The organism is Pseudomonas sp. ok266 (assembly GCF_900110195.1).
Taxonomy (GTDB): domain Bacteria; phylum Pseudomonadota; class Gammaproteobacteria; order Pseudomonadales; family Pseudomonadaceae; genus Aquipseudomonas; species Aquipseudomonas neuropathica.
The window spans coordinates 115,343-346,028 of record NZ_FOCU01000004.1 but is presented as its reverse complement, the minus strand read 5'-3'; the positions used below and the strand labels follow the sequence as shown (position 1 = coordinate 346,028).

The window sequence follows — 230,686 nt, the reverse complement described above, 5'->3', positions numbered from 1 at the left end:
AGCCCTGGCTGTTCTACGATACGGCTATTCATCACGGCTGCCCGATCTGACCTCTTGAAACGGAACTTCGCATGAGCGGAAAACCTGCTGCACGCCTCACGGACCCCACTAGCTGCCCTCTTCCGGGACATGGCACGAATCCCATTGCCAGTGGCTCGCCCAATGTGAACTTTGACGGGCTTGCTGCCGCCCGGATGACCGACAAATCCGCTTGTGGCAGTCCGATCACGGGAGGCGTCAGCTCGACCGTTTTCATCAATGGTTTGAATGCTGCGACGATCGACAGCACGGGCGGACACGGCAACATCGTTGTGGGCGGTTCCGGAACAGTCATCATCGGCGACACCTTCGTCTCGGCACCTTTCAGCGGTCTGCTGCCGATGCCGGTGCACTTCAGCGACAAGATCAAATTGATCGACGAAAGCACCGGTGAGCCCATGCCTAATCATGCCTACGCGATTCAGCGCGCGGACGGCAGTTTCGAGTACGGCACCAGTGATTCGCTGGGGTTCACTCACGTCGTGAGTTCACACGTGGCAGAAACCTTCAAACTATTTCTGGAAGATTGAAAACATGCCGGCAGAGCAAATCCAGCTTCCCAATGGAAATACCGCGAGTCTGGCCGTCACGCCGACGTTAACACTCGTGAAGGATCAGTCGGTAAAGACGGCTCCCGTTCCCGTAAAGAAGGCGATCGTTTTTTTCATTGGTGGGGCTGCCGACCAAGAGAAATACTATTTTCAAGGCGCGTTCCACAATATCGACGACGCAAAAAAACAGCTCGACGGCAAAATTGCGGGCAGCGCCAAGCTGCCGGCGAAATACACGGGGTTCCCTAAAAGTTATAAGGATGCAAGGGGTTCCGGCGATATCCAGACTCACTTCATCGACAACATTCCCAGCAAATCCTGTCCGGTTTACATCGTCGGCCACAGCCTCGGCGGATGGAACGGCGCACATCTGTCACAGATCCTTTCCGAAGCCGGTTACACCATCAAATATCTGGTGACACTCGATCCAGTGGGTGAAGGATTCCTGGTATGGCTGGGTTCCGACATCTATTTTTCGGAGCCAACGCCTGTCGCTGAAACATGGATCAACATCCGGGCCAACGCCAGTACACCTGACCAATCTGACGGTGTCGCAGAATTCGGGGAGCGTTGGATGATCGAGTCTGGTCCGACCATCAACAAGACCATTGATAGGCACCATGCATCTGCTGACTGGATGTTTATAGAACCTGTGCAAGGGACGAAGTCCGCCTGCGATCTGATTTTTGACTCAATCAACGGTATTTTCGGCCAATGAACAGCTTCCGCGCGGTCATTTACCTGGGCGTTCTACTCTGCACCGGCTGCGTAAAAACGGCCAGCATTCCGCCCGCCGACCTCACGCTATCGTCGTTTGAACTCGGCCCCGCCAATCTGTTCACGGCCCACTTCAACTCCACTGTGGATTTGCAGAACGCTTTCAATGATTACGAAAACTCCAACCAGCTCAACCCTACCCTGATCTGCTCTCTCAATCGCGACATGGAGTTCTCATCCGAGCATTCAATCGCGGTAAAAGCCGAAGGGCGAGTGAACGCAAGCGGTCAAGCCAGGCCCAATTACAAGTTTTCCTCCGACCTGATCTTCTACTACACCAATCCGGATGGTACGCAACGCGACTTGAATGACTACGACGCCATCAAACCGTTGCTGACGTCGCAAACTTCGATCCCGTGCAAAGTTCGCATAACCGCCTATGGGTATGAGGCCTATTACACGAACACGTTATTCATCCCCTCCAGGATCATGATTGAACAGATCTTCAGATAGCCGCGCTTTGCTGAACCTGGCGCAAGGATTTGGAGAAGCGCTGGTCGTCAGGTGAGCCCCCATAAAAAAGCCCGGAAACCTTCCCCGGGCTTTTTCATTTGTGCGCCTCTTTTGCATTTTTGTGCGACACATCCCCTTTCAGGACTCCCGCAAGGCTCTGACACGGTGTTAGGTTGTAAGCGTATGTGTCTCAACCTTGAGACACGCCTAACTCACTGCCCTGCAAAGGAATGCCCTTCGTAATGAATGTCCCTTTCAAAAAACTGGCTGCCACCACGTTGATGCTGGCCGGTCTTGCCGTGTTCACGGCGCCCGCGCAAGCCAATATCACCCCGCAGCAGAGCGCTGAAATTCTCAAGACTTACAGTGCAGACAAAGCCACAGACTTCCGTCAGTTCCTCGGCAGCCTGAGCAAGAGCGATCTGGCGAAAACCGCAAACATTGGTCCGGCGATTGGCGCCTATCTCGATAACAAGACTTTAAACGCCGATCAGCAGAACGAAATCTATCGTCTGCTGGGTCTCTACACGCGAGCGAAATACAGCGCTGCCGCCACTGAAACCCTGCGCGAACTGGTGGAAATCCCGACCTTTCGCAAGGACGGCGTCGAGCAGCACGACAACCCGGAATTCATCAAGATCGCCGCGAAGATCAAAAGTCTCGCCGAGTCGTTCAATCTGAAATTCCGCAACATCGACAACCGCGTCTACGAGATTTCCCTCGATGGCAGCGGTGATGAAGTGGTTGGTATTCACGCGCACGCCGACGTGGTGCCGGTGACGCCGGAAAACTGGGTGCTCAAGGATGGCACTCGCCTCGACCCGTTCAAGATCACCCTGATCGGCGATCGCATGTACGGTCGCGGCACCGAGGATGACAAGAACGGTATCGTCGTCACGCTGTATGCCATGAAAGTCATCAAGGAAGAAAAACTGCCGCTGGTGCGCAACTTCAAGTTGCTGGTCGACACCACCGAAGAAACCACGGGCGACGCGATCCCTTACTACTTCGAACGCAACCCGACGCCAAACTACAACCTGGCGCTGGACGGCGGCTACCCGGTGGTGATTGCCGAGAAAGGCTACGGCACCGTCATGGCCAACTTTGCCAAGCGCAAAGGTGAAGGCAAAGGCGCGGAAATCATCTCGATGACCGGTGGCCTGGCAACCAACCAGATTCCGTCGGCGTCGGTCGCCACCCTGGTAACCGACAAGCCTGCGGAACTGGCCGCCAGTCTGCAAAAGGCCGGTGACGAGTTTGCCAAGCGCAATGGCGGCGATTTCCAGGTGAGCGCCAAGGTCGACGGCAAAGACGTCAAACTCACCGTGACTGGCGTATCTGCGCACTCCTCCGAGCCCGAATCCGGGGTAAACCCGGTCGCGCGGATGCTGGTCTTTATCAATAGCCTTGATGGCAAAGTCGCGTTCAAGCACAACCACATCACCGATGCCGCACGTTACGCTGCCGACAATTGGGGTCTGGATTACCTGGGCAACAAGTTGAATGTCGGTTTCTCCGATGCCTTCATGGGGCCGCTGACTACCTCGCTGACCTACGTCGGCATGGACGAAAAAGCGTTCAAACTCGCGGTCAACCTGCGCGTTCCGAAAGGTAAGTCGCCGGAGAAGCTCAAAGCTGAAATCGCTGAGAAACTGGCGGCGTGGAGCAAAAAGAGCCATGTAGCCGTTGCCTTCGACTATTCGATCGCCGAGCCGATGTACCGCAACCCTGAAGGTGAGTGGGTCAAGGCGCTGCTGGCGGTATCGACTGAAAATCTGGGCATGAAACACGAGTTCGGCACCTCCGCTGGCGCCACCTCGGTGCATGAATTGCCGAACGGTGTGCAGTTTGGTCTGGCCATGCCGAACGTGAAATACACCGGTCACACCGATGGCGAGTTCAAGACTGTGGAGCAATTCCAGCTGGATCTGCAGATCGTGACTGAAATGATCGGACGCATCGGCCAGTTGCCGAAACTCTGACCGCATTGTCGAACCCGCCGCCGTGGCGGGTTCGGCATTTTTAATCCCCGCGTAATCCCCGCAGTGCAGCTTCTCTCCTGACTTTTGCACACCGGGCAACACAGAATTGCCCTCAGAGAGATTGATAGCCACCTAACGAAAGGTGCATGCTAGAGGGCTCGTTCGGGTCTTATATCATTCCGAATGATAGTTACCTTTGCTTCATTCGATTCGTGCCATCACACCCCGCCGAGCATCATCCGCCCATCTTCAATACATTGGCGGATGCATCCATGGAACAGTCACTCAAACATTTGCGCTTCCCGTTGGCCATGTTGGCCGTACTGGTGATGAGCGCCTGCGGCAAGACTCCGGAGACTGCCGCCACTATGCCCGCTGCGAAAGTCAGCGTGGCCAAGGTGCTCGAGCAACCGGTCAACGAGTGGGACGAATTCACCGGGCGCCTCGAAGCGCCGGAAACCGTTGAAATCCGTCCACGGGTCTCCGGCCAGATTGATGACGTCGCTTTCACTGAAGGCGCACTGGTCAAGAAAGGCGACCTGCTGTTCCAGATCGATCCGCGTCCATTCCAGGCTGAGGTACGCCGCCTCGAAGCCCTGGTCGCTCAATCCCGCGCCAACGCCACCCGCAGTGAAAACGAAGCCGGTCGTGGTGAACGCCTGCGTGCCAGCAACGCCATTTCCGCCGAACTGGCTGACTCGCGCACCAGCGCCGCTCAAGAAGCCCGCGCCGCCGTCGGTGCCCTGCAAGCGCAACTGGATCTGGCCAAACTGAACCTCAGCTTCACCCGCGTCACCGCGCCGATCAGTGGCCGCGTCAGCCGTGCCGAGATCACCGCCGGTAACCTGGTGACCGCCGACACCACGCCGCTGACCAGTGTGGTTTCCACCGACCGTGTTTATGCCTACTTCGACGCCGACGAGCGTGTGTTCCTCAAATACACCCAACTCGCCCGTAACGGTCAGCGCGGCGCGACCACCCCGGTGTACATGGGCCTGTCCAACGAAGACGGCAACCCGCACCTCGGTCAGATGAACTTCGTCGATAACCAGGTCAACCCGAAAACCGGCACCATCCGTGGTCGCGCGGTGTTCGACAACAGCGATGGCACCTACACCCCGGGCCTGTACGCACGCCTGAAACTGGTCGGCAGCGGCACCTACAACGCCATGCTGATCAACGATGAAGCGGTCGGCACTGACCTGGGCAAGAAGTTCGTACTGGTGATGGATGCGGACAACAAAACCGCGTACCGCGCCGTTGAACTGGGTCCGAAGATCGAAGGCCTGCGCATCGTCCGTACCGGCCTGAACAAGGACGACACGATCATCGTCAAGGGTCTGCAACGGGTTCGTCCTGGCTCCCCGGTTACCCCTGAAGTGGTGCCGATGGCCAGCGAACAGACCATCGCGGCACTCGCTCAACAACGTCAAGCGCTGGAAGCCAGCAACCTGCCCAAAGTCGCTCCTGCCAAAGGCGCGTCTGGTTCGGTTGTGAAGCTGGCCGCTACGACCCCACGCGGTTAAGGGACGACAACTCCGATGAATTTTTCCCAATTCTTCATTTCACGGCCGATCTTCGCAGCGGTGCTGTCGCTGTTGATCCTGATCGCCGGTGCAATCTCGCTGTTCCAGCTACCGATCAGCGAATACCCGGAAGTCGTGCCACCCACCGTGGTGGTACGTGCCAACTTCCCGGGCGCCAACCCTAAAGTCATCGGTGAAACCGTGGCCGCTCCGCTGGAGCAGGCCATCACCGGCGTCGAGAACATGCTGTACATGTCCTCGCAGTCGACCGCCGACGGCAAGATCACCCTGACCATTACCTTCGCCCTGGGCACTGACCTGGACAATGCGCAGGTGCAGGTGCAAAACCGGGTGACCCGTACCGAGCCGAAACTTCCCGAAGAAGTGACGCGCATCGGTATCACCGTCGACAAAGCGTCGCCCGACCTGACCATGGTTGTGCACTTGACCTCCCCGGACAAGCGCTACGACATGCTCTACCTGTCCAACTACGCAATCCTCAACATCAAGGATGAGCTGGCTCGTCTGAACGGTGTTGGTGATGTGCAGTTGTTTGGTATGGGCGACTACTCGCTGCGTGTCTGGCTTGACCCGAACAAGACCGCTTCGCGCAATCTGACGGCGACTGATGTGGTCACCGCAATTCGTGAACAGAACCGTCAAGTCGCGGCCGGTCAACTCGGTGCGCCTCCTGCCCCGAATGCCCAGAGCTTCCAGCTGTCGGTCAACACGCAGGGCCGTCTGGTCTCCGAGGAAGAGTTCGAGAACATCATTATTCGCGCAGGCGACAACGGTGAAATCACTCGCCTCAAAGACATCGCTCGCGTCGAGCTGGGCTCCAGCCAATACGCGCTGCGTTCGTTGCTGGACAACCAGCCGGCAGTGGCCATTCCGATCTTCCAGCGCCCAGGCTCCAATGCCATCGACATCTCGAACGAAGTTCGCGGCAAGATGGACGAGCTGAAGAAAAACTTCCCGCAAGGCATGGATTACAGCATCGTCTATGACCCGACGATCTTCGTGCGAGGCTCGATCGAGGCGGTGGTTCACACCCTCTTTGAAGCGCTGATTCTCGTAGTGCTGGTGGTGATCCTGTTCCTGCAAACCTGGCGTGCCTCGATCATTCCGCTGGTGGCAGTGCCGGTGTCGTTGATCGGTACGTTTGCGGTGATGCACCTGTTCGGCTTCTCGCTCAACGCTTTGTCGCTGTTCGGTCTGGTACTGGCGATCGGTATCGTGGTGGACGACGCCATCGTGGTGGTGGAGAACGTCGAGCGCAATATCGAGCTCGGATTGAATCCGGTCGAAGCCACCAAGCGCGCCATGCGTGAAGTGACCGGCCCGATCGTTGCCACGGCTCTGGTGCTGTGTGCGGTGTTCATTCCGGCCGCGTTTATCTCCGGCCTCACCGGGCAGTTCTACAAGCAGTTCGCACTGACTATTGCAATCTCGACCGTGATCTCGGCGTTCAACTCGCTGACCCTGTCGCCAGCACTGGCCGCTGTGTTGCTGAAAAGCCATGACGCACCGAAAGACCGCTTCTCCAAAGTGCTCGACAAGATCTTCGGTGGCTGGTTGTTCCGTCCGTTCAACCGTTTCTTCGACCGTGCCAGCCATGGTTATGTCGGCACCGTGCGCCGGGTTATCCGTGGCAGCGGCATCGCCCTGCTGCTGTACGTAGGCCTGATGGTGCTGACCTTCTTCGGTTTCTCCAGCACCCCGACCGGTTTCGTACCCGGCCAGGACAAGCAATACCTGGTGGCTTTCGCGCAATTGCCGGACGCTTCTAGCCTGGATCGCACTGAAGACGTGATCAAGCGCATGTCCGACCTGGCGCTGAAACAGCCAGGCGTGGAAAGCGCCGTAGCGTTCCCGGGCCTGTCGATCAACGGCTTCACCAACAGCCCGAACGCCGGCATCGTCTTCGTGACCCTGAAACCGTTCGACGAACGTAAAGATCCGAGCATGTCCGCCGGTGCAATTGCCGGAGCCTTGAACGGCCAGTACGCGAACATTCAAGAGGCGTACATGGCGATCTTCCCGCCACCGCCGGTACAAGGTCTGGGCACCATTGGTGGTTTCCGCCTGCAAATCGAAGACCGGGGCAACCTGGGCTACGACGAGCTGTACAAAGAGACCATGAACATCATCAACAAAAGCCACAGCGTGCCGGAACTGGCCGGGCTGTTCACCAGCTACACAGTGAACGTGCCTCAGGTCGATGCCGCCATCGACCGTGAAAAAGCCAAGACTCACGGCGTGGCCGTCAGCGACATCTTCGACACCCTGCAGATCTATCTGGGTTCGCTGTATGCCAACGACTTCAACCGCTTCGGGCGCACCTATCAGGTCAACGTTCAGGCCGAGCAACAGTTCCGCCTCGAATCCGATCAGATCGGTCAGCTGAAAGTACGCAACAACAAAGGCGAAATGATCCCGCTGGCGACCTTCATCAAGGTCAGCGACACCTCGGGTCCGGATCGCGTGATGCACTACAACGGCTTCATCACTGCAGAAATCAACGGCGCGGCTGCCCCGGGCTACAGCTCCGGCCAGGCCGAGAAAGCCATCGAGAAACTGCTGAAGGATGAACTGCCAAACGGCATGACCTACGAGTGGACCGACCTGACTTACCAGCAGATCCTGTCCGGCAACACCGCGCTGTTCGTGTTCCCGCTCTGCGTACTGCTGGCGTTCCTGGTGCTCGCCGCTCAATACGAAAGCTGGAGCCTGCCACTGGCGGTGATCCTGATCGTACCGATGACCCTGCTGTCGGCCATCACCGGCGTGATCATCTCGGGCGGTGACAACAACATCTTCACCCAGATCGGCTTGATCGTACTGGTGGGACTTGCCTGTAAGAACGCGATTCTGATCGTCGAGTTCGCCAAGGACAAACAGGAAGAAGGCCTCGATCCGCTCGCGGCGGTACTCGAAGCCTGCCGCCTGCGTCTGCGGCCGATCCTGATGACCTCCTTCGCGTTCATCATGGGTGTGGTGCCACTGGTGTTCTCCAGCGGTGCAGGTGCCGAGATGCGTCACGCCATGGGTGTGGCGGTGTTCTCCGGCATGCTCGGGGTGACCTTCTTCGGTCTGTTGCTGACACCAGTGTTTTACGTACTGATCCGTAACTTTGTCGAACGCGGCGAAGCCCGCAAAGCGGCCAAAGCTCTGAAACTGGAGGCGCAACAATGAGTCTGAAAGTCTTCCTGCCGAGTCTGCTGGTGCTGGCCCTCAGTGCCTGCGCCGTCGGCCCCGACTACAAGACCCCAGCCACGGAGGCAGCCAATATCAAGGCCGCCACCGACGGCGCCGCCGGGCAAAAGAACTTCGACCGTTCTAAATTCGAAGGCATCTGGTGGCAGCAATTCGACGATCCGACCCTCAACCAGTTGGTGACCCAATCACTGCAAGGCAACCGTGAACTGCGCGTGGCGTTCGCCCGCTGGAAAGCCGCCCGGGCGATCCGCGACGACGCCAGCAACGATGCGATGCCGACCATCACCAGCCGCGCCAGCAGTGATCTGGCCAAGGGGCAAATCCCTGGCCAGACCACCGACCGGGTCAATAGCGAACGCTATGACCTCGGTCTGGACATGGCCTGGGAGCTGGACCTGTTTGGCCGCATTCAGCGCAATCTGGAAGCCAGCGACGCCGACCAGCAAGCGGCCGAAGCCGATCTGTACCAACTGCAAGTCACCATGATTGCCGAACTGGTAGACGCTTACGGTCAACTGCGTGGTGCCCAGTTGCGCGAAAAAATCGCCGTGGCCAACCTGAAAAACCAGGAAGAGTCGCGCAAGATCACCATCAGCCTGCGAGACGCCGGTGTCGGTGATCAGCTCGATGTCGAGCGCGCGGATGCGCGTCTGGCCAACGTTGAAGCCACTGTGCCGCAATTGCAGGCTGAACAGGTTCGGCAGAAAAACCGAATCGCCACCCTGCTCGGTGAGCGTCCGGACAAGCTGACCGTTGATCTGAGTCCAAAAGACTTGCCGGCGATTGCCAAGGCCTTGCCGATTGGTGATCCGGGCGAACTGCTGCAGCGTCGTCCGGACATTCTCAGCGCCGAACGCAAACTGGCTTCGGCCACGGCGCGTATCGGCGTGGCGAAAGCCGATCTGTTCCCACGGGTCAGCCTCAGCGGCTTCCTCGGCTGGACGGCCGGGCGTGGTTCGCAGATCGGTTCCTCGGCGGCCAACGCCTGGGCACTCGGCCCGAGCATTACGTGGGCAGCGTTCGACCTTGGCAGCGTGCGCGCGCGTTTGCGTGGCGCCGATGCTGATGCCGAAGGCGCATTGGCGACTTACGAGCAACAAGTGCTGCTGGCACTGGAAGAATCGGAAAACGCCTTCAGCGATTACGGCAAGCGTCAGCAACGCCTGATCTCGTTGATCCGTCAGAGTGAATCAAGCCGCAAGGCTGCTGACCTGGCTGAAATCCGCTATCGCGAAGGCACCACGGACTTCCTCGTACTGCTCGACGCTCAGCGTGAACGTCTGAACGCCGAAGACAGTCAGGCCCAGGCCGAAGTCGACCTGTATCGCGGCATCGTCGCGATCTACAAGGCCCTTGGCGGCGGCTGGCAACCGGAGACTGTCGCCAGCAAGTAATCGATTGTTAAAGAGCTCCTTTGGTTGGCCGCAACCAACCAATTTTTTTGCCCCGCGTATCATTCGGTCGCGGGGCTTTTTTTATTTTTGATCAATGAAATCTTGTGGCAGCGAGCCTGCTCGCGAATGCGGTGTGTCAGGCGACACCATCGGGGCTGTTCCATTGCTTTCGCGAGCACGCTCGCTCCCACAGGGTTAACGGTGTTCTTCAGATTGGGTGTTTTCCAGCACGGTGACGGTCGCTGTGGTGCCCGCACGCAAGCGGTTTTTGCCGGCGTAGTCGCCATCGATTTCGATCCGTACCGGCACCCGCTGCGCGAGTTTTACCCAGGTGTAACTTGGATTGATGTTGGCCAGCAGCCGGCTGCCCGGTGCGTTTTCGCGGTCGGCAATGGCGAAGGCAATGCTTTGCACCGTGCCGCCGAACGTCTCCCCGCTCATCAATTGCACGCGTACCCGATCGCCCTCGCCGATTCGTGGCAGCTTGGTTTCTTCGAAATAACCACTGACGTAGAACGAGTCACTGTCGACCAGCGCCAACAAAGCACCGCCGCTCACCGCATAGTCACCCTCACGGGTCAGGAGGTTGGTCACGTAACCGCTGACTGGGGACTCGACGCGGGTGCGCTGCAAATCCAGTTCGGCCTGGGTCATTGCGGCAATCGCCAACTGCACGTTCGCCTCTGCGAGGCCGAGATTGGCTTGATTGCGCAGCAGATCCGCCTGGGCCACCGCCACATCGGTACTGGACTTCTCCCACTCCTCCCCGGAAATCGCAAAACCCTGCTTGAGCGTACGCCGCCGACGCTCTTCGCTTTGCCGCTGCTTGAGCAAGGCTTCACTGGCAACAATGGCCGCTTGCGACTGCCCCAGCGTTGCCTTCGCCACTTCCACCGAACGCCGCGAGTGCTCTACCGCCAGGCGGTAGCGCGCCGGGTCGATCTCCATCAACAGCTGCCCCTTCTGCACATGCTGGTTGTCCTGCACCGCCAGACTGACAATACGCCCCGACACATCCGCCGACAGCGTCACCACGTCTGCCCTGACCCGGGCATCGCGAGTCCATGGCGCGCGCGTGTAATGTTCCCAGGCAAACCAGCCGAGGACGATCGCCAGCAACACCACTGCCAATGTAATCAATCGCGTGAATAGCACTTTCAAGGCATCAGGCTCCCATCAGCAAAATCAGCGTGGCACACACACAGGCATACAAGGCGCCCTCGAACAGCGCCTCATGCCAGACCAGACGCAACACGCCCAAACGCCGCAATCCCCAGTCCAGCAGCATGAATATCGGGATGGCCAACAATAGCGCCTGAGCAATGGGCGGCAGATAGACACCGCCAATCTCGAAATCAATGGGCAAGGGCTGCTTCTCCTTCCGGAACAGAATGCTGGATGGCGTCACCGTGGCGCTGCAGGAATGACACCACGATCAGCAGGGCCACGCGCATACGAAACAGCGACCACACATGCTCATGGCTGGCGACGTGCAGTTCATCCAGCTCGTCGCCCAATGTGTGTAGCGTGGCCAACAATGGCGCCAGTTGAACGTCCTGCCGCCCGGCGACAAAGCGCCCGGTCTTGCGCACGGCCGAAGCCAGACGCTGATTGAAAGCGTCCGTCAGCAATGCATTGTTGTGTGCCTGCTGCCTCAATTGATGCATCGCTACACCCAGAGCTACGCAAGCCAGACTGATTTCATACAGTTGCTGCATGGGCCGGCTGTTCACCGCCGGCAGCAGGCCGAGCATGCTGGTCAGGCGATCGACCATGCGGCTTTCAAAGGCAAACTGTTGCTCATCGGTCGCGGGGGCTTTGGTCAGCGCATACACCTGCTCGCGCGCTTCGTTATACAAACGGCGAAGGCGCCACGCCGGGCGAAACGGGAAAATCCACGCATAAACGATCAGGGCAAGCATGGCCGCACTGACATAGGCGCCGGCAAATTCGAACCATTGAATCGCGGTGTTCTGCCCGGTACCAACATTCTGCGGACCGAGCATCAGGAAACTCGACAACCCCAGCCCCATGCCGATGCCTGCCGTCGCCGGGCTGGCCAGACCGATCGCGATCACATACAGCAGCGGCGCCAGCAGCATTGCCAGCAGCTCGAAATCACTGATCGCCGGCACCAGCATGAATTGATAGAACGCCGAGACCACCAGCGCCAGCCCCAGGCCACGGGCGTAACTCTGCGCGGCCATCAGCGGGCGCGGGAACGTTGCCATCAGCGAGCAGAGGATTCCCACCAGAATCATCCCGCCCCGCGCGCCGTCCCACGCGGTTTCGATCCAGATCAATCCGGCGACCAGCAGCGCGGTGAACGCACGGATCGCATTCATCGACGCCAGGGTGAAATCCAGATGCAGAGGGCTGACCTGACCGCGATAAAGACAACTGGCCTCACGCCCTTCCTGAATGGCATCGCTCAGTTCAAGGATTTGCTCCAGTTGCTGCAACAGCCGCGCCTGCTCCCAGCGCAGCGCCCAGGCCAGCGAGCGCAAGGTGGCGCTCATGTTTTCAGTCAACTGCTCGGCCTGATACGCCAACGCCTCGAACTGTTGTTGCAGCTTGACGAAGTGCTGGCGTGCGGGTTCGGGCAGCGCTCGCCCCTGCTCCGCCAACTGATCGAGCAGCGCCAGCTCTTCGGCGCGCAAGCGCTGGATGTCCACCGGCAGATCGCCTTCCCAGCGTTCGGTAAGCAGTTCGCGCTGATGACGTAATGCGGTCAACCGAGAGGTCAGCAGCATCAGTTGGTTGCCCAACAGCAGCACCAGATGGCTGGCGCTGCGCAAGCGCGGCGCATCGAAATACAAGTGCCGCCGCAGGCCTTCAAGGGCGCTGATCTCGCCGAGCAGTTGCATTTGCCGGCTCTGAAACTCGGCCTCGCTTTCCTCCGTGCGAAGCACTGCCGCAGCATGGCTGGCGGCCAGTTTGATCACCTGATCGACTTTGGCGAAATACCCCTTGGCCACCGCTTGCGGCCGCGCCGTCAGCAGACTGACCACACATACACACGCCACGGCCAGCAAGGTTTCCGTGACGCGGGTTACCGCCAACAGAAACGTGCCGTCCTGGTCGGGAATTGCCAATAGCGCCACGACCACAGCGGTGTAACCACTGAGCACAAACGCTTGCGAGCTGGTGTAGCGCAGCAACGTGCCGCCGGCCGTGCACAGCGCCAGCCACAGGGCCAGGGTGGTAATGAATGGCAGCGGGGCCTGGGGAAAGATTGCCATGATCACTACTGCCACCGCTGCCCCAAGCGTCGTGCCGATCACCTGGCCGAAACTGCGTGCCAGCGCCATCCCGGCCAGCGGCTGGCTGACAATGACCACCGCCATGATCGACCACTTGGGCTGATCGAGATCGAACAGAAACGCCAGATACAGCGTCAGCAACCCCGCCGCAATGGTTCGCAGGGCAAACAACAGGACGGCCTGACCAGGGTGAATAACGGCCTTGAAGTAATTGAACAGGGCTTGCATGGGCACACTCATCGAAGCGACTTCTGCAAGCGTAGACACTGCAACGAAAGACTGACGGGTAACTGAGTCGACGCAGTTTGTAGGGCGATTCGCATGCAAGAGTTTGACTCATGGCCGAAGCTGACCGAAGCTTGCCGCTCTGCTCAAGAACGCCTGTTTCGGAAACCTGCATGCCTCAGTCTCGCCGCTACTTGCTTATCAGCCTGGGCCTTGTGCTTGTCGTCATTGTCGCTTGGTTGTCCGTGCGCAGCACCGTGCCGGTCATACCCGATGCGATCAAACACGGCTATAGCGAGGCGTTGGATGCCGCGCGCAAGGGTCAACCGGGCGCGGCGCGTCAGCTGTATCAGCAACTGGGCCGTCCGGACATTTCGGTCAAGCGCCGCGTGTGGCTGCATGGCGAGCTGCCCAATTACCCTAGTCCCCAAGCGTTGAAGCTCGCTGATACGGACCTGCAAAACGAATCCCCCGCCGTGCGGCTGGCGGCGATCAAAAGCGTGGTCGGACTGGTGCCGGGCGGGCAACGGAGCCTGTTGCTCGGGCCAATGCTCGAGGATGAGGATCAAACTGTTCGCTTCGCCGCGATCAACGCCCTGCTCGGCTTGACCCCGGATGAGCTGGGGCTGTATTTCGCGCCGCTGCAACAAGCGATCGACGGTTGGGAGCAAACGCTCAAGGCACTGCCGGAAAGCGCTGCCAACTACGCGCAACTGGCCCGACTGCATCTACACAACGCCGAACTCAAAGAGGCACAGGTCGCGCTTGAGAATACCCTGCGCATGGAACCCGGCAATCTGCAGGCGCTGGTGATGCAGATCGATGTCCTCGATCGCCAGGGCCAAACCGATGCCGCCCGCCAATTGCTGGGCCAACAACTCAAGGCACAACCTGACTCGGCTTATCTGCAACATGCCTTGGGCCTTTGGCTGTTGCACCACGATCAGCGCGAATACGCCCTGCTCGGTTTGTCCAAAGCCGTGGAGCTTGAGCCGGACAACAAGGATTATCGCTACGACCTCGCCACCACCCTGCACAGCGCCGAAGAACTGGAAGCGGCGCAGAAGCAGTTGCAGGAAATCGTCCAGCGCCACCCCGCCGACCGCAAGGCGCGGGTCTTGCTGATCAATTACTGGAAGGAAAGCGGACAACTGCAGAATGTGCAGATCCTGCTGGCGCAACTGGAGCAGCTGAACCCGGATGATCCTGAGTTACAGCAAGGCCTCTGAAGTACTTTTGACCGCTCGTTGGATACATCCGGCAAGGAATTTCGGAACTGCCATCACGCCATAGGGTCAAGTTAATCAGGCCGCTCAATTAGTTGGCGGCCTCGCTTCCCTTAGTCATGAGAGGGCATTTTTTGTCTACTTCTAACGAGTTGATCAGTGCGAAAGCCGCTACCGGCATTGTGGGTCTGGATGACATCCTGGCCGGTGGTTTGTCTCGCGGTCATGTTTTTTTGCTGGAGGGTGAACCCGGTACCGGCAAAACCACAGTCGCTTTGCATTTTCTCCTGGCCGGCGCGAAAGCCGGCGAACGCTCGTTGTACATCACGCTCTCGGAAACCGAGCGCGAACTGAGGCAAGGGGCGTCGTCCCACGGCTGGACGCTGGATGACAACATCAAGATCTTCGAGCTGACGCCCCCGGAAAGCCTGCTCAATGCTGAGCACCAACAGAGCCTGCTGTATTCCTCCGACCTGGAACTGGGCGAAGCCACCAAGCAGATTTTCGAAGCGGTCGAACGCTTCAAGCCCACGCGTGTGGTGCTCGACAGCCTGTCGGAGATCCGCTTGCTGGCACAAAGCTCTTTGCGTTATCGCCGGCAGATTCTGGCCATCAAGCATTACTTCGTGCGCTACAACGCCACGGTACTGCTGCTTGACGACTTGACCACCGAATCCCTCGACAAAACCGTGCACAGTGTGGCCCACGGGGTGATCCGCCTCGAAGAGCTGACGCCTAACTACGGCGCCGAGCGGCGACGCGTGCGAGTGGTCAAGTACCGGGGCCAGAAATATCGCGGCGGTTTCCACGACTTCACCATCATGGGCGACGGCGTGCACGTGTTCCCGCGCCTGGTGGCGGCTGAACATCGTGGCGACTATGCGCGTTTGCAACTGTCCAGTGGCATCCCGGAAATGGACGCCCTGCTCGGCGGCGGCATCGAGACCGGCTCCAGCACGCTGATTCTCGGCCCTGCCGGTACCGGTAAATCGCTGATCTCGATGATCTTCGCCGCCGCTGCCGTGCTCCGTGGCGAGAAAGCCGCACTGTTTATCTTCGATGAAGAACTGGGCCTGCTGTTCGAGCGCATGAAAAACATCGGCATCGACCTCAAGGCCCTGCAGGCGACCGGCAATCTGTTGATCGAACAGGTCGACGCCGCCGAACTGTCACCGGGCGAGTTCTCGCACCGCGTGCGCCGCTGTGTCGATGAAGGTCAAATCAAAACCGTGGTTATCGACAGCATCAACGGCTATCAGGCAGCAATGCCGGAAGAAAACGCGCTGGTACTGCACATGCACGAACTGTTGCTCTACCTGAACCGCAAAGGCGCGGCGACTTTCATGACGGTTGCCCAGCATGGTCTGGTCGGCGACATGCAAGCGCCGGTCGACATTACTTATCTGGCTGACACGGTGATTCTGTTGCGCTACTTCGAAGCACTGGGCAAAGTCCGCCGCGCGATCTCGATCATCAAGAAACGCACCGGCAGCCACGAATCGACCATTCGCGAATACCGCATTTCCACGCAAGGCATGACCATCGGCGAACCGCTGGAAGCCTTTCAGGGCGTACTGCGCGGTGTCCCGACCTACCTCGGCGCGAGTAATCCGTTACTGCAGGAAGAGCGCTTGTGACGGTTCAAGTGCCGCTGGCCGAACGGGCGCTGATTCTGGCGCCCGTGGGTCGCGACAGCCAGATTGCGCAGATGATCCTCAACGAGGCGGGTTACAGTGGAGTCGTCACTCCGAGTCTGAGTTCGTTGTGTACGGAACTGGAAATCGGTGCCGGTCTGTTGCTGGTCGCCGCTGAAGCGTTGCGCGGGCCGGAACTGGAAGCGCTGTTCCTGTATCTGCAAGAGCAACCTGCCTGGTCGGATCTGCCGATTGTGCTGTTGACTCATCACGGTGGCCAGGAACAAGGCCCCTCCTCACGCCTCAGCGATCTGCTGGGCAACGTGACGTTCCTTGAGCGACCGTTTCATCCGGCGACGCTGGTCAGTATGGTTTCCGCCGCATTGCGCGGCCGTCGACGACAATACGAAGCCCGCGACCGGCTGATCGATCTGAGTGAAAGCGAACGGCGCCTGCAGTCGACTCTGGAAACCCTTGAGCAACAGGTCGAAGAGCGCACCGCACAACTGCGCCACAACGAAGAAGCGCTGCGCCAGTCGCAGAAAATGGAAGCGGTCGGCCAGCTCACCGGTGGTATCGCCCACGACTTCAACAACATGCTCACTGGCATCATCGGCAGTCTTGAGTTGTTGCGTCGACGTCTGGCCCGTGGTCGCACCGATGACCTCGACAGCCTGATCGATCTGGGCGTGACTTCGGCCAACCGTGCCGCCGGTCTGACCCACCGCTTGCTGGCGTTTTCGCGTCGGCAGTCGCTCGACTCCAAAGCAGTGCAGATGAACGCCCTGGTGCAGTCCATGGGCGAGTTGCTGCAACGCAGCCTCAACGAAAGCATTCAGCTGGACATGCGCCTCAACGACAATCTGTGGGTTGCGGAGGCGGATCCCAATCAGCTGGAAAGCGCCCTGCTCAACCTGGTGATCAATGCCCGCGACGCGATGCCCGACGGCGGCAAACTGGTGGTCGAGACCAGCAACCAGGTGCTCAAGCGCGAATTCACCGAGGCCTACAACAACCTCGAACCCGGTGATTACGTGATGCTCAGCGTCACCGACAACGGCAGTGGCATGCCACAAAGTGTCATCAACCGTGCGTTCGACCCTTTTTTCACCACCAAACCGATCGGCCAGGGCACGGGACTGGGCCTGTCGATGATCTACGGTTTCAGCAAGCAGTCACGCGGCCATGTCTCGATCGACAGCGAGATCGATGAAGGCACCACGGTCAGGCTGTACTTGCCGCGCTTTCGCGGCGAAGAACTGGCCAGCCCCGTCGCCGATATTCCGCAATTGCCGGATGCGCTTGACGGCGAAACCGTGCTGATCGTCGAAGACGACCCGGCCGTGCGCGTGCTGGTCTGCGCGGTACTCGGTGAGTTGGGTTATGCCTTCGTCGAGGCCTGGGATGCGGACAGCGCGGTGCCGATTCTGAACTCGACGCAGCGCATCGATCTGCTGATCAGTGATGTCGGTCTGCCGGGCATGAACGGCCGGCAACTGGCGGAGGTTGGTCGACAATATCGGCCAGGTCTGAAGGTCCTGTTTATCACCGGATACGCCGAGCACGCGGGAGTGCGTGGCGGGTTCCTCGATTCGGGGATGCAGATGATCACCAAACCGTTCACTTTCGACCTGTTGACCGCCAAAGTGCGGGAGATGATCAAAAGCTGATAATACTGAAACTGTAGCTGCCGCAGGCTGCGATCTTTTGATGTTGATCGTTAAAAAAGATCAAAAGATCGTCCGATCGCGGCCCGAGCCTGCGGCAGCTCCTACACAGATATCAGGCGAGCAATTCCTGAATCTTTTCCTGCAACACATCCAGGTCGAACGGCTTTTCCAGGATCGGCGCCTTGCGCGTGATCGGGCTGCCGGTTTCGCGGATTTCCTGCGGATAACCGCTGATGAAAATCACTTTAAGGTCCGGGCGCAGCTTGACGGCCGGCTCGGCGATCTGCACACCGGAGATCCCGCCGGGCAAGCGGAAATCGGTGATCAACATGTCCAGATGTGGCTTGCTCGCAAGAATCTCGAACGCCTGCTCGCCGTTTTCGGCCTGCAACACGCGATACCCCTGCCCTGACAGGTAATCCGTCAGGACCATCAAGATAACCGGTTCGTCCTCGACGACGAGTACTACATCTTGTGCATCTACGCTCATGGGAAGCCTTTGTTCGGTCAATAGCTGCTGATACGACCGTGTGGTCACTCAGAGGTTGCGTCGGATTTGCCGTTTTCCTGGATTGGCAGACAAACGCGAAACAGGGCGCCTTCGTTGATTTCACTCTCGACGACGATGGAGCCGCCATGGGCGGCGACGATCTGCTCGGAAATGAACAGACCCAGCCCGAGCCCGGCCACTACCGTCTTGGCGGAAACCCGTTCGAACTGTTGAAAAATACGCTTCTGGTTGTCCTGGCTGATGCCGATGCCACGGTCCTGCACCTCGATCCGCGCTTCATCACCTTCACAGTAAACCCGCACCTGGATCGGGCTGCGACCGCCGTAACGCAGAGCGTTAGTCAGTAGATTGGTGACTACCTGCTCGATGCGGAACTCGTCCCAATGACCTTCCACCGGTACTGGCGCGGTAAACGACACTTCGGTTTCAGCGGCTTCGATCTGTTGCGCAAAGTTTTGCAGCAGGTTGCTGACCAGTTGCACCAGATCGAAACGACTCGGTCGGATCGACAATTTGCCGGTGCGAATGCGCGACACGTCGAGCATGTCTTCGATCAGGCGGATCAGGCTTTTGATCTGCCGTTCATCGCGGTCGACCATGGCGTGCATCTTGTCGAGGGTGAACGCCGCAGCGTTGTCCCGAGCCAAGTGCATCTTGCGCAACTGGGTTTCGAGGATCAGGCCGTTGAGCGGCGTCCGCACTTCGTGGGCAACGATCGACATGAAGTCATCACGCATGCGCACGGCCTGCTCCAGCTCCAGCTGGGTGTTCTGCAGTTTTTGCAGCAGCGCTTCCTGCTCGCGACGGGCCTGCTCCAGGGCTTCAAGCTGTTGCTTGAGCGCTTTGCTCTGGCGGTACAGATCGACGAAGACATTGACCTTGCTTTTGACCGCATGGATATCCAGCGGTTTGTGCAGAAAGTCCACCGCCCCGCTCTCGTAACCCTTGAACGCATAATTCAGTTCACGGCCGGCGGCGCTGACGAAAATGATCGGGATATTCTTGGTTTTCTCGGTACCACGCATCAACTCGGCGAGTTCGAAGCCATTCATGCCCGGCATCTGCACGTCGAGGATGGCCATGGCGAACTCATGTTGCAGCAACAACGACAGCGCTTCATCCGCCGATAGAGCTTTATAGACGGTACGGTCTTCGCGCTTGATCAGCGCTTCGAGCGCCAGCAGGTTCTCCGGCAGATCGTCGACGATCAGCAGTTTGGCTTGGATATTACTCAGCATGCGATTCGTTCCAGCTCGACAAGCAGACGGCCGATGCCGTGAATGGGTAGGACATGATCCGGCTGCTGAATCTTCAGTGCAGCCAAGGGCATGGTGGCGACTTGCGCGTCTTCGGGGTCCTGGACGATGGTCAAACCGCCGCAACGCTTGACCTCGGCCAACCCGCGCGCGCCATCGTGATTGGCGCCGGTCAGCAGTACAGCGGCCAGGGAAGAACCGTAGGCGTCGGCGGCCGATTCAAACAGATAGTCGATCGATGGCCGTGAATAATGCACGCGCTCCTCCAGGCTCAACGAGAGGCTGCGATCCTGCTCCACCGACAGGTGATAACCCGGCGTGGCGAAATACACGTTGCCGGCAACGATATCCTGTTTGTCGGCAGCCTCGTGCACTGGCATCTCTACACGCCGGGAGAAGACCTCGGCCAATTGGCTGCGGCGCTCTTCGGGCAGGTGCAGGACCACAATGATCGGCAACCTGTAGCCTCGGCGCAGCGGTCCGAGCAGGCTCAGCAGCGCCTCGACGCCACCGGCGGAAGCTCCGACCACTATTACCTCGACGCGAGGTAAATCCACAGCCTCATTCATGTTTTACGGTAGATCCGTTCTTGTTTGACCAGCGCTTCGAACTGATTCGCGTAACCGGAGAAATCCAGCGTTTCCTTGCTGCCCAGCACTAGAAAGCCGCGGTGGCACAGCGATTCATGAAACAGACCAAAGGCGCGGTCCTGAAGTTTCTTGTTGAAGTAAATCAGTACGTTGCGACAGGAAATCAATTGAGTTTCGGAGAACACGCTGTCCGTCGCCAGACTGTGGTCGGCGAAGGTCACGTTCTCACACAGGCTCTTGTCGAAAATCGCGTAACCGTAAGCTGCAGTGTAGTAGTCGGCAAACGAGCGCTGGCCACCAGCCTGCTGATAGTTGGCCGTGTACGCACGAACATTCTCCATTGAGAAAATCCCCTGCTTGGCCTTGTCCAGCGAGCGCGGGTTGATATCGGTGGCATAGATGATCGTGCGATCGAGCAGGCCTTCTTCGCGCAACAGAATCGCCATCGAATAGACCTCCTCGCCCGTGCTGCACCCGGCGATCCAGATCTTGATCGACGGATAAGTGCGCAACAGCGGCACCACTTCCCGGCGAATCGCGAGGAAGTGCGAAGGGTCACGAAACATCTCGCTGACCGGAATCGTCAGCAATTGCAGCAACTGCATGAACGCTGTCGGGTCATGCAGAACCTTTTCCTGCAATGCCGAAATGGTCGCGCACTCGAACTGGCTCAGCGCGTGCTGCACCCGGCGCTTGATCGAAGCGCCGGAGTAATCGCGAAAATCGTAGCTGTACTTGAGGTAGATCGCCTCAATCAACAAGCGCAGTTCGATTTCACTGTTTCGTTCGGCTGGCGTACTGCGTTCCACTAAATGCGTTCCATTTTTGGTAACCACACGCGAATCAGCGAGAACAGGCGATCCAGGTCGATAGGCTTGGCCAGGTAATCATTGGCGCCCGCCTGCAGGCAGCGCTCCTGATCGTCTTTCATGGCCTTGGCCGTCACCGCGATGATCGGCAGTTTGCGCCAGCGCGGATCCTTGCGGATTTCAATGGTGGCTTCAAAACCGTCCATTTCCGGCATCATCACGTCCATCAACACCAGATCGATGTCCTCGACTTCATTGAGTCTTTCAATCGCCTCACGCCCGTTACGGCCAATGACCACGACTGCGCCTTTGGTCTCCAGAGCACTGGTGAGGGCGAAAATGTTGCGCACATCGTCGTCCACCAACAGCACTTTGCGACCCTCGAAGACCTTGTCGCGGCTGCGCGCGGTCTTGAGCATCTTCTGCCGTTCATGGGACAACTGCGATTCGACTTTGTGCAGAAAGAGTGTGACCTCGTCCAGCAAGCGCTCTGGCGAACGTGCGCCCTTGATGATGATCGAGCGCGAATACTTGCGCAGTTCGGCCTCTTCATCGCGGGTCAGGTTGCGCCCGGTGTAGACGATAACCGGCGGGAACGAGCAGATGTCCTCGGTGGACATGCGCTTGAGCAGATCATTGCCGAGCATGTCCGGTAACTTCAGGTCGATGACCATGCAGTCGTAGATCGTGGTGCGCAGCAGCTCCAGCGCGTCCTGCGCGAGGCCGACGGCGGTGATTTCGATGTCTTCGTCGCCGATCAGACGGGCAATGCTTTCGCGCTGCAAATCGTCGTCCTCGACCAACAGCACGCGTTTGACCTTTTGGGTCAGCTTGGCTTCGAGACGGGCGAACACGTCCTTGAGCTCTTCGCGGGTGGTCGGTTTGACCGCATAGCCGATCGCGCCCATGTGCATTGCCGCTTCGACACGGTCCTCGACGGAAATCACATGCACCGGGATGTGCCGGGTTCCAGCGTGTTCCTTCAGGCGTTGCAGCACGGTGAGGCCGGAGTGATCCGGCAGCCGCATGTCGAGCAGGATCGCGTCCGGCACGAACTCTTTGGCGAGGTCGTAACCTTCGTCCGCGCCATGGGCCACCAGGCACTGATAGCCCAGTTCATGCGCCAGATCGTAGAGGATGTGCGCAAAGTTCGGCTCGTCTTCCACTACCAGAATGCAGCGCGTGGCGAATGGCGCCTTGTTGCGGTCATCGGCGAAGCGCGGAATATGCACCGGCGCCAACGGCGAAACAACCGGCGCCAGTGGCGCGCTGGCCACCGCCGCTGGCGGGGTAAAGGTCAACGGTGCGAACGCAACTTCATTGGCCTCGTTGAACTGCTGCGGCAGCAGCAATGTGAACACACTGCCCTGCCCCGGTGTGCTGCTGACGCTGATCGAACCGCCAAGCAAGGTCGCCAGATCCCGCGAAATCGACAGGCCCAGACCGGTGCCACCGTACTTGCGGTTGGTGGTGCCGTCGGCCTGGCGGAAGGCTTCGAAAATGCTCTCCTGCTGGTCGGCAGCGATGCCGATACCCGAATCGCGCACGATGAACGCGACCCGATCATCCGGCTGGCCGGCGATGGTCAGGCTGACCGCGCCCTTCTCGGTGAACTTCACGGCGTTGGACAGCAGGTTCTTGATCACCTGCTCCAGCCGCTGACGGTCAGTGTAGAGCATGCCCGGTGCGCCAGGTTGCACATCGACGCTGAAGGTCAGCTGTTTGTCCGCCGCCAAAGGTTCGAACACGCTGCGCAGGCCATCGGCCAGACGCGCCACGCTGGTGTTCTCCGGAATCACTTCGAGCTTGCCCGCCTCGACCTTGGAGATGTCCAGAATGTCGTTGATCAGGTTGAGCAGATCGTTGCCGGCGGAGTAGATCGACTCGGCAAACTTGACCTGTTCGGCGCTGAGGTTGTCCTGTGGGTTCTCCGCGAGCAACTTGGCCAGAATCAACGAACTGTTCAGCGGCGTGCGCAGTTCGTGGGACATGTTGGCAAGGAATTCGGACTTGTACTTGCTCGAGCGTTGAAGCTCTTCGGCGCGCTCTTCGAGTTGTACCTGAGCCTGATTGAGTTCGGTGTTTTTCAGATCCATGGCGTCGCGTTGTTCGGCCAGCGTCTGCGCCTGTTCGGCAAGTTGCTCGTTGGTCTGTTCCAGTTCGACTTGCTGGGTTTCCAGATGCGCCTGGGATTCCTTGAGAATCCGCGACTGCTCTTCCAGTTCTTCGTTGGCGGTTTTCAACTCTTCCTGCTGCACCTGCAACTCTTCGTTGAGTTGCTGGGTTTCCGCCAGCACTTCCTGCAAACGCTGACGGTAGCGCGCGGCTTCGATGGAGGTGCCGATATTGCCGGCAATCAGTTCCAGCAGTTCGATATCGCGATCCGAGAGCGGACGCAGGAAACCCAGTTCGATCACGCCATTGACGCGGTCGTCATCACTGGTCGGCACCACCAGCACACTATGCGGCAAGCCCTCGCCCAGCCCGGAGCTAACTTTGAAGTAGTCCGACGGTACCGAATCCAGACGGATCAACCGCGCCTGCTGCGCCACTTGGCCAACAATGCCTTCGCCGCTGTAGATCGACTGATCTTGTTCTTCCTGCTCGCGGGAGAAACCGTAAGTGGCCACACGCTTGAGGCCGCCGTGTTCTTCACGCACATACAGTGCGGCCACGGCGGTGCCGAGGTATTGCGCGCAGAATTGCAGAATATTGCGCCCCAGCAAATTCAGTGTCAGTTGCCCCAGCACCTGCTCGGCCAGTTCGGTCTGACCATTGCGCAACCACGCCTGCTGCTCCAGACGTTCGGCACTGGCTTGTTGGGCGGCAAGGTTGGCGCTGTAGTTGGTCGACAGGTTGACCAGATCACGCCGGCCGATATAGGCCAGCAAGCCACTGATACCGGCAATGAACACCAGATAGAGGCTGATGCTCCAGATCGTGGTGCGGCGCACGTCTTCATTACGCGTGGTGCGCAGGACCTGTTCGGTCTCGATAACGTCTTCGAATTGCTTGCGGATCTCGTCCGTCAGGCGTTTGCCGCGTCCGGCCTTGACCGCGCCCCGGTAATCGCCACTGGAGCGCTGCAGATCGATCATCGACTGGGCGTAATTGGACCACTCAACCTGCAAAGCTTGCAGACGGCGCAGACGATCGGTTTGCACCGGGTTGTCGGCAGTCAATTCGAGCAAGGTATTGAGCGCCACCGCGATGCGCGGCTTGGCCGTTTCGTACGGATCGAGGAAATGCTCGTCGCCGCTGAGCAGGAAACCACGCATGCCGGTTTCAAGGTCCACGGTCAGCTTCACCGCTTCGTTGGCGTTATTGATCACCCGGTCGGTGTGCTCCACCCACTGGATTACCGACAGCAGATAAGTGATCAGCGACACGAAGAACACGGCACTGAGCACACCGACGCCCAAAGGCAGACTGATGTTGCGACTCAGGAGTTTGCGAAACCGTTGCTCATCAACCGTAGACGGAGAGGACATGGGGCAGCCTTGTCGAACTGTTGAAAAACCGGCAGTTTGCCCCAAAACGACGGCGTGGATCCATTTTTCTCACACGTTTCGCCGCAAATTCCTACATGCACCAGCACCTTTACAGCCTTGAACAGTTATCCTTGCGCCCCCGTCTGCGGCTATGCTTTTTTTGTCTCGGGCAGGGAACTTGTGGCACTGCGCCACTTACTGATGAAAGAGCCCGGCACTTTTGATCGACCGGCGACCCTGAACTGACTTTCGAGAGCCTTAATATGTCTAACCCCGCCCCCACCATCCTTGTCGTAGAAGACGACAACATCGTGCGCATGCTGATCGTCGATGTGCTGGAGGAGTTGGAGTTCAAGGTGCTCGAAGCAGATGGGAGCGAACAGGCTCTGGAGGTTCTCCAGGACGCCACCAAAGAGGTTGACCTGATGATGACCGATGTCGGTTTGCCTGGCATGGATGGCCGCGAACTGGCAGACGAAGCACGGAAACTGCGCCCCGCCCTGCCGATTCTGTTTGCCAGTGGTTATGCCGAAAACATTGACGCCCCTGCTGACATGCATGTTATCGGCAAGCCATTTTCCATCGATCAATTACGCGACAAAGTCAAAAGCATTCTTCAATAGGTACATCAAGCGTATCGCTCACGGAATAGCTTTGTGCGACTTCTGCATATTGATATTTGCTTACCTCAGCCGTTGCCAGTGCCCCCGCAACACTCGTTTTTGTCGAGCCCATGGATGCCAGTCCGGCGCACGATTGCCATTTTTTCATCGGCAAAATGCTTTACCGCGAACTGGCAGAGGTTTCCTGAGGTGTCAGTTTCTCGCGTTCAAGCGATCTCGTTTAGCGTTCTGCCGCTCCCGGAAGGCACTGATATCACTGCTATCAACCTTCCCTGTCGCAGGTCGCATGCCCTCCGACGCAGACTGAGCCGCCATCACAAGCGCTTCCTGCGCGTTCAGCGCTTCGTTGCCGAAATCGACGGGTGACAACAACTCTCCGTCAGCAAATGGCTGACGTAATTTGTTGCCCACATCCCGGCCCGCTCCCGCCAGCGGGTTGATTTCACTCGCCGCAATGGCCCGATTGATCGCTTTGGGATTGGCGATGAAGTTGCCGGCCGGGTCATAGGCGCCCAGAATCAGACCCGGTGGTAGGTCAACGCCATAATTGATCTCCAGCGGTGGCAGGGTTTTCAAGCCTGAGTTGGGGCGAAAAGCCAGTTCGGTGTTGGCGTATAAATGAAAGCCTTCCACTTGCCGTGCGTCGATGAAATAGGTAAATCCACCTTTCTGTCCCCCATAGACAAAGGCTCCCGCCCCGTCCTTTTTATAGAATGCCGAGGTGGAAATACCCGCGCCATCAGGACTGAGTGCGTCATGAGCGCCGCCATATCCCCCCTTCAAACCGTTGATCTGATCGAGGTGCTTGATCGGTGCGCGCTGGGTAAACCCCTTCTGAAAGATGAGTGAAGGGTCTCGCATGTCTCCCCGAAAGACGAACCCCTGATAAACAAAGCCCTTTTCGGGACCGGACAAGCGGATGACCCGCGTCTCCGTTGCCAGCTTTTGCGCTACGTTCGGGCCGCCTGACAACTCGGCGAGATAACCGGCAACTAGCAAGCCTTTGGCTGCGTCTGGAATCTCTTTTCCTGTCGTGCTCGCCAACTGTTGACGCAGCCGTGTCGCCGAGCGGCGAAAGACCGAAGGCCGATTGCTGTTTTTGAGCGCCTGGAGCACCCGGCGCCCCACGTCTCTCTTGAGCGCAAGCGACAATGTCTTGCCGATCAGCCTTTCGGCTATCGGGCCTGCAAGTTCGGCCAGCAAACCGATCGCGGCGTTGATCCGCAACCGCTCGGTCTCGGAAGGATCATCCGATATCTCTGCACGAATCAAATCGGTCGCGGAAGCCCCGAGTCCCAGGAGAAAAGGAATCAGCATGCGAATCGGAGCAGACGCGAATGCCGCCGTTCCGCCGTAAGGCAACGAGGCGGCAAACGCAACACATTGCAGGAGATAACCGGCCGCCTCCAATGCAAAATCGGTCCAGCGTTCGGCTTCCGTTGAAACGAGCGTATCGATGTCGGCAAGTGCCCGCGCGATTTGACGATCGAACAAATCCTGACCGATATCCGAACTGGATCGAAATACCAATTCCCGATAGTTGGCACGGGTGACGAACACGGGAAATTCTGCGCCGCGATATTTGAAATCACGAACATACGGTTTCTGTTGATCGCGTAACGGCACGCGCTTGAGCAGGCGCTTCTGGAAGTCTTGGTTATTTTCAACAAAACGCCCACGGGCATCATGTCCGGCGGGAAACTCGAAGGCCGCACTGTCTTCCCCCAGGAAAAACACCAGGCCACGGTCCAGATTGCTTCGTCCGATAAAAACAGCGTTATCTACATTCAAATCAGGATCGCTGTGCAAGTTAAGCAAGCGTGGTGGAATCATGCCTTTGAGATACTCGAAAGCGATGACTTGATCATCCAGGGAGCGATCACCACTCTTGATGAATTCCACGACCAACTTGTTCAGCTCTGTTTTTTTCAATAAGCGGCCAAATGCGCTAACCGCAGGCGATCGCAAGTTATCTTTTACATACTGTTTAAAGTCCTCTTGATAATCCGCATCATTGAACACCTCCCTGAGTTTCTGCGGATAATAGGAAGGCCACTGTATGGTCACTCCATAGAGTCCTTTGAGAACACGCACGTGATAGTCAGTGCAGATTTCTGCGAGAGTGAATGCTTTTTCTTTCCAGACAACCGCTTTTTTCTCTCCTTGGAGCGAGTCGCTGCGCTTAGGCGCTTCCAACTCGTAATACTTAACGCTGACAGCGGAATCATGCTGAATACGCTTGCGAACATCGTCTTCAATGACAATTTCCAATACAGTTTCATCAATACGCTCGCGAATGAAATGAGCAGGATCAAAACTCACCTCATCCATAACTGCGGCACACCCTTGCAGTATCTCCTGAGCCAGCTCTTTTACATTGACGCCTTCCACGACATCCCCTGACGACAAGACCGAACTGGCGTTTCTCGCCCTCGACAATACTGGCGTCTCATCGGCATCTGCCAAAGGGTCCAGCAACCACAGTAACGATTCTTCGGAGCCGGCATAAAGCCCGGATAGTTGATTGTTCATATAGTCTCCTGCGCACAGTACTAAAACGCGGACCGCATCTTTCAACGACTGTGGCGCAAGCGAAACTATCAATACTGCCGCACACTTATAAAGCTAATAACCATTAGCAAATCTTGCACAACAATTACATTAATCAATAGCAGAACAACCCTCTCACCTGCATTTTTACCGTAAAGCCCAAGCATATTGATAACAGTGTTAAATACCGCCCCTGCCATGGTTTAATTGCGCCTTCATCGCATCCCTCGTTTGCTGCACAGGAAAAACTCGCATGATTCAGCCTCCCGCCACCAAAGTCCTGGTCATCGGATACGTCTGGCCAGAACCGCGCTCCTCAGCGGCGAGCGGGCACGTCATGCAGATCCTCGAAACCTTCCTGCAACAAGGCTGGGACATTACCTTCAGCAGCCCGGCCGGACCCGGTGAGCACAAAGCAGATCTTGGTGCACTCGGCATCCGCGAAGTGGCCATCGAACTCAACAACAGCAGCTTTGACCACTTCATCAGTGAACTGGCGCCGGACATTGTGTTGTTTGACCAGTTCATGATGGAAGAACAGTTCGGCTGGCGGGTTGAAAAACAATGCCCTCAGGCACTGCGCGTGCTGGAAACTTCCGATCTGCAAAGTCTGCGGCATGCGCGCCACCAACGGCTCAAGACTCGCCTCAAGGTCAATCCGGACCAGAATGATTTCAGTGATGTATTTGCCCCGGCCCTGCGCGACGAGTTCGAGCTGATGGCCGAGACCGATCTGGCCAGACGCGAAATTGCCGCGTTGTATCGTTGCGATCTGAACCTGATGATCTCCGAAGTGGAAATCGAACTGCTGATCGAGCAGTTCGGCTTGCCTCGGCAATTGCTGCACTGGTGCCCGCTGATGATCGACCCGCCGACGGCCGAGCCGGCAGCATTTGCAGATCGGGCGAACTTCTTGAGCATCGGCAACTTCCGCCATGCGCCCAACTGGGATGCTGTGCTGTGGATGAAGAGCACCATCTGGCCGCTGATTCGCCAACAGTTGCCCCAGGCCCAATTGCACATCTACGGCGCCTACACGCCGCCCAAAGCCACGGCGCTGCATAACGCCAGTGAAGGCTTCCACATCATGAACTGGGCCGAAGATGCGTTGCAGGTGATGTCTGCTGCGCGGGTGTGCCTGGCGCCTTTACGCTTTGGTGCCGGGATCAAGGGCAAACTGGTCGACGCCATGCTGTGCGGTACACCCAGCGTCACGACGCCGGTTGGTGCTGAGGCAATGCAGGGTGATCACACTTGGCCCGGTTCCATTTCAAACAGCGCAATCGAGCTGGCCAACACTGCCGTGGCGCTTTACAAGGACGAGGCGCGTTGGCAAGAAGCTTGTCTGGCGGGAACCCAGCTACTCACCGAGCGCTACCAACAAGCAATACACGGACCGGCACTTATTGAGAAACTTCGTCACTGCCAACAGCACTTGCAAACACTCAGAAACAACAACTTCACCGGCAGCATGCTGCGCCATCACGCGCACAAAAGCACTCAATATATGGCGCAATGGATTGAAGCAAAAAACCGCAACACCACAGCAAACCAAGACTTAAACCGGGCCTCTACATAACTTGCATTCAAACAGCGATTGGCCAAATACAAACTTGACTCTATAACGATCCTGCGCGCACTCATATAACTTTAAATCACTATCCACGCAGGATATACACCATGAACTTTCATGATTTCCAACCCCATCAATGGATGGTCAACACACCACAGATTGATAACTTGTCTCTCAATGAGTTGACCTTACCGGGCACACACAATGCAGGCTGCGACCTGGAAGCCTCCTACGCTCTGCTCCCCGGGAGCCTCTGGCTGGCATGCCAGGACATCCCCTTTTATGCGCAACTCAATCGCGGCTCCCGGGCACTTGATGTGCGCCTGCTGTACGACGCTCAGGCACAGGGGCTTGAGAGATTTCGCTTCCAGCACAACGGCTTTACATCTTCGCGCCATCTCGGCGATCTGATCCGCGACGTCAAGGCATTTCTTGAGCGCAGCTTCGATGAGTTCATCATTCTTGACTTCCACGAATTGGCTAATGGCAACGCGCAATTCAACCACGCTGAATTCAAACAGTTGATGCTCGAGCATTTTGGCCAACACATGATTCCTGCCGAAAACCGCCACCTGACACTAGGCCAACTTAAACAAGTCAGCCGACTACAGCGGGTCCTGGTTGCCGCGCCGATGACATGGGAAACCCGAGACAGCCGGTTCCAGGCACAAATCAATCATAAATGGATCAACCAGACCCTGGTGACCACCCACCAGTTGCACGGCTATATAAAAGAAGTCATGGGCACTTCCATCAGCCACTTGCGTCCTTGGTCTCTGAGCGCAACTTGTTATATCGCCAGCGGCCCTTTGCGCATTCTCAATAATCTGGACAACTGGTTTGATCCCGCAAAGTCAGACTGGGCAAAAAAGTGCAATATCATTAACTTCGACTTCATTAAAAACTCGAAAGTGGTGTTTTTTTGCCAACAGGCCAATGTGGAGAAAGCCATCGAGAAGTCCAGAATGCCCCTCCACCAACAGCCGGCTTGAACGAGGCTGGCGCACCACACGGCAAACGAGGCATGATCGCCTGGCGATCATGAAAAAGTACTTAGGCCATGACCCGAACCGCCCGCGTGACCGACCCCTCGTACGAGTTGATGGATGACCATAACGGGTTGTCCATCATCTACCGCCAGCACGGTTTTCCGTGCCCACTGGTGCGCTGGCATTTCCACAAGGAATACGAACTGCACTTGATCGTGGCCAGCTCAGGCAAGGTGTTCATCGGCGACTACATCGGCAACTTTTACCCCGAAACCCTGTTTCTCACCGGCCCCAACCTGCCGCATAACTGGATCAGTCAGGTGGCCGAAGACGAGGTCGTGGAGAAGCGTGACATGCTGGTGAACTTCACCGACGAGTTATTCGAGAGTGGCCACCAGGTGTTTGCCGAACTGAAAACCCTGGCGCCCCTGCTGGAGCGCGCGCAGTACGGCATCGAATTTCGCTGCAAGCGCACCATTCGCCAGGCCATGACGCTGATGCAGCGTATCGCCGACAGCAAGGGCATCACCCGCCTCGGGCACTTCTTCATCCTGATGGAGTTGCTCGCGGCGAGCGATGATTTCCAATTGCTGTCCGGTGCGACCACGCCGCAACTGGCCGATGAACACAATATCGACCGCACTAACCGCGCGGTCGATTACATCTTCAGCCACTACGCCCGCGACATTTCGCTGGAAGAAGTCGCCGAGCATCTGGGCATGACGCCGACCTATTTCAGTCGCGTATTCAAACAGGCCACCGGGCGCAATTTCATCGAGTTCGTCAATCGGCTGCGTATCAGCAAGTCTTGCGAATTGCTGGCTGATGGCGACAAACCGGTGACCGAAGTGTGTTTCGAGTCCGGATTCAACAACATTTCCAACTTCAATCGGCGCTTTCAGCAGCTCAAGGGTATGACGCCCTCGCATTACCGACGGCTCGCCGTGCAGCGTCTGACTGAACAAAACCATCACTGACAAAACAACTTTCCCCTGTAGGAGTGAGCCTGCTCGCGATAGCGGTGTATCAGCTAACAAAATTGCAAGCTGACACGACGCCATCGCGAGCAGGCTCACTCCTACAGATGCTATGTGGCGTCCTGAAACCTGTACGCATTCGATAGCGCCCCCTCGCTGAAAAGCCCTGCCCTGCGTTCGCCCCACAAATGCCCAGTGCAAAAAAGTATCGATAAAAGTGCTAGGGATGATTTGTCAGCCCCGCGATTGAAGGCTGTAATCAGCGCACATTCTTCCTGCACAGGAAGACACAAAAACAATAACTGTCCTTCTGTAACCCTCCGGGTGCAGAAAAGGAGTGCACGATGCAACCGACTGCAAAAGCTCTGCTTGCCCTCACCTGCATGACCCTCAGCAGCGTCAGCCTTGGCGCCCAGACCCTGACCATCGCCACCGTCAACAACAGCGACATGATCCGCATGCAAAAGCTCTCGAAAACCTTCGAGACCGAGCATCCGGACATCAAGCTCAACTGGGTGGTGCTCGAAGAAAACGTCCTGCGCCAACGCCTGACCACCGACATCGCCACTCAGGGTGGCCAGTTCGACGTGTTGACCATCGGCATGTACGAAGCGGCACTGTGGGGCGCCAAAGGCTGGCTCGAGCCGATGAAGGATCTGCCGGCCAGTTACGCCCTCGACGATGTGTTCCCGTCGGTGCGTGAAGGCCTGTCGGTCAAGGGTTCGCTGTACGCCCTGCCGTTCTACGCGGAAAGCTCGATCACCTATTACCGCACCGACCTGTTCAAGGATGCCGGCCTGACCATGCCCGAGCGTCCGACCTGGGAAGAGATTGCCGGTTTCGCCGAAAAGCTCACGAAAAAGGACAAGGAACAGTACGGCATCTGCCTTCGCGGCAAGGCCGGCTGGGGCGAGAACATGGCGCTGATCACCACCGTCGCCAACGCCTATGGCGCGCGCTGGTTCGATGAGAAATGGCAGCCTGAATTTACCGGGCCGGAATGGAAAAACGCGCTGAATTTCTACGTCGACACCATGAAGAAATCCGGCCCGCCGGGCGCTTCCAGCAACGGTTTCAACGAAAACCTCGCACTGTTCAACAGCGGCAAATGCGCGATCTGGGTCGATGCCAGCGTCGCCGGCTCGTTCGTCACCGACAAGACCCAGAGCAAGGTTGCCGATCATGTCGGCTTCACCTTCGCCCCGCATCAAGTGACTGACAAAGGCTCGGCCTGGCTGTACTCGTGGGCGCTGGCGATTCCGACCAGTTCCAAAGCCAAAGACGCCGCGAAAGAGTTCAGCGCCTGGGCGACCTCCAAAGAGTACGGCGAGTTGGTGGCCAAAACTGACGGCATCGCCAACGTACCGCCAGGCACCCGCGCCTCGACCTACAGCGATGCCTACATGAGCGCAGCGCCGTTTGCCAAGGTCACGCTGGAATCGCTGAAAGCGGCTGATCCGAGCAAGCCAACGCTGAAACCGGTGCCGTACATCGGCATTCAACTGGTGACCATTCCAGAGTTCCAGGCGGTGGGCACCCAGGTCGGCAAGCTGTTCTCGGCGGCGTTGATAGGTCAGACCACAGTGGATCAAGCCTTGGCTGCTGCGCAGCAAACCACTGAACGCGAGATGAAGCGCGCCGGTTATCCCAAGTAACCCGCAAAGCTCGCTCCTGCCTTTTGTAGGAGTGAGCCTGCTCGCGATGGCGGTTTTCAATCTGAAACAGACGGTGACTGACACACCGCCATCGCGAGCAGGCTCACTCCTACATTAGATCTCCATAGGTCTGTATGACTCGGTTGTGATCACCATGAATACTTCAACTGCCAAAGCCCACATCGACCTGTCGCAGCCTGCGCGCAAAGTCCGCGTACGCAATCCCGGCTGGTTTCTGGTCAGCCCTTCGGTGGCCCTGTTGCTGCTGTGGATGATCGTGCCGCTGGGCATGACCATTTACTTCTCGATGATCCGCTACAACCTGCTCTACCCCGGTGAAAACCAGTTCGTCGGGCTGGAGAATTTCAGCTACTTTCTGACCGACTCGGGCTTCATGCCCGGCGCTACCAACACGCTGTTGCTGGTCGGTAGCGTGTTGCTGATCAGCGTGGTCTTCGGCGTGCTGATCAGTGCATTGCTGGAAGCCAGTGAATTTCTCGGGCGCGGCATCGTCCGGGTCATGCTGATTTCGCCGTTCTTCATCATGCCCACGGTTGGGGCGCTGATCTGGAAGAACCTGATTTTCCATCCAGTCTCGGGGATCCTCGCCTACATCTGGAAGCTGTTCGGCGCGCAACCGGTGGACTGGCTCGCGCACTACCCGCTGCTGTCGATCATCATCATTGTTTCGTGGCAATGGCTGCCGTTCGCGATCCTGATTCTGATGACGGCCATGCAGTCCCTCGACCAGGAACAGAAAGAAGCCGCGCGCCTCGACGGTGCGGGCCCGATCGCAATCTTCTGGCACCTGACCCTGCCGCATCTGGCGCGGCCGATTGCCGTGGTGGTGATGATCGAAACGATCTTCCTGCTGTCGGTGTTCGCCGAGATTTTCACCACCACCAACGGCGGCCCCGGCTACGCCTCGACCAACCTCGCCTACCTGATCTACAACCAGGCGCTGGTGCAGTTCGACGTCGGCATGGCCTCGGCGGGTGGTTTGATTGCCGTGGTCATCGCCAACATCGCCGCGATCATTCTGGTGCGGATGATCGGCAAAAACCTGACTGACAAAGCCTGAGGCCTGCCATGACTCTTCAACAATCCCGCCGGCTGCAAAGCCTGCTGCTCGGCACCCTCGCCTGGGCCATCGCGATCGTGATTTTCTTCCCGATCTTCTGGATGGTGATGACCAGTTTCAAAACCGAAATCGACGCGTTCGCCACGCCGCCGCAGTTCATCTTCACGCCGACGCTGGAGAACTACCTGCACATCAATGAGCGCAGCGACTACTTCAGCTTCGCCTGGAATTCAGTGGTGATTTCCTTCAGTGCCACGGCCCTTTGTCTGCTGATCGCGGTGCCGGCCGCATACTCGATGGCGTTCTACGAAACCCAGCGCACCAAAGGCACGCTGCTGTGGATGCTCTCGACCAAGATGCTGCCGCCGGTGGGCGTGCTGATGCCGATCTACTTGCTGGCGAAGAGTTTCGGCCTGCTCGACACGCGCATCGCGCTGATCGTGATCTATACGCTGATCAACCTGCCGATTGTGGTCTGGATGGTTTACACCTACTTCAAGGACATCCCCAAAGACATCCTCGAAGCCGCCCGTCTCGACGGCGCCACGCTGTGGCAGGAAATGGTTCGCGTGCTGCTACCGATCGCCAAGGGTGGCCTCGCTTCGACCGTGCTGCTGTCGCTGATTCTGTGCTGGAACGAGGCGTTCTGGTCGCTGAACCTGACCTCGTCGAAAGCCGCGCCGTTGACTGCTTTGATCGCTTCTTACTCGAGTCCTGAAGGCTTGTTCTGGGCCAAGTTGTCGGCGGTGTCGACCCTGGCGTGTGCGCCGATCCTGATCTTCGGCTGGATCAGCCAGAAGCAACTGGTGCGCGGCCTCTCGTTCGGCGCCGTGAAATGAACATCCCGAACCCAACCCTATCCCCTGTGGGAGCGAGCTTGCTCGCGAAAGCGGAGTGTCATCAAACACTGATGGTGACTGACACGCCCCCTTCGCGAGCAAGCTCGCTCCCACAGAAAAGCCGATCCGGTTCATCTGAATAATAAATTGCGGAGGCCCATCATCATGGCCAACCTGAAAATCAAGAATCTGCAAAAAGGCTTCGAAGGCTTCTCCATCATCAAAGGCATCGACCTGGAAGTTAACGACAAGGAATTCGTGGTCTTCGTCGGCCCGTCGGGCTGCGGCAAATCCACCTTGCTGCGGCTGATCGCCGGCCTCGAAGAAGTCAGCGACGGCACCATCGAACTCGATGGCCGTGACATCACCGAAGTCAGCCCGGCCAAGCGCGATCTGGCGATGGTGTTCCAGACCTACGCGCTGTACCCGCACATGACCGTGAAAAAGAACATGTCGTTCGCCCTCGATCTGGCCGGCGTGCCGAAAGCCGAAGTCGAGAAGAAAGTCGGCGAAGCGGCGCGGATTCTCGAGCTCGGGCCGATGCTTGAGCGCAAGCCGAAACAGCTCTCCGGTGGCCAGCGTCAGCGCGTTGCGATCGGTCGCGCCATCGTGCGTAATCCAAAAATCTTCCTCTTTGACGAACCGCTGTCCAACCTCGACGCCGCGCTGCGCGTGCAGATGCGTCTGGAACTGCTGCGCCTGCACAAAGACCTGCAAGCGACGATGATCTACGTGACCCACGATCAGGTCGAAGCGATGACCATGGCCGACAAGGTTGTGGTACTCAATGGCGGCAAGATCGAACAGGTCGGCTCGCCACTGGACCTGTATCACAACCCGGCGAACCTCTTTGTCGCCGGGTTCCTCGGCACGCCGAAAATGGGTTTCCTCAAAGGTAAAATCGCCCGCGTCGATGGCCAGAGCTGCGAAGTCTCGCTGGACGCCGGTACGCGCATCACCCTGCCGTTGAATGCTGCCAACCTCAGTGTCGGCAGCGCGGTGACGTTGGGCATTCGCCCGGAACATCTGGAACTGGCGCAACCGGGCGACTGCTCGCTGCAAGTCACCGCCGACGTCAGCGAACGCCTGGGCAGCGACACCTTCTGCCACGTCACCACCAACGCCGGCGAAGCCCTGACCATGCGCGTGCGCGGGGATCTGGCCAGCCGTTACGGCGAACAACTGAGCCTGCACCTAGATGCTGCGCACTGCCATTTATTCGATGCCCAAGGTGTCGCGTTGACCCGTCCGCTGCGCGCTGCGGCCTGACTTCGAGAATTCCCGATGAAACTCAACCAACAGAATCTCCATCGTCTGGCCAGCGAAGTGCAACTGCCGGCCTACAGCCTCAGCGACACCCGCCAGGGCATCGCTCACATTGGCGTCGGCGGCTTCCACCGCGCGCATCAGGCGTATTACACCGATGCCTTGATGAACACCGGCGAAGCCCTCGACTGGGCGATCTGTGGCGTCGGCCTGCGCGCCGAAGATCGCCGCGCCCGCGACGATCTCAAGGAGCAGGATTACCTCTTCACCCTGTTCGAACTCGGCGACAGCGACGACACCGAAGTCCGCGTGATCGGCGCGATTCGCGACATGCTGCTGGCCGAGGACGGCGCTCAGGCGTTGATCGACAAACTCGCCGATCCGCAAATCCGCATCGTCTCGCTGACCATCACCGAGGGCGGTTATTGCATCGATGACAGCAACGGCGAGTTCATGGCGCACTTGCCGCAAATTCAGCATGACCTTACCCATCCGAACTCACCGAAAACCGTATTCGGTTTCCTGTGTGCGGCCCTGGAAAAGCGCCGGGCGGCGGGCATTCCGGCATTTACCGTAATGTCTTGCGATAACCTTCCGCACAATGGCGCCGTGACGCGCAAGGCGCTGCTGGCGTTTGCCACGCTGCGCAACAGCAATCTGTGCAGCTGGATCGACGCCAACGTCAGTTTCCCCAACGCCATGGTCGACCGCATCACGCCAATGACCAGCACCGCGCATCGCCTGCAACTGGCCGACAAACACGGCGTCGATGATGCCTGGCCCGTGGTCTGCGAGCCGTTCGTGCAATGGGTGCTGGAGGATAAATTCGTCAATGGCCGCCCGGCGTGGGAAAAGGTCGGTGTGCAGTTCACCGACGATGTTTCGCCGTATGAAGAGATGAAAATCAAACTGCTCAACGGCAGCCACCTGGCGCTGACCTATCTGGGCTTTTTGAAGGGTTACCGGTTTGTTCACGAGACCATGAACGATCCGCTGTTCGTGCGCTATATGCGTGCTTATATGGACCTGGACGTGACCCCGCAATTGGCGCCGGTGCCGGGCATTGATCTGACGGATTACAAAAACACGCTGGTGGCGCGGTTTTCCAATCAGGCGATTGCCGATCAGTTGGAGCGGGTGTGTTCGGACGGCTCGTCGAAGTTTCCCAAGTTCACCATTCCGACGATCAACCGCTTGATTGCCGATGGGCAGGAAACCAAGCGAGCGGCGTTGGTGGTGGCGGCGTGGGCGTTGTATTTGAAGGGGGTGGATGAGAATGGCGATAGCTATTCGATTCCTGATCCGCGCGCGGCGTTTTTTCAGGCGTTGGTGGCGGACGATGCTTTAATCACGCAGCGGTTGTTGGCGGTTGAGGAGATTTTTGGCACGGTGATTCCGCGTTCGGCGGAGTTTGTCGCGGCGTTTGAGTGGTGCTGTAACAGCTTGCGCGAGGATGGTGTGACGCGGACTCTCCAGCGGATTCTGGATTGAAAAGCCCCTCACCCTAGCCCTCTCCCGGAGGGAGAGGGAACTGACCGAGTGGTTTGTGCAAGTTACATCGACCTGAACGTCCGGAGTCGAACTCAGCTTTTGAACAGCCCCCCAATCGGCTCCCTTCCCCCCTCGCCCCCTTGGGGGAGAGGGTTGGGGTGAGGGGGTAAGCTCTTGATCTCCACCACACCCGAGTGGTTCACACATGACAACACAACAACTGTTCCTAGGCATCGACTGCGGCACCCAAGGCAGCAAAGCCATCATCCTCGACGCCGCCACCGGCCAGGTCCTCGGCCAAGGCGCCGCCGCGCACACAATGATCAGCGGCGCCAACGGCCGCCGCGAACAAGACACCCAGCAATGGCTGGACGCCTTCGCCATCGCTACCCGCCAGGCATTACTGGCGGCAAATGTCGATGGCCAGTCGATCCTCGGCATCGGCGTCTCCGGCCAGCAACACGGTCTGGTCCTGCTCGATGATCAAGGTGAAGTCCTGCGCCCGGCCAAGCTCTGGTGCGACACCGAAACCAGCGCCGAGAACGACCGTCTGCTGACTCATCTGGGCGGTGAAAAAGGCTCGCTGGAACGCCTCGGCGTGGTCATCGCGCCGGGCTACACCGTGTCGAAACTGCTCTGGACCAAAGAGCAGCACCCCGTGGTGTTTTCGCGCATCGCCCGCATCCTGCTGCCCCACGACTACCTGAACTTCTGGCTCACCGGCCGCGCCTGCAGTGAATACGGCGACGCTTCCGGCACCGGCTATTTCAACGTGCGCACCCGCCAATGGGACTTGCAACTGCTGCGCGACATCGACGCCAGCGGACGCCTGCAAGCGGCGCTGCCAGAGCTGATCGATGCACATCAATCTGTCGGCACCATTTTGCCGGCGATTGCCGAACACCTCGGCATCAACCCCGACGCGGTGGTCTCCAGCGGCGGCGGCGACAACATGATGGGCGCCATCGGCACCGGCAATATTCAGCCCGGCGCGATCACCATGAGCCTCGGTTCTTCCGGCACGGTGTACGCCTATTCCGAAGTGCCGAAAGTCAGCCCGGACGCCTCGGTCGCGACGTTCTGCTCGTCCAGCGGCGGATGGTTGCCGCTGATCTGCACCATGAACCTGACCAACGCCACCGGCGCGATCCGCGAGCTGTTCGACCTCGATCTGCAGCAGTTCAACGACCTCGTCGCTCAAGCCCCCATCGGCGCTGACGGCGTGAGCATGCTGCCGTTCCTCAACGGCGAACGGGTGCCCGCCCTGCCCCATGCCACCGGCAGCCTGCACGGCTTGACGCTGGATAACCTGACGCAGGCCAATCTGTGCCGCGCCGCCGTCGAAGGCACCACCTTCGGTTTGCGCTACGGGCTGGATTTGCTCCGCCAGAATGGTTTACAAAGCCGCAGCATTTGCCTGATCGGCGGCGGTTCGAAAAGCGCGGTGTGGCGGCAGATCGTCGCCGACATCATGAACACCCCGGTGATCTGTACCGAACAAAGTGAAGCCGCAGCCTTGGGCGCAGCGATTCAAGCGGCGTGGTGCAAATCCTGGTCGAACGGCCACGAAGACAGCCTCGCCGACCTGTGCCAGCGCTGCGTGAAACTCGATTCAAGCAGTGAAACCCTGCCGATTGCCGCCAACGTCGCGGCGTTCCAGCAGGCCTATGAACGCTATCAACAGCATGTCGCAACCCTATAAAGAGCAAACAATTATGTATTTGGTGTGTGGCGAAGCCCTGTTTGATTTTTTCAGTGAAGACGACGCCAGCGGTCTGGCCTCGAAAGTGAATTTCAAGGCGATTGCTGGCGGCTCGCCGTTCAACGTCGCCGTCGGTTTGCGTCGTTTGGGCGTGGACTCGGCCCTGTTCGGCGGGCTGTCCACTGACTACCTCGGCCGGCGCTTGCAGCGAGTGCTGCAGGACGAAGGCGTAAGCCCGGACTATCTGGTGGACTTCGCCGCACCGACCACGCTGGCCATGGTCGCCGTCGGTGCCAATGGCTCGCCGCACTACAGCTTTCGCGGTGAAGGCTGCGCGGACCGGCAGTTGAGTCTGGCGCATCTGCCAGAGCTGGGCGCTGAGGTGCGCGGCTTGCACATTGGCTCGTTCTCGCTAGTGGTGCAGCCGATCGGCGACACCTTGCTGACCTTGGTACAGCGTGAAAGCGGCAAACGCCTGATCACCCTCGACCCGAACGTACGCCTCAATCCCCAGCCGAACATCGACCTGTGGCGCGAGCGCATCGCGACGCTGGTGCCACTGGCCGATCTGATCAAGGTCAGCGACGAAGACCTGAGCCTGCTCTACCCCGAACAGGACCCACAACGGGTGATCGAAGGCTGGCTCGAACATCGCTGCCAGATCGTTTTCCTGACCCGGGGTGGCGACGGCGCCAGTGTGTTCAGCCGCCAGCATGGCAACTGGTCGGTGCCGGCAGCCTCGGTAAAGATCGCCGATACCGTTGGCGCGGGCGATACCTTCCAGGCCGCGCTGATCACCTGGCTGACCGAGCACGGTCTGGATTCGGTTGAAGGCGTGCAGCAACTCGCTCGCGAACAGATCGACGCCATGCTCAGGTTCGCTGTGCAAGCCGCCGCGCTGACTTGCAGCAAGACCGGTCCGGATTTGCCCTATCGTCACCAATTGAGCTGAGCGCGTAGACTGTCGGCCTTTTTGCGCACGACGGGATAACGGCTTTTGAATTACAGGCAGACGCTTGGACTACTGACACTGGCAACGCTTCTGAGCGGGTGCGGCACCTCGCCGCCCCGCTCGCCGGAAGACATCTGCGAAATCTTCCGCGAAAAAAGCGACTGGTACGACGCTGCGCAAGTCACGCAAAAGCGCTGGGGCGTACCGATTCAGGTGCCCTTCGCGATCATGTATCAGGAATCCGGCTACCGTTACGACGCCAAGACCCCACGCAAATACTTGCTGTGGGTGATCCCGTGGGGCCGCGTCTCGACCGCCTCGGGTTATGCGCAAGCCAAAGATGAAGTCTGGGCCGACTACCAGAAAAGCACCGGCCGCCGCGGGGCCGATCGCGAAGACTTCGACGACGCCATCGACTTCGTCGGCTGGTACATGGACAAGACCTATTCGATCAATGGCGTCTACAAGTACGACGCCTACAACCAATACCTCAACTACCACGAAGGCTGGGGCGGCTTCCGCAACAAGACTTACGCGAGCAAAGCCTGGCTAATGCCGACGGCGCGCAAAGTGCAGAATCGTTCGGATGTGTATGCGCGGCAATATGCCGGGTGCAAAGAGGATTTGAATCGGGGGTTCTGGAGCCGGTTCTGGCATTGGTTGTAGCAGCAATTTCAAGGGCCTCATCGCGAGCAGGCTCACTCCTACAGGGGATCTTCAGCGGACGCGGATATTGCGATCAACATTAATCCATTGTAGGAGTGAGCCTGCTCGCGATAGCGCCCGATCAAGCACTACACATCCAAGACCTACAACACCGAAAAGCTATAACTCACAATCAACCGTGTCTCATCCACATCCCGAGCAAACTTCTCATAGTTGGTACGGTAAGTCGCATTACGCAAACGCAAACTCACATCCTTGAACGTGCCCGTCTGAATCACATACTTCAACTCGCTGTCGCGTTCCCACTCCTTGCCTTCCTGATCACTGCCCAACACCTTGATATGATCACCGCTCACATAGCGCGTCAGGAAGCTCAAACCATTAATGCCAATGGCTTTGAAGTCATAGTCATAACGCAGTTGCCACGAACGTTCCTGCGCGGCAGCGAAGTCGTTGACTTGCACGTAGTTGACCAGATACGGGTTGCTGCCATCGAGGTAAGGCATCGAGTTGTCGCCGTTCATGCGCTGCCAACCGGCGCTGAACGTATGACCGCTATGCGCATACGACAGCATGCCGCTCAACGCGCGGTTATCGATTGAACCGGCCTTGGCATCACCGCTATCGGCACTTTTCAGCACGCGCAGATCCGCTTTAAGTACACCGCCAGCTAACGGTTGATTACCCAACAGCCCGACAAAGTGCTGACGATAAATATCTTCCAGTTCGGCGTAGTGATACTGCGCGGTCAGGCGATCGTTGATCTTGTAGTCGAAGCCGTACATGTCGAAATGATCGGCAGTGGTGTTGCAGGCGTAGCGCTTGTTCTTGCAGTGCACGCGGATGTCTTGCGAATCGGTGGAATCACGCGCGGTGTACTTGTCCAGGCGCGCGGCCATGAAGGTCAGGTCTTTCACCTCTTTAGAAGTCAGCATGGCGCCGTTGAACATGGTCGGCAGCAAACGGCCGTCGTTATATTTCAGCAACGGCAGATCCGGCAACAGCGCGCCGTACTTCAGCATCGTGTCCGAAACCTTGACCTTGGCGGTCAGGCCCATTTTCGCGTACTGACCTTTCGAGCCCCGCGGGTCGTTGCCGCTGGAGGGCAGCAAGCCGCTGTTGCTGCGGTCCGGGCTGGAATCGAGTTGAAAGCCGAGCATGCCCAGCGCATCAATACCAAAACCCACGGTACCGTCGGTGTAGCCCGATTGCAGATTGAGAATAAAGCCCTGTGCCGACTCTTCACGCTTGGACGCGCCCTGATCGTTCGTGGTGTGCCCATCACGGAAATCGCGGTTGAAGTACACCGTGCGCGACTCGATTTTCGCCGTGGTGTCTTCAAGGAATCCGCTGGCCTGAACCTGTGCGGTAAAACCTGCGCACAGCACAAAGGCTCCGAAGCCAAACGACTGGCGCGGGGTGATGAGGGGAAATGGGGGACGCATGAAAAACTCCAACAATGCAGCGTTTGCGCAAGCGCGCAACAAGCCAGAAAAATAGCTCCCGTCCCGGGTCAGATTGAACCAGGAGAAAGTGAACACGCAGGGGTGAGCGGCAATGATGGCAGATGGCTTTGACGTGCTACAGGCGACTTTAGTCTGAATCTGACTGAGGATTCTTCAACCCAGGGTCGTGGGAAAAGTTGCCGGCAATCAACGCCAATTCGCACCAAACGCCCGGTTTCACTGGGCGAAACACCTCATCTAAGGGTTTTCCCTATACCGCAAACCTGCCAGACCTACGGCTTTTGTGCCTTGAACGAGGCGGCTGAATCCTCCATCATCCGTCACCTGCTTATTCAACGGACGGAATTCAAGGCATGCTGGACGCCAACGCAACCCACATTACCCTCACGCTTGAAGGCGCCAACGCCGACCTGCAAGTCCTCAGCTTCACCGGTCGCGAAGCCCTCAACCAACCGTTCCGTTTCGATCTCGAACTCGTCAGCGCGCGCCCCGACCTCAAACTCGAAGAGCTGTTGCACAAGCCCGGCGTCCTGACTTTCGGCCCGACCGGCGAAGGCAAGATCCACGGTCTGGTCTATCGCATCGAGCAAGGCGACTCCGGCAAGACCCTGACCCGTTACAGCCTTAGCCTGGTGCCACAACTGGCCTACCTGCGGCACAACCACGATCAGCAGATTTTCCAGCAACTGACCGTGCCGAAGATCATCGCCCAGGTGCTGGAAGATCGCGGCATTCTTGCCGACGCCTACAGCTTCCAGCTCAACGCCGAATACCCGGAACGCGATTACTGCGTGCAGTACGACGAATCCGACCTGCATTTCATCCAGCGTCTGTGCGAAGAAGAAGGCATTCACTTCCACTTCCAGCACAGCAGCAGCGGCCACAAACTGGTATTCGGCGACGACCAGACCGTGTTCCGCAAGCTGAAAGCGGTGAGCTACCAGCAAGACTCCGGCATGGCCGCCGACAAACCGGTGATCAAGCGTTTCAACCTGCGTCTGGAAACCCGTACCACTCGCGTCAGCCGCCGCGACTACGACTTCGAAAAACCGCAGATCCTCCCCGAAGGCACGGCGAAAAGCACCTTTGCCCCGGATCTCGAAGACTACGACTACCCCGGCCGCTTCACCACCCGCGAGCGCGGCAAGTTCCTTTCCACCCGCGCGCTGGAACGCCATCGCAGCGACTACAAACTCGCCGAAGGCAAAGGTGACGAACCAACGCTCACCAGCGGCCATTTCCTCACGCTCGCCGAACACCCGCGCGCCGAATGGAACGACCTGTGGCTGCTGCTGGAAGTCTTCCACGAAGGCAAACAACCGCAAGTCCTCGGCGAAAACGTCACCAGCGACGTCACCGACAACAAAAGCGATTTCCACCAGGGCTACCGCAACAGCTTCCTCGCCACCCCGTGGGACGCGCACTACCGCCCTGCCCTTGAACACCCGAAACCAAAAGTCCTCGGCAGCCAGACCGCGGTCGTCACCGGCCCGGCGGGCGAAGAAATCCACTGCGACCAGTACGGCCGCATCAAAGTGCAATTCCACTGGGACCGCGACGGCCAGTCCAACGACAAAACCACCTGCTGGATGCGCGTCGCCAGCGGCTGGGCCGGCGCCGCGTACGGCGGCATTGCCATCCCGCGCATCGGCATGGAAGTCCTCGTCACCTTCCTTGAAGGCGATCCCGATCAGCCATTGGTAACCGGTTGCCTGTACCACAAGGAAAACGTCGTCCCCTACGACCTGCCGGCAAACAAGACCCGCAGCACGTTCAAAACCCTGAGTTCACCGGGCGGCAAGGGCTACAACGAATTCCGTATCGAAGACAAAAAAGGCGTCGAGCAGATCTACATCCACGCCCAACGCGATTGGGACGAAAACATCGAGCACGACCAGAAAATCCGCGTCGGCAACGAACGGCACGACACCGTCGAAGCCAACACGCTGAGCGAATTCAAGGTTGAAGAACACCGCATCACCCATCTGGATCGCATCAGCGAAATGCGCGCCGACGAGCACCTGACCGTCGGTGTGACCCAGCACGTAAAAGTCGGCACCGCTCAATTCGTCGAAGCCGGCAGCGAAATCCACTACCACGCCGGCGATAAAGTCGTGGTAGACGCCGGCATGGAACTCACCGCCAAGGCTGGCGGCAGTTTCGTCAAGGTCGACGCCGGCGGCGTGACCATCAGCGGCGCAGAAGTGAAGGTCAATACCGGCGGCGCGCCTGGCGTGGGCACAGGGATCGGGATTTTGGTGCCGTTGATTCCCACCCTTGCTGCCGTAGGTAGTGTCGGACACTTGCTTGAACGCAAAATAGTGCTTGAGAAAACCCCACATGATTTGGATTTCCTTATAACCAGTCAAGATACTGGATTACCGCTAAAAAACTTCCCTTATATGATTAAGACCTCATCTGGTAAACAAATTGTAGGTCGAACCAATGCAGATGGAAGAACTGCAAAAATTTCGAGTACGGAAGCAGAAACGGCCGTTATTGAAGTTTATGACGATATTCCGCCTATCAACCCGGGTTGGGACGACTCAGATGTCTAAAAACAAACCACTGGCAACAGCCAAGAAACCACTCACGCCTAAAGCCGATACCGCTCCAGCAAAAGTTGCCGTGAACGATAGTCAACGCTTGAAAGAAATCAGAAAACTCGTGGAAGCCAATAACAAATCCACCATCGATACCAATACGGTGATTTGCCAGATTTATATGGAGTCACGCTTTGACGCGAATGCGGGTTTAGGTAAACATTCAGCCCGAGGCCTTATGCAGATGCAAGAGCCTGCGGTAAAACAAGTCTATAAATACCGAAAGAAAAAACAATTGGGACGTTCTCCGAGCGATGATCAGACTGAAGAAGCCTTTGCGGCTGGGGCAGCCTTTTACGCATCCCAATCCATATGGGACGAAGCTCAGAATATTCAGCTGGGGACAGAGTACATGCAGTACTGGCTGGATATTTCCAGTTCAACGGAAGAGGCGTATAAAAAATACCGGGGCAAAACCAATGGAATCTATTACAAAAAAATCAGTGAGTGCGCCAAAAAACTAGCGGCGAATCCTGACTCGATGGACGTTTTGCGGACGGCATTACAATGAAAAACTTGTGGATCGTTTTAGTTTTTGCCATTTTTTGTCGTCCGCTTTTAGCTGATCCCAAGAAAGTCGTCCTGGACTGCCCATTTCCCGACGGAACCAGTGCGGCCTTGCTCGCCAGCTCAAGTAAGGATGGGCAACAGCTATTCGTGATGATTGGCGATAATGTCGATACCGCTTTTCCGGACATGCCAGATACAAACTTCGTTGGCGACATCGTATTAGCAAGATGCTCAGGAGCCAGTCTGATTTACGCTCTGAACTATGGCTCCCCCTACTTGAAAGGAGCCGTTGTACGCAAAAATCCAAAGACTAAAAACCTGGAGCGAATCGATTTCGCCGAAAAAGCGCTTCCGAGCCTGTTGTACTTAAATGCACAACAAATGCGCTTAGTGATACCGAATGAGGGTTATGAAGATCCCTCAAAATTCCTTGTCTATGACTACGTCGCAATCAAAGGGCAGCCAGAGGAACCGAAAGGTGTCAACACTCTGCCCGGTCGAAAAGGTTTTGAGGTTTTCGATCTGAAGTAACAACCATTTATTCGGGTTTGTCCTTTGAGCGCTGAGCGAGGTTATTGGTTTACGCCAACCCAAGAAAACTCTCCCAGACAATTTCAACAGGGTGAGATCTTGCCTAACATCACCGACTCTCGCCGGGGCGACACACTCTGGCATTGGTCAGGGGAGTCGAGTATGCAAGAAGCCAACGGCCCACCAACAACGTTCAACCTTCGTAGCGGATATCTCAAAAAGACTTTTCAGTTCTCGATCTTGAGCAGGTTTATGGAAAAGGAAGATCCCCTAGTGCGTAAACGCCAAGCGTTTCTCACTGACTCGTACTATCGAAAATCCATCCGACTCTATGATGAAACCGAGTCCCGCTGGGTGGGCGAGACCATGCAGGCGGATAGCGCTGCTGAAGAGCAGGCGTTGCGCACTACTTATTTCAAAGATGCCGCGTTCAACGCTTGGTTGGTCAGTTACACGGCAGGCGAACCGATAGCCTCTTTGGTTCCGCGACTGGAGAAGCTCGTAGATCGCTATGAAATCAATCAGCAAGCGCTTGCTCTGAACGATGTACCCAACGTTTCGCCTTTGGCAATCGATGATTGGCCGGAGCAGTACGAAGAATGCGTCCAAGTCATGAGTTTGTGCATCCTGCTGCATCGCATCGATTTACTGGCCAGGTTCTCCGCCCTGATTGATCGAGCCGGCTACGCAGGCGAGGACACGTTATATGAGGATCTGCTGCGCAAGTGCTTGCCCGGGCGAGCTGACCTTGATGAGTGGTATCACGATTTGTACACGCCGCTGATTCGGGCGATTTACGCGGAGAGCGCTGAAGAGTCCAGCGAGCTACTTGAGCAATACTGTGACGGTTGGTACCAAGGCTTCGAAGATTTACAAACTAACTGGCATGACAGTCATCTCGACATTGAAGACCATGACGGCAATTACGTTGGTTATTGGGCTTTCGAGGCTGCTGCCATCGCGTTTTTATACGGTATAGACGACAGCAAAATCGATCACATGATCTACCCCAAGGATCTGGTCGAATACGCTCGCAGCCAGCAATCGCAATGAGCTTGTGCATCCCCCACCCACCCTCTCAGCCTGCCCTCTTTCGACGGCAGGCTTTTTTGAGGGGTGAACTCAGGCAGGCGCTTTCCAGTTCAACATCTGCTGCTGCGCCACCTGCAGCAAATCATTGCCATCCTGCGTCAGCAGGTAAAGCGCATGGGTGATGTGTGGAATGTCTTGCACGTCGGCGTGCTTGAAGCACAGGCAATGCAGGGTTTCGAGCAGGTCGGCGGCGGCGCGGATGCGCTGGACGGCGGCTTCGAGGATGTCTTTCGGGTTGGCTTGGGTGTCGATGAGCAGTGTCGGGGTTTCGGTGACGTTGCTTGTGAGGGGGAGGTAGCGGTTTTGTAGCAGTTTGATTATCGGCATAGGTGATTACTCAATTGGGTCGAAAGTAACCGCCAGCACTGTGACCAAACAGTGGGAGGCGGACTGTGTGCAGGCTTGGTCAACCGAGAACAACCCCAACTCAGCTCGCCCGAAGGCGTCCTGCACACAGCCGCCACAGCTATGCACCGCACGGACACAGATGTCCGCAGCGCAAATGATGGCACATCTGCAATAAGGGAAGTTATCAGGTGACCAAACCCGAACCACTGATTTTGCAGCGGCAACCGACAATAACCGCCCCGCTCCAGCCGCCGAAAGCAGACAAGGCACCAGCCTTTGTAGGAATTCGCCAAACCTTCCTGAGAAAACCGCCGCACTCCCTGACAGCCGGCGTTCAGCTCGGTTAACCATCCCTTAACGCCGTGGTCAAAAACTCTACTGAACCGCACGCCCTCAGCCATTCTGGCTGTTGCCCAGTGCGGCAGGTTCGGGTGCATCACGCCGAACTCTAGTACCGCCACTCGGGAGTCCTTTCATGAACATTCGTCCTTTATTGCTCACCGCCGCCCTCGCCTGCACCGCGTTTGCCGGGCTGGCCCGGGCCAATGACACCTCTGCCACTTCCAAAGCCGTGCCGTATGAGTACGGCATGCCGCTGCAGGTGGCCAAAGTGGTGTCGTTGACCGAGCCGCCAACGCAACTGTGCAAAGTGGTCACGGCCGATATGAAGTACATCGACAATGCCGGTAAGCCTGAGGAAATCAGCTACCGGAAATTGTCTGACGCGTGCAACTTCCAGAACTGACAGAAACGTCTGATTTGCGGGTTTGCGGTAGGCGTGGGGAGTTTCGGCGGTTATGCTCGGAGCCCTCCTCACTGCCGCAAGGATTCGCCATGCAGTTGTCGTTTCGCACGTTGTCGGGCTTCACGTGTTCGTTGTGTTTTTTGCTGGCGCTGGCCTGGGGCGTTTTCCCGGAGAGGCTGCTGGCGATCTGGAGCATCGAATACTCCGACGCAGCAGGATTTGTCGCGCGGCGCAGTGCGGTGCTGTTTGCGGCGTTGGGGGTGATGTTTTATCTGGTGCGCAATGCGCCGCCGTCGCTGGGGCGCAATGCGCTGAGCAACGGGTTTATCGTCGGTTGTTTTGGTTTGGCGGTGCTGGGTTTTGCGGAATGGCTCAACGGCCATGCCGGCCCCGGGATTTTGCTCGCGGTGCTGGTCGAGTTCGCGCTGGGCCTTGGTTTTGTGCAGGCCCGGCGCGTGACGGTCGAACTGGGTGAAACGGTGCGTTAGACGGCTCTGGAGCGTGGGCTGTAGTGATGTGGCGTAGTTTGTTCTTTCAAGTCCGAGCGCAGCCCCGCGATCAGTTCGTTGATTTCACGACAGCCATTGAGGTGGCTGGCGTCGATACCGCTGACCAGCAGATCGACCTGATCGGTCTGGTGATCGCCGAAGACCTTGACGGTCATCGACAAGTCCGGCGACAGCGTGCACTGGCAGCGTTTCGGCAGAAAACTGCTTTCAATGATATTGCGTAGTTCCAAGGCAGACAGAAACATGGCGAAACCCTCTCCTTACTGTGAGATGCCAATCAAGTATTCACGCTGACCGTTGCGGCCCCTGCACGGGTGTGTCCCCGCTGTTTCCCTGGGTGCGACAAGCGGTGGTACTGCGAAATGCCCATTGGAGTGTAGGCGCCCAAGGCCGGTGCGCCGCACTGAAAAGACGCATAAAGCGTGCCTTTCATCGGTTCATTTTCACCCTTATCAAATCAAGCACTTGGCGGCGGTGCCAGTATTTGGCTACTTGCAATTTGCAAGAATGACCCCTGCTGGCACTGCAATTTGCAACTCGACGCTGGTTTGCAATCACGGCCCATGACGGTAAGAATGCCCGTAATCCACCCTACACCCGCACGGAGGCTTCCATGGGTTCTTTCCGCGTTTACGCGACCACCGGGCTGATCATCGCCAGCCTGTCCACCCTCGCCCACGCCGCCAAGCTTGAAGACGTCGCGCCGTACCCAAAAGCTGAAGCAGGGTTTACCCGCCAGGTCATTCACTTGCCCAAGCAGGAGCAGGAAGAAAACTTCCAGGTGGAAATCCTCGCCGGCAAAACCCTTGAAGTGGATTGCAACCGTCAGCGGTTGGGCGGTGTTCTCGATGAGAAGAATCTTGAAGGCTGGGGTTATCCGTTCTATCGGCTGGAAAAAGTCATTGGGCCGATGAGCACGATGATGGCCTGCCCACCCGGCAGCCAGAAGAAACGCGCCTTCGTGCCGGTCGTTGGTGACGGCTTCATGCTGCGGTACAACAGCAAGTTGCCGGTCGTGGTGTATGCGCCGTCCGATGTCGAAGTGCGTTATCGCATCTGGTCGGCGTCGGACAAAGTCGGTACAGCCCTGCAGGAATAACCCGAACAAGGAGTGCGTCGTTTGATTACCTGCCACGTCCGATATGTCATTGATCCGTACCAATTGCCCGAGTTCGAGGCCTACGCCAAGGCCTGGCTCGGCATCGTCGAGCGCTTGGGCGGCACCCATCACGGCTACTTTCTGCCGTCCGAAGGCGCGAGCAACATCGCTTATTGCCTGTTCAGTTTTCCGTCACTGGCGGATTACGAAAGCTATCGGCACATCGCGATGACCGACCCGGAGAGCACCGCACTGGTGGCCAGCCTGGTCGAGAAGAAGTTTATCGTCAGCTACGAGCGCAGCTTTCTGCGCCCCTTGCTGCCGTAAGCCCCATCATGCCGAGACGCCGCACATCGCGGCGCGCTCGGCAACGTGGCGCAGGCTGTCGAAGTTGATATTGGCGCCCGAGTCGATCGCTACAAATGTCTGCTCGCGCACCCCGGTTCGCGCTACGTATTGCTTGATCCCCGCAACGGCCAATGCGCCGGAAGGTTCGGTGATCGAGCGGGTATCGTCGTAGATGTTCTTGATCGCCGCGCAGAGGTCGTCATTGCTGACGGTGATCACTTCGTCGACGCAAAAGCGGCAAACCTCAAATCCGAACGCGCCGACCTGCGCTACCGCCACGCCATCGGCGAACGTCCCCACAGTGGGCAGCACGACGCGTTGATCAGCTTCGAGCGCAGCCTTCAGGCACGCTGAGTGTTCGGATTCGACGCCGATGATCCGCACTTCCGGGCGCAGGTATTTGACGTAGGCCGCGATGCCGGCGATCAGACCGCCACCACCTACCGGGATAAAAATCGCATCCAGCGAACCTTGATGCTGACGAAGAATTTCCATCGCCACAGTGCCCTGCCCGGCGATCACCTCCGGGTCATCGAACGGCGACACGAAGGTGCGTCCGCTCTGTTCTGCCAGTTGCAGCGCGTGGGCCAGGGCGAACGGGAAACTCTCGCCGTGCAGCAACGCTTCAGCACCACGACTGCGCACACCCAGCACTTTCAGTTCCGGCGTTGTTGCCGGCATGACGATGGTTGCTACGATGCCCAGCTCGCGCGCTGCCAACGCCACGCCTTGCGCGTGATTGCCGGCCGATGCGGTGATCACTCCGCGCGCCTTTTGCTCGTCACTGAGTTGCACCAGTTTGTTGTAGGCGCCACGGATCTTGAAGGAGAACGTCGGTTGCAGGTCTTCACGCTTGAGCAGAATCCGGTTGCCCAGCGCCTCCGACAGCGCCGGCGCCGCTTGCAAAGGCGTGCGCACCGCGAGGTCGTACACCGGCGCGGCGAGGATCTTTTTCACGTAGTGCTCAAGCAGGGTTTGCTGATCGGGGCTGTGCGGCATGGTCGTCTCCTGACATTTTTCAAAACCCCGGAGACAGAAAGTAAAAACCCGCCTCTAGGGCGGGTTGGGTGCTGCAGTCGTGAGCTAGCCCGCCAAATGAGGAATGGCGGTAATAATCATTGGCTGGCAACGCGATACAGTCGAAGTCATGGGCTGGAAATTAGCCTGTGCGCTATTGGCGAGTCAATGGCCAATTTTGCGCGGCGGCGTTAGTCTGGCGACTCTCTCATCACACCACGGAAGGAATGCATGATGTCGATCGCCCTGCCCCTCACGGCTTTGCTCGCGTTTAGCGGTTACACCGTTTCGGTGATGCTCCAGGCTGAACAGTCGTTGATTGACTTCGGCATCAGCCTGATGTCGCGGCCCGATACCGCGCAGGTGGTGATTGATCTGTATCTGCTGGCCACGCTGGCGGGTATCTGGATGGTTAAGGATGCGCGGTCGCGTGGGCAGTCGCTCTGGTCGGTGGTGCCATATTTGTTGTTGACGGCGGTTTTCGTATCGATCGGGCCGTTGTTGTATCTGGTGGTGCGTGGGGTTCGCGAGCGGCGCAAGGCGGTGGAAAAGTGCAGCCAGATACTATGAACACCTGAAAACCCTGTAGGAGTGAGCCTGCTCGCGATAGCGGAGTGTCAGCCAAAGATGAGGTGACTGACAGTCCGGTATCGCGAGCAGGCTCACTCCTACACTGAAATGTCTTGGGATTCAGGCCTTTTTTACGGCGACGAACGCCGCCGTTTCATACGGCACTGTCACCACATCCCTGCCACGCAGTTCCGGCTCTGTGGCGATTAACGCACGAATCTGTTCATCGATTTTCGCCCGTTGCGCCTCCGGCAGCGCGGCGATGAAACTGGTGGAGCGCACCCGATTGAGAATCACGTCTTCTGGCGAGCCGGTATGGCCATGGTGGAACCGCTCGACCTGCAAAGGCGCGAATGCCGGGTGCGGAAACGCTTTGCGCCAGGCACCTGTGTAATAGCGCGGCGTGTCCCCTTCCAGTGCGTTGACGATGGCGTCCAGTTTCGGCACCCAACTGACGTCGGTGTCACGCAGGTTCCAGATCAGCCCCAACTTGCCTCCGGACTTGAGTACTCGAGCGATTTCGGTTAGCGCCTCGGCACTGGCGAACCAGTGAAACGCTTGCGCGCAAATCACTGCATCGACTGAAGCGTCCGGCAACGGCAGATCGGTCGCCGTGCCGCTCACGGCCAGCACATCAGGCCAGGCGTCAGACAGCTTTTCCAGCATCTGCGGCACCGGTTCAACCGCGATCACTTGCGCGCCGGTCGCCACCAAGCGTCCGGTGAACTTGCCGGTGCCGGCACCCAGATCAATCACCGTTTTATGCCCATCCAGGCCCAGCGTCGCGGCCAACCACTCACTGACCTGCGGCGGATAGTCCGGCCGACCTTTCACATAGGTGTCGGCAGCGCTTTTGTAGCCGGCAGCGGCTGAATGATGGACGTGATCGGTCATGGCAACTCTCCTTACGGCAAAACATCGGATCGACGGCAGACGCTCCCGAGCATAGCGCTTGAATTTACGCTTACCTTGAACAGTCACTGATAAAGCAATGAATAAAAATTCACCCTGTGGTGTTCAAAGTGAACCATAACTTTCTGTGGAGCCTTGCCCATGACTATCCGTTCCGTTATGTTCGCCGCCCCGTTGTTACTGGTCGCGGCGATGTCCAGCCATTTGGCCCTGGCCAATGGTGATGAAGAGGCGCCGGTGCAGAAGCCGGAATGCCCGAAAGGCCAGGTCTGGGACAGCAAAACGCAGAAGTGTGTGATGCAAGTCAGCAAAGCACTTTCGGATGCCGACCGTACTGATTACGCCTATCGCCTTGCCAAGGCCGGTCGCTACGAAGAGGCCCTGGCGTTGCTCGACACGCTGAAGCAACCGCACACCGCCAAGGCTCTCAACTATCGCGGCTACGCCACGCGCAAGCTGGGGCGCACTGACGAGGGCATCGGTTATTACCTGCAATCGGTAAAACTCGACCCGCAGTACGCGCAAGTGCGCGAATACCTCGGCGAGGCCTATGTGATCAAAGGCCGCGTTGACCTGGCGCAGGAGCAGTTGCAGCAGATCCAATCGATTTGCGGCACGTCGTGCGAGGAATATCAGGACCTGGCCGAAGCCATCAACGACTCATCGAAAACCTGAGCACTTATAAGGGCCGCCATCATCTTCAACGATCAGGCATTCAGAGCAGAACTCGGGCAGCACCTGGCGCGACTGTGGCGCTACGGTCTACTGCTGTCGCGCAATCGGCACGTGGCCGAGGATCTGGTGCAAGCCACCTGCGTGCGAGCGCTGGAGCGCGCCAATCAGTACATCGCCGGCACGCGCATGGATCGCTGGTTGCTGAGCATTCTGCATTCGATCTGGCTCAATGAAGTGCGCGCTCGGCGCGTGCGTCAGGGTGCGGGCCAGGTCGATGCCGATGGACAACTGGCGTTTGATGGTGAGTACGCCGCGCAGACGCATGTGATGGCCGCGCAAGTGATCCGCCGCGTCGACGCGCTGCCCGAGACCCAGCGCGAAACGGTCTACCTCGCCTATGTCGAAGGCTTGTCCTACCGCGAAGTCGCTGAAATCCTGCAAGTGCCGATCGGCACGGTCATGAGCCGCCTGGCCACCGCCCGCCTCAAACTCGCCGAATACCCACCGCTGCAGACCGTGCCGAAATCCACCGAAGGAGACCGATCATGAACCCACCTTCGGATGAGCAACTGGTCGCCTACCTCGACGGCGAACTCGACGGCGACTATCGCCATCAACTCGACAACGCCATTGCCGAAGACTCACTGCTGAGTCTGCGCGTGCAATGGCTCAGTCGCAGCAACCTGCCGTACAAGAACGCCTATAACGAGCTGGCGCAACAGGCCCCGCTGGAGCGTCTGCAAGCGCGGCTGGACGCCATTCCAGCGCCGCAGCCTCCGGGCTTCAATCGCCGCTGGTTTATCGGTGGCGCCGCCGCTGCGCTGTTGGCCGGAGGCGTGTTGGCCGACCGGTTATTCCTCGGCTGGCACGCCGCGCAATCGAACAACTGGCGGGCATTGGTGGGCGATTACATGGCGCTGTATGTGCCGCAAACGCTCGATCACCTGCCCACCGACGAAGCCTCCCAACGCGCGCAACTGCGCACCGTCGATGCGCGCCTGGGCCTGAACCTTGCGCCAGCCACTTTGAAGCTGCCTGATGCCGAATTCAAACGGGCGCAGATGCTGGAGTACGACGGCGTACCGATTGCGCAGATCGTTTATCTGGATGCGAAACATGGACCATTGGCGCTGTGTGTGACCCGCTCGAACAGCGGCAGTCAGCCGTTGGCCCATGAGCGTCGGCGTGAGATGAACGTGGTGTATTGGACTGAACGTGAACACGCCTGGATGCTGATCGGACACGACGCCCCGATAGCGCTGGAAGACAAGGCAAAACTGTTAAAAAGCCGCTTAATCACCAGCTAGTTCCTGCACTATGCTCAGCGCGTATTTTTTCCGAGGATGCCTCCACGATGCCAGATTCATCCCGCTCTGCCTTACTGGTGATCGACGTTCAAAACGACTTCACCCCCGGCGGTCAATTAGCGGTCCCCGAAGGAGACCTGATTGTGCCGCTGATCAACCGGCTCGCCCGCCAGTTCACCCAGGTTGTCGTCGCACAGGACTGGCACCCGACCGGTCACGCCTCATTTGCGTCCAGTCATTCCGGGCACCAGCCCTACGATGTCATCCAATTGCCTTATGGCGAGCAGACGCTCTGGCCCGACCATTGTGTGCAATCGACACCGGGGGCAGAGTTTCACCGGGAACTTGACCTGCCTCACGCCCAACTGATCATTCGCAAGGGCTGCAATCCGGATATCGACAGCTATTCAGCCTTTCTGGAAGCCGATCGCCGCACCACCACGGGGCTGTCCGGTTACCTGAAAGAGCGCGAGATCGATACGGTCTACATGGTGGGGCTGGCACTGGATTTCTGCGTGATGTTTTCGGCGCTGGATGCACGGGCGGCGGGGTTCAATACTTATGTGGTGCTGGATGCGTGCCGGGCGATCGATCTGAATGGATCACTGGCGGCAGCGATTGAGCGGATGCAAAGTGCCGGGGTCGGGTTGATTCAATCCACAGAGCTGGTCTGAACAACGCAATTCCCAAGGAGCGAGCCTGCTCGCGAAGGTGGTATGTCAGCCAGGTATGCGTTGACTGACCCGACGCCTTCGCGAGCAGGCTCGCTCCCACAGGTAGATTTTCAGCGTCACGCAGCTCAGGCGTTATTGGGCAACCACAGCCGGAAGCGAGCCCCGCCCAACGGTGAAGACTCAACGGTCAACGTGCCGCCCTGTGCTTCCAGCGCGCGACGGCTGATCGCCAGACCAAGACCAAACCCACCCGTAGCCCGATCCCGACTGCGATCAAGTCGATAGAACGGCTCGAAAATCCGCTCTCGCTCATCATCGGGAATACCGATGCCGTCATCATCGACCCAGATCTCACAGCCCTCGGCATTGACCTGCACGCCAATCTGAATGCGTTTCTCGCAATAGCGCATGGCGTTGCGCAGCAGGTTCTGGATCGCCCGCGCGGTCAGGCGTGGATCGAGCGAGAAGCGTTCGAGCTGACCGTGCAGCAACACATCGATGACGATCTCCGGCGACTCCAGCTCTTCATCGACACTGCCCAGAATACTGTCGATGAACTCATCCAGCGACACCTCGACCTGCTCCGGCAGTTGCGCCGGGTTCTGCAAACGGCTGTAAGAAAGCAACTCCAGCACCAACTCATCCAGCTCGCGAATGTGCGCGACCAGTCCCAGCAAGCGCTCGCGGCTGGCGCTCGGCAAGTCATCGGACAGGGCTAAAGCCAGGCCGAAATCCAGGCGCGTCAGTGGCGTACGCAGTTCATGGGACACGGCGTTGAGCAGGTCACGTTGCTGATTGAGCAGGTTTTCGATATCGCCCGCCATGGTGTCGAAAACATTGGCGAGGCTGCCGATGTTGGAGCTCGGGGCGATTTTTGTGCGCTCGCTCAAGTGACCTTTACCGAAGCGTTCGGCAGTGCCTTTGAGGCGTTCCAGATCACGCCAGTGCGGGCGCAGCCACATCAACAGGCAGGCGAGCAGACTCGCGCCGATCAGCACGTTGATGCTCCAGTACAACAGATTGACGTCCAGCGGATCCGGCGGCACGACCATTTGCACGGCGGTGGTGTCGTCCAGCGGCGTCACCGCCAGCGTGCGCCAGCCCCAGTCGCCAATGCGTACGACGTTTTCACCACGGCGCAGGCGTTGCTGCTCGATAGCGGTGAACCCGGCATCGTCGATCCGCGCGAGGACGATGTGCAGCGGCTGAAAATCCTTGTCCATCGACGCCGCCAGCGCCGGCCACTGCTCCTGCGGCACGGCGTGAAACTGACGGGTAATCAGCGATTGCAGACCGCGCGAATAATCGAGGTTGTAAGTGACGAAGCGATCCCGGAACGCCATGACCACCAGATCCGGCACCAGATAGATCGCCGCGCTGTAGGAGACGATCGTCACCAGATACAGACGAAACAGGATGCGAAACATCAGCTCAGCATTCCCACTCTGAGCGGCTGAACAGATAGCCCTTGCCCCACACGGTCTTGATCTTGCGCGCCTCGCCCGCATGGTCGTCGAACTTGCGGCGCAACTTGGAGATCGCCACGTCCACCGAGCGATCGGTGCCGTTGAATTCGATCCCGCGCAGACGCTGCAGGATCTGGTCGCGGCTCAACACTTCGCCGGCATGGCGAGCCAGCACCACGAGCAAGTTGTATTCGCCGCTGGACAGCTCGACCGGCTGATCGCGCCACGTCACGGTGCGCTCAGACAGGTCGATGCACAGATTGCCCATGAGAATGCGGTCATTGGCGGTCAGCGGTTCGCCGAGGCTGCTGCGGCGCAACAAGGTGCGCACCCGTGCCAACAACACGCGCGGCTCGCAGGGTTTGGTGACGTAATCGTCGGCGCCCATTTCCAGGCCCAGCACTTGATCGTGACTGTCATCGCGAGCCGTCAGCATCAGGATCGGCAACGTCGCCGAATCGGCGCGCAATAAACGGCAGACTTGCAGGCCATCAAGGCCGGGCAGCATCAGGTCGAGGATCACCAGATCCGGCGGATTGACTCGCGCCCGCTCGCGCACATGGTCGCCACGGCCGATCACGCTGACGGAATATCCGTTGCGCTCCAGGTAGCTGGAAATCAGTTCGGCGAGGGCGGTGTCGTCTTCGACCAGGAGGATGTTGGGCATGGGGTGATCCAGAAAGTGCTGTGGCGACTGATAAGGCCCATTCGCGAGCAGGCTCGCTCCCACACTTGGAATGCGATCCCCTGTGGGAGCGAGCCTGCTCGCGAAAGCTATCTATCTGTCGCAATAAATTTCAAGACCTGAAGGATATACGCCCTCGCCCATCCCTGAGCAAAACCCTTACACAATTTCACACAGCGCCTACAAAGCTTCACCGCTAATCTCGGCGTCTGCCCGTAGGATGCGGACATCAATATTGGGGGTTGTACATGTCGAAGAAACTGCTGGCCGGACTCGGCCTGATCGCGATGGCGCTGACACTGAGCGCCTGTGATTCATCCTCGAAAGCCGAGGATCAGGCATCACCGGTCACGGTGCGCATCGAGACGCTCGAAGCGCATCCCCTGACAATCAGCAGCGAACTCAGCGGCCGCATCGCCGCGCCCCGCATCGCCGAAGTACGGGCACGGGTGGCCGGTGTGGTCTTGCAACGCACCTTCCGCGAAGGTAGTGACGTGAAAAAGGGCGACGTGCTGTTCCGCATCGACCCGGCGCCGTTCAAGGCTGACCTCGACAGCGCTGAAGCTGCGCTGCGCAAGGCAGAAGCCAATGCCTTTCAAGCGAAACTGCAAGAGCAACGCTACGCCCAGTTGATCGATGACAAAGCCATCAGCGCTCAGGACTACGACAACGCCCGCGCCAATGCCCGGCAAACCGCCGCTGACGTTGCGGCCAACAAGGCTGCCGTCGAACGGGCGAAACTGAATCTGGGTTATGCCACCGTCACCGCGCCGATTTCCGGTCGCGTCGGCCGTGCGCTGGTCACCGAAGGCGCACTGGTCGGGCAGAACGAAACCACACCGTTGGCACTGATTCAGCAGCTCAACCCGATTCACGCCGACCTCACCCAGTCGACCCGTGAACTCAACGAGTTGCGCCGCGCGTTCCGTTCCGGGCAACTGCAGGAAGTCGGCCAGGATCAGGTCAAAGCCACGCTGATTCAGGATGACGGCAGCCTGTATCCGCTGCCAGGCAAATTGCTCTTCAGCGACATCACCGTTGACCCGGGCACCGGCCAGATCATCCTGCGCAGCGAATTCCCCAACCCGGATCTCGACTTGCTACCGGGCAGTTTCATCCGCGTGCGTCTGGAACAGGCCACCATCCAGAACGGCATTACCGTGCCGCAGCGTGCCGTGCAGCGTGACAGCGCCGGCATTGCTCAGGTGCTGACCGTCGATGAGCAGATGCGCGTCGCTGAGCAACCGGTGCAACTGGGCGCGGTGCAGAACAATCGCTGGATCGTCACCGGCGGCCTCAAGCCCGGCGACCGCATCGTCATCGAAGGCCTGCAACACGCCCGCCCCGGCGAAACCGTGCAGATCGACGACACCCCTCTTCCACTTGCCCAGACCTCTGGTCAGTAAGCAGGACGCTTTTCTATGCCGCAGTTCTTTATCGACCGCCCGGTGTTTGCCTGGGTCGTCGCGCTGTTCATCCTGCTGGCCGGTGCGCTGGCCATCCCGCAGTTGCCGGTGGCGCAATACCCCGACGTCGCCCCGCCGCAAATCGAAATCTACGCCGTGTATCCCGGCGCCTCGGCACAGACCGTCGATGAAAGTGTGGTCAGCCTGATCGAGGAAGAGCTTAACGGCGCCGATCACTTGCTGTATTTCGAATCGCAAAGCAGCCTCGGCAGTGCGACGATCAAAGCCACGTTCCAGCCGGGCACCAACCCGGAGCTGGCGCAAGTCGACGTGCAAAACCGCCTCAAAGTGGTCGAGTCGCGCCTGCCGCAAGCGGTGACTCAGCAGGGTTTGCAGGTTGAAAAAGTCTCGTCCGGTTTTCTCTTGCTGATCACCCTGACCTCCAGCGATGGCAAGCTCGATGACGTAGCGCTCAGCGATTATCTGGCGCGTAACGTGATGAACGAGATCAAGCGTCTGGACGGTGTCGGCAAGGCGCAGTTGTACGGCGCCGAACGGGCCATGCGCATCTGGATCGATCCGCAGAAGCTCATTGCTTTCAATCTGACACCGGCTGACGTCAATGAAGCTATCGTGGCGCAGAACGCCCAGGTGTCCGCCGGCAGCATCGGCGATTTGCCCAATCCGTCCAGCCAGGAAATTACTGCGACGATTCTGGTGAAAGGTCAGTTGTCGACACCGCAAGAGTTCGCCGACATTGTGCTCAAGGCCAATCGCGACGGCTCCACCGTGCGCATCGGTGACGTCGCGCGGGTCGAGATCGGCAGTCAGGAATACCAGTTCGGTACGCGTCTCAACGGCAAACCGTCGACCGCTGTCGGCGTGCAACTGTCGCCGGGCGCCAACGCGCTGAACACCGCGACCCTGGTGCGGGCGAAGATGGATGAGCTGTCGCGCTACTTCCCGGCGGGCGTGGAATACAAGATTCCGTACGACACTTCGCCGTTCGTCAAAGTCTCGATCACCAAAGTGATTTACACCTTGGGCGAAGCGATGCTGTTGGTGTTTGCGGTGATGTTCCTGTTCCTGCAGAACGTGCGCTACACGTTGATCCCGACGCTGGTGGTGCCCGTGGCGCTGATGGGCACGTTCGCGACCATGCTCGCGCTGGGCTTCTCGATCAACGTGCTGACCATGTTCGGCATGGTCTTGGCCATCGGTATTCTGGTGGACGACGCCATCGTCGTGGTGGAGAACGTCGAGCGGATCATGGCCACCGAGGGCCTGTCGCCCAAGGAAGCCACACGCAAGGCGATGACACAGATTACCGGCGCGATCATCGGCATCACGCTGGTGCTGGTCGCGGTGTTTATTCCGATGGCGTTCATGCAAGGCTCGGTCGGGGTGATTTACCAGCAGTTCTCGCTGTCGATGGCGACGTCAATTCTGTTCTCGGCGTTCCTCGCCCTGACCCTGACGCCGGCATTGTGCGCGACGCTGCTCAAGCCGATTGCCAAGGGCGAACACCACGAAAAATCCGGGTTCTTCGGCTGGTTCAACCGCCGCTTCGAGCACCTGACTGATCGCTATCAGGGCTGGGTCGGCTATGCGCTGAAACGCAGCGGCCGTTACCTGCTGATCTACGCTGTGCTGCTGGTTGGACTGGGCCTGTGCTTTGCGCGTCTGCCCTCCTCGTTCCTGCCGGTGGAAGATCAGGGCTACACCATCACGGATATTCAACTGCCGCCCGGTGCGACCAAGAACCGCACGGTGGCCGTGGCTGAACAGCTTGAGGCGCATAACGCCAACGAGCCGGGGATCAGTGACACGGTGGTGATTCTCGGTTTCAGCTTCTCCGGTAGCGGCCAGAACGCAGCGTTGGCGTTCTCGACGCTGAAGGACTGGTCGCAGCGCAGCAGTGATGATGCCGCCAGCTCGATTGCCGATCGCGCCAATATCGCACTGACTGAAATCAAGGACGCCATGGCATTCTCGGTGCTGCCACCGCCCGTGGATGGCCTCGGCACATCGAGCGGTTTCGAGTTCCGCTTGCAGGATCGCGGCGGCCTCGGCCATGCGACCTTGATGCAAGCGCGCACCGAACTGCTCGCAGCCGCCGAGAAAAGCCCGGTACTGATGAACGTGCGAGAAAGCGCGCTGGCCGAAGCGCCGCAAGTGCAATTGGTGGTCGACCGCAAGCAGGCCAATGCCCTTGGCGTCTCGTTCGCCGATATCGGCAATGTGCTGTCGACTGCCGTCGGCTCCAGCTACATCAACGATTTCCCCAATCAGGGGCGCATGCAGCGTGTTGTCGTGCAAGCCGAAGGCGATCAACGCAGCCAGGTGGCCGATCTGCTGAAAATGCACGTACGCAACAACACCGGGCACATGGTGCCGCTGTCAGCGTTCGTGCAGGCCAACTGGATTCAAGGCCCGGCGCAGTTGACCCGTTACAACGGCTATCCGGCGATTGCGATTTCCGGCGAACCGTCGCCGGGGCACAGCACCGGTGAGGCCATGGCGGAGATTGAACGCCTGGTGGCGCAGGGGCCGAAAGGACTGGGCCAGGAATGGACCGGGTTGTCGTTGCAGGAACGCTTGTCCGGCAATCAGGCGCCGATTCTGCTTGGGCTGTCGTTGCTGGTGGTGTTCCTGTGTCTGGCGGCGCTGTACGAGAGCTGGTCGATTCCGACCTCGGTGTTGCTGGTAGTGCCGCTGGGCGTGCTCGGCGCGGTGCTGGCGGTGACATTGCGCGGCATGCCCAACGATGTGTTCTTCAAGGTTGGTCTGATCACCATCATCGGTCTGTCGGCGAAGAACGCGATCCTGATCATCGAGTTTGCCAAGAGCTTGTACGACGAAGGTCACGATCTGATTGATGCGACTTTGCAGGCTGCTCGCTTGCGCTTGCGGCCGATCGTGATGACGTCGCTCGCGTTCATTCTCGGCGTGGTGCCATTGGCCATTGCCACGGGTGCCAGTTCGGCGAGTCAGCAAGCGATCGGTACAGGAGTGATCGGCGGGATGATTACCGCGACGCTGGCGGTGATCTTCGTGCCGGTCTTCTTCGTCGTCGTCATGAAGCTCGTACAACGCTTCACCAAACCCCACTGATACCAATTGTGGGAGCGAGCTTGCTCGCGAAAGCGTCGGTACATTCAACGTCGATGTTGACTGACCGGACGCCTTCGCGCGCAGGCTCGCTCCCACAGAGATTCTGCAAACATCCAGCACTGTGGTCACACCGGCCATCGCTGGGCTAAGGTGTCTGAACTACCCTGGCCCATCGAGTCCCCATGCGCTTCCTCGCCCGCACCCACCCTCGCCTGTCTGCCGCCGCCCTCTTCGGCCTCGCCACTGGTCTGTTGGCCCCCACCGATTCCATCGTCAGCAAAATCCTCATCGGCTGGAACGCCGGTGTCTGGACTTACCTGATCCTGATGTTCTGGCTGACCGTGCGCGCCAAGGCGCCGGACGTCAAACGTATCGCTGAGGTCGAAGACGAAAACGCCGGGCTGGTGCTGTTCGTGGTGTGCATCGCCGCTTTGGCTAGCCTGGCGACCATTACCTTCGAACTGGCAGGCAGCAAGGATCTGGAAACCACGCGCAAGCTCATGCATTACGGGTTCACCGCACTCACGGTGATCGGTTCGTGGCTGCTGATCGGAGTGATTTTCTGCGTGCACTACGCGAGGTTGTATTACACCTGGGATGGCAAGGAGCCGGCGTTGCGTTTTGCTGAAGGGCTTACCACCCCCAACTATTGGGACTTCCTGTACTTCTCGTTCACCATCGGCGTGGCGGTGCAGACGGCGGATGTCGGGGTGGCAACGCGGGATATCCGTAAAATCGTACTGGCGCAGTCGTTGATCGGATTTGTGTTCAATACGGCGATCCTGGGGTTTTCGATCAATATTGCAGCAGGGTTGTTTGGATGAATGGCTAATACGGAAGGCTATCTTCGAAACGCACATTGGACTGACAGGCGTTCTGATAAAGCTTCACACTAAACCTGGTTTGTAAACTGTCAGGTCTTACAGGTTACAAAGTTGTTGACTTGGCATTAGATAAGCTGATCCCGCCAGTTTATTCCTGAAGGCGAGATATCACTTGTCATGACAGCGGAGACTGAATAATGAACGCACTTGCAAAGGTCGCATCATCTACGTTTCAAGGAAAATGCCACGGTTTAGTAAACGGAATAGAACCCTTCGATGCTGGGTTGGTTGAGATGTTCGATGCCATCTATCCACCGCCGCACGGTGAAGCTCATGTCATGCTCGCAACGCAAAGGACGCCTGCACCTGATTACACGACCAAAGAACTGAAAATCTCATTTTCAAAAGGGAAGCCGGACGCTACATATGGTCTCTTTCCGGATGCCTACACGGTGCGGGTACTTTTTGTCGATAACAGCGATCCCGAGAAACCCGTCGTTTACTCGCAGTATCAGGGACAGGCACGAGTGGCGTTCGACGCCCAGAGCCATACTTTTTCCGGACAAATCAGCGTAACTCTCGAAAACATGGATGAAGATACGCGCAGGACTATTGATGTAAAAGTTGATTTCGAAGCCTATCAACGCGTACCTGCCAAAAAAATCCATCGTCGCCCATCTGCCAAGGTTGTGGGTTGCTGATTTAGTTGCTTGCAGTCAATAAAAAAAGGAAGCCAAGGCTTCCTTTTTTATTGACTACCAACCTTACGTTAGAACGAATAACGAAGCCCCAGGGTTAGCCCCGCCGGTTGGCGGAAATTTTTGCCATCACTGTATTCATAATCTGCATGCATTTGCAGCTTGTCTGTCATTGACACGGACATCCCTGCGCCGAGCAACGACCGCGCACCGGAAAGATCGTTCTTGAACACGTTATTGTTGACCTGAACTTCATTGTTTTTGGCGAACTCGTAAGCTCCCCCCACACGCAGGTAGGGCTGCACCCCAATATCGTTGTTCAATGAGTAGTTCCGGCCTACTGTAATTCCTGCCTCACCCAGTAGCGAGCGCGCGCGATCACCTTCGGCATGCAAATCGTTATCAAGAGAAAAATCCTTGCCCTGAATAACCACGGCAGACCATTTTGTGAACGGCTCTATGAAATAACCGTCATCGAATTTGATATGCCGGCCGAACTCGATCGAACCACCTACTCCCGTATTGTCGTAGCCACCCTTGGCGCGCTCCCCGTCGCTCAGACCGACCTTCGCATCATTGCGAAAACGGTTCGCTTTGATAACCCCGTCGAGATAGTAACCACTCGCGGCATCCAGCCAGGTGACATAGGTGCCGAGATAATAGCTGTCGACTTTACCTGAGGTGCCCGCATCGAGATTGAGATCGGATTGACTATGGCCACCCATGATTCCCAATAACCATTGTCCATCACCGATCGGCAACTGTGTGTCCGCCCCAAGCGTGAAACCGTATTGGGTCTGTTCGTAACCGACACCGGATCCATCGGCAATTTGATACTTGTTGCCATAGGTGCGTCCCCACGTGCCCGCCTTGCCACCGTTCAATCGCAATTCGCCCATTCGAGTACGCAAAGAGGTCAGCTCTCCGTACCAGGCTGGCAACGGCGTATTGAACAATGCGAGCACCGAACGAGCTCCAGGGCTGATAACCCGTGTTTCCGGATCCAGAATCCAGTCATTACCACTTTTGGCCAAACCGTAGGAATAAGCGCCCTGATCGACATTACGGGGAAGCGTAAAAACCGCATCGCCCCCAGCGGTTTTGACGACCGTAACCGGTTGACCTGCCGGCAGTTCCGTACCACTACTTTCGATCAGCAACTGGTGCGAACCACTGGCGGTTCCAGTGACATTCAACAGGTCCGTGCGCCCCGTCGCCAGATCAGTGGCCATGATGAACTTGCCACTCCCGGACAATTCGGCCACGTTCAGTTGGTAGAACGCATTGTTGTCACCAAACTTGATCGAGCCACCATTAAGCACCAGTTTTTCAACCTGACTATTGTCAACCAACACCCATTGGGACGTATCACTTATGGTCGCACTGCTGACGTTCTCCAGACGCCCGGTGAGAACGGAGTTGTTCTGCAGGGTCAACTCGGAATGGCTTCCGTTTTCAACAATGATGTTGCCATTCAACGTGCTCGCGTTGACCGTCATCAATGCAGTCGCGCCGCCTTTGACCTCTAACAACGTGTTATTGCCCGCTAACAAACGGGAGTTATTCAGCGTCAAAGTGGCCGTCTCCACAGCCACATTGCCGAAATCGACGACAATCGCCGACCCGGTTACGCCATGGACAGTGGTGTTATCAAGATCAAGCGTCGCAGGTGCAGTACCCGTGATATCCAGTTCGATCAATACGCCGTTCTGGTTGCCAGTGATCGTGCTGCTTCTGACGATCGCATCGGCACTCTGCAACCACATGCCATAACTGGTAGAGCCCGTTCCAACCAACGTGGAGTCCGCAATATTGATCAAGCTATGCGAGGTTGCGAATGCTCCAGCGTCAACACCAGTGATGGTGCTGTTACCCGTTATGTTCAGGATGGAACCGGCCTGAGCATTAGAAAACCGCACGGCTGAGGCGCCAAACTCTTCACCACTGACGGTGCTGTTATTGACGTTACCCTGACTTGAAATTAGGAGCAGACCTGATTGTCCGTTTGTTCCCGTGACCGTCGCCCCATCGATGGAAAGAGTGGAACTATCGCTGACACTGATTTCCCTGGTACTACTGCCCGCGCTTATGTTGACCCTCGAGCTATCCGCGTTGATACCAAGAGTCTGTGCATTGTTGATATTCAGCGTTGCGTTTTGCGTCAGGAACCAGCTTTCGATGGCATCGCCGTTGTTGACAGTGGCAGTTCCCCCTACCAACGAACCCGCGGATACAAAGGAAGATGGCAACACAAGCGAGACACACAGCGCTGTCATCCTGGAAGGGGGGGAAATAAAGGACCTGAAAGGTATTTGCATACTGACAACCTGCCTCGAGAAAAGGATCGACTTCATTGACGAGATTTCAATGAAACCTCGCGCATCTGAAAGGTTCGCTAGGCTAAAGAGTAATTACGCGTTGTTATGTAGGACTTATCCCTAATGCGTAAGGAAAAATCGACGAAACCTCCATCCTATTGGGAAACGACTACGGCGGACACAAAAGCGCTGCTCGGTGCCCACCGTATTCATAGGTCAAGGAACCGGATTGGCTATCTCACAGTAATCGCCGTCGTTATCCAGCAAGAACACAAAATGGACAGCCGCATCAGACTCTGGGACAACACCGGTGATGGTATAGGTAAGTTTTCCGTAGCCATCGGAAACAGGTTTGAAATGGGTCATGTACGCACCAATATCCGTTTCAATACCTTCAGGAGGTACAGTTCCGCTAATAGTTATGTCTCTGGTAACTAAAGTTCCAGTAATAGGTATCGTTGCACTTTCATCTTCATAGCCTTGCCACTTCAGTGTCACTGTCCGCCCATCGATCAGCGAAGCGCTAAACGGAATAATGACTTTGAGATTGCGACGATTAGTGCCATCACCCGGAAAGCTTGGGTCATCGACTGGCAGAAAATTAAGCGCCGGGCAGGAAATCTCATCAAAAATGAGACCTTGCACCAGTACTTTGGGCAAATCGATTTTGGTGATATTAACGGCAACCGTTTCTTCATCTGAAAATACCGGATTAGCCCCCCCCACCGCCGTCAACCGCCACTTGATCTTCACATCCGCGATCTGTTTCTTTTCGATAACGGACCAGGGAACAGTAAACGGGCCGATTTCTTTACCCTCTTCACCCGGCTGCAATAACCAAGGTGGCGTCAACTCCTGATCGTCATAAAAGACCGTGACGCTCTGCGCTGACTCGGTAGGAGGCGCAGCATAGAGTTGAATGAAAATCTCGGCGTCTTCGCCGTGGTCATTATCATCAAGCTTATTATCTACATCTTGTGACGACACCAACCGAGGCAACTCAAGCAACGGATTGACTTCACTTGGTTCATCCGGATTCACAGGACCGGGGTAAGAAATATCCACGGAGATATCTGCTTTCTCTGTGGCGATGGGAGCACCCGAGCCGCGAAACATTTCATAACTGACGGTCGTAGGCACCGGCCCATCAGTTGAACCATAGGCAACCTTGATCACAGTGGTGTAATCCACAGGAAAAATCAGAGTTGTACTGGTGCCGACTCGTTGCTCCGGTAGTGAGATACCCTGCCACTTGGCTATGATGGTGTCAGACGGCGAGTTTGGCAGTGGAACCGGTACTTCAATGGTTACACCCAGTTTGCAGTCAGCCACATCAATCAACGTATCCCCGTCAGTGCCATCTGCCAACGGTACAACAGGCGGCAACGGTACGGGTGGCGCCAAGCGTCGGACATTGCGCTGATTGGGTTTGGATTGCCTGCTAATGTTGCCTGCAAGATCTCTGACAATAAAAGTCAGCGTATTCAAACCTTCTGTCGATTTCTGAAAAATATCAACCGGGATCAGTATTTCACCCGAGGCAGGCAATGGAATGTCTTTCATGACGGGGGTTGCGTAAGCAGGGTCCGAAGGCACCCCCCAATAGACGTCACACACGTCTGAGGGATTGGCATTGGCCGCAAGCGTCACGGTTACCTTAATGCCTGTAGGATTTGCGCCCAGATAGGCATCATCGATATCCTTGGTCGGTGGCAAGTCGGCGGGAAATGAAATGGCTGGCGGGGAAAAATCGGTCGCTGGTGTTTTGGTTTGATAAGGTTTGGTTCTATCGATGTGGTACTCAGTAATAACCGGAGCGCCCGGGTTATTTCCGTTTGCAAATAATTGATAGATCAACTCCCACTCGGTGGGTGCTTCAGGCGTTGCAAGTTCCCTCAGCTCAGAGAGGGGAATAAATAATGGCAATGGCCATACACGGTCAGCGACAGGCCCCAAATCCAGTCTGGGAACGATTGGAATCAGGGTTGCAGTGCCTTTTACCCGCAAATTGACGGTCAGCCTATCCCGGGCGTATTGATCTGTAGGTTGGGGGATCTGGTATTCCAACGGAGCCGTAAGCGATGCAATCGGGATGCGCAAATCACCGCCAGGCAAATTCTGAGCCGGAATCTTTGCCGGATCTACAAGAATATTGCCAGCACTCGTTAGCGATACTTTCTGAGCCAATGTCGAACCTTCAACTTTCGCATTCATGTAATTGCTCCTTTTAAACATACGATTGCGCCACGCCAGGCTTTCAGCGTACATCGGCACTCATTTTCACAGCACTATGTACCACCCGTTTCAAGGACCGCAGGGCAAGTCTTCTCCTGAAACGACCCGATCTATCTTTACCAGTCCTTTTTTTGATGTACCAATCAACTTTAAACCCTGGTAGATGGAGTACGTCGTAATCGCCGATGCCTTATTGATCATGGGTTCAATATGCGGAACAAAGGGTTCAACAACGACAGAAAAACCTTTATCAATTTCTGCCTGAGTCAATGAACTCTTGATGATTTTCTTATAGGTCCGATCGATAGCCACGCCACTGCCGTTTAGACTCAGATAACCAATCCACTCGATTTCGCATCTATCACCACTTTGCACAAACGTGGGAAGAGGTGGTACTACCATCTCTATACCTGTCCAGATCGGAGGATCTGTTTCACAGTTAAGATATCCATGTACATTCACCTTCGGATAAGTTACCTCCTTTAAATCCCTCACGACCGGCAGGTGATCGATAGTGAGCTTGCGAGGCAGAGAATTTGACGGATTTTGAACGTAGTTACGGGTTTGATAGAAGACTTCAACTACACCATCCGTCGTTAAATACTCAGGACCAATCGGAATGACAAACTCACGCTCGGCGATCGGCGTGGTGTAAGTTTGGCTCCAATCAAATTCAATGATTGTTCCCCGTCTCATCTGCACAATAAGCGTGTCTTGCCTTCCATCTGGTGATTGCACCGGCCAAATCGGAACAACCACTTCTATTCCTGTCAGCAACAACTCCAGCGGGATATGCCCGTCAGGATCATCATCTGCAACTCCGACTACTTTTGGCGGGTTGTATACCAGGATTTCACTAGGCGGCATGACCTTCTCCACAGGCGAACTTTCAAAGCGTTCCTGCAACAAATTAGGCGCTTGCTTTAACTTCTTGCCTACTGTCAGATCTGACAGGTAATTCGACCGTTCATCGGAATTTCCCCCTACGCGCGGAGGTTTACTACTTGACGCTTTCCGGCAAATACTGTTTTCTGAAACCGGTTTCAGCACCACCCAATAACAAAAAGGTCCGCAATGAACGACTTCTCCGCCGCCCAGCGCAGCCGCGTCACCATGCTTGATGTCGCCGAACGCGCTGGCGTATCCAAAGCCAGCGTCTCGCGCTTCATCGGCGATGATCGCGTCCTGCTCTCGGATGCAATCGCCCTGCGCATCGAACAGGCCATCAGCGAGCTCGGCTACCGCCCCAATCAGATGGCGCGCGGCCTGAAACGTGGACGCACGCGCCTGATCGGTATGCTCGTCGCCGATATCCGTAACCCTTATTCGATTGCCGTGATGCACGGGGTGGAAACCGCTTGCCGTGCCCACGGCTACAGCCTGGTGGTGTGCAACACCGACCGCGATGACGAGCAGGAACGCCAGCACCTGGCCCTGTTGCGCTCGTACAACATCGAAGGGTTGATCGTGAACACCCTTGGCCATCACCGTGACGAACTGCATGAACTGCGCCGCGAGATGCCGCTGGTGCTGGTGGATCGCAAGGTCGATGGGCTCGACAGCGACATGGTCGGGCTGAACAACCCGCAAGCCGTGGAGATGGCGCTCACGCACCTTGAACAACGTGGCTATCGGGATCTGGTGCTGGTGACTGAACCGTATGACGGCACCAGTTCGCGGATCGAGCGGGTCAGCAGTTTTCAGGCGCAGATTGCCCAGCGCTCGGGGTTGACCGGGGCGGTGCTGGAAACCGGCGATGATCTGAACGCGCAACTTCAAACCTTTTTAAACACACCCGGTAACGGCCCGAAAGCGCTGTTTTGCGCCAATGGTGTGGCGGCGCTTGCTGCGACGACTGCGTTACGCCAAATGGGTTGCCGATTGTTCAAGGACGTCGGGCTGATGGCCCTGGATGATCTGGATTGGTATCCGTTGGTGGGCAGCGGGATTACCGCGCTGGCTCAGCCGACGCAGGAGATCGGCGCGCGGGCGTTTGAGTGTTTGCTCAAGCGGTTGCGTGGGGATGATGAGGTGGCGCGGGTGGTGGATTTTGCGCCGGTGCTGGTTGAGCGTGGGTCAACCTTGGGGATTAGCGTTGTTTGAGCTGACGCTATCGCGAGCAGGCTCACTCCTACATTTGGAATGCGTTCCCCTGTAGGAGTGAGCCCGCTCGCGATAGCGCCCGAGAGAACAACACAGAAACACCTGATATTTTTTTGAACAAAAATGAAACCGGTTTCAGAGGTCAATAACAATGAATAAACCCGACGTTTCCATCAGCCTGTCCAGCTACGGCGCCGAGCTTGTGCGTCAGCGCGGGCAGGATGCTTTCATTGATGTTCTGGCTGCCGCCGGGGCCAATCGCATCGAATGGCGCGAAGAGCTGCTGACGCGTGAAGACCCTGCGCAACTGGCGCAGGCCACGCAGGCGCAGGGCTTGCTAAGCATCTATTCCTCACCGACCGAACTGTGGCTGGCCGGGCAGGCGCAGCCCAATCCCGAGTTGATCACCGCACTGCAACAAGCCGAAGCGTTCGGCTCGAAATGGCTGAAAGTCTCCCTCGGCTACTTCACCGACACCAACGATCTGCAAGCCCTGGCCGAACGCTTGAAGCTCAGCCCGGTGCAGTTGCTGGTGGAAAACGACCAGACTCTGCACGGCGGTCGGATCGAGCCATTTCAGCGCTTCTTCGCCGCCGTCGAGCAGCACAACCTGCCAATCAAGATGACCTTCGACATCGGCAACTGGCAGTGGCAGGACCAGTCCGCCACCAGCGCCGCCCGCCTGCTCGGCCGGCATGTCGGTTATGTGCACTGCAAAGCCGTGGCCCGCCGCGTCGACGGCAAACTGGTGGCAGTGCCGCCGACCGTCAGTGACCTGCATCTGTGGGAACAACTGTTGCGGCACATGGCCCAAGGCGTTATGCGCGCCGCCGAATATCCGTTGCAGGGCGATGATCTGGTGCAACTGACCACCGAGCACGTCGCCGCCCTCGCCCGCCTCGGCCAATCCCGTCTGGAGCCTGCTCATGTCTGAGATCGATATTCTTTCGTTCGGCGAAACCATGGCGATGCTGGTCGCCGAGCAGACCGGTGATCTGGCGGCGGTCGAGCACTTTCACAAGCGTATCGCCGGGGCCGACAGCAATGTCGCGATCGGGCTGTCGCGCCTGGGTTTCAACGTCGCGTGGCTGAGCCGGGTCGGCGACGATTCGCTCGGACGCTTTGTGGTCGAGACCTTGATCAAGGAGGGTCTGGATTGCAGTCACGTCGACGTCGACAAACAGCACCCGACCGGGTTCCAGTTCAAATCGCGCAATGACGATGGCAGCGACCCGCAGGTCGAGTATTTCCGGCGCGGTTCGGCGGCCAGTCATTTGTCGCCGCAGTCGATCACGGCCAGTTTGCTGAGTGCTCGCCATCTTCATGCGACTGGCATTCCTCCAGCGCTCTCGGCCTCGGCGCGGGAGATGTCCTTTGAATTGATGACACGCATGCGCAACGCCGGACGCAGCGTGTCGTTCGATCCCAATCTGCGCCCGAGCCTGTGGGCCAGCGAGCGCGAGATGATCGGCGAGATCAACCGCCTCGCCGCCCTCGCCCATTGGGTGCTGCCGGGGTTGAGTGAAGGTCGTTTGCTCACCGGTTTCGAAGACCCTGCGGACATTGCCGCGTTTTATCTTGATCAAGGTGCCGAAGCGGTGGCGATCAAGCTTGGCCCGCAAGGCGCTTATTACCGAACGCATCTGGCATCGGGATTTGTCGCCGGTGTGCCGGTGGCGCATGTCGTCGACACGGTCGGTGCCGGTGATGGTTTTGCGGTGGGGATGATCAGTGCCCTGCTTGAGCACCAGAGTTTTGCCGAGGCGGTGCAGCGTGCGAACTGGATTGGCAGTCGGGCGGTGCAGAGTCGCGGGGATATGGAGGGGTTGCCGACCCGCCAGGAGTTATCGGTTGAGTTTCAGGCCGACTTCGCGAGCAAGCTCGCTCCCACAGGTTTTGTGTACGCCACGGACACTGTGGGAGCGAGCTTGCTCGCGAAGAGGCCAGCCTAGTCAGCGCAAATAATTGAACCTGCTGCGACAAAAACAACAAGCTCAGGAGCAAGACCCATGAAAACCGCAACCCTCGCCACCCGCCGCTGGTGGTACATCATGCCTATCGTGTTCATCACCTACAGCCTGGCGTATCTGGATCGCGCCAACTACGGCTTCGCCGCCGCATCGGGCATGGCCGAAGACCTGATGATCACCCCGGGCCTGTCATCGCTGCTCGGTGCGCTGTTCTTCCTCGGTTACTTTTTCTTCCAGGTGCCGGGTGCGATCTACGCGCAAAAACACAGCGTGAAGAAGCTGATTTTCGTCAGCCTGATTCTCTGGGGTGCTCTCGCCACGTTGACCGGCGTGGTCTCCAACGCCTATTGGCTGATCGTCATCCGCTTCATGCTCGGCGTGGTTGAAGCAGCGGTGATGCCAGCGATGCTGGTGTATCTGTGCCATTGGTTTACCCGGGCCGAACGCTCACGGGCCAACACCTTCCTGATCCTCGGCAACCCGGTGACGATGCTGTGGATGTCGGTGGTTTCGGGGTATCTGGTGCAGCATTTCAGCTGGCGCTGGATGTTCATCATCGAGGGCCTGCCGGCGGTGCTTTGGGCGTTTATCTGGTGGCGTCTGGCCGATGATCGTCCAGCGCAGGCCAAGTGGCTCAACGAGCAGGAAAAGCAGGATCTGGAAAGCGCACTGGCGGCCGAACAGGTCGGGATCAAAGCGGTGAAAAACTATGCCGAGGCATTCCGTTCGCCGAAGGTGATCATTCTCGCGCTGCAGTTTTTCTGCTGGAGCATCGGCGTTTACGGCTTTGTACTGTGGCTGCCATCGATTCTTAAGGCCGGCGCGCAAATGGACATGATCGAGGCCGGCTGGCTGTCGGCGCTGCCGTATCTGGCGGCGGTGATTGGCATGCTTTTGGTGTCGTGGGGTTCGGACAAGTTGCAGAAGCGCAAACGCTTTGTCTGGCCACCGCTGCTGATCGCCTCCATCGCGTTTTACGGCTCCTACGCGCTGGGCGCAGAACACTTCTGGTGGTCGTACACGCTGCTGGTGATTGCCGGCGCCTGCATGTACGCACCTTACGGTCCGTTCTTTGCCATCGTCCCGGAGATTCTGCCCGCCAACGTTGCCGGCGGCGCGATGGCGTTGATCAACAGCATGGGCGCGCTCGGTTCGTTCGGCGGCTCGTATCTGGTCGGTTATTTGAACAGCTCCACCGGTTCGCCCGGCGCTTCTTACCTGCTGATGAGCGGCGCGTTGCTGCTGTCGGTGGTCCTGACGATTTTTCTCAAGCCCGGCGCCAGTGATCGCGTCGTCGCCAAAGCCGTCGCCACGCGTGCCGTGCCGGCGCATTCCTGAAGAGACTTTTGCCATGAAAAAACAGGTCGTGTTGTACAAGAAACTTTCGCCCGCGCTGATGGCGCGTCTGCAAGAACAATGCGAAGTGACGCTGATCGAAAGCCTCGACGCCGACGGCCTCATGCAACTGCGCGATGCCCTGCCCCGTGCCCACGGTTTGCTCGGCGCCAGCCTGAAACTTGATGCGGCGTTGCTCGATCTCGCGCAGCAACTCAAAGCAATCGCCAGCGTCTCAGTCGGCGTCGATAACTACGACATCGATTACCTGAGTCAGCGCAAGATCCTCCTGAGCAACACCCCGGACGTGCTCACCGAAACCACCGCCGACACCGGTTTCGCCCTGATCCTCGCCGCAGCCCGACGTGTGGTGGAACTGGCGAACATGGTGCGCAGCGGCCAATGGAGCCGCAATATCGGCCCGGCGCATTTCGGCACCGATGTGCATGGCAAGACGTTGGGGATTATCGGCATGGGCCGCATCGGCGAAGCGCTGGCGCAGCGTGGGCATTTCGGGTTCGGCATGCCGGTGATCTATCACAGCCAGTCGCGCAAACCGGCGGTCGAAGCGCGATTCGATGCGCACTATCGCAGCCTGGAAGATCTGCTCAAGCAGGCCGATTTCATTTGCCTGACATTGCCGCTGACGGCGCAGACCGAAGGTTTGATCGGCGCCGAGCAGTTCGCGCTGATGCGCCCGGAAAGCATCTTCATCAATATCTCACGGGGCAAAGTGGTCGATGAGGCGGCGATGATAGAGGCGCTGCGTCATCAACGGATTCGTGCCGCAGGACTGGATGTGTTTGAGCGTGAGCCGCTGAATCACGATTCGCCGCTGTTGCAGCTGAATAATGTAGTGGCGACACCGCACATGGGTTCGGCGACGCATGAGACGCGCGAGGCGATGGCGCGGTGTGCGGTGGAGAATCTGTTGGCTGCGTTGAGTGGGGAGAAGCCGGCGAATCTGGTGAATCCATTGGCATGGCAGGGCTGAATTCTCGGGTGGCAGTCATGCCGCCTTCGCGAGCAAGCTCGCTCCCACAGGGGAATGCATATCCAATGTGGGAGCGAGCTTGCTCGCGAAGAGGCCGGGACAGGCAACCCAAAACTATCAGGCACTACGCGCCTGTAACAGCTGCGCCGCACACAAGGCAATCCGCGCACAGGCATCCGCGAGTTTCACCCGATCGACCACCAAACCAATGCGGATATGCCCCGCCGCGCTCGGCCCGAATGCCTCCCCGGCCAGCACCGACACGCCATAGCCCTCCAGCAACCGTTCGGCAAACGCCTGTGCGCCGAGACCGGTCTGGCGCACATCGACCATCACGAACATGCCACCATCCGGACGGATCGGATACAGCCCCGGGCAACCGCTCAAACGTTCGCACACCAGATCCCGGCGCAGGCGATATTCCTCGCGCATCTGCGTCACTTCCGGCAGGTCTGACTGCAACGCAATCTCTGCGGCTTTCTGCACAAAATCCGGCAGGCCAAACAACATGCTCAGCGACAAATTGACCAAATGCTCGGCCAACGACTTCGGCCCGATCATCCAGCCGATGCGCCACCCGGTCATGGCGTGGGATTTCGACAGGCTGTTGATTGTTGCCGTGCGTTCGGCCATGCCCGGCAGACTCGCCGGGCTGACGTGCTGACCTTCGTAAAGCAAATCGCTGTAGACCTCGTCGCTGATCAGCCACAAGTCATGGCGGATGCACAGCGCCGCCAGTTCTTGCCAGATCAGCAGTGACAGGCTCGCGCCGCTGGGGTTGTTCGGACTGTTGAGCAGCATGGCGCGGGTTTTCGGGGTGATACGCGCGGCGACGTCGACCGGATCGACACGAAAACCGTTTTCCGGGCGCACCGGCACCGGCACCACCGTCGCGCCACACGCGCCAAACACGCCTTCGTAGGTGACGTACATGGGTTCGGCGACGATCACTTCATCGCCGGTATCGAGCAGACATTGCGCCACCGAATACACCGCGCATTGCGCGCCGGGCATGACGATCACGTGGTCGGCATCCACCGCTTGCCCGCTGCGCCGACGATGGCGGTCGGCAATCAGCTTGCGCAGCGCCAAACGGCCACGCACTTCGGAATAATGGGTATCGCCCGCCAGCAAGCTGTCGATCGCGCCGTGGACAATCGGCAGCGGTGTATCGAAATCCGGGTCGCCCACGCTCAGCAGCAGGATATCGACACCCTCGGCGCGCAGCTCCAGCGCTCGGTCGTGAATCTGCCAGGCAGCGGCTCCCTCCCCGGCGATTCGTTGGGTCAAGGCTGAATAGCGCATGTACGTCTCCTGATTGCGCGGTCTCCAGCCTTCACCGTATCTCAAATCACGAAACGCGCCACCATGGCGTTCAAATCCACCGCCAGACGCGACAGTTCGTGGGTCGCGGCGCTGGTCTGGTTGGCCCCGGCGGCCGATTGCGTGGCCAGATCGCGGATGTTGACCAGGTTGCGGTCGACTTCGCGCGAGACTTGCGCCTGCTCTTCCGAGGCGCTGGCGATCACCAGGTTGCGTTCGTTGATCTGATGGATCGACTGGGTGATCTGCTCCAGCGCAACCCCAGCGGCGCGGGCCATTTCCAGGGTGGTCTGGGTGCGCTGGTTGCTTTGCTGCATCGACGACACCGCTTCGCCGGTGCCGTTCTGGATGCCGGCGACCATTTTTTCGATTTCCTGGGTCGACTGCGCGGTGCGATGAGCCAATGCCCGAACCTCGTCCGCGACCACGGCAAAACCGCGCCCGGCCTCACCGGCGCGGGCGGCTTCGATCGCTGCGTTGAGGGCCAGCAGGTTGGTCTGTTCGGCGATGGCGCGGATCACATCGAGCACTTTGCCGATATCACGGCCCTGCGCGGCCAAGCCTTCGATCATCTGCGCGGTGTTCTGCACGTCGTGGGTCATGGTCTGGATCGCGTCGACGGTTTTCACCACTTGATCGCGACCTTCGCGGGCGGCGTGGGTCGACTGGTTCGAGGCTTCGGAGGTCGACACGGCGTTGCGCGCCACTTCTTCGACAGCGGCGGTCATCTCGTTGACGGCGGTGGCGGCTTGCTCGATTTCGTTGTTCTGCTGCTGCAGGCCACGGGAGGCTTCTTCGGTCACCGCGCTGAGTTCTTCGGCAGCGGCGCCCAGTTGTGTGGCGGAACCGGCGATCTGTTCAATGGTTTTGCGCAGGTTGCTCTGCATGGTGGCGAGCGCCTGCAGCAACTGCGTCGCTTCGTCCTTGCCGTCGACTTCGATGGTTTTGCTCAGGTTACCGTCGGCAATGGTTTGCGCGGCCAGTACGGCGCGGTTCAGCGGGGTGACGATGCTGCGGGTCAACAGCAGTGCCAACAACACCGTCGCCAACGCCGCAATCACGGCAACAATGACGATGCCGGTAATGGCGCTGTCGTAATGCTCACCGGCCTGAGTCGAGGCAACTTTCGCACCTGCGGCGTTGATTGCGATCAGCTTGTTGAGCTGTTCGCCCATCTGGTCGGTGCCGTCCTTGATCCGCGTGTTGATGAGCGTGCGCATCTCATCGACCTTGTCCTGACGCGACAGCTCCATCATCTGGTTTTGCGCTTGCAGGTAGTTGTCGAGCGTCGTCGCGAAAGCCTGATACAAGGCACGTTCATCGGCCTCGGCAGGTAGCGCAGCGTAACTCGCCTGAGCACTGCGTACCTTGTCTACCAGCACGCCAATGCGTGTTTGCGCCTCTTGCAGACCGGCAGGGTCACGGTTGACCAGAATCCGGAACGACAGAATCCGCAGACGCAGAACGTTTTCCGTCACTACGCCAAGGTACGTCACGCTGGGCAGTTGGTTGGTCTCCATGTCGATCGAGGCTTGACGGATAGTGCTCATGCGATTGACGGCAAACACGCCGAGCACGATCACCAACAAGGCGATAAAGGCAAAACCGAGGAAGGCACGGGGCGCGATATTCAGGTTACGCAGGGACATAGTTGAGCTCTCGAAAGATAGAAACTACGAGCGTCCATGCGTCGTCACTGGCCCGAGGGGGGCGGGCTCAGTCTGGCGTCGCTGTTTTCAGGAAGTTTGGTGCGCGCCTGTTAGCTGTATCGGCCAGGCTTTAGGAAGATTGCGGGTCAAGAGAAATTATTTTTCAGAGTGTTACAACAATGAAACACAGTTGGTCGCTTGGTGTAGGAGCTGCCGATCTGGCTCAGCGTTTGGCGGCCATCTGCCAGACGCGGGCGATGTCCGTCGCCCGTTCACGCAACAGGCGCGGAGCTTCGGCGCAGGCCTGCTCCAGCGTCATTGGGCCGCTGGTCACGGCGAATGCCGCATCGATACCGTGATCGTAGAGGTCTTGGTAACCCTCGCCCAATGTCCCGGCGATGACAATCACCGGCACGTCGTGTTGCTTGGCAATCCGTGCGACGCCGAACGGGGTCTTGCCGCGCAACGTCTGCGCATCGAATCGCCCTTCTCCGGTGATCACCAGATCAGCGCCTTTGACCGCTTCGGCGAGGCCCACCAGTTCGGCAACCACTTCAACCCCGGCTTGAAATTGCGCGCCGAGAAAAGCCTTGGCCGCAAAGCCCAAACCGCCCGCCGCACCGCTACCCGGTTCATCGCGGACGTCTTTGCCCAACGCTTGTGCACACAGTTCGGCGAAGTGCCCCAGCGCCTGATCGAGTTGCTGCACTTGCGCCGACGATGCACCTTTCTGCGGGCCGAAAATCGCCGAGGCACCGTGTGGGCCACACAGCGGATTGTTCACATCAGCGGCGATATCGAAACGCACCTGCGCCAGACGCGGGTCGAGTTCGCTCAGGTCCAGTTGCGCCAGTTGCGCCAGTGCCAAGCCGCCGGGCACCAGCGACTGATGTTGCGCATCGAGCAATTTCACACCCAACGCCTGCATCGCCCCGGCACCACCATCGTTGGTGGCACTGCCGCCAATCGCCAGAATCACCCGGTGCGCACCAGCATCCAGCGCCGCACGAATCAGTTCGCCGGTACCGAAAGTGCTGCTGATGCAGGCATCGCGTTGTCCCAGCGGCACCAATTGCAAGCCGCTGGCCTCGGCCATTTCGATGATTGCCGTGTGGTTGTGCGGCAACCAGCCCCACGCGGCGTCGACGGCTGTGCCCAGCGGGCCACGCACGCGGGTGCGGCGCAGTTCGCCTTCGCAAGCAGCCAGAATCGATTCGACCGTGCCTTCGCCGCCATCAGCCATCGGGCATTTGATCATCGTTGCCTGCGGCCAGACCTGGGCCAGGCCGAGGGCAATGGCTTCGGCGACGCCTTGGGCACTGAGGCTGTCCTTGAACGAGTCGGGGGCGATGACGATCTTCATGGGAATTCTCCGTTTGCAATGCCCCTCATGCTGCCAGTCGGCATGCGCCTTGACGCCTGTCCGCTGCACAAGTGGCGGGGGCGTTTATTGTTCATTTTCACAAAAGGCTGTGCGGTGAATGTACCGCCGCCATCGCGAGCAGGCTCACTCCTACAGGGGAATGCATTCCAAATGTAGGAGTGAGCCTGCTCGCGATGGCGTCTTTGAAGACGCCCAATTAACCCGGATCAGTCTGTGGCAGCAACTGCACCCCGAGATACAGCGCCAGCATCCCATCGAGCCGCAGCGGATCAACCCCGCTCAGTTCAGCAATCCGCTCCATCCGATAACGCAAACTGTTGCGATGAATGCCCAAGGCATCGGCACAGGCCTGACTCTGGCCATCGTGCTCGCACCAACTGCGCAACGTCGCCAGCAACTGGCCGTTGCCGTCCTTGGCAATCACCTTGCGCAGCGGCTTAAGCAATTCGTCCAGTGCATCATCGTTACGATGCCGCCACAACATCACTGGCAATCGATAACGGTTCAGCGTCAGCAATCGCGAATGCGGCAACACTTCGCGACCATAGGCGAGCAAGTCGCCCACGCGGCGATAACAACGGCGCAGCCCGGCGAGTCCATCGGCCTGCCCGCCCACGGCAATGCGCAGAATCTTCCAGCCGAGGCTGTCGAGTTTTTCCAGCAAGCGATCATGCTCGACGTTTTGACTTGCCGGGCGGCACCACAACAGCGATGACTTCGCCGAACTCACGCACCAGCTATCGGGATAACGCGACGTCAGCCAGGCACTCAACGCCTCGACGGTTTGCCCCGGCCCATGTTCAAGGCCCAGCTCGAACAGATACGGTACTCGCGTCAATTGCGGCTTGAGCCCAAGTTGCTGCGCCTCATCGACCAGACGCGGCGAGTCCCCCGCCTCGCTCAACAGCAGCGCCAGCAAATCATCACAACGCTGGCGCCGCCATTGCTGCTCGGCCTGTTGATTGCGCTGGCCGACGAGCATTTCGGCGGTCATGCGCACCAGTTCGGCGTAAGTGCGCAATTGCTCCGGTTCACCGGTGATGCCGAGCACACCGATCAAGCGTTGATCGAGCAACAGCGGCAGGTTGATGCCCGGTTGCACACCTTTTAAATGCACGGCGGTCTGCGCATCGATCTCCACCACACGACCGTTGGCCAGCACCAGTTGCGCGCCTTCGTGACGAGTATTGATGCGCTCCGGTTCGCCACTGCCGAGGATCAACCCCTGGCTGTCCATGACGTTGACGTTGTAGGGCAAAATGGCCATGGCCCGGTCGACGATATCCTGGGCGAGGTCGTGATCGAGTTCAAACATAGCGGCGGCAATCCTTGATTTATGGCACTGGCGGTTGTTCACCCGCACAGGGTCTGACGGCAAACCCTGTGCGCAGGCACAAAGACAATCCAGCCAAAGGTGGCCGAGACTCTCGGGGCGATCAACGTTACCCTTTGCATCGCAAAAAATCATAATAAAGAGAGAGCCGCTATGTCGCAGAGCGCCGCAGCTACCCAGACCATCGATGACGGTAAAAACGCCGTTTATAAACGCATCACCCTGCGTTTGATTCCCTTCATTTTCATCTGCTACTTGTTCAACTACCTCGACCGGGTCAACGTTGGATTTGCCAAATTGCAGATGCTTGATGCCCTGAAATTCAGCGAAACCGTGTACGGCCTCGGTGCCGGTATCTTCTTCATCGGCTACGTGCTGTGCGGCGTGCCGAGCAATCTGGCGTTGACCAAATTCGGCCCACGGCGCTGGATCGCGCTGATGATGATCACCTGGGGCACGCTGTCGACCTGCCTGTTGTTCGTCACCACCCCGACCGAGTTCTACACCCTGCGCCTGTTCACCGGTGCGGCTGAAGCCGGGTTCTTCCCGGGCGTCGTGTTGTACCTCTCGCAGTGGTTCCCGACCTTCCGCCGTGGGCGGATCATGGCGCTGTTCATGTCGGCGATCCCGGTGTCCGGCTTGCTCGGTAGCCCTTTCTCGGGCTGGATCCTCAATCACTTTGCTGCAGGCCAGGGCGGTCTGGCCGGTTGGCAGTGGATGTTCCTGCTGCAAGGCATTCCAACGGTAATCCTCGGCGCCCTCGCCTGGTTCCTGCTGAGCGACAGCTTCGCCAATGCCAAATGGCTGAGCCCGCATGAGCGTGCGGTGCTTGAGGCGGACCAGGCCGAAGACCTGGCGAACAAGCCGAAAACCAACTCCGACTCACTGCTGGCGGTGTTCAAGAAGCCGACGATCTGGGCGTTCGGCCTGATCTACTTCTGCATCCAGAGCGGCGTGTACGCGATCAACTTCTGGCTGCCGTCGATTATCAAGAACCTTGGTTTCAGCGATAACCTGGTGATTGGCTGGCTGAGTGCGATTCCTTATCTGCTGGCGGCGGTGTTCATGCTGGTGGTCGGGCGCTCGGCGGACCTGCGCAAAGAACGCCGCTGGCATTTGGTGGTGCCGATGCTGATGGGCGCGATCGGTCTGGTGATTGCGGTGAATTTTGCGGCGAATCCGGCGATTGCGATTCTCGGTCTGACCATTGCCACCATGGGCGCGTTGACGGGTCTGCCGATGTTCTGGCCAGTGCCGACGGCCATGTTGAGCGCCGGAGCTGCGGCCGGTGGTCTGGCGTTGATCAACTCGATGGGGCAGATGGCTGGGTTTCTCAGTCCGTATCTAGTGGGTTGGGTCAAGGACAGCACGGGTTCGACCGATGCGGCGTTGTATTTGCTGGCGGGTGTGATTGTGGGCGGGAGTCTGCTGGCGTTGCGCATGACGCGGACGTTGCGGGCTTGAGTTTTTGATGCACGGAAGAACGGCCCTTTTCAGGGTCGTTTTTTATTGGGGGTTCGGCTTGGAGTTTGTGGTGTTCTGTAGATCCTTTTCCCCCTCACCCCAGCCCTCTCCCCCAGGGGGGCGAGGGGGAAAGGGAGCCGATTGCCGGGCTATTCAGGATCCGAGTTCGACTCGGTATTGCACGTCGGTGTACCTCGCTCAAACACCTCGGTCAGTCCCTTCTCCCCTTGGGAGAGGGTTAGGGTGAGGGCTGTATTGAGCTAATAATTCACTTTGCCGCGTCACGCGCTTCTGGTATTTGATTAGGGCTTTCCCACCGACAAAAGGATTTCGGCATGAGCTTTCGCACTCTCGGGCACTCAGGGTTACAGGTGTCCACCCTCACCCTCGGCACGATGATGTTTGGCGAGCAGACCAGCGCAGAGGATTCGCTGCGCATCATCGACAAAGCCTGGGATCAGGGGATCAATTTCATCGACACCGCCGATGTCTACACCAACGGCCGCTCCGAAGAGATCGTCGGTGAAGCAATTGCCCGGCATCGGCATGAGTGGGTGCTGGCGACCAAGGTCGGTTTCGGCCCGGTGGACGGCGTGCCAAACCGCAGCGGCTTGAGCCGCAAACATATCTTCAATGGCATCGATGCCAGCCTGACCCGGCTCGGCACCGACTATCTCGACATTTATTACCTGCACCGTGAAGACCACAACACACCGCTTGAAGTCAGCGTGTCGGCGATTGGCGATCTGATCCGTCAGGGCAAGATTCGCTACTGGGGTTTGTCCAACTATCGCGGCTGGCGGATCGCCGAGGTGATTCGTATCGCCGATAAACTCGGTGTTGACCGCCCGGTGATCAGCCAGCCGCTGTACAACATCGTCAACCGTCAGGCCGAGACCGAGCAGATCACAGCAGCGCAAAGCTATGGCCTTGGCGTGGTGCCTTACAGCCCGCTGGCCCGGGGCGTACTGAGCGGCAAATACGCACCGGACGCCAAACCGGACGCCAACAGCCGTGCCGGACGTCAGGACAAGCGCATTCTGGAAACCGAATGGCGCGTCGAGTCGCTGCGTATTGCCCAACAGATTCAGCAGTACACCGAGCAGCGCGGCGTCGGAACTGTGGAGTTTGCGATCGCTTGGGTGTTGAACAACAGTGCCGTGACGTCGGCGATCGTCGGCCCACGGACGGAGCAGCAATGGGATGCGTACACCAAGGCGCAGGCCGTGAAGATCAGCGCTGAAGATGAGGAATTTATCGATTCGCTGGTCACGCCAGGGCACTCATCGACACCTGGATTCAACGATGTGAGTCATTTTGTGTCGGGGCGTAAACCGCACCAGGCTTGAGTTTGCCCGCCTCCCTTCGACAGCCGACACCCTCGGCTGTTTTTTCAGCGGTCAAAGCACGATCAAACGGAATGAGTTGATTGATCGTTCAGAAATAACCAAGGACTGATAAATGCCCAATCGCCCCATTGCGGTTTCCAGCAAGCTTTTGCGCAGTCTGCTGTTCAAACTGCCAGGCGATAAGCTGCGCTCTTCGTCGCAAGCGAATGCGGCTACCGGTAAACGCAAACCGTCGATTGAATACCGTGCGGATATTGACGGACTGCGCGCAATCGCGGTGTTGTTGGTATTGATTTTTCACGGTGGTCTGACGTTTTTTCCGTCCGGTTTTATTGGCGTCGATATCTTCTTCGTGATCTCGGGTTATCTGACGACCGCGATCATCATGAAATCGCTGAACAACGGCACGTTCACTTTCTCGGGGTTCTACACGCGTCGAATCTGGCGCTTGCAACCGGCCGTGATTGCGTTGCTGGTCGTAACGCTGATAGTCAGCACGCTGCTGTATTTGCCCGATGACTATGTCGATTTTCTCAAAAGCGAAAAGTACACGTCGTTAATCATCTCCAACCAATACTTTTCCAAAGTGACAACGGGTTACGCCACGCCGGATACGGCGAGCCTGCCACTGCTGCACACCTGGTCACTGGCCATCGAATGGCAGTGGTATCTGGCCCTGCCGCTGGGCCTCTGGTTGCTTAACCGCTATCTGGCAAAAAGCGTTTTCAAAGCGGCGGTGCTCGGTTTGACCCTGGCGGCAATGGCGCTCGCGCTGTACCTGTCTTACGCCAATCCAGAAAAAAATTACTACTTCTTCACCGCGCGAATTTTCGAATTGATGATTGGCTCCTGCGCAGTCATCTTCGGCACAGGCAAGTTCAGGCTCAATCGCCTGAGCGCCTCTCTGGTCTGTGCACTTGCGCTTGTCACCATCATCTATTGCGCCACCCTCGACGATATCCTGCCGGGCTTCCCGCAGTACCACGCCATTGCCGTGTGCCTGGCCACTGCAGCGTTGTTGTTTCAGGGTATTGGTGATGCGAGCATCACCTCGAAACTGCTGGCCTTCAAACCGCTGGTGTTTATCGGCACGCTCTCGTACTCCTTGTATTTGTGGCACTGGCCGATACTGGCGGTGATGAGTTACATGGGCATCGCCCTCACCCTGCCGATGACCATCTTTTACTTTGTTTCGACGTTCGTTATGGCCTGGCTCTGCTATGTGCTGGTCGAAAACCGGTTTCGAAAGGCCAGGCTCGGCTTTGCCAAAACGCTGGTCGTGCTGATGATCGTACCGGCTATCGGTCTGTCGCTGCTCCACGCTGCCAGTGTCAGGCATGAAGGCTGGCCCGACCGTTTCAACCAAGGCTATAACGAGGTGTTCAATGGCTTGAAAGCCTCTGTTCCAGCCAATCGGGAAGGATGCCTGGGCGTCAGCGATGGCGCCGATCCTGGCTGCATATCAGGCGCCGTGCAGGCCGCGCCGCAAATATTGCTGATGGGCGATTCGTTTTCGAATCATTACTGGGGTTTCGTTGAAACACTGGCCAGGGATGCCAACCTTGCCGTCCTCACACAGGGCTACCCGGCGTGCCTGGCCTTGCCCGGGATCTACCTCTATGACGAGAGTAAATACACGAACGGGCTGTATCAAAAATGCCATAACGCCACTCAACGCTATTACGAGATGATTGCGAAGCAGCATTTCAAGTATGTGATCGTGGGTCAGTTCTGGGAGGCCTATCTCGACGACGACATCGTCACCAGCCGGGACGACCCGCGCAGCCCGGAACTGTCGCAACAACGCCTCGGCACCGCGATCCGCAAGGCGCTGGACAAGATTGTCGAGTCAGGCGCTACGCCGGTCCTTCTGGAAAACACGCTGCCCATGCCTGCCGGGATCAACACCTGCCTGCTGCAACAGGTCAAGTTGCGCGGCTTGATGGGCAGTGCCGAGCAAAGCAGTCTCTGCGCCACAGCGCCATGGTCAGGTGCCAAAGAGCCGGTGCTGCAAAAACTCTTCAATGACCTGAAGGCTGAATATCCCGGCTTGATCGTCATTGACCCGAAAATCGTGCAATGCGAAGACGACGCGTGTATGACCACCGTCGATGGCTTGCCGGTCTATCGTGATATTGGTCACGTCACCGATTACGCCTCTTACAAGTTCGGCGAGATGTACCTCAAGCGCTTCGGTAATCCGTTGAAGGTTGCTCAGTGATGTTTTCCTGGCACTGACTACGCTTGTGGAGGAATGGCCGCAGGCTGCGATCTTCGACTTTTAAAGGCAAGACCAAAAGATCGCAGTGTGCGGCAACGCCTAGACGGTATAGGCGTGAAGAATATTGAGCATCTGCCCAATATTCAGCACAAAAACCACGTATCCTTCGCGCCCCGTTTGACCATCAACCCGCGAGGACAGTTTGTCTAAAGGTATCGCTCTATCGGTTTCAGCCTCGGTGCTGTTTGCCGTCATGTATTACTACACCTCGTTGCTCACACCGTTGAGCGGCGTGGAGATCTTTGGCTGGCGGATGCTCCTGACGGTACCGTGCATGACCGTGTTCATGCTGGTGTCCGGAGAATGGCGGAGGGTGCTGGAGCTGGTGCGGTTGATGGCGGCAAAACCGAAATTGATCGCCGGCCTGCTCGTCTCCTCTGCCCTGCTCGGCGTGCAACTGTGGCTGTTCATGTGGGCGCCGCTCAATGGCTACAGCCTCGACGTGTCGCTGGGCTACTTTCTGTTGCCTCTGGCGATGGTGCTGACCGGACGGATTGCCTACGGCGAGAGCCTGTCTTATTTGCAGAAAATTGCAGTGTTCTTCGCCAGTTTGGGCGTGCTCAATGAGCTGTATCAGGTCGGTGGGTTTTCCTGGGCGACGCTGGTGGTGGTGGTCGGCTATCCGCTGTACTTCGTGCTGCGCAAATACCTCAAGACTGACAACCTGGGTGGCTTGTGGGTCGATATGACCTTGATGCTGCCGGTGGCGTACTGGTTTGTGCAGGGTGGCGAGCAAGGCTTCGGCGTGTTCGATCAGTACCCGGGGCTGATGTGGCTGATTCCGTTGCTGGGTTTGATCAGTGCGTCGGCACTGGTGGTGTACATCATTGCCAGTCGTTTGCTGCCATTCAGTCTGTTTGGTTTGTTGAGTTATGTTGAGCCGGTGCTGTTGCTCGGTGTGGCGTTGTTGCTCGGTGAGAGCATCAAGTCCGGGGAGTGGCTGACGTACATTCCGATCTGGCTGGCCGTTGTGGTGCTGGTCTTCGAAGGCTTCAAACACCTGATGCGCCAACGCCGTCCTTAAAAGCGAAGGCTACGATCTTTTGATCTACAAAAAAAATCCCGGCTCTGCATTTCAGCAGGCCGGGATTTTTTCATTTCAGTGGCCGATTACTCGGTAGCAAGCACACCACGACGCACCTGATCGCGCTCGATCGACTCGAACAGGGCCTTGAAGTTGCCTTCGCCGAAACCATCATCGCCTTTGCGCTGGATGAATTCGAAGAACACCGGGCCCATCAGGGTTTCCGAGAAGATCTGCAGGAGCAGGCGCTTGTCGCCCTGCTCCGATGCGCCGTCGAGCAGGATGCCGCGCGATTGCAGCTGATCAACCGGCTCGCCGTGGTTCGGCAGGCGACCTTCGAGCATTTCGTAGTAAGTATCTGGCGGCGCGGTCATGAAGCGCATGCCGATCTTCTTTAACTGATCCCAGGTCTTGATCAGGTCATCGGTGAGGAACGCAACGTGCTGGATGCCCTCACCGTTGAACTGCATCAGGAACTCTTCGATCTGGCCAGCGCCCTTGGACGACTCTTCGTTCAACGGGATGCGGATCATGCCGTCCGGTGCGGTCATCGCTTTCGAGGTCAGGCCGGTGTACTCGCCCTTGATATCGAAGTAACGGATCTCGCGGAAGTTGAACAGCTTCTCGTAGAAGTTCGCCCAGTAGGCCATGCGACCGCGATACACGTTGTGGGTCAGGTGGTCGATGATCTTCAGGCCGGCACCGACCGGGTTGCGATCGACGCCTTCGAGGAACACGAAGTCAATGTCATAGATCGAGCTGCCTTCGCCGAAACGGTCGATCAGGTACAGCGGCGCGCCGCCAATGCCTTTGATCGCCGGCAGGTTCAGCTCCATCGGACCGGTTTCGATATGGATCGGCTGAGCGCCGAGTTCCAGTGCGCGGTTGTAGGCTTTTTGCGAATCCTTGACGCGGAACGCCATGCCGCACACGGACGGGCCGTGTTCGGCGGCGAAGTACGACGCCACGCTGTTCGGTTCGTTGTTGAGGATCAGGTTGATCGCGCCCTGACGGTACAGGTGCACGTTCTTGGAGCGGTGGGTCGCGACTTTGGTGAAGCCCATGATCTCGAAGATCGGCTCCAGGGTGCCCGGCACCGGCGATGCGAGCTCAATGAATTCAAAGCCCATCAGGCCCATTGGGTTTTCGTATAAATCTGCCATGGTGGCGCCTCATCATTTCTTATCAATTAACCAGGGTTATTTGTCAGTCATGCGAGGTCGGTGGGTGGCGCACAGGAGATGCCACGCACACTGCGGGCGAGGAAGTCACCGTAGATCAGTTGAAACCCGAATATCTTCATTGTCGACCCAAGGCTCTTGCGGGCGAGGCTTCTGCTGCCAGAAGACGATTATTATTGTATGCGTAACCCGATTCTACACAGCGTAAATAGGCTTGTCTGCCCTCCCTATAAAATCCGCTTTTTCGCGCCCGGTGCAAGGGGTTTGTTGCACAGGTAGATGCCACTCAGGATCAGCGCGCCACCGAGGTACATGGCCGGTGTCAACTGTTCGCCCAGCAGCAGCGCGCCAAGGATGACCGCCGTCAAAGGATTAAGCGCGATAAACACCCCGCTGCGCGTCGCGCCGATTTTACGGATGCCATCGTAATAGCCGATGTAGGCCAGCGCCGAGCCCAGGACACCGAGGTACAGCAGGCTCAGCCATTGCGCCACGCCCAGATTATTCAGCGCCTGCCAGCTCAGCTCGCCGCGTACCGCCGCCAGAGCCCACAACATGAGTGTGCCGATCAGGATCGAGTACGTCACGGTCTGCACCGGCCCTAACGTCCGATTCAGATCACGGGAAAACAACGAATAAACGCCCCACCCCAGCACACAGCCGAGAATCAACAGATCGCCGATCCATGCCTGCGGCGTTGCGGCCAGCCATTGCGGATTGCGGCTGACGATCACCAGGCCAGCACCGCCAATACAGATCGCGATACCAGCAGTTTCAAGTCTTCCCAGACGCTCTTTAAACAACCACCACGAGGCGAGACCGATTACCGCCGGGTTCAACGCCACAATCAACGAAGCGCGCGACGCGTTGATGTATTGCAGGCCGTAAAAAAAGCACAGGTTATAGAAGAAGATCCCGAAGAACCCCAGCAGCGCCAAGTGCAGCCATTGTCGTGGAGTCGGCCGTGCCAAAGGGATCCGCGCCAGCCACAGAAAGCCGAGCAGCACCGCACTGGCGAGCAGGAAACGCAGGCTGGCGGCGAACACCGGACTCAGGCTGCCGGCGAGAAAACGTCCAGCGACAAAGGTGCCCCCCCAAACCATAGTCACCATCGCGAGTGTCAGATAAACCGGGATGTCGGATGATGTTGTGTGCAGTTGCTCGACGTTGCGCATGAGGCTCCAGACCAAAGCTTTTGAGGAATGCCGTATCATTCACCTCATTTCACATCATCGTAAAATGAGCAAAAACTCATGACCCTCACACAACTGGAAATCTTCTCGCTGGTCGCCGAACTGCGCGGTTTCACCCTCGCGGCCCATCGCCTGGGGATTTCGCAGTCGGCGGTGTCCCACGCAATGAAGTCGCTGGAGCAGGAACTGGGTGTCGAACTGCTGCGCCGGCATCAGTCGTCCGTGGAGCTCAGTGACATCGGTGAGCAATTGCTGCTGCGCGCCCGCGCCATGCTCGGGCTGGCCAACACCTTGCGCCAGGAAGCCGCCGATGCGCGCGGCATGAAAAGCGGCACCTTGCGCATCGGCTCGTTCGGCCCGACTTCGTCGATCAAGTTGCTACCCAACATTCTGCGGCAATATCGCGAGGCGCATCCGGGCATCGAAGTGCACATCGATGAAGGGCCGGATCGACAAGTGACGCAATGGCTGGAGGAGCGGCGGATCGACATCGGCTTCGTGGTGCTGCCAGAGGAGCGCTTCGACACCTTCACCTTGATCGAAGACCAGATGGTTGCGCTTCTCCCGGTGGGCCATGTGCTGGCAGCCCGAACCGCGTTGAGCCTCAAGGATTTGTGCGATGCACCGTTTGTCCTGACCGAAGCGGGTTCTGCGGAGTTGGTGTCGCGACTGTTCATGGCCGCGCGTTTGCAACCGAACATTCGCTATCGCTGCTCGCAGTTGCTCAGCACACTCGATACGGTTGGCCGTGGCGACGCCATCACGATTGTCGCCGAAGGTTCTTTGCCGCAAGAGGCAGCGCCTCGCTACGTAAAGAGGCCATTGCTGCCCGCCGTACAACGTCAGGTCGGACTCGCCGTGCTTGATCGGCGCCAGGCATCTCCCGCCGCTCTGGCCTTTATCGCGCTGGCGACGCGAATGAAGCACTGATGAGCGGCGCAAGCGCCTTCTGCCATCTATCCTCCCCTCTGGCTGAAGTTATTTCAGCGGCGCGCCGTTATCCGGCCTGAATTCAATAGTTCCATTCCACCGCGACAGGATGCGCCCATGCCGTTGACCGTCAGACTCCGCCGCAAACGCAGCACACGCATTCTCGTCACACTACTCAGCGGTTTGCTTCCGGTGCTGCTGGGCAGCGCCATTCTTTACATCCAGGCCGGACGCACGCTGGAGCAAGGTTCACAACAGACCGCCGAAGAGGCGCTGCAGCAGTTCGAGTTGATGCTCGACAACACCGCGCAAGCAGCGCGCGAATTGCTGCCATTGGCCGGTCAGAATTGCGAAAACGTCAAACTCGCCTTGCGCGAGCAAGTAACCCGCCGCCCGTTCGTGCGCTCGACCAATCTGGTGTGGGACGACAACCTTTATTGCAGCTCTTTGTTTGGCGACTTCAAGGAAGCCGTCAACGCGGGCGACTACAACCAGGGCAAGTTGTGGCTGATGAACGGCAATCCGGTCACCCCCAACACCGCGCTGCTGGTTTATCGGCTCAGCGAAGGTCGCGGCGGCGCATTGACGACACTGGACGGTTACCATCTAAGCAACATGTTGCGTTTGATCGGCCGGCACATGTTGCTGGTGCTGCAAGTGGGCGTTAACTGGCTGTCGGCCGACGGCAAAGTCCACACCGGTACCCTCCCCACGCTGCCGATAGCGCAAAACACCCTGGCCTCCTCCCGTTATGCGTTCAGTGTTTCTGCCGGGTTTCCCGAGGGCGAAACCTGGCGCTACATGGTCGATGAATATCCGCCGCTGTTCAGTCTGCTGATCTTTTTTGGCGTGGTGTCGGGGGCCATCGGGCATGTCCTGCAGAAGCGCTCCACTTCGCCGAGCCACGAAATGCTCCGCGCGCTCGAGGCTGGCGAGTTCATTCCCTACTTCCAGCCCGTGGTGCATGGCGACAGCAAGGCATGGTCGGGAGCTGAAGTGTTGATGCGCTGGACTCACCCGAAAGAAGGCCTGGTACGTCCGGATCTGTTTATTCCATTCGCCGAGCATTCGGGGTTGATCGTGCCGATGACCCGCGCCCTGATGCAACAAACTGCCGCGCTGCTGGGGCCGCTATCAGCAACGTTCACCGCGCCATTTCATATCGGCATCAATATCACTGCGAGCCATTGCAAAGACCTGGAACTGGTGGAGGATTGTCGAACGTTTCTCGCCGCGTTCGCCGCCGACAGCATCAACCTGGTGCTGGAGTTGACCGAGCGCGAATTGATCGAGCCGACCGACATCACTCGCCAGCTGTTCGAGCAACTGCATGCGCTGGGCGTGAAGATCGCGATTGACGACTTCGGCACCGGCCACTCAAGCCTGGGCTACTTGCGCAAATTCAATGTGGATTTCCTCAAGATCGATCAGAGTTTCGTTGCCATGATCGGTGTCGATGCGTTGTCCCGACACATTCTCGATACCATTATCGACCTGTCGGCCAAGCTTGATCTGGGTATTGTTGCCGAAGGTGTCGAAACTCAGGCGCAAGCCGATTATCTGACCGCACATCACGTCAACTTCCTGCAAGGGTATCTGTTCGGCAAACCGATGCCGGCTGCGGAATTCATCAGCGCGTTAACTCACCATTAACTAAGCCAGATTAAGACGAGCGTACCGGCCAGGCGCACCAAATTGATACAAAAGACCGCTGTTGTTACATGAGGACAACATCAGGATTTACTCTTGGCGCATTAACTACTACAATTTTTTCAACCTGAGCAAGATTGGCAGGTGAGCCATTTATCACCGAGTCGCTTCAAGGCTCTTGGCTTATTAGCTTTGTTTGCGGTTGGTATCAGCCAAACACACTATTGGAGTAAAGATATTGTCCAGACTCGCTGAATTTCGTGCAGCTGAAAAGGCCCTTCAGGAACAGCTCAAACAGCTGGAATCGCTGAAGAACGATGCCGGGCTCAAGAAAGAAATCGAATTCGAAGAAAAGCTTCAGGGGCTGATGAAAACCTACGGCAAAGGCCTGAAGGACATCGTCGCCATCCTCGATCCGAACCCGGCAAAATCCGCTTTGCAGACTTCTGCAGCCCCTAAAACCCGCCGCGCTCGCGTGGTCAAGGTTTATCAGAATCCGCATACCGGTGAACTGATCGAAACCAAGGGCGGCAATCACCGTGGCCTGAAAGCCTGGAAGGAACAATACGGTGCAGCCACCGTTGATTCCTGGTTGCGCGGTTAATCCAACGCCAATAAAAAAGCCCTGCATGACGCAGGGCTTTTTTGTTGACAATATCTAACAAATGAAATGAATTTCATCGAACAAGTTGCGGGTTTTCTGTAACGTTGCTGAGTCAGAAAGCTAAACATTTTGCGGCGCGATGTTGCGATCAAGGCCGCCATTAAACTTTGTGCTTAATCCGTTCGGGTATCTAACCTCCTCCGTGAAGAGTACAGCGCCTTAAAGTTTCAAGCTGTTTCTCAGCGCCACTATCTCGTCTGCGCTGGCCTTATAAATCTCAGCTTGCCCGGCGTAGGAAAGAACATAAGCCTTGTCCGCCTCGACTGCCGCCACGAGGGTTTGCGACAACACATGCCGACCGTTTTCGGTGATGGTGCAAGTGGTTTCCAGCGCCGACAAAGTACCCAGCGTCGCCGGATGCACTTTGTTGCAGACACTTTGGTAACCGCCCTGGAAGAAGTCCTTCTGTATCGACTTGCGCATCTCCAGCAGCACGCCCTGCAAATTGACCTGATGCCCTGCTTCGACATGAGTCATGGTCAATTCCATGACCATCACCTGATTGCCATCGGCGTCATTCTTGACCGCGCGCTGACGGGAAACCTGTGCAGCCGCCTCGGGCAGCGCCTCGACTTGCCAACCGGCTGGCCAGGTAATGCTTGGTTCGTCCGCTGACGCGCAGACCGCCACAAGCGACAACACAAAAAAAACAAACACGGATTTGAACAGTCGGATCATTGCCGGACGCACTCGCAGATTGAGCCGTAAAGTCTGAGGCTCGCCCGCACGCAGGGCAAGCCTGCCCTTTCATTTGGCGATGCCGACAGGCATGCGTATCATTGCGTCCATTCACTCGCCCATAGTTATTGGAGGGCTCATGAGCCTGCACGAACTCAATACGTTCCCCGGCGTCACCGCCACCCCAGACAGCGCAACCCGCAACTTCGTTTTCAACCACACCATGTTGCGCGTCAAAGACATCACTAAATCCCTGGACTTCTACACCCGCGTCCTGGGCTTCTCGCTGGTGGAGAAACGCGATTTCCCGGAAGCCGAGTTCAGCCTGTACTTCCTCGCACTGGTCGACAAAGCGCAGATCCCGGCCGACGCGGCTGCCCGCACTGAGTGGATGAAGTCGATCCCGGGCATTCTCGAATTGACCCATAACCACGGCACCGAAAACGATGCGGATTTTGTCTATCACAACGGCAATACCGACCCGCGTGGTTTTGGTCATATCTGCATTTCGGTGCCGGATATCGTCGCGGCCTGTGCGCGCTTTGAAGAGTTGGGCTGTGACTTCCAGAAGCGCCTGACCGATGGCCGCATGAAGAGCCTGGCTTTCATCAAGGATCCGGATGGTTACTGGGTCGAGATCATTCAGCCTGCACCGCTTTAAAAGCTGAAAAGCCCCTCACCCTAACCCTCTCCCATAGGGAGAGGGAACTGATTGGGGGATATGCAAGAATTCCGCCGACGTGAAAGATCTTTACCGAATCCATAATCGACTCGGTCATTCAGGTCGATGGAAAACGCCAGACACCTCGGTCGGCTCCCTCTCCCTCGGGAGAGGGCTGGGGTGAGGGGCAGCTTTTCACGCGCAATAAAAAACCCGTGATCGCTCACGGGTTTTTTCATTTCTGGCTGGACGCTTACGCCGGAGCCGAAGTGCGGATCAGGTGATCGAAAGCACTCAGCGAAGCCTTGGCGCCCTCGCCCACCGCGATCACGATCTGCTTGTACGGCACGGTGGTCACGTCGCCGGCAGCGAAGATGCCCGGGATCGACGTTTCACCCCGGTTATCGACAATAATCTCGCCCCGTGGCGACAGCTCGATAGTGCCCTTGAGCCAGTCAGTATTCGGCAGCAAACCGATCTGCACGAAGATCCCTTCCAGCTCGACGGTACGCAACTCATCGGTGTTGCGATCCTTGTAGCGCAGGCCGTTGACCTTCTCGCCATTGCCGGTGACTTCAGTGGTTTGCGCACTGGTGATCACCGTGACGTTCGGCAGGCTGTGCAGTTTGCGCTGCAATACCGCGTCGGCACGCAGTTGTACGTCGAACTCCAGCAGCGTCACGTGCGAGACAATGCCGGCCAGGTCGATGGCCGCTTCAACGCCGGAGTTACCGCCGCCGATCACTGCCACGCGCTTGCCTTTGAACAGCGGACCGTCACAGTGCGGGCAGTACGCCACGCCTTTGTTGCGGTATTCCTGCTCCCCCGGCACGTTCATTTCACGCCAGCGCGCACCGGTCGCGAGAATCACGCTCTTGGCTTTGAGGGTCGCGCCGCTGGCGAAACGGACTTCGTGCAGCTCGCCGTTTTTGCCCGGAATCAGCTTGTCGGCACGTTGCAGGTTCATGATGTCGACGTCGTATTGCTTGACGTGTTCTTCCAGCGCCGTGGCCAGTTTCGGTCCTTCGGTTTCCTGTACGGAAATGAAGTTCTCGATGGCCATGGTGTCGAGCACCTGGCCGCCGAAACGCTCAGCAACGACGCCAGTGCGGATACCTTTACGTGCAGCGTAAATCGCTGCCGACGCACCGGCCGGACCACCACCGACGACCAACACATCAAAGGCCTCTTTGGCGCTGATTTTCTCAGCCTGACGCTCGATGGCACCGGTGTCGAGTTTGGCCAGAATCTCTTCCAGGCCCATGCGGCCTTGACCGAAGTTCTCACCGTTGAGGTAGATGCTCGGCACGGCCATGATCTTGCGATCGTTGACTTCGTCCTGGAACAACGCACCGTCGATGGCGACGTGGCGGATGTTCGGGTTGAGCACAGCCATCAGGTTCAGCGCCTGGACCACGTCCGGGCAGTTCTGGCAGGACAGCGAGAAGTAGGTCTCGAAGCTGAACTGGCCTTTGAGCGAGCGGATCTGCTCGATCACTTCAACACTGGCTTTCGATGGGTGGCCGCCGACTTGCAGCAGGGCCAGCACCAGCGAGGTGAACTCGTGGCCCATCGGGATACCGGCGAAACGCAGACTGATGTCGGCGCCCGGGCGGTTGATCGAGAACGATGGCTTGCGTGCATCGTCACCGCTGTCGATCAGGGTAATTTGGCTCGAAAGACTGGCAACGTCTTTCAGCAGTTCCAGCATTTCACGGGATTTCGCACCGTCGTCGAGGGAGGCAACGATCTCGATCGGCTGGGTGACCCGTTCCAGGTACGATTTCAACTGGGCTTTAAGATTGGCGTCCAACATACGGGCGATTTCCTTTATTTGAGGCGAAAAAAAGCCCGAGCGAATCTCGCCCGGGCATTTTTATGGGGCGGTGCAGCTAACTTAAGTAGGTGCGGAGATCCGCCCCGAGTTGCGTGTCACAGACTTAGATCTTGCCGACCAGGTCCAGGGACGGTGCCAGAGTGGCCTCGCCTTCTTTCCACTTGGCTGGGCAAACTTCGCCTGGGTGAGCAGCAACGTACTGAGCAGCCTTGATCTTGCGCAGCAGCTCGGAAGCGTCACGGCCAACGCCGCCATCGTTCAGTTCAACGATTTTGATCTGGCCTTCTGGGTTGATCACGAAGGTGCCACGGTCAGCCAGACCAGCTTCTTCGATCAGCACGTCGAAGTTGCGGGAGATGACGTGGGTCGGGTCGCCGATCATGGTGTATTCGATTTTGCCAATGGCTGGCGAAGTGTTGTGCCAGGCAGCGTGGGCAAAGTGGGTGTCGGTGGAAACGCTGTAGATCTCTACGCCCAATTTCTGGAAAGCAGCATAGTTGTCAGCCAGGTCTTCCAGCTCGGTTGGGCAAACGAAGGTGAAGTCGGCTGGGTAGAAGAATACAACCGACCACTTGCCTTTCAGGTCAGCGTCCGAGACTTGAACGAAGTCGCCGTTTTTGAACGCGGTAGCTTTGAACGGTTTAACTTGGCTGTTGATGATAGGCATTGATGACTCTCCGTCAGGGTTGTGAATTCGATGGGTGAATCCTACCCACTCACTCGACGGATGGCTCATTGGCAAACCTGATGCTGCTGATTTGTTTTCGCTATTAGCCGACTGTATTAATAGAAGAAAACGATATCTACGACGAAGCCGGGTTATCCGTAATCCGAGCCATCCCTTGGAATGGGCTGACTTCAACATAGCGCATCGCCGACTTCATATCCTTCCAGCCGACGTAACTCATCAACGATTTCAGATCCCAGCCACTTTGGTGTGCCCAAGTGGCAAAGCCGCGACGCAGGGAATGGCTGGTGTAGTTTTCGGCGGCAATCCCGGCACGCTGCAACGCCTGGCGCAGCAAAGGAATGATGCTGTTGGCGTGCAGGCCCTCCTCGTTCAGATTGCCCCAGCGGTCGATGCTGCGGAAAACCGGGCCGCGTACCAGCGCCGCTTCGGTGATCCAGTCGATGTAGGCCTGCACCGGGCAGAGCTTGAGCAGCGCCGGCGCTTGATAGGTCTGCCCGAGGTTTTCCCGATCGCCTTTGCTGCGCGGCAAATACAAGGTGATGCCTTTGCCGGCATGCGCTTGCACATGTTCGATTTGCAGGCGGCACAGCTCATCGCTGCGGAAGCCGCGCCAGAAACCCAGCAGAATCAAGGCGCGATCACGATAAGCCTTGAGCAGTAGCGGACGATCCTGCTGCTCTTTTGCGGTTTGCGCCTCATGCTCCAGCCAGTCGATGACGCGCTGCAAATCCTGCAACTGCAACGGCTCAGCCTGTTTCTCCTGCGCTGGATGCAAAGCCCGAATCCCTTTGAATACCTTGCGCACCACCGGCGCCTTGGTCGGATCGGCAAATCCTTGGCTGTTGTGCCACTGCGCCAGCGCCGACAGACGCAGCTTCAGCGTGTTTATCGACAACTCTTCGGCGTGCGCTACCAGATACCGCGCGACGCTGTCGGCCGTCGCCGGCAAGAACCCGCCCCACTTCACTTCGAAATGCTCGATGGCCGCGCGATAGCTACGGCGCGTGTTGTCACGGGTGGCGGCTTGCAGATAGCGATCCAGGTCGCTCATGGGCTGTTTTCTCGCTGGCGTACTGATGCAGGAATGCAAAGGCGCATTTTGCCGCCTGACACTGGGTAATACCAGTATATCCCGCGTCTTCAATATCAAAGGTTTATCTTTATTTTCGAGATGGTACACTGCGTACTTTAGTGGCATGTACCACAGTACGTAAACGTAGGAGTTCACATGGCCCGTGGCGGCATAACCAAAGCACTGGTGCAGATCGCGCGTACAGCGATCCTCGCCCGTGGCGAACACCCGAGCATCGATGCAGTACGCATTGAAATGGGCAACACCGGCTCGAAAACCACGATCCATCGCTATTTGAAAGAACTGGATGACGGCGCCCAGCCCGTTGAAGCCTCGGCTGAGCCTATCGATGACGAGTTGACCGCCCTCGTCTCCAGGCTCGCCCAACGCCTCAAAGAACAAGCGCAAGAGCCCATCGAGCAAGCCCGCGAGCAGTTCGAGGAGCAGCGCGAAGCACTGGAGTCGGAGCTGCAACAGACGCGTCAGGCACTGGAAAAGCTCGAACACGAGCACGACATTCAAGGCGCTGCACTGGCGCGTGAATCCGAAGCGTTGAACAACACACGCTCGATGCTGCAGACCGAGCAGACCCGCAATGCCGGGCTGAATCAGGCATTGGCCGACTTTGAGTTGCGCTTGCAGGACAAGGACGAGCAGATCCGCTCACTGGAAGAAAAACACCTGCATGCCCGTGACGCGCTGGAGCACTACCGCAACGCCAGCAAAGAGCAGCGCGAGCAGGAACAGAGCCGCCACGAAGCGCAGGTGCAGCAGATTCAGGCCGAATTGCGTCAGGCGCAGCAAAGTGCATTGGTCCGCCAGGACGAGATCACGCAACTGCACCGCGACAACGAACGCCTGCTCACGGAAAACCGTGGCACGCAGCGCGAACTGAGTCTGCTGCAGGATCAGCTCAAGCAGAGCAATCAGCGTCAGGATCAACTGCTCGAGCAAGCGACCCGCGTCGACAGCGAACGCACCCTTCTCCAGGAACGCCTGCGCGTGGCCACCCTGGAAAGCCAGACACTCAAGCAGAGCGTCGAGGAGCAGACGCTGCTCAACCAGTCACTGAAAAAGGAATTGAACAAGGCTCAGGCAAGCCTGGAAGAAAGCCAGCGTCTGGCGGCTGCCGTTACGGCAGCGCCAGACTCGGCCAAGCCGAAAGACGCTTAAGCGCCGACCGGCGTACGCATGGTGACGAATTCTTCGGCGGCCGTCGGGTGTACCCCGATCGTGTCGTCGAAGTCACGCTTGGTTGCGCCAGCTTTCAACGCAATCGCCAGGCCCTGGACGATCTCACCAGCGTCCGGGCCGACCATGTGGCAGCCGAGGACTTTGTCAGTCTTGCCGTCGACCACCAGTTTCATCAGGGTTTTTTCCTGGCACTCGGTCAGGGTCAGTTTCATCGGCCGGAACCGGCTTTCGAAAATCACCACGTCGTGGCCAGCCTCGCGTGCATCTTCTTCGGTCAAACCAACTGTACCGATGTTCGGCAGGCTGAACACTGCAGTCGGGATCATCTTGTAATCCACTGGGCGGTATTGCTCAGGCTTGAACAGACGCCGCGCTACGGCCATGCCTTCTGCCAGAGCCACAGGCGTCAGCTGCACGCGACCGATGACATCACCCAGGGCGAGAATGGACGGCTCGCTGGTCTGATATTGCTCGTCAACCTTGATGAAGCCTTTGTCGGTGAGCTGCACATCGGTGTTTTCCAGCCCCAGATTGTCGAGCATCGGACGCCGACCCGTGGCGTAGAACACGCAATCCGCTTCCAGCTCACGACCATCTTTAAGGGTGGCTTTCAAGCTGCCATCGGCCTGCTTGTCGATACGCGCGATGTCGGCATTGAACTGCAGGTCCAGGCCACGCTTGGTCAGCTCTTCCTGCAAATGCTTGCGCACCGAACCATCGAAGCCGCGCAGGAACAGATCGCCGCGATACAGCAGCGTGGTGTTCGCGCCAAGGCCGTGGAAGATCCCGGCAAATTCGACCGCGATGTAACCGCCGCCAACCACCAGCACACGCTTTGGCAGCTCCTTGAGGAAGAACGCCTCATTGGAACCGATCGCGTGCTCGCGCCCCGGAATCTCCGGAATCTGCGGCCAGCCACCGGTAGCAATCAGAATATTCTTCGCGGTAAAGCGCTCGCCATTCACCTCAACCTCATGCGGGCCGACAATCTTCGCGTGCGCCTCATGCAAGGTCACGCCGCTGTTGACCAGCAGATTGCGATAAATGCCGTTGAGGCGATTGATCTCGCGATCCTTGTTGGCAATCAGCGTCGCCCAATCGAAATTTGCCTCACCCAGGCTCCAGCCAAAACCGGACGCCTGCTCAAAGTCTTCGGCGAAATGCGCGCCGTACACCAGCAACTTTTTCGGCACACAGCCGACGTTAACGCAGGTCCCGCCCAGATAACGGCTCTCCGCCACCGCCACTTTCGCACCGAAACCGGCCGCAAAACGCGCAGCACGCACACCGCCGGAACCGGCACCAATCACATAAAGGTCAAAATCGTAGGCCATTTCTATCTCCTCGGCAGGGGATCAGCATACCTGCAGCCACCCATTGGGCAAGCGCTGCCAATCATATGGGGGCGCAAAATAAAAAAACCCGCCGAAGCGGGTTTTTCTTACAGACAATTCAAGCGCTCTTAATAAGCCTTGCCAGTCTTGTAGAAGTTCTCGAAGCAGAAGTTGGTTGCTTCGATGTAGCCTTCAGCACCACCGCAGTCGAAACGCTTGCCTTTGAACTTGTAAGCCATGACGCAGCCGTTCTGGGCTTGTTTCATCAGGGCGTCGGTGATCTGGATTTCGCCGCCCTTGCCTGGCTCGGTTTGTTCGATCAGGTCGAAGATGTCCGGAGTCAGGATGTAACGACCGATGATTGCCAGATTCGACGGCGCATCTTCCGGCTTTGGCTTCTCGACCATGCTGTGAACGCGGTAGATGTCGTCGCGGATCATCTCGCCGGCGATAACGCCGTACTTGCTGGTTTCCTGCGGATCGACTTCCTGGATGGCGATGATCGAGCAACGGAACTGCTTGTACAGCTTGACCATCTGGGTCAGTACGCCGTCGCCTTCGAGGTTGACGCACAGGTCGTCCGCCAGCACCACGGCGAACGGTTCGTCACCGATCAGCGGGCGACCGGTGAGGATCGCGTGGCCCAGACCTTTCATTTCGGTTTGACGGGTGTAGGAGAACGAGCACGAGTCGAGCAGTTTGCGGATACCTACCAGGTATTTCTCTTTGTCGGTGCCTTTGATCTGGTTTTCCAGCTCGTAGCTGATGTCGAAGTGGTCTTCCAGAGCACGCTTGCCACGACCGGTCACGATGGAAATTTCCGTCAGGCCAGCGTCCAGAGCTTCTTCAACGCCGTACTGGATCAGTGGCTTGTTTACCACCGGCAGCATTTCTTTAGGCATGGCTTTAGTCGCTGGCAGGAAGCGAGTACCGTAACCGGCTGCTGGGAACAAGCATTTCTTGATCATATAAGTCCTTGAAAGGGCTGTGTGTACGAGTTTCGGCGCAGTCTAATCAGGCGGCGTGCACCTTACAATGCCCCGCACTGGCTAACCGATGCCAACATAGAGAAATATTCTCGCCGATAGTTCCATCGACATCCTGGCGCAGCCAGATCAGCGTAGCTCAAAGCAGCCGAGAAACTGAATCACCATACGCTCATCGCCCCCCAATGCGAGCATTTGCCGGTATCATGGCGCCTTTGAACCAGCGAACGAGACAGATAGATGGCTGCGGTAAAAATCGTCAACGGGTATGTGATCGACAAGAAAGACGGCAAGTGGACGCTGACCACGACCAATGGCGAACACATCGCCGGGCCTTTCGACAGCGAACAAATGGCGACCGATGTAGCGGCAGTGTTCACCGACACTCCGGCATCGGCCAAGCGCCGCGGCAAAGATCAGGACTGATCGACTGCGACGCCCCAAGCCCTGCCCTTGAGCAGGGCTTTTTTGTGCCCACTTACAAACAAGTGGCCAAACGCTATAACCTTTTCACACCGGCGCTGTCAGAGCGTCTAGTCCCCCTCGCTGAAGACCACAAACATGAATCTGAAAAAATGGCTGCCCCTGATCGCGGTATTGGCACTGGCCGGTTGCGCCACCTCCCAACCCACATACCTGAACAATGGTGAACAGGGGCTATCGATCGATTGTTCCGGCGAAGCGAATTCCTGGGCGACCTGCTATGAAAAAGCCGATGCCTCCTGCGCGGGCACTGGCTACCGAATCGTTGGCACCGACGGCACACCCCAGCCCAAGGAAAGCGACAAAACCCTGGGCGTTGATGTCGGCAACTACAAGAACCGCAGCGTTGTCGTGGTCTGCAAATAGACCTTACATATGAATTTCGGCGAACTTGATCCCGAGTCCACGAATGACTTCGATCAGATCGTCGAGACGGTTGAAGGATTCGACTTCGTCGTTATCGTCGACCAGAAAGTAGCTGCGCCCGGCGCTCTTCTTGAAAAACACGATCCACTCACCCGGATTCGCCGGGTTCTGGATAACATGGGTGGCAGAGATCAGGCCCTCTACGTGGCGCTCCCGTACTTGCTCTCGCTTCATCGCGACTCCAGAAATGAAAATGCCGTCACAGCATGACTGCGACGGCATCGGTGCTGATGACTGTCAGTCTATCAGCCGGAAATACACGCATTGGCGGCCTTTTGCACGTCACGCGGGCGAACCGGCACATTCGACATGCGCTCATGCAACTTGATGCTGCTGCCACCGGAGCGATCTTCGATATCAAACACTGCGGCTGCACCCGTAGAAAGCTTCCCCGGTACGATGACCCGAACCCCGTCCTTGTGCGGCTGCACTTGCAGCGCGCCGCGGCTGTCTGCCAGTTTATCGGCCAGACACTGGGCATATTCATGGGGTTTCTTGCCGGAGATCACGCTCATGGTCGGCAGCGTTTCATTGATTTCGGAAACACTCGCACAACCACCCACAGCCAGAATCAACGGCAGACACACCACACCCCACTTCATACAAAACCTCCGTTAAAGACCGTCCGACAGCACAAATGCCGTTTTTCTCCGGGGCCTTCTGCATTTAACCCGCATCCGATTGCGAATATCTGTTCAAAATTGTCAAACCAACGCCCGACGGCCAGATAATAACCCGTGCGGGCTGATAAACTGCGCGCAATTACAAGCTATCGTTTTGATTTTGTAGAAAAAGCCCTTCTGGAGGCGCCCATGAAATTCATTCACCAGCGCGAACACCTCAACGAAGACGACATCGTCGTCATCCAATGCTCGCAAATGTGCAACATCCGTCTGATGAACGACGCCAATTTCCGCAGCTTCAAGAACGGCGGCCGTCACACCTATCACGGCGGCGCCTTCGACACCTTCCCGGCCCGTATCACCGCGCCGAGCACCGGTTTCTGGAACATCACCATAGACACGGTCAACCGCCGTGCGATCAGCGTAACCCGCAAGCCGACGCTGACCCACTCGATCAAGATCATCCGTCGCTCCAGCACCAAACTCAGCTGAGACATACCGCTCAACCAGAAAGGAAAGCATGACCGTGGCCCAAACAACCAAATACGTCATCAAGTACAAACTCAACGGTGAACGCCGCTTCGAGTTCGCGCAGCTGGAAAACGGCACTGCCGAAGAAGCCAAGGCCGCTCTGGAGGCCCTTCACGGCCAGAGTGACGACGTGATCAGCGAAATCTCGGTAAGCAAAGCACTGTAAGGCGCGGCAGCGAATTCGACCGCAAGCGGCGGAGTGTTCTGCCGCCAGGCCTTGCCTAGACTGACTTTCTTCGACCAAGCGTCAAGGAGTCAGCATGTCGATGTCACCCTCGCGTCTGGATTCGCTCGACTGGGCAAGCCTTGCGCAGCAACTGGATCAGGACGGCTACGCGATCATCCGTTCGCTGCTGCTGACCAACACCTGCGATCACCTGAGTGCGCTGTATCCACAGACCGAACCGTTTCGATCGCAGGTCATCATGGCCCGCCACGGTTTCGGTCGCGGCGAGTACAAATACTTTCGATATCCCCTGCCGACACCGGTAGAACGCCTTCGCTGCGCGTTGTATCCGCGCTTGGTCCCCTTGGCCAATCGCTGGTACGAACGCATGCACCTGCCCGAACGTTTCCCTCCGAACCACGCCGAGTTTCTTCAGCGTTGCCATGCCGCCGGTCAACGACGCCCTACCCCTCTTCTGTTGCAGTACGGCCCGCAGGACTACAACTGCCTGCATCAGGACCTGTACGGCGAATCGGTTTTTCCGCTGCAAGTGGCGATTCTTCTGTCAGAACCCGGGCAAGACTTCAGCGGCGGAGAGTTCGTTCTCACCGAGCAGCGCCCGCGCATGCAATCTCGCCCGCACGTACTCGATCTGACGAAAGGTGATGCGCTGATCTTTGCCGTGAATCAGCGCCCCGTCAAAGGCGTGCGCGGCGACTACCGGGTGACCATGCGCCACGGCGTCAGTCGCCTGCACAGTGGAAAAAGGCATACCCTAGGCATCATCTTTCACGACGCAACCTGATGGCCATGTCCTCAACAACTCTCGACCTGTTCGCTGACCACGAACCCGAACAACAAGCCCGAGCCGAACAAATTGGCGAGCAATCCTGGCTATTGCGCGGCTTCGCCCTGCCGATTGTCGATCAATTGCTGCCGGCACTGGACGCCGTTCTCGCAGCGGCCCCCTTGCGCCACATGGTTACACCGGGCGGTTTCAGCATGTCGGTCGGCACCAGCAGTTGCGGTGAGTGGGGCTGGATCACTGATCGCAGCGGCTATCGTTATTCGAGTGTCGACCCGCTCAACGGGCTGCCTTGGCCGCAGATGCCGAAATCCTTCGCTGCTCTGGCGCATTCGGCAGCCGAGCGAGCTGGTTTCTCTGGCTTCAATGCAGATTCCTGCCTGATCAATCGCTATGTCCCCGGCGCAAAAATGTCATTGCATCAGGATAAAGACGAAAAGGACTACGCCGCGCCGATCGTTTCCCTGTCACTCGGATTGCCTGCCATATTTCTGTTCGGCGGTTTTGCGCGCAGCGACAAGACCCGGCGAATTCCGCTGCTGCACGGTGACATGGTGGTCTGGGGCGGCGTCGACCGATTACGCTACCACGGCGTGTTGCCAATCAAGCACGGTCAGCATCCGCGCTTGGGTCAACAGCGGATCAATCTGACGTTTCGGGTCGCTCGCTGAACCCGAAAAATTTGACCGCAAGGCCCGGAGTGTTGTGCCTGGCGAGGCTGGTTAACCTGAATCAAACAGGTCAACGGATTACTCATCATGAAAACGCTTTCGACCCCGCTTGATACCGAAAATGATCCACGCTGGGCCGCCGTGCTTGCACGGGATCCGCAGGCGGACGGGCAGTTTGTCTATGCGGTAAAAACTACGGGCATCTACTGCCGCCCGAGCAGCCTGGCACGCTTGCCGAAACCGCAGAATGTCGAGTTTTTCGACACCGCCCAACAGGCCGAAGCCGCGGGTTATCGGCCGAGCAAACGTGCGAGCAAGGATCAAAGTGATGTCGCCGCGCAGCATGCCGCGACCGTCGCCACGGCATGCCGGCAAATCGAGATGGCCGAAAGTCCGCCCGCCCTGAACGAGCTCGCAGAGACAGCCGGTTTGAGCCCGTTTCACTTTCATCGCGTGTTCAAAGCCGCCACTGGCCTGACGCCAAGAGCCTACGCCGCCGCCCATCGTTCGCGCAGAGTGCGTGAACGTCTCGCGGACGGCAATTCGGTGACGGACGCTCTATACGACGCAGGCTTCAATTCCAACAGCCGTTTCTACGAATCAGCCAACCAACTGTTGGGGATGAAACCTGGCGACTACCGCGCTGCCGGTCAAAACAACGACATCCATTTTGCCGTAGGCCAATGCTCGCTGGGCGCGATTCTGGTGGCGCAAAGCGAGCGTGGGGTGTGCGCGATTTTGCTGGGTGACGACCCGCATCAACTGGTGTGCGACCTGCAGGATCAGTTTCGCAAAGCCAACCTGATTGGCGCAGACAGCGGGTTTGAACAGTTGATTGCCAAAGTCGTGGGTTTTATCGAAGCGCCGGCCATTGGCCTGGATCTGCCACTGGACGTACGGGGGACGGCGTTTCAAGAACGTGTCTGGCAAGCGTTGCGGGAGATTCCGCTCGGCAGCACCGCCAGCTATGCCGAGATTGCCCAACGCATCGGCGCGCCGACGTCCATGCGCGCAGTGGCTCAGGCGTGCGGGGCCAACCGCCTGGCGGTGGCAATCCCTTGCCACCGCGTGGTGCGCAGCGATGGCAACCTTTCCGGTTATCGCTGGGGGGTCGAGCGCAAGCGTCAGTTGCTTGAGCGCGAGACGCCGGCGTGAACGGTCAATGGATGCTACGCAGCCTGAAAACCTGTCAGCGATTGACGTCCACCACAACCCGTCCGCGAAGTTGCCCGGCGAGCAGTTTTGGCGCCGCCTCGATGGCTTCACTCAGGCCGATTTCATGGCTGATCAATGCCAGCAGCGAGAAATCCAGATCCTTGGCCAGACGCTCCCACGCTAGCAGCCGGCGGGCCTTGGGCTGGGTCACGCTGTTGATGCCGGCGAGGGTCACACCGCGCAAAATAAACGGCGCCACTGACGCCGGGAAGTCCATGCCTTGGGCCAGACCACAGGCGGCGACAGTGCCTTCGGCGCGGGTGCTCGCGCAGGCATTGGCCAGGGTGTGACTGCCAACCGAATCGATCACCGCCGCCCAACGCTCTTTGGCCAGTGGCTTGCCGGGCGCTGACAACGTCGCACGGTCAATGATTTCGCCGGCGCCCAACTGCTGCAGATATTCATGCTCGGAGACCCGTCCGGTGGACGCGACGACGCGGTAGCCGAGTTTGCTCAGCAGGGCGATGGCAAAACTGCCGACACCGCCGTTGGCCCCCGTGACCAGCACCTCACCCTGCTCTGGCGTCACGCCATTACGCTCGAGCGCCAGAATGCACAGCATCGCCGTATAACCGGCCGTACCGACAGCCATCGCTTGCGCCGCCGTAAAGGCCTTGGGCAATGGAATCAGCCAATCGCCATTGAGTCGCGCCTTCTGCGCCAGACCGCCCCAGTGATTCTCGCCAACACCCCAGCCATTGAGCAGCACCTGATCACCCACCTTATAGTCGGGGTGTGAACTGGCTTCCACGGTGCCCGCAAGATCGATGCCCGGCACCATCGGAAACTTGCGCACCACCGGACTGCTGCCGGTAATCGCCAAGCCATCCTTGAAGTTCAGCGTGCTGTACGCAACAGCCACGGCGACATCGCCTTCAGGCAATTGCTCCTCGTTGACCTGTTGCAGGTTGGCGCGGTAACCGCTGTCGTCTTTGTCGATCACAATGGCGTTAAACATGACTGCCTCGCTGGACTGTTTTCAGAATGTCGTGCCTTGAAATAGCACATCGCAACACCTTGCCACATTCGACTTTGCGCCAATCGGCGAATTCGCCGGGCATTTCCATGGCCCGCATCTATGCTTTTTCGACGGTCGTGGTTTCGCCGAAATTCTTAAAGTGTTCGCCATTGCCGCGACCACCGGCGTACCAGCAATTTTCATCACGCTTCTGGAGGCCGAAGAACGGCGGATGTCATCGACGCTGAAAAACTGCACGGGTTGTTCTGAATTTCCAACTGGCCCCGAATCCGGTTTTGCTGCTAAAAACCGGTTTTGCCCCCTGCCCGCTACACCGTTTGGAGAACCGCCCTCATGAGCCAATGGCCAGACACCCGTCTTCTTGATCTGCTCGGCATTGAATTGCCGATCATCCAGGGCCCGATGGCCGGTGCGACGAATTCGTCCATGGTCATCGCCGTGTGCAACGCCGGCGGCCTGGGTTCGATGCCGGCCGCGATGCTGAGCATCGAGCAATTGCGCGAAGAGCTGAAAACCATCCGCCAGCACACCGACAAGCCCTTCAACGTGAACTTCTTCTGCCATCAGCCACCGGCAGCCGATGAGCAACGTGCACGTGACTGGAAGCATTTACTGGAACCGTATTACCGTGAACTGGGCGCCGATTTCGCTGCACCGACGCCGGTGTCCAACCGCGCGCCGTTCGATGCCGCAGCCTGTGAAGTGCTGGAAGAGTTTCGACCTGAAGCGGTGAGCTTCCATTTCGGTCTGCCAGAGAAATCCTTGCTCGAGCGGGTCAAGGCAACCGGGGCGAAAATTCTCTCTTCGGCCACGACGGTCGATGAAGCGATCTGGCTGGAACAGAACGGCTGCGACGCGATTATCGCCATGGGCTACGAGGCCGGCGGGCATCGCGGCATGTTTCTCAGTGATGATCTGAGCAGTCAGGTCGGCACGTTTGCCCTGGTGCCTCAGGTGGTCGATGCGGTGAGCGTACCGGTGATTGCCGCCGGGGCAATTGCTGATGCGCGCGGCATGGCGGCGGCATTTATGTTGGGGGCCTCAGCAGTACAGGTCGGCACCGCCTATCTGTTCACGCCGGAAGCAAAAGTCAGCGCCGCTCACCACAAGGCGCTGCGCACCGCCAAGGAAAGCGAAACGGCAATCACCAATATTTTTACCGGGCGGCCGGCACGGGGCATTCTCAATCGCATCATGCGTGAACTGGGCCCGATTTCGCCCCAGGCACCTGCATTTCCCTTGGCCGGGGGTGCGCTGATGCCGCTGCGAGCGATCAACGAAGCAGAGTTTGCCAACCTCTGGGCCGGTCAGGCATTCACCTTGGGCAAAGACCTCGGTAGCGCTGAACTGACTCGACAATTGGCCGAAGGCGCACTGGCAAAACTCGCTCGCCGCTGAAGCTGCACAGCGTGAAGATTCAAACATCCTCACGCTGGTTTTAACCAACACTTCCTGTTTGGCGGCATTTCGCTATATATTTCGCTATATAGCGAATTCACCCCTCGCATCGGCGCAGCCCACTTCAAACAATAGCTGCCCGCTGCACTCGTCAATAACGGAGCTGTTACATGACCATTCGTGCCTCACGTCTTGCCCCTGGTTGCCTGGCCTCTTTGCTCGCCGTCTTCGCCGTCGGCACAGTTCAGGCTGATGAAGTGCAGGTGGCCGTGGCAGCCAACTTCACCGCGCCGATCCAGGCCATCGCTGCCGATTTCGAAAAAGACACCGGGCACAAACTGGTCGCAGCCTATGGCGCCACTGGCCAGTTCTACACTCAGATCAAGAACGGCGCGCCGTTCGAAGTGTTCCTCTCCGCTGACGACACCACCCCGGAAAAACTCGAAAAAGAAGGCGAAACCGTCAAAGGTTCGCGTTTCACCTACGCGATCGGCACGCTGGCGTTGTGGTCGGCGAAAGAAGGTTATGTCGATGCGAAAGGCGAAGTGCTGAAAAAGAACGAATACCAGCACCTGTCCATCGCCAATCCGAAAGCTGCGCCATACGGCCTGGCCGCCACGCAAGTGCTGGAAAAACTGAAATTGACCGACGCCACCAAAGCCAAGATCGTTGAAGGCCAGAACATCACTCAGGCTTATCAGTTTGTCTCGACCGGCAACGCTGAGTTGGGCTTTGTCGCCCTGTCGCAGATCTACAAGGACGGCAAAGTCAGCAGCGGTTCGGCATGGATCGTCCCTGCGAGCATGCACGACCCGATCAAACAGGATGCGGTCATTCTGAACAAAGGCAAAGACAACGCCGCCACCAAAGCCTTGGTTGAATACCTCAAAGGCCCGAAAGCCGCTGCGGTGATCAAGTCCTACGGTTACCAGCTCTAAAATGTCACTGACGAGCGCCGATTTCGCGGCGATCTGGCTGACCCTGAAACTGGCGTCCCTGACCACCGCGATCCTGCTGGTGGTCGGCACGCCGATCGCCCTGTGGCTGTCGCGCACCGATTCATGGCTACGCGGCCCGATCGGAGCGATCGTCGCCCTGCCCCTCGTACTGCCTCCGACCGTAATCGGTTTCTATCTGTTGCTGATGATGGGTCCGCACGGCTTTCTCGGCCAATTCACCCAATGGCTGGGCCTGGGCACTTTGACGTTCAGCTTCACCGGGCTGGTGATCGGTTCGGTGATCTATTCCATGCCGTTCGTGGTGCAACCGTTGCAGAACGCGTTCTCGGCGATCGGCACCCGTCCCCTGGAAGTGGCCGCGACCTTGCGTGCCAATCCGTGGGACACGTTTTTCAGCGTGATTGTGCCGTTGGCGCGCCCCGGTTTTATCACCGCAGCGATACTCGGTTTCGCGCATACCGTCGGTGAGTTCGGCGTGGTGCTGATGATCGGCGGCAACATTCCCGACAAGACCCGCGTGGTTTCCGTACAAATTTATGACCACGTCGAAGCGATGGAATACGCGCAGGCTCACTGGCTGGCCGGGGCGATGCTGGTGTTTTCGTTTCTGGTGTTGCTGGCGCTGTACTCCAGCCGCAAGACCCGCGCAGGCTGGAGCTGATCGATGATCGATGTGCGTTTGAAACGGGTCTATACGGGCTTCAGCCTCGATGTCGACCTGCACTTGCCGGGCCGTGGCGTGACTGCGCTTTATGGGCATTCCGGCTCGGGTAAAACCACCTGTCTGCGTTGCATTGCCGGGCTTGAGCGCGCTGAACATGGCTTCATTCAGATCAACGATGAAGTCTGGCAGGACAGCGATAACGGCATTTTCGTCCCGCCACACAAACGCGCGCTCGGCTATGTATTTCAGGAAGCCAGCCTGTTTCCGCATCTGTCGGTGCTGGCCAATTTGCAGTTCGGCCTCAAGCGCATCGCCAAGTCCCAGCGTCGGGTCGACATGGCGCAGGCCACCGAACTCTTGGGCATCGAGCATTTGCTCGAGCGTCATCCGCAGCATTTGTCGGGAGGCGAACGCCAGCGTGTCGGCATCGCCCGCGCCCTGCTGACCAGCCCGAAACTGCTGCTGATGGACGAGCCGCTGGCCGCTCTCGATAGCCAGCGCAAAAGTGAAATCCTGCCGTACCTGCAACGTCTGCACGACGAACTGGACATTGCGCTGTTGTACGTCAGTCATGCCCAGGATGAAGTGGCGCGACTGGCCGATCATCTGGTCTTGCTCAGCGAAGGCAAAGCGCTGGCCAGCGGCCCGATTGGCGAAACCCTCGCACGTCTTGACCTGCCGATGGCGATGGGCGATGACGCCGGGGTGATCATTGAAGGGCAAGTCAGCGCCTACGATGCGCAATATCAACTGCTGAGCCTGCAATTGCCGGCCACCGAGATGAGCATCCGTGTGACGCACGCGCCGATGGAACCGGGTCAGGCCCTGCGCTGCAAAGTACACGCGCGGGATATCAGCCTGAGCCTGCAGAACAGCGAATTCAGCAGCATCCTCAATCGACTGCCGGTGACGGTGGTCAGCGAACAATCGGCGGACAACGCCGCCCACGTGTTGATTCGCCTTGATGCTGGCGGCACTCCGCTGCTCGCGCGTATTACACGTTATTCCCGGGACCAGTTGGGCGTGCATCCGGGCCAGCATTTATGGGCGCAGATCAAAGCGGTCGCAGTCCTCGCTTAAATCATTCGGCACCACGGCAACGGCGTGCGGTCAATCGTTTTACAGACCGCCGCGCCATCAAAGGAAACTGCCATGCCCGACACCGTGCTGACTGCCGACCTGCCATCCGACCTGCATTACGTCGACGACACCCAGCCCGGTATCACCCGCAAAAAGCTGCGTGGCAAGTTCAGCTATTTCGAGCCGTCCGGCCAGCGCATCAGTGATCCGGATGAAATCAAACGCATCAATGCCCTTGCCGTACCACCCGCCTATACCGATGTGTGGATCTGTCCGGATCCGCGCGGTCATCTGCAAGCCACCGGCCGTGATGCCCGTGGCCGCAAGCAATATCGCTATCACGCGCGCTGGCGCGAAGTGCGCGATGCCGACAAGTATTCGCGCCTGCGTGAGTTCGGTCTCGCGTTGCCGAAACTGCGCAAGCAACTGGAGGCGCTATTGGCCGCGCCCGGCTTCAGTCGTGACAAGGTCATGGCGACGGTGATCACCTTGCTCGACGCCACATTGATCCGGGTCGGCAATACGCAATACGCCCGCGACAACCGTTCCTACGGCCTGACCACCCTGCGCAGCCGACATGTCGAAGTCAACGGCAGCGCGATCCTGTTCCAGTTTCGCGGCAAAAGCGGCATCGAACACCAGATCACCGTCAAGGATCGGCGTCTGGCGCGCATCATCAAGCGTTGCCTGGAGATTCCCGGGCAGAACCTGTTTCAGTATCTGGATGAAAACGGTGAGCGACACACCGTCAGTTCTTCCGACGTCAACGCCTACCTGCAAACCCTGACCGGCGCCGATTTCACCGCCAAGGATTACCGCACCTGGGCCGGCAGTGCCTTGGCGCTGGCGGTGTTGCGCGAGTTGCAATGGGAGTCCGAGACCGAGGCCAAGCGGCATGTGGTGGAGATGGTCAAAGGCGTCGCCAAGCAGTTGGGCAACACCCCGGCGGTGTGCCGAAAATGCTACATTCACCCCGCCGTGGTGGAGAAATTCATGCTCGGCGCCCTCGCTGAACTGCCTCGCCCGCGCGTGCGCAAAGGCCTGCGTGCGGAGGAAGTGGCACTGGCGATGTTTCTCGAGCGAATGAGCGAGATGACCGATGCATCTTGATCCGCAAGGGAGCGTCATCTAGGCTAGCGACCTCTCCTCCTTCGGACGACCGCAGCAGTGAACAATCCAGCCTTCTAAAAATGTAATCGCGACACGCCGTTCTCGGCGCTTGTCAGTTTTCACGACATTTTTTGGAGGTGCCGATGACTCACGTCTCGCGTACACCCGCACTCGTTTCCCTGAATCAACTGGGCTTTCAGTTCGCCAATGGCGCAACACTGTTCGAAGACCTGAACCTGACTTTCGATCATCAACCGACTGCGATCGTCGGGCGCAATGGTGTTGGCAAAAGCGTGCTTGCACGTTTGATTGCCGGGCAATTACAACCCGGCACCGGCACCGGCAGCGTGGCACGCTCGGTTTGCGTGCATTACGTCGCACAAACGTTCATCGCCACACCCGGGCAAACCGTCGCCGATGCAACGGGGACGGCCCCGGCGCTCAGCGCACTGGAGCGACTAAGATGCGGTGGTGCCACTGCGCACGACTTCGACCTCATCGATGAACGCTGGGATCTGGCCGAACGCTTGCGCCAGATGCTCGATGGGGCCGGGCTGACCGACCTCACCGGGTCGGATCTGACGGAGCACCTCAGTGGTGGCCAGCAAGCCAGAATCGCTTTGATCGGCGCACTGCTGAGTCAGGCGCCATTGCTGGTGCTCGACGAGCCCACCAATCACCTCGACAGCGCCGGTCGGCAATGGCTGATGAGCCTGCTTGAGCGCTGGCGTGGCGGCCTGATTATCGTCAGTCACGACCGCCAGCTTCTGGAGCAGATGCAGCGAATTGTCGAACTCACGGCGTTGGGAGTAACAGTTTTCAGCGGAAGGTTTTCGGATTTCACCGAGCAACGCAGGATCCATCAACAGGCGGCGCAGGCACAGCTCGATCAGGCCCGTATCGAACGTCAGCGCGAACGTACGCGGCTGCAACGCGAGCACGACACGATCCAGCGCCACGCGGCCGGCAGCCGTCGCCACGCACAAAGTGCCAACGTTTCGGGCTTCGAGCGGGCAGCGTTGAAAGCCGCTGCGCGGGACATCATGGGGCAGGTAAAAGTCGGCCACCAGGCACGCAAGGCCGATCTGGATCAGCGTGTTCGCGAGGCGTACGAAAACGTCCTGCCCGCCGACGGCGTGCTGATCAATCTGCCGGGCAGCGTGGTGCCGAGCAATCGGCGGGTGTGCACGCTGATCGACGCGTGCTTGCCATGGTTACCGGCAGATGCGCCCACCACCCGCCTTGACCTCGCCATTCAAGGGCCGATGCGCATCGCTGTCAGCGGTCACAACGGTTGTGGCAAATCGACGCTGTTGAAATTGCTGGCAGGTGAATGGGCGCCGGTAAGTGGCGAGTGCATCACGCACGTACCTTTTGCCTTTCTCGACCAACAACTGAAGCTGCTGGATGAACACACATCGATTGTCGATCAGTTGCAGGAACAGCAAACACTTTTGAGCGAAGGTGAGTTGCGCAGCTTTCTCGCTCATCTGCAACTCGACGCACAACGCGTTAACCGCCCGTGCGCCTCACTCAGTGGCGGCGAACGCTTGAAAGCAGCCCTTGCGCTGGCGTTGTGGCGCCAGACGCCCGCACAATTACTGCTGCTGGATGAGCCGACCAATCATCTGGACCTGGCGTCGGTGCACGCTTTCGAACACGCCTTGCAGGCATTTCCCGGAGCGATTGTCGCGGTTTCCCACGATCAAGCGTTTCTACAGGCGTTAAACCCAAGCCATTGTTTGACCTGGCACCCCGGAGGCTGGCGCTGGCAACCGACGAGCTGACCTGCCTATTTTTTGCACGATTGCCGAGGGCTTCTATAGTTGATCTGACACGAATCAGCTGCGGTGACGCCATGGAAGACATTTTCGTCGTGAAGCGTTGCAACAAGATCATTATTTACGGTCGACGTGCCGAAGACAGCCAGCATGATCCCGCCAAAGCCACTAGCTGGTTTCGCATCTGCGACACACGTACTGGCGGTTTCATCGGCGATGGCTATGACGCGGAAGAGGACGCACGAGGTGAATGCAGACGCCTCAACGCAGCGAGTTCCCCATCAGCGGCCCGCCAGTCTTCAGGCTGATGCCGATCAGAAGCGGGTCTATACTGAAACCAGCTGAAGGAGCAGCGCCCCACGGCAGAAGGCTCGCAACACGCGGGCTTTTTGCTGCAGCCCAGGTTTCATAGAACGGAGGTGTTCAATGTCCGAAAAAGAGTCCATCACCACCCTCCTCACCCTGCTCGACGCTCGACAAGCGCGCCTCGCCGCCGCTTGCAAAGAGATCGCCGACTGGGTCGATCACCAAGGTGGACACCCCACCGCCCTGCGCATCCGAGACCGGCTGAACGACATCGAGAAGGATGCTCCGCTGATTCGCAACACGCTGTCGGCGCTAAAGCCTGTTGATCGGCCACTGCCTCGGTTCAGATGACATCAACCCGGCCAGGGTGTCAGGAATTTGCTCATTAGCGGTGACACAGGAGTCACCGCGCTTGTGTCTGCCCGTAATGTCTATTTTTCCAGTTTTTCACGTGACGACTGCATCTGCGCGACGACAGTGAAATCACTCCTTTGCAAAGTAACGCCCTCTCCCGCCCGCATGTGGGTGTTTTTTTGGCCAGCGCCCAAATGGCGAACGGTTGCCGTGCGTGAGTTGTCATAACTTATACATGTCGCAAAGGAGACAGTTATGGTTATCCATTTCAACGTCGACGGGCATCTGGCCTGCGGCCATAAAGGCAAACAACTGTCGGCAAGCCGCGAACTCAATCGCGTGAAGTGCCGCAGTTGCCGCAATACCGATGCCTACAAACAGGCGCGAAAGGATCAGCGCAACGCCACCCGCCGGATGGCGCGTCAGGCCAAAACCTCCCACGGCGCAACCAACTGGCGCGCAGAGTGGATCGAGCGCCTGACTGCAATGGCCGGCCTTCAGCGCTTGCCTCGCGGCTTTAGCGGGCAAGCATTCGTCTAGCAGTGCGTTTAAGCAAGGCACAAAAAAGGCCTGCATGAGGAAACTCATGCAGGCCTTTGCTATTCAGGGTGGCCGAACCGGCACACCTTTATGAGCGGCCACCAGTACCAGGACAAAAGCCTGACACGGACAGCACTCACAAAATCATTTCAACAACCGATGCATCCATTTTGATCGCTGGCTCGTAGATCCAATACCCTCACTCGGAGGGCACAAGAGCCAAGGAGATACATCATGCATGCCTTTTACAAAAAAATTGCTGCAGCAGCCTGCTTCGCCATTCTCTGCGTAACTGCAACGCTCAGCTTTGCCGCCGACTCGGTGATGGTCGGAGGCGCAGCGATGTACCCCACTAAAACCATCGTTGAGAACGCAGTCAACTCGAAGGATCACACGACACTTGTAGCGGCGGTCAAGGCTGCCGGGCTGGTTGATACGCTCAACAGCAAAGGTCCATTCACCGTCTTCGCTCCGACAAACGAAGCGTTTGCGAAGCTTCCGGCAGGCACCGTCGACACGCTGGTAAAGCCTGAACACAAAGCCGATCTGACCAAAATCCTGACCTACCATGTTGTGCCCGGCACTCACACATCTGCACAAATAATGGCCGAGGCCAAAAAGAACGGCGGCACCGTTATGCTGAAAACCGTTCAAGGTGAGTCGCTGAGTATCAAGCTTTACGAAGGCAAGCTATGGGTGGTGGACGCCAAAGGCGGTAAGGCAAGTATCAGCATCGCAGACGTGATGCAGTCAAACGGCGTGATCCACGTTGTCGATTCTGTCTTGATGCCTTAAACGCGCCGGGTTCCCGGCGGACGCACAGTTTGCCGGGTGCTAATACCCGAACAGGCACTTCACAAGCGGATTTAGCATTGAGCAAATGGTTTTGTCTGGCGGTTGCGCGGCGATACAGCGAATGTTTTATGAGCGAAATTTCAAATAACCCAGCCAACTCGGGAGGGTCTTTTGGTTGCTCGCTGATTTCCAGATACCGCCTGACTGGTGAGCCTCGCTGTAGCACAACCGAGGCGCTGAAGGATGAATATACGTTCATCGAAAACATGGCTCGATGCGTCTAGGCTGCGGGTTCCGACATAGTGACTACAGGAGTAACCCACCATGTTCTCGCACGAAAGCATCCCGCTTGTGGCCATCTTCATCATCATGCTCATCGGCGTGCTTGTGGCCTTCCTGCATCCGGTGCACGCGTTCTTTAGCTGGCTTCGGAGACGAAGTGAAAAAACTTCGTCTCGTTCTCCGAAAGAAGCGGATTCGCGCTGAACTCTTCCCTAAAAGCCCGGCTACGTCCGGGCATCTTTTCGTAACGCCATGCAGCTTGCAGATATTAGCCGCTGGGCAATCGAGAGATTTGGATGAAACTGCGAGCTATGACAACCGCCTCGTATCAAACCGCTGGCACACCACCTGAATGCATTCCCCTCCGCGCCCAACGGCGACCAGCGGAACGGATGGCTTAAGGCTGAGTTTCAGAGGCAAGATTTGCGCGCCAAGGCAGGTACAGACAAGGCAGAGTCCAGCGTGAGATTTTGCAGGCGGGGAATCAACTTGAGTGTACGACCGTGATAATGACCGAGCCATACATCAGGAATCGCAAGGGCAAACAGCAATGCCAACCAAATGATTGTGGACCAGAAACAAACAAGGGCTTGCATCAGCTTTCGCCCGCAAACCCTTGATTTAAGATGGTGCCCGAAGCCGGAATCGAACCGGCACGCCCTTACGAGCGGGGGATTTTAAGTCCCATGCGTCTACCAGTTTCGCCATTCGGGCGGTAGCGCGGTGCTGCTGTCTTCTGCTGCCCAGTCGCGATCCTGACAGGATCCAGCCTTGAACAACAGTGCGGGAAATATATACATCACTTCCCGGTGAAGCAAGTTTGCAATGACCGTTTTTCAAGACTAAATCTTGCGGTACTTTGCAAATAAAAAAGCTCCGTAAATCATGGATCTACGGAGCTTATTTATAGTGGAGGCCGAGGTCGGAATCGAACCGGCGTAGGTGGATTTGCAATCCACGCTACAAAGCTAAGTAGATCAACAGGTTAGCACGCAAAGCGTTCCGCAAGCTACTGATTTTTAAGACCATGAAGTAACGGCTCCACGGGCCCTAGCCTTCTGGTTGCGGAACTGCCTCAAGCTCTAGCGCATCCTCCATGCCTGCCGAATCTCGCTAGGCAGTACAAACCTGCTCTCAAATCAGGACGACGATCGCCTTGCTCCCCTTACCCCCCGATCGGATTACGCCAGAGGCGACTGATAGCAAGCCACCCTTTTCCCTTTTCCCTTTTCCTTTTCAGAAACTTATAGCCGACATTGCTCTGGGCGTGGCCAATTGCTACCTTGGAGACCTAGGAATACTATCGTTCGTTCAAATTCTGTCTAGAATAATGGGTAAAGTTCATGCACGGTCAGTTTATTTATTATCTCGCTAAACAATGGGTAGATTTATACCTCAAAAATCCAGTCCTAACTCCACTCGCGACTTTCATAGGAGCCTTGGCAGTAGCTACACTTATGGTTTTTCTTGAGGATTTTGACCAGAAAAGACTAGAGTCAAAACGACTAGAAAATAATAACTATCAAACCCAGCTAAACCAATTAAACGGTACTGAAAAAAACATTAAGCAACTCCTAGATTTTGTTAAAGCTCAGCAAACATCACTACGGGACACAGAAGACACCCTATCGAGATTAAAATCAGAAAAGGAGAAACTGCAACCTCTAATAGAGATGGATAAGGCTGCGATCGAGGCAATTTTTAAAGCACAAGAAGAGCGTACAAGCGCATCTGTTTGGAGAGAGAGAATCATCGGATTTGCTATCGGCATTATAGCTTCGCTGATCGCCTCTTTTATTTGGTATGCTGCAACAATTTTCATAACCAAAAAAGCAAGATTAGGAAAATGATTATACCCACCCTTACAAATGTCAAATTAGCTCACAAAATCTTCAATCTCCAGCTGTAACATTATTCAGACTGCAAATGGAGACTTTCTTTATATGAAAGAGCTACGGAAAGACAATCACTATGTACCAAAGCTATACCTGAAGCAATGGGCCAAATTGGGAGAAATACCAACTTATCGCTTGCTAGTGCCTAACGAAAATGTCCCTCATTGGAAGACACAGTCCTTAAAGGGCATAGCTTATCACCAACATTTGTATACATACCTTGCAGGACGAGAAGAAACGGATGAGTTTGAGCGCTGGCTCGATACCGAATTTGAAAGCCCTGCTGAAGAAGCGATCCGACGGGTCTGCAACGAAGAACGCTTGTCTCCCAGACATTGGAAAAGCCTAGTGAGATTCGCAGTTGCTCAAGATGTCCGAACTCCGGCGAGCTTGAGAAAATTCATCCAGGTTCAGAATGCGACCTTGGAGAATCTAATGAATGAGACGATGCAAAAGTCTATCAACAAGATGGAGGAAGCGGTTCGAAATAATGAGACGCTCCCACAGTGCACAATAGACAATGACATCTTATCTCTTTTCAACATATCGATAACTAAGCAGCCGGATGGGAGCGGCCACGCCAGAGCAGAAACCATCATTGGAAGGAGACTTTGGATTTGGCAAATGAGGCACATACTGACTCAAACCTTGGGCCGCTTTCCTACTCACAAATGGACTATCCTACATGCCCCACCGGGAACATCCTGGCCAACCTCAGACAATCCACTTATTCGACTAAACTTCCAAGACGCAAGCAACTATGACTTTGGAGGTGGGTGGGGAGTGAAAAATGGAGATATAATCCTACCTTTAAGCCCAAAACACCTTCTATACACATGTATTGGAAAACGACCTTGGCTGCGGGGAACAACACTTGACACCAAAACCTCCCTTCTTATTCGTAAAATAATAATTGAGCACGCCGATCGTTATATATTTTCTCAAGAAGCCGGAGACATTCATTTGCTTCGCCCGAGGCATGTTTGCCCTATAGCATGCAAGAATGAAGATAAAATATGGAGGAATTGGCATACTCTTCAACGAGAGGCCGAACTGGAATTACAGCTTTTACAGTATAATTGAGTAGCCAAAGCTATATGCACTTCACGCACCATAACTGGTCAATCTTGCTCGTATAGCTCCGACTCATCATTTCTCGCCGCATTGCCCAAGCGGGGTGGATCGGTACACCCGCCGACCTAAGTGTCCCTCTTCCCCATTTATCGTTGATCTCATCCAGCACTGCCATCAGTTTCGTCGCCTCAATCGACTGAGTGGCGGCGAACAAATCCTGGGTGTACTCACCGGACTGACAAAGATTGACGAGCATTACCTCTGCCTTGCTGTATTTGAACCCCGGCCGGAATACACGCTCGACAGCGTTGACTGCGGCCTTGGTTAACAGACGTAGATCATCAGTTGGATAGGGCAGCTCAATCAGAACGCCGTTTGAGTACTTGGCCTCTTCAGGATTGAACATGCCAGTGCGGATGCTGACGCGGATCCTCTTGCATAGCGAATTCTCGGCACGCAGCTTTTCCGACGCGCGCATCATGTAAGTCGCAACGGCCTCCTTGATCGGTGTCAGCTCCGTGAGTCGCTTGCCGAACATCCGACTGCAGCAGATCTCTTGTTTGGGCGGATCTGGCTCGTCGAGTTCGAGGCATGCAGTGCCGGCCAACTCCCGGGCTGTTTTCTCGATCACTACGCTGAAGTTCTTCCGCAAAGTCCACGGGTCAGCTTTGGCCAGATCCATCGCGGTTTTTATGCCCATACCGTCCAGGTGCAGTTTCATGCGTCGCCCTACTCCCCAGACTTCGCCGACGTCCGTGTTACGCAGCACCCAGTCGCACTTGACCGGGTCACAGATGTTCACGACACCGCCCGTTTGCGCCTGCAGGCGTTTGGCGGTGTGATTGGCAAGCTTTGCCAGGGTTTTAGTATGTGCGATGCCGACGCCGACGGGGATGCCGGTGCAGCGCAACACTTGGCTGCGGATCTTGCGGCCGAGACCGTCGACGTCGTTGATGCCGGTGAGATCAGCGAAGGCTTCGTCGATGCTGTAGACCTAGACGGCCGGCACCATAGACTCAATCAATGTCATGGCGCGTTCGCTCATGTCGCCGTACAGCGCGTAGTTCGAGGAGAACGGGACGATACCGTATTGCTTCAGCTTGTGTTTGATCTGGAAGTACGGCTCGCCCATCTTCACGAACGGCTTGGCGTCGTAGCTGCGGGCGATGACGCAGCCGTCGTTGTTCGACAGCACCACAATAGGCACCTTGGCCAAGTCTGGGCGGAACACGCGTTCGCAGCTGGCGTAGAAGCTGTTGCAGTCGATCAGTCCGAATATTTGTGGGGCTTTAGACATGGCTGCGCACGCTGCTGGTGACTACGCCCCAGATCGATAGGTCGTCGCCCTCGAGCACGTATCGCGGTGGATATTTGGGATTCTCGGACAGCAGAATGACTTCTTTGCCTCGAAGGCAGAGGCGTTTGCAGACCGGGTCATTGTTGAGCAGGGCAATGACGATGTGACCGTGAGCTGGCTCAATTGAGCGATCGACAATGGCGAGGTCGCCCTCGTAGATCCCTGCGCCCTGCATGCTCTCACCGGTAAGCGATACCAGGTAAACGTGTGGAGCGCGGATGTTCAACACTTCATCCAGCGAGATCGGCGCCTCCATGTGATCCGCTGCTGGCGATGGAAACCCGGCCGGGACGCGGAACAGGCACAGCGGCAGTTTTGTTCCGCCTTGGGCGATGGGACCTAAAATTGAGTAGCTCATGACGCACGACTTCCGATACTGTACGAATATACAGTTAACTTTTTGAAAGTTTCTTGGTCAATTTTTGTAGGAAATATCGGATGAGTGGCTGACAACGAAGCGCGTGTCGTCCGCTTCTCTCCAACCACATTTAGACTGACCCTACAGCCCAGCCGCACAGCTCTGCGTAACGTCCAGCCTCTTCAAAAAAAATCAGTCAGCACCCTGCCGGCTCTATCTGATCTATCACCCGGAACCAGGTGCGGACAGGTCTCGGACCGGCGTGAAAAAAAATCGTGAAGGAATGGCCCGCAACTCAGTCTTGCCAGACTTCAAAAATTAAGGCGGACTCACAAGCAGAGTGGTCGCCAGTAGCTGCCACCTCTCCCTGCGTTCACGGCGCTATGAATCATCGAACACGAAGCAGCCCCCCCAAATGAGGATCTGCATGAAAAACACTTTTCGTGTACGAAACAGCTTAAATGTGTAAAGCCGAATAAATCAGCCAACTCAATCAGAACAAGGCTCTCCACTCCATCGCGAACAATTAATCACATTATTAACCAACTAATGACTGTGCGTAATTTCCACTTTTCGTGTACGAAACAGCCATATGAATTCGAATGAAATAAATCCTACCCAACACCTAACGCATACACATTTTCTCCTTATCCCAATCTTCCACATCACCTCCTGCCCTCCCTCAGCGAAGGCACATACACCCGCAGGCCTTGGGCAATGCGGCCAATTTGGGCACGGTGGGCAAATTGGGAAAGTTGGCCAAAACGGCCAACTAAAAACTGGGAATTTTTTGTTTTTATTTGTCGAAAAGCATTGACGACGGGCGCGCTAAACATCTAGTTTAAATAACGACCTACATCACCCACGAACACCGCACCTTACTGCGCGGCATGTTTCTTTGCGAGATGAAAAAATGAATGTGCTGATGCTTCTGATGGCCACTGTCGAGTTTCTTATCAAACTCACCGAGCTGTTGCAGTTGTGGGGTATTGGATGCCCCGGGTTCGCACCCTGGTGATCAGAACAGCCCACCCAACGCTGCTGGCTCCCAATTCATGATCACCAGCTCGCCACTGACTTCGGCCTTACCCTGTCGCTGGTTGGTTGTGGTGTAGCGAATGTCCAAGGTCTCGAAATGGAAGCCTTTGAACACGCGACGGATATCCGGATGGTCGTTGATACTGACCATCACTTTGCCTTTGCAGCGGCGCATGAAGTCGGCCATCCGCTCATAGTTTTCGAATGGAAAGTCCACGCCATATCCGGCGGTCTGCCAATAAGGCGGATCCATGTAGTGGAAGGTGTGGGCACGGTCATAGCGTTCTGCGCATTCAAGCCATGGGAGATTTTCGACGTAGGTGCCGGACAGGCGCTGCCACGCAGCCGAAAGGTTTTCCTCGATGCGCAGCAGGTTGATGGCCGGTGCGGTGGTCGCCGTGCCGAATGTCTGACCGGAGACCTTGCCGGCAAAGGCGTGGTGCTGCAGGTAGAAGAATCGGGCGGCGCGCTGGATGTCGATGAGGGTTTCGGGGCGGGTCATTTTCTGCCATTCGAACACCTGCCGAGAACTGAGCGCCCATTTGAATTGGCGTACGAACTCTTCGAGGTGGTTCTGCACGACGCGGTAAAGCGTGACCAAGTCGCCGTTGATGTCATTGAGGACTTCGACCGGCGATGGCTGGGGCTTCATGAAGTACAGCGCGGCACCGCCGGCAAAGACTTCGACGTAGCATTCGTGTGGCGGAAAAAGCGGAATGAGGCGATCGGCCAGGCGGCGTTTGCCGCCCATCCAAGGGATGATGGGTGTAGACATTGAAAGCAAGACCTTTACTGTATGGATAAACAGGTGATAGGCTCGCCGCGCTTTGTGCACGAAGCAGAAGCCTAGGCTGGACTTGCAGGGGCAATCTGCGGGTACGGCGGCCGGATGAAGTGTTGACGCACTTGATCCGGCCGCTTCTTTAATTGACTAAGGACGTTGCCTCCATGATTAAAAAAATGCTGGTTCTGCTGACCGTGTTGCCGTTGGCTGCATGCTCAAATCAACCTTCCAGTGCCTTTGACAGCGGCTGGACAAGCAAAACCAACGAAGAAGCCTATGCCAACTGCGGCAGCTTTCGATTTAACAAAGGCTTTCAGGATCCATCGGTAATTCAGCGTCTCGTTGAATCGCGCCAGCTCACAGCCGAACAAGCTGCGCAGGCAGTGCAACGCAATGTGAAGGTAGGAGATCCTGAGTGTTTGGCCTTTGCAGCGTATGGTCTCGATGTCCAAAGATTTGATATCTACAGGAACAACGCAGGAGAAACGACCGCGAGAGCGGTAACGTATTCCTGCAGTCAAAGCGATGTGCCCTGCCCTGGCCTAACTGTGACGTTCTCCGACGGTAAAGTGGTAAGCAAGGTCATCACTAACAAATAAAAGCATTCAATTTACGTTGAGTGATGGTGAGTTTCATGGCGCACCATCAATCGCTCGTTCTCATTTAGAGACAGTCTTCGCATAGGCCTGACAAGCTTGCAACGCAATCAATCCTCGGTCTCCTTCATCGGTGATGGCGACAATTCGTTGAGCATGCGCCGGGTCAAGTTCGGCTCTTGCGGGGCCATGATCCACGCCGCCGGTGGCGGTGGTGGCTGACACCGATCCGTTGCCGGTATCGGCGGTGGCTTTGAGTAGGACTGACAGGCGCAGATCAGCAGTGGCAAGGCGGTCGCGCAGGCGACCTTGATCACGTTGGGCATCGCTCAAGGCTCGGTAATGGGTTTGTTCGCTGGTCGCCAGGCGCTGTTCGAGCGCGAGCCGTTTGTCCTGTTCCGCAAGCTGCTGCGCGGCCGAGGCCAGATTCAGTTGGTTGAGGGTTTCGTTGTGCAGCAGGGACTGCTCGCTGAGGCGACTACCGTAGCGCCAGTCCTGTACCTGCCAAGTGATTGCTGCTGATGTGCCGGCCAAGGCGATCAGTAGCACCGGTTTGACCATCAGCCGGTAAGGCGCTGGGATTAAGTCGCCGAAACGCATAACACCGCCCTCGCCCGCTCCCACAATTCGAGCCGATCCTGCTGGCCATTCAGGCCGCCGTTGATTCTTCGGGTGATCGCGTTGAATTCGTTTTGATCCGCAAGCGTATTTAACCCATTCACCGACCAGAACCACGCGGCTGACTCAGCAGCCCATTGCGGCAGCTCCAGCAGCTCCGGAGTGCGTAGCAATCGCTCATCGCCGAACAGCGCCAGGCTGCAGCGCAGGTAGTTGTCATGGCCGGTGACCTGGATCAGTCCGCGACCGCGATAGCGTTGTCCATCGCCATCCGCTGCAGGGGTGTTGCCCAGTTTTGCGGCCAGCGTACCCGTGTCGTATTTGCTCAGGTATTGATCGCCGCCCAGCTCGCGCACGTACTGCAGTTGACCAGACTCGTGACCGACTTGAGCCAAGAAAGCGGCTTGGCGTTTCGGTGTGTTGATCTGTCGATGCGCCATAGCTGCGTTGAGGGCGGAAACAAAAACGCCCGCTTGGCGGCGGGCGTTGGGCATGATGGTTTGAATCTGCTGGGTCGTTATCTGCATAAATGCTCCAAATGAAAAAGCTCGCTTTACGCGGGCTTCTCAGTTAATTGACCTTTCGATCAAAGGGTACATTTCGAGGTGGTAGGATGGCGAACCATTTCATGCGCGCATTCTAAGTCAGCATTCCTCTTCTCCACGAATGGCGGCAACGCTGCTGCTGCAAATGCGAGCATCGGCACGAAATAAAGGGTTAGGTACAGTCTTCCAAGCATCACAAGCTACCTTTCTGGTGGGTTTCAGAGACGCTAACGAAAAACCAAACTCCGTGCCATCGAACACGATGTAATTACTCCAGCCCGGTTCAATCTCAATACGACCAAGGACACTTCGCTACTCCTTGAGCTGAACGACCTTCAGATCCTTCACCACTTTTTTCTTCTTGCCTTTGGCCTTCGCCTTGCCTTTTTTGCCACCGTTGCACTCGACCGTCGTGCTCCAGCCGGACTGTGTGAACACCTGTTCCACCGAGTCGACCAGGTACTCGCCGTCGAGGCCAACCTTGAAGCCTTGGGCATTGATCGATCGCTCGGCGAACAGATCGGTGCGCCCTGGCATTTCCAACCGGACACCGGCCGTAGACCGATTGAAAGCCGCCAGCCGTGCCTTAGCTGCTTCTTCAGCTGCAGACTTGTTCGGGTAGATGTGGCGGTCGGTATGCACAGGCGGCAAGCCGTCCGGTGATTCGTCGTTGTCGAGAGTGACGACAGCGAGCTTTCCGGTTTTCTTGTCTTGGTGCTTGGTCGATACCGCTTTGTGCGTGTTGCGATCACCGAGGCGAAACTGGAAGCGACTCACGTCGCGCCGCTGGATCAATACAACGCCAAAGCTCTTGCCCGAGGCGCTCTGCCCGGCTTGGCGCGGCATCACCAGCAGCTTGCCGTCGGCGACCTTGGCCGTGCAGTCGTACTGCTTGGCCAGGCGGGTGATGAAATTGAAATCCGATTCGCTGAGTTGATCCGCGCGAAGCACTTTGGTTTGCACCGGACACACCGGTTGCCAGCCATTGCGTGCGGCGACGTCGGCAACGATCTGCGACAGTGGCACGTTTTCCCAGCTGCCACTGCGGGTGGTCTTGCCGCTGCCACGCATGTCACTGGCCTTGCCGGTGATCACGAGCGTATCCGGTGGACCGGACAGCTCAATCTCGTCGACGACATAGCGGCCGATGCGGGTCAGCGACGTTTCGACGTAACCGAGGAAGATCTCAATGCTGGCTCCGCGCGGAGGCAGCAGCACCGCACTGTCGCGGTCATCAATGCGTAGTTCGAACTCATCGGATTCCATGCCGGGCTTGTCCGTGGTTTTCAGCTGCAGTAGCCGGTCATTGATCAGTGTGGTGATGTCGGCGCCATTTGCCACGACTCGAAAGGCTGGGGTCATTTGTTTCATCCATAAAAAAGCCCGCTCAAGGCGGGCTAGTTTCATCAATTTGCTAGCTACATGACATTGCAGATCAGTCGGTCTTAACGATGGTCAGACTATCATCTCCTACAGCAATCACACTGTTACAGACGGGACAGGCAAACACGTCAGTATCAGGCACCGGCAACAACTTGGTACAGGTCGGGCAGTTGCCAACTAGAAAGGACTCCCGAGAGCCGAAGATCTTGGTGAAAACCGCGAACACCATCACCAACGCCAGAATCCACCCAACAATTGGGATCAAGGCTAATAGAGCTATTACTGCTGCGGAGATGATGAACCAAATGATGCGATGAGGGATTTCCTCTTTGATACTGCGTTTAACTTCCCTCAGTTCCGTCGACTTTTCCATGTACCGGCTCTCACCTATTCCTAAAATGACAAGTCTATCGCCACCGGAAATCCATGGCAAACTGCCATCGCAATATCAAAGGACGTGTTAGCCCCACAACATTACTCCTCCGTTGGTGGACGCTGGCAGATCCGGCAGCTCAATCACGATGCCGGCGCGGTAAGGCTGCGGTTCATCGGCCAGCCCCTGATTGGCATCGAGCACCGCCTCGACAGTGCCATCCAGATGCCCATAGGCGTGATAACAGAGGGTATCGAGCAGATCTCCGTCAGACGTTCTGCAGGTCATCGCCATAACGCGCGAACTCCAAAGTAAATGCCTGCTTGCGCGGGATCCCGCCCTGCAGCAGCGCGGTCTGTTCTTCTTCAACGTTCTTCAGGCACCAGGTGCCCAGCACGTCGCCATAACCGGTGGTGAGTGTCAGCGGTTTTAGCTGGGAACCGAGACTGCGCAGGGTATCCAGTTGTTTGAGGCCTCCTTTGAAGCCCGGGAAGATCGCCCCTTTCAAGATGATTTTTTCCTCGCCGATGCCCACCGCTTGTTGCGCCGGCCGGCGGGTCAGGCGTTCCTGCGACGCCCAGCGAAACTCCGTCGAGCGCCGCAGCTCATCAAAGGCTGCTGTGTCCAGATTGAAGTAGTACGGCTGTGCGTTGGGATCGAGCGGCTGCACGATCAGCAAGTGCGGGAATGGCTGGACCGCTTCCGGTAACGGCGTAGCGTCGCCGGCCAGCGAACCGGTCGGCACGATGTTGGTCAGCGACGGGCTGACCTTGCCGGCGATCTTGTTGATCGCGGTGGAGGCACGTGCCGCCTGCTCCTTGAGTTCACCCATGCGCTCATCGATCTGCGACACGGCGCGAGTGGCCTTGTTGTAGGTCGCCACGACCTGACCGACCTTGGCTTGAGCCGCGTTGACGCTGCGCATCACGCGCTGCAGTTTGGCCCCAACCGCCGGCCCAACGATGGGAATGCCTTCCAGCTCGGAAGCCGCGCCGCTGATCTCGCTGATGGCACCGTTGACCGGTCCCATCATACCGTCGAGGCTACGGCGTCCGGTCTCCCCCGCTGCCGCCAGATTTTTCAAACCGGACTGCAGCTGTTCCATGTAAGCCATCGATCCTCCTTACACATGTGGTTCGTTATACAGCTTGCGGTTCTGCAGTTGCTGCGTGGCCTGCTGCATCTGCTGCTCGATAAAGGGCCGCAGCTCGCGGGCCATTTGCGCCGGGTCCTTCGCATCGCCTTGCACGGTGATGTGCAGCGGCGCCGAGATCTCGATGCGCTGCTCGATCTTTGGAGGCTCGACCTTGATCGCTGCAGGCGGAGGAGCCAGCAGTGCCGGTACGCTCGGCGGTGCGGGTTCGCTCAGGGAGCGTGTCACATCTCCCATCGCAGCCGCATCGGCGGCGCGCTCCGGCAACAGGCTCTGCACGGCCGAGGGCGTTGATGCACTTGGGGCAACCGGACTCGCAGCGCCGGGCGCAAATGATCGGGCGATGTTGCCCATCACCGGCGGCAGGTGCTGCCCAGCGTTGGCCATCATCAGTGGCCCGGCATCGGGTACCTTCTTTAAGGTCTCGTCCGCGCCGAACAGCGACTTGCCAAGCGATCCACCCAAGGCATCGCCGCCCATATAACCGAGGTAACCACCGATCAGGCCACCGACGATGTTGCCAATGATCGGCACAGCTGTTCCGATGGCGGCGCCCGCAGCGGCACCGGCCAGCGTGCCCGCCAGGCCACCGGCGGCTTGGCCGTAACCCTCGGCTTTTTCGTCCTGTGTTTCAGCATTCTGATAGGTGTCGTAAGCCTGATAGCCCGCCTGGGCAACGGCGAGAATCGCCGGGCCTTTCATGCCGCTACCGATCTTGGCGCCACGGCCACCACCGCCTCGTCCGCCCCCCTTTCCACCTTTGCCCTTCTTGCCATTGCCGTCGTCATCAAGGCCAACGCCATCCAGTCCAGCGCTACCGGGCGGCAAGTTGGTAACGATGACTTTTTGCGGGATGTTCGGGTTGCCCATCAGAGTGCCGCGTCCGATGTTCATCAAACCCTTGCCGACCTTGAAAGCGCTGACGGCCCCCTTGAGCGCAATCAAGCCGGCGACGGCGGAGCCGATACCGGTCGTGACTCGCGGGAACTCATCGGCGAACCCTGCCAGCTTGCGGCTGACATTGTTCATGCCGTCAAGGTGCGCGCCAACCGGGAGATAGCATTGCTTTCAACCATGTTCACCTTTGCCCGCGAATGGGGACTGACCGATAAAGCTAATCCTTGCTTCGGTCTGCGACGCAACAAGGAAACGCCTCGAGACTATTACGCCGGCGATATCGTTTGGAACTCGGTATACGGCCAGGCCCCACAAGAATTGAAAGACGCGATGGATCTGGCATATCTGACAGGGCAGCGTCCGGCTGATGTACTCAAGGCATCGGCTACCGATATCAACAGCGGTTTCCTGATGGTCGGCCAAGGAAAGACGGAGAAGCGCTTGCGCATCCGCCTGTACGACGGCAACAAAGAGACCGACCTTTGCATCTTCATCAATGGTCTGCTCGATCGCCGCGTACAGGCTGGCACCAGAACCTCGATCTTGATAACCAACCAGGCTGGTTTACGCATGAGCTACAACATGCTGCGCAACCGATGGGACGAAGCCCGGGAAAAGGCTGCTACTAAAGCATCGGCTGAGGGCGATACAGAGCTGGCCAGCACGATCAGGAAGTTTCAGCTCAGAGACATCCGACCGAAGGCCGGCAGCGAAATCGAGGACATTAAGGAAGCAAGCCGCCTGCTCGGCCACTCGTCTGAGGAGATGACAAGGAAGGTTTATCGAAGAGTAGGAGAAATTGTGAAACCGACAAAATGACTTAGGCCAACCACGTAAAATGGGCATCACCGTGTTATCTATTAAAGCGATACCCAGAAACAACGAGGTCCCACTTGATGGACGGGTGGGCGACGGAGACATAAACCAGTGGATTATCAATAGCCAAATTGAGCTCGCCTTGCCCCCCTGATCCATGGGCCAAAACACCAATCGTATTCGATGATGCAACCGTCATCAGCAAAGGAATACGAGTATCAGGTGAGTGCATTTTGTACGCTAGCATTACTTCGCTTGCGATGCCTCCAGGCGGGACCCTGCTTGACAGGTCGAACTCGACAAACTCAGTCCACTGCTCTGGCACTACAAGCGAAGCCTGCTCCGCCTCTCCTCGAGCCTTCCGAATACTGTCCCAAACACTGTCACCGGTTATACCGGATCCTACAAACATCAAAATTGCCCCCGCAAGCGAGGCGAATATTCCACATATCGTAAAAAAAATCCCACTAAATTTAATTTGTCACCGATGTTTGCCGCCATAAATTCTTCCATAACCATCAACCTCAAAGATTGAGGATACGGTACCTCAAACTACTGAAGTTTTCGTTGCGATTAGGTGGTTGAAATTTACCTTTGCGGAACACCCAGCATAGATTGCGGAACATCCGTCTTTCTGTCAGGTATAAAAAAACCCCGTAGATCACTGATCTACGGGGTTTTTAATAGTGGAGGCCGAGGTCGGAATCGAACCGGCGTAGGTGGATTTGCAATCCACTGCATAACCATTTTGCTACTCGGCCTCAAAGTATCTGCTGTCAGTAGCACAACAACAAACACTGTACAAACTTGGAGCGGGAAACGAGACTCGAACTCGCGACCCCGACCTTGGCAAGGTCGTGCTCTACCAACTGAGCTATTCCCGCTTGGTGATGCGCATTCTATAGAATTAAGAAGCTCCGTCAACCCCTTGATTCAAAAAAGTTTTATTTCTTTTCAACATCAGTCTTCAGGTGCGGCCAGGCGGCGCGCAGGTACTGCACCATCGACCACAAGGTCAGGCCGGCAGAGACCATCAGCAAGGCATAACCCAAGATAACCCAGAAACTGAAGTCCTTCGGGTTGGCCAACAGAATGACCAGCGCAAGCATCTGCGCCGCGGTTTTCCACTTGCCCAGATTTGAAACGGCTACGTGGGCACGGGCGCCGAGTTCGGCCATCCATTCGCGCAAGGCCGATACCACGATCTCGCGACCGATGATGACAGCAGCCGGCAGAGTGAGCCAGAGATTGCCGTGTTCTTGAACGAGCAGCACCAGTGCCACCGCAACCATGAGCTTGTCGGCTACCGGATCGAGAAACGCCCCGAACGGAGTGCTTTGCTCCAGACGGCGAGCCAGATAACCGTCCAGCCAATCCGTCGCTGCCGCAAAGGCAAACACCGAGGCGGAGGCCATGTAACTCCACTGATAAGGCAGATAGAACAGCAAAATGAAGATCGGAATGAGCAGGACGCGTAGAACGGTAATCAGATTAGGGATATTCATCGGCACAACTGGCTACGAGGTGAAGGGGCATTCTACTCGCTATGCAGGTTCGCATAAATCGACTCTGCGAGCTTTTTACTGATCCCCGGGGCTTTGGCGATCTCTTCGATGCTTGCACGAGTCAGCTCCTGCAATCCACCAAAATGTTTCAACAAGTCGCGACGTCGGGTCGGCCCAACGCCGGCAACGCCTTCCAGCGTTGACGTACGGCGGGTTTTGCCTCGGCGTGCGCGGTGTCCGGTAATCGCGAAGCGGTGCGCCTCATCGCGAATCTGTTGAATCAAGTGCAGCGCCGGCGAGTCGCCACGCAAGGTGAACTCATGCGCCGCATCATTCAGATACAACGTTTCGAAGCCCGCCTTGCGAGTAGCGCCTTTGGCAACACCGAGCAGAATCAGATCTGGTACGGCCAACTCGTTGAGAACATCGCGAGCCATCGACAGCTGGCCCTTGCCACCGTCCACCAGCAAGATGTCTGGCAACTTGCCCTCGCCTTCCTTGAGTTTGCTGAAGCGTCGCGTCAAGGCCTGATGCATGGCGGCATAGTCGTCACCCGCCGTGACCCCTTCGATGTTATAGCGCCGGTAGTCCGACTTGATCGCGCCTTCCGGGCCAAAGACCACACAGGAAGCAACCGTCGCCTCACCGCTGGAATGGCTGATGTCGTAGCATTCCAGGCGCTGCGGCGGTTCATCGAGATTCAACACTTCGGCCAAGGCTTCAAAGCGCGCGGCGGTGTGTTGGCGGTTGGCCAGGCGTGCGCCCAACGCCTGCTCGGCGTTGGTGACGGCCAGTTGCTGCCAGCGTGCCCGCGTACCGCGCACCCGGTGACTGATGGCAAGCTCGCGACCACGCAACTCATGGATCGCTTCGATCAACGTTGGAAAATCTTCATGCACCACGTTGACGATCAGTTCGCTCGGCAAATCGCGCTCAGGGCTGCTGATGAAATACTGGCCAAGAAACGCGGCCATGACTTCCGACACGTCCTCCTCGATGCCGACTTGCGGAAAGAAATTCTTGCTCCCCAACACGCGCCCGCCACGCACACTGATCAGGTGCACGCAGGCGCCACCCGGGTTAACGAATGCCGCGATGACATCGATGTCCCCTGTGCCGCCTTCCATGCTTTGTTGATCCTGAACCCTGCGCAGCAGCGCGATCTGGTCACGCAACTCGGCGGCTCGTTCGAACTCCAGGTTGATCGCCGCCTCCTCCATCGCCGTGGACAGCTCGTTGGTCAGCGCGTGACTGCGCCCCTCAAGAAACATGACCGAGTGGCGCACGTCTTCGGCATACACGTCAGGCTCGACCAGCCCCACGCAAGGCGCCTTGCAGCGCTTGATCTGATACTGCAGACATGGACGGGTACGGTTCTTGTAGTAGCTGTCTTCACACTGCCGAACGAAGAAGGTCTTTTGCAGCAGACTCAGGCTTTCACGTATGGCGCCGGCACTCGGATAGGGACCGAAGTACTTGCCCTTGGCCTTTTTGGCCCCGCGATGAATGCTCAGGCGCGGAAACTGGCCGTCGGACAGAAACACATAGGGATAGGATTTGTCGTCGCGCAGCAGGATATTGTACGGCGGTCGCCACTCCTTGATCAGCGTCTGCTCAAGCAGCAGCGCTTCGGTTTCGTTGGCGGTGATGGTCGTTTCGACCTGCGCAATGCGCCCCACCAACGCGGCAGTCTTCGGCGCCAGGCCGGTTTTGCGAAAGTAGCTGGCCAGGCGTTTTTTCAGGTTCTTGGCCTTGCCCACGTACAACAGGCGTGCATCGCTGTCGAACATGCGATAGACGCCTGGGCGCCCGCTGACTGTCGACAGAAACGCGCCGGAATCGAATGTTTCAGTCATGGTCAGAGGCTGGCATCAACCATGCCGTGACGAACCGCCAACAGGGTCAACTCGACATCGCTGCTGATCGAAAGCTTCTCGAAAATACGATAGCGGTAGGTGTTCACGGTTTTCGGCGACAGGCACAATTTGTCGGAAATGATCTGAACCTTCTGACAGCCGACAATCATCAAGGCGATCTGAATTTCGCGCTCGGACAAGGCATCGAAGGGAGAGTCGTTGGAGGGCTGGAAGGATTTGATCGCCAATTGCTGGGCAATCTGCGGACTGATATAGCGTTGGCCGGCAAATACCAGGCGAATCGCCTGGACCATTTCCGGCAAACCCGCGCCCTTGGTCAGATAACCCGCAGCACCGGCCTGCAACAAGCGTGTCGGGAAAGGATCCTCCTCACACACCGTGACCGCGACCACCTTGATATCCGGATGACTGCGCAACAGTTTGCGCGTGGCTTCCAGGCCGCCGATGCCAGGCATCTTGACGTCCATCAGCACCACATCGGGCTTCAACTCTCGGGCCTTGATCAGGGACTCTTCCCCGGATTCGGCCTGGCCAACCACCTGCAAGCCATCGATATCGGCCAGCATACGTGTAATGCCTGTACGAACGAGATCATGGTCATCGACCACTAGCACCCTAATCAAGCAGACACCTCGCGATATGGTCATATTGGGATGCCGGACACCTTAGCAAAAAGTGCCACGCAGACCTAGCGGAAAGCGTCATTTAAAAAGTTTCAATTCATCATTGAAGGCTTGCCGGCCGTGGGTTTCAGAGCACATGTGTACTGATATCAAGCTGCATTCGCAGAAAACACTCGTCCGCGCCCTGAACCTGTAGTCCTTTTCTCTCATACAAGTTTCTCGCCGGATTATTTTCAAATACGGTCAGGCGTAGAGCCGGGCGTCTTTCTTTGCGGACCATGTCGATAACCTGATCGATCGCCCAAGAACCAGCACCCTGCCCCTGATACGTTTCAGCAATTTGCAGTTCACGAATATACAGCGCGCGCATATCCCGACTGAGACTGAGAAAGCCCACTGGCACATCACCCTTCACTATCAGCCAGTTTTGCCGCCCCAACCATGCCACGTCGAACGCTTCGTCCTGCCATAGCAAGTCATGGCGAATGTAGTAGCGCAGCATGTTCTGACAGGTAAGATCACGGGCAAACGCCAGATCTTCTGGAACCGCCAATCGTAAGTGGAATGTCATCAGGCTTGCACAGCAGGAACAATTCGCCCCAGCCACGCACCCACGACGCGCTCGGCCTTGACCAACAGATCATCGGCAATGAGCAGAGACTGAGCAGCAGCAATGTTTTGTGTCGACACGGTTCATCCTTGGTCATCAAGCGAAGTGCAGAATGTCACAACTCCAGCGCGACGCTAGCAATAGATGTTTTGTTGATTACGCGATAGCAATTTCTGATTGCTGAGGCGTATCGCCCTCTAGTAAGCTCGGCCCATTCATTGGAGACAGACCATGTTCAACGCCCTCTTACAGCTTCGTACCGCCAGCGCCTTGCGCTCGGTTGCGGCTGCCCGGGTGAATGACGTTTGCGCTCCGGTCAGCTTTTATTTTGGGTATTGGTTTAGCCACTGGCGCGCCTGATACCCAAACGGCGCCCATAACAACGGGTCGCCTACCAGAGAATTCTCAACCCCCGGTCGGCCTCCCGACCGGGGGTTTTGTTTTTTCAGCCCCAAACTTTTCAGCAACACACCAGACACTTTGAGGATTCACGAAATGAACTACGCCACTTATTACCGTTACGACAGCTTTAACGCCTGGCGATTTACCAGCTTCCGCTCGGGACAGCCTGCCGCCTCCGATCGGTCACCTACAGGTGGCAAGCACACACACGTAGCCAATACGGCCAATTGTCGAACACCCCAGTAGGGCCGAGCGAGCGGGAGAACCCGCCGCCAGCCCAGGAAGACCGAATATGAACTCGTCCGTTTCTGCTCTGCCGCTGTCCACTCTGAATCCTGCCAACGAAGCATTGACTCTGCGTCTGCCCAGCTCGTTGCAACTCAAACAGCAATTGCCCCTGAGCAATGCCTTGAGTCAGCAAGTCACCGCCCACCGTCAGGCGGTTCGCGCCATTCTCAACGGTCAGGATCAGCGCCTGCTGGTCATCGTCGGGCCCTGCTCTATCCATGATCCGCAATCCGCACTCGAATACGCTGGCAAGCTCGCTCGACTGGCTGAGGAAGTCAGCGGCGAAATGCTGTTGGTGATGCGAGCCTATGTCGAAAAACCGCGCACCACGGTCGGCTGGAAAGGTCTGGCCTACGACCCGCATCTGGATGGCAGTGATGACATGGCTGGCGGCCTTACGCTTTCGCGTGAGCTGATGCTGGAAATGATCCGCCTCGGCCTGCCGGTGGCCACCGAGCTGCTGCAACCCATGGCTGCCGGTTACTTCGATGATCTGTTGAGCTGGGTGGCCATTGGCGCGCGTACCACTGAATCGCAGATCCATCGGGAGATGGCCAGCGGATTGGGCATGCCCGTCGGCTTCAAGAACGGCACCGACGGCGGTGCCGCCATTGCAGTTGACGCCATGCGTTCGGCAGCCCATCCGCACCGGCATTTCGGCGTCGATAGTCAGGGCCATCCAGCCATCATTCAAACGCCAGGCAACCCCGACACCCACCTGGTTCTGCGCGGCGGCCATAAAGGGCCGAACCATGGTCGCGAGAGTGTGGCCAAAATCCATGCCGACCTGGATCGCCTGAAGATTCCGAGCCGGATCATGGTCGATTGCAGCCACGCCAACAGTGGCAAGGACCCGCTACGCCAGCCTGGCGTCTTCAACGAAGTGCTTGAGCAACGCCTGCAAGGTGACCGTTCTCTGATCGGCATGATGATCGAGTCTCACCTGTTCGAGGGCTGCCAGCCGCTGAGCGAATCCCTGCGTTACGGGGTTTCGATTACCGATGGCTGCCTCGGTTTCAGCGCAACGGAGCGTTTGCTGCAGGACGCCTCTCAACGCCTCAGTACACAGACAAACGGCTGATTATCCGGCCAGCCCCGCGGATTTATTGCAAACCGCAGGGCTGGTCACGCCGCGTTACCCCTCCACTCGCACCTGTGTGGCCGCAGACGTCTGACTGACATCGTCCAGACGTTCAACCGTGTAGGCCACCCGCACGGTCGTGCCATGGTGCTCACGCCAGAATCGGTGCGGCACAATGAAGATCAGCGGCTTCCCCGCCGTCTCCCGAGTGATTTCACGGTCATCCCGATGATTGAACAGTTCCCCGTCGCACTTGAGATAGACCAACTCGCCTTCCTGCGTCCGGGCATTACCGATCACGATGGTGACGCCATCGACGGAGTCCTCTTTCAACAGCACGCCGTCTTCAGCTTCAAGTACATCGGGAGCCTCAAGCTCTCCCCGCAGGAACGGGGTAACGAGAATTCTTGCCGCCTCGGACTCGCGAATGACTCCGCCCGCCTGCTCGACCTGATAGCGCACCACCACCTCGCCGCCGAGATGAGCAGCGATGTGCGCCCCTTCAACCCAGAATGACAGTACGTCTGCGACAGCAAAGGTTTCGACCTTCAAGCTGTCGCTGAACGTTGCGGACAATGCGTCAGCGCCCCACAGCAACGTGACTCGATCCCCCGCCGCCATTCGGGCATAAGGCTGGAGCACGATAAGCGTGCCGTCCGGCACCCGCGCCGGATCCAGCGCCCCTCCGATCGCCCCCTCGACAATCGGCGCAAGCAACTGTGGCCGGACATCCCCCACGGACAAATGCACACGGGCAGACACCGCCGGCTCAACCGAGCGCGCACTGAGCAGTTTCCAGTAGACCGCCAGCGAACCGCCATCCAGTGCAGCAATGTGCAGGCCTTTGATCACGAAAACGATGTCTTTGCCGACCTGGGCTTCGCTGATATAGCGAACCATTTCATGCTGATAAGCAAAGCCCTCTATGTCCAGACCGTCCCAACTCAAGAGCAACTGATCGCCGCAGCTCATGTTTGCATAAGGAGCAATACGGACAACGACCTTGCCCAGCGATGGATCAAGCACCGCCCCCTTCAGACTATCAACGGTTGCCGCTGGCAGCAGTTCGTTCGAAACACAGGGGCTGGCGGGGTGGCGCATCCGGTAGCAAAACTCGACTTCGTGCGTGTGCATTAGTGGCTCCATTCCTTGGAAAGAACGCCGCTTTCATGGGCGGCGTCGACAGCCAACATTGAACGCTATTGCGCACACTTTCGATGTCAGCCTCAGCCGCCGCGAACATCCGGCAAAGGCCTCCCACCGGGTAGGCAAACTACGCAAAAACGCCATCAACCGAGCGAAAGATGTCCTCAACTTCCGATTCGGATTTCATAAGTATCTGAAAATTCGTACAGCCACTAGTCCAGATTCAACGGCCAAGAGAAGCCCCTTCTTACTTCTTCAACGGGATGAGTGTTTTAGAGTGGCCTCCGGATTCCCCGATGAACTTCTGCGAAAAAGGTAAGAACATGCAACGGAATGCTTCAACTCGCTATCCCGTCCTGTTGGTACATGGCCTGTTCGGATTCGAGCGCATCGGTCACTTCGAGCTGTTCCATGACGTAAAGGACGCTCTGAAAACGGCCGGCAGCCGAGTGTTTGTTCCGCACCTTTCTGCCACCCATAAAAACGAAACCAGGGGTGAACAATTACTTGCACAGATTGATCGTGTCTTGCGAGGCACAGGTGCAGACAAAGTCAACCTCAAAGGACACAGTCAGGGAGCACTGGCTGCTCGATACGCTGCGGCGCTCGCGCCACACGCCGTCGCTTCCGTAACCTCCGTCAGCGGCCCGAATCACGGTTCGGAACTGGCCGACTTTCTGCGTAAGGCCCTGATACCCGGGCGACTGCCGGAGGTCGTCGCGCAAAATATAGCGACGCTATTTGCCGATTTTCTATCGTTGCTCAGTGGCAGTGCCACCTTGCCGCAGAACGCACTGGCGGCGCTCAATGCACTGACGACCGAAGGCGTAGGCGAGTTCAACGACAAGTTTCCGCAGGGATTGCCCAGCACTTGGGGCGGACAAGGCCCGGAACAGGTCAACGGCGTACGCTATTACTCATGGAGCGGCGTCCTGCCGGCCAACAGCCCGTCGACACTCGATCCAACCCAAAGCATTTGCCACGCGTTATCGCAGTACTTCATGACCGAAACGCAGCAGAATGACGGCTTCGTTGGCCGCTTCAGTTCTCACTTGGGGCAAGTGATCCGCTCCGACTACCCGCTGGACCATCTGGGCAGCCTGCGCCGCACGGCCAGCACGGCAACCGCACTGCCCGACCCGATTGAGCTGTACGTCGAACATGCTGAACGTTTGCGAGCCGCGAATCTCTGATCAAGGCCACGGACAATCGAACGGAACTTTGCCGAGAATTCGCCCACTGAATCCGGTAGGCTCCACACTTTTACTGAAATAGATTGGAGAGTTTCCCCATGGCTAAAGCCACTGCCCGCCACATCCTGGTTTCCAGCGAAGACAAGTGCAACGAACTCAAGGCCCAGATCGAAGGTGGCGCTGATTTCGCCGAAGTTGCCAAGGCCAACTCCACCTGCCCATCGAGCCGTCAGGGCGGTGATCTGGGTTCGTTCGGTCCTGGCCAGATGGTCAAGGAATTCGACACCGTGGTCTTCAGCGCGCCAATCAACGTCGTGCAAGGTCCGGTAAAAACCCAGTTCGGTTATCACCTGCTGGAAGTCACCAGCCGTCAGGACTGATCCGTCGCCTGATTGCTTGCCAACGGCCCGCCTTCTGGTGGGCCGTTGTGTTTCAGTTACATATACGGCTGGCGACTGACGCGCCTCTCGCGTACAACTTGCGCTTATCGATTTCCCGGTTCCAAGGCTGACAATGCGACTGGTTTTCCCCACATTGATGCTCACCGCCCTCGCCCTGTTAACGGGCGCCACCGGCGCAAACGCTGCACCGCAACACGCGTTGACCGTTTATGGCGAGCCTGCCAAGTATCCTGCCGGTTTCAGTCATTTCGACTACACCAACCTGCAAGCGCCAAAGGGCGGGACAATGCGTCGCTCGGCCATCGAGATCGGCCACTTCGACCATGTCCTTCCTTATATAGACAAAGGCATCGGCGTCACTCAGATCGATGGCTTGCTCTATTCGCCGCTGGCCCAGCGTTCGCTCGACGAGCCTTACACGGTCTACGGTCTGGTCGCGCAAAAGATGGAACGCTCGGACGATGGTCTGTCGCTGCGCTTCTACATCAATCCCAAGGCACGCTTCGCCGACGGCAAAGCGATCACCGCCGAAGACGTGCGTTACACCTACGATTTATTGATGACCCAGGGCAGCCTGCGTTATCGCACCCAGTTTGCCGACGTCAAAGGCGTCGAAGTCGAAGCGCCGCTAACCGTGCGCTTCGATTTCAAGAGTAATGAAAACCGCACCCTGCCACTGGACATCGCGACCCTGCCGGTATTCCCCGAGCATTGGTGGAAGAGTCGCGATTTCGCCGGCGGCGGCGGTTATGAAGCCCCCTTGGGCAGCGGCCCGTATCGAGTCGGCAAGGTCGATTCGGGGCGCAGTATCACGTTTGAACGCAACGCCGACTGGTGGGGCAAGGATCTGCCGGTCAGTCGTGGCTTGTACAATTTCGATCATTTCAGCATCGAGTACTTCGGTGATACCGACGTCGCCCGCCAAGTGCTGCGCGGTGGCGCCTATGACTACAACCGCGAGTTTTCGGCCACTGGCTACTCAATCGGCTATGACAGCCCGGCACTGAGCGACGGACGCCTGCAAAAGGCGCATCTGGCCACCGAGGCGCCACAGTCAGCCCAGGGTTTTGTGTTCAACCTGCAGAAACCCATGTTCGCCGATCGCCGCGTACGCCAGGCCTTGGCCATGCTGTGGGACTTCGAGTGGAGCAACCGGCAGATGATGCGCGGTATGTATATCCGCCAGCAGAGCTACTTTTCCAACACGCAACTGGCGGCAAGCGAACTGCCCGATGCGCAGGAACTGAAAATCCTCGAACCGCTGCGCGGCCAGGTTCCCGAAGAGGTTTTCACTAAAGTCTTCGAGGCGCCGAAAACCGATGGCAGCGGTGTCATCCGTGACAAACAGTTGCAGGCCCTCGAACTGCTCGAACAGGCGGGCTGGAAACCGGATGGCGATCAGTTGGTGAACGCCCAGGGCGAACCACTGAGCTTCACCTTCCTGGTCAGCCAGAACGGCATGGATCGCTTGCTGCTGCCGTACAAGCGCACGCTGAAACAGATCGGCATCGATCTGAACATCCGCCGTATCGACTCCTCGCAATACGTCAATCGCCTGATGAGCCGCGACTACGACATGATCGTCACCGGCTACCCGGTCAGCACCTCGCCGGGGGGCGAATTGCTCAATTACTTCGCCTCCGCGTCGGCCAACGACCCAGGCGCGAACAACTACATGGTGTTGAAAAATCCTGCCGTGGATACGTTGATCAACGGCCTGATCCGCGCCTCCACCCAGTCCGACATGCTGCATTACGCGCACGCCCTCGACCGGGTCCTGCAATGGAATTACTACTGGATTCCCAACTACTATCCACCGGGCACCTCGACCGTGTGGTGGAACCGTTTCGGCATTCCGTCGGTGCAAGCCAGCAATGACGAAGCCATCGAGAGCTGGTGGGAAATCAGCAGCACACCGCTGACCAATCAGCAGATGACCGCGGAAAAAATTGCCCGTGGCAGACCCGGAGGGCCGCACTGATGTGGGGTTACATACTGCGGCGCCTGCTGCTGATCATCCCGACGCTGGTGATCATCCTGCTGGTCAATTTCGTGATTATCCAGGCCGCGCCCGGCGGTCCGGTGGAACAGGCCATCGCTCACCTGCAAGGGATCGGCGGCGCCAGTGTCGGCGGCGGCGCCAGCGAAACCATGAGCGGTACTTCCCGCGCCAGTCGCGGCCTCGATCCGCAACTGATCAAGGACATCGAAAAACAGTACGGCTTCGACAAGCCGGCCCATGAACGTTTGTGGCTGATGCTGAAGAACTACGCACAACTGGATTTCGGCAAAAGCTTTTTCCGTGGCGCGACAGTCACCGACCTGATCCTGGAAAAAATGCCGGTGACCATTTCCCTCGGGCTATGGGCGACACTGATCACCTATCTGGTGTCGATCCCCCTGGGGATCCGCAAGGCCGTGCACCATGGCAGTCATTTCGATATCTGGAGCAGCACGGCGATCATCATCGGCTACGCGATGCCGGCGTTTCTGTTTGCGATGTTCCTGATCGTGGTGTTTGCCGGCGGCACGTCGCTGAACTGGTTTCCGGTGCGTGGCCTGGTGTCGGACAACTTCGAATCGCTGTCGACCCTCGGCAAAATCGCTGACTACTTCTGGCACCTGGTGCTGCCGGTCACGGCGCTGGTGATCGGCGGTTTCGCCACGCTGACGATCCTGACCAAGAACTCGTTTCTCAATGAAATCACCCGCCAGTATGTGGTGACCGCGCGCGCCAAAGGCCTGAGCGAGCGTCGCGTGCTGTACGGCCATGTGTTCCGCAACGCGATGCTGCTGGTGGTGTCCGGCATTCCTCAGGCATTCATCAGTGTGTTCTTCGCCGGTTCCTTGCTGATCGAAGTGATCTTCTCCCTCGATGGTCTTGGGCGTATGAGCTACGAAGCAGCAGTTTCGCGGGACTATCCGGTGGTGTTTGGTTCGCTGTTCATCTTTACCCTCTTCGGCCTGCTGATAAAACTGGTGGGTGACCTGTGCTACACGCTGGTCGACCCGCGCATCGACTTCGCCGCGAGGAACGCCTGATGTTCAAGCTCTCGCCTCTGGGCCGCCGGCGCTTCGAGCGCTTCAAGAAAAACCGTCGTGGCTGGTGGTCGTTATGGCTGTTTATCGGCCTGTTTGTGGTGACACTGGGCGGTGAGTTGATCGCCAACGACAAGCCTCTGGTCGTCAGCTATCAGGACCAGTGGTACTTCCCGGTGTTCAAGCGCCACACCGAGCAGGAGTTCGGCGGACAGCTGCCGTTCCAGGCCGATTACCGCAGCGACTATGTGCAGAACCTGATTCGCAAGGACGGTGGCTGGCTGCTGTTCCCGCCGATTCCGTTCAGTGACGACACACCGAACTACGACCTCAACAAACCGGCGCCGAGCCCGCCGACGGCGGTCAACTGGCTGGGCACTGATGATCAGGCACGAGACGTGCTCGCGCGGGTGATTTTCGGTGCTCGGGTGTCGATTCTGTTTGCCTTGATGCTGACCTTTGTCAGCGCTCTGATCGGCATCGCCGCTGGGGCATTGCAGGGCTACTACGGTGGCTGGGTCGATTTGCTCGGGCAGCGCTTGCTGGAAGTCTGGTCGGGGCTGCCGGTGTTGTACCTGTTGATCATCCTCTCCGGTTTCGTCGAGCCGAATTTCTGGTGGCTGCTGGGGATCATGGCGCTGTTCTCATGGCTGGCGCTGGTGGATGTGGTGCGCGCCGAGTTCCTGCGCGGACGTAATCTGGAGTACGTCAAAGCCGCCCGCGCGCTGGGCCTGAGCGATCGCAAGGTGATCTTCCGGCACATTCTGCCCAACGCCATGAATGCAACATTGAGCTACTTGCCGTTCATTCTGACCGGGGCGATTTCCACCCTCACCGCGCTGGATTTTCTCGGTTTCGGCATGCCCGCCGGCAGCGCCTCGCTGGGTGAGTTGATCGGTCAGGGCAAACAGAATCTGCAAGCACCGTGGCTCGGGCTGACGGCGTTTTTCACCCTGGCGCTGATTCTTTCTTTATTGGTGTTCATCGGCGAAGCGTTGCGTGACGCGTTCGACCCTCGATCCTGAAGCGTGGCCATGACTGACAACCTGATTGAAATCCGTAACCTCAACGTTGCCTTCCATGACCAGAGCGTGGTGCGCGACCTGTGCCTGGACATTCGCCCCGGTGAGTGTCTGGCCCTGGTTGGCGAGTCGGGTTCAGGCAAATCGGTGACTGCCCATTCGATTCTGCAATTGCTGCCCGAAAGCGAAGCGCAAACCACTGGCAGCATTCGCTATCGCGGACAGGAACTGATCGGCGCCGATCCCAAAGTCTTGCGCGAACTGCGTGGCAACCGCATCGCCATGATTTTTCAGGAACCGATGACCTCGCTGAATCCGCTGCACACCATCGAAAAACAGATCGGCGAAACCCTGCTGCTACACCGTGGCCTCGGCGGCAAAGCGGCGCAGGCGCGGATCCTCGAACTGCTCGGACTGGTGGGCATCCAGAAACCCAAGGAACGCCTCAAGGCTTACCCGCATCAACTTTCCGGCGGACAACGCCAACGGGTGATGATCGCCATGGCCCTGGCCTGCGAACCGGAGCTGTTGATCGCCGACGAACCGACCACCGCGCTTGACGTGACCGTGCAGCGCAAGATCCTGCTGCTGCTCAAATCCCTGCAACAGCGCCTGGGCATGTCGCTGCTGCTGATCAGCCATGACCTCAATCTGGTGCGCAGCATTGCGCAACGCGTGTGCGTGATGAAGGCCGGGGAAATCGTCGAGCAGGCACCCTGCGAAACCCTGTTTACCGAACCGAAGCATCCTTACAGCTGCGTGCTGCTCAACGCCGAGCCCGAAGGCGAAGCACTGCCTCGGGATGAGCGCGAAAACGTGCTGGAGGTTGACGATCTCAAGGTTGAGTTTGTCGTCGGTGGCGGTCTGTTCCAGCGCAAGCAGTACCTGCGGGCGGTGGATGGCATCAGCCTGAGCATCCAGCGTGGCAAGACGCTGGGCATCGTCGGCGAGTCGGGTTCGGGCAAGTCGACGCTGGGTCAGGCGATCCTGCGTCTGCTCGACTCCGAAGGCAGTATCCGCTTTCAGGGCGAGGCACTCGACGGTCTCAGTCAGAAGCAAATGCGCCCATGGCGCCGCCAGATGCAGGTGGTGTTTCAGGATCCGTTCGGCAGCCTCAGCCCGCGCATGTCAGTCGCGCAGATCATCAGCGAAGGCCTGGAAGTGCACTGCGAGTCGACGGCTGATGAATGCGATGAGCAAGTCATCCGTGTACTCAAAGAGGTCGGCCTCGACCCGCAAAGTCGCCATCGCTATCCCCACGAATTCTCCGGTGGCCAGCGCCAACGCATCGCTATCGCCCGAGCGCTGGTGCTGAAACCGGCGCTGATCCTGCTTGATGAGCCGACGTCGGCGCTGGATCGCACGGTGCAGAAACAAGTGGTCGCCCTGCTCCGCCAGCTTCAGGAAAAACACGGTCTGACCTATCTGTTCATCAGCCACGATCTGGCGGTGGTGCGCGCCCTGGCCCACGACATGATCGTGATCAAGGACGGCAAAGTGGTCGAGCGTGGCGCCAGCCATGAGGTGTTTGATGCGCCGCAGCATCCGTACACCAAAGAGCTGTTGGCGGCGGCGCATCCGGGGTAGGCATAATCTGTGCTCGACCTGAAACCGGGTCACGGCTTTCGCGAGCAAGCTCGCTCCCACAAGGTTCACGGTCGTTTACAACATTTGTGAACAACCCGGTTCACTGTGGGAGCGAGCTTGCTCGCGAAAGGGCCGGAACAGGCAACATACAATCAGGATCAGCCTCCATGAACACCACCGAAAGCCTCAAGGACTACCAACGGGTGCGCACCCTGGCAATCCGTTCGCTGTTCGAGATCATCGAGCAGTCCAGCGAAGGCACGGTGATTGTCGATCGCGATGCCAACATCGTCTGGATGAACGAACGTTATGCTCGGCGTTTCGGTCTTGAATCGGCTGCAGGCGCGATCGGCAAACCCTGTGAAAGCGTGATTCCCGGCAGCCTGTTGCGGGAAGTCGTGCGCACCGGTCGCCCTATTCTTCTGGACATGCAGGACACACCGAAGGAGCCTTTGGTGGTGATGCGCCTGCCGATCCACGATGACGCCGGCACGGTCATCGGCGCGATCGGTTTTGCCCTGTTCGACGAGTTGCGCACGTTGTCACCGATGCTCAAACGCTACTTGAGCATGCAGGAAGAACTGGCCTCGACCCGTTCTCTGCTGCGCGCCCGGCAGACCAAATACAACTTCGCCCATTTCATCGGCACCAGCGCCGCCAGCCTTGAAGTCAAACGCCGCGCCCGGCGCAGTGCCAGCGCCGAGTCACCGGTGTTGCTGCTCGGTGAGACCGGCACCGGCAAAGAGCTGCTGGCCCAAGCGATTCACAGTGCCTCGCCACGGGCGCACAAAGCATTCGTCAGCATCAACAGCGCGGCAATTCCCGAGGCACTGCTGGAGGCGGAATTTTTCGGCACGGCACCGGGCGCGTTCACCGGCGCCGACCGCAAGGGTCGCACCGGCAAGCTACAAATCGCCCAGGGCGGCACGTTATTCCTCGACGAGATCGGCGACATGCCGCTGCCCTTGCAGAGCAAACTGCTGCGTGTGCTGCAGGAAAAGGAGTTCGAGCCGGTCGGTTCCAACGAGGTGATTCAGAGCGACGTTCGGGTGATTGCCGCGACTTCGACCGATCTGCAAGCGGCGATCAAACGCGGTGAGTTCCGCGCCGACTTGTACTACCGCCTCAATGTGTTGCCGATTCAAGTGCCGGCGCTACGTGAACGTCTTGATGACCTGCCAGCGCTCAGCGAAGCCATTCTTGAAGAACTGCGCAGCCAGCATGAACTGCACGGTGATGCGCTGGCATTGCTCGGACAGCACGCGTGGCCGGGGAACATTCGCGAACTGCGCAATGTGCTGGAGCGAGCGGCGTTGCTCAGTGATGACTTGATGCTGACCGAGCAGGATATTCGTGCGGCGATTGGCACGTTGACGCCGGTCGAGCGTGCGCTGACGCCAATGGCTGAAGCGTCGGTGTCTGAGACGTTCACCGAGGCGCGGGCGCGTTTCGACCGGCAACTGATTCAGTCGACCCTTGTGCAATGCGCGGGAAACGTGCCGGAAGCGGCGGCTCGACTGGGGCTTGGGCGGTCGACGTTGTACAAGAAAATGGTGGCGTTGGGAATCGCCTGAATCTCCATATAGAGACGTTAATCTCTATATGTAGATATGCACAAAGGAGTGCTTCGCACTCATCGCGAGCAGGCTCACTCCTAAAGTTTTACCGGTGTACACATCCCCCCTGTAGGAGTGAGCCTGCTCGCGATGACGCCAAATCGATCAACACCATCTCAAAACAGAGACAAACAACTCATTCGCCACTCAATCACTCAGATTAACTTCATATATTTCAATTGCTTACGTATCTGGCACAGATCTCGCTAACACCTCTCCCACACCCGTTCTACCCACAAAAATAACAATTCTGGAGAGACACACCATGAGTGTGATCATTGCCTTGGCAGCCCTGGCGCTGCTAATGCTGGCCGCCTACCGTGGCTACAGCGTTATCCTCTTCGCCCCGATTGCCGCCCTCGGCGCAGTTCTGCTCACCGACCCTTCCGCCGTTGCCCCTGCGTTCACCGGGGTGTTCATGGAAAAAATGGTCGGCTTCATCAAACTGTATTTCCCTGTATTCCTGCTCGGTGCCGTGTTCGGCAAGTTGATCGAACTGTCGGGCTTCTCCCGTTCGATTGTCGCGGCGGCCATTCGCTTGCTCGGCACCAAGCAAGCGATGCTGGTGATCGTGCTGGTCTGCGCTCTGCTTACTTACGGCGGCGTGTCGCTGTTCGTGGTGGTCTTCGCGGTCTATCCGTTTGCTGCCGAGATGTTCCGCCAGAGCAATATCCCCAAGCGGCTGATCCCGGCCACCATTGCTCTCGGCGCTTTCTCGTTCACCATGGACGCCCTGCCGGGCACGCCGCAGATCCAGAACATCATCCCCAGCACCTTTTTCAACACCACCGCATGGGCGGCGCCGTGGCTGGGCGTGATCGGCACGATTTTCGTGTTCTGCACCGGCATGCTGTTTCTGCAGCGGCAACGCAACAAGGCGCAACGTGCTGGCGAAGGCTACGGCACTGAATTGCGCAACGAGCCGGAAACCGCTGAAGATCTGAAACTGCCAAACCCATGGCTTGCCCTGTCGCCATTGCTGGCGGTGGGCATCATGAACCTGCTGTTCACCCAATGGATTCCGCAGTGGTACGGCAAGACCCACAGTCTCGCGCTGCCGGGCATGGCGGCTCCGGTGACCACCGAGATCGCCAAACTGACGGCGATCTGGGCCGTGCAGGCGGCTTTGCTGGTCGGCATTCTGATGGTGCTGGCGTTTGGCTTTCAGGCGATTCGCAGCAAGCTCGCCGAAGGCAGCAAAAGTGCCGTAAGCGGCGCATTACTGGCGGCGATGAACACCGCCTCGGAGTATGGCTTCGGCGCGGTGATCGCGTCGCTGCCAGGCTTTTTGGTGCTGGCGGACTGGCTCAAGCAGATTCCCAATCCGCTGGTTAACGAAGCCATCACCGTGACCCTTTTGGCCGGTATCACCGGTTCCGCTTCCGGCGGCATGAGCATTGCGCTGGCGGCGATGTCCGAGCAGTTCATCAGTGCAGCCCACGCCGCGAATATTCCGCTGGAAGTGCTGCACCGCGTCGCCGCGATGGCCAGTGGCGGCATGGACACCCTGCCGCACAACGGCGCGGTCATCACCTTGCTCGCGGTGACGGGCCTGACCCATCGCGAAGCCTACAAAGACATTTTCTGTATTACGCTGATCAAGACCCTGGCGGTTTTCGTAGTGATCGGCACTTTCTACGCCACTGGCATTGTGTGAGGTATTCATGACGACTCTTTCCGGCAAGACCGCGCTGGTGACTGGTTCCACCAGCGGCATTGGTCTGGGCATCGCACTGAGCCTGGCCAAGGCTGGCGCGAATCTGATTCTCAATGGTTTTGGCGACGCGTCGAAAGTCATCGCCGAAGTCGCCCGGTTCGGCGGCATGGTCGGCCATCATCCGGCCGATGTCAGTGACCCGGCGCAGATCGCCGACATGATCAATTACGCCGAGCGCGAATTCGGCGGTGTCGACATTCTGGTCAACAACGCCGGCATCCAGCACGTCGCCGCCGTGGAGGATTTTCCGGTCGAGCGCTGGGACTCGATCATTGCCATCAACCTGTCTTCGGTGTTTCACAGCACGCGTTTGAGCTTGCCGGGAATGCGCGCCAAAGGCTGGGGGCGGATCATCAACATCGCCTCCGTGCATGGCCAGGTCGGCTCGACCGGCAAAGCGGCATATGTCGCCGCCAAGCACGGCGTGATCGGCTTGACCAAAGTGGTCGGCCTGGAAACCGCGACCAGCAATGTCACCTGCAACGCGATCTGCCCGGGCTGGGTGCTCACGCCACTGGTGCAGAAGCAGATCGACGACCGTGCGGCCAAGGGGGTCGATCCGCAGCAGGCGCAGCATGATTTGCTGGCCGAGAAGCAACCATCGCTGGAATTCGTGACGCCGCAGCATCTGGGCGAACTGGTGTTGTTTTTGTGCAGCGAGGCTGGCAGCCAAGTGCGCGGCGCGGCGTGGAATATTGATGGTGGGTGGTTGGCGCAATAGCACAGCCATCCCCCTCTGTGGGAGCGAGCCTGCTCGCGAAAGCGGTGGGTCAGCCAATGAAGTCGTTGAATGTGCGGACGTCTTCGCGAGCAGGCTCGCTCCCACAGGTGCTATGTGTGCGCTCGACCTTGTGCATGAATAAAACAAGAGGCAAACAATGTCCGACATCCTCTGGCAACCCGACGCCAACCGTATCGCCCAGTCGCGCATGGACACCTTCCGTCGTGCGGTCAATCAACGCCATTCACTGAAACTCGACGATTACCCTGCCCTGCACCAATGGAGCGTCGAGCAGCGCGCGGAATTCTGGCAGGCGATTGTCGATTTCTTCGATATCCGCTTCCACACGCAACCCGATGCCGTGCTGCGCGAAGGCTCGAAGATGCCCGACGCCGAGTGGTTTCCCGGCGCCACGCTGAACTTCGCCGAACACCTGCTGCGGCGGCGTGACGATGCCGTGGCGGTGATCAGCGTAGCGGAGAACGGTCAACGCGAGCAGTTGACCTGGGCCGAACTCGCCGAGCATGTCGCCGGATTTCAGGCCAGTTTGCAGGCCGCCGGTGTTGGTCTTGGCGATCGCGTCGCCGCCTGCATGCCCAATACCTGGCAGACCCTGGTGGCGATGCTCGCCACCACCAGCCTCGGTGCGATCTGGTCGTGCTCCTCGCCGGATTTCGGCACCCATGGGGTGATCGATCGCTTCGGCCAGATCGAACCCAAGGTGCTGCTCACCTGCGCCGGTTATTGCTATGCCGGCAAAGTCATCGGGCAGACCGACAAGATCAACGGAATACTTGAGCAACTGCCAACCCTGAGGCAGTTGATCATCGTGCCATACGCCCAGCCGCAGGCCCGTGTCGAGGCTTACAAGACTCCCGCCGAAGTGACTTTGTGGGATGACTTTTATCAGGTCGGTGGCGAACCGGACTTTGTCCCGGTGCCGTTCCATCATCCGCTGTACGTGCTGTATTCCAGCGGCACCACCGGCGTGCCGAAATGCATCGTCCACAGCACCGGCGGCGTGTTGCTGCAACATGTCAAGGAACACGGCCTGCATTGCGATCTCGGCCCCGGCGATCGACTTTTCTACTACACCACCTGCGGCTGGATGATGTGGAACTGGCTGGTCTCGGCGCTCGCGGTCGGCAGCGCCGTGGTACTGTACGACGGCTCGCCGTTTCACCCGGACAACCAGCGTTTGCTCGACTTGATCGACGACGAGCGCATCAGCGTGTTCGGCACCAGCCCCAAGTTTCTCGCCACCCTGGAAAGCAGCGGCGCCAAGCCCCGGGAAAGTCATGATCTGGGCAGCCTGAAGACGCTGCTGTGCACGGGCTCAGCGTTATCGCCGCAAAGCTATGACTTCGTCTATCGCGACTTGAAAGCGGATGTATGCCTGGCGTCGATGTCAGGCGGCACTGATATCGTTTCGTGCTTCGTCAACGCCAATCCGCTGTCCTCGGTGCGGCGCGGCGAGATCATGGGCAAGAGCCTGGGCATGGCGGTCGAAGTCTGGAATGACGCCGGCCAACCGGTGCTCGGTGAAAAAGGTGAACTGGTCTGCACCCGGCATTTCCCGGCCATGCCGATTGGCCTGTGGAATGACCCGGACGGCGCAAAATTGCGGCAATCGTATTTCAGCCTGTTTCCCGGGGTCTGGGCACAGGGCGATTATGCCGAGCAACGGCCTCACGGCGGGATGCTGATCCATGGTCGCTCTGACGCAGTGCTCAACCCGGGTGGCGTGCGCATTGGCACAGCGGAGATCTATCGGCAGGTCGAGAAAGTCAGCGAAGTGCTGGACAGCGTCGCTATCGGTCAGCAGTGGCAGGATGACGTGCGGGTTGTGCTGTTTGTGAAGTTGCGCGAAGGGCTGGCACTGGATGACGCATTGGAGCAACGCATCCGTCAGGAGATCCGCGCCAATACCACCCCAAGGCATGTACCGGCGAAGATCGTTGCGGTGACGGACATTCCGCGCACCATCAGCGGCAAGATTGTCGAACTTGCAGTGCGCGAGGTGGTGCACGGCAGGCCGGTGAAAAACACCGATGCGTTGGCCAATCCCGAAGCGCTGGAGCAGTTTCGGGATCGGCTGGAACTGAGCATTTGAACCCGGCGCTGATACGCTTACGGCAAGCGTTGGCGACGGTGCCTGGCGTCAGCGGGGTTTGTTCAGCGTAATCACAACCGGCTGACCAATCGCTCTACCGCCACTGGCATCGAGTGCCCTGCGAATGATCGTCATGTTGCGGTCGAATGTCGTTTTGTCCGTAGCCATTTGACTCAGTAACGAAGTGGCAATTGCCAGCGAGTCGGCATTCTCAAAGGCCTTGGATACCGCATGATTGCCAGCGATCGAGTCCGCGACAGGGAGGTTGCCGGACGCAAGATCCAGCAACTGCGCTACATCCAGTCGCTGCCCGCTGTGGCTTGCATGCTCTGTGTCCGTGGCGTAGCCGACATCCACGGTCTGCGCACTGCCATGGAACAGTTCATGGATCAGGTCATCGGCCACCACGTCATGGTTGAAGCCCAGATTGACGAAGTGTTTGTTCAGGTTTTGAGTATAAATCTCGATAAACGCAATACCCGATGCGTCGTTGGAGCTGGCACTTTTCCATCGCTTGTAGTTGTTCACATCAAAAGAGGCGAGTGTCTCGTTATGCTTCACTGCATCGAGAAGCGTGTTGCTCACCGAGAAGCCAGCGAAATCAAAGCGAATCAAGCGCAGATAATTCACCAGTCGATCGGTCGCTACCTGCGGCGTGCTACCGAACAGTGCCTTCATCAGCAGATCGCCGTCTCGCTTGAACTCATGTCGGCTGATCACAGCAATAGCGTTGTCAATCTTCGCCCGAGCGCGAGGCAGACTTGTTTCGATGAAGTTGCGCGTGTAGCTCGCGGGAAGTGTCTTGGTCGAATACGGCAACTGCAAGGGCGTTTGATAGGCGAAGCCGCTCAGCGGTTGACCCCACAACTTGCCACGGCGGTTCAAGGCGTACCATTCGTTGCCACTGCGGGCCGCCAGAACAACAACGCTGCCAGGCGTGCCGCGAGGTTGCCAGTGACCCAACCCCAAATGGGTACTTTGCGACGCACCGAGCAAATCATAGGACTGCCGACGACCACTGAGTTTGTGCAATTGGCTGTTGGCCCTGGCAACCAGTTCATGGCTGTTTTTGCTACAACGCAACAAGCCCTTGTTCACCAGTTTTCCGCCCGACTGAATGCCAGAGGGCACCCCATCCAGCGGGTTGAAAAGGGAAACGGCCGAGGTGAATGCCAATCGGGTAAAACGCGCCGCCCTGGATGTGGTTGAAATAGCCTTCGCCGATATGCTCAAGACTTTGGAGGTGGCTCCTGCCACCGTGCCCACCAGGCCGATGCCATCCATCAGACATCCGTAAACTCCGTCGACGACCTTGTCATGTTCACCCGAGGCAATATCCTCGATGCACTTTTTGAAAGGCACCACCAGGTCGATGAAATAAGTCAGCAATCGCTCGCCCTCCTCCCTGGAAAGTTCAAGCGGAGTCGGTACGCGTACCAGTTCTCTCAGCTCGTTCTTGTTCAGATAAGGTCGATTTTTAACCAGAAACGTGGCGATACGTTCGATATTCGGGTCGTTGAATTTTTGATAGAACCCCGGCTTTGGCGTCGAAGGTGCTCGCGGTGCGTTCAGCAGGCCAAAATTATCGATAATGGCCATGCTGCTGGTGATCGAAGAGTCTTCAGCAGTCGCATGGGTATAGCGTTTTACATCGAGCGGCAGGAGTTGCGTCGCGGTGATGCTCAGTGGAAACGTTAGATCCGCACTGGCACTCATTCTTGAACGTTGTCGCAGTTTTCGCTCTCGCTTGATGAAAGCCGCCAAGGCGTCATTTTTTCGAGTCTCGGCGCGCGATGTGAACAGTTCGTAGCAGATGTCCGCATTCTCGTGAGACGCATACATCACAATGCCAAAACGTCCCGTGGCGGCATCTCTGCTTTGCATTGTTTCCTGGTCAAGATCAATTTTCAGGGGCCCGCCCAGGCCGCGCGATTTAGAATAAATGGCGGACTCGCGTACGGTCAGAAAGTGAATATCGGCATTCATGAAGACGTGCAAATCCGCCTCTGGCATCTGCGCCAAAGCCAGTTTCACGCTAGACAACATGGCGCTGTTCAAATCATCGAAATGCACAGCCAGCTGACGATCCATCTCCTCGTCACAGGATCCTAGCTTCAACAGGTTCGGGTAACGCGCGTAAAGGCTGACACCGGACGGGTTGTAGTTGATGGCCGGCCTGAGGACACCGTTAGTGACCAGGCGCACGGTACGCCTATCCCACTGGCCAGTGACCAGATCACCTGATTGATGCAAGTCGACCATCGACATGACTTGCTGTCCGCCTTTCTCGGACAGTGCTTTTTCGTCCAGGCTGTCGCAACCTGGCGCGGCGACTTGCAAAGCGGATCGGGCAATCTTCGCTCTGTCGGGTAACGGCGTCGAAAATGCCTTGGCGATTTGAGCGAACGTTTCCGAGTGGCGCTCGAATGCGTCAATTGCACGTCGGGTAGTGGTTTGCTCGGCCTGCTCGAGTTCAGCGGCGGTCACAATCTGGTTGATCAATGCCCAATCGACGATCGGGTCAATCATGGCCAGGTCACGCTTGTGTTTCTGCGACTCACTGACCGGTTCAAGTTCGCCATACGCCATGACCTGCGCATAGGTCATGCCACGCGTCGCACCGGTTTTCAGTGTCTCGACCAGCATGACGGCGCGACAGAAATTGATCCATCCAATCGAACCCAAGGTAACCGACGAGGGAATCTCCCTGACCAGAAACTCGGGTGCGTTGCGTGCCAACAGCAAGTGGGCAACCAACAGCTCCAGACCAGCCTCAACCCATTGTCGGGTTCGCAGCACAGCCGTCAGCGCCTCAAGTATGACCGAGGGGTGACGATCAACATTTTTCGGCGCATACAGATCAAGTCCGACCACGCGATTACGCTGTATGCCGTGACCAATCGATGGATCAAGGTCGAGCAATATCGCCGTCATCAGCAATTGCCGGAGAATGTCATCGGAAGCCTGCTGTCCCTCGTTCACACCGAACCAGCCCAGTTCTTTCAGGTAGTCACCGGCGAGATTCAGAGCAATCGGATGATTGACGAGTTCAATGACCCGTTGAGCCGCACGTTCATGTGTGACGGCGGCGCGACCGGTAACATTGTAGAGGGCCGTGAGAAGTTTTCTGTTGGGCATCAACTTGGCAGTCGCATTACGAATAGCTGAAAACTGTTCCTCGCTTAATACGACCAATGCCGGATCTTCGGTTTGAAAATGCTCCCAGTAGTTGCCCGGCTCTGGCACTGGCGGATCAAACTCGAATAAATCGATCAAATTCCTGACCTTTGCCTTGTTGTCGGGCAAGTTTATGTCATGAAAGCGGAACCATTGATCGAGGGTTATAGCGTTATCAGGCCATATATAACCACCGGCCACTTTTGCTATATCCGAAATCAACGTCAGTGCAGATTGTGTCGGAACACTGTATTCAAAGTGCCGCGCCGCGACCAGATCCACCCACCCCCTGACCGCACGGACTTCCATCTTGCCGTCGGGCGTAACACGCAGAAGTCCGTCATGATCGCTTGCGCCTTCCCTGGCAATCGCACCGAATACCGGGCCGGTAGCAAGCAACTCATTAAGCAAAAGACTGCCGGGATTATAGATCTCGAACAACGACGATCCGGTTTGCAACTCTACTTCATGCCCATACCAATTGATCTTTTGATCATCCGTGTATTGGCTTAACGCCCCCTCTAGTTGAGCCAAAACCAATTGACGCTCAACGGCATCGGCTTCATCCCTGCTCTTCCATTCGGAAAGAGCAACAGGCGAAGACCAGAAGGTTTTATTCCGGGTCTTATCATTCATATTAGAACCTCATCAAGTTAATTAGCTGACAACTTCAGCGCGATGACGTTCTACTTTCTTTGATACGACCAATCCATCTAAAAAACATGAATAACTGTTTCCGGGCGCCCACACACAAACAATCAAGAAAATATTAATCGATCAAGCCCCATTCTTCGGACGCTGTATCGTTACCAGCATTTGCCTCTTCAGAAAGTTTCATCCGCAACTTCAGATTATTCACCGAATCTGCATTCTTTAAAGCTTCCTGTGCACTGATTGCACCTTCAGCGACTAATGCGTACAGCGCCGCATCAAATGTCTGCATACCCAGTTCGGGGGATTTTTCCATTATCGGTTTCAGCTCCTCGAACTGTCCGCGCCGAACCAGATCTGCGATGGTTGGCGTGCCCAACAGCACCTCGACAGCCGCCCTGCGTTGCCCATCGACGGTGCGCACTAAGCGTTGCGAGATAAATGCTTTCAGGTTGTTTCCCAGCGTATGCAACAACTGCGGTCGCCGTTCTTCCGGGAACATATTGATAATCCGATCCAGTGCCTGATTGGCGTTGTGCGCGTGCAACGTCGAGAGCACCAGATGCCCGGTATCGGCAAACGCCAAGGCATGTTCCATGGTTTCGCGGTCACGGATTTCGCCGATCAGCACCACGTCCGGTGCCTGGCGCAGGGTGTTTTTCAGGGCCGCGTGGAAGCTGCGTGTATCGACCCCGACTTCCCGTTGATTGATGATCGAGCGCTGGTGGCGATGGATGTACTCGATCGGGTCCTCGATGGTGATGATGTGCCCACTGCTATGGCGGTTGCGGTGATCGATCAGCGCGGCCAGCGAGGTCGACTTGCCCGAATCGGTGGCCCCGACAAAGAGGATCAACCCCTGCTTGAGCATGACGGTGTCGAGCAGTACTGTCGGCAATTTCAGATCGGCAAAACGCGGGATGTCGAGTTTGACATTGCGAATGACGATCGATACATCGTTGCGCTGCTTGAAGATATTGACGCGAAAACGCCCGATGCCCGCTCGCGAAATCGCCAGGTTCATTTCCAGATCCCGGTCGAACTCCCGTCGTTGCTCGGCGTCCATCAGGGAGGCGGCGATGGCGGCGGTTTCACCGTTCTTGAACGGGCGCTCGCTCAACACTGTGAGCACGCCGTCAATGCGCGCACTGGGCGGTGCGCCCGTGGAGAGGAACAGGTCCGAACCGTTTTTATTGGACAAAATTGACAACAGTGCATCGATTTCCATGGCAAAAAGCACCCGCGAAGCATTCAATGAACAGACAACGGCCTGCGCCTGGCGCAGATCAACTGCAACAATGATAGACGTCGCCTCAACGAACCACGCTCAGGATTGATGTAATGAATGCTGTACCGAACACCGACGACGCACAGGCACTGATCGCCCGTACCGACTGGAGCCGCAGCCCCCTGGGCGCTGCCGGCAACTGGCCGCAGAGCCTGCGCACCGCGGTGGACATCGTGATTCACTCGCCGATGCCGATGCTGTTGTTGTGGGGGCCGCAGCTCACGCAGATCTACAACAACGGTTTCGCCCTGCTTGCCGGCCACAAGCATCCGCACGCTTTCGGACAGCCTGCGCACCAGATCTGGCCGGAACTTCGCGACTTTACCGACCCTATTTACAGCGCCGTCCTACAGGGCCAGGTTCGCACCTACAGCGAAAGACGCTTCACCCTGCAACGAGACGGCAGAGAATCCGACTTCTGGCTGGATCTGACCTATAGCCCGATTCGTGATGAGACCGCGCAAGTTGCCGGAATCCTCGTCACCGCCATCGAAACCAACGAACGCCGCCGCATCGCTCTGGAGCTGCAGCGACGCTCGGAAGAAAGCCTCAAAGCCCAACGGGAAACCGAGGAGCGCCTGCAACTGGCCCTGGCTGCGACCGATGCTGTCGGCACCTGGGATTGGGACATCGGCGAAGACCGCTTTATCGCCGATGCGCATTTCGCCCAATTGCATGGCGTCGACCCCAGCCTCGCCGGCCGATTGCCGATCAGCGACTACTTGCAAGGCGTGCACCCGGAAGACCGCGCCATGATTGCGCGCAGCATCAAGCACTGCATCACCCACGGCACCGAATACGCTGAGGAATATCGCTTGCAGCAAGGCGATGGCGAGGTGCGCTGGGTGTTCGCTCGCGGGCGCTGCTACAAGGATCATCACGGCCGGCCCATGCGTTTTCTCGGCGCGGCGCTGGACCTGACCGAGCGCAAACACACCGAACAGGCGTTGCGCCAAAGCCAGACCGAACTGCAATTGATCATCAACGCCATGCCGATCCTGATCAGTTATGTCGACTGTGAAGAGCGCTTTCGCCTCAACAACGCGGCCTATCTGGACTGGTACGGCCTCACGCCACAGGAACTCTACGGGCGCACGATTCGCGAAGTCATCGGTGAAGAAGCGTATTTCCTGCGCCGGCCCTACATTGCCGAGGCGCTGGCCGGCAGACCGTGCTCATTCAGCCTGTATACCCCGCACCGCGATGGCAGCAATCGCCACGCGCTGATGAATTACCTGCCGCGTTACGCCGCCGACGGCGCGATCAGTGGTTTCTATATCTTCGTGATCGATGAGACCGAGCGCAAGAAAACCGAAGAAGCCTTGCGCAATCTCAACGAAACCCTGGAAGAACGGGTCAGCGCCCGCACCGAACAGTTGGCCCAGGCCAACCAGCGTTTGCAGAACGAGATGTTCGAACGCGAGCGCGCCGAAGATGCCTTGCGCCACGCGCAGAAGATGGAGGCTGTCGGCCAGCTCACCGGCGGTATCGCCCACGACTTCAACAACATGCTCACCGGGATCATCGGCAGCCTCGATTTGATGCAGCGCTACATCGCCAACGGCCGGGCTGACGAAATTGGCCGTTTTACCGAAGCCGCTGTGTCATCGGCCAACCGTGCGGCAGCGCTGACCCATCGATTGCTGGCGTTCTCGCGGCGCCAGTCGCTGGATCGCAAAACCCTCGACGCCAATGAACTGGTGCATTCGCTGGAAGATCTGATCCGCCGTACCAAGGGCGACCCGATCGAACTGACCCTGCGTCTGGCCGAGAACGTGTGGCCGGTCAGTACCGACGTCAGTCAGCTGGAAAACGCCTTGCTCAACCTGGTCATCAATGCCCGTGATGCGATGCCCGAGGGCGGTGAACTGGTGATCGAAACGGCCAACGTCTATCTCGACGGCAGCGACATCACCACGCTTGAACCGGTCAAGGCCGGCGATTACCTGATGCTGGCGGTCAGCGACAACGGCACCGGCATGACGCCCTCGGTGCGTTCCAAGGCCTTCGATCCATTCTTCACCACCAAGCCCATCGGCCAGGGCACCGGGCTGGGGCTGTCGATGATTTATGGGTTTGCCCAGCAGTCGGGTGGTCATGTCAGCCTCGACAGCCTGCCGGGCCAGGGTACTTGCGTGCGCTTGTACCTGCCGCGCTTGTATGGCGTCGAACCGGAACGGCCGGCCATCGTCGCCGTTGAACAACCGTCGGCGACGGCGACCGGTGAAACCGTGATGGTGGTTGAGGACGACCCGGCGGTGCGCATGCTGGTGCTCGATCTGCTCCGGGAGTTGGGTTATCAGGCCCACGAAGCGGAAGATGCCAAGACCGCCCTGCCCCTGCTGGAGTCCGATCTACGCGTCGATCTGCTGGTCACCGACGTCGGCCTGCCGGGCATGAACGGCAGGCAACTGGCGGAGATCGCCCGCCAGCATCGGCCGGGCCTCAAAGTGTTGTTCATGACCGGTTATGCGCAGAAAGCCGCCGAGCGTCAGGGATTTCTTGAGGATGGCATGGACATGGTTGCCAAACCCTTTGCCATTGAGCTGCTGGCCAGCAAGATCCGCACGATGATCAGCCAAACCCTGTGACTTGAGGCATAATCCGCGCCCCGCCGTCACCCCGTTATCAGGTATCGCACGATGAAAGCCCAAGCCCGCCACATTCTGGTGAAAACCGCCGAAGAGGCCGAACAGCTCAAACAACGCATCGCCAAGGGTGAAGCGTTCGATGTGCTGGCGAAGAAATTCTCGACCTGCCCGTCCGGCAAGCGCGGCGGTGATCTGGGTGAAGTGCGGCCGGGGCAGATGGTTGGCGCGATTGATGCGGTGATTTTCAAAAAACCGCTGCGCACCGTGCATGGGCCGATCAAGAGCAAGTTCGGGTACCACCTGGTGCAGGTGTTTTACCGCGATTGAAGGTTTGGCTTTAGGGCCCTATCGCGAGCAGGCTCGCTCCCACATTTGGAATGCATTCCCCTATGGGAGCGAGCCTGCTCGCGAAACGATTGCGCAGCAAGCGGCCATTCAAGCCTGTTTCGGAATCAATGCCCCCGGCACCTGAATCACCTTGCTGGCCAGCAAGTGGCCGGCCTCGGCAGCCTCCGCCGGACTTCCGCCCAGCAATCGACTGGCCAGATACGCCGCACTGAACGAATCCCCCGCCGCCGTGGTATCCACCACTTTCTCGACCTTCTGCGCCGGCACTTCGAACGCTTCACCATCACACTGAATCAAACAAGCTTCGGCGCCACGCTTGAGCACCACTTCCAGCGTGCCGAACTGCGCGTAAGCAGCAAACACCGCTTCGCAATCGGCGAAACCGAACAGCGCCTGTTCGTCATCCACCGTCAGCAACGCCAGATCAACGTACGGCAACACGTTGCGATAAGCCGCCCGCGCGTCTTCTACCGAGGCCCACAGGCGTGGCCGGTAATTGTTATCGAAGACGATGCGCGCATCCCGCTGCCGCGCTTCGATCAAAGTCTGGATAAGTTTTTCCCGGCCCAACGCACCGAGCACAGCCAGGGTAATGCCGCTGAAATACAGCACATCGTAATCCGGCAACGCCGCCAGAATCGGCTCGGCGGCCGGGGTGGTGAAACAGTCGCGAACTGCCGCTTCGTTGCGCCAGTAGAGAAAACGCCGCTCACCGCTGGCATCGGTCTGGATGCAATACAGGCCCGGTAAACGCCCCGGCAGACGCTGCACCAGATCCAGGCCAATGCCTTCATCGGACCAGATCTGGCACATGGCGTCGCTGAAGCTGTCGTCACCCAGTGCGGTGACGTAATCGACCTGCGCCTTGTCGCCCATGGCGCGGGACAGATACACCGCGGTGTTCAGGGTGTCGCCGCCGAAGCTTTGTTGCAGGCTGCCGTCGGCGCGTTGCTGCAGTTCGATCATGCATTCGCCAATCAGGGCGATGCGTGGGGGGTTCGGGCCCAGGGGGCTGAGGGTGTTCATCTTGTGCTGTCTCTGGTTGATCGATGGTGTCTGGACTGACGCCTTCGCGAGCAGGCTCGCTCCCACACTTGGAATGCATTCCCCTGTGGGAGCGAGCTTGCTCGCGAATGGCCGCGACTCGGTTTCAAGTCTTAGAAACAAGTCTCCATGCTCTCGATCACCGACAGCGTTTCATCCACCAACAACCCCACACGCCACTTGTCGAACGTCAGGCACGGGTGCGACGTACCAAAGGAAATGATGTCGCCCACGCGCAACTCAACGCCCGGCGCCAGCGTCATGAACGCGTGCTGGTCCATCACCGCCGTGACCTTGCACGCACCGACATCCTCGCCCAGCGCCGGCACTACGCCCGCCTTGTAGCGCAGCAACGGCACCGGCAAACCGGCATCGAACGCGACATCACGCTTGCCCAGTGCGATCACCGCAAAACCCGGCTCGGGCAGCGACTGCACGTGGGCCCAGACTTCCAGCGCCGGGCGTAAACCTTCGTGAAGATCACTACGGCGGTCGAGCACGCAGCACTGCGCCTCTTTGTAGATGCCATGGTCGTGCGCCACGTAGCTGCCCGGGCGCAACACGCTGAGGAAACGTCCAGCAGCATTCTGCGCTTCGAACGACTCGGCAATCAGGTCATACCAGGCCGAACCCGAGGCGGTGATGATCGGCTTGCCGATGGCGAATGCGCCGCTGTCCTGCAACTGCACCGCCAGGCGCACCAGCGACGCGGCAAATTCACGAATGCCGCTGACGGCGTGATCGCCGTGGATCACCCCTTCGTAACCTTCGATGCCGGTCAGGGCCAGCGCCGGTTGCGCGCTGATCGCCTTGGCCAGCTCGATGACTTCCTGCTCGCTGCGGCAACCGCAACGCCCGCCGACCACGCCGTACTCGATCATCACGTTGAGCCTCACCCCGCGCGAGGCGAAGTACGCGCCGAGATCAGCGACGTTGTCCGGGTGATCGACCATGCAATAGAAATCGAACGACGGATCGGCAAGCAAATCGGCGATCAATGCCATGTTCGGCGTGCCGACCAATTGGTTGGCCATCAGCACCCGACGCACGCCATGGGCATAAGCCGCCCGGGTCTGGGTCGCGCTGGCGAGGGTGATGCCCCACGCGCCGGCGTCGAGCTGACGCTTGAACAGTGCCGGGGTCATGCTGGTTTTGCCGTGGGGCGCCAGTTCCGCGCCGCTGTCGCTGACGAATTTCTGCATCCAGTGGATGTTGTGCTCCAGCGCTGCGCGATGCAGCACCAGCGCCGGCAGGCTGACGTCACGCGCCAGGTGCGCGCCGATGGCAGCGTCGCCCTTTTCTCCAGCAGTATTGATGGCAGTGGTCATGGTCGAACTCCTCACATTCGCGGCTGCAGCCAGCCGCGGTTATTCGTTGATCCGCCGGGCGAGGCTGTTGGCGCTCTCGATCAGCACCCGGCGATAGTCGTTGTAATTGTTTTTCGCGTCGGCCCGTGGCGCGACGATGCACAAGGTGCAAATGGCCACGCCTTGTGCGTCTTTGACCGGCGCGGCGAAGCAATGGGTAAAGGTGTCGGCAACACTGTCGAAGGAGAAGAAACCATCGATGCCGGCCTGACGGATTTCCGCCAGAAAACGCTCCAGCGGCAGGCGCTCGCCGTCGGGCAGGATGAAGTCGTTTTCGTCGATCAGGTCGATGATCTGTTGATCGCTTAAATGCGCAAGCAGCAGGCGCCCGGAAGCGGTCCACGGGATGGGGGCGTTTTCACCGATGTCGGAGGAAATGCGGAAATGCCGCTCGCCCTCCTTCATCAGTGCCACGGTGTATTTACGCCCGTTGAGCAGGCACATCTGCGCGGTTTCACGGGTCTGGCTGACGATCTCCTGCAAGGCATGATCGGCCTCGCGGCTGAGGTCGAAATGACGCAAATGCGCCTGACCGAGGAAGTACAGCTGCCGACCCAGGTAGACATGACCGTCCTTGCCCACCGGTTCCAGAATCCGCCGCTCCAGCAACGATGCAACCAGTTCGTAGACCGTGGATTTCGGGCTGCCGATGCCGTTGGCGATGTCGTTGGGGCGCAGCGGCTGGCCGATCTCCTTGAGGAAATCGAGAATATCGAACGCCCGGTCCAGACCGCGAGCCCGGCGTTTGATGGTGTCTTCGGTCATTTCAGTGGTTCCCATTCAAAGTCGCCGGATGGTAACTGGCCCTTGGTGTTGTGTCAGTTGGATTGCTGCCCTCACCCCCCGCCCTCTTTCAGAGGGAGAGGGAGAGGGAGCCTGACCGTATCGATGTAAATGTAAGCGTCATACGCAAAATCCGCATCGATACAGATCAGTCCCCTCTCCCTTGGGAGAGGGTTAGGGTGAGGGGCTGCGGCCTAAGCAACGCAGCAATTTTCAAGCCTTCTTCTTGTAGGCGATGCAATCGATCTCGACCTTGCAATCCACCATCATGCTCGCCTGCACGCAGGCCCGCGCCGGTGCGTGCTCAGGCTTGAAGTACTCGCCAAAGACCTTGTTGAAACTGCTGAAATCCCGCGGATCATCCAGCCACACGCCGGCACGCACCACGTCTTCGAGGCCATACCCGGCCTCTTCGAGAATCGCGATCAGGTTTTTCATGGTCTGATGGGTCTGCTCGACAATACCGCCGACAATAATCTCGCCATCCACCGCCGGTACCTGGCCGGACACATGCAGCCAGCCATCCGCTTCAACGGCGCGAGCGAAGGGACGTGGCTGGCCGCCAGCGGCGGTGCTGCCGGTGCCGTAACGCGTAATGCTCATGGGTGTTTCTCCTGATGTGAAAACGTAAGATTAAAACCGCGTATTTTTCAGAAACTCAGCCAGACGCGGCGATTGCGGGCGCTCGAACAGCTCCTTGGGAGGCCCCTGCTCTTCGATCCGCCCCTGATTCATGAAAACGATCTTGTCCGAGACCTCGAAGGCGAAACGCATCTCGTGGGTCACCAGCAACATGGTCATGCCGTCTTCGGCCAGGCCCTTGATCACGTTGAGCACTTCGCCGACCAGCTCCGGGTCGAGTGCCGAAGTGACCTCATCGAAGAGCATCAGGCTCGGGTTCATCGCAATCGCCCGGGCAATCGCCACGCGCTGTTGCTGACCGCCGGACAACTGACCGGGAAAGTGATTGCGCCGCTCCAGCAAGCCGACGCGCTCCAGCCATTTCTCGGCGAGCGCCACAGCTTCATCCTTATGCATTTTCTTCACCTTGAGCAGGCCCAGGGTGACGTTCTGCAATGCGGTCAGATGCGGGAACAGGTTGAATTGCTGGAACGCCATGCCGGTCATCGCACGATGGCGGGCGATGAGTTTTTCCGCATGCCGCACACGCTTGCCGTTGACCTCGTCATAGCCGATGGATTCACCGTCGAGCAGGATCTGCCCGCCCTGGAATTCTTCGAGCATGTTCACGCAACGCAGCAGCGTGGTTTTACCCGAGCCGCTGGAGCCGATCAGCGTCACCACGTTGCCGCGCTGCATGCTCAGATCGACACCTTTGAGCACTTCGACTGCGCCGTACTGTTTGTGCAGGCCGCGGATGTCCAGCAACGCCTGATTCTGTGGGGAAACTTGAGCTTGAGTCATGGCAAGGCCACCCGCTTTTCAATGTGCCGGCCGAGTAATTCGATGCCGTAGTTGATGACGAAGAACAGAAAACCGGCGAACAGGTAGAACTCCAGGGTCATGAAGTTCCGGGCGATGATCTGTTGCGTACTGAGGAGCAATTCGGCGACGCCGATCACCGAGAGCAAGGTCGACGCCTTGACGATTTCCGTGGACGAGTTGACCCAGGTCGGCAGGATCTGCCGCAGTGCCTGAGGCAACAGCACGTAGCCAAGGGATTGATAGAACGTCAGGCCGATGGCCTGGCTCGCTTCCATCTGCCCGCGCGGCAAGGCTTGCAACGCACCGCGAACGATCTCGGCAACGTGCGAGCCGCAAAACAGCGTCAGCCCTAAGGCGCCGGCCTGAAATGCGCTGATCTGCCAGCCCAGCGCCGGCGCCATATAGAAGCAGGCCAACACCAGCACAAACACCGGGGTGCCGCGAATCAGGTCGACGTAAAACCGAAACGGTGCGCGCATCCAGAACTTGCCGTACGTCAGCACCAGCCCGGCGACCACGCCGAGCACAGTGCCGAGCAGAATCGCCAGCGCCGACACTTGCACACTGGTCAAAAAGCCCTGCCAGAGCGGCTCGCGCGCAATCCACAATTCATGTAACCAACTGGGAGATTCGTACATCGCAGCCTCCTATCGGCGGATCGCCAGACGCTGCTCGAGGTAGCGCAGCAGCATGGCAATGAGGTAACAGGCCGCGACATACAACGCCGTGGTCACCAGCCAGGTTTCGATCACCCGGTAGCTTTCGACGTTGATCTTGCGCGCGTAATAGGTCAGCTCCGGCACCGCAATCGCGGCGGCCAGCGAGGTGTCCTTGAACAGCGAAATGAAGTTGTTCGACAGCGCCGGCAGCACATTGCGCAGCATTACCGGCACGGTGACGTAGGCCTTGACCTGCCACTCGCCGAGACCAATGGCCAGTCCGGCCTCGCGCTGGCCTTTGGGGATACTCAGCAAACCGCCACGGAACACTTCGGTCAGGTACGCCCCGGCATACAACGACAGGGTGATGATGAACGACGGGATCTTGTCCAGACGAATCCCGAGACTCGGCAACGCAAAGTAGATCAACAGAATCAACACCAGAATCGGCGTGTTACGCACCACCGTGACGTACACCGAAGCCAGCACCCGCAAGGCGCGATGCTTGGAGAGCAAGGCAAACGCCATCAGCAGGCCGATCACGCAGCCGATGGCGATCGACACCAGCGCCAGTTCAAGACCCAGACCGAGACCCGCCAGCAAGGTGTCGAAATCGCGCCACACGGCGGCAAAGTTCAACTGATAGTTCATGGTCAGCAGTACCTTGAGCGGGGCGACGTGCATCGCCCCACTCTCACGGGATCATTTGAATTCGACTGGGAAACCGATGGCGGGCGAAGGCAGATCTACACCGAACCATTGCTTGAACGACGCCGCATAAGTCGGGAATTCAACGCCGGTCATGGCTTCATGCAGCGCGGTGTTGACGAAGTTCAGCCAGTCCTGATCGCCGCGCTTCACCGCACAGGCGTAGGTCTGTGGGCTCCACGCATAGCTTGGGCTACGGTAGCGGCCAGGGTTTTGCACCATCAGGTATTTGACCGAAGACTGGTCGGTGGCGGCGGCATCGGCGCGGCCGGAGTTCACCGCCTGATACATCAGATCGACACTGTCGTACTGATCGACCTTGGCTTTTGGCAACGCCTGATGCACCAGCTCTTCGGCGTAGACGTTTTGCAGCACGGCCACGGTGACGCTGTCGCCGGCGGCTTGCAGGTCTTCGATTTCCTTGTACTTGCTGTTGTTCGGCAACAGCAGGCCGACGCCTTCGCGGTAGTACGGCAGCGTGAACGCCACTTGCTGCGCGCGGCTGGCGGTGACGGTGATGAACTGGCAGCTCATGTCGACCTTGTCGGTGAGCAGATTGGGAATCCGCGCATCGGACGACTGCACGACGAACTCGACTTTGCTCGGGTCGTTGAACAGACCTTTGGCCACCATCCTGGCGATGTCGATATCAAACCCCTGCAACTTGCCGTCCGCGCCCTGAAAGTGCCACGGCGCATTGGTGCTGCCGGTGCCCACGATCAACTTGCCACGGGCCAGAACACTGTCGAGCTTGCCATCGGCTGCATGGGCCATACCCATGACAGCGGACGAAGCCGCAAGAACAAGAACACACGCTTTGAACAACGAAGGACGGCGATGCATGGCAAGCACTCCAGGATGGTGTTTATTCCGCTATACCGGAACATGGTTTGTTACTACGGAATAGACAGCAGAAAGTGTGCCATAGCTTTGGCAATAAAACCCAGGTCCTCGGAAACATTAATCGGTTCAACAAGTTAGCCCGCGTATCTACACGCGACTATTGCCAGTAGAAGTTTGACCGTCGCTACTGAGGGCAACCAATTGGGAAGTAACGTCACATTCAAGGGCATGTGCGCGACCAATTGATGCACACATAGAGCAATGAATCGGACTTGAAAAATGGACTGAGCACGGGTGACCGTTCATCGGATTTGCGGCTTGACCTGTCAGAGTTGACAGTTGTTGACCGGTGAATTGATAGGCCTACTGGTTTGGACCGAACGGGTCAGGAATCGACCTCAAGATCTCAATAAGGACTTTTGAAATGGCCAACCTGATAAAAAACGGTGATTTCGCCAATCAAGGCGACCACTGGACCGAAACAAATCCAACAAACGTCAGTTATGTGAATGGTCACTGCATAATCGCGACTCCTGACTCCATTAGTCAGGACGTTCTACTAGGTAGCGAGGGCGGCGGTAAATTCATGATCTCGGCAAGAATGAAAACACTGCATGGTTATGCTGGCCGCGTCACTGTGCAACCACTTCCGACAGGCGACCCGGTTGAACTTGACGTCTCTGGAGGTCAGAACTGGACGATCAAGTTCAAAGAGTTCGAAGCACCTCTTGCGACACTCAAATTCACGGTGAAGGCAGAGTCAAATGACGGTACGGTTGATGAACTTGGCTCCTATTTCAGCGATTTAACGCTATCCAAGTTGCTCTGAGCCAATACTCTTGAAAGCGAGCTTTCATCTCGTGACGGCTCGCTTTTTCCGTGAACCACTGCATTCCGAAAAGGGAGTTTGCAATGAACTCGACAACCCCTTTCGCAGCCTTGCCGGCCACCTATCGAAAAACGCTGAAAACCTGGCGCCCGGTGATTCTGTATTTCGCCAACGAACACTGCCCCGCCTGCGAATGGGCCGGACCGATTTTTCGCCAGACGGCCGAGCCATACCGATATCGTGCCAATATCTACATGCTCAATACCAGCGAGTCCCCGCGCCATCCGCTGGTCACCGGCACGCCCACCGTGCTGTTTTACAAGAACGGTAGACTGGTGAAAAAACTCAAAGGCATCGGCACCGAAGAAACCCTCGCACGGGATTTCGCCGAGCATATCGGCAAGACCAAAGCGCCCGTTGCCGTCCGCAAACAAACGCATGATCTGCTTTGGCTGCGTCAGACGCTTCGTACTCTGCGCACTGTTGCACGTGCTCGCCTGCGGAAATTCCTCGACCGGTGACCACCAGTATCGGTGAGACCCGGGTCGAGGATTGCGATTCGCTGAATCAGGCGGCGCTCAAGGCGTAAGGGGCGTTGTTTGCGTCAAAGCATATCGGGAAGGATCGCTACACTTTTCATCAGTGAATACTGCGGTGCCTGAGCCCAAGCATTCGCGAGCAGGCTCGCTCCCACATTTGAAACGCGTTCCAAGGTGGGAGCGAGCCTGCTCGCGAAGAGGCCGGCACAGTTAGTAGAGAACTCGGGGATTACGCTGGCGCGCGCTCCAAAAGCACTCGCGTCACCCGCCGCTCTTCCACCGCTTTGACCGTCATCTGCCAGCCTTCAAGTTCCAGACGATCACCAATGACCGGGAGACGATCAAGAAGGCTCATGACCAGCCCGGCCATCGTCTGATAGTCCTCGGTCGGCTGCGCACCAAACCCGGTGCGCTGGCGCACTCGCGACAGGTTCAACGCACCACTGACGATAAACCCGCCCTGCTCCTCGACCACATCCGGGCCTTCGATTTCGCTGGCATCGGGCAACTCACCGGCAATCGATTCGAGGATGTCGGTCATGGTCAATACACCAACGAAATCACCGAACTCGTTGACCACAAAAGCAATGTGCGTCGAGGCGGCGCGCATTTGCTCCAGCGCGTTGAGGATCGAGTAGCTGTCGAGCAAATTGATGGTCTTGCGCGCCAGGTGTTCCAGGTTCGGCTCGGCGCCGGCCAGGTACTCCTTGAGCAATTCTTTCTTGTGCACGAAGCCCAACGGCTCATCCACCGCACCGTTACGAATCAACGGCAGACGCGAGTAGGACGAGTGCATCAAGCGAGCCCGAATCGCTTCACGATCATCGGCCAGATCAAGCGTGTCGACATCGGCGCGCACGGTCATCAGCCCGCGAATCGGGCGTTCGGCGAGTTGCAGCACGCCGCTGATCATCACCCGTTCGCGACGGTCGAACAGTTCCGCGCTTGGCGCGTCACCGTCGTCGAGCAGGTCGGCAATTTCCTCGCCGACCTCTTCCGCCGCCAGTTTACGCCCACCCAGCAAGCGCATGACCGCGTGAGCCGTGCGCTCGCGGATCGGCCGCAAACCCTGCATCGAACGCTTGCGCCGAGCCCGGGCGATCTGGTTGAACACCTCGATCAGAATCGAGAAGCCAATGGCGGCGTACAGATAACCTTTCGGAATGTGGAAGCCCAGACCTTCGGCCGTCAGGGCAAAACCAATCATCATCAGGAAGCCCAGACACAGCATGATCACCGTCGGGTGCGCGTTGACGAAGCGCGTCAGCGGTTTGCTGGCGACAATCATCAAGCCAATCGAGATGATCACCGCGATCATCATCACCGCCAGTTCATCGACCATGCCGACGGCCGTGATCACCGCATCCAGCGAGAACACCGCGTCGAGCACCACAATTTGCGCAACGATCGGCCAGAACAGCGCATAGGCGGTGTTGCTCGAGCGTTCGCCAACGTGGCCTTCCAATCGCTCATGCAACTCCATCGTCGCTTTGAACAGCAGGAACACACCACCGAACAACATGATCAGGTCGCGACCAGAGAAACTCTTGTCGAACACCTCGAACAATGGCTGCGTGAGGGTGACCAGCCAGGAAATACTCGCCAACAGGCCAAGGCGCATGATCAGCGCCAGCGACAGGCCAATAATCCGCGCGCGGTCACGCTGATGCGGTGGCAGCTTGTCTGCCAGAATTGCGATGAACACCAGGTTGTCGATACCCAGCACCAGTTCCAGCACGATCAAAGTCAACAAGCCTAACCAGGCCGTGGGATCCGCTAACCATTCCATAAAACGTCTCTATCTCTCTCGATGAATTCAGGCTGCCGGACACGGCAAAGCGCAACGCGAAGGCTCTGGGGCCGCGTTAGCAACGATAGTCGGATGTCGGAAAACGGGATGCTGCGAGTGCGTCAAGACCGCGCCATGGCGCGAGGGGAAGGTGCGACTGGGAGGCTCCGAGAGGGTGTTCATGCAAATCCTGAATGAAAAATGGCCTTGGAGCGTACAGGCTTTGGGAACATTTCCTACAGCGGCAAATCATTTCTAAATTTGTAACAGCGCTCCAGATTCCCCCGTAGGAGCTGCCGCAGGGGCAATGTCAGCGGCCAGCGAAGCGTAGGCGGGACAACTGCCGCAAATCCCCTTCGATGTAATAGTCATTCGTCCAATGGTCATCCACCGCCAACGGACTCACCTGCTTCAACGCCAGCTTCTTGGCGAAATAACGAAAGCGGTAATGCTCATAAAACCGCAGCAGCTCCAGCCCGTAACGATCCGCCAGATCGGTGTCGCCGCGAATGATCAGGTAGTTTTCATCGTTGCCATTACTCGCCGAAACGCTGAGGTTGTGGCTGCCGCTGATGATCGTTGGTGTGTCCGTGGTGAAGTCGGTGACCACGGCTTTGGTGTGCACCAGCAGATTGCCTTTCTGGCCTTTCATGTTCTCGCGCAGCCAGCCTTCCAGCCCGGTGTTGAGCAATGCGGTGGCGGCGAATTCGGCGCTGCGGTCGGCGTGAAAACCGGTGATTCGGCTGGCAGTGTTCTGCAGGCCATAACGCAAAATGTCGTCGTGGGGCTGGCCGAGTAACGCGTTAAGAATCGCGTCCGGCAGCGAGAACGCGGTGACGAACAGCACGTCCTTTTTCGCCGCGCTGATGATCTGCACGAACGCCTGCAGATCGGCCCCGCCGGTGCGCGGCGAGAACCCGGCGAACACAGGTTGCTGCGGACTCATCGGGTTGTGTTCAGTAATCCAGTCACGGGTAACGCCGATATCATCCGGCTGCGCCCAGATCTGCTCGAACGTCTGCAGATAACTGGCGGCAATCGATGCATCGTCCAGCACATGCACCACGTTGGCCTGACGATAAACCCCGTTGGCGGTGAAATTGGTGCTGCCACACAAAACCGCTTCAGGCTGATGAGTGCCGCTGGCATCGACGCGGCGCAGGACCATGAATTTGTTGTGAAAGATGTTGTGGGTCACTCGCCCGCGTTTGCTCGCGGGAGGCAGTGCCGCCAGGCTCGCTTCGTTGAGCGTGGTGTCTTCATCATCGGGCCGGGCGTGATACAGCACCCGCACCTGTACGCCTCGCGTGAACGCCGCGTTGACCGCATCGACGATTGCCTGCAACTGATACTCGTAAATCGCGATGTCCAGCGCCCACTGACCATCGACCGCACGCTCGATAAACCCCAGCAAGCGCCCGAGCAAACCGTTTTCCAGCCACTGTCGCGCGGCATCGGGCCAGGCTTCGATGGGCATGTTTTTGTTGGCGCTGATCTGCGCGTCCAGATCGGGAAACTTGCGCTGGAATGCCTGACTGGCGGCGACCGCACGGTTGAATATCACGCTTTGATTGCTCGGGTGACCGTCATCGGAGGTGATCGTCAGTTCCAGCGACTCACCCAACTGCACGGCATCCGCAGTGCCGTAGGCCAGATGCACGCGATAGTGAAGGGTCATGCCCGGATTGACCGCGTAATCGGCCCAGCGAAATTTCTGCAGCGGGGCTTTATCGCTTGGGGTGGCGTGGAACTGGGGAAAGGTGTGAGCCTTATTCGGGAAGGTCAGGCTGTTGAACAGGAACAACCAGGGTTTGGCGCCCTGCTGCTTTTCGATGGCAAACCCGAGCAGGCCTTGGCGCCGGGACTCGGCGAGGTCCATGGCCAGCAGCACGCCGTTGGTGCCGGCGTAGGCTTTGACGCGGAAGTCGTCTTGAGGGTTTTTGACCAGAACGCGCATCGCTCACTCCTTGTGATTGGGGCTGGGTGCAGCATAGAGCAGTGATTCGGGTTTTGAGTGTTCGGCTCTAGACCGGGTCGATGCAATCGCGAGCAGGCTCACTCCTACATTTGGAATGCGTTCCCCTGTAGGAGTGAGCCTGCTCGCGATGAGGTCCGACCAGACACAGAAAGTATCAGAGGGAAATCAATTCATCGATATGTTGATACTGCGCATCCAGCTCCGTCGCCAGATCCTTGGCCCGGCCCAACCGGATCGGCCCACGCTCGATATCGATCAACAACCCCGGGCACGCCAGCGCCGGTAATCCCGACCACTGTTTCAGACGCCCATCGGTCACCACCAGCAAGCGTTGCTGCTCGGCAGGAAAGCGCTTGCGCCGCACCGTCAGCCACTGCCCGGCCTGCTCCAGCGCCGCCAGCAACGGCGTGCCACCGCCTGCACCCAAAGCGTCCAGCCAGACACGCAAGCCGCTGGACGCCTTCAATCCCTGCACCTGCCATTTCGGCACCGAGCCACTGGCCGTCAACAATGCGAGTCGTGCCCGTTGCCGGTAAGCATCATCGAACAATTGCGCGAGCAAACCTTTGGCATCGCTCAAGGCCTGATGGCGGCGGGTCGAGGCGGAGGCATCGACGATGACCAGCCATAACTCATGCGGCGTACGCGTGCGCAGTTGAAACAGCAAATCTTCACGCGTCCGGGGACGCCCGTTGAGCAACGTGCCCGGCCAATTTACCGTACCGCTGCGCGCCTTATGGCGCTTGCCTTGGCGTCCGTTGTCCAGCCGACCGGCGCGGGGTCTGGCATTCGCCCCCGCGTCGGATCGGGGGCGAATGCCTAAGGCTTTTTTGGCCAGCTCGGCACTTCGCGGCGGGCGCCGGTGGCGAGCGCAGGCGCCGGCATGTCGCCCCACTGGCCCTGCCCTTCACTCGGTGATGCCTGAGTCGCGGCCGGCGACTGGGCCGGTTGCGGCGGATTCGATGGCGCTTGCTCACGGCGCCGATGGCGCAGGGCAAACTCGGCGACAGCGTCGATATCCTCTGCGCCAATCACCTCAGCTCCGCGCCACGCTGCGTGGGCACGTGCGGCGCGCAACCAGACCAGGTCGGCACGCAGACCATCAACCCCGGCGGCGAAACAACGCTCGGTGATCTGCGCCAGTGCGGCATCATCCAGCGGAATATCGGCCAGGGCACGACGAGCGTTTTCGCAACGTGCACGCAAGGCTTGCTGCTCGCCTTGCCACTGTGCGCAGAACGCTTGCGGGTCGCTGTCGAAATCCAGTCGCCGACGGATGATCTGTCCGCGTTCGGTCGGTGCCGTGTGGCCACTGAGGGCGACGTTCAGGCCAAAGCGGTCAAGCAGTTGCGGACGCAACTCGCCCTCTTCCGGGTTCATCGTGCCGATCAGCACGAACTTCGCCGAATGCCGATGGGAAATGCCGTCACGCTCGATCAGATTGGTGCCGCTGGCGGCAACGTCGAGCAGCAGATCGACGAGGTGATCGGGCAGCAGATTGACTTCATCGACGTAGAGCACGCCGCCGTCAGCCTTGGCCAGCACACCTGGTGAGAATTGCGCGCGGCCCTCGCTGAGGGCAGCGTCAAGGTCGAGGGTGCCGACCAGGCGTTCTTCGGTGGCGCCCAACGGCAAGGTGACAAATTGACCGCTGGCGAGCAGATCGGCCAGGCCCCGGGCCAGGGTGGATTTGGCCATGCCGCGCGGGCCTTCGATCAGCACGCCGCCGATTTTCGGGTCGATGGCGGTGAGGCACAGGGCGAGCTTGAGGTCATCGGCGCCGACCACGGCGGAGAGCGGGAAATGCGGGGTGTCGGTCATTTGGGTTTTCTCTGTCGTGGTCTTTGGTGTGCTTGAGTGTTGTGGTGTGTCAGTCGGGGTGGCCCTCACCCTAGCCCTCTCCCAGGGGGAGAGGGAACTGATTGCGGTGTTCTTGCAAGTTGCGCCGACCCGAATTATCGAGTTGAACTCAGGCTCCAAAGCCAACACAAATCGGCTCCCTTACCCCCTTACTCCCCTGGGGAGAGGGAACTGACCTAGGTGTTCTTTCGAATTCCGTCGACCTGATATGTCGGGCCGAACTCAGACTTCGACAGCAACGCAAATCGGCTCCCTCTCTCTCCGGGAGAGGGCTGGGGTGAGGGTAGCTTTTGGCCGGTTACATATCTTCCTCAATATCCAGCAGCAGATTCTCCAGCGCTTCCTTATAAGCCCCAGGCTCCTGCCACATCCCCCGCTGCTGTGCCTCAAGCATCCGCTCGGTCATATCCCGCAGCGCGTGCGGATTATGCTCACGAACAAATTCCCGCGTTGCCGGATCCAGCAGATAAGCATCGGCCAGCAAAGCGTACTGGTGGTCATCAATCAACTGCGTCGTCGCATCGAACGCGAACAGGTTATCAACCGTCGCAGCCATTTCGAACGCGCCTTTATAGCCGTGGCGCTTGACCCCGTCGATCCATTTCGGATTGACCGCTCGTGAGCGAATCACCCGGTTCAGCTCTTCTTTCAAGGTGCGAATCTTTGGCAGATCCGGTTGACTGTGATCGCCGTGATAACTCGCCGCCGCTTCACCGCGCAAGCTTTCCACGGCAGCGAGCATGCCGCCCTGGAACTGGTAGTAATCATTGGAATCGAGCAGGTCGTGCTCGCGGTTGTCCTGATTCTGCAGCACCGCTTGTACCTGACTCAGGCGCTGAACGAATTGCTCGCGCGCAGCGGTGCCTTCGTCGGCACCGCCGTAAGCATAAGCGCCCCAGTTCAGATAAACCTCAGCGAGATCTTCACGGCTCTGCCACAAGCGACCGTCGATGGCGCCCTGCACGCCTGCGCCGTACGCGCCGGGTTTGGCGCCGAAGATCCGCCATCCGGCCTGACGCCGCGCGGTGTCCTCATCGAGGCCCGATTGCCGCAGCGCCTCGCGCTCGGCACGCACTTTCGCGGCCAGCGGGTTGAGGTCGTCCGGCTCGTCCAGCGCTGCCACTGCTTGCACGGCGGCGTCGAACAGGCGAATCAGGTTGGCGAAGGCATCCCGAAAAAACCCGGAAACTCGCAGCGTGACATCGACGCGCGGACGATCAAGCAGGCTCAGCGGCAGAATCTCGAAATCATCAACGCGCTGACTGCCAGTGGCCCACACCGGACGCACGCCCATCAGTGCCATGGCCTGGGCGATGTCGTCGCCACCAGTGCGCATGGTCGCGGTGCCCCACACGGATAATCCGAGCTGGCGCAGGTGATCGCCGTGGTCTTGCAGGTGCCGTTCCAGAATCAACGTCGCCGACTGGAAACCGATGCGCCACGCGGTGGTGGTCGGCAGGTTGCGCACGTCGACCGAGTAGAAGTTGCGGCCGGTGGGCAGCACGTCAAGGCGACCACGGCTGGGTGCACCGCTGGGGCCCGCGGGGACGAAGCGACCGCTGAGGGCGTCGAGCAGGCCGCGCATTTCGGCGGGGCCGCAGGCATCGAGGCGTGGGGCGACGACTTCGCGCAGCGACTGGATAATCGCATTCACATCAGACCACCCCGGACCCTGTGGGAGCGAGCTTGCTCGCGAAAGCGGTGTGTCAGTGAATGAAGTGTTGGCTGACACGACGCCTTCGCGAGCAAGCTCGCTCCCACATGGATCGTGCAGGGCTTGGGAAATCAGCTGTGTGGCAAACAGTTCGAGGCGTTCGCGGGTATCGCCGGCGGTGCGCCAGACTTCGTCGCCGATTGATCGCAATTGATCGGGGCGCGGACCAGACCAAGGGTCGGCCAGCGCGCAATCGAGCGGGTCGAAACCCAGTTCGAACGCTTTGGCCAATGCCCGCAATAAACTCGACTGCGCGCCTTTGCCATCGCCACGCGGTATACGCAGCAAAGCCAACAACGTATCAATGCGCAAACGCCCGCTCGGCGATTCACCAAAAATGTGCAAACCATCGCGAATCTGCGATTCCTTCAAATCACACAAATACGTATCCAGGCGCGGCAACCAGATCGCCGCGTCGGCATCACTGTCCAGCGCGGCATCGAGTTGCAGTTCGCGGTCGATCTGCGTCTCGCGGACCAATAGCAGAATGTCGCGCTGCAGTTCACGGGCGCGGCGCGGATCAAGCAGCTGCGCTTCGTAATACTCGTCGGCCAGCAGCTCCAGATTGCGCAACGGCCCGTAGGTTTCGGCACGGGTCAGCGGCGGCATCAGGTGATCGATAATCACCGCTTGCGTGCGCCGTTTGGCCTGCGCGCCCTCCCCCGGATCGTTGACGATAAACGGATAGATATTCGGCAGCGGACCGAGCAACGCATCCGGCCAGCAGTTCTCCGAAAGACCGACGCCTTTGCCTGGCAGCCATTCGAGGTTGCCGTGTTTGCCAACGTGAATCACGCCGTGGGCACCGTAGGTGTTGCGCAACCAGAAATAGAACGCCAGATAAGCGTGCGGCGGCACCAGATCGGGGTCGTGATAGACCGCGCTCGGGTCGACCTGATAACCGCGCGCCGGCTGAATACCGACGAAGGTCAGGCCGAAGCGCAGACCGGCGATCATCATCCTCCCGTCGCGGCACATCGGGTCGTTTTGCGGCGTGCCCCAGCGTTCGATCACAGCGCTGCGATTGGCCTCGGGCAGCGCGTTGAACATCGTCAGATAAGCGTCCATCGCCAGGCTTTGCTGGCACGGACGCAGATCAATGGTGTCGAGATCGTTGCTGACGCCACCGAGCAATTGCTCGATCAACTCGGTGCCGCTATTCGGCAGTTCAGCGGTGAGCGGATATCCCTCAGCCTGCAATGCACGCAGGATGTTCAGCGCCGCCGCCGGCGTGTCGAGACCGACACCGTTGCCGATGCGCCCATCACGGGTCGGATAGTTGGCGAGGATCAATGCGATGCGTTTTTCGCCATTTGGTACTTGCGCCAGATCAATCCAGCGCCGCGCCAGTTCAGCGACGAAATCCATGCGCTCAGGTTGCGCGCGGTAGCAGACGACATCGGACTGACTGCGCTCACTGCGCCAGGCCAGATCCTTGAAACTGATCGGCCGGCTGATGATGCGCCCGTCGAGTTCCGGCAAGGCAATGTGCATGGCCAGATCCCGTGGCCCCAGGCCTTGCTCGCTGTCGCGCCAGCCGGGCTCGTTGTCCTGCGCGCAGATTGCCTGGATCACCGGGATATTTCGGCGAAACGGTCGCAGATGCGGCGCTTCCGGGCTGGATTGAGCGAACCCGGTGGTGTTGAGAATCACCCCGGCCTCAACCTCGTCCAGCCAGTCCTCGACCACCGTCAGGCAGCCGGGTTCTTTCAGACTGGCCACCGCGATCGGCAGCGGATTCAGCCCCGCCGCTTGCAAGCGCTGGCAGAACACATCGATGAACGCGGTGTTCGCCGCTTGTAAATGCGAGCGGTAAAACAACACCGCCGCGACCGGGTGCGCAGGCAGCCAATCGGCTTGCCAGTCACTCAGTGCGGCGCTGGTTTTATCCGGATGGTAAATCGCCGTGCGCGGCAGCGCCTGCGGTTCTTCCCAGGCGTAATCGCGAGCCAGCCAACGGTTGGCGAGGCAGCGGAAAAAGTCCAGCGCATTGCCCAGGCCGCCCTGACGCAGGAATTGCCAGAGGCGATCACGATCCACAGCGTTGACGGTGCTCAGGTCGCTGAGTTCCGGATCAGGACGGTCATCGCCCGGCACCAGAATCACCTGCACACCGCGCTCGGACAGTTCGATCAGACGCTCGACGCCGTAGCGCCAATAGGCGATGCCGCCGTGCAGCGAAATCAGAATCACCTTGGCGTGGCGCAGCACTTCATCGACGTACAAATCGACCGAAGCGTGATTCTGCACCTGCATCGGGTTGGCCAGACGCAGGCTCGGGTAATCTTCCGGCAACTGCTGCGCGGCTTCGGCGAGCAGCGCCAGACTGGAGTCGCCGCTGCACAGGATCACCAGCTCGGCGGGGGTTTGGCCAAGGTCGGCAATGTTGTCATCCGAGACGAAACCGCCGGGCTGAGTCCTGAGCAGGTGCATGGCTTAAACGCTGAGCGCAGCGCGCAGTTGCGCTTCGAGTTGCGCGGCGTCGAGTTCCTGACCGATCAACACCAGACGCGTGACGCGCGCTTCATCAGCGCCCCACTGACGGTCGAAATGCTTGTCAAAACGCGTACCCACACCCTGGATCAGCAGACGCATTGGCTTGTTCGGGATGGCGGCGAAACCTTTGACGCGCAGGATGCCGTGCTTGACCACCAGTTGCGTCAGGGCGTCGAGCAGCAGGCTTTCGTCGGCTTGTGGCAGTTCGATGGAGATCGAATCGAAGGCGTCGTGATCGTGGTCATCGTGGTCGTCATCGCCTTCACCGTGGTGGTGATCATGATGGCTGTGGCGGCTGTCGATATGCTCCTCGGAACCGGCGCCGAGGCCGATCAGCACGTCCAGCGGCAGACGGCCGTTGCTGGCTTCGATGATTTTCACCGCTGGCGGCAGTTCTTCGGCGACTTCAGCGCGGACACGAGCGAGATCTTCCGCGCTGGTCTGGTCGGCCTTGTTGAGGATCACCAGGTCGGCGCTGGCCAGTTGATCGGCGAACAGTTCGTGCAGTGGCGATTCGTGGTCGAGGTTCGGATCGAGTTTGCGCTGGGCATCAACCTGATCCGGGAACGCGGCGAAAGTGCCAGCAGCGACGGCCGGGCTGTCGACCACGGTGATCACCGCATCAACGGTGCAGGCGCTGCGGATTTCCGGCCACTGGAAGGCTTGTACCAGCGGTTTTGGCAGGGCCAAGCCCGAAGTTTCGATAAGGATATGGTCGAGATCGCCGCGACGGGCAACCAGTTCGCGCATCACCGGGAAGAACTCTTCCTGAACGGTGCAGCACAGGCAGCCGTTGGCCAGCTCGTAAACGCGGCCGGTGGCTTCCTCTTCGGTGCAACCGATGGTGCATTGCTTGAGGATTTCACCGTCAATGCCCAACTCGCCAAACTCGTTGACGATCACCGCGATACGACGGCCCTGAGCGTTGTCGAGCATGTGCCGCAGCAGCGTGGTCTTGCCCGAGCCGAGGAAGCCGGTGACGATGGTGACGGGGAGTTTGGCCAGTGTTTTCATCGGTATGCCCTTTGGCAAGCGGCGGGCATACGGGACGAGAACCGGCAACGCGCGCGCGTGCCTGGAGAGTTCGCCACCGGATCACCCCGCCCGGTTGTAGTGAGAATCTGTGACGAGGCAGGTCTCCTGGCTGACGGCGTTCAGGCGCTGGGCCTGGCGTTGGCTGCGCCTTCCCGCGGGCTCATAAGTTGAGCTGGCAGTGGCGTGGCAGCGAACATCACCGTTCACAGTTGCGGGGGCAGCCGCGGCATTGACCGCGTTCCCTTCTTAGCTCCGGCACACGCCGGAGAACCTCGATTGCGCAAGGCTACGCATGCACGGCAGGCGGGTCAACGCCTGGATCATTGTGGTTATAAGGACAGCAACTTTTTCGTCTAATGATCGCGAACACTTCTCACTTAAGAAGTAGTTGTAAGTTATGTCTTACATGCCCTCTCCGTTAAATTAAAAAACCACCACCGGGTTAAACCCTGAAATAGAGCGGCTGCGCGTATTTGATTACATATCTTTACAAAAACCAAATTGATAAATCAATACAAGATATGAACGATGAGTTCGCACAAGGACTATGAGTCTCTCAAGAAAGGATTTCTTGCATGGCTGATTATTATCAGTATTTGATCCTGCCTGTTTCTTTCCTGCACCCATGGGTATCCACAACATGAGTGCCGGTAACGCGTTACGGCTTTCAAGTGATGCCGGACTAAAGGAACTTTCCGAACTACTGCGCAATTGCCACTATGCGCACAGTGCCCACTATCCAGCATTGGATGTTGCGCTGCTGGGACGCGAAGCATGCCGGGCATTCAATGCGACCTGGGAGCATTTGCATACCGATGCGTATCTCAGCGCAGAGAACGGTCTTCGCGAACGACGCATCTGCAAGTTCCAGTATCGCCAACGGGAACGCCAGTGGACGGCGCTGCAAGACTGCCACTTTTTTCAAGCCGAGACCGACAACCCGCTGTTGGGCGGGGTGCAGCGCACCTACACCCGCTGCGAGGCGACGTTCATTGACTCCCCGATTCTGCAGACACTGCTGGCCGCCGACCTGGCACTGCTGGACATGGCGCTGGGGCCGCGCGACTGGCTCGTGACCTGCCATCAGTTCCGTATCCTCTGCGATCAAGGCAATGCTGGCCAGGCCACTCCTGAGGGCCGACATCGCGACGGGCACGATTTTGTCTTTCAACACCTGATTCAACGTCAGCATGTCATCGGTGGCGAAAGCCGGATATTTGATGAAGAAGGTGGCCAAGTATTCAGTGCAACTTTGACTGACTATCTGGAAACCCTCGTCTTGAATGACCGAATACTTCTGCATGAAGTTTCCCCACTGCAAACATCGAGCATTAATTCGGATCGCGGCAGTCGCGATATGTTGATTATCGACTTCGACCTGGCGGACTACTAATGAATCATTCGACTCATGCACTTTCAGTCAGTACCCCACTCGCGCATAACTTCATCATTGAACAGTTTCAACAGGCGTGCGCACGAAGAACTTCCACACTATCGCTGACCGCCAATGAAAACATATTGTCCGAGACTGCACGCACGCTAGGACAGAATCGCCATTACGAGCGTTACTTGTTCAATGCACAGGCCATTGACGGTCAATGCTATGCCGCCGAATTCAATGGCATGCAGGTCGAACACTTCCCCGAAGTCGAAACATTAAAGGCTTTGGCGACCCAAGCCGTGCAGGCAATGTTCCACGCGCCGTTCGTCGAATACCGTGTGCTCTCCGGCGTGCACTGCACGCTGAGCGTGCTGGCCGCCCTGACCGAGCCGGGCGACTGCGTATTATCACTGGCGCCCGAAAGTGGCGGGCATTTCGCAACCGGGCCTCTGGTGCAGAAGATGGGCCGGCACAGCGTCTTTTTGAAACTGACGGCTGACGGACAAATTGATCTCGGGGACGTTGATCGGCAACTCCAGGCGTGCGGTGTACAACCGGCAGCCGTACTGCTCGACCATGGTCTGACCACACGGGCAATCGCCCTTAAACCACTGCGCGCGCTGCTGAACCGCCGGGGCTTTGAGCGGACACTGATCATCTACGATGCGTCGCACACTCTGGGCCTCATCGCCGGGAAGGCCTTTCCCAATCCGCTTGACGAGGGGGCGGATATTCTTCAAGGCAACACCCACAAATCCCTGGCAGGTCCGCACCGGGCACTGATCGTCTGCCGGCGTGCCGATCTGGCCCAGCGGATCGAGCAAACGCTCAGTGGTGCGCTGGTGTCCTCGCCCAATCTGCCCGGTCTGCTGCAACTGTTCGTCAGCCTGCTGGAAACCCAGCGCTACGGCCAGGCCTACGCCCAACGCATGTGCGCCAATACTCGCCAGTTGCACGACGCACTCGCCGACCTGCCGGGCTGGACGCTGCACCCCTCCGACACGCACCTGCTGTTGCTCGAAGGCGAACGGGCCCGGCAAGCGGCGCAGCAGCTCAATGAACTGGGGATCCGGATCAACAATAAACAGATCAATGGCCGCGACTGCCTGCGCTTCGGCCTTCAGGAAATCACTCGTCTGGGCATCAGCAGCGAAGACCTGGATGCCTTGGCGCACATCATTCGCAATGTCTTGAGCGGTGGCGCCTACGGCGTGGACCGGATTCGTCTGGCTCACATTTGCCAGCGCCTGAACCGGGTCCACTACAGCTTCGATCAGGAGGTTGACGAATGAGTGCAGCCGCCTGCCTGATCATCGGCAATATTCGTGACGGAGAATACGAGGGCCTGATTGCCGAAGGCATCACCCCTTTGCTGATTGCCGATAGTCGCAAAACCAGCAAGATCGCCGATGCGAAACAGATCTCGCCGGTGGCGCTGTACGACTTTTCCAGAGGGCTGACCGCGGATCTGATCCAGCTGACGCAGCAGTTGCTGGACGAGCATGGCTTCACCAGTGTCCTGAATTTCCGTGAAGGCTATGTCGCGATCACGGGGCGGCTGTGTGCGGCGCTGCCGGCGCTGGCCCACTTGCACCGTAACGTGGAAAACACGCTGGACAAGGTGCTGCAACGCCAATGCTTCCAACAGTCGCGCAACCTGGATCTGCACGTGGTCTCTCGCCAGGTTCGTATCGACGACCTACTGGCGCGCCCGGGCGATCTGCCCTACCCGTTCATCCTGAAGCCAGCGAACCTTTACAGCAGCCTGTTCGTACGCTGCATCGACGATCAGCAGGATCTGCTCGACTACGCCCGTCATGAATGGCCGGCGCTGCAGCGCTATGTGGCGGGCAAAAGCCGCGAAACCGATCAACTGCTGCTGGAGGAATTTCTCCAGGGCTCCAACCATTCCATCGACTGCACGATTGCCGCCGATGGCACGATCAGCAGTTTTCCGATCGTCGATGTGATTGCCGGCGTCGATATCGATCGCGGCGACTTTCACCATTTCGCCCGCTACACGCCGTCGCTGCTGGAGCCCGACGCAGCGCTGAAGGAGCGTTGCCATCGCCTGGCCCATGACGCCGTGAAAGCGTTAGCGCTCAAAGGCACGTTTGCCCATGTCGAGTTCATTCTCACCCCCCGCGGGCCAAGAGTCCTCGAAGTCGGCGCACGCCCCGGCGGCAGCCGGATTCATGTGATTCGCCAAGCCTGGGGGCTGGCGCTGGATGTCTGCTACCACCGCGCGCTGTCCGCCGAGCCTCTGCCCAGCGCCAGCGAAGCGCCGGATGCGTTCGGCATCGCCACCCCTTTTGCCCGCACAGACCGGCTCTATGACGGACTGCACGGCGCCGACCGGATCTGCCGCTTGCCAGGTTTCCAGCGTTGGTACGCCTACGTCACTCCGGGCGAAGCCATCGGACCGGTCAGCAACGGTTTTCAGAACTACCTGTACATCGAGTTCAGGCAACCCGACACCGCCCGCCTGCGACAATCCTTGCTCGCCGTCAGCGACATTGATGTCTATGGCGAGCAGCCCACGGCGGCGAACACCAAACACATTCTGCTCATCGGCGGGCGTGATTCGGGACTGGATTGGGATACTGCGCGGCAGTTTCGATTTACTCTCGTCCAGCAACCCGGCGAGTTATCTGACTATCAGCGCGAGCGCGCAACGCTACTGCTGACGCCTGACATCGCCGATCTGCCGGCCTACAGCACGATGGTAGAACGGCTGCACCGGCAATCGCCATTCGATGCCGTGGTTTCGTTTTCGGAACTGGGCCTGTTGCCCGCGTCACGCTTGGGCGAACGTCTGGGCATCGTCCACAACAACCTGCGCAGTGTGGAAGTCAGTCGCGACAAGCTGCTGTTTCGCCAATTGCTCAAAGGCAGTCGCTACGAGTTGCCCACTGCCGCTATCAACCATGGTGCCGAGGCTCGCGCTTTCGTGCTGCGCCATGGCCCGGCCATCGTCAAACCCGTCAACGGTTCGGGCAGTCAGGGCGTCTATGCCATAGACAGGCCCGAGGATGTCGAACACCTCTCGCTGGAGGGAAACAATCTGATCGAGGCCTTCGCCAGCGGCGACGAATACAGCGTTGAATCCCTCAGCCTGGATGGCCAGCACCGGATTCTCGGCATCACGCGCAAATACACCAGCGGTGCCCCCGGTTATGTCGAAACCGGGCATGACTTTCCTGCCGGGCTCGACGAGAAAACCGCCGCGCAGATCGAAGAAGCGGTGCTGTGGCTGCTCGGGCGAATGGGCAACCGCTGGGGCCCGGCCCACACGGAAATCAAGCTGGACGGTTCACGCCTGCAATTCATCGAAACCCAGACCCGCTTCGGCGGTGACCAGATCTGGGAAATGGTCTGGAAAACCACGGGGGTGCATTTGGCAGCCAGCACCATCGCCGCGATGGCCGGCACGTCACTGCCGACGCCCGAGAAAACCTACGCCAAAATGGCGATCCGCTACATCGAGGCGGCCCCGACCGCCGATCCGCAACAGCTCCAGGCACGCCTGCTGCAACACCCGTTTGCATTACGCGTGAACCTCAACCCCGACAAGTTCGGCCAGAGCATCAGCCGTTCCGCAGACCGCCACGGCTACACGCTGCTGGGCTGCAGCGACGCCGACGACCCGGCGGACTTCAACGCCGCGATCACCCACCCAGAGTTCACTACGCAAGGACCAGCGCAATGACCCGTAAAGACCCGCTATATCACATCGAAGGCCCGATCAGCGCTCACTTCCCGATGATCTCCTTTTCCACCAATGTCTACGACAACCCTGCAGACATCCTGGGTTCGATCACCGATCTGGCCAGACATTTCCAAGCGGTCGAGTTCGAGATCGGCGAAGACGCCGAAAAAACCTTCTGGTCGCTGAGCGCCGAAGACCGGTCTGAGCTTGCCGGGAAAATCCGCAGCTTCGCCGAACACAATGGCATCACGCTGACCGTCCACGCCGGATGGTGGGGTCGCCAGTACAACCTGTGCTCCCCGGATTTGACCGAACGTGCCCAAGCGGTGGACTGTCTGAGTGCCGCCGTGGAGTTTTCCCACGAGGCCGGCGCCACCAGCGTCACTTTTCATCCCGGCTACAAAGATCAACTGGAAAACGGCGAACTGCTGGACAACCTGATAGTAGCGATCAACCAGGTGACCAAGCGCTGCAACACCGATGGCATCACCCTGTGCCTGGAGAACATGGGCGGTCAGCGGCCGAAATTCCCGGTCTTCACCGTCGAGGAACACCTGCGCTTTCACAAGGAAACCGGGTGCTTCGTGACCATCGACGTGACGCATCTGTGCTCACTGCTGCCGTATGGTGAAAGCCTGTTCAAAGCCATTGCCGATCTGGCGCCGGTTACCCGGCATCTGCACATTGCCGACCTCAACAACACCCACCATCAACATCTGCCGATTGGCGAAGGCAACTTGCGCCTGAGCGATGTGCTCAATCGCTTCGCGGTCAACGGCTATCGGGGTGTGGCCGTGGTGGAGGAGTTCATTCCGCGCTTCTCCACCGAGTACTACCTGGAAAAAGCCCTGGCCTACAAGAACGGCGTAGAGCAATTGCTGGCCGGCTCGCGGCACAGCACTCATGCTGGTTGAGTCGAACCTGGCAAAACCGGCGTCGCGCAGCGAGATCGCGACCGGTATCCGCGATGCGCTACCGTTCGTCTTCTCGCTGCTGCTGACCTTCACCCTGATCGGCATGCTCGGGCGCCGCCATGGTCTGGATCTTCCGGCCATGGTGGTTTTCAGCGGTACGGTAATGGCCTCGCCGTTGCAACTGACGCTGCTGGAAACCCCCGCGCACCTGCTTAACGCCTTTGGCGTGCTGGTCTCGGCGCTGAGTATCAACTTGCGTTTTCTGGTCTTCACACTGAGCCTGAAATCCAGCCTCCAGGGCCCGGTCAAAGCGTTCGTCCCCGCCCTGGCGGTGATGGCAAATGCGGCTTTCACGTTGATGTCGATCCGCAAGGATCAGCAACCGATCAGCCGCCCGTATGCCAACACCGTGTGCTTTCTGCTGTACGCCGCCGCCCTGCTTGGCACCGTGGTCGGGTACTGTTTCGCCAGCGTGGCCGACAACGCAGTGATGGATCACGTCAGTGTGGTGATCGCGATTTTCATCAGCGCTTCGCTTGGCAAGATGGCCCGCGACCGTCACAGCTTCCATGCGCAATGGATTGCCGGCCTGGCCACCGCCGCGAGCTTGCTGTGGCTGGGCGAGGTCAGCTTGCTGCTGGTGCTCGCCATCACCGTTCTGACGAGCTATGTCTATGATTGAACCTGGTACTTTCTGGCTGTACGTACTGATTTGCGCGCTGGTTTCGATCGTCTGCCGCTTGCTGCCGCTGGCCGTCGATGTCGAACGGCTTTCGGCAACTGCCCGCGCTTTCATCGATCGTCTGGGAAAATACACATCGGTGGCGATGCTCGTCAGCCTGCTGGCGGTCTCACTCTATCCTTTGGCCAGCCAGCACCTGGCGGCCATGCCATGGATCCTCCCGGTGGCGTTGGCGTGGCTGCTGAGCCTGACGCGAATCAAATCCTATTATGCGTTCCTGATGGCGCTGGGGGTGTACGTCCTGCTGATCATGCGCTAGGCGCCGATTGACTCAAATCCCCCGCCCATGCTCTCCTACACAACTTGTTACGGGTGCCCTTCACAGGGTGAAACGGGAAACCGGTGAATCATGTGCTTTACTCAAGCCCATGTCAGTCCGGTGCTGCCCCCGCAACGGTAAGCGAGCGAAGCGTCAAAACCACTGTGCCGATACGGTATGGGAAGGTGACGCTTGCAGGTCGGCCTGACGCCAACCCCTCGTGAGCCCGGAGACCGGCCCGCAACACACAGCCCGCTTTTGTGCGGCGCTGCACATAACAAACCCGCGGTGGGCGGGCGCTGTTCGAACCTCTGCGAGCCCGACCCGCAGGGGTTTTCATGCGCTCTATTCACCCGCTGACACTCCAGAGGGAAGCGCCATGTCGATCATCAGCAGCACCGGCAGCAACACGGACAAAATCGCCAGCACCACCACCCTGAGCCAACGCCTGACCGCCGCGATCTTTGCATCGATCCTCGGCGCCAGTCTGGTTTACTTTGCCGGCTTCTCGCACATCGAAGCGGTGCACAACGCCGCCCACGATACCCGCCACAGCGCCGCGTTCCCGTGCCATTGAGACCTGCCGACATGATCAAGCGTATCGCGCAAACTGCAGGTTTCTCTGGTCTGCTGGCCGCCCTGCTCCTCACTCTGCTGCAAAGCTTCTGGGTTTCGCCGCTGATTCTGCAGGCGGAAACTTTCGAGAAGTCCGAGCCGGTGGCGGTTCACGAACACGCCGCTGGCGTGGCTGCGCACACCCATGATGCCGAGGCCTGGGAGCCGGAAGACGGCTGGCAGCGCGTAGTCTCGACCACTGGCGGTAATCTGGTCGTAGCCGTCGGTTTCGCCCTGATGCTCGCCGGCCTCTACACCCTGCGCGCGCCGACCAAAACTTCGCAGGGCCTGCTCTGGGGCCTGGCCGGTTACGCGACGTTCGTGCTTGCTCCGACCTTGGGCCTGCCACCAGAACTGCCGGGCACCGCTGCGGCTGATCTGGCTTCGCGGCAGACGTGGTGGATCGGCACGGCCGCTTCGACGGCTGTAGGTCTGTCGCTGATCGCGTTCAGCCGTCACTGGCTGATGAAGGTCCTCGGTGTGGCCATCCTCGCTGTGCCCCACGTGATCGGCGCACCGCAACCGGAAGTGCATTCGATGCTCGCCCCCGAAGCACTCGAAGCTCAGTTCAAAATCGCTTCGCAGTTGACCAACGTGGCGTTCTGGCTGGCCCTGGGCCTGATCAGCGCCTGGTTGTTCCGCCGCAAAAGCGCTGGTCAATACCACGCATGACCGATGACCGCGCAGCGCCGACCTTCGTGGTCGGCCTGGGCTGCCAGCGCGGCTGCCCGGCCAGCACGCTGCGCGCGTTACTCGATCAAGCGTTACAGGCGCATCGCATTGAGCTTGAGGCGGTGAAAGCATTGGCCAGTATCGACTTGAAGCGCGACGAGCCGGGCCTGCAAGAACTTGCTGCACAACTGGCTCTGCCCCTGCTGTACTTCAGCAGTGACGAACTGGCCAGCTACCAACAGCGGCTTAGTCACCATTCACAGATTGCTTACGAACGCACCGGTTGCTACGGCGTCGCCGAAAGTGCCGCGCTTGCGCTCGCTGAACAGCTGATTCAAGCGCCGGCAAAACTGCTGATCTCCCGGCAAAAATACGCTCAGGCCACGCTGGCATTGGCCGGCGCGGCGTAAAATCCCGATAATCCCCGCCATTGATCATGAGCGTTGTTCATCTGCAACGCAGTCGTGCCCTCTTTTACTCAGGATTCAACGATGACCGTCTACTTCATCGGCGCCGGCCCCGGCGACCCGGAATTGATCACTGTCAAAGGCCAGCGGCTGATTCGCAGTTGCCCGGTGATTATCTACGCAGGTTCGCTAGTGCCGGCGGCGGTACTCGACGGCCATCAAGCCGAAACGGTGGTGAACAGCGCCGAACTGCATCTGGAACAGATCATCGAATTGATCAAGACCGCGCATGCCAAGGGTCAGGATGTGGCGCGGGTGCATTCCGGCGATCCGAGTCTGTATGGCGCGATCGGCGAGCAGATCCGATATCTGCGCGAGCTGGATATTCCGTTCGAGATCATTCCCGGCGTGACGGCCACCGCAGCCTGTGCGGCGCTGCTTGGCGCGGAATTGACGCTGCCGGACGTGTCGCAAAGTGTGATTCTGACCCGCTACGCCGACAAAACCGCAATGCCGGCAGGCGAAGAGCTTGGCAGTCTGGCGCAGCATGGCGCGACCATGGCGATTCATCTGGGCGTTAACCATTTGCCGAAGATTCTGGTGGAACTGCTGCCGCATTACGGCGCGGATTGCCCGATTGCCGTGATTCACCGGGCGACGTGGCCTGATCAGGATTGGGTGGTGGGGACGCTGGCGGATATTGCCGAAAAGGTTGAGGCCAAAGGATTTCGGCGTACGGCGTTGATCCTGGTCGGCCGGGTGTTGGGCAGCGAGGTGTTCAGCGAGTCATCGTTGTATCGCGCTGGGCATGCGCATCTCTATCGCCCATGAAGCCGCCTTCGCGAGCAAGCTCGCTCCCACATTTGGAATGCGATCAAATGTGGGAGCGAGCTTGCTCGCGAAGGCGTCGGTACATGTCACCCATAAAAAAACGGCGCTCACGGGGCGCCGTTTTTCATGTCCGCAGCGAACACCTTAGTAGTAGGCGTTTTCTTTCTGCGTGTGGTCGGTCACGTCGCGAACGCCTTTCAGCTCCGGAATACGCTCGAGCAAGGTGCGCTCGATGCCTTCCTTCAAGGTTACGTCCGCCTGGCCGCAGCCCTGGCAACCGCCACCGAACTGCAAAACGGCGATGCCGTCTTCAACCACATCGATCAGGCTGACCTGGCCGCCGTGGCTGGCCAGCCCCGGGTTGATTTCGGTTTGCAAGTAGTAGTTGATGCGCTCGTTGACCGGGCTGTCGGCGTTGACCATCGGTACTTTGGCGTTCGGCGCCTTGATGGTCAGCTGGCCGCCCATGCGGTCGGTGGCGTAGTCGACAACGGCGTCATCGAGAAACGCTTCGCTGAAGTGATCGATATACGCGGTGAAGCTTTTCAGCCCCAGCGCGGTGTCTTCAGGTTTTTCTTCGCCCGGCTTGCAGTAGGCAATGCAGGTTTCAGCGTACTGGGTGCCAGGCTGGGTGATGAAGACGCGGATGCCGATGCCCGGGGTGTTCTGCTTGGAGAGCAGATCAGCCAGGTAATCGTGGGCGGCGTCGGTAATGGTAATAGCGGTCATGGAAACTCCTCGCAGGCTTGGGCGCAGTTTACGCCAATCATTGCGCCGGACAAAGTCCTAGTATTTTTGTCGGGAAAGATTCTCGTCCGGCTCCATGTCAACCCGCGCCTTGAGCCAATGGTAGCTGCGCTTTTCCACCCATTCGTAGCTCAACCACGAGCCAACGCCAATCGCCAGCGCGCACAGGGCAAACATCAAATACGGGTTGATCGCGTAGCGTTGCGCGATAAATCCCCCCGCCGACAGCACCAGCACGTGCATCAGGTAAACCGAATACGAGCAATCGCCAAGCAGTTTGAGCATTCGGCTGCGCTCGACATAACGCTCAAGTGAGATACACGCCATGACCAGCACTGCACTCGGCACGCCCCAGTTCAGCAGCCTTGGCGCCGGTGCCAAATGATAAATCGCCAGCAGTGCCACGCCGATCGCCAGCAGCGGCAGCCTCAGGCCGGCACCGATCCAGCCCCGCCGATAGAGCATGCCAATGCCGATCCCCAGCAGAAACTCATAAACGATGTCCGACCGATAAAACGCGCTGACCCAGCCAAACCCGGTCCAGGCCTGACACACGGCAAAGAGCAGCGCGGCGACCACCAGCAGGCGCACCTGCAAACGAAACAGCAGCGCCCAGGCAAACAGCACGTAGAAAAGCATTTCGTAATTCAGTGTCCAGCCGACATTCAACGTCGGATAGATACCGTAGCCGCCAGGATTCTCGGTAGGAATGAACAGCAACGACAGCAGCAGATGGCCCCAGTCCACCGTCTGATCCGGCAGCAAAGGTTGGGCGAACACCACCAGCAGCGCCATCAGCAGCGTATACAGCCAGTACGCCGGGACGATGCGAAACAGCCGGTACAGCAGGAAACGCGCGGGTGGCAGCGGTTTGTTTTCGGTCGAGAGGAAAATCACCAGCCCGCTGATGACAAAGAAGATATCGACGCCCACCGCGCCTTTGTCGATAAAGAACTGGCCGACCGGTCCGCGCGCCTTGAAGTCAAAAAAAATCTGCATGAAGTGGTGGCACACCACCGTCCACGCGGCCAGCGCACGCAGGGCTTGCACTGAAATCAACATCACCTGCTCCCGATCACAATTCCTGAATCCACCTCAGATCCCTTGTAGGAGTGAGCCTGCTCGCGATAGCGGAAAATCAGGCACTAGAGATGTTGAATGTACCGCCGCCATCGCGAGCAGGCTCACTCCTACAAGGGTTTGGTTGTGTTGCTTCAAGTTGGGACAGCAGGCCAATCTGAAACGATCAAAGATTCTCGTAGCGGTTCATGTCCAGCACGCCCTCTTCCACCGGGTCGGTTTCGTGCAGGTATTGGCTCAGATCGTGGAAATAGAACCAGAATTGCGGGTGACTGCGCCGAATACCCCAGCGTTCGACGATTTTCTCGAAACGATTGGCGTCCTTGGCATTTTCCATTGCATCAACAAACTCGGGCACCTGATCGGCCGGGACATTAAAGATGAAGTTCGGATAGCTGCTGAGCACGCCCGGGTAAATGGTGATCGTGTCCAGCCCGGGCTGATAGCGCAGCGACTCACCAAGCAGGAACGCCACGTTGCTGTGCGCGCGGTTGCGCAACAGGCTGTAGACCTCGCGTTTGCCGTTGGCGGTTGCAATGCGCAGCATGGTGGCTTCCGGCAGTTGGTCGATGACCTTCAAACCGGCCGCCGGACGCGAGGTCAGGCGACTCAGCGCCTGCTCGGCATTTTGCAGGGCCGGGTCAATATTCGGCCGCGAGCAGTAAGCCCCATCGCAGCGGTTGATTGGATCCGGGTGCGCATTGAGATCACCGTAACGCGCCAGCAACTGCATGGCGAAGTCGTATTTCGGGTCTTTGTCATCAAGTTTGAGTGCCGTCGGCTTGTCGTCGTCGATCGCTTCGTAATCGAGCCACATCTTGAACTGGCCGCTGTTCTGATACCAGTCGTCGAGGTAATCCTCTCGGGAGTCGGCGGGCATCAGGCGCAGGAAGTTTTGCTCGGCGCCATTGCGGATCAAATCGAAATACAGACGGGTTTGCGCCTGATGCGAGACGTTGCCGAACACGTCGAAGTTGACGGCCAATTGGTAATAGGTGCGTTCGAGCAGCGGATAGTCGAACAGCCACATCGTCTGCGGCACCTCGCCGATCAGGCCTTTGGTCACCGAGGCGCTGTCAAAGTGGCGGAAAATGCTCAGCAGCGCGTTGTCGTTGCCGGCCCACAGGGTCGACCAGCTGGGCGCCGGCAAATCAGCGTAGCTGTCGCGGCGCAAGGCTTCGTATTCGTTTCGTTTGTCACGGTAGTTGCGCCACAGGCTCAGTACGCTGCCGACGTCATCGTTCTGCCCGGGCATGGCCAGCAACGGCGTGGCCTGGCCGCGATAGTTCGGGTCAGTGATATAGAGGTCATGTTCCGGCGCCTGGAACAGCGCCCAGAAGTTGTCACGGATCACGTCGGTCGCGATCTGCCCACGGCACACCGGGCCGCGAATGAAGGTGCGGACAAAGTATTCGGCGTTGTCGAGCATGAACTGATAACGCGCCTGCGCCGGGATCGCTTCAAATGTGGCGAACGGGTTGGCGCGGCTCTGCGGGCCGTAACCGGGCAAGGCATTAACCTGCCAGTTACCGCTATAGAACAGACTTTTGACCCGCGCCATTTTCGCCGCGCTCAACGGATAGGTGATGTGGGTCTTGTGCACGATCACCCCTTGCACCGGCCACAAGCGGTAATACACCTGGGTGCCCGGATCATCGTTGGGGCGACGGGTGGCGATCAGGTCGATTGGCTGCCCGGTCGGCGTGCGCGAACGTACCCACTGGAAATAATGGCCCGGCTCGCCGTCCTTGAAATAGATATGCGCAAGGTACCAATGCTCGTACAACCAGCGACCGACCAGACTTTGCCGTGCGCCGGGAGTGTTGAGCAGGTTTTCCCACTGGACGATCTGCAGCGTCTCTTTGGTGCTTGGCGCCAGGCCTTGTTCGTCAATCGGCGCACCCGAGGCCAGCCAGCGCTGCAGCGTCTGGTATTGCTGATCGGTCAGCCCGGTGACTGCCAGCGGCATGCCTTCTTTCGGATGCGCGCCGGCGTAGCCTTCGAACTCGGCGGGCATCGCGCACAGGTTTTCGCGGTTCAGACCCAGCACGATGTCTTCCGGGAGCTTGGCGTTCGGCGTCAGTGGCGTCTTGTGTCCAAGTTCTAGCATGCGCGCCATCAGCGCAGCCTGGCTGCCTTGGGCATCGAGCACCGAATAGAAGTCTTTTTGCTGCCAGGCACGTTTACCGAAGGCATCGTAAAACAGTCGGGTGGTGGGTGCCGCTTGTGTGCGCTCGCCATCGTAGACCGGCATTTTGCTCGCACCACGGGCCGCGCCCTCACCGCTGCCCAGATTCAACTGGCAGGCCGAGTCGTAACACGCATGGCAGGCCACGCACTTCTCGGTGAAGATCGGTTGGATATCACGGCTATATGAGATCGTGGGTTCCTGCGCAACGGCGCCCCAGCTTAAAAACAGCAAAAAAATGCTGATGACGCGGTACGACATGCCCTTGATCCCGATCCTGAAAAAAACGCCGCGATTCTACAGTATGACGCTCGTACCAACATGAGCGATATTCATGCAAAAGCCCAACATGCTCTAAAAGCGCACAGGTTTGCTATGATCCCGCTCCTTCGTAATGGTCTTTCCGAGTAGTCCAAATGTCCGATCGCAGCGTCCGCCTTCAAGCTCTCAAGCAAGCTCTCAAAGAGCGCATCCTGATACTCGATGGCGGTATGGGCACGATGATCCAGAGCTACAAGCTCGAAGAGCAGGACTATCGCGGCAAACGCTTCGCCGATTGGCCGAGTGACGTCAAGGGCAACAACGACCTGCTGGTCATCACCCGTCCGGACGTGATCGGCGGCATCGAGAAAGCCTATCTGGATGCCGGCGCCGACATCCTCGAAACCAACACCTTCAACGCCACGCGCATTTCCATGGCCGACTACGGCATGGAAGAACTGGCCTACGAGCTAAACGTAGAAGGCGCACGTCTGGCGCGCAAGGTTGCCGACGCCAAGACCGCCGAGAACCCGGCCAAGCCGCGCTTCGTCGCCGGCGTGCTCGGCCCGACCAGCCGCACCTGCTCGCTGTCGCCCGACGTCAACAACCCGGGCTACCGCAACGTCACCTTTGATGAACTGGTGGAAAACTACACCGAAGCCACCAAAGGCCTGATCGAAGGCGGCGCGGATCTGATCCTGATCGAAACCATTTTCGACACCCTCAACGCCAAAGCGGCGATCTTCGCCGTGCAAGGCGTGTTCGAAGAGCTGCACATCGAACTGCCGATCATGATTTCCGGCACGATCACTGACGCCTCCGGCCGGACCCTGTCGGGGCAAACCACCGAAGCGTTCTGGAACTCCGTGGCGCACGCCAAGCCAATCTCGGTCGGTCTCAACTGTGCGCTCGGCGCCAGTGAGCTGCGTCCGTACCTGGAAGAGCTGTCGAACAAGGCCAGCACCCACGTTTCCGCGCACCCGAACGCCGGCCTGCCGAACGAGTTTGGCGAGTATGACGAACTGCCGTCGGAAACCGCCAAAGTCATCGAAGAATTCGCCCAGAGCGGCTTCCTCAACATCGTCGGCGGTTGCTGCGGCACCACCCCGGGGCACATCGAAGCCATCGCCAAAGCCGTCGCCGGTTACGCGCCGCGTCAGATTCCGGACATTCCGAAGGCCTGCCGCCTCTCGGGTCTGGAGCCGTTCACCATCGATCGCAACTCGCTGTTCGTGAACGTTGGCGAGCGTACCAACATCACCGGCTCGGCCAAGTTCGCCCGGCTGATCCGTGAAGACAACTACACCGAAGCCCTCGAAGTCGCCCTGCAACAGGTCGAGGCCGGCGCGCAGGTGATCGACATCAACATGGACGAAGGCATGCTCGATTCGAAGAAGGCCATGGTGACCTTCCTCAATCTGATTGCCGGTGAACCGGACATCTCCCGCGTGCCGATCATGATCGACTCGTCGAAATGGGAAGTGATCGAAGCCGGCCTCAAGTGCATTCAGGGCAAGGGCATCGTCAACTCGATCAGCATGAAAGAAGGCGTCGAGCAGTTCATCCATCACGCCAAACTGTGCAAGCGCTATGGCGCCGCCGTTGTGGTGATGGCGTTTGACGAAGCTGGCCAGGCCGACACCGAAGCGCGCAAGAAAGAAATCTGCAAACGCTCCTACGACATTCTGGTCAACGAAGTCGGCTTCCCGCCGGAAGACATCATCTTCGACCCGAACATCTTCGCCGTCGCTACCGGTATTGAAGAACACAACAACTACGCGGTGGACTTCATCAACGCCTGCGCCTACATCCGCGACGAACTGCCGTATGCGCTGACCTCGGGCGGCGTGTCCAACGTGTCGTTCTCGTTCCGTGGCAACAACCCGGTGCGTGAGGCGATCCACTCGGTGTTCCTGCTGTACGCGATCCGCGCGGGCCTGACCATGGGCATCGTCAACGCCGGGCAGTTGGAGATCTACGACCAGATCCCGCAGGAACTGCGCGACGCCGTGGAAGATGTGATTCTCAACCGCACGCCAGAAGGCACCGACGCCCTCCTCGCCATCGCCGACAAGTACAAGGGCGACGGCAGCGTCAAGGAAGCCGAGACCGAAGAGTGGCGCAGCTGGGAGGTCAACAAGCGTCTGGAACATGCGCTGGTCAAAGGCATCACCACGCACATCGTTGAAGACACCGAAGAGTCGCGCCAGTCGTTCGCCCGCCCGATCGAAGTGATCGAAGGCCCGCTGATGTCCGGCATGAACATCGTCGGCGACCTGTTCGGCGCCGGCAAAATGTTCCTCCCGCAAGTGGTGAAATCCGCGCGAGTGATGAAGCAGGCGGTGGCGCACTTGATCCCGTTCATCGAACTGGAAAAAGGCGACAAGCCGGAAGCCAAAGGCAAGATCCTCATGGCAACCGTGAAAGGTGACGTGCACGACATCGGCAAGAACATTGTCGGCGTGGTGCTCGGTTGCAACGGCTATGACATCGTCGACCTTGGCGTGATGGTCCCGGCGGAGAAGATTCTGCAGGTCGCCAAAGAACAGAAATGCGACATCATCGGCCTCTCTGGCCTGATCACGCCGTCGCTGGACGAAATGGTTCACGTTGCCCGTGAAATGCAGCGCCAGGACTTCCACCTGCCGCTGATGATCGGTGGCGCGACCACTTCCAAAGCGCACACGGCGGTGAAGATCGAGCCGAAATACAGCAACGATGCCGTGGTCTACGTGACCGACGCCTCCCGTGCAGTGGGCGTGGCGACGCAGTTGCTGTCGAAAGAATTGAAGGCCGGTTTCGTCGAAAAGACGCGTCTGGAATACATCGATGTGCGCGAACGTACCTCGAACCGCAGCGCCCGCACCGAGCGCCTGAGCTACGCAGCGGCCATCGCCAAGAAGCCACAGTTCGACTGGGCCAATTATCAGCCGGTCAAACCGACCTTCACCGGCAGCAAGGTACTGGACAACATCGACCTCAAGGTCTTGGCCGAATACATCGACTGGACGCCGTTCTTTATCTCTTGGGACCTGGCTGGCAAGTTCCCGCGCATCCTCGAAGATGAAGTGGTCGGTGAGGCCGCCACCGCGCTGTACAAGGACGCGCAGGAGATGCTCGCCAAGCTGATCGACGAGAAGCTGATCAGCGCCCGTGCGGTGTTCGGCTTCTGGCCGGCCAATCAAGTACATGACGACGACATCGAACTGTACGGCGATGACGGCAAGCCATTGGCCAAGCTGCATCACCTGCGCCAGCAGATCATCAAGACCGACGGCAAACCAAACTTCTCGCTGGCTGACTTCGTAGCGCCGAAGGACAGCGAAGTGACCGACTACGTCGGTGGTTTCATCACCACCGCCGGCATCGGCGCCGAAGAAGTGGCCAAGGCTTATCAAGACGCTGGCGACGACTACAACTCGATCATGGTCAAAGCCCTGGCCGACCGTTTGGCCGAGGCCTGCGCCGAGTGGCTGCACCAGCAAGTGCGTAAAGAGCACTGGGGTTATGCCAAGGACGAAGAGCTCGATAACGACGCGCTGATCAAAGAGCAATACAGCGGCATCCGCCCTGCTCCGGGTTACCCGGCGTGCCCGGATCACACCGAGAAAGCGGCGCTGTTCGCCTTGCTCGATCCGCAAGCCGAAGAAATGCGCGCCGGTCGCAGTGGTGTGTTCCTCACCGAACACTACGCGATGTTCCCGGCGGCTGCGGTCAGCGGCTGGTACTTCGCCCACCCGCAAGCGCAGTACTTCGCCGTGGGCAAGGTCGACAAGGATCAGGTGCAAAGCTACACCTCGCGCAAAGGCCAGGAGCTGAGTGTGACCGAGCGCTGGCTGGCGCCGAACCTCGGCTACGACAACTGAAACCCGCCACGGATCTGGGAGCTCAGTCCCAGGTCCGTTCAGGCATTCATTGGCGTCTTGAGGGCCCCGGTTGCGGTGACGATGGCGCGGGTGGTGCATCGATAATCACCGTCGCCAGCTTTTGCAATTCCGTTCGGGACAGTTCCTTCAGCCTGTCGGCGCGTGCCAGCGCCAACTCGATCTCCAGCAGGTTCATGGCCTCTAGATAGCGCTCGCGCGACGCTTCATCGCCGTGTTTGTCCGGATGGGCGTCCTCGACCTCTTCCAGGCGTTGTGTGGCGTTGCGTTCCAGTTCGTCGAAAACGTCAGGGTAAATATCTTTCAGGTAACGGCTCCAGTAGTCACGCGAAATCAGATCGTCCAGAAACAGGCTGGACGCCTCATCCGCCAATACCGCAGCCCGAGCATTGATCAAGCGCTGCCCGCTGATCGGCGTGTCGTATAGCGAGTGTTCTGGCTGACCCGGCAACTCCAGCCCGTCCGGCCAGCCGCGAGTCATGCCAAGCCGGTAACGCAGGCGGATTTGCGCCCGGTCTTGATGGCGTCCGGCGACTTCTGCCAGCCTGTCGACCCGTTCCAGTCGAAACAGCCGCCGAGTCAGATCGAGCAAGGCTCGCCCGCGAAGGTCCGGGCGGTCGTGCGGAATATCGCGCAGTGCGGTGTATTCATAAGCGCGAACCTCCAGCTCGCTGAACGTCAGGATTCGGCCATCCGGACACGCACCGTGCGTCTCGGCGTTGTGGAACATCAATTCGCGCAGTTCGCTGTTCTCACTTGCAGCCTCCATGACACGCCACAACCGATGGGTCAGTTCGGCGCGCGCAATCCGGAAGTCCTGGGCATAACGCAACAGGTAGATCAGCTGAAAAAAGCGCTCGTGATTCGGCTCTTCCGCCAACCGCGTCCAAAGGGTTGTTCGCGTGGTGGCCAATGCCGGCGGAGCACCCGCAAGCCAGGGATTCAATGCTTCAGGCGATATAGCCAGAGCCGGATTAGAGACGGGTTCGACGGGCGCCACCACGGCATATATGTCAACGCCGACAGCCCCCTCAGCAGAACCGTTGCTGTCACTGCCCGACTCTGAAAAACCGCTTTCGTCGATGCCGAAGACGTGCGCGTCAATCATGCCGTCAATGTCCTCACGCGCAATGCCCAGTATCTCTGGAGCGTGGTTGACGCGGCTTTGGAATCTGAGTCGCTGTAACGCGTGAAGTGACAGTTCAGTGTTCTCCGACAAGTCCGTGCCCGCGATCAGTTGCGCGTGACTACCGTCGAAGAGTTCATCGGGAATCTCGGTAATGTCGTTGCCACTGAGGTTCAACGTCCGCAGGTTTGGCGCCTCGAGTGCTCCACCGGGCCAATCAATCAGTTGGTTGAAGCGCAGATCAAGCGTTTCGACAGCACCTGATCCAGGCGGGTTGAAAACCTGAAGTTCGTTATAACTGAGGTCGAGCCAGCGCAACCGGATACTACCGAGCAACGGATAGACGCTGGTGGCGCTGGACAGGTCGCAATATTGCATTTCCAGACGTTCCAGCTGACTCATGCGCAGCAGTGGCTCTGGAACAGCCGTCAGCTCATTGCCACTCAGTCTCAATGTCCTAAGATTGGCAAAGGCTCCCAGAAAACCGGATGCGCCGGCGGAGGTCATACCCACACCACTCAGATCCAGCGTGGTGACGCTCGCAAGCGGCACAATCAGGCTTGGCAAGTCGCCAGTCTGCAAGCCCTCAAGGCCAAGTGTCAGCCCTTCTGCACCGGGGCTATGTCCGAGTCCCGCACGCCAGGCTTCGCGGATACGTACCGCCGCGCGGGAACGGCTTTGCGCAGATACTCGGCGCTCGCCTGTGGGTACACCCCGCGTAAACAGCCAGCCATTCAACTGCCGGGTCAGCCCTTCGCAAGCCTGATGCCATTGAGCGATCTGCACATCTATTTGCCCACTGCTCAAACCTGTTTCACGCAGGTTCTGCAATACCTGCACGGCGCGTTCCTGCGTCATGCCCGGATGCAGGCGCTGCAGATTGGTCAGTCTCCCGGCTTCGCCCGGGGATGCGATACGCTGTTCGGGAAGCTTCAATAACAAGCTCGTCAACGACCAGCCCGACTGGCTCGGCAAAATGTTGTCCGGGACGGGCTCCTCGGCAAAACGTGCGAGTGTGCCTTCGGGTAACACGAAGCTGTGTTCGATGCGCTGCAACGCGGCGTTCAGGGCAACCTCACCGGCAGGACTGAAAGCATTGCCGCTCAGATTGACTTTCATCAGCGCGTGCGGATCGGCCAAGGCTTGTGGCGGGAGCGCTGCGATCGCGTTGTCACGCAAGTCGAGCCAGTACAACCGCTCGAGACGCTCGGCACCGGCTGGCCAGGCTTGCAACCCCGTTGCTCTGAGGTTCAGCGCCTGAAGGTGGCTGAAGGCGCTTACATCCAGTTGGCCCAGCGGGTTTGCTTGCAGGTTCAGGCTGCCGAGTCGTTGCAAGCCATTGAATTGTGCCTGCACCGCCGGGGTGATCACGATGCTGTTGGCCGATACATCGAGTTGTCTCAACGCTGGCAGATCAGCGGCAGCGAACGGCAACTCGGTGAAGTTGTTCCCCGCCATGACCAGCGTTTCGGTCGCACTGAACCCCCGGATAAAGGCACGCGCCTGTTCGACGGGAACGTCCAGTTGCCCCAGACGCAGCGTGCGGACATGGGCAAAACTGCCGGCGGGCAATGCTGGCAATTCGATGATCTGCTCCATGCCTGCCTGTTCAATCAGCCCCACTCTCGATACAGGCAATTCGAACGTGGCAATGTCGCCGGGCACGCCATAACGTTGGCGGATGGCGGCATTCCAGCTTTGCTTGAGGGCGCGTAAAGTCCCCGCGTTGCGCCCCGTTGCCCATTGCCAGCGAAGCCCTGCAGAGCGCATCGCCTGCGGATGCGCCGGCATATGAAATTGGGCAAAGATTGCGTCGTGTTCAGCCCTGAGTCGGGTAATCGCCGTCATTCTCGCCTCGGGCGTTGTCCATGCGGCATCGAAGCTTGCCGGTAAGGGATCGAGCAGATCGGGCAAGGTCGCCATGAAGTCCAGCTCCGCCCGGCAATACTGGCTGACCATCTGATTCAGATCGACCAGATGGCCGAGCTCACCGGAGTAGTTGCGGACATATTCGTAAGCACGCATGAACTGCGCCGGAGCCAGCGCCGCCCAGTCCAGCGACAGTCCGGCCCAGAGCCGCTCTTGTCCGCTATACAGCGATTCGGGCAGCGTGCGTATTGCGCTGTGCGTCAGATCCAGACGTTCCAGTTGCGCGAGCCGCTCGACGTACGCCGGCCATTGCCATAACGCATAGGGCGCGTCGATGCGCAAGGAGCGCAAGTGCCGCAAAGGGCTCAGATCCAGCGCATGCAGGCTTCTGGCGTCGAAGCCGGCATAGTCGAGATGTAGCGTTTCCAGCGACGTAAGCGTACCCAGCGTTGCCGGAAAGTCCGCTGCCAGTGCTGGCGCATGGGTGGAAAAGCGCAGACTGACAAGCCGGGGCAACCGGGCGACCGCCGACGGCACTGAAGTGAGCGGCCGGGTTCTGGACGATAGATATTCCAGACCACGCTCAAGGTTACCTATCGACAGATGGGTCACCTCGGGGAATTGCGCCAGAAAGGCATCCGCATTGGCGTCCGTCAAGCCGCTGCCAGCCACCGACAGCTCACGTATGTGTGCAAAAGAAGTGTTCAGCTCTGGCAACGGCGCATCACACACCAGCGCCAAGCGTGCCGCGTCCGGAACCTGCGCGGCGAGCGGCGCATTGCGCCATGCGTCGCGCACGGCCTGGGCAAACCGCGCCCTGCCCTGTGCAGCCTCGCTGCCGGACGGACCGGCCTGCCACTGGTCAAGCGCAGCGTTGAGCCCTTCCCACTCACGTTGGCGCATCTGCAACACCGAGAAGATTTGCTGGTCGGTCCGGCCACGTTGCTGCTGGAGAAATGCCTCCGCCTGTTGCGGGCCCGGATAGAGCTCCATCACCCGCACCCAAAGCGAGGGAAGCAGGCCGGAGCCACGCCCGCTCGCGTAATAGCCCTTCAGCGTGGCGCCGATTCGGCTCGGTGCTTTGAACCGCTTGGCCTGTGGCGCCAGCAATTGCGCAACGCCCTCACGGTGCTTGAACGCAGACTCGATAACCTTGCGCTGCAACGCATGACTTCGGCTGCCATCGCTCAATCCCATCGCGGCGGCATTGTCATCGGACAGCACGCGCATGATCGCGCGGTAAAAGCTGTCAGCCGGTCTGGGCGTGCTGTTGAGCGGTTGCCCTCGATCGTCGAAGGCCTGGTAAAACAGCCCGTCCTTGATTAGATACTTTCGGTTGGCTGCGGTGTTTTCACCGAGGCTGTCGAGCAATGCGCCAGTCGGACTGCCCGCGCGAATTTCCAGACGTAACGACTGCGGCCAGCCCGGTAACTTTGACATCGCGTGTAAGGCGAGGCGGCGGCTATCCGCCGACGCGAGGTTTTCGCTGTGCAAACCGGCAAATGCGCGCGTCTGGCGGCCGCGACCGGCATGCCAGCGCGCTTCTTCAAGCATGTTCAGCGGTGCCCGCCTGGTTGTGTCCAGGCGCACCCGTTCCGCCGGTGTGGCGTGATCGAGCACATCCTGCGCCGCGGCCTCGCTCAGACCAGGCGTTTCGCGCCGCAGGATACTCAGGCGAACACTGTCCGGCTCACTGCTGCGGTACAGGCTGTCAACAATCGAAGCCTGGCGCGTATAAACATGCTCCGTCAGCTGCTGGCCGAACGCCTCGGGCCGCGCTACACGAAATTGCGCGGTTTCCCTGCCAAGCAAATAGTTGATCTCATTCTCTTCCAGTGCCGCAAGAATCCGTTCGGGCATTTGCCCATTCAGCACCTGTGTGCGCGTGAGCTGGATCGCTGGCTTGATGCTGACTCCGGGCACGACTTTTTCGCTGCCATAGCGAATCGACGGCCCTGACAGCTCGGGGCCGGCGAAGACCTCCAATACCCGATCGTAGGGCCAGCGCGGCATTTGCGTGACCAGCGGCAAAGCCAGCAAATAACGGTCATCAATCGGTGTCGCGCCGCGCAATTGCTCGATCATTTGCACGGCTTGTGCATCAGCTTTGAACAAGCGCAGGGCGTCGCGCAACTCGGGCGGCGCGGACGCGTGATCCAGGTGCATCTTGCGTAAGCTGTTTTCGCTGACGCCGCTGACCTCGGCCAGCGTCAGCAACATTTCATCAGAGAGCCCATCGGTCACATGCCCCATGCGCCGCAACAGCGTCAGGCGATTCCAGCTCATCGGTTGTTCCAGCGTATGGCGCCAGGCACCCTGGCCATTGTGTTGCAGCACTGGCCGGTAAGCGTTGGGCTCAGCGGGATGTTTGATCCGCCACTGCGCTGTGCTCGGATCGACAATCAGCTCGTAGACCTTTTCGCCCTGACGCAGGTAAGTCTTGCCGTCGAGTTGATACCGGCCCGACTGATCCGGCCCGGTCGCGTCACTCAAGCTGATGTCTTGCTGGTAGCTGCTGAGGTCTGGGTTCCACAGGCGTGTTTCGCCGTTGGGCAAGGTCACCGGGTGCAAGTCCTCAATCACCGGCTCCGGCTTGACCGCGCCGAGCTTGCGGAGACCTGCCCCGGCGGCGCTCATTACACCGAGGAGTGCGAGGTTTTCCGCGACATCGATCAAATGCGCCTTGGCTGCGTGCTTGTCGCCCTCACTCCATTCGAGCGCGCCCTCGAAGGTTTCGTACAGCAGTTGCCCCGCCATGATCGCCAGCATGACCTCGCCGAGTACCGGCACGAACATGGACACCAGGTTGAGCACCAGCAGCCCGACTTGCAGCAGGGCCGCAAGTTTTGCATCGCGCACCTTGGCGTCGATGTCACTCGACGGCACCGCATGACTACGGGCATCGGCCAGCACTTTTTCGCAATGCTGCGTATAGAGCCTGGCCCAGAGGTCGCTGTTTTCAGCCCATGGATCGCGCTCATTGTGCGCCATGATCGAGACGGCAATATAAGGGTCAGGCTCTGGTTCCATTGGCGGGTACTCAGGTGGCAACTCCTTGAAATCGACAAAAGCCGACAACATACCGAATGCCGCCGGAACTCTGCGCCAGGGCGACGAAATGATATTCGGCGGCGAATCGGCTGACTCGCGCACGAACTGACTGAAATAGTAAGGGCGCTGGTCATAATCCAGGAACTGGCTGATGAACTGCTGGTACGGCGTCGGCCCGGCACTCTGCTCCGCTTGTGTATCCCGGGCGGTCAATCGGCGCTTGAACGTCTCCTCCATTTGCGTCCCGGTGTAGCGCTTCAGCGGATGCTCGGGATCATTGGGCACGTAGACAATGACTGCTTCAGGGGCGCGACGCCTCTGGCCAATAGCAAAAGCGACGCAGCCGGTCAGTCTGTGCCGCATCAGACTCAAATCGTGAAACCAGACCTGCCTGCCGCTCACCTCAGGATGTTTTTCACCGTCGATGACCGAGACGATCATCGCGTGTTCCTCAGGCCGAATATCCTTGGTCAGCAACGCTTGCTCGGCCGCCGCCCGCATGGCGGCTTTCTGGCTGGCAATGAACTGCGTGCGCAATGTCTTTGCCAGGTCTGGGTCGGCAGTGTGGAAAAACGCCTTGAGATACGCCTGGTACTTCGCGCCAAGATCCAGATGACGGCACAAACGCAGAAACTCCATGACGGTCAGGTTGACCGTTACGGGCGCAAAAGTACCGGCCGTGGTGGTTTCTTCCTCAAAACCCGAACTGTCGTGAAAGGCACCGGGCAGGCATTCGCGGATTTCGAAATTGTGCAGTGCAGCCTGAAGCATCGTCAGGTTCAAGACTTCGAACGAACCGATTTCCACACTGAAAATACCCATGGTCAAAGAACGCCGGAGGCTGAGGAACGTCTTGTCGACATCGACAGTGACCTTGCAGCGTTCTTGCAGCGCTTGCGTCAGTAGCGGGCGGGCAAACGCGTCGATGTCCTTGAGCGGAGACATTGTTTTGTCCAGTGCAGACTGGGCCAGGACACTGTTCCTGAAACTGCTGTCCAGCGCCTGGCGTTGCTGCGACGACGCTTGTCTGTACCAGGCCGGTATCACTGGCCTGGACTGTCTGATCTCATCCTTCCTCTGCGCAGCAGCGTCGACCAGCCATTGCGGAACCGCGCCTTCGAGATACTCAGCGTGGAGACTGCCCGTGACCACAGGTTTGGCTGGTTTGTCGTTGACCTTCTGGGGGCTGGAATCGGGGGACATACATCGCTCCTGTAAATGGAGCGTCAGCAGACCATCCCGGGCGAACGACTCTGCGGTACATAGTTATCGCCCCATGACGCAGTTGTAACGATATGTCTGGGCGGCCACCTCAGGCGCATGCGCGTATGTTGACTATGCTTGTAAGGCACGACTTTCGAAGAGGGATTTATGGACGATCCAGTCGACAACAAACCGCCGACCTTCTGGCAGATGCTGCACAGCGTGATGGCGGCGGCGTTCGGGGTGCAGAGCGGCAAGAACCGGGCAAGGGACTTCACCCATGGCAAACCCAGCCATTTCGTGATGCTGGGCATTCTGTTCACGGCGGTGTTTGCGCTGACGCTGTTTGCCATCGTCAAACTGGTGCTGCATTTCGCCGGGGTCTGACGCGGTCAGCGCATCAGGGTCTGCAAGGTGAAGGGGTAGCGATACGACGCCGGTTGCCCCTTGGCCGAGAGCTTGCGGAAATTCACGCCGTAGTCAGGCGACGTGCCCATGGCCAGCATTTGCCGGGCGTGCGCTTTGTCGATCAATTGCAACAAGGGAATCTGCCGGTCACGGCCGCCGTAGTGATTCAAATCGACGCCCTGCTCAACATCATGCAACTCGACCAACGCCCAGCCGCCCAGGGTGAAATGCCCGCCGACCAGCGCGCTCAAACGCCCGTCAACCAACGCCTGCAAGGCCGCCGGTGAGGTATTGACCGCACTGAACAAGGCATCTTTGCCGGGGACTTTGCCGGTCTCGGCGTAAGCGCGCATCGCGCCGAAGGCCATTTCATCATTGGCCGACCACACCAGCGACACCTTCGGGTAGCGGGCAAACAGCTGTTTGGCCTGCTCATAGGCGCGCTCTTGGGTCCAGCCGCTGTAGACCAATTGGCGCAGACGCATCTGTGGGTGTTCGGCCAACGCCCGCTGCATGCCGCGCTCGCGCAATTGTGCCGAGGGGGTGACCTTCAACCCGGAGAACGCCAACACTTCAATCGGCTCAGCAGCGGGCGTCGACGGGTGCAGGCGGATCAGTTCCTTCATCATCAGGTAACCACCCTCCTCGTCGTTCGGCACCAGGCTGCCGATGCGGTCGTTCCGCTCACCGACCAGCGCTTGCTGGTCAGGTGTCAGCGCCGCGTTGACCATAAACAGCTTCACGCCGCTGTTCTCGGCCAGACGCAGAATTTGCGGGGCGACGTATTGTTCGTTGACGAACACCAGGTACTCGGGACGATTCGGCCCCTGCAACGCGATGCGCGCCTGAGCCACGGTCAGTTCGGGCTGGCGTTGGGAATAGAGAATCTGCAGATCGATGCCCAGATCATGAGCGGCTGCCTGCATGAATTGCGAATAGCTGACCCAGAACGCTTCCTGCGTCGAGCCTGGATTCAAAAACAGCACAGACTCTGCCCGCGCGCCGGTCTGAAACAGCGCGCCGAACAATAGAAGACTGATGTGGACAAACTTGAACATGAAGCATCCAGGCCCAAGGAAAAATGGCCGCGCATTATAGCCCTCGTTCCACCGGCTATTGATGCCTGATCCCGTTTTTTGTCCGACAATCTGTCGGAAGCGGGCCCGGATGGGTCGTTTACTGATGACTGACCCAGAATACCGCTGTCCCTACTACGAGAATGATCAGGAACAAAATGGCCCACGCATCGACACTGCTGTCGCTTTTTCTTGCCTTGGTCGGATTGCTCATTGCATCGCCTCTTGTCGGTTTTATCGGTGATTGCAGAAAGACTCGACCACAGTTAAGACGATGATTGTCCGCACGACAAATGTGGGTTAGTTGACAGCCATTCTCGTTAGGCGATTTGGTTCTTTACATATACTCAAACATCACTTTTGCGCATAACTGCAAACGGGTATATTGCCCCGGCTCCGTTAGGGAGTGCGCGGCCGTGCGCGCAGAATTGCAGAGGCACAATCGGACTCCAGCAAGCGAAAACGCAGTGCTACTCCGAATGGCCCAAGCCTGAGAACAGGACTTATATGTACGTATACGACGAGTACGATCAGCGGATCATCGAGGACCGCGTCAAGCAGTTCCGTGATCAGACCCGACGCTATCTGGCAGGTGAGCTGAGCGAAGAAGAATTCCGCCCCCTGCGCCTGCAAAATGGCCTGTACATCCAGCGCTTCGCGCCGATGTTGCGTGTGGCGGTGCCTTACGGCCAGCTGACTTCGCGTCAGACGCGCATGATGGCCAAGATTGCCCGCGACTACGACAAGGGCTACGCCCACATCAGTACGCGGCAGAACGTGCAGTTCAACTGGCCCGCGGTGGAAGACATCCCGGACATTCTGGCTGAACTGGCCACCGTGCAGATGCACGCGATCCAGACCAGCGGCAACTGCCTGCGCAACGTCACCACCGACCAGTTCGCCGGTGTCGCTGCGGACGAAGTGATTGATCCGCGCCCATGGTGCGAGATCGTCCGTCAGTGGACCACGTTCCACCCGGAATTCGCCTACCTGCCGCGTAAGTTCAAGATCGCCGTCAACGGTTCGACCGCTGACCGTGCGGCCATTGAAGTTCACGACATCGGCCTTGAGCCGGTGCACAACGCCGCTGGCGAACTGGGCTTCCGCGTGCTGGTCGGTGGTGGCCTCGGTCGTACTCCGGTGGTCGGCGCGTTCATCAACGAATTCCTGCCGTGGCAGGACCTGTTGAGCTACCTCGACGCGATCCTGCGCGTGTACAACCGCTACGGCCGTCGCGACAACAAATACAAGGCGCGGATCAAGATTCTCGTCAAAGCGCTCACGCCGGAGGTGTTCGCGCAGAAAGTCGATGCGGAAATGGAACACCTGCGCGGTGGCCAGACCACACTGACCGAGGCTGAACTGCATCGCGTCGCCAAGCACTTCGTCGACCCGGACTACAAGGCGCTGGACAACCAGACCGCGCAACTGGCCGAGCTGGACAAAGAGCATCCAGGCTTCGCTCGCTGGCGCACCCGCAACACCCTGGCGCACAAAAAGCCGGGCTACGTGGCCGTGACCCTGTCGCTGAAACCGACCGGCGTTGCCCCGGGCGACATCACCGACAAGCAGCTCGACGCCGTCGCCAATCTGGCCGACCGCTACAGCTTTGGTCAACTGCGCACCTCGCACGAGCAGAACATCATTCTTGCCGACGTCGAGCAAAGCCAGTTGTTTGCCCTGTGGGGTGAGCTGCGTGAAGGCGGTTTCGCCACGCCGAACATCGGCTTGCTGACCGACATCATCTGCTGCCCTGGCGGTGATTTCTGCTCGCTGGCCAACGCCAAGTCGATCCCGATTGCCGAGTCTATCCAGCGTCGCTTCGACGACCTCGACTACCTGTTCGACATCGGTGAGCTGGACCTGAACATCTCCGGCTGCATGAACGCTTGTGGTCACCACCACGTCGGCCACATCGGCATCCTCGGGGTGGACAAGAAAGGCGAAGAGTTCTATCAGGTCTCCCTCGGCGGCAGCGCCAGCCGTGATGCGAGCCTGGGCAAGATCCTCGGCCCGTCCTTCGCCCAGGAAGCCATGCCGGACGTGATCTCGAAGCTGATCGACGTGTACGTTGAACAACGTACTGAAGACGAGCGCTTCATTGACACCTACCAGCGTATTGGCATCGACCTCTTCAAGGAACGCGTCTATGCAGCGAATCATTAAGAACAACGCGGTCGTCGACGAAACCTGGCACTTGCTGCCCAAGGATTTCAACATCGACGAGATCAGCAACTGCGACGACCTGATCGTGCCGCTGCAACTGTGGCGTGAACACAGTCGCATGCTCAAGGCTCGCGACGGTGGTCTGGGTGTGTGGCTGGACGCCGACGAAGAAGCCGAGGAAATCGGTGAAGACGTCGCCGAGTTCCAGGTGATTGCCCTGAACTTCCCGGCGTTCACTGACGGCCGCAACTACTCCAACGCCCGTCTGCTGCGCGACCGTTACGGTTTCAAAGGTGAACTGCGGGCGATTGGCGACGTGCTGCGCGATCAGCTGTTCTACATGCACCGCTGTGGTTTCGACGCCTTTGCCGTGCGTGCGGACAAAGACCCGTACGAAGCTTTGGAAGGTCTCAAGGACTTTTCGGTGACCTATCAGGCCGCCACCGACGAACCGCTGCCGCTGTTCCGTCGCCGCTGAAGGTTTGCTGCGGACAAAAAAACGCCGGTCATGTGACCGGCGTTTTTTTATGCCTGCTCGAATTACCAGAAGCGCTGCTGGGTCAGACGACTCCACCAGCTCAGCAGTACGCGGTCGACCGAGCCGCTGGCGGCCATGCCAATACGTTCCTGCAAGCTTTTGCGCTCGGCGTAGTGCAGGTGGTAGACCTCAGCCTTTTTCGCCCGGTCGGCCAGGTATTCATCGCTGGTCTTGAGTTCATCGACCAATTGCTTATCCAGCGCCGCGACGCCGAGCCAGACTTCACCGGTAGCCACGTCGTCAATCGCCAGTTGCGGGCGATAGCGGGCCACGAAGTTCTTGAACAGTTGATGGGTGATGTCCAGATCTTCCTGGAACTTCTCCCGGCCCTTCTCGGTGTTTTCGCCAAACACGGTCAGGGTGCGCTTGTACTCACCGGCGGTGAGGACTTCAAAATCGATGTCGTGTTTCTTCAGCAAGCGGTTGACGTTGGGCAGCTGTGCAACCACGCCGATCGAGCCGAGAATCGCGAACGGCGCGCTGATGATCTTCTCGCCGATGCACGCCATCATGTAGCCGCCGCTGGCCGCGACCTTGTCGATGCACACCGTCAACGGCACGCCGGCTTCACGGATCCGCGCCAGTTGCGAGGATGCCAGACCGTAGCTGTGAACCATGCCGCCACCGCTTTCCAGACGCAGAACCACTTCGTCCTTTGGCGTGGCGAGCGTCAGCAACGCAGTGATTTCGTGGCGCAGGCTTTCGGTGGCGGAAGCTTTGATGTCGCCGTCGAAATCGAGGACGAATACGCGGGATTTGGCGTCAGGTTGTTTCTTCTGCTTTTTCGCGCTTTTTTCGGACTTGGCTTCGCCTTTGCGCAAAGCCTTGAGCTGATCCTTGTCGAGCAACGTCTGCTCCAGGCGCTCACGCAGGCCCTTGTAGAAATCATTGAGTTTGCTGACCTGCAACTGACCGGCCGATTTGCGCCGGCCCTTGCTGCGCAATGCGGCAAAACTGGCAAGCACCACCAGAATGGCGACTACCAGGGTGACGGTCTTGGCCAGGAAGCTGGCGTATTCGGTGAAAAACTCCACAAAGACTCCTTAAACGATGCGCGGATGTGAGACACACGCGGGATGGCTCCAGCATACCCATGCGTCGGCTTGTCGGCCAGCCGTGAAACCTCTGGCAACACCCCTGTAACAGGCATTTCAAACAAGCGTATGTTTTTTCATTGACAGCTACCCGTCATCCTCATAACCTCGCCACAACCTTCAACGTACCGGGATGACGCGGACGTGGGCAGCATCTACTTGATACGACATGGCCAGGCCTCCTTTGGTGCAGACGACTATGACGTCCTGTCGCCGACCGGTGTGCGTCAGGCAGAAATCCTCGGTCAGCACCTCGCTGAACTGGGCATCAGCTTCGATCGCTGCCTCGCCGGTGACCTGCGTCGCCAACAGCACACGGCCACCAGCGCGCTGGCGCAATACGCCGCCAAAGGCCTGCCGGTGCCGACCCTGGAAACCGATTCTGCGTTCAACGAATTCGATGCCGACGCGGTCATTCGCGCGCTGCTCCCGGACATGCTGGCGGACGAGCCGGAAGCCCTCGACATCCTGCGCAACGCCGCACAGAACCGTGGCGAATTCCAACGGATTTTCGCCTTGATCATCGAGCGCTGGCTGGCCGGCACTTTTGACACGCCGGGGCTGGAAAGCTGGCTGGGTTTCGTCGAACGGGTTCACGCCGGACTGCAGCGAATTCTTGAACAGGCTGGCGACAAACAGAAAATCGCCGTGTTCACCTCCGGCGGCACCATCACCGCCCTGCTCCACCTCATTACGCAAATGCCTGCCAGACAGGCCTTTGAATTGAACTGGCAAATCGTCAACACCTCGCTCAACCAGCTGAAGTTCCGCGGTCGCGAGGTGGCTTTGGCCTCCTTCAACAGTCATGCACACCTGCAGCTGTTGAAGGCTCCGGAACTCATCACTTTCCGTTGAGTCCGGTTAACTGTGAACCTTGCTGTAATCAACCTCATAAGGATCGAACCATGACCTCCGTAGCCGATGCCGTAAAAGCAATGCAAGCCAAGTTCAACCCAGCCGCTGCTGCCGGTCTGGATCTGGTTTTCGGTTTCAACATCACTGACGAAGACAAGCAGTACTCGCTGATCGTCAAAGACGGCACCTGCGATATCCAGGAAGGCGAGAACCCGGACGCCAACTGCACGCTGGTACTGGATAGCGAAACCCTTAAAGGTATCGTCAGCGGCGAAACCGACGGCATGCAGGCTTTCATGGGCGGCAAGCTGCGCGTTGAGGGCGACATGATGCTGTCGATGAAACTGTCCGAGCTGTTCCCGTCGTAATAGCGACGTTCAGCGGCATAAGAATCCCGCCTTCATGGCGGGATTTTTTCATTCGCGCGCTCAAATTTACTGCGCATTCCCGCTCCCACATTCTGTTGCCATGCCGTCGGCGACAATGGCCGGCAGCGTGTTGATGGCCAGCCGCAAGGCCAGGCTCAAAGGTAATTTGACGGGTAAAAACTGAATCATGAACAGCATCTTTGCTTGTCAGGCCAATGCCATGTCCTTCAACAACCGGGTATCCAGGCCAAACCTTTCTTGAGAGACCATCTTGAACTGCCCCTCTGCCAGCTCGCAGCTCACCAGCAGATTCCAGGAATACCGAGTCGCCGCCGAGGGGATCAGCACAAACGGATGTTCGGCCAGCAGCGCCTCGGCAAACAACTGCTGATTGGGTGAAGGTCGGGCAGGGCTTAACCAGTACGGATTCGGCACCTCTTCCGGCTGCACGATTCTGACCTTGGCATCGCTGATGACTTCAAAGCACGTCAGCACGTACGGCTCACTGTCGAGCGCATCAAAACTGTTGTTGGCTGCCACCTCCAGAATGGCCGAAGACGGATCGACTGATGCATAAACGACTCGCCGGCCAGGCACATTCCATCGACCTCCATTCAGTTCTGAGCCTATCCCGCTGTCCCACGTAGTCCCGTAAACCTCGGGATCCAGCCGCCAGGCATACCAGTGCTCGTCCCAAGGCAAGGGATTCATGGGTAAACCCCGGACATGATCTGCCACAAATATTGTTCCACCATCTGGAAACCCAGTGGATGTCGGATAAATTCCAATGGCACGCGGCCGCTCAGATAAGGGCTGGGTTTCTGCATCCATACCTCCGCCCGCGATTGCCCGGCGAATGCCCGAGTGGCCATCTCCAGCACCAGCGCATATTGGTAGGCGACGACACTCTGTTGCGGGTCAAGCCGTACCGGTTTGCCTTCCTTCATGAGCCGGCGCACGGTTCGTACAGACTTGCCGGTGATACGTTTGACCATGTCTTCGCGCAGATACAACTCGCAAGTTGAAAGCATGTTGACGACATCGCTCAGCTCAAAGCCCTCGTCGGTAAGGCGGATGATCAGCAGGGCATCGTCACCGATGTTCTGCCCGTTCACGAGCAGATCGACAGGCTTGCCCGCGACCTTCTTCAGCCCCGTCAGCCGGGGCGCTTTGGGTGTGGGCATCGCGATATCCTCCATGGGGCATCTGGCGCGATCGTCGATCCAGAAATTGCGCAGGGAATAAACAGAGGTTTCATGCTCAATGTGTGGGGTACGCATAATTGATCCTTGATCTGGGAGCCTGAGCGTTCAAGCCGCTCAGCGACTTCAATGTCAGGACCGATGCTATAGATCGCGCTTCCGACGACCAACCTGAAAAGGTCGTCGGAAATATCCCCTGCTTGCCGCAAAACCCTGCATTTTCCGTAGGACGTAAACACAAAAATCCTGCCAGCAGCTGCCGCAGTGATCACTCACATCCAGCCACCACTGCCGCCCGCCTGGCTCTAAGCCAGGCGCGACTGTGCAGCAGCCTCGGCGACACTTTAAGCAATAAAAAATCACCATATTCAAACCACTGAACATAAGGCGCTTGGTCGCCGCAGAAACATTGGCTGACAGAACGTTGACCTCGATCACTGGCGCGTGGGTGGTCACTGATTAATCTCGCGGCTCAATCGAAGGCCAGGGACGGCTCAGCGAGAGCCCACGGCCGAATCCACTCAAGGAAGAGCAATCATGCGATCACTCAACATCATTCTGCTGTCGTCAGCGTTCAACGGCCTGACCCAACGCGCTTGGCTGGAACTGCGCGAGGCCGGGCATTCACCCAGCGTTGTGCTGTTTACCGATGAACAGGCCGTGTGCGAACAGATCGAACACAGCGGCGCGGATCTGGTGATCTGCCCGTTCCTCAAGGATCGCGTGCCGCAGGCGCTGTGGAGCAACACCGAACGGCCGGTGGTGATCATCCATCCGGGTATCGTCGGCGATCGGGGCGCCAGTGCCCTCGACTGGGCGATTACCAATGAACTGCCAAGCTGGGGCGTCACCGCGTTGCAGGCCGTTGAGGAAATGGACGCCGGCCCGGTGTGGGCCACCTGCGAATTCAACCTGCCGGCGGGCCTGCGCAAATCCGAGCTGTACAACGGCCGGGTCAGTGATGCGGCGATTCGTTGTATTCGCGAAGTGGTGGAGAAATTCATCGAAGGGTTTGAACCGGTTGCCCTCGACTATGCCGATACGAAAGTACGCGGACGCTTGCAGCCGAACATGAAACAGGTCGACCGCAGCTTCAGCTGGCACGATTGCGCACGCTTCATCAAACGCTGCATCGATGCTGCCGACGGCCAGCCCGGCGTGTTGGCGAGCCTCGCCGGCGGTCAGTATTACGTGTACGACGCGCAGCTGGATTCGCGTAGCGGCATGCCCGGCGAGATTCTTGCGGTGCATGACGATGCGGTGCTGGTCGCCGCCGGTGATCAAAGCCTGTGGATCGGCGCCCTACGGCGCAAACCGCAACCTGGCGAAGAGACCTTCAAGCAACCGGCGCGGCACTTGCTGGCCGGGCAACTGGCCGAGGTGCCTGTGCTGGACTGGTCGATCGCCACGCAGCCGTTCAGTGACGAAGCCTATCAACCGATCCGCTACCGGGAATCCGGCATCGTCGGTGAACTGACCTTCGAGTTCTACAACGGCGCCATGAGCACCGAGCAGTGCCAGCGCATGGTCGCCGCGCTGCGCTGGGCAAAATCCCGTGATACCCAGGTGTTGTTGATCAAGGGTGGGCGCGGCAGTTTTTCCAACGGCGTGCATTTGAACGTGATTCAGGCCGCGCAGGATCCTGGCGCCGAAGCCTGGGCGAATATTCAGGCAATCGACGATGTCTGCGCAGAACTGCTGACCGCCCGGCAACTGGTGGTCAGTGGCGTCACCGGCAACGCGGGCGCCGGTGGTGTGATGCTTGCGCTGGCGGCCGACATTGTCTTTGCCCGCGCCGATATCGTGCTCAATCCGCATTACAAGAGCATGGGCTTGTACGGCTCCGAATACTGGACCTACAGCCTGCCCCGCGCCGTCGGTCCGGCAATGGCCGAGCAATTGACCCAGGCTTGCCTGCCGGTAAGCGCGGTACAGGCGTGGCAACTGGGCATGGTTCAGGAAATCGGCCCGCGCTGCCCGGACGAGTTTGCCCTGTGGTTGCTGCAACGGGCCAACAGCGTGGTGAGCGATCCGACTTACGCGGCGGTACGCGAGCGCAAGGTGCGGGTTGATCAGGTATTGATCCAGCAATGCCGCGAAACCGAGCTGCAGGAGATGCAGGAAGACATGCTCTACAACCGTAATCAGTTTGCCGAGAAGTGCCGAAATTTTGTCTTCAAGCGCAAGGTGTGTGGCACGCCGGCGCGGTTGATTGAAGAGTGGGCGCGGGTGCGTTCGGTTGAGTTGGCCAGTTGATTTCGCGGTGACTGCTTTCCCCTCACCCTAGCCCTCTCCCCAGGGAGAGGGAACCGACCGAGGTGTCTGGCAAGCTGCATCGACCTGAAAAATCGGGCCGATTATGGATTCAACGCTGATCGTTCAAGTCAGTGCATTTTTCAATATCCCCCAATCAGTCCCCTCTCCCTCCGGGAGAGGGTTAGGCGGGCGGCGATCCGATGAGGGGCTTTTGCCTTTACAATGCCCGCCACCTCAAACACCGGCCCGCCCATGGACATCGATCTCGCTCGCACCTTTCTGGAAATCGTCCGCCACGGCAGCCTCGCCGCGGCGGCGCAGAAGCTGTTCGTCACGCAAACGGCGATCACCGCTCGCGTGCAGAAACTCGAAAGTCAGCTGGGCAGCACGCTGTTCGTGCGTAACCGCGCCGGGGCGAAACTGACGCCCAATGGCGAGGCTTTTGTGGTTTACGCCAATCAACTGGTGCAAACCTGGGAAGCCGCGCGCCGCGACCTGCCGCTGCCCGAGGGCTATCACAACGTGCTGCACATCGGCGGCGAAGTCAGCCTGTGCAACCCGTTGATGCTCAGTTGGGCGGCGGAACTGCGCGAGAAGATTCCCGGGCATGCCCTGCGCATGGAAATTCGCGACGGCGAAAACCTCCTGCGCCAACTCGAACTCGGTGTGCTCGACGCCGCACTGGTCTACCAGCCGGAATACTGGCCAGGCTTGCAGGTCGAGCAAGTGCTGGAAGAAAAACTGATCCTGGTGCGAGCCCCCGATCGTCCCGATCCCTACGTCTACATCGACTGGGGCCCGGACTTCCGCCGCCAGCATGACGCGGCCCTGCCGGAAAAAGCCAAAGCGGCGCTGAGTTTCAACCTCGGCCCGCTGGCCCTGCAGTACATTCTCGAACACGGCGGCAGCGGCTATTTCCGCACCCGTGTCGTGCGTACTTACCTGGAAAGCGGCGCCCTGGAAGCGGTGACCAAAGCCCCGGAGTTCGGCTATCCGACTTACCTCGTGTACTCACGTGATCGCGATTCGGCGACGCTGCAGCAAGCCTTCCATCTGCTGCGCGAAGTGATCCGCACCGATGATGACTGGTCGCAACGCTGGAACCCGCTGAGCTGAAGCGGCGGCTTCACAGCCGATCATGGCGCATGTGCCATTGAGGTCCGGCCTGCACATACGGCCGGATCGGCTAATCTGCCGGGTATAACAACAATCCAGCAGGTGATGCAGTGAGGCAGACCACCGAGGCATTTCGCAGCCGCTATCGTGCGGCCATTCATCCGCTGTACAACCCGTGGTTGCACGGCGCCTTCGTGCTGCTGTTCGGTGTGTTGGCCATTGGTGGTTTCTGGAGCAGCGTGCAGCAGGTCAGCCTGCTGGAATGGCTGACGGTGCCGTTGACCCTGCTGTTCTTCAATTTCGCCGTGTACATGGTCCATCGTCATCTCGGCCACCACAAAAAGACCTTCGCGAAAATGTTCTACGCCCGGCATGCCGGCGATCATCACAGTTTCTTCACCCCCGGCCACATGACCTACGACAGCGCCCGCGACTGGCGAGTGATTCTGTTCCCCGCGTGGCTGATCGTGCTGCACACACTGCTGATCACCCTACCGTTGTGGTGGCTGCTCGCACAGGTAGACGCCAACGTGGCCGGGTTGTTTGGCGGCTGCATGGTCCTCGGTTATCTGACTTACGAGATATTCCACGCCTGCGAACACCTGCCGCCACACAACCCGCTGACCCGCCTGCCGTGGATCCGCCAGATGCGCCACTTGCACGAGCTGCATCACCGCCGCGAGCGCATGCAGGAGCGCAATTTCAACATCGTTTTGCCGCTGATGGACTACCTGTTCGGCACCCTTTACCGGGAGCCGGAAATCACCCTTTTGAGCGATTCGAAAATGCCCATGACCCGCCTGCAACACCCGATCGATATCGCTGGTGAACCCATCGCCGTGCTGGCCTATGCCGCCAGTGTCAGTCGCTGGCCGGAGTGGCACCCCTCGTCGCTGAAAATCGATGGTGCGCAAGGCCCGTTGCATGCCGGCGCGCGCTTCGAAGAGGACATTCATGCCGGCGGGCGCGCGGGCCATTTGCGCTGGGAAGTCACCGAATACCTGCCCGGCCGGCGCTGGTGCGCGCGGGCGCAGGGCGATCATGGTTTGTCGCTGCTGCTGACCTATGAATGCAGCCCCGAGGGCAGCGGCACACGGTTTGTGCGCACGCTGGATTATCGCTTCGACGGACTGGGCATGCGCATCGCCAATCGCTTGCTGCTCAAACGGCGCATCGAGCGCGAATCCGCCGCATCGATGCTGGCGCTGCGCGACATGGCCGCCCGCTACCTGGCCTCAGCGAGGGCCAGCGCGTGAAGCTGAGACATCTGCTGTTGTTGCTGGTCCTCATCGTCATCGGCTTTTTATTGTTGATGCCCACCAGGGTCGAACCCGTGGCCTGGACGCCGCCGCCAGCGCCATCGCTGACAGAAGGTCTCTACGCCGAGAACCAGAAACTCAAAGGCGCAGCGCAGGTCGGGCCGAGCGACATCGAAGGGCCGGAAGCCTTGCTGCTGGAAAGTGACTTCCTGATCACCGGGCTGCACGACGGCCGACTGATCCGCACCAGCCTCGACGGCCAGCAACGCAAAGTACTCGCCGACACCGGTGGCCGCCCGCTGGGCCTGGCCCGGCATCCGAACGGCATGCTGGTGATTGCCGACGCGGTCAAGGGTTTGCTGTCCCTTGATGCGCAGGGTCAGCTGGTGCCTTTGACCACGGCGGCCAATGGTCTGGCGTTCGGTTTTACTGATGACGTCGCCATCGACAAGTCCGGGCATTACGCCTATTTCAGCGATGCTTCCAGTCGCTGGGGTTATGGCCATGACGGCGAAGCAATCATCGAGCACGGCGGCGATGGACGTTTGCTGCGCTATGACTTCCAGAGCGGCAAAACCAGTGTCCTGCTGGACAAGCTGGAGTTCGCGAACGGCGTGACCCTCGGCCCGGATGACGCCTATGTGCTGGTCAACGAAACCGGCGCCTATCGCATCAGCCGCTATTGGCTGACCGGGCCGAAAGCCGGCACTCACGACCTGTTTATCGATAACTTGCCGGGGCTGCCGGACAACCTGGCGTTCAATGGCAGCAATCGGTTTTGGGTGGCGTTGTATGCGCCGCGCAACAAGCTGCTAGACACCACCGCAGGGCATCCATTCGTGCGCAAGATGATCGTGCGGGCTTTGGCGGTTTTGCCTAAGCCGGTGGAGAAGCGCGGGTTTGTCCTGGGGCTGAATCTGGAGGGCAAGGTAATTGCCAATTTGCAGGATGCCAGCAGTGGCAATTACTCGCCGATTACCACGGTGCGTGAGTATGGGCCGTGGTTATATTTTGGCTCGTTGAAGGCGACGCATATGGCGCGGATGCCGTTGGATGTGGCCCTGAAGTGAATCTGAGATTTGTGCGTTGCATGGACTGACGCCTTCGTCGGAACGCCGCCCGGAGCAGGCTCGCTCCCACAGGGTTATTTGCTGACCACAGCATTTGGGCTCAACACAATCCACTGTGGGAGCCTGCTCGCGAAGACAGTCTGTCAGTTGCTGGACTTGTCGAACTTGTCCGGATCTTCGTCTTCGGGCAGATCCTCATCCGGCTCTTCGGGATTGGCCGTGGTATGCGCCGGGCTGTTCGGTTCGGGATGCGTGGGAACCGGGTCGAATGCGCCCTGCTCTTCACTGGGAAATTTGGGATCGTTCATATGGCACCTCGCAATGAGTCGGATGGAAGACTCTGTACATTCGAGGTGCCGGTCGTGGCTGTCGTTCCCGTCGATCCGCAACCGCAGGTCGGCGGGTCAATGGCGAATCAAGACGGCGCCTGCAAATGGCTGACGATTTCGTCTTTGACCTTCAGGCGCCTCTCTTTGAGCTTTTTCAATGCGTCGTCGGTGGGAGCATCTGAGGTGGCCGTTTCGGCTTTGACCACCTCTGCGTCGGCTAGGGAGTATTTGTTGATCAATGAATCCAGTCGTGGATCCTGGGTGCGTTTTTGCTGGATCTCTTCCTTCGTGAAACTCAAGTCCTGAAACAGGTCATGGGGAACCGGCATGGAACACCTCCGTCAGTTGATCGGCTGGCCAACGCGATCGATTGCGCTGGCCAGTTATCAGAATGGCCTCGGTTGCACGGTTCTGTCGACCACCTGTCAGACCAGCGGTGCCCGTTCGTCGCCCTGTCGCAAATGCGATCAAACCTTTGCTCGCCGTGTTCCCTCCATTGGTTAACACCAACAAAAACTGCGTGGAGATACACCAATGGACGGATTCAACCTGCGTCATCTGGTTCTGGCTGTCGCGTTGAGCAGCGGCATGGGCAGCGCTTTCGCTGCGACTGACAATGACTTCGTCGATAACGCCGCGGCCGGTGGTATTGCCGAAATCGAAACCAGCCGCCTCGCTTTGGAAAAAAGCCAATCGGCTGACATCAAAGCGTTCGCCAACATGATGATCACCGATCACGGCAAGGCCAACGATGAGCTGGCGACTATTGCCAAGGCCAATGACATCGAAGTTCCGGACGAAACGACGCTGGTCAAACAGGCCAAGGAAAAGATCCTCGATATGCGCGATGAGTCCTTCGACGCCGCTTACGCCAATAATCAGGTGAAGGCTCATGAAGAGACCATCGAGCTGTTCAAGAAACAAGCCAATACCGTGACGGATGACAAGGTCAAAGGCGCCCCTGAACTGAAGGCATTTTCACAAAAAATGTTGCCGGCGCTGGAGAAACATCTGGCAGTGGCGAAAGAGCTGCAGGCCAAGCATCCGAGCAAGTAAAAAGCTTTACCCTCACCCCAGCCCTCTCCCGGAGGGAGAGGGAGCCGGCCGAGGTGAATGTTCGAGTTACGCCGACCTGAAACTTCGGCTTCGAACTCAGGTACTGGAGTGCAACTCCGATTTTGAACTGCCCCCGATCGGCTCCCTTTCCCCCCTCGCCTTTCCGGAGAGCGAGACGGAGCCGATCGTGTTGAATGTTCGAGTCACACCGACCTGAAATCCAGAGTTGAACCTGGGTTTTGAAAGGCACCGAGATCGGCTCCCTTTCCCCTCGCCCCCTTGGGGGAGAGGGCTGGGGTGAGGGGGATCAATGTCAGCAACACCACAAACCCAAAGCAAAAAAAAGGCCGCATCCAGATAGATGCGGCCTTGTCATATCCGCCGAAATCAACCGCCATCGGTATCAATATCGGCATCCGTCTCCTCCCCCGGCTTCGCCCGATCCGGTTGCGGTTCGAAGCCCGGACTGAACTCGTTGTCGTTGTCCGTGTGCTTGTTCTTCTGGTCCACTGCCGGGTCTGCGCTCTGCGCCTGACCATCCTCGCCCTGCTGCTGCGTCGGCGCCGGCTGCCCCGGCACCTGCGGGTCAATCGCTGGATCATTGCGGTTAATCGGTTCGCCAGATTGACTCTGTTGCCTGGTTTGCTCGTTCATGGCCACCTCGTTGGTCAAAACACCCCCGACACACATCCGTCGGGTGTCAAAGATTCGAAGCCTGGCCCGCGCCAACGTTCAAAACTTCGCCGCCCGCTTGATGGTGCCAGTCGGAACGCCGCAATTACCGGCTCAAGGACCGGGCCAGAAACGGCGCGGTTTTGCTTTTCTTGCTCGCCGCAACCTTCTGCGGTGTACCCGCCACCACGATTCGACCACCCTGATCCCCCGCGCCCGGACCGATGTCGATCACCCAGTCACTCTGCGCGACCACGCGCATTTCGTGCTCAACGACAATCACCGTGTGCCCCGCCGTCACCAGTGTATCCAGCTGTTCGAGCAGCCGATCGACATCACGCGGATGCAGCCCGGTGGTCGGCTCGTCCAACACATACAAGGTCGCGCCGCGCTGATTGCGCTGCAACTCGGTGGCCAGTTTGATCCGCTGCGCTTCGCCACCGGACAACTCCGTGGCCGGCTGACCCAGGCGCAGGTAACCCAGGCCAATATCGCGCAGCACTTCCAGTGACCGGCGAATCCCCGCTTGCTCGGCAAACACCGTCACCGCTTCCTCAACGGTCAATTGAAGCACCTGCGCAATGCTCAAACCCTCCCAGAGAATCGCCAGGGTCTGCGGGTTGTAGCGCGCGCCATGACAAGTCGGGCACGGCGCATAAACACTGGGCATGAATAACAACTCGACACTGACAAAGCCTTCACCCTCGCAGGTGGCGCAACGGCCCTTGGCGACGTTGAAGGAAAACTGCCCGGCGTCGTACCCGGCGGCCCGTGCCGCGTCGGTCGCGGCATAGAGCTTGCGCACGTTGTCGAACAACCCTGTGTAAGTGGCCAGATTGGAGCGTGGCGTGCGGCCGATGGGTTTCTGGTCGACCTGCACCAGTCGCTTGATCGACTCCAGCCCCGACGTTACCTGGCCGCTGCTGATCTGCGGCGCGTCGTCCTCGAGGCTGAGTTCTTCCGGCTCGCTGTCCACCGTCGGCCGCCCTAACTGCGCGCCGACCAGCTCCAGCAGGGCCTGACTGACCAGACTCGACTTGCCCGAGCCGGACACGCCAGTCACCGAGGTGAAGCAACCCAGTGGAAATTCGGCGCTGAGGTTATTCAGGTTGTTGCGGGTGATGCCATCAAGTTTCAGCCACGCCGTCGGTTTGCGCGCGGTGCGTGCCTGGCGCTGCGACTCGGCAAACAGGTAGGCGCGAGTCTGCGATTGCTCGATCTCGGCCAGACCTGCCGGCGGGCCGCTGTACAGCACCTGCCCACCCTGCTCGCCCGCCGCCGGGCCGACGTCGATCAGCCAGTCGGCGCGGCGCATGGTTTCTACGTCGTGCTCGACCACAAACAGCGTGTTGCCGTCTGCCTTCAAGCGCTGCAACGCCTCGAACAACGCCTCGCCATCGGCCGGGTGCAAACCGGCGGAGGGTTCGTCGAGCACGTAGATCACCCCGAACAATTGCGAGCCCAGTTGCGTCGCCAGTCGCAAGCGCTGCAACTCACCGGACGACAGCGTCGGGGTGCTGCGCTCCAGCGCCAGATAACCGAGGCCCAGATCGGTCAGGGTGCTGACCCGCTCCAGCAGATCCTCGGCGATGCGCTGCGCCGCCAGGCGTTTTTCCAGTGACAGGTTGGGCGTGTGCCGCACATCCGGCGCGCTGGCGTGGCCACTGGCGCCATGAGCGACGCGCTGCTGGCGGGCCTCGCGGGTTTGCGCGTGACTTAAGGTCTCGCCGGTTTCTTCAGCGTGTTCGAGGTAGCTGGCCGCCGCCACCGGCCGCAGCACCTCGGCCACTTGCAACAATGGCATCTGCGACAGCTCACCGATGTCATACCCGGCAAATGTCACCGACAACGCTTCACGTTTCAGGCGTTTGCCATCGCACAGCGGGCAAGGGCTGCCGAGCATGAACTGCGAAACGCGCTTCTTCATCAGCGCACTTTGCGAGTGAGTAAACGTGTGCAGAATGTAGCGCCGGGCGCCGGTGAAGGTGCCCTGGTAACTCGGCTCCATCTTGCGTTTGAGGGCGACGCGGGTTTCTTCCGGGGTCAGCCCGGCGTACACCGGCACGGTCGGGGTTTCTTCGGTGAAGAGAATCCAGTCGCGCTGTTTTTTCGGCAGCTTCTTCCATGGAATGTCGACATCGATGCCCATGGTCACGAGGATGTCGCGCAGGTTCTGCCCCTGCCACGCCAGCGGCCAGGACGCCACCGCGCGCTGGCGGATGGTCAGGTTCGGGTCCGGCACCATCAGCGCTTCGGTGACCTCGTACACCCGGCCGAGGCCATGGCATTCGGGGCACGCGCCTTGCGGGGTGTTCGGCGAGAAGTCCTCGGCATACAACATCGGTTGCCCCGGCGGATAACTGCCGGCGCGCGAATAGAGCATGCGGATCAAGCTCGACAGCGTGGTCACGCTGCCCACTGACGAGCGCGTACTCGGCGTGCCGCGTTGCTGTTGCAGGGCCACGGCCGGCGGCAGGCCTTCGATGGAGTCGACATCCGGCACGCCGACCTGATCGATCAGCCGTCGCGCGTACGGCGCCACCGACTCAAAGTAACGGCGCTGGGCTTCGGCATACAAGGTCGAGAACGCCAGTGACGACTTGCCAGACCCGGACACCCCGGTGAACACCACCAGCGCATCGCGGGGAATGTCGACATCAACGTTCTTCAGGTTGTGTTCACGGGCGCCACGTACCCGGACCATGCCGGTGGGCGCTTTGGAGGTGCGTTTGGAAGTCATCGACCTGCCTTGGTGAAGGAATGTTCTACGCTCAGCTACCGAGCACCACCCGAATCATCTGCAACATGGCTTCCGGGCTGTACGGTTTGCCAAGCAAGTGCGTGTCAGGGCTTAACTGGTGATTGCGTGAAATGATGTCGCGGGTGTGCCCGGAGGTGAACAGCACCGCCACCGGCGGCGTCTGCACCTTGGCCCAAGCGAACAGGTCGGAGCTTTTGATCAGCCCCGGCATGACCACGTCAGTGAAGATCAGGTCCACCTCGACACCTTCGAGGAGCATTTGCATGGCCGCATCGCCATGACCGGCGGTCAGCACGCGATAACCCTCCTCGCGCAACAATTCGACCGCCGAAGCGCGCACGGCGTCATTGTCCTCGACGACCAGAATCGTTTCGTGGCCGCCGCTCTGCTGCCTTTGCAGACCGGGCGCCTCATCAAGGATCGGCCGCAGACTGCGCGGGAAGTACAACTGCACCCGCGTGCCCTCGCCGAGGGTGCTGGTGATCTCGACATGCCCGCCGCTCTGTTTGACGAAGCCAAACACCATGCTCAAGCCCAGCCCGGTGCCCTGACCGTCAGCCTTGGTGGTGAAGAACGGCTCAAACACTTGCTCGAGAATCTCTGGCGGGATGCCGGCGCCGGAGTCACTGACCGCGACGCGGACAAACTCACCGGGGACGATGCCTTTACCGGCACAGAACTCGCGTTCGAGCCGCACGTTGGCAGCGCTGAGCGCAATGGTGCCCTCGCCCTTCATCGCATCGCGAGCATTGATCGCCAGGTTGAGAATGGCGTTTTCCAACTGGTTGCGGTCGACGTTGATGTGCCACGGCTTTTGCGGCAGTTGCACGTCGATCTGAATGGTTTCACCCAGCGCACGCTGCAGTAATTCGCCGACACCTTCGAAAATCTGCTGCGGGTTGCACACCGCCGGCGACAGAGGCTGGCGCCGGGCGAACGCAAGCAATTGCGAGGACAGCTTGGCGCCGCGCTCGACTGCTGCCAGCGAGGCGCTGACGCGGCGCTGCACGTTGGCATTGTTCGGTTCATGGCGCGCGAGCAGATGCAGATTGCCGGCGATCACTTGCAACAGATTATTGAAGTCGTGGGCGACGCCGCCGGTCAGACCACCAATCGCTTCAAGCTTCTGTGACTGGCGCAACTGCTCTTCAGCCGCCAGCCGCGCCTCGACTTCTTCGCCTACGCGCTGTTCGAGGTTGCGGGTAAATTTGAGCAGGGATTCTTCGGCGATCTTGCGTTCATGAATGTCGATCAGCACGCCGGGAAAGCGCAACGGCGCGCCGTGTTCGTCGAACTCGCAAGCGCCACTGGCCAACACCCACAGATAACTGCCGTCACTACGCCGGACGCGATACTCGGCGTTATACGGCTCACCGGTCTGCACGGAATGGGCGACGCGCTCTTGTACCCAGGCGTGGTCATCGGGATGGATGCGCGACTCGGCAATGTCCTGGGCCAGATTGCTCAGGTCATGCTCCGGCGGATACGAGAACGTGCGGGCGAATCGCTCGTCTGCCGACAACGTGTTGTTTTTCACGTCCCAGACAAACGAGCCGAGCAAGGCCCCGGCATTCAACGCCAGACGCACCCGCTCGTTGTCGGCGCGGTAAGCGCTTTCAGCTTCCTGACGCCGGCGTTCGGAGTGCATGAACTCGGTGGTTTCCACCACCATCGCCATCACCCCGGCCGGCTTGCCGTCATCATTGGCCACCGGGCTGTAATACAGGTCCATCCAGACGTCTTCGGGGACGCCATCGCGCAACAGCACCAACTCTTTATTGCGAAACGACAAGGTGCCGCCGGCCAGGCAGGTATCGACCACATGCCGGTTGAAATCGGCGACTTCCGGCCAGCCCAGCTCCACCGGCGCACCGAGTAGATACGGGTGCCGACCACCGGCAAATTTCGAATAGGCATCGTTGTAGATCATGTACCCGGCATAGCCCCAGAGCATGACCATCGGCAGCGGCGACGCCAGCATCAGTTGCACCGCGCTGCACAGGCTGGCCGGCCAGCTGTTCAGCGGACCGAGTTCAGTATGGCTCCAGTCGAACGCACTGATGCGCCCGGCCATTTCGCCTTTCCAGCCGTCACAACCATGGCTATCGGATAAAAACTGCATCGACTGACTCAGTGTCCTGTTGTGATTGCCCGATAAATCGCGACGCCATAACGACGCGACGCCCGTCTGTTTCGAGCGCCTCCAGTCGCATTGGTTTCATATGATATATAGCCGATTTCATCCGCGCCCGGAACCTAAACCCCGATCAGGTGCTTGAGCGGGTGGTAGCCGGTTTTCATTTTGGCGGCGGCGTCGAGAATGGCCTTCTCGATGCCGTTCAGATGCGTGCAGGTCAGCTCGATGGCGGCGCTCTGATTGCCGGCCTCGATGTATTCGATCAGGCGCAGGTGTTCGTTGTCGCGGCAGACTTCATGGCTGTCGTCGTCCAGCGCTGCAGCGTACAGCGAAGCGCGGGAGATCAGTTTCTGGAACCAGTCGAGCAGCACCGGGTTATTCAGGCTGCACGCCAGTTTGATGTGGAACTCACCGAGCAGATGGATCAGCCGTTCGTGATCGCCCGCCGCGTGGGCTTCATCTTCCAGCAGCAGGTGTTCGCGCAAATCCTGCATCGCCGCGCTGTCCTTGCGCCGGCACAGTTCGGTAACGATGCCGATCTCGATCAGCCGGCGGGTTTCAAACAGCGAGCGGAGCTCTTCATTGCTCGGCAGCGACACCGATGCCCCTTTATTCGGCTCGGTGGTGACCAGTCCATCGGCCTCCAATTGCTTCAATGCCGCGCGCACCGACGTGCGGCTGACCTTGAATAATTCGGCCAGCGAGGCCTCACCCAGTTTCATCCCCGGGCGCAACGAACGCTTGCTGATCGCCTCGTAAACCCCTTGGTAGACGCGGTCGACCGTGGTTTCCGGTTTCTTTTCGGTCATTTGGGCACTCCTTTAACGTCGAGCAACTGAGTGCCACGCAGGATATAGCCTTCGGCTTCGAGATGCAGGGTCTTGATTGCACGTTGAGTGCGGATCAGCCATCGAGGCGGCGTCGCGCTACTTGTCTGCTCGTTGCAAGCAGGACATATGTGCCGGGAGGGGGCGGTGAGCAGGCTCACGCGTACATTTGATCTTTCCCACGCAGTGCATGGGAAAGATCTTACCGGGCTCAGTCAGTGCCGTACTTCGGCGAGCGCGGGCCGTATAGCAGGCCTGCCCGGTGTCCGGCCGAGAGCAGACGATTGCTCGCCACACCGGCAATCGGGTAGCCGGCATCGGTGGAGCTGTTGATGATCTGCTTCACTGCCGCCGAGATCAGCATGCCGACGATACCGCCGGCATTGCTATTGCCGCCCTCTTCGCTCGACGCCCGGGCCGAACCGGTCCACAGCGTCGTGCCACTTTTCAGGTCGACCAGTTTCGCCGTCGCGGTCACTGCTGTTTCGCTGCTGATCACCATGTAGCGCGTACCGTATTCGGTCACGGTGATGTACAGCGCAGCGTCCGCACCGAAGATTTCCTTCAATTTGCCTGGCGGTGCCTGGTGGATGTCGTCCGGGGTGCTCAGACCGTTCTGGCGGAACGTCTCATCAACCAGCGCAATCGGCAGCACGTAGTAACCGGCTTCGGCCAGTGGGAAGGTCACCTGCGACAACAGACTGTAGGACGCCTTCACATCCGGCGAAGTGTTCAGCGGAGGCAGCACCAGAATGGTTTTCGGCCGCGCCTGTTTGTAGGCCGAGTAATCCACGGTCTTGGGCGCAACGCAGCCGCCCAGCACGGTCAGGGCCAGACCGGCGACCAGCAGTTTCAAGGTGCGCGCGATCATTTCGCGTCTCCGGTCTTGGCGTTTTTGAGCAGGAAATCCATGTACGTCCCAGACTCAGGGAACAGGGTTTTCTCGGTTTTGAACTGCTGCACCATCTGGTCGTCCTTGCCCATGCTCAGATAGAGCAGGCCAAGGTGCGCGTGGTAACCCGGCGGTACAGCCTTGCCGGTGGAGCGGATTTTCTGCAAGTCACGTTCCAGCGCTTCGGCCTGGGCTTCTTTCGGCTCTTCGCCTTTGAAGTATTCGTAGACCTGGGGCTCGTAACCTTCCCACTGGTACAGGGTTTGCGGGCCGGAGGCACAACCGGCCAACAAGGCGCTGGCGGCCAGCGTCAGCGCCATCAGCGCGCGCGACAAAGTCAGATTCATGGGTGTTGCTCCTTGCAATGGGCGTCGATCAGTTGCCCGGTTTCCAGGCACCGGCGTTCATGCCATCGACCAGACGATTGATCGCCTCGCGCATGGCCAGATCCAGTACTTTGCCGTTGAGGGTGGAGTCGTAGGCAGCGGTGCCGCCGAAACCGATGATTTCGCGGTTGGACAAGGCGTATTCGCCGGCGCCCTGGGTCGAATAGACCACTTCGGAGGTACTGATATTGACGATATTCAGGTTGACCTTGGCGTAGGCCACCTGAGTCTTGCCACGGCCGAGGATGCCGAACAGTTGGTGATCGCCGGTCTCTTTGCGGCCGAACTCGGTGACGTCGCCAGTCACAACGTAATCAGCACCTTTAAGACGCTGAGCCTGGCCCTTGATCGCCGCTTCCTGCTGGATTTCACCCATGTTGTCGCGATCCAGCACGCTGAAGCGGTTGGTCTGCTGCAAATGGGTGATCAGGATGGTCTTGGCCTGACCGCCGAGACGGTCGACGCCGTCGGAGAAAATCCCGCGCATATAGCTGGAGCGGTTGTCGAACTTGCCCACGGCCATTGGCACGCGAACGCCGGTCCAGACTTGTGTGGCGCTTTCAACCTTGGCCACCGGCAGCGCGCGGGAGCTTTCAGTGGCGCAACCGGCGAGTGTGCCGGCAATCGTGCCGAGCACGGCAATCGCAACGCCTGAGACCAGCATCCGGGAGATCATTCTCACTGAGTATTCCTTTTGAAAAACGGGGATGCCCCGACACGGCAAGGCGCTCGGGAGCTGAAAAGGGGCGGCATTATGACAAAGTGCCATCATTCACGACAGGCTTTTTTGACGCCAATGAATTGGCCGTCTTGAACATAAGCAAAACCCCTGTAGGAGTGAGCCTGCTCGCGATAGCGGTGTGTCATTCACGTTGATGTTGTCTGACACACCGCTATCGCGAGCAGGCTCACTCCTACAAGGGTTGTGTTGATCAATGGAAATCGCGGCTCTGCACGCGGATGCCATTGAGCAGCGAGCTGAGGTCGCTCAGGCGGCCGGCGATCAGGTGGCGCACTTCGCCTTCGCGCTCCCAGCGGCCGTCGACTTTCAGCAGTTGCGAGCCCACCAGCACTTGCCGTTGACGCTCGGCCAGATCCCGCCAGACCACCACGTTGACGTTGCCGAACTCATCTTCCAGCGTCACAAAGGTCACGCCACTTGCGGTGCCCGGTCGTTGCCGTCCCGTCACCAGCCCGGCGATGCTCACCGGTCGGCCATGTTCGACTTCAAGCAACTCCTGCGAACTGCGGCAGCGCCGGGCTTTGAGTTCGCCGCGCAACAGTGCCAGCGGATGCGGCCCCAACGTGGTGCCGACGGTGCTGTAATCGGCGTGCAGATCCTCGCCAACGCTGGGTTTGGGTAGTACCACCTCCGGCTCCTCCTGACTCGGCAACCCGGCAAACAGGCCCAGCTGTTTCTGCACCCCGGCGACTTCCCAGCGCGCCCGATGCCGATGTCCGGCCAGGCCACGCAACGCCCCGGAATCGGCGAGCAACGCCTGCGCCCGACTGTCGAGCGCCGCCCGCTCGCCCAGGTCGGCGACATCGGCAAATGCCCCGCGCGCGCGCGCCGCTTCGATGCGCCGGGCATCGTCCTCGCGAAAACCCTTGATCATCCGCAGACCCATGCGAATCGCCGGTTGCGCCGTCGTGGTGGTTTCCAGGCTGCAATCCCAGTCACTGGCGCGCACGTCGACCGGGCGGATCTGCAACTGATGGCGGCGCGCATCCTGGAGAATCTGGTCCGGGCTGTAGAAGCCCATTGGCCAGCTATTGATCAACGCGCAGGCGAACGCCGCCGGTTCGTGGCACTTGAGCCAGCAACTGGCGTAAGTCAGCAAGGCAAAACTGGCGGCGTGGGACTCGGGAAAACCGTAGCTGCCGAAGCCTTTGATCTGCTCGAAAATCTGCGCGGCGAACTCCGGCGTGTAGCCGTTCTTCTTCATGCCGGCGGCGAGGCGTTCCTTGTGCGGTTCCAGTCCGCCGTGGCGTTTCCACGCAGCCATCGAGCGACGCAACTGATCAGCCTCGCCGGGGCTGTAATCGGCGGCGACGATGGCGATCTGCATCACCTGTTCCTGAAACAGCGGCACGCCGAGGGTTCTTTCCAGAACAACCTTGAGTTCTGGTGACGGGTAGGTTTCCTCTTCTTCCTTGTTCCGGCGACGCAGATACGGATGCACCATCCCGCCCTGAATCGGTCCCGGGCGGACGATGGCCACCTCAATTACCAGATCGTAGAACTTCGCCGGTCTCAGGCGCGGCAGCATCGACATCTGCGCCCGCGACTCGATCTGGAACACGCCGATGGTGTCAGCGCGGCTGATCATGTCGTAGGTCGGTTTGTCTTCGGCTGGAATCGTCGCCAGGCTCAGATCCAGATTGCGATGGTGGCGCAGCAGGTCGAAGCAGCGGCGAATCGCGCTGAGCATGCCGAGGGCGAGAATATCCACCTTGAGCAGGCCGACTGCATCGAGGTCATCCTTGTCCCACTGAATGATCGTGCGCTCGGCCATGGCGGCGTTCTCCACCGGCACCAGCGTGTCCAGCGGCTGCTCGGAAATCACAAAGCCGCCGGGATGCTGCGACAGGTGCCGGGGGAAACCGATCAACTGCCCGGTCAGGCTCAGCACTCGGCGCAGCACCGGGCTGTCCGGGTCGAAACCGCCTTCGAGCAAACGCGCGACCGGCGGTGTTTCATCGCTCCAGTGGCCGCAGCAATCAGCCAGTGCGTTGATCTGATCCGGCGGCAGGCCCAAGGCCTTGGCCACGTCGCGCACCGCGCCGGCAGCGTGGTAGGTGCTGACCACCGCCGTCAGTGCCGCACGACCACGGCCGTAACGGCGAAACACGTATTGCAGGACTTCTTCGCGGCGCTCGTGCTCGAAATCGACGTCGATGTCCGGCGGCTCGTTGCGCTCCTTGGACATGAAGCGTTCGAACAGCAGCGTGGTGCGATCCGGATCGATTTCGGTGATGCCCAAGGCAAAACACACCGCCGAGTTGGCTGCCGAACCACGGCCCTGACACAGAATCTTCTGCTCGCGGGCGAAGTGCACCACATCGTGCACGGTGAGAAAGTAGCTTTCGTAACCGAGTTCGGCGATCAGCTTCAGTTCATCGTCGATCTGCTTGAGCACTTTGGCTTGAGGCCCCTGTGGCCAGCGCCAGGCGATGCCCTCTTCGGTCAGATGCCGTAGCCAGGAACTGGCGCTGTGCCCTTCCGGCACCAGTTCTTTCGGATACTGATAACGCAACTCGCCCAGGTCGAAGGTGCAGCGCCGGGCCAGGCTCACCGACTCATCGAGCAAGGCCTGCGGATACAACTCGCGCACGACCTCGACACTGCGTAAATGCCGTTCGCCATTGGGGTGCAAACGTAACCCCGCCTCGGCCACCGGCACGTGATGACGGATCGCAGTCATGGTGTCCTGCAAGGCACGCCGGCCACGGGCGTGCATGTGCACATCGCCGCTGGCCACGGCAGGAATCTGCAACTCGGCGGCCAGCCCCGACAATGCCGCCAACCGCTGCTGATCGTCCTGGCCACGATGCAATTGCACTGCCAGCCACAACCGTTCGCCAAAGGTCTGCTGCAGCCAACGACCCTCCTCCACGTCATCAAGCGAGTCCGGCACCCACAACACCAGCAACCCCGGCAACGGCTCGGCGAAGTCTTCGCGCAGCACCTGATACTGGCCTTTCTGCGTGCGCCGTCGGGCGCGGGTGATCAGGCCGCACAGCGCTTGATAGCCCGCCAGATTCTCCACCAGCAGCACCAGTTTCGGACCGTTTTCGATACGCACTTCGCTGCCGATGACCAGCGGCAGCTCCACCGATTTCGCCGCTTGCCAGGCCCGAACGATCCCGGCCAGCGTGCATTCATCGGTGATCGCCAGTGCCTGATAGCCGTGCTTTTTTGCGCGCTGGAACAGTTCCAGCGCACTGGACGCACCGCGTTGAAAACTGAAGTTCGACAGGCAGTGCAGTTCGGCATAACCGTCGTTCATGCAAACCAGCCCTGCAGCCACAGCGGACCGCCCTCACCCACCGCCCGATAAGCCCAGCCCTGCTGACCGGCGCGGTTCTGGATCAGGTAATAATCGCGACGCACGTCGTCACCGTCCCACCAGCCGGACTCGATGCGCTCCGGGCCCATGAGAATCCGCGCCGAACCTTCCGCCAAGCTTTGTGGCTCGCCGAGTAACCAGCCCGGACGATGCACGTTCGGCAAGCCTGCGCAGCGTTGTTTATCAACGCCGTGCTGCCACGCGCACTCGGGACGATGATCGGCCTGAAAACGCAACCCCTGCACCGCGTCATCGCCCAAGCGCGCACGCAGGCGTTCGCGCAACTGCTCCCACGGCAAGGTCTGCTGCGGACGGTCGTCGAACAGTTGCTGAAACTGCGGCACGAAACTCGGCAGGTCCTCGGCGCGCAGACGAAAGCCGCGCACGGGCGCCTCGACTTGCACTTGTTCCAGCCGGCCACGGGCCAGTTCGAAGAGCATCGCCGGATCACGTTCGGCGCTGAGCAGGCCGACCTTGATGATGCTGTCCGGCAGCCCGGCGTGTTCCAGGTGCAGATCGAAACGCTGCACGCCGCTGTCACGCCCGCAGAGGAACGCCGACAGATCGCCGGTCAAACGGCGTAACGGGAACAACAGTGCCTGATGGGACTGCACGTCAAAGTTGAGTTCGATGCGTACGTCGAAACGATCCGGCGGCAGGTAAAACGCCAGCGCCAATGGCCGCGCGCCGAACAGCGTGTCGAGATGCTTGAGCATCTGCGCTTCGAAGCGCCGGGCCAGCGCCTGACGCGGCAGGCTCTGCACCTGACTGAGATTGCGCAGGCCCATACGTGATAACGCCGTGGCCACTGCGGGTTCCAGACCGACGCGGTCGACGGGCAACTGACCGAGATGATGCTGCAAGGCCTCGCCGTCCGGCACCACCAAGCCGTCATAGGCGTTGGCCAGCACCCGCGCCGCCACGGGATTCGGTGCCGCGACGATGCGATGGCGGAAGCCCAGGTCGGTCAGTTCCCGGCGCAGTCGTGCTTCGAACTGCGCCCACGAACCGAACAGACCCAGGCTGGATTCGATCTCGAACACCACGGTACGCGGGTAATGCACGCTGACCTGCGAGCTGAAACGGTAGGCCCACGCGGCGAGAAACTGCTGCCAGTGTTCGACCTCGGCGGCCTCGTAATCAGCCGTGGCAAAGCCTTTGCTCATCGCCTGCGCAGCGGTCATCGACTGCCCTGCGCGCAAACCAAGCTTGCGCGCCGCCGGGTTGACCGCTTGCAACACCCGGCGCTGGGCCGGGCCGTTAAGCAGCACCAACGGTTCATCGGGATCGGGACGCTGACGCAGCACGGCGTCCAGGGCCAATTGCGGAAACAGGATACACACCCAGCGCATGCTGACCTCAGTGCCCCACAGCAAAGGCAATCGGTGCCGTACGCGCCAGCCCGCCACGGCACTTGAGCACGCGCAACTGTGCAGGTCTGGCGTCGATGGCAATGCGTAACGCCGCCGGTGACGGGTTGATCGCTTCGCTCAACGGCCGCCAGGCAAACGCCAGGGTCTGACCGGTTTCCGCCGCCACCTGCAAACGGCGCAACGCGCGATCATCAGCCTTGTGCGGCCAGCACAGCACCGCGCCGCAACTGCCCGAACGTAAACATTGTTCCGCCGCCCACAAGGCATCGCGCTCGGTGGCCTGGATCACCGACAACTGGCGCAGATCGACCCCGGCGCTTGCCCACGCCTGCGGGTACGGCACGAACGGCGGCGCCACCAGCACGATGCGCTCGCCCGCCGCCGACAACCGCGCCAGCGTCGGCCAGACCAGCTGCAGTTCGCCGACACCGGGACCGGCCAGGAGGATTTCGCTCAACGCCGCTTCCGGCCAGCCACCGCTGGGCAGTGCCGCGTCCAGCGCGGCGTGGCCGGTCGGCTGCGGGCTGGCGGCCGGTGGCGCAGGCCGGCCTTTCCAGACCTGGCCACCATTAAACAGCGTATCCAACGCAACGACGGCGCCCATCAGCCTTGCCTCACCAGACCGCAAAACACCCCTTCGATGGCCAGATCCTGATCGTCACGCACGACAATCGGCTGATACGCCGGGTTGCGCGGCAACAGCCGCACGGCATCGCCCAGCCGTTCGAAACGTTTGATGGTGACTTCACCGTCGAGGCGCGCTACGACGATCTGGCCGTTGAGCGCCTCGGGATTGCGCTTCACGCCGACCAGATCGCCGTCAAGAATGCCGTCCTCGATCATCGAATCGCCCTGCACCCGCAGCATGTAATCGGGCGTGCGGGAGAACAGCGCCGGGTCGAGCAGCAAGCGGCTATGGATGTCGGCATCGGCGCCAATCGGCGCACCGGCAGCGACTCGGCCGAGTACGGGAATGTCGAGCAATTCCGGGCGCGCCGGCTGCCCGAGCAGGCGAATACCCCGGGCCTGATGCGGATTGACCTCGATAAAACCGGCTTCGGTGAGCGCGAGTACATGCTTGCGCGCCACGCTGCGCGAGGCAAAACCAAAAGCCTCGCTGATTTCAGCGAGGCTTGGGGGCTGACCGTGTTCGGCGATTCGATCGCGGATAAAAGTCAGAATGGCAGTACGGCGGGGAGTCAGGTTCGTCATGGAGTACATTTGTACTCCTGTAGGATTTTCCTGACAAGCACCGCAGGTCGGCCCAGGCCGACGCAGGAGTT

The 230,686-nt window shown here is 58.6% G+C and carries 196 protein-coding genes, 3 tRNA genes, 2 pseudogenes and 2 riboswitches; of the genes and pseudogenes, 111 read left to right on the top strand and 90 right to left on the bottom strand.

Annotated elements, in window-relative coordinates; all coding sequences use genetic code 11:
• Window positions 1-71: 71 nt before the first annotated feature.
• The 7 genes from BMY54_RS09415 to BMY54_RS09385 all read left to right on the top strand — a co-directional run bounded on the left by BMY54_RS09415 (window position 72) and on the right by BMY54_RS09385 (window position 9,941).
• Window positions 72-569, top strand: a complete 498-nt coding sequence (locus BMY54_RS09415) for a PAAR domain-containing protein (protein WP_007914923.1) — start codon at window positions 72-74, stop codon at window positions 567-569.
• 4 nt (window positions 570-573) lie between these two features.
• Window positions 574-1,308: an alpha/beta hydrolase family protein gene (locus BMY54_RS09410; RefSeq protein WP_007914925.1), complete on the top strand. Its 735-nt coding sequence runs from the start codon at window positions 574-576 to the stop codon at window positions 1,306-1,308.
• Window positions 1,305-1,820, top strand: coding sequence for a hypothetical protein (locus BMY54_RS09405; protein ID WP_093431292.1), 516 nt, complete (start codon window positions 1,305-1,307; stop codon window positions 1,818-1,820). The genes BMY54_RS09410 and BMY54_RS09405 overlap by 4 nt, the downstream gene beginning before the upstream one ends.
• 242 nt (window positions 1,821-2,062) lie before the next feature.
• Window positions 2,063-3,802 carry a dipeptidase gene (locus tag BMY54_RS09400; RefSeq protein ID WP_093431289.1) on the top strand — a complete coding sequence of 580 codons (1,740 nt, stop codon included), beginning with the start codon at window positions 2,063-2,065 and terminating at the stop codon, window positions 3,800-3,802.
• Window positions 3,803-4,074: 272 nt separating this feature from the next.
• Window positions 4,075-5,328, top strand: coding sequence for a multidrug efflux RND transporter periplasmic adaptor subunit MexE (mexE, locus tag BMY54_RS09395; RefSeq protein ID WP_093431287.1), 1,254 nt, complete (start codon window positions 4,075-4,077; stop codon window positions 5,326-5,328).
• A gap of 15 nt (window positions 5,329-5,343) precedes the next feature.
• Window positions 5,344-8,523 carry an efflux RND transporter permease subunit gene (locus tag BMY54_RS09390; protein ID WP_093431285.1) on the top strand — a complete coding sequence of 1,060 codons (3,180 nt, stop codon included), beginning with the start codon at window positions 5,344-5,346 and terminating at the stop codon, window positions 8,521-8,523.
• A complete protein-coding gene (locus tag BMY54_RS09385; protein ID WP_093431283.1) occupies window positions 8,520-9,941 on the top strand; it encodes an efflux transporter outer membrane subunit in 1,422 nt (473 codons plus the stop codon). The genes BMY54_RS09390 and BMY54_RS09385 overlap by 4 nt, the downstream gene beginning before the upstream one ends.
• A 195-nt stretch (window positions 9,942-10,136) precedes the next feature.
• On the opposite strand, the gene BMY54_RS09380 is transcribed toward BMY54_RS09385, so the two are convergent.
• Genes BMY54_RS09380 through BMY54_RS09370 form a run of 3 tightly spaced genes read right to left on the bottom strand, consistent with a single transcriptional unit; the run spans window position 10,137 to window position 13,432 of the window.
• Window positions 10,137-11,102: an HlyD family secretion protein gene (locus tag BMY54_RS09380; protein WP_093431281.1), complete on the bottom strand. Its 966-nt coding sequence runs from the start codon at window positions 11,100-11,102 to the stop codon at window positions 10,137-10,139.
• A 4-nt stretch (window positions 11,103-11,106) separates the two neighbouring features.
• Window positions 11,107-11,307, bottom strand: coding sequence for a DUF1656 domain-containing protein (locus BMY54_RS09375; protein WP_007914938.1), 201 nt, complete (start codon window positions 11,305-11,307; stop codon window positions 11,107-11,109).
• Window positions 11,297-13,432, bottom strand: coding sequence for an FUSC family protein (locus BMY54_RS09370; protein ID WP_093431278.1), 2,136 nt, complete (start codon window positions 13,430-13,432; stop codon window positions 11,297-11,299). The genes BMY54_RS09375 and BMY54_RS09370 overlap by 11 nt, the downstream gene beginning before the upstream one ends.
• Window positions 13,433-13,602: 170 nt before the next feature.
• On the opposite strand from BMY54_RS09370, the gene BMY54_RS09365 reads away from it, so the two are divergent.
• The 3 genes from BMY54_RS09365 to BMY54_RS09355 all read left to right on the top strand — a co-directional run bounded on the left by BMY54_RS09365 (window position 13,603) and on the right by BMY54_RS09355 (window position 17,959).
• A complete protein-coding gene (locus BMY54_RS09365) occupies window positions 13,603-14,658 on the top strand; it encodes a tetratricopeptide repeat protein (protein ID WP_093431275.1) in 1,056 nt (351 codons plus the stop codon).
• Window positions 14,659-14,789: 131 nt separating this feature from the next.
• Window positions 14,790-16,292 (top strand): ATPase domain-containing protein, encoded by a 1,503-nt coding sequence (locus BMY54_RS09360; RefSeq protein ID WP_093431272.1) that lies wholly within the window; start codon window positions 14,790-14,792, stop codon window positions 16,290-16,292.
• Window positions 16,289-17,959, top strand: a complete 1,671-nt coding sequence (locus BMY54_RS09355; RefSeq protein WP_093431269.1) for an ATP-binding protein — start codon at window positions 16,289-16,291, stop codon at window positions 17,957-17,959. The genes BMY54_RS09360 and BMY54_RS09355 overlap by 4 nt, the downstream gene beginning before the upstream one ends.
• 112 nt (window positions 17,960-18,071) lie before the next feature.
• Here BMY54_RS09355 and BMY54_RS09350 read toward each other — a convergent pair whose 3' ends face one another.
• The 5 genes from BMY54_RS09350 to BMY54_RS09330 are packed head-to-tail and all read right to left on the bottom strand — an operon-like array spanning window position 18,072 to window position 24,616.
• A complete protein-coding gene (locus tag BMY54_RS09350; RefSeq protein ID WP_003225116.1) occupies window positions 18,072-18,449 on the bottom strand; it encodes a response regulator in 378 nt (125 codons plus the stop codon).
• A gap of 44 nt (window positions 18,450-18,493) precedes the next feature.
• A complete protein-coding gene (locus tag BMY54_RS09345; RefSeq protein WP_093431264.1) occupies window positions 18,494-19,708 on the bottom strand; it encodes a hybrid sensor histidine kinase/response regulator in 1,215 nt (404 codons plus the stop codon).
• Window positions 19,702-20,295: a chemotaxis protein CheB gene (locus tag BMY54_RS09340; protein ID WP_093431260.1), complete on the bottom strand. Its 594-nt coding sequence runs from the start codon at window positions 20,293-20,295 to the stop codon at window positions 19,702-19,704. The genes BMY54_RS09345 and BMY54_RS09340 overlap by 7 nt, the downstream gene beginning before the upstream one ends.
• Window positions 20,292-21,125 (bottom strand): CheR family methyltransferase, encoded by an 834-nt coding sequence (locus tag BMY54_RS09335; RefSeq protein WP_093431257.1) that lies wholly within the window; start codon window positions 21,123-21,125, stop codon window positions 20,292-20,294. Before BMY54_RS09335 ends, BMY54_RS09340 begins: the two co-directional genes overlap by 4 nt.
• Window positions 21,125-24,616: a response regulator gene (locus BMY54_RS09330; RefSeq protein WP_093431254.1), complete on the bottom strand. Its 3,492-nt coding sequence runs from the start codon at window positions 24,614-24,616 to the stop codon at window positions 21,125-21,127. Before BMY54_RS09330 ends, BMY54_RS09335 begins: the two co-directional genes overlap by 1 nt.
• Before the next feature lie 263 nt (window positions 24,617-24,879).
• Here BMY54_RS09330 and BMY54_RS09325 point away from each other — a divergent pair, with 263 nt between their 5' ends.
• Window positions 24,880-25,239, top strand: coding sequence for a response regulator (locus BMY54_RS09325; RefSeq protein WP_093431251.1), 360 nt, complete (start codon window positions 24,880-24,882; stop codon window positions 25,237-25,239).
• Window positions 25,240-25,431: 192 nt separating this feature from the next.
• Here the strand turns inward: BMY54_RS09325 and BMY54_RS09320 are convergent, their stop codons facing one another.
• Complete coding sequence (locus tag BMY54_RS09320) at window positions 25,432-27,771, bottom strand: hypothetical protein (protein WP_093431248.1); 2,340 nt, start codon at window positions 27,769-27,771, stop codon at window positions 25,432-25,434.
• 271 nt (window positions 27,772-28,042) lie between these two features.
• On the opposite strand from BMY54_RS09320, the gene BMY54_RS09315 reads away from it, so the two are divergent.
• The 11 genes from BMY54_RS09315 (at window position 28,043) to BMY54_RS09265 (ending at window position 40,980) form a co-directional block, all read left to right on the top strand.
• On the top strand, window positions 28,043-29,368 hold the full coding sequence (locus tag BMY54_RS09315; RefSeq protein ID WP_093431245.1) for a glycosyltransferase: 1,326 nt from the start codon (window positions 28,043-28,045) through the stop codon (window positions 29,366-29,368).
• A gap of 101 nt (window positions 29,369-29,469) precedes the next feature.
• On the top strand, window positions 29,470-30,354 hold the full coding sequence (locus BMY54_RS09310) for a phosphatidylinositol-specific phospholipase C domain-containing protein (RefSeq protein WP_093431242.1): 885 nt from the start codon (window positions 29,470-29,472) through the stop codon (window positions 30,352-30,354).
• A gap of 68 nt (window positions 30,355-30,422) precedes the next feature.
• Window positions 30,423-31,328, top strand: coding sequence for an AraC family transcriptional regulator (locus BMY54_RS09305; protein ID WP_077573033.1), 906 nt, complete (start codon window positions 30,423-30,425; stop codon window positions 31,326-31,328).
• 344 nt (window positions 31,329-31,672) lie between these two features.
• Window positions 31,673-32,983, top strand: a complete 1,311-nt coding sequence (locus tag BMY54_RS09300; RefSeq protein WP_093431239.1) for an ABC transporter substrate-binding protein — start codon at window positions 31,673-31,675, stop codon at window positions 32,981-32,983.
• 154 nt (window positions 32,984-33,137) lie between these two features.
• On the top strand, window positions 33,138-34,064 hold the full coding sequence (locus tag BMY54_RS09295) for a carbohydrate ABC transporter permease (protein ID WP_093431692.1): 927 nt from the start codon (window positions 33,138-33,140) through the stop codon (window positions 34,062-34,064).
• Between the two features lie 8 nt (window positions 34,065-34,072).
• Window positions 34,073-34,903: a carbohydrate ABC transporter permease gene (locus BMY54_RS09290; protein ID WP_034154211.1), complete on the top strand. Its 831-nt coding sequence runs from the start codon at window positions 34,073-34,075 to the stop codon at window positions 34,901-34,903.
• A gap of 165 nt (window positions 34,904-35,068) precedes the next feature.
• On the top strand, window positions 35,069-36,172 hold the full coding sequence (locus BMY54_RS09285; RefSeq protein WP_093431236.1) for an ABC transporter ATP-binding protein: 1,104 nt from the start codon (window positions 35,069-35,071) through the stop codon (window positions 36,170-36,172).
• A 15-nt stretch (window positions 36,173-36,187) separates the two neighbouring features.
• Window positions 36,188-37,660: a mannitol dehydrogenase family protein gene (locus BMY54_RS09280; RefSeq protein ID WP_093431233.1), complete on the top strand. Its 1,473-nt coding sequence runs from the start codon at window positions 36,188-36,190 to the stop codon at window positions 37,658-37,660.
• Between the two features lie 205 nt (window positions 37,661-37,865).
• The gene (gene xylB, locus BMY54_RS09275) at window positions 37,866-39,362 is read left to right on the top strand and encodes a xylulokinase (RefSeq protein WP_093431230.1); all 1,497 of its coding nucleotides are present in this window, start codon (window positions 37,866-37,868) and stop codon (window positions 39,360-39,362) included.
• A gap of 13 nt (window positions 39,363-39,375) precedes the next feature.
• Window positions 39,376-40,314, top strand: coding sequence for a carbohydrate kinase family protein (locus BMY54_RS09270; RefSeq protein ID WP_093431227.1), 939 nt, complete (start codon window positions 39,376-39,378; stop codon window positions 40,312-40,314).
• 45 nt (window positions 40,315-40,359) lie between these two features.
• Window positions 40,360-40,980 carry a transglycosylase SLT domain-containing protein gene (locus BMY54_RS09265; RefSeq protein ID WP_093431224.1) on the top strand — a complete coding sequence of 207 codons (621 nt, stop codon included), beginning with the start codon at window positions 40,360-40,362 and terminating at the stop codon, window positions 40,978-40,980.
• A gap of 143 nt (window positions 40,981-41,123) precedes the next feature.
• Here BMY54_RS09265 and BMY54_RS09260 read toward each other — a convergent pair whose 3' ends face one another.
• Window positions 41,124-42,425, bottom strand: coding sequence for an OprD family porin (locus BMY54_RS09260; protein WP_093431221.1), 1,302 nt, complete (start codon window positions 42,423-42,425; stop codon window positions 41,124-41,126).
• A 374-nt stretch (window positions 42,426-42,799) separates the two neighbouring features.
• On the opposite strand from BMY54_RS09260, the gene tssI reads away from it, so the two are divergent.
• The 4 genes from tssI to BMY54_RS09240 all read left to right on the top strand — a co-directional run bounded on the left by tssI (window position 42,800) and on the right by BMY54_RS09240 (window position 47,143).
• On the top strand, window positions 42,800-45,004 hold the full coding sequence (tssI, locus tag BMY54_RS09255; RefSeq protein ID WP_093431218.1) for a type VI secretion system Vgr family protein: 2,205 nt from the start codon (window positions 42,800-42,802) through the stop codon (window positions 45,002-45,004).
• Complete coding sequence (locus BMY54_RS09250; protein ID WP_093431215.1) at window positions 44,997-45,560, top strand: lysozyme family protein; 564 nt, start codon at window positions 44,997-44,999, stop codon at window positions 45,558-45,560. The genes tssI and BMY54_RS09250 overlap by 8 nt, the downstream gene beginning before the upstream one ends.
• The gene (locus tag BMY54_RS09245; protein WP_093431212.1) at window positions 45,557-46,090 is read left to right on the top strand and encodes a hypothetical protein; all 534 of its coding nucleotides are present in this window, start codon (window positions 45,557-45,559) and stop codon (window positions 46,088-46,090) included. Before BMY54_RS09250 ends, BMY54_RS09245 begins: the two co-directional genes overlap by 4 nt.
• A 162-nt stretch (window positions 46,091-46,252) precedes the next feature.
• Window positions 46,253-47,143, top strand: a complete 891-nt coding sequence (locus BMY54_RS09240; RefSeq protein ID WP_256573862.1) for a PoNe immunity protein domain-containing protein — start codon at window positions 46,253-46,255, stop codon at window positions 47,141-47,143.
• Window positions 47,144-47,212: 69 nt separating this feature from the next.
• Here BMY54_RS09240 and BMY54_RS09235 read toward each other — a convergent pair whose 3' ends face one another.
• Window positions 47,213-47,509, bottom strand: coding sequence for a hypothetical protein (locus BMY54_RS09235; protein WP_093431206.1), 297 nt, complete (start codon window positions 47,507-47,509; stop codon window positions 47,213-47,215).
• A gap of 496 nt (window positions 47,510-48,005) precedes the next feature.
• On the opposite strand from BMY54_RS09235, the gene BMY54_RS09225 reads away from it, so the two are divergent.
• Together BMY54_RS09225 and BMY54_RS09220 are read left to right on the top strand one after the other, a co-directional pair.
• A complete protein-coding gene (locus tag BMY54_RS09225) occupies window positions 48,006-48,275 on the top strand; it encodes a DUF2790 domain-containing protein (RefSeq protein WP_093431203.1) in 270 nt (89 codons plus the stop codon).
• An 89-nt stretch (window positions 48,276-48,364) separates the two neighbouring features.
• Window positions 48,365-48,763, top strand: a complete 399-nt coding sequence (locus tag BMY54_RS09220; RefSeq protein WP_026000451.1) for a hypothetical protein — start codon at window positions 48,365-48,367, stop codon at window positions 48,761-48,763.
• Here the strand turns inward: BMY54_RS09220 and BMY54_RS09215 are convergent.
• Entirely contained in the window at window positions 48,760-49,029 is a 270-nt protein-coding gene (locus BMY54_RS09215; RefSeq protein WP_093431200.1) for a DUF1652 domain-containing protein, read from the bottom strand. The genes BMY54_RS09220 and BMY54_RS09215 overlap by 4 nt on opposite strands.
• 368 nt (window positions 49,030-49,397) lie before the next feature.
• Here BMY54_RS09215 and eco point away from each other — a divergent pair, with 368 nt between their 5' ends.
• Together eco and BMY54_RS09205 are read left to right on the top strand one after the other, a co-directional pair.
• Complete coding sequence (gene eco / locus BMY54_RS09210; RefSeq protein ID WP_016983102.1) at window positions 49,398-49,883, top strand: serine protease inhibitor ecotin; 486 nt, start codon at window positions 49,398-49,400, stop codon at window positions 49,881-49,883.
• Window positions 49,884-49,904: 21 nt separating this feature from the next.
• Window positions 49,905-50,210 carry an NIPSNAP family protein gene (locus BMY54_RS09205; RefSeq protein WP_064362707.1) on the top strand — a complete coding sequence of 102 codons (306 nt, stop codon included), beginning with the start codon at window positions 49,905-49,907 and terminating at the stop codon, window positions 50,208-50,210.
• 24 nt (window positions 50,211-50,234) lie between these two features.
• Here BMY54_RS09205 and ilvA read toward each other — a convergent pair.
• Window positions 50,235-51,230 (bottom strand): annotated as a pseudogene (ilvA, locus tag BMY54_RS09200) (threonine ammonia-lyase, biosynthetic); the annotation flags it as partial.
• A 249-nt stretch (window positions 51,231-51,479) separates the two neighbouring features.
• Here ilvA and BMY54_RS09195 point away from each other — a divergent pair.
• On the top strand, window positions 51,480-51,818 hold the full coding sequence (locus tag BMY54_RS09195; RefSeq protein WP_093431194.1) for a DUF2834 domain-containing protein: 339 nt from the start codon (window positions 51,480-51,482) through the stop codon (window positions 51,816-51,818).
• A 120-nt stretch (window positions 51,819-51,938) separates the two neighbouring features.
• On the opposite strand, the gene BMY54_RS09190 is transcribed toward BMY54_RS09195, so the two are convergent.
• Window positions 51,939-52,712 (bottom strand): class I SAM-dependent methyltransferase, encoded by a 774-nt coding sequence (locus tag BMY54_RS09190; protein WP_093431191.1) that lies wholly within the window; start codon window positions 52,710-52,712, stop codon window positions 51,939-51,941.
• Window positions 52,713-52,871: 159 nt separating this feature from the next.
• Here BMY54_RS09190 and BMY54_RS09185 point away from each other — a divergent pair, with 159 nt between their 5' ends.
• From BMY54_RS09185 to pncA, 4 genes are all read left to right on the top strand, one after another.
• Window positions 52,872-53,405, top strand: coding sequence for a tetratricopeptide repeat protein (locus tag BMY54_RS09185; RefSeq protein WP_093431188.1), 534 nt, complete (start codon window positions 52,872-52,874; stop codon window positions 53,403-53,405).
• Between the two features lie 63 nt (window positions 53,406-53,468).
• Window positions 53,469-53,954, top strand: a complete 486-nt coding sequence (locus BMY54_RS09180; protein ID WP_371748310.1) for a sigma-70 family RNA polymerase sigma factor — start codon at window positions 53,469-53,471, stop codon at window positions 53,952-53,954.
• Window positions 53,951-54,712: an anti-sigma factor gene (locus tag BMY54_RS09175; protein WP_093431177.1), complete on the top strand. Its 762-nt coding sequence runs from the start codon at window positions 53,951-53,953 to the stop codon at window positions 54,710-54,712. The genes BMY54_RS09180 and BMY54_RS09175 overlap by 4 nt, the downstream gene beginning before the upstream one ends.
• A gap of 47 nt (window positions 54,713-54,759) precedes the next feature.
• Window positions 54,760-55,386 carry a bifunctional nicotinamidase/pyrazinamidase gene (pncA, locus tag BMY54_RS09170; protein ID WP_093431174.1) on the top strand — a complete coding sequence of 209 codons (627 nt, stop codon included), beginning with the start codon at window positions 54,760-54,762 and terminating at the stop codon, window positions 55,384-55,386.
• 125 nt (window positions 55,387-55,511) lie between these two features.
• Here the strand turns inward: pncA and BMY54_RS09165 are convergent, their stop codons facing one another.
• Both BMY54_RS09165 and BMY54_RS09160 read right to left on the bottom strand, forming a co-directional pair.
• A complete protein-coding gene (locus BMY54_RS09165) occupies window positions 55,512-56,813 on the bottom strand; it encodes an ATP-binding protein (protein ID WP_093431171.1) in 1,302 nt (433 codons plus the stop codon).
• Between the two features lie 4 nt (window positions 56,814-56,817).
• Window positions 56,818-57,519: a response regulator gene (locus tag BMY54_RS09160; protein ID WP_007912171.1), complete on the bottom strand. Its 702-nt coding sequence runs from the start codon at window positions 57,517-57,519 to the stop codon at window positions 56,818-56,820.
• Between the two features lie 266 nt (window positions 57,520-57,785).
• Between BMY54_RS09160 and BMY54_RS09155 the strand changes: the two genes are divergently transcribed.
• The 4 genes from BMY54_RS09155 to BMY54_RS09140 all read left to right on the top strand — a co-directional run bounded on the left by BMY54_RS09155 (window position 57,786) and on the right by BMY54_RS09140 (window position 63,582).
• Window positions 57,786-58,943, top strand: a complete 1,158-nt coding sequence (locus BMY54_RS09155) for an efflux RND transporter periplasmic adaptor subunit (RefSeq protein ID WP_093431168.1) — start codon at window positions 57,786-57,788, stop codon at window positions 58,941-58,943.
• 15 nt (window positions 58,944-58,958) lie between these two features.
• On the top strand, window positions 58,959-62,057 hold the full coding sequence (locus BMY54_RS09150; RefSeq protein WP_093431165.1) for an efflux RND transporter permease subunit: 3,099 nt from the start codon (window positions 58,959-58,961) through the stop codon (window positions 62,055-62,057).
• A gap of 182 nt (window positions 62,058-62,239) precedes the next feature.
• A complete protein-coding gene (locus BMY54_RS09145; RefSeq protein WP_093431162.1) occupies window positions 62,240-62,881 on the top strand; it encodes a DUF1345 domain-containing protein in 642 nt (213 codons plus the stop codon).
• 197 nt (window positions 62,882-63,078) lie between these two features.
• On the top strand, window positions 63,079-63,582 hold the full coding sequence (locus BMY54_RS09140) for a hypothetical protein (RefSeq protein ID WP_093431160.1): 504 nt from the start codon (window positions 63,079-63,081) through the stop codon (window positions 63,580-63,582).
• Between the two features lie 68 nt (window positions 63,583-63,650).
• Here the strand turns inward: BMY54_RS09140 and BMY54_RS09135 are convergent, their stop codons facing one another.
• The 3 genes from BMY54_RS09135 to BMY54_RS09125 all read right to left on the bottom strand — a co-directional run bounded on the left by BMY54_RS09135 (window position 63,651) and on the right by BMY54_RS09125 (window position 68,999).
• Window positions 63,651-65,897 (bottom strand): autotransporter outer membrane beta-barrel domain-containing protein, encoded by a 2,247-nt coding sequence (locus tag BMY54_RS09135; protein ID WP_093431689.1) that lies wholly within the window; start codon window positions 65,895-65,897, stop codon window positions 63,651-63,653.
• 216 nt (window positions 65,898-66,113) lie between these two features.
• Complete coding sequence (locus BMY54_RS09130) at window positions 66,114-68,111, bottom strand: hypothetical protein (protein ID WP_139213393.1); 1,998 nt, start codon at window positions 68,109-68,111, stop codon at window positions 66,114-66,116.
• Between the two features lie 90 nt (window positions 68,112-68,201).
• On the bottom strand, window positions 68,202-68,999 hold the full coding sequence (locus BMY54_RS09125; protein WP_093431155.1) for a hypothetical protein: 798 nt from the start codon (window positions 68,997-68,999) through the stop codon (window positions 68,202-68,204).
• Between the two features lie 207 nt (window positions 69,000-69,206).
• Between BMY54_RS09125 and BMY54_RS09120 the strand changes: the two genes are divergently transcribed.
• From BMY54_RS09120 to BMY54_RS09100, 5 genes are all read left to right on the top strand, one after another.
• Window positions 69,207-70,235: a LacI family DNA-binding transcriptional regulator gene (locus BMY54_RS09120; RefSeq protein ID WP_093431152.1), complete on the top strand. Its 1,029-nt coding sequence runs from the start codon at window positions 69,207-69,209 to the stop codon at window positions 70,233-70,235.
• Between the two features lie 151 nt (window positions 70,236-70,386).
• Window positions 70,387-71,169: a sugar phosphate isomerase/epimerase family protein gene (locus BMY54_RS09115; RefSeq protein ID WP_093431149.1), complete on the top strand. Its 783-nt coding sequence runs from the start codon at window positions 70,387-70,389 to the stop codon at window positions 71,167-71,169.
• Complete coding sequence (locus BMY54_RS09110; RefSeq protein ID WP_093431146.1) at window positions 71,162-72,187, top strand: sugar kinase; 1,026 nt, start codon at window positions 71,162-71,164, stop codon at window positions 72,185-72,187. The genes BMY54_RS09115 and BMY54_RS09110 overlap by 8 nt, the downstream gene beginning before the upstream one ends.
• A 57-nt stretch (window positions 72,188-72,244) precedes the next feature.
• Complete coding sequence (locus BMY54_RS09105) at window positions 72,245-73,543, top strand: MFS transporter (protein WP_093431143.1); 1,299 nt, start codon at window positions 72,245-72,247, stop codon at window positions 73,541-73,543.
• A 13-nt stretch (window positions 73,544-73,556) separates the two neighbouring features.
• Complete coding sequence (locus BMY54_RS09100; protein WP_093431140.1) at window positions 73,557-74,534, top strand: 2-hydroxyacid dehydrogenase; 978 nt, start codon at window positions 73,557-73,559, stop codon at window positions 74,532-74,534.
• A 117-nt stretch (window positions 74,535-74,651) separates the two neighbouring features.
• Here BMY54_RS09100 and BMY54_RS09095 read toward each other — a convergent pair whose 3' ends face one another.
• From BMY54_RS09095 to BMY54_RS09080, 4 genes are all read right to left on the bottom strand, one after another.
• The gene (locus BMY54_RS09095) at window positions 74,652-75,839 is read right to left on the bottom strand and encodes a pyridoxal phosphate-dependent aminotransferase (RefSeq protein WP_093431137.1); all 1,188 of its coding nucleotides are present in this window, start codon (window positions 75,837-75,839) and stop codon (window positions 74,652-74,654) included.
• Window positions 75,840-75,880: 41 nt separating this feature from the next.
• Window positions 75,881-77,506, bottom strand: coding sequence for a methyl-accepting chemotaxis protein (locus tag BMY54_RS09090; RefSeq protein WP_093431134.1), 1,626 nt, complete (start codon window positions 77,504-77,506; stop codon window positions 75,881-75,883).
• Between the two features lie 223 nt (window positions 77,507-77,729).
• The gene (locus tag BMY54_RS09085) at window positions 77,730-78,869 is read right to left on the bottom strand and encodes a glycerate kinase (protein WP_093431131.1); all 1,140 of its coding nucleotides are present in this window, start codon (window positions 78,867-78,869) and stop codon (window positions 77,730-77,732) included.
• 217 nt (window positions 78,870-79,086) lie between these two features.
• Entirely contained in the window at window positions 79,087-80,205 is a 1,119-nt protein-coding gene (locus BMY54_RS09080; protein WP_093431128.1) for a sugar diacid recognition domain-containing protein, read from the bottom strand.
• A gap of 171 nt (window positions 80,206-80,376) precedes the next feature.
• Here BMY54_RS09080 and BMY54_RS09075 point away from each other — a divergent pair, with 171 nt between their 5' ends.
• The 4 genes from BMY54_RS09075 (at window position 80,377) to rarD (ending at window position 86,341) form a co-directional block, all read left to right on the top strand.
• Complete coding sequence (locus BMY54_RS09075) at window positions 80,377-81,687, top strand: MFS transporter (RefSeq protein ID WP_093431125.1); 1,311 nt, start codon at window positions 80,377-80,379, stop codon at window positions 81,685-81,687.
• 335 nt (window positions 81,688-82,022) lie between these two features.
• Window positions 82,023-83,036 carry an aldo/keto reductase gene (locus tag BMY54_RS09070; protein ID WP_093431122.1) on the top strand — a complete coding sequence of 338 codons (1,014 nt, stop codon included), beginning with the start codon at window positions 82,023-82,025 and terminating at the stop codon, window positions 83,034-83,036.
• A gap of 112 nt (window positions 83,037-83,148) precedes the next feature.
• Complete coding sequence (locus BMY54_RS09065) at window positions 83,149-85,257, top strand: acyltransferase family protein (RefSeq protein ID WP_093431119.1); 2,109 nt, start codon at window positions 83,149-83,151, stop codon at window positions 85,255-85,257.
• A gap of 202 nt (window positions 85,258-85,459) precedes the next feature.
• Entirely contained in the window at window positions 85,460-86,341 is an 882-nt protein-coding gene (gene rarD, locus BMY54_RS09060; protein WP_093431116.1) for an EamA family transporter RarD, read from the top strand.
• An 86-nt stretch (window positions 86,342-86,427) separates the two neighbouring features.
• Here the strand turns inward: rarD and hppD are convergent, their stop codons facing one another.
• Together hppD and BMY54_RS09050 are read right to left on the bottom strand one after the other, a co-directional pair.
• On the bottom strand, window positions 86,428-87,504 hold the full coding sequence (hppD, locus tag BMY54_RS09055; protein WP_093431113.1) for a 4-hydroxyphenylpyruvate dioxygenase: 1,077 nt from the start codon (window positions 87,502-87,504) through the stop codon (window positions 86,428-86,430).
• Between the two features lie 245 nt (window positions 87,505-87,749).
• Window positions 87,750-88,697: a DMT family transporter gene (locus BMY54_RS09050; RefSeq protein ID WP_093431110.1), complete on the bottom strand. Its 948-nt coding sequence runs from the start codon at window positions 88,695-88,697 to the stop codon at window positions 87,750-87,752.
• A gap of 78 nt (window positions 88,698-88,775) precedes the next feature.
• Here BMY54_RS09050 and BMY54_RS09045 point away from each other — a divergent pair, with 78 nt between their 5' ends.
• The 3 genes from BMY54_RS09045 (at window position 88,776) to BMY54_RS09035 (ending at window position 91,899) form a co-directional block, all read left to right on the top strand.
• The gene (locus tag BMY54_RS09045) at window positions 88,776-89,645 is read left to right on the top strand and encodes a LysR family transcriptional regulator (RefSeq protein ID WP_093431107.1); all 870 of its coding nucleotides are present in this window, start codon (window positions 88,776-88,778) and stop codon (window positions 89,643-89,645) included.
• Between the two features lie 117 nt (window positions 89,646-89,762).
• Window positions 89,763-91,298 carry an EAL domain-containing protein gene (locus BMY54_RS09040; protein ID WP_093431104.1) on the top strand — a complete coding sequence of 512 codons (1,536 nt, stop codon included), beginning with the start codon at window positions 89,763-89,765 and terminating at the stop codon, window positions 91,296-91,298.
• 235 nt (window positions 91,299-91,533) lie between these two features.
• On the top strand, window positions 91,534-91,899 hold the full coding sequence (locus BMY54_RS09035) for a histone-like nucleoid-structuring protein, MvaT/MvaU family (protein WP_093431101.1): 366 nt from the start codon (window positions 91,534-91,536) through the stop codon (window positions 91,897-91,899).
• A gap of 219 nt (window positions 91,900-92,118) precedes the next feature.
• Here the strand turns inward: BMY54_RS09035 and BMY54_RS09030 are convergent, their stop codons facing one another.
• Entirely contained in the window at window positions 92,119-92,637 is a 519-nt protein-coding gene (locus tag BMY54_RS09030; protein ID WP_093431098.1) for a DUF4946 domain-containing protein, read from the bottom strand.
• A 139-nt stretch (window positions 92,638-92,776) separates the two neighbouring features.
• Here BMY54_RS09030 and gloA point away from each other — a divergent pair, with 139 nt between their 5' ends.
• Window positions 92,777-93,298, top strand: coding sequence for a lactoylglutathione lyase (gene gloA, locus BMY54_RS09025; protein ID WP_093431095.1), 522 nt, complete (start codon window positions 92,777-92,779; stop codon window positions 93,296-93,298).
• Between the two features lie 253 nt (window positions 93,299-93,551).
• On the opposite strand, the gene ahpF is transcribed toward gloA, so the two are convergent.
• The 3 genes from ahpF to BMY54_RS09010 all read right to left on the bottom strand — a co-directional run bounded on the left by ahpF (window position 93,552) and on the right by BMY54_RS09010 (window position 96,877).
• Window positions 93,552-95,114, bottom strand: coding sequence for an alkyl hydroperoxide reductase subunit F (gene ahpF, locus BMY54_RS09020; protein WP_093431092.1), 1,563 nt, complete (start codon window positions 95,112-95,114; stop codon window positions 93,552-93,554).
• Between the two features lie 124 nt (window positions 95,115-95,238).
• Window positions 95,239-95,802, bottom strand: coding sequence for an alkyl hydroperoxide reductase subunit C (gene ahpC, locus BMY54_RS09015; protein ID WP_003224621.1), 564 nt, complete (start codon window positions 95,800-95,802; stop codon window positions 95,239-95,241).
• 136 nt (window positions 95,803-95,938) lie between these two features.
• Window positions 95,939-96,877, bottom strand: a complete 939-nt coding sequence (locus BMY54_RS09010) for a site-specific integrase (protein ID WP_093431088.1) — start codon at window positions 96,875-96,877, stop codon at window positions 95,939-95,941.
• Window positions 96,878-97,054: 177 nt separating this feature from the next.
• Between BMY54_RS09010 and BMY54_RS09005 the strand changes: the two genes are divergently transcribed.
• A complete protein-coding gene (locus BMY54_RS09005) occupies window positions 97,055-98,071 on the top strand; it encodes a DNA-binding protein (protein ID WP_093431083.1) in 1,017 nt (338 codons plus the stop codon).
• On the opposite strand, the gene gorA is transcribed toward BMY54_RS09005, so the two are convergent.
• On the bottom strand, window positions 98,068-99,426 hold the full coding sequence (gene gorA / locus BMY54_RS09000; protein ID WP_093431081.1) for a glutathione-disulfide reductase: 1,359 nt from the start codon (window positions 99,424-99,426) through the stop codon (window positions 98,068-98,070). The genes BMY54_RS09005 and gorA overlap by 4 nt on opposite strands.
• 128 nt (window positions 99,427-99,554) lie before the next feature.
• Window positions 99,555-100,394, bottom strand: coding sequence for a UTP--glucose-1-phosphate uridylyltransferase GalU (gene galU, locus BMY54_RS08995; RefSeq protein ID WP_093431079.1), 840 nt, complete (start codon window positions 100,392-100,394; stop codon window positions 99,555-99,557).
• A 258-nt stretch (window positions 100,395-100,652) separates the two neighbouring features.
• Between galU and BMY54_RS08990 the strand changes: the two genes are divergently transcribed.
• Complete coding sequence (locus BMY54_RS08990) at window positions 100,653-100,838, top strand: hypothetical protein (protein WP_090283267.1); 186 nt, start codon at window positions 100,653-100,655, stop codon at window positions 100,836-100,838.
• A 135-nt stretch (window positions 100,839-100,973) separates the two neighbouring features.
• Window positions 100,974-101,261 (top strand): hypothetical protein, encoded by a 288-nt coding sequence (locus tag BMY54_RS08985; protein WP_093431076.1) that lies wholly within the window; start codon window positions 100,974-100,976, stop codon window positions 101,259-101,261.
• Window positions 101,262-101,264: 3 nt separating this feature from the next.
• Here BMY54_RS08985 and BMY54_RS08980 read toward each other — a convergent pair whose 3' ends face one another.
• A complete protein-coding gene (locus BMY54_RS08980) occupies window positions 101,265-101,495 on the bottom strand; it encodes a hypothetical protein (RefSeq protein ID WP_093431073.1) in 231 nt (76 codons plus the stop codon).
• Between the two features lie 71 nt (window positions 101,496-101,566).
• Window positions 101,567-101,923 carry a hypothetical protein gene (locus BMY54_RS08975; RefSeq protein ID WP_093431070.1) on the bottom strand — a complete coding sequence of 119 codons (357 nt, stop codon included), beginning with the start codon at window positions 101,921-101,923 and terminating at the stop codon, window positions 101,567-101,569.
• A 210-nt stretch (window positions 101,924-102,133) separates the two neighbouring features.
• Between BMY54_RS08975 and BMY54_RS08970 the strand changes: the two genes are divergently transcribed.
• From BMY54_RS08970 to ada, 5 genes are all read left to right on the top strand, one after another.
• Window positions 102,134-102,436: a DUF1883 domain-containing protein gene (locus BMY54_RS08970; RefSeq protein ID WP_007912251.1), complete on the top strand. Its 303-nt coding sequence runs from the start codon at window positions 102,134-102,136 to the stop codon at window positions 102,434-102,436.
• Between the two features lie 34 nt (window positions 102,437-102,470).
• Window positions 102,471-102,641 carry a hypothetical protein gene (locus tag BMY54_RS30580; protein ID WP_093431686.1) on the top strand — a complete coding sequence of 57 codons (171 nt, stop codon included), beginning with the start codon at window positions 102,471-102,473 and terminating at the stop codon, window positions 102,639-102,641.
• Between the two features lie 94 nt (window positions 102,642-102,735).
• On the top strand, window positions 102,736-103,446 hold the full coding sequence (locus BMY54_RS08960) for a 2OG-Fe(II) oxygenase (protein WP_093431067.1): 711 nt from the start codon (window positions 102,736-102,738) through the stop codon (window positions 103,444-103,446).
• A gap of 5 nt (window positions 103,447-103,451) precedes the next feature.
• Window positions 103,452-104,117 carry a DNA oxidative demethylase AlkB gene (alkB, locus tag BMY54_RS08955; RefSeq protein ID WP_093431683.1) on the top strand — a complete coding sequence of 222 codons (666 nt, stop codon included), beginning with the start codon at window positions 103,452-103,454 and terminating at the stop codon, window positions 104,115-104,117.
• 87 nt (window positions 104,118-104,204) lie between these two features.
• Window positions 104,205-105,272 (top strand): bifunctional DNA-binding transcriptional regulator/O6-methylguanine-DNA methyltransferase Ada, encoded by a 1,068-nt coding sequence (ada, locus tag BMY54_RS08950; RefSeq protein ID WP_093431064.1) that lies wholly within the window; start codon window positions 104,205-104,207, stop codon window positions 105,270-105,272.
• A gap of 34 nt (window positions 105,273-105,306) precedes the next feature.
• Here ada and BMY54_RS08945 read toward each other — a convergent pair whose 3' ends face one another.
• Window positions 105,307-106,290 carry an acrylyl-CoA reductase (NADPH) gene (locus BMY54_RS08945; RefSeq protein ID WP_093431061.1) on the bottom strand — a complete coding sequence of 328 codons (984 nt, stop codon included), beginning with the start codon at window positions 106,288-106,290 and terminating at the stop codon, window positions 105,307-105,309.
• Between the two features lie 354 nt (window positions 106,291-106,644).
• Between BMY54_RS08945 and BMY54_RS08940 the strand changes: the two genes are divergently transcribed.
• The 11 genes from BMY54_RS08940 to BMY54_RS30575 all read left to right on the top strand — a co-directional run bounded on the left by BMY54_RS08940 (window position 106,645) and on the right by BMY54_RS30575 (window position 115,784).
• Window positions 106,645-107,709, top strand: coding sequence for an NAD(P)H-dependent flavin oxidoreductase (locus tag BMY54_RS08940; RefSeq protein ID WP_093431058.1), 1,065 nt, complete (start codon window positions 106,645-106,647; stop codon window positions 107,707-107,709).
• A gap of 170 nt (window positions 107,710-107,879) precedes the next feature.
• Window positions 107,880-108,647 carry a molybdate ABC transporter substrate-binding protein gene (gene modA / locus BMY54_RS08935; protein ID WP_093431055.1) on the top strand — a complete coding sequence of 256 codons (768 nt, stop codon included), beginning with the start codon at window positions 107,880-107,882 and terminating at the stop codon, window positions 108,645-108,647.
• A 1-nt stretch (window position 108,648) separates the two neighbouring features.
• Complete coding sequence (modB, locus tag BMY54_RS08930; protein ID WP_093431052.1) at window positions 108,649-109,329, top strand: molybdate ABC transporter permease subunit; 681 nt, start codon at window positions 108,649-108,651, stop codon at window positions 109,327-109,329.
• A gap of 3 nt (window positions 109,330-109,332) precedes the next feature.
• Window positions 109,333-110,412, top strand: coding sequence for a molybdenum ABC transporter ATP-binding protein (gene modC, locus BMY54_RS08925; RefSeq protein ID WP_093431049.1), 1,080 nt, complete (start codon window positions 109,333-109,335; stop codon window positions 110,410-110,412).
• Window positions 110,413-110,484: 72 nt separating this feature from the next.
• Window positions 110,485-111,522, top strand: a complete 1,038-nt coding sequence (locus tag BMY54_RS08920; RefSeq protein WP_093431046.1) for a DNA topoisomerase IB — start codon at window positions 110,485-110,487, stop codon at window positions 111,520-111,522.
• 143 nt (window positions 111,523-111,665) lie between these two features.
• A complete protein-coding gene (locus BMY54_RS08915; RefSeq protein WP_093431043.1) occupies window positions 111,666-113,309 on the top strand; it encodes an ABC-F family ATP-binding cassette domain-containing protein in 1,644 nt (547 codons plus the stop codon).
• Between the two features lie 71 nt (window positions 113,310-113,380).
• Window positions 113,381-113,611 carry a hypothetical protein gene (locus BMY54_RS08910; RefSeq protein ID WP_093431040.1) on the top strand — a complete coding sequence of 77 codons (231 nt, stop codon included), beginning with the start codon at window positions 113,381-113,383 and terminating at the stop codon, window positions 113,609-113,611.
• 118 nt (window positions 113,612-113,729) lie between these two features.
• Window positions 113,730-113,960, top strand: coding sequence for a hypothetical protein (locus BMY54_RS08905; RefSeq protein WP_008082703.1), 231 nt, complete (start codon window positions 113,730-113,732; stop codon window positions 113,958-113,960).
• A gap of 258 nt (window positions 113,961-114,218) precedes the next feature.
• On the top strand, window positions 114,219-114,503 hold the full coding sequence (locus BMY54_RS08900; protein WP_093431037.1) for a hypothetical protein: 285 nt from the start codon (window positions 114,219-114,221) through the stop codon (window positions 114,501-114,503).
• A 234-nt stretch (window positions 114,504-114,737) separates the two neighbouring features.
• Window positions 114,738-115,298, top strand: coding sequence for a fasciclin domain-containing protein (locus BMY54_RS08895; RefSeq protein WP_093431034.1), 561 nt, complete (start codon window positions 114,738-114,740; stop codon window positions 115,296-115,298).
• A gap of 324 nt (window positions 115,299-115,622) precedes the next feature.
• A complete protein-coding gene (locus tag BMY54_RS30575) occupies window positions 115,623-115,784 on the top strand; it encodes a hypothetical protein (RefSeq protein ID WP_175559572.1) in 162 nt (53 codons plus the stop codon).
• Window positions 115,785-116,207: 423 nt separating this feature from the next.
• On the opposite strand, the gene BMY54_RS08890 is transcribed toward BMY54_RS30575, so the two are convergent.
• Window positions 116,208-116,294 (bottom strand) — tRNA-Leu (locus tag BMY54_RS08890).
• Window positions 116,295-116,923: 629 nt separating this feature from the next.
• On the opposite strand from BMY54_RS08890, the gene BMY54_RS08885 reads away from it, so the two are divergent.
• A complete protein-coding gene (locus BMY54_RS08885; protein WP_093431031.1) occupies window positions 116,924-117,430 on the top strand; it encodes a hypothetical protein in 507 nt (168 codons plus the stop codon).
• A 93-nt stretch (window positions 117,431-117,523) separates the two neighbouring features.
• The gene (locus BMY54_RS08880; protein ID WP_093431028.1) at window positions 117,524-118,558 is read left to right on the top strand and encodes a DUF4238 domain-containing protein; all 1,035 of its coding nucleotides are present in this window, start codon (window positions 117,524-117,526) and stop codon (window positions 118,556-118,558) included.
• A 10-nt stretch (window positions 118,559-118,568) separates the two neighbouring features.
• Here BMY54_RS08880 and umuC read toward each other — a convergent pair.
• The 3 genes and pseudogenes from umuC to BMY54_RS08865 form a co-directional block, all read right to left on the bottom strand.
• Window positions 118,569-119,846 (bottom strand): annotated as a pseudogene (gene umuC / locus BMY54_RS08875) (translesion error-prone DNA polymerase V subunit UmuC).
• The gene (locus BMY54_RS08870) at window positions 119,839-120,264 is read right to left on the bottom strand and encodes a LexA family protein (protein WP_093431025.1); all 426 of its coding nucleotides are present in this window, start codon (window positions 120,262-120,264) and stop codon (window positions 119,839-119,841) included. Before BMY54_RS08870 ends, umuC begins: the two are co-directional and overlap by 8 nt.
• Before the next feature lie 1,018 nt (window positions 120,265-121,282).
• Entirely contained in the window at window positions 121,283-122,077 is a 795-nt protein-coding gene (locus BMY54_RS08865) for a DNA adenine methylase (RefSeq protein WP_093431022.1), read from the bottom strand.
• A 173-nt stretch (window positions 122,078-122,250) separates the two neighbouring features.
• Between BMY54_RS08865 and BMY54_RS08860 the strand changes: the two genes are divergently transcribed.
• Window positions 122,251-122,685 carry a hypothetical protein gene (locus BMY54_RS08860; protein WP_093431019.1) on the top strand — a complete coding sequence of 145 codons (435 nt, stop codon included), beginning with the start codon at window positions 122,251-122,253 and terminating at the stop codon, window positions 122,683-122,685.
• 60 nt (window positions 122,686-122,745) lie between these two features.
• Here the strand turns inward: BMY54_RS08860 and BMY54_RS08855 are convergent, their stop codons facing one another.
• The 7 genes from BMY54_RS08855 to BMY54_RS08825 all read right to left on the bottom strand — a co-directional run bounded on the left by BMY54_RS08855 (window position 122,746) and on the right by BMY54_RS08825 (window position 127,783).
• Window positions 122,746-123,282, bottom strand: coding sequence for a lysis system spanin subunit (locus BMY54_RS08855; protein ID WP_093431016.1), 537 nt, complete (start codon window positions 123,280-123,282; stop codon window positions 122,746-122,748).
• Window positions 123,264-123,827, bottom strand: a complete 564-nt coding sequence (locus tag BMY54_RS08850; RefSeq protein WP_093431013.1) for a glycoside hydrolase family 19 protein — start codon at window positions 123,825-123,827, stop codon at window positions 123,264-123,266. The genes BMY54_RS08855 and BMY54_RS08850 overlap by 19 nt, the downstream gene beginning before the upstream one ends.
• 330 nt (window positions 123,828-124,157) lie before the next feature.
• Window positions 124,158-125,207 (bottom strand): phage late control D family protein, encoded by a 1,050-nt coding sequence (locus tag BMY54_RS08845; protein ID WP_093431010.1) that lies wholly within the window; start codon window positions 125,205-125,207, stop codon window positions 124,158-124,160.
• A gap of 73 nt (window positions 125,208-125,280) precedes the next feature.
• Window positions 125,281-125,601, bottom strand: a complete 321-nt coding sequence (locus BMY54_RS08840) for a hypothetical protein (protein ID WP_093431007.1) — start codon at window positions 125,599-125,601, stop codon at window positions 125,281-125,283.
• 87 nt (window positions 125,602-125,688) lie between these two features.
• Window positions 125,689-125,895, bottom strand: a complete 207-nt coding sequence (locus BMY54_RS08835) for a tail protein X (RefSeq protein WP_093431004.1) — start codon at window positions 125,893-125,895, stop codon at window positions 125,689-125,691.
• Entirely contained in the window at window positions 125,870-126,715 is an 846-nt protein-coding gene (locus BMY54_RS08830) for a phage tail protein (protein ID WP_093431001.1), read from the bottom strand. The genes BMY54_RS08835 and BMY54_RS08830 overlap by 26 nt, the downstream gene beginning before the upstream one ends.
• A gap of 9 nt (window positions 126,716-126,724) precedes the next feature.
• Entirely contained in the window at window positions 126,725-127,783 is a 1,059-nt protein-coding gene (locus BMY54_RS08825; RefSeq protein WP_093430997.1) for a hypothetical protein, read from the bottom strand.
• A 33-nt stretch (window positions 127,784-127,816) separates the two neighbouring features.
• Between BMY54_RS08825 and BMY54_RS08820 the strand changes: the two genes are divergently transcribed.
• Window positions 127,817-128,470, top strand: coding sequence for a tyrosine-type recombinase/integrase (locus BMY54_RS08820; RefSeq protein ID WP_371914431.1), 654 nt, complete (start codon window positions 127,817-127,819; stop codon window positions 128,468-128,470).
• Window positions 128,471-129,154: 684 nt separating this feature from the next.
• On the opposite strand, the gene BMY54_RS08810 is transcribed toward BMY54_RS08820, so the two are convergent.
• From BMY54_RS08810 to BMY54_RS08785, 6 genes are all read right to left on the bottom strand, one after another.
• Window positions 129,155-129,228: transfer RNA gene (locus BMY54_RS08810), tRNA-Cys, on the bottom strand.
• Window positions 129,229-129,275: 47 nt separating this feature from the next.
• A tRNA-Gly gene (locus BMY54_RS08805) sits at window positions 129,276-129,351 on the bottom strand.
• 60 nt (window positions 129,352-129,411) lie between these two features.
• The gene (gene pgsA, locus BMY54_RS08800; RefSeq protein WP_007950102.1) at window positions 129,412-129,972 is read right to left on the bottom strand and encodes a CDP-diacylglycerol--glycerol-3-phosphate 3-phosphatidyltransferase; all 561 of its coding nucleotides are present in this window, start codon (window positions 129,970-129,972) and stop codon (window positions 129,412-129,414) included.
• A gap of 32 nt (window positions 129,973-130,004) precedes the next feature.
• Window positions 130,005-131,828 (bottom strand): excinuclease ABC subunit UvrC, encoded by a 1,824-nt coding sequence (gene uvrC, locus BMY54_RS08795; protein WP_093430986.1) that lies wholly within the window; start codon window positions 131,826-131,828, stop codon window positions 130,005-130,007.
• A 2-nt stretch (window positions 131,829-131,830) separates the two neighbouring features.
• Complete coding sequence (uvrY, locus tag BMY54_RS08790; RefSeq protein WP_016984198.1) at window positions 131,831-132,472, bottom strand: response regulator transcription factor GacA; 642 nt, start codon at window positions 132,470-132,472, stop codon at window positions 131,831-131,833.
• Window positions 132,473-132,599: 127 nt separating this feature from the next.
• Window positions 132,600-133,043 (bottom strand): GNAT family N-acetyltransferase, encoded by a 444-nt coding sequence (locus BMY54_RS08785; protein WP_093430983.1) that lies wholly within the window; start codon window positions 133,041-133,043, stop codon window positions 132,600-132,602.
• A 733-nt stretch (window positions 133,044-133,776) separates the two neighbouring features.
• Here BMY54_RS08785 and BMY54_RS08780 point away from each other — a divergent pair.
• On the top strand, window positions 133,777-134,853 hold the full coding sequence (locus tag BMY54_RS08780; protein WP_093430980.1) for a 3-deoxy-7-phosphoheptulonate synthase: 1,077 nt from the start codon (window positions 133,777-133,779) through the stop codon (window positions 134,851-134,853).
• A 54-nt stretch (window positions 134,854-134,907) separates the two neighbouring features.
• Here BMY54_RS08780 and BMY54_RS08775 read toward each other — a convergent pair whose 3' ends face one another.
• Window positions 134,908-135,987, bottom strand: a complete 1,080-nt coding sequence (locus BMY54_RS08775; protein ID WP_093430977.1) for a hypothetical protein — start codon at window positions 135,985-135,987, stop codon at window positions 134,908-134,910.
• Window positions 135,988-136,322: 335 nt separating this feature from the next.
• Here BMY54_RS08775 and BMY54_RS08770 point away from each other — a divergent pair, with 335 nt between their 5' ends.
• From BMY54_RS08770 to BMY54_RS08725, 10 genes are all read left to right on the top strand, one after another.
• Window positions 136,323-137,192: a lipase family alpha/beta hydrolase gene (locus tag BMY54_RS08770; protein ID WP_093431680.1), complete on the top strand. Its 870-nt coding sequence runs from the start codon at window positions 136,323-136,325 to the stop codon at window positions 137,190-137,192.
• A 98-nt stretch (window positions 137,193-137,290) separates the two neighbouring features.
• On the top strand, window positions 137,291-137,572 hold the full coding sequence (locus tag BMY54_RS08765) for a peptidylprolyl isomerase (protein ID WP_007912303.1): 282 nt from the start codon (window positions 137,291-137,293) through the stop codon (window positions 137,570-137,572).
• Window positions 137,573-137,705: 133 nt separating this feature from the next.
• Complete coding sequence (locus tag BMY54_RS08760) at window positions 137,706-139,574, top strand: extracellular solute-binding protein (RefSeq protein ID WP_093430974.1); 1,869 nt, start codon at window positions 137,706-137,708, stop codon at window positions 139,572-139,574.
• Window positions 139,574-140,635: a microcin C ABC transporter permease YejB gene (locus BMY54_RS08755; RefSeq protein ID WP_034154280.1), complete on the top strand. Its 1,062-nt coding sequence runs from the start codon at window positions 139,574-139,576 to the stop codon at window positions 140,633-140,635. Before BMY54_RS08760 ends, BMY54_RS08755 begins: the two co-directional genes overlap by 1 nt.
• On the top strand, window positions 140,635-141,657 hold the full coding sequence (locus tag BMY54_RS08750) for an ABC transporter permease (protein WP_093430971.1): 1,023 nt from the start codon (window positions 140,635-140,637) through the stop codon (window positions 141,655-141,657). The genes BMY54_RS08755 and BMY54_RS08750 overlap by 1 nt, the downstream gene beginning before the upstream one ends.
• Before the next feature lie 9 nt (window positions 141,658-141,666).
• Window positions 141,667-143,241, top strand: coding sequence for an ABC transporter ATP-binding protein (locus BMY54_RS08745; protein ID WP_093430968.1), 1,575 nt, complete (start codon window positions 141,667-141,669; stop codon window positions 143,239-143,241).
• Window positions 143,242-143,408: 167 nt separating this feature from the next.
• Entirely contained in the window at window positions 143,409-144,815 is a 1,407-nt protein-coding gene (locus BMY54_RS08740; protein ID WP_093430965.1) for a sigma-54 interaction domain-containing protein, read from the top strand.
• A 307-nt stretch (window positions 144,816-145,122) separates the two neighbouring features.
• Entirely contained in the window at window positions 145,123-146,514 is a 1,392-nt protein-coding gene (locus BMY54_RS08735; protein ID WP_093430962.1) for a GntP family permease, read from the top strand.
• Window positions 146,515-146,521: 7 nt separating this feature from the next.
• On the top strand, window positions 146,522-147,295 hold the full coding sequence (gene hbdH / locus BMY54_RS08730; RefSeq protein WP_093430959.1) for a 3-hydroxybutyrate dehydrogenase: 774 nt from the start codon (window positions 146,522-146,524) through the stop codon (window positions 147,293-147,295).
• Window positions 147,296-147,452: 157 nt separating this feature from the next.
• Window positions 147,453-149,408, top strand: coding sequence for an acetoacetate--CoA ligase (locus BMY54_RS08725; protein WP_093430956.1), 1,956 nt, complete (start codon window positions 147,453-147,455; stop codon window positions 149,406-149,408).
• Window positions 149,409-149,456: 48 nt separating this feature from the next.
• On the opposite strand, the gene BMY54_RS08720 is transcribed toward BMY54_RS08725, so the two are convergent.
• Both BMY54_RS08720 and BMY54_RS08710 read right to left on the bottom strand, forming a co-directional pair.
• Window positions 149,457-153,221 (bottom strand): hypothetical protein, encoded by a 3,765-nt coding sequence (locus BMY54_RS08720; RefSeq protein WP_139213392.1) that lies wholly within the window; start codon window positions 153,219-153,221, stop codon window positions 149,457-149,459.
• Between the two features lie 133 nt (window positions 153,222-153,354).
• The gene (locus tag BMY54_RS08710; protein WP_093430945.1) at window positions 153,355-154,464 is read right to left on the bottom strand and encodes a PilT/PilU family type 4a pilus ATPase; all 1,110 of its coding nucleotides are present in this window, start codon (window positions 154,462-154,464) and stop codon (window positions 153,355-153,357) included.
• A gap of 113 nt (window positions 154,465-154,577) precedes the next feature.
• On the opposite strand from BMY54_RS08710, the gene BMY54_RS08705 reads away from it, so the two are divergent.
• Window positions 154,578-157,115, top strand: a complete 2,538-nt coding sequence (locus tag BMY54_RS08705; protein ID WP_093430942.1) for a PAS domain-containing hybrid sensor histidine kinase/response regulator — start codon at window positions 154,578-154,580, stop codon at window positions 157,113-157,115.
• 51 nt (window positions 157,116-157,166) lie between these two features.
• Window positions 157,167-157,442, top strand: a complete 276-nt coding sequence (locus BMY54_RS08700) for a peptidylprolyl isomerase (protein ID WP_007912322.1) — start codon at window positions 157,167-157,169, stop codon at window positions 157,440-157,442.
• A 108-nt stretch (window positions 157,443-157,550) separates the two neighbouring features.
• On the opposite strand, the gene BMY54_RS08695 is transcribed toward BMY54_RS08700, so the two are convergent.
• The 8 genes from BMY54_RS08695 to BMY54_RS08660 all read right to left on the bottom strand — a co-directional run bounded on the left by BMY54_RS08695 (window position 157,551) and on the right by BMY54_RS08660 (window position 164,313).
• Complete coding sequence (locus tag BMY54_RS08695; protein ID WP_093430939.1) at window positions 157,551-158,489, bottom strand: 2-dehydro-3-deoxygluconokinase; 939 nt, start codon at window positions 158,487-158,489, stop codon at window positions 157,551-157,553.
• Window positions 158,490-158,620: 131 nt separating this feature from the next.
• Window positions 158,621-159,835, bottom strand: a complete 1,215-nt coding sequence (locus BMY54_RS08690; RefSeq protein WP_093430936.1) for an amino acid deaminase — start codon at window positions 159,833-159,835, stop codon at window positions 158,621-158,623.
• Window positions 159,836-159,874: 39 nt separating this feature from the next.
• The gene (locus tag BMY54_RS08685; RefSeq protein ID WP_093430933.1) at window positions 159,875-160,639 is read right to left on the bottom strand and encodes an IclR family transcriptional regulator; all 765 of its coding nucleotides are present in this window, start codon (window positions 160,637-160,639) and stop codon (window positions 159,875-159,877) included.
• A gap of 231 nt (window positions 160,640-160,870) precedes the next feature.
• A complete protein-coding gene (locus BMY54_RS08680; protein WP_007912330.1) occupies window positions 160,871-161,260 on the bottom strand; it encodes a RidA family protein in 390 nt (129 codons plus the stop codon).
• Between the two features lie 30 nt (window positions 161,261-161,290).
• A complete protein-coding gene (locus tag BMY54_RS08675; RefSeq protein WP_093430931.1) occupies window positions 161,291-162,082 on the bottom strand; it encodes an amino acid ABC transporter ATP-binding protein in 792 nt (263 codons plus the stop codon).
• On the bottom strand, window positions 162,079-162,741 hold the full coding sequence (locus BMY54_RS08670; RefSeq protein WP_093430929.1) for an amino acid ABC transporter permease: 663 nt from the start codon (window positions 162,739-162,741) through the stop codon (window positions 162,079-162,081). The genes BMY54_RS08675 and BMY54_RS08670 overlap by 4 nt, the downstream gene beginning before the upstream one ends.
• A 9-nt stretch (window positions 162,742-162,750) precedes the next feature.
• Window positions 162,751-163,413: an amino acid ABC transporter permease gene (locus tag BMY54_RS08665; RefSeq protein ID WP_003225455.1), complete on the bottom strand. Its 663-nt coding sequence runs from the start codon at window positions 163,411-163,413 to the stop codon at window positions 162,751-162,753.
• A 51-nt stretch (window positions 163,414-163,464) separates the two neighbouring features.
• Window positions 163,465-164,313, bottom strand: a complete 849-nt coding sequence (locus BMY54_RS08660) for a transporter substrate-binding domain-containing protein (RefSeq protein ID WP_093430927.1) — start codon at window positions 164,311-164,313, stop codon at window positions 163,465-163,467.
• A gap of 424 nt (window positions 164,314-164,737) precedes the next feature.
• On the opposite strand from BMY54_RS08660, the gene BMY54_RS08655 reads away from it, so the two are divergent.
• Both BMY54_RS08655 and BMY54_RS08650 read left to right on the top strand, forming a co-directional pair.
• Entirely contained in the window at window positions 164,738-165,142 is a 405-nt protein-coding gene (locus BMY54_RS08655; RefSeq protein ID WP_093430925.1) for a hypothetical protein, read from the top strand.
• An 83-nt stretch (window positions 165,143-165,225) separates the two neighbouring features.
• Window positions 165,226-165,663, top strand: coding sequence for a thioredoxin family protein (locus BMY54_RS08650; RefSeq protein ID WP_093430923.1), 438 nt, complete (start codon window positions 165,226-165,228; stop codon window positions 165,661-165,663).
• Window positions 165,664-165,910: 247 nt separating this feature from the next.
• Here the strand turns inward: BMY54_RS08650 and BMY54_RS08645 are convergent, their stop codons facing one another.
• The 6 genes from BMY54_RS08645 to cobW all read right to left on the bottom strand — a co-directional run bounded on the left by BMY54_RS08645 (window position 165,911) and on the right by cobW (window position 176,532).
• Entirely contained in the window at window positions 165,911-167,470 is a 1,560-nt protein-coding gene (locus BMY54_RS08645) for a TerC family protein (protein ID WP_093430921.1), read from the bottom strand.
• 310 nt (window positions 167,471-167,780) lie between these two features.
• Window positions 167,781-169,427: a phospholipase D-like domain-containing protein gene (locus tag BMY54_RS08640; protein ID WP_093430919.1), complete on the bottom strand. Its 1,647-nt coding sequence runs from the start codon at window positions 169,425-169,427 to the stop codon at window positions 167,781-167,783.
• A 175-nt stretch (window positions 169,428-169,602) separates the two neighbouring features.
• Window positions 169,603-170,286 carry a vWA domain-containing protein gene (locus BMY54_RS08635; RefSeq protein WP_175559578.1) on the bottom strand — a complete coding sequence of 228 codons (684 nt, stop codon included), beginning with the start codon at window positions 170,284-170,286 and terminating at the stop codon, window positions 169,603-169,605.
• On the bottom strand, window positions 170,268-171,269 hold the full coding sequence (locus BMY54_RS08630; protein ID WP_093430917.1) for a magnesium chelatase ATPase subunit I: 1,002 nt from the start codon (window positions 171,267-171,269) through the stop codon (window positions 170,268-170,270). The genes BMY54_RS08635 and BMY54_RS08630 overlap by 19 nt, the downstream gene beginning before the upstream one ends.
• 337 nt (window positions 171,270-171,606) lie before the next feature.
• Entirely contained in the window at window positions 171,607-175,455 is a 3,849-nt protein-coding gene (gene cobN, locus BMY54_RS08625; protein WP_093430914.1) for a cobaltochelatase subunit CobN, read from the bottom strand.
• A 3-nt stretch (window positions 175,456-175,458) separates the two neighbouring features.
• The gene (gene cobW, locus BMY54_RS08620) at window positions 175,459-176,532 is read right to left on the bottom strand and encodes a cobalamin biosynthesis protein CobW (protein ID WP_093430911.1); all 1,074 of its coding nucleotides are present in this window, start codon (window positions 176,530-176,532) and stop codon (window positions 175,459-175,461) included.
• Between the two features lie 98 nt (window positions 176,533-176,630).
• Window positions 176,631-176,843: riboswitch (cobalamin riboswitch) on the bottom strand.
• A gap of 350 nt (window positions 176,844-177,193) precedes the next feature.
• On the opposite strand from cobW, the gene BMY54_RS08615 reads away from it, so the two are divergent.
• The 10 genes from BMY54_RS08615 (at window position 177,194) to cobM (ending at window position 186,083) form a co-directional block, all read left to right on the top strand.
• A complete protein-coding gene (locus tag BMY54_RS08615; protein WP_175559570.1) occupies window positions 177,194-177,946 on the top strand; it encodes a 2OG-Fe dioxygenase family protein in 753 nt (250 codons plus the stop codon).
• The gene (locus tag BMY54_RS08610; RefSeq protein WP_093430905.1) at window positions 177,946-179,226 is read left to right on the top strand and encodes a hypothetical protein; all 1,281 of its coding nucleotides are present in this window, start codon (window positions 177,946-177,948) and stop codon (window positions 179,224-179,226) included. The genes BMY54_RS08615 and BMY54_RS08610 overlap by 1 nt, the downstream gene beginning before the upstream one ends.
• Window positions 179,223-181,643: an ATP-grasp domain-containing protein gene (locus tag BMY54_RS08605; RefSeq protein ID WP_093430902.1), complete on the top strand. Its 2,421-nt coding sequence runs from the start codon at window positions 179,223-179,225 to the stop codon at window positions 181,641-181,643. Before BMY54_RS08610 ends, BMY54_RS08605 begins: the two co-directional genes overlap by 4 nt.
• Window positions 181,640-182,557 (top strand): sugar phosphate isomerase/epimerase family protein, encoded by a 918-nt coding sequence (locus BMY54_RS08600; RefSeq protein WP_093430899.1) that lies wholly within the window; start codon window positions 181,640-181,642, stop codon window positions 182,555-182,557. Before BMY54_RS08605 ends, BMY54_RS08600 begins: the two co-directional genes overlap by 4 nt.
• Window positions 182,547-183,239, top strand: a complete 693-nt coding sequence (locus BMY54_RS08595) for an AzlC family ABC transporter permease (protein WP_093430896.1) — start codon at window positions 182,547-182,549, stop codon at window positions 183,237-183,239. The genes BMY54_RS08600 and BMY54_RS08595 overlap by 11 nt, the downstream gene beginning before the upstream one ends.
• The gene (locus tag BMY54_RS08590; RefSeq protein ID WP_093430893.1) at window positions 183,232-183,558 is read left to right on the top strand and encodes a hypothetical protein; all 327 of its coding nucleotides are present in this window, start codon (window positions 183,232-183,234) and stop codon (window positions 183,556-183,558) included. The genes BMY54_RS08595 and BMY54_RS08590 overlap by 8 nt, the downstream gene beginning before the upstream one ends.
• Window positions 183,559-183,592: 34 nt before the next feature.
• Window positions 183,593-183,815, top strand: a riboswitch (cobalamin riboswitch).
• Window positions 183,816-183,937: 122 nt separating this feature from the next.
• Window positions 183,938-184,135 (top strand): CbtB domain-containing protein, encoded by a 198-nt coding sequence (locus BMY54_RS08585; protein WP_093430890.1) that lies wholly within the window; start codon window positions 183,938-183,940, stop codon window positions 184,133-184,135.
• A gap of 11 nt (window positions 184,136-184,146) precedes the next feature.
• Window positions 184,147-184,845 carry a CbtA family protein gene (locus BMY54_RS08580; protein ID WP_093430887.1) on the top strand — a complete coding sequence of 233 codons (699 nt, stop codon included), beginning with the start codon at window positions 184,147-184,149 and terminating at the stop codon, window positions 184,843-184,845.
• The gene (locus tag BMY54_RS08575; RefSeq protein WP_003225490.1) at window positions 184,842-185,255 is read left to right on the top strand and encodes a cobalamin biosynthesis protein; all 414 of its coding nucleotides are present in this window, start codon (window positions 184,842-184,844) and stop codon (window positions 185,253-185,255) included. Before BMY54_RS08580 ends, BMY54_RS08575 begins: the two co-directional genes overlap by 4 nt.
• A gap of 81 nt (window positions 185,256-185,336) precedes the next feature.
• Window positions 185,337-186,083 (top strand): precorrin-4 C(11)-methyltransferase, encoded by a 747-nt coding sequence (cobM, locus tag BMY54_RS08570; RefSeq protein WP_093430883.1) that lies wholly within the window; start codon window positions 185,337-185,339, stop codon window positions 186,081-186,083.
• Between the two features lie 144 nt (window positions 186,084-186,227).
• Here cobM and nfuA read toward each other — a convergent pair whose 3' ends face one another.
• The 3 genes from nfuA to BMY54_RS08555 all read right to left on the bottom strand — a co-directional run bounded on the left by nfuA (window position 186,228) and on the right by BMY54_RS08555 (window position 190,359).
• Entirely contained in the window at window positions 186,228-186,812 is a 585-nt protein-coding gene (gene nfuA, locus BMY54_RS08565; RefSeq protein ID WP_007912592.1) for a Fe-S biogenesis protein NfuA, read from the bottom strand.
• 57 nt (window positions 186,813-186,869) lie between these two features.
• Window positions 186,870-187,892, bottom strand: coding sequence for an acyltransferase family protein (locus BMY54_RS08560; protein WP_093430880.1), 1,023 nt, complete (start codon window positions 187,890-187,892; stop codon window positions 186,870-186,872).
• A 184-nt stretch (window positions 187,893-188,076) separates the two neighbouring features.
• Window positions 188,077-190,359 (bottom strand): fatty acid cis/trans isomerase, encoded by a 2,283-nt coding sequence (locus tag BMY54_RS08555; protein ID WP_093430878.1) that lies wholly within the window; start codon window positions 190,357-190,359, stop codon window positions 188,077-188,079.
• 155 nt (window positions 190,360-190,514) lie between these two features.
• On the opposite strand from BMY54_RS08555, the gene metH reads away from it, so the two are divergent.
• On the top strand, window positions 190,515-194,225 hold the full coding sequence (gene metH / locus BMY54_RS08550; RefSeq protein ID WP_093430875.1) for a methionine synthase: 3,711 nt from the start codon (window positions 190,515-190,517) through the stop codon (window positions 194,223-194,225).
• A 46-nt stretch (window positions 194,226-194,271) separates the two neighbouring features.
• On the opposite strand, the gene BMY54_RS08545 is transcribed toward metH, so the two are convergent.
• On the bottom strand, window positions 194,272-201,492 hold the full coding sequence (locus tag BMY54_RS08545) for a dermonecrotic toxin domain-containing protein (protein WP_093430872.1): 7,221 nt from the start codon (window positions 201,490-201,492) through the stop codon (window positions 194,272-194,274).
• A 168-nt stretch (window positions 201,493-201,660) separates the two neighbouring features.
• On the opposite strand from BMY54_RS08545, the gene BMY54_RS08540 reads away from it, so the two are divergent.
• Window positions 201,661-201,879, top strand: coding sequence for a DUF2970 domain-containing protein (locus BMY54_RS08540; RefSeq protein ID WP_016983294.1), 219 nt, complete (start codon window positions 201,661-201,663; stop codon window positions 201,877-201,879).
• A gap of 5 nt (window positions 201,880-201,884) precedes the next feature.
• Here BMY54_RS08540 and BMY54_RS08535 read toward each other — a convergent pair whose 3' ends face one another.
• The gene (locus BMY54_RS08535) at window positions 201,885-202,958 is read right to left on the bottom strand and encodes an ABC transporter substrate-binding protein (protein ID WP_093430869.1); all 1,074 of its coding nucleotides are present in this window, start codon (window positions 202,956-202,958) and stop codon (window positions 201,885-201,887) included.
• A gap of 525 nt (window positions 202,959-203,483) precedes the next feature.
• Between BMY54_RS08535 and BMY54_RS08530 the strand changes: the two genes are divergently transcribed.
• Together BMY54_RS08530 and BMY54_RS08525 are read left to right on the top strand one after the other, a co-directional pair.
• Entirely contained in the window at window positions 203,484-205,142 is a 1,659-nt protein-coding gene (locus BMY54_RS08530; RefSeq protein ID WP_093430866.1) for a nitrite/sulfite reductase, read from the top strand.
• On the top strand, window positions 205,126-205,620 hold the full coding sequence (locus BMY54_RS08525) for a DUF934 domain-containing protein (protein ID WP_093430863.1): 495 nt from the start codon (window positions 205,126-205,128) through the stop codon (window positions 205,618-205,620). The genes BMY54_RS08530 and BMY54_RS08525 overlap by 17 nt, the downstream gene beginning before the upstream one ends.
• A gap of 62 nt (window positions 205,621-205,682) precedes the next feature.
• Here the strand turns inward: BMY54_RS08525 and sohB are convergent, their stop codons facing one another.
• Window positions 205,683-206,714: a protease SohB gene (gene sohB, locus BMY54_RS08520; RefSeq protein ID WP_093430860.1), complete on the bottom strand. Its 1,032-nt coding sequence runs from the start codon at window positions 206,712-206,714 to the stop codon at window positions 205,683-205,685.
• A gap of 204 nt (window positions 206,715-206,918) precedes the next feature.
• Between sohB and BMY54_RS08515 the strand changes: the two genes are divergently transcribed.
• Together BMY54_RS08515 and BMY54_RS08510 are read left to right on the top strand one after the other, a co-directional pair.
• Window positions 206,919-207,629 (top strand): histidine phosphatase family protein, encoded by a 711-nt coding sequence (locus BMY54_RS08515; RefSeq protein ID WP_093430858.1) that lies wholly within the window; start codon window positions 206,919-206,921, stop codon window positions 207,627-207,629.
• 50 nt (window positions 207,630-207,679) lie between these two features.
• Window positions 207,680-207,997 carry an SCP2 sterol-binding domain-containing protein gene (locus BMY54_RS08510; RefSeq protein ID WP_007912567.1) on the top strand — a complete coding sequence of 106 codons (318 nt, stop codon included), beginning with the start codon at window positions 207,680-207,682 and terminating at the stop codon, window positions 207,995-207,997.
• 66 nt (window positions 207,998-208,063) lie between these two features.
• On the opposite strand, the gene BMY54_RS30840 is transcribed toward BMY54_RS08510, so the two are convergent.
• Genes BMY54_RS30840 through BMY54_RS08500 form a run of 3 tightly spaced genes read right to left on the bottom strand, consistent with a single transcriptional unit; the run spans window position 208,064 to window position 209,181 of the window.
• Window positions 208,064-208,186 (bottom strand): hypothetical protein, encoded by a 123-nt coding sequence (locus tag BMY54_RS30840; protein ID WP_256573835.1) that lies wholly within the window; start codon window positions 208,184-208,186, stop codon window positions 208,064-208,066.
• Window positions 208,187-208,204: 18 nt separating this feature from the next.
• Window positions 208,205-208,708 (bottom strand): RES family NAD+ phosphorylase, encoded by a 504-nt coding sequence (locus tag BMY54_RS08505; protein ID WP_093430855.1) that lies wholly within the window; start codon window positions 208,706-208,708, stop codon window positions 208,205-208,207.
• A complete protein-coding gene (locus BMY54_RS08500; RefSeq protein WP_175559577.1) occupies window positions 208,705-209,181 on the bottom strand; it encodes an MbcA/ParS/Xre antitoxin family protein in 477 nt (158 codons plus the stop codon). The genes BMY54_RS08505 and BMY54_RS08500 overlap by 4 nt, the downstream gene beginning before the upstream one ends.
• A 555-nt stretch (window positions 209,182-209,736) precedes the next feature.
• On the opposite strand from BMY54_RS08500, the gene BMY54_RS08495 reads away from it, so the two are divergent.
• The 4 genes from BMY54_RS08495 to BMY54_RS08480 all read left to right on the top strand — a co-directional run bounded on the left by BMY54_RS08495 (window position 209,737) and on the right by BMY54_RS08480 (window position 214,900).
• Window positions 209,737-211,455, top strand: coding sequence for a hydrogenase maturation protein (locus BMY54_RS08495; RefSeq protein WP_093430852.1), 1,719 nt, complete (start codon window positions 209,737-209,739; stop codon window positions 211,453-211,455).
• 252 nt (window positions 211,456-211,707) lie between these two features.
• Window positions 211,708-212,571, top strand: a complete 864-nt coding sequence (locus tag BMY54_RS08490) for a LysR family transcriptional regulator (RefSeq protein ID WP_007912548.1) — start codon at window positions 211,708-211,710, stop codon at window positions 212,569-212,571.
• 110 nt (window positions 212,572-212,681) lie between these two features.
• Window positions 212,682-213,827 carry a sterol desaturase/SRPBCC family protein gene (locus tag BMY54_RS08485; RefSeq protein ID WP_093430849.1) on the top strand — a complete coding sequence of 382 codons (1,146 nt, stop codon included), beginning with the start codon at window positions 212,682-212,684 and terminating at the stop codon, window positions 213,825-213,827.
• A complete protein-coding gene (locus BMY54_RS08480) occupies window positions 213,824-214,900 on the top strand; it encodes an SMP-30/gluconolactonase/LRE family protein (RefSeq protein ID WP_093430842.1) in 1,077 nt (358 codons plus the stop codon). Before BMY54_RS08485 ends, BMY54_RS08480 begins: the two co-directional genes overlap by 4 nt.
• 143 nt (window positions 214,901-215,043) lie before the next feature.
• On the opposite strand, the gene BMY54_RS30570 is transcribed toward BMY54_RS08480, so the two are convergent.
• Window positions 215,044-215,208, bottom strand: a complete 165-nt coding sequence (locus BMY54_RS30570; RefSeq protein WP_007912545.1) for a hypothetical protein — start codon at window positions 215,206-215,208, stop codon at window positions 215,044-215,046.
• Window positions 215,209-215,315: 107 nt separating this feature from the next.
• Complete coding sequence (locus tag BMY54_RS08475; RefSeq protein WP_093430839.1) at window positions 215,316-215,558, bottom strand: HP1242/YdcH family protein; 243 nt, start codon at window positions 215,556-215,558, stop codon at window positions 215,316-215,318.
• A gap of 205 nt (window positions 215,559-215,763) precedes the next feature.
• Here BMY54_RS08475 and BMY54_RS08470 point away from each other — a divergent pair, with 205 nt between their 5' ends.
• A complete protein-coding gene (locus tag BMY54_RS08470) occupies window positions 215,764-216,285 on the top strand; it encodes a DUF4142 domain-containing protein (RefSeq protein WP_093430836.1) in 522 nt (173 codons plus the stop codon).
• A gap of 387 nt (window positions 216,286-216,672) precedes the next feature.
• On the opposite strand, the gene BMY54_RS08460 is transcribed toward BMY54_RS08470, so the two are convergent.
• The 11 genes from BMY54_RS08460 to lexA form a co-directional block, all read right to left on the bottom strand.
• Window positions 216,673-216,939, bottom strand: a complete 267-nt coding sequence (locus BMY54_RS08460; protein ID WP_093430830.1) for a hypothetical protein — start codon at window positions 216,937-216,939, stop codon at window positions 216,673-216,675.
• 124 nt (window positions 216,940-217,063) lie between these two features.
• Window positions 217,064-219,697 (bottom strand): excinuclease ABC subunit UvrA, encoded by a 2,634-nt coding sequence (locus BMY54_RS08455; protein ID WP_093430828.1) that lies wholly within the window; start codon window positions 219,695-219,697, stop codon window positions 217,064-217,066.
• Window positions 219,698-219,728: 31 nt separating this feature from the next.
• A complete protein-coding gene (locus tag BMY54_RS08450; RefSeq protein WP_093430826.1) occupies window positions 219,729-221,840 on the bottom strand; it encodes a hybrid sensor histidine kinase/response regulator in 2,112 nt (703 codons plus the stop codon).
• Between the two features lie 134 nt (window positions 221,841-221,974).
• Entirely contained in the window at window positions 221,975-222,664 is a 690-nt protein-coding gene (locus BMY54_RS08445; protein ID WP_093430824.1) for a GntR family transcriptional regulator, read from the bottom strand.
• A 229-nt stretch (window positions 222,665-222,893) separates the two neighbouring features.
• Window positions 222,894-223,553 carry a DUF799 domain-containing protein gene (locus BMY54_RS08440; RefSeq protein WP_093430822.1) on the bottom strand — a complete coding sequence of 220 codons (660 nt, stop codon included), beginning with the start codon at window positions 223,551-223,553 and terminating at the stop codon, window positions 222,894-222,896.
• On the bottom strand, window positions 223,550-223,921 hold the full coding sequence (locus tag BMY54_RS08435) for a DUF4810 domain-containing protein (RefSeq protein ID WP_093430820.1): 372 nt from the start codon (window positions 223,919-223,921) through the stop codon (window positions 223,550-223,552). The genes BMY54_RS08440 and BMY54_RS08435 overlap by 4 nt, the downstream gene beginning before the upstream one ends.
• 28 nt (window positions 223,922-223,949) lie before the next feature.
• Window positions 223,950-224,636, bottom strand: a complete 687-nt coding sequence (locus BMY54_RS08430) for a CsgG/HfaB family protein (RefSeq protein ID WP_161986630.1) — start codon at window positions 224,634-224,636, stop codon at window positions 223,950-223,952.
• A 256-nt stretch (window positions 224,637-224,892) separates the two neighbouring features.
• Window positions 224,893-227,991, bottom strand: a complete 3,099-nt coding sequence (locus BMY54_RS08425) for an error-prone DNA polymerase (RefSeq protein ID WP_217827619.1) — start codon at window positions 227,989-227,991, stop codon at window positions 224,893-224,895.
• A complete protein-coding gene (locus BMY54_RS08420) occupies window positions 227,967-229,382 on the bottom strand; it encodes a Y-family DNA polymerase (protein ID WP_093430815.1) in 1,416 nt (471 codons plus the stop codon). Before BMY54_RS08420 ends, BMY54_RS08425 begins: the two co-directional genes overlap by 25 nt.
• A gap of 7 nt (window positions 229,383-229,389) precedes the next feature.
• Window positions 229,390-230,007 carry a translesion DNA synthesis-associated protein ImuA gene (gene imuA, locus BMY54_RS08415; protein ID WP_093430813.1) on the bottom strand — a complete coding sequence of 206 codons (618 nt, stop codon included), beginning with the start codon at window positions 230,005-230,007 and terminating at the stop codon, window positions 229,390-229,392.
• Window positions 230,007-230,624: a transcriptional repressor LexA gene (lexA, locus tag BMY54_RS08410; protein WP_093430810.1), complete on the bottom strand. Its 618-nt coding sequence runs from the start codon at window positions 230,622-230,624 to the stop codon at window positions 230,007-230,009. Before lexA ends, imuA begins: the two co-directional genes overlap by 1 nt.
• Between the last annotated feature and the right edge of the window lie 62 nt (window positions 230,625-230,686).

What these genes read in the sequence shown, in the direction of transcription:
- hppD (WP_093431113.1), bottom strand. Translation starts at nt 87,504, where the DNA reads ATGGCAGATTTATACGAAAACCCAATGGGCCTGATGGGCTTTGAATTC.
- BMY54_RS08970 (WP_007912251.1), top strand. Translation starts at nt 102,134, where the DNA reads ATGAAATTCATTCACCAGCGCGAACACCTCAACGAAGACGACATCGTC.
- BMY54_RS08895 (WP_093431034.1), top strand. Translation starts at nt 114,738, where the DNA reads ATGCATGCCTTTTACAAAAAAATTGCTGCAGCAGCCTGCTTCGCCATT.
- BMY54_RS08510 (WP_007912567.1), top strand. Translation starts at nt 207,680, where the DNA reads ATGACCTCCGTAGCCGATGCCGTAAAAGCAATGCAAGCCAAGTTCAAC.
- nfuA (WP_007912592.1), bottom strand. Translation starts at nt 186,812, where the DNA reads ATGACCGCTATTACCATTACCGACGCCGCCCACGATTACCTGGCTGAT.
- BMY54_RS08910 (WP_093431040.1), top strand. Translation starts at nt 113,381, where the DNA reads ATGGAAGACATTTTCGTCGTGAAGCGTTGCAACAAGATCATTATTTAC.
- uvrC (WP_093430986.1), bottom strand. Translation starts at nt 131,828, where the DNA reads ATGACTGAAACATTCGATTCCGGCGCGTTTCTGTCGACAGTCAGCGGG.
- BMY54_RS08710 (WP_093430945.1), bottom strand. Translation starts at nt 154,464, where the DNA reads ATGGAAATCGATGCACTGTTGTCAATTTTGTCCAATAAAAACGGTTCG.
- BMY54_RS08595 (WP_093430896.1), top strand. Translation starts at nt 182,547, where the DNA reads ATGCTGGTTGAGTCGAACCTGGCAAAACCGGCGTCGCGCAGCGAGATC.
- BMY54_RS09090 (WP_093431134.1), bottom strand. Translation starts at nt 77,506, where the DNA reads ATGTCCCTGCGTAACCTGAATATCGCGCCCCGTGCCTTCCTCGGTTTT.
- eco (WP_016983102.1), top strand. Translation starts at nt 49,398, where the DNA reads ATGGGTTCTTTCCGCGTTTACGCGACCACCGGGCTGATCATCGCCAGC.
- BMY54_RS08670 (WP_093430929.1), bottom strand. Translation starts at nt 162,741, where the DNA reads ATGTACGAATCTCCCAGTTGGTTACATGAATTGTGGATTGCGCGCGAG.
- BMY54_RS09410 (WP_007914925.1), top strand. Translation starts at nt 574, where the DNA reads ATGCCGGCAGAGCAAATCCAGCTTCCCAATGGAAATACCGCGAGTCTG.
- BMY54_RS09245 (WP_093431212.1), top strand. Translation starts at nt 45,557, where the DNA reads ATGAAAAACTTGTGGATCGTTTTAGTTTTTGCCATTTTTTGTCGTCCG.
- BMY54_RS08460 (WP_093430830.1), bottom strand. Translation starts at nt 216,939, where the DNA reads ATGAACGAGCAAACCAGGCAACAGAGTCAATCTGGCGAACCGATTAAC.
- xylB (WP_093431230.1), top strand. Translation starts at nt 37,866, where the DNA reads ATGACAACACAACAACTGTTCCTAGGCATCGACTGCGGCACCCAAGGC.
- BMY54_RS08755 (WP_034154280.1), top strand. Translation starts at nt 139,574, where the DNA reads ATGTGGGGTTACATACTGCGGCGCCTGCTGCTGATCATCCCGACGCTG.
- BMY54_RS08455 (WP_093430828.1), bottom strand. Translation starts at nt 219,697, where the DNA reads ATGACTTCCAAACGCACCTCCAAAGCGCCCACCGGCATGGTCCGGGTA.
- BMY54_RS08585 (WP_093430890.1), top strand. Translation starts at nt 183,938, where the DNA reads ATGTCGATCATCAGCAGCACCGGCAGCAACACGGACAAAATCGCCAGC.
- pncA (WP_093431174.1), top strand. Translation starts at nt 54,760, where the DNA reads ATGCCAGATTCATCCCGCTCTGCCTTACTGGTGATCGACGTTCAAAAC.
- modA (WP_093431055.1), top strand. Translation starts at nt 107,880, where the DNA reads ATGACCATTCGTGCCTCACGTCTTGCCCCTGGTTGCCTGGCCTCTTTG.
- BMY54_RS09115 (WP_093431149.1), top strand. Translation starts at nt 70,387, where the DNA reads ATGAATAAACCCGACGTTTCCATCAGCCTGTCCAGCTACGGCGCCGAG.
- BMY54_RS08770 (WP_093431680.1), top strand. Translation starts at nt 136,323, where the DNA reads ATGCAACGGAATGCTTCAACTCGCTATCCCGTCCTGTTGGTACATGGC.
- BMY54_RS08985 (WP_093431076.1), top strand. Translation starts at nt 100,974, where the DNA reads ATGAATCTGAAAAAATGGCTGCCCCTGATCGCGGTATTGGCACTGGCC.
- gloA (WP_093431095.1), top strand. Translation starts at nt 92,777, where the DNA reads ATGAGCCTGCACGAACTCAATACGTTCCCCGGCGTCACCGCCACCCCA.
- BMY54_RS08725 (WP_093430956.1), top strand. Translation starts at nt 147,453, where the DNA reads ATGTCCGACATCCTCTGGCAACCCGACGCCAACCGTATCGCCCAGTCG.
- BMY54_RS09040 (WP_093431104.1), top strand. Translation starts at nt 89,763, where the DNA reads ATGCCGTTGACCGTCAGACTCCGCCGCAAACGCAGCACACGCATTCTC.
- BMY54_RS08530 (WP_093430866.1), top strand. Translation starts at nt 203,484, where the DNA reads ATGTACGTATACGACGAGTACGATCAGCGGATCATCGAGGACCGCGTC.
- BMY54_RS08605 (WP_093430902.1), top strand. Translation starts at nt 179,223, where the DNA reads ATGAGTGCAGCCGCCTGCCTGATCATCGGCAATATTCGTGACGGAGAA.
- BMY54_RS08545 (WP_093430872.1), bottom strand. Translation starts at nt 201,492, where the DNA reads ATGTCCCCCGATTCCAGCCCCCAGAAGGTCAACGACAAACCAGCCAAA.
- BMY54_RS09125 (WP_093431155.1), bottom strand. Translation starts at nt 68,999, where the DNA reads ATGCCGCCTAGTGAAATCCTGGTATACAACCCGCCAAAAGTAGTCGGA.
- BMY54_RS09225 (WP_093431203.1), top strand. Translation starts at nt 48,006, where the DNA reads ATGAACATTCGTCCTTTATTGCTCACCGCCGCCCTCGCCTGCACCGCG.
- BMY54_RS09215 (WP_093431200.1), bottom strand. Translation starts at nt 49,029, where the DNA reads ATGTTTCTGTCTGCCTTGGAACTACGCAATATCATTGAAAGCAGTTTT.
- BMY54_RS09190 (WP_093431191.1), bottom strand. Translation starts at nt 52,712, where the DNA reads ATGACCGATCACGTCCATCATTCAGCCGCTGCCGGCTACAAAAGCGCT.
- BMY54_RS09285 (WP_093431236.1), top strand. Translation starts at nt 35,069, where the DNA reads ATGGCCAACCTGAAAATCAAGAATCTGCAAAAAGGCTTCGAAGGCTTC.
- BMY54_RS08760 (WP_093430974.1), top strand. Translation starts at nt 137,706, where the DNA reads ATGCGACTGGTTTTCCCCACATTGATGCTCACCGCCCTCGCCCTGTTA.
- BMY54_RS09095 (WP_093431137.1), bottom strand. Translation starts at nt 75,839, where the DNA reads ATGCGCTATTCAGCCTTGACCCAACGAATCGCCGGGGAGGGAGCCGCT.
- BMY54_RS09240 (WP_256573862.1), top strand. Translation starts at nt 46,253, where the DNA reads ATGCAAGAAGCCAACGGCCCACCAACAACGTTCAACCTTCGTAGCGGA.
- ahpF (WP_093431092.1), bottom strand. Translation starts at nt 95,114, where the DNA reads ATGTTGGACGCCAATCTTAAAGCCCAGTTGAAATCGTACCTGGAACGG.
- alkB (WP_093431683.1), top strand. Translation starts at nt 103,452, where the DNA reads ATGTCCTCAACAACTCTCGACCTGTTCGCTGACCACGAACCCGAACAA.
- BMY54_RS08905 (WP_008082703.1), top strand. Translation starts at nt 113,730, where the DNA reads ATGTCCGAAAAAGAGTCCATCACCACCCTCCTCACCCTGCTCGACGCT.
- BMY54_RS08870 (WP_093431025.1), bottom strand. Translation starts at nt 120,264, where the DNA reads ATGAGCTACTCAATTTTAGGTCCCATCGCCCAAGGCGGAACAAAACTG.
- BMY54_RS09175 (WP_093431177.1), top strand. Translation starts at nt 53,951, where the DNA reads ATGAACCCACCTTCGGATGAGCAACTGGTCGCCTACCTCGACGGCGAA.
- BMY54_RS09370 (WP_093431278.1), bottom strand. Translation starts at nt 13,432, where the DNA reads ATGCAAGCCCTGTTCAATTACTTCAAGGCCGTTATTCACCCTGGTCAG.
- hbdH (WP_093430959.1), top strand. Translation starts at nt 146,522, where the DNA reads ATGACGACTCTTTCCGGCAAGACCGCGCTGGTGACTGGTTCCACCAGC.
- ada (WP_093431064.1), top strand. Translation starts at nt 104,205, where the DNA reads ATGAAAACGCTTTCGACCCCGCTTGATACCGAAAATGATCCACGCTGG.
- BMY54_RS09050 (WP_093431110.1), bottom strand. Translation starts at nt 88,697, where the DNA reads ATGCGCAACGTCGAGCAACTGCACACAACATCATCCGACATCCCGGTT.
- BMY54_RS08885 (WP_093431031.1), top strand. Translation starts at nt 116,924, where the DNA reads ATGCACGGTCAGTTTATTTATTATCTCGCTAAACAATGGGTAGATTTA.
- BMY54_RS08650 (WP_093430923.1), top strand. Translation starts at nt 165,226, where the DNA reads ATGAACTCGACAACCCCTTTCGCAGCCTTGCCGGCCACCTATCGAAAA.
- BMY54_RS08490 (WP_007912548.1), top strand. Translation starts at nt 211,708, where the DNA reads ATGGACATCGATCTCGCTCGCACCTTTCTGGAAATCGTCCGCCACGGC.
- BMY54_RS08865 (WP_093431022.1), bottom strand. Translation starts at nt 122,077, where the DNA reads ATGTCTACACCCATCATCCCTTGGATGGGCGGCAAACGCCGCCTGGCC.
- BMY54_RS08835 (WP_093431004.1), bottom strand. Translation starts at nt 125,895, where the DNA reads ATGGCGATGACCTGCAGAACGTCTGACGGAGATCTGCTCGATACCCTC.
- BMY54_RS08505 (WP_093430855.1), bottom strand. Translation starts at nt 208,708, where the DNA reads ATGAATCCCTTGCCTTGGGACGAGCACTGGTATGCCTGGCGGCTGGAT.
- BMY54_RS08600 (WP_093430899.1), top strand. Translation starts at nt 181,640, where the DNA reads ATGACCCGTAAAGACCCGCTATATCACATCGAAGGCCCGATCAGCGCT.
- BMY54_RS09295 (WP_093431692.1), top strand. Translation starts at nt 33,138, where the DNA reads ATGAATACTTCAACTGCCAAAGCCCACATCGACCTGTCGCAGCCTGCG.
- BMY54_RS08470 (WP_093430836.1), top strand. Translation starts at nt 215,764, where the DNA reads ATGGACGGATTCAACCTGCGTCATCTGGTTCTGGCTGTCGCGTTGAGC.
- modC (WP_093431049.1), top strand. Translation starts at nt 109,333, where the DNA reads ATGATCGATGTGCGTTTGAAACGGGTCTATACGGGCTTCAGCCTCGAT.
- BMY54_RS08540 (WP_016983294.1), top strand. Translation starts at nt 201,661, where the DNA reads ATGGACGATCCAGTCGACAACAAACCGCCGACCTTCTGGCAGATGCTG.
- modB (WP_093431052.1), top strand. Translation starts at nt 108,649, where the DNA reads ATGTCACTGACGAGCGCCGATTTCGCGGCGATCTGGCTGACCCTGAAA.
- BMY54_RS09320 (WP_093431248.1), bottom strand. Translation starts at nt 27,771, where the DNA reads ATGAACAATCAACTATCCGGGCTTTATGCCGGCTCCGAAGAATCGTTA.
- BMY54_RS08445 (WP_093430824.1), bottom strand. Translation starts at nt 222,664, where the DNA reads ATGACCGAAAAGAAACCGGAAACCACGGTCGACCGCGTCTACCAAGGG.
- BMY54_RS08915 (WP_093431043.1), top strand. Translation starts at nt 111,666, where the DNA reads ATGACTCACGTCTCGCGTACACCCGCACTCGTTTCCCTGAATCAACTG.
- BMY54_RS08450 (WP_093430826.1), bottom strand. Translation starts at nt 221,840, where the DNA reads ATGCAGTTTTTATCCGATAGCCATGGTTGTGACGGCTGGAAAGGCGAA.
- BMY54_RS09005 (WP_093431083.1), top strand. Translation starts at nt 97,055, where the DNA reads ATGGCCCGTGGCGGCATAACCAAAGCACTGGTGCAGATCGCGCGTACA.
- BMY54_RS09365 (WP_093431275.1), top strand. Translation starts at nt 13,603, where the DNA reads ATGCCTCAGTCTCGCCGCTACTTGCTTATCAGCCTGGGCCTTGTGCTT.
- BMY54_RS08685 (WP_093430933.1), bottom strand. Translation starts at nt 160,639, where the DNA reads ATGACCGAAGACACCATCAAACGCCGGGCTCGCGGTCTGGACCGGGCG.
- metH (WP_093430875.1), top strand. Translation starts at nt 190,515, where the DNA reads ATGTCCGATCGCAGCGTCCGCCTTCAAGCTCTCAAGCAAGCTCTCAAA.
- cobM (WP_093430883.1), top strand. Translation starts at nt 185,337, where the DNA reads ATGACCGTCTACTTCATCGGCGCCGGCCCCGGCGACCCGGAATTGATC.
- BMY54_RS08535 (WP_093430869.1), bottom strand. Translation starts at nt 202,958, where the DNA reads ATGTTCAAGTTTGTCCACATCAGTCTTCTATTGTTCGGCGCGCTGTTT.
- BMY54_RS08855 (WP_093431016.1), bottom strand. Translation starts at nt 123,282, where the DNA reads ATGCGTTTCGGCGACTTAATCCCAGCGCCTTACCGGCTGATGGTCAAA.
- BMY54_RS08700 (WP_007912322.1), top strand. Translation starts at nt 157,167, where the DNA reads ATGAAAGCCCAAGCCCGCCACATTCTGGTGAAAACCGCCGAAGAGGCC.
- gorA (WP_093431081.1), bottom strand. Translation starts at nt 99,426, where the DNA reads ATGGCCTACGATTTTGACCTTTATGTGATTGGTGCCGGTTCCGGCGGT.
- BMY54_RS30570 (WP_007912545.1), bottom strand. Translation starts at nt 215,208, where the DNA reads ATGAACGATCCCAAATTTCCCAGTGAAGAGCAGGGCGCATTCGACCCG.
- BMY54_RS08920 (WP_093431046.1), top strand. Translation starts at nt 110,485, where the DNA reads ATGCCCGACACCGTGCTGACTGCCGACCTGCCATCCGACCTGCATTAC.
- BMY54_RS08735 (WP_093430962.1), top strand. Translation starts at nt 145,123, where the DNA reads ATGAGTGTGATCATTGCCTTGGCAGCCCTGGCGCTGCTAATGCTGGCC.
- BMY54_RS09130 (WP_139213393.1), bottom strand. Translation starts at nt 68,111, where the DNA reads ATGAATGCGAAAGTTGAAGGTTCGACATTGGCTCAGAAAGTATCGCTA.
- ahpC (WP_003224621.1), bottom strand. Translation starts at nt 95,802, where the DNA reads ATGCCTATCATCAACAGCCAAGTTAAACCGTTCAAAGCTACCGCGTTC.
- BMY54_RS09155 (WP_093431168.1), top strand. Translation starts at nt 57,786, where the DNA reads ATGTCGAAGAAACTGCTGGCCGGACTCGGCCTGATCGCGATGGCGCTG.
- BMY54_RS09120 (WP_093431152.1), top strand. Translation starts at nt 69,207, where the DNA reads ATGAACGACTTCTCCGCCGCCCAGCGCAGCCGCGTCACCATGCTTGAT.
- mexE (WP_093431287.1), top strand. Translation starts at nt 4,075, where the DNA reads ATGGAACAGTCACTCAAACATTTGCGCTTCCCGTTGGCCATGTTGGCC.
- tssI (WP_093431218.1), top strand. Translation starts at nt 42,800, where the DNA reads ATGCTGGACGCCAACGCAACCCACATTACCCTCACGCTTGAAGGCGCC.
- BMY54_RS30840 (WP_256573835.1), bottom strand. Translation starts at nt 208,186, where the DNA reads ATGATTCAGTTTTTACCCGTCAAATTACCTTTGAGCCTGGCCTTGCGG.
- BMY54_RS08860 (WP_093431019.1), top strand. Translation starts at nt 122,251, where the DNA reads ATGATTAAAAAAATGCTGGTTCTGCTGACCGTGTTGCCGTTGGCTGCA.
- BMY54_RS09345 (WP_093431264.1), bottom strand. Translation starts at nt 19,708, where the DNA reads ATGCTGAGTAATATCCAAGCCAAACTGCTGATCGTCGACGATCTGCCG.
- BMY54_RS09065 (WP_093431119.1), top strand. Translation starts at nt 83,149, where the DNA reads ATGCCCAATCGCCCCATTGCGGTTTCCAGCAAGCTTTTGCGCAGTCTG.
- BMY54_RS08655 (WP_093430925.1), top strand. Translation starts at nt 164,738, where the DNA reads ATGGCCAACCTGATAAAAAACGGTGATTTCGCCAATCAAGGCGACCAC.
- BMY54_RS08630 (WP_093430917.1), bottom strand. Translation starts at nt 171,269, where the DNA reads ATGACCGACACCCCGCATTTCCCGCTCTCCGCCGTGGTCGGCGCCGAT.
- BMY54_RS09105 (WP_093431143.1), top strand. Translation starts at nt 72,245, where the DNA reads ATGAAAACCGCAACCCTCGCCACCCGCCGCTGGTGGTACATCATGCCT.
- BMY54_RS09010 (WP_093431088.1), bottom strand. Translation starts at nt 96,877, where the DNA reads ATGAGCGACCTGGATCGCTATCTGCAAGCCGCCACCCGTGACAACACG.
- BMY54_RS08825 (WP_093430997.1), bottom strand. Translation starts at nt 127,783, where the DNA reads ATGAACAATGTCAGCCGCAAGCTGGCAGGGTTCGCCGATGAGTTCCCG.
- BMY54_RS08500 (WP_175559577.1), bottom strand. Translation starts at nt 209,181, where the DNA reads ATGCCCACACCCAAAGCGCCCCGGCTGACGGGGCTGAAGAAGGTCGCG.
- BMY54_RS08575 (WP_003225490.1), top strand. Translation starts at nt 184,842, where the DNA reads ATGACCGATGACCGCGCAGCGCCGACCTTCGTGGTCGGCCTGGGCTGC.
- BMY54_RS08720 (WP_139213392.1), bottom strand. Translation starts at nt 153,221, where the DNA reads ATGAATGATAAGACCCGGAATAAAACCTTCTGGTCTTCGCCTGTTGCT.
- BMY54_RS08850 (WP_093431013.1), bottom strand. Translation starts at nt 123,827, where the DNA reads ATGCAGATAACGACCCAGCAGATTCAAACCATCATGCCCAACGCCCGC.
- BMY54_RS09305 (WP_077573033.1), top strand. Translation starts at nt 30,423, where the DNA reads ATGACCCGAACCGCCCGCGTGACCGACCCCTCGTACGAGTTGATGGAT.
- BMY54_RS08765 (WP_007912303.1), top strand. Translation starts at nt 137,291, where the DNA reads ATGGCTAAAGCCACTGCCCGCCACATCCTGGTTTCCAGCGAAGACAAG.
- BMY54_RS09030 (WP_093431098.1), bottom strand. Translation starts at nt 92,637, where the DNA reads ATGATCCGACTGTTCAAATCCGTGTTTGTTTTTTTTGTGTTGTCGCTT.
- BMY54_RS09145 (WP_093431162.1), top strand. Translation starts at nt 62,240, where the DNA reads ATGCGCTTCCTCGCCCGCACCCACCCTCGCCTGTCTGCCGCCGCCCTC.
- BMY54_RS08560 (WP_093430880.1), bottom strand. Translation starts at nt 187,892, where the DNA reads ATGTTGATTTCAGTGCAAGCCCTGCGTGCGCTGGCCGCGTGGACGGTG.
- BMY54_RS08665 (WP_003225455.1), bottom strand. Translation starts at nt 163,413, where the DNA reads ATGAACTATCAGTTGAACTTTGCCGCCGTGTGGCGCGATTTCGACACC.
- BMY54_RS09160 (WP_007912171.1), bottom strand. Translation starts at nt 57,519, where the DNA reads ATGCCCAACATCCTCCTGGTCGAAGACGACACCGCCCTCGCCGAACTG.
- BMY54_RS09135 (WP_093431689.1), bottom strand. Translation starts at nt 65,897, where the DNA reads ATGCAAATACCTTTCAGGTCCTTTATTTCCCCCCCTTCCAGGATGACA.
- BMY54_RS09340 (WP_093431260.1), bottom strand. Translation starts at nt 20,295, where the DNA reads ATGAATGAGGCTGTGGATTTACCTCGCGTCGAGGTAATAGTGGTCGGA.
- BMY54_RS08960 (WP_093431067.1), top strand. Translation starts at nt 102,736, where the DNA reads ATGTCGATGTCACCCTCGCGTCTGGATTCGCTCGACTGGGCAAGCCTT.
- cobN (WP_093430914.1), bottom strand. Translation starts at nt 175,455, where the DNA reads ATGCACCTGCTCAGGACTCAGCCCGGCGGTTTCGTCTCGGATGACAAC.
- BMY54_RS08660 (WP_093430927.1), bottom strand. Translation starts at nt 164,313, where the DNA reads ATGCATCGCCGTCCTTCGTTGTTCAAAGCGTGTGTTCTTGTTCTTGCG.
- BMY54_RS09280 (WP_093431233.1), top strand. Translation starts at nt 36,188, where the DNA reads ATGAAACTCAACCAACAGAATCTCCATCGTCTGGCCAGCGAAGTGCAA.
- BMY54_RS09235 (WP_093431206.1), bottom strand. Translation starts at nt 47,509, where the DNA reads ATGCCGATAATCAAACTGCTACAAAACCGCTACCTCCCCCTCACAAGC.
- BMY54_RS08840 (WP_093431007.1), bottom strand. Translation starts at nt 125,601, where the DNA reads ATGGAAAAGTCGACGGAACTGAGGGAAGTTAAACGCAGTATCAAAGAG.
- BMY54_RS08740 (WP_093430965.1), top strand. Translation starts at nt 143,409, where the DNA reads ATGAACACCACCGAAAGCCTCAAGGACTACCAACGGGTGCGCACCCTG.
- BMY54_RS08495 (WP_093430852.1), top strand. Translation starts at nt 209,737, where the DNA reads ATGCGATCACTCAACATCATTCTGCTGTCGTCAGCGTTCAACGGCCTG.
- BMY54_RS08900 (WP_093431037.1), top strand. Translation starts at nt 114,219, where the DNA reads ATGGTTATCCATTTCAACGTCGACGGGCATCTGGCCTGCGGCCATAAA.
- BMY54_RS08615 (WP_175559570.1), top strand. Translation starts at nt 177,194, where the DNA reads ATGAGTGCCGGTAACGCGTTACGGCTTTCAAGTGATGCCGGACTAAAG.
- BMY54_RS09250 (WP_093431215.1), top strand. Translation starts at nt 44,997, where the DNA reads ATGTCTAAAAACAAACCACTGGCAACAGCCAAGAAACCACTCACGCCT.
- BMY54_RS08695 (WP_093430939.1), bottom strand. Translation starts at nt 158,489, where the DNA reads ATGAACACCCTCAGCCCCCTGGGCCCGAACCCCCCACGCATCGCCCTG.
- cobW (WP_093430911.1), bottom strand. Translation starts at nt 176,532, where the DNA reads ATGAAAACACTGGCCAAACTCCCCGTCACCATCGTCACCGGCTTCCTC.
- BMY54_RS08990 (WP_090283267.1), top strand. Translation starts at nt 100,653, where the DNA reads ATGGCTGCGGTAAAAATCGTCAACGGGTATGTGATCGACAAGAAAGAC.
- BMY54_RS09300 (WP_093431239.1), top strand. Translation starts at nt 31,673, where the DNA reads ATGCAACCGACTGCAAAAGCTCTGCTTGCCCTCACCTGCATGACCCTC.
- BMY54_RS09185 (WP_093431188.1), top strand. Translation starts at nt 52,872, where the DNA reads ATGACTATCCGTTCCGTTATGTTCGCCGCCCCGTTGTTACTGGTCGCG.
- BMY54_RS08780 (WP_093430980.1), top strand. Translation starts at nt 133,777, where the DNA reads ATGAACTCGTCCGTTTCTGCTCTGCCGCTGTCCACTCTGAATCCTGCC.
- BMY54_RS08830 (WP_093431001.1), bottom strand. Translation starts at nt 126,715, where the DNA reads ATGGCTTACATGGAACAGCTGCAGTCCGGTTTGAAAAATCTGGCGGCA.
- BMY54_RS09220 (WP_026000451.1), top strand. Translation starts at nt 48,365, where the DNA reads ATGCAGTTGTCGTTTCGCACGTTGTCGGGCTTCACGTGTTCGTTGTGT.
- BMY54_RS08555 (WP_093430878.1), bottom strand. Translation starts at nt 190,359, where the DNA reads ATGTCGTACCGCGTCATCAGCATTTTTTTGCTGTTTTTAAGCTGGGGC.
- BMY54_RS09290 (WP_034154211.1), top strand. Translation starts at nt 34,073, where the DNA reads ATGACTCTTCAACAATCCCGCCGGCTGCAAAGCCTGCTGCTCGGCACC.
- BMY54_RS08475 (WP_093430839.1), bottom strand. Translation starts at nt 215,558, where the DNA reads ATGCCGGTTCCCCATGACCTGTTTCAGGACTTGAGTTTCACGAAGGAA.
- BMY54_RS09400 (WP_093431289.1), top strand. Translation starts at nt 2,063, where the DNA reads ATGAATGTCCCTTTCAAAAAACTGGCTGCCACCACGTTGATGCTGGCC.
- BMY54_RS09330 (WP_093431254.1), bottom strand. Translation starts at nt 24,616, where the DNA reads ATGTCCTCTCCGTCTACGGTTGATGAGCAACGGTTTCGCAAACTCCTG.
- BMY54_RS08645 (WP_093430921.1), bottom strand. Translation starts at nt 167,470, where the DNA reads ATGGAATGGTTAGCGGATCCCACGGCCTGGTTAGGCTTGTTGACTTTG.
- BMY54_RS08580 (WP_093430887.1), top strand. Translation starts at nt 184,147, where the DNA reads ATGATCAAGCGTATCGCGCAAACTGCAGGTTTCTCTGGTCTGCTGGCC.
- BMY54_RS09325 (WP_093431251.1), top strand. Translation starts at nt 24,880, where the DNA reads ATGTCTAACCCCGCCCCCACCATCCTTGTCGTAGAAGACGACAACATC.
- BMY54_RS09045 (WP_093431107.1), top strand. Translation starts at nt 88,776, where the DNA reads ATGACCCTCACACAACTGGAAATCTTCTCGCTGGTCGCCGAACTGCGC.
- BMY54_RS09310 (WP_093431242.1), top strand. Translation starts at nt 29,470, where the DNA reads ATGAACTTTCATGATTTCCAACCCCATCAATGGATGGTCAACACACCA.
- BMY54_RS09195 (WP_093431194.1), top strand. Translation starts at nt 51,480, where the DNA reads ATGATGTCGATCGCCCTGCCCCTCACGGCTTTGCTCGCGTTTAGCGGT.
- BMY54_RS09080 (WP_093431128.1), bottom strand. Translation starts at nt 80,205, where the DNA reads ATGTTTGAACTCGATCACGACCTCGCCCAGGATATCGTCGACCGGGCC.
- BMY54_RS09405 (WP_093431292.1), top strand. Translation starts at nt 1,305, where the DNA reads ATGAACAGCTTCCGCGCGGTCATTTACCTGGGCGTTCTACTCTGCACC.
- BMY54_RS09385 (WP_093431283.1), top strand. Translation starts at nt 8,520, where the DNA reads ATGAGTCTGAAAGTCTTCCTGCCGAGTCTGCTGGTGCTGGCCCTCAGT.
- BMY54_RS30575 (WP_175559572.1), top strand. Translation starts at nt 115,623, where the DNA reads ATGTTCTCGCACGAAAGCATCCCGCTTGTGGCCATCTTCATCATCATG.
- BMY54_RS08945 (WP_093431061.1), bottom strand. Translation starts at nt 106,290, where the DNA reads ATGTTTAACGCCATTGTGATCGACAAAGACGACAGCGGTTACCGCGCC.
- BMY54_RS08750 (WP_093430971.1), top strand. Translation starts at nt 140,635, where the DNA reads ATGTTCAAGCTCTCGCCTCTGGGCCGCCGGCGCTTCGAGCGCTTCAAG.
- lexA (WP_093430810.1), bottom strand. Translation starts at nt 230,624, where the DNA reads ATGTACTCCATGACGAACCTGACTCCCCGCCGTACTGCCATTCTGACT.
- BMY54_RS08590 (WP_093430893.1), top strand. Translation starts at nt 183,232, where the DNA reads ATGATTGAACCTGGTACTTTCTGGCTGTACGTACTGATTTGCGCGCTG.
- BMY54_RS09100 (WP_093431140.1), top strand. Translation starts at nt 73,557, where the DNA reads ATGAAAAAACAGGTCGTGTTGTACAAGAAACTTTCGCCCGCGCTGATG.
- BMY54_RS08975 (WP_093431070.1), bottom strand. Translation starts at nt 101,923, where the DNA reads ATGAAGTGGGGTGTGGTGTGTCTGCCGTTGATTCTGGCTGTGGGTGGT.
- BMY54_RS08745 (WP_093430968.1), top strand. Translation starts at nt 141,667, where the DNA reads ATGACTGACAACCTGATTGAAATCCGTAACCTCAACGTTGCCTTCCAT.
- BMY54_RS08430 (WP_161986630.1), bottom strand. Translation starts at nt 224,636, where the DNA reads ATGATCTCCCGGATGCTGGTCTCAGGCGTTGCGATTGCCGTGCTCGGC.
- BMY54_RS09165 (WP_093431171.1), bottom strand. Translation starts at nt 56,813, where the DNA reads ATGTTTCGCATCCTGTTTCGTCTGTATCTGGTGACGATCGTCTCCTAC.
- BMY54_RS08940 (WP_093431058.1), top strand. Translation starts at nt 106,645, where the DNA reads ATGAGCCAATGGCCAGACACCCGTCTTCTTGATCTGCTCGGCATTGAA.
- BMY54_RS09070 (WP_093431122.1), top strand. Translation starts at nt 82,023, where the DNA reads ATGAGCTTTCGCACTCTCGGGCACTCAGGGTTACAGGTGTCCACCCTC.
- BMY54_RS08675 (WP_093430931.1), bottom strand. Translation starts at nt 162,082, where the DNA reads ATGACTCAAGCTCAAGTTTCCCCACAGAATCAGGCGTTGCTGGACATC.
- BMY54_RS09415 (WP_007914923.1), top strand. Translation starts at nt 72, where the DNA reads ATGAGCGGAAAACCTGCTGCACGCCTCACGGACCCCACTAGCTGCCCT.
- BMY54_RS09140 (WP_093431160.1), top strand. Translation starts at nt 63,079, where the DNA reads ATGAACGCACTTGCAAAGGTCGCATCATCTACGTTTCAAGGAAAATGC.
- BMY54_RS09260 (WP_093431221.1), bottom strand. Translation starts at nt 42,425, where the DNA reads ATGCGTCCCCCATTTCCCCTCATCACCCCGCGCCAGTCGTTTGGCTTC.
- BMY54_RS08880 (WP_093431028.1), top strand. Translation starts at nt 117,524, where the DNA reads ATGAAAGAGCTACGGAAAGACAATCACTATGTACCAAAGCTATACCTG.
- BMY54_RS09075 (WP_093431125.1), top strand. Translation starts at nt 80,377, where the DNA reads ATGTCGCAGAGCGCCGCAGCTACCCAGACCATCGATGACGGTAAAAAC.
- pgsA (WP_007950102.1), bottom strand. Translation starts at nt 129,972, where the DNA reads ATGAATATCCCTAATCTGATTACCGTTCTACGCGTCCTGCTCATTCCG.
- BMY54_RS08705 (WP_093430942.1), top strand. Translation starts at nt 154,578, where the DNA reads ATGAATGCTGTACCGAACACCGACGACGCACAGGCACTGATCGCCCGT.
- BMY54_RS09110 (WP_093431146.1), top strand. Translation starts at nt 71,162, where the DNA reads ATGTCTGAGATCGATATTCTTTCGTTCGGCGAAACCATGGCGATGCTG.
- imuA (WP_093430813.1), bottom strand. Translation starts at nt 230,007, where the DNA reads ATGGGCGCCGTCGTTGCGTTGGATACGCTGTTTAATGGTGGCCAGGTC.
- BMY54_RS09350 (WP_003225116.1), bottom strand. Translation starts at nt 18,449, where the DNA reads ATGAGCGTAGATGCACAAGATGTAGTACTCGTCGTCGAGGACGAACCG.
- BMY54_RS08420 (WP_093430815.1), bottom strand. Translation starts at nt 229,382, where the DNA reads ATGCGCTGGGTGTGTATCCTGTTTCCGCAATTGGCCCTGGACGCCGTG.
- BMY54_RS08845 (WP_093431010.1), bottom strand. Translation starts at nt 125,207, where the DNA reads ATGACCCCAGCCTTTCGAGTCGTGGCAAATGGCGCCGACATCACCACA.
- BMY54_RS08680 (WP_007912330.1), bottom strand. Translation starts at nt 161,260, where the DNA reads ATGAGCATTACGCGTTACGGCACCGGCAGCACCGCCGCTGGCGGCCAG.
- BMY54_RS08435 (WP_093430820.1), bottom strand. Translation starts at nt 223,921, where the DNA reads ATGAATCTGACTTTGTCGCGCGCGCTGATGGCGCTGACGCTGGCCGCC.
- BMY54_RS08980 (WP_093431073.1), bottom strand. Translation starts at nt 101,495, where the DNA reads ATGAAGCGAGAGCAAGTACGGGAGCGCCACGTAGAGGGCCTGATCTCT.
- BMY54_RS09085 (WP_093431131.1), bottom strand. Translation starts at nt 78,869, where the DNA reads ATGAAGATCGTCATCGCCCCCGACTCGTTCAAGGACAGCCTCAGTGCC.
- BMY54_RS08640 (WP_093430919.1), bottom strand. Translation starts at nt 169,427, where the DNA reads ATGCGCGTTCTGGTCAAAAACCCTCAAGACGACTTCCGCGTCAAAGCC.
- BMY54_RS09270 (WP_093431227.1), top strand. Translation starts at nt 39,376, where the DNA reads ATGTATTTGGTGTGTGGCGAAGCCCTGTTTGATTTTTTCAGTGAAGAC.
- BMY54_RS08785 (WP_093430983.1), bottom strand. Translation starts at nt 133,043, where the DNA reads ATGACATTCCACTTACGATTGGCGGTTCCAGAAGATCTGGCGTTTGCC.
- BMY54_RS08610 (WP_093430905.1), top strand. Translation starts at nt 177,946, where the DNA reads ATGAATCATTCGACTCATGCACTTTCAGTCAGTACCCCACTCGCGCAT.
- BMY54_RS08775 (WP_093430977.1), bottom strand. Translation starts at nt 135,987, where the DNA reads ATGCACACGCACGAAGTCGAGTTTTGCTACCGGATGCGCCACCCCGCC.
- BMY54_RS09150 (WP_093431165.1), top strand. Translation starts at nt 58,959, where the DNA reads ATGCCGCAGTTCTTTATCGACCGCCCGGTGTTTGCCTGGGTCGTCGCG.
- BMY54_RS08690 (WP_093430936.1), bottom strand. Translation starts at nt 159,835, where the DNA reads ATGACCACTGCCATCAATACTGCTGGAGAAAAGGGCGACGCTGCCATC.
- BMY54_RS08525 (WP_093430863.1), top strand. Translation starts at nt 205,126, where the DNA reads ATGCAGCGAATCATTAAGAACAACGCGGTCGTCGACGAAACCTGGCAC.
- galU (WP_093431079.1), bottom strand. Translation starts at nt 100,394, where the DNA reads ATGATCAAGAAATGCTTGTTCCCAGCAGCCGGTTACGGTACTCGCTTC.
- BMY54_RS08440 (WP_093430822.1), bottom strand. Translation starts at nt 223,553, where the DNA reads ATGATCGCGCGCACCTTGAAACTGCTGGTCGCCGGTCTGGCCCTGACC.
- BMY54_RS09315 (WP_093431245.1), top strand. Translation starts at nt 28,043, where the DNA reads ATGATTCAGCCTCCCGCCACCAAAGTCCTGGTCATCGGATACGTCTGG.
- BMY54_RS09390 (WP_093431285.1), top strand. Translation starts at nt 5,344, where the DNA reads ATGAATTTTTCCCAATTCTTCATTTCACGGCCGATCTTCGCAGCGGTG.